Consider the following 227,560-nt stretch of genomic DNA (forward strand, 5'->3'; position numbering starts at 1 on the left):
TCGCTGTCGGCCGGGTCGTGCGCGGGCCCCTCGCCCGGGTCGCGCACGGCGGCGACGCCGTCGAGGACGAGGACGGGGCGCGCCTCCTCCAGGACGGCCGCGCGGCGGGCGGCCGGCGCGTCCGGGTCGACGGGCAGATAGCCCGCGCCGCTCTTGAGGACGGCGAGGACGGCGACGACGAGCTCGACCGAGCGGGGCAGGACCAGGCCGACCAGGCTCTCGGGTCCGGCACCGCGGCCGATCAGCCGGTGGGCGAGCCGGTTGGCCCACGTGTTGAGCTCCGCGTACGTCAGCGTGGTGTCCTCGTACACCACGGCGACGGCGTGGGGGGTGTGCCGGGCGCGGTCCTCGAACCACGCCGGGAGCGTGCCCGCGGCGAGGTCGCGCGCGGTGCCGTTCCACCCGGTCAGGACGCGCTCGCGCTCCTGCGGGTCCAGGACGTCGACGGTGCCGATCGCGCGGTCCGGCTCGGCGGTCAGCGCGCGCAGGTGGGCGAGGAAGCGGCGGCCGTGGTCGGCGATGTCGGCCTCGCCGTACGCGGCGGTGTTGCCCGCGATGCGCACGCCGATGCCCTGGTCGCCGGTGCCGCCCTCGAAGACGATGACCATGTCGTCGACGGGGCCGCTGGGCATGCCGTGCGCGGCGCCCGTGCACGCGTCGCCGAACCGCAGCCCCTCCTCCAGCGGCAGGAAGTTGATGGAGGGTCCGAACATGCGGCGCGAGAAGCCGCCGAGCCCGAGGTCGGCCCGCAGGTCCTCGCCGCGGTAGCGCTGGTGGCGCAGGAGGCCGCGCATCTCCTGCCCGACGTGGCGCTGCAGCTCGGCGAAGGACATCTCCGGGTCGACGCGCACGCGCAGCGGCAGCACGTTCGACGCCATGCCCGGGGTGGTCTTGGTGACCGGCGTCAGACGTCCGGTGACGGGGAATCCGATCACGACGTCGTCGGTGCGGGTGAAGTGGCGCAGGTATGCCGTGGCGGCGGCGGTCAGGGTGACCTGCCAGGTCGAACGGGCCTGCCTGGCCAGCCGTTTGATCTCGGCGAAGTAGTCGGCCTCCAGCCAGTTCTCGTAGCGCGGGGACTCGCCCCACAGGCCGGTGGCGCGGTCGGGCAGGTTGAGGATCTCGGAGTCGTCGCCGAACCGGTCGAGCCAGTACGCGCGGTCCCGGTCACTGCGCTCGCTCTCCGCGTACGCGACGTGTTCGGCGGTGAATTCGGCGAGCGAGGAGAAAGGACTCGCGGAGAATCCGGTGGGGGCTTCTCCGGAATCGTCCGTGCCTTCTCCGGATACGAGTTCCGTGTAGCAGTCGGCGACGCGCTGGACGAGGAGACTGAACCCGAAGGCGTCACAGACGATGTGGTGGACGCGGGTGTACCAGTAGAGGCGGTCCGCCGAGACGCGGAAGAGCATGTGGACGAACAGCGGCCCCTGTCGCAGGTCGAAGGGCCGCTCCAGGTCCTCCTGCATGGCCGCGAGAGCCGCCGCGTGCGGGTCGTCCTGGGTGGATACGTCCAGATACGGCAGGGGCCAGTCGCGCTCGGCGCGCACGGACTGCCACGGCACGCCGTCCGTCTCGCCGAAGCCGACGTGCAGGGCCTCGGCCTCGTCGGTGGCGTGCCGCAGTGCCTGCTCGAACATCTTCCGGTCGAGGGGCCCGCGTATCTCGACATAGCCATTGATGTTGTACAGGAGGCTGTTCGGAGCCAGTTCCTGGGCGAACCAGATGCGCTGCTGCGCCGCCGACAACGCCTGGCCGGTGGAATGCGTACCCTCGAACACCCTGCGAATCCCCCACGGATAAATGGGGGCAGGTGAAAATGTCTCGCCTCTGGCCCCCCGGCGCGGCGGTCACTCGGTGTCCCGCGCGCACTTTCCAAAGTCGAACAAAGATCATGCTACCTCCGGTTCCGGAGGGGTCAACTTCGGTCAAGATCGAACACGCGATTACACGACGACCCGTCATGTTGCGTTTCTCATATGGCCTTTGGCCGAGGGGTCGGTTATGCGGCGCCGGGGGAGGGGGCGAGGGGTCAGCGCTGCGACGCGTACGCCACGAAGAGGGACCAGGCGGCCGACGGGACGGCGAGCTGGGGTCCCGGGACGTTCTTGGAATCGCGGATGTGGACGGTGTCGGGGCAGGTGGCGATCTCCACGCAGTCGTTGGGGTCGCTGCTGTCGCTGTAGCTGCTCTTCCGCCAGCGCAGGGCGACCTCTACGCAGTCGTTGGGGTCGTTGCTGTCGCTGTAACTGCTCTTGAACCACTCCAGCTCGGACGTGTCCCCGGCAGAGTGCGTGCGGATCATGTCTCTCCCAGCATTCTTTCGATGAAGGGCAGCGTCTCCTCCGGCGGGAGCGCCCGTGCCCGGATGATTCCATAGCGCAGCTCCAGGATCCGGAGTTGCCGGAGGTCGGACACTGGGCGGCCGTTGAACGCACCGTCGGAGCGGCCAACCCCTGTGCCATCAGCGAACTTCAGCATCTGAATCTTGCCGCCGACCCCTGGGTGGTTCCATCGCGACATCGGCATTACTTGGAGGTCGACATGCTGCAACCTGCCCACCTCCAGAAGCTTCTCAAGCTGTCGGTGCATCGCCATCTTCCCACCGACCGGCCTGCGCAGCGTCGCCTCTTCCTGGATGAAGCCGATATCGGGAGCCGGCGTCCGGTCGTAGATCGACTGACGAGCCATGCGGGCGTCCACTGCCCGCTCCAGCTCGACCGGGGACAGGCAGGGGCGATACGTGCCGAGCAACGCCCGCGCGTACTCCTCCGTCTGCAACAACCCATGGATGTTCCGATCGCTGTACAGCGACAGCTCCACCGCCCTGCCTTCGAGCTTGGCCAGCTCCCTCACCTTCTTCGGGTACTGCGCCTTGGCCAGCTCCTCCTTCATCGACGCGATGAACCCCCGTGCCCCGAGGATCTCGTCCGCCCGCTGGAGGTACTCCGGGCGGGGGATGCGCGCCCCGCGCTCCACCTTCCGCACCTGGTCCTCGCCGTAGCCCATCGCCTCGGCGAAGTCGGGGACGCGCAGGCCCGCCGCCTCCCGCCAGCGTTTCTGCTGATGGCCCAGCGCCTCGACCACCGAGGCGATCTCGTCGCTCGGGTCCACGTCCCAGCCGGACTCGTCGATCTCGTCCGCCGATGCGTCCCTGCGCTCCGCCCCGCCACCGTCCGCACTCATGTGCGCCCACCTCCGACGTACCGTCAAACACCCGCGTACAGGGCTACCCAGACGTCACGCTGGGTAGCCGGGACAGCCTGGACAACGCGGGACAGCCGCGGGACAAAGGGCCGGACTACCGGCTGTGCGCGGTCACGTCGCCGTACGCGGTGGTCGCGTGGATCTTCAGCGGCGCGTCCGCGCCCTCCGCGTTCCGGAGCGAGTTGTTCACGCGGCCGTACGAGGTGCCCGCGTCCAGCGACGCGGAGACCCCCCGCGCCGCACCGACCGAGATCTCGCCGTGCAGGGTGTTGAGCCGGACGGTGCCGTGCACGGCCTCGCCGACGCGGATGTCGCCCTTCTGCGTGGTGATCTCGGCGGGGCCGCCCAGGCGTCCGACCGAGACGTCACCGGCGAGCACGGAGAGCACGGTGTGCTCGGACTCGTCGATCTTGACGGTGGCCTGCGCGCCCTCGAAGGCGACGTCACCGAGCCGGCCGACGCCCCGGAACTCGGCGCTCGCGGCCTTCGCCTCGACGCGGGACCCGGCGGGCACCTGGACCGTCACCTCCACGGAGCCGGACGAGCCGAGGACCCGGCTCTTCGCGGCGGGGGCCGCGATCCGCAGGACGCCGTCGGCGTAGGCGACCTCGATCCGCTCGGCCGCCTTCGCGTCGGCGCCGCTGGAGGCGTTCGCGGGGCGGACCTCGACGGTGGTGTCGGCCCGGTCGGCGGCGATGAAACGGATGAGGCCGGCGGGGATGTCGAGGACGGTCGCGACGGGGGAGGGGGTGTCGAACTTCTGCATGGCGTGCTCCTTGATCCGTAGTCCGTAATCCGGGGTGTGCCTGCTGTGCCTGTGCCTGTGCGTCTGCGGGGTCCGCCACCCTCTGGCGGGCTCCGTTTCCGACAGGTGAAACGCTACGTTGCGTTCACCACTCTGGCAACGACATCGTTGCGCGCGGAGCTGATAAGCGCAGCTCAGAGTGGCAATTTCGTTGCAATGGTTCAGAATCTAACGCAACGGAGACCGTCCAGTCGTTGCAATGAGATGCGACTGAACGCTACTCTGGGACCACTAGGACCCACGTTGAAAGGGAGCCCCCCATGCCGGGAGGCAGACTCACCCAGCAGGAACGCCAGCAGATCGCTCTCGGCCTGGCCGACGGTCACGCCTACGCCGAGATCGCCCGCCGCCTCGACCGCCCCACCTCGACGATCACCCGCGAGGTGATGCGCAACGGCGGCCCCACCGCCTACCGGGCCGACCTCGCCCACCGCGCCACCGAGCACCGGGCGCACCGCCGCAAGCAGTCCGCGCCCCGGGCCACGCGGACACCCGCGCCGGACCACGGGCGCGACCCGGACGCGGTACGGGCGTACGAGGAGGTGTTCACCACCGTCCTCATGCAGTCCGGCATGGCCAAGATGATGGCCCGGGTGATGGCGTGCCTCACCCTCACCGACACCGGCAGCCTCACCGCGTCCGAGCTGGTCCAGCGCCTCCAGGTCAGCCCGGCGTCCGTCTCCAAGGCCATCGCGTTCCTGGACGAGCAGGGCCTCGTGCGGCGGGAGCGCGACGACCGCAGGCGCGAGCGGTATGTCGTCGACGACGACATCTGGTACCGGTCGATGATGGCCAGCGCCCGCTCCACCGCCCACCTGGTCGAGACGGCACGGCAGGGCGTCGGCGTGCTCGGCCCCGGCACCCCGGCCGCCGCCCGCCTCGAAAACGTCGCCCGCTTCCTCGACTTCGTCTCCGAGTCCATCGCCCGCGCGGCGGAGCAGGCCCGCGACATCCTCCACGCGAAGCCACAGCCGACCCCGGACGACGGCCCGCCCTCGGACCACCCCTCACCCTCGGACCGCCCCTCACCCTCGGACGACGGCCCGCCCCCGGGTGACCCCGCACCCCCGAACTAGCCCACCCCGGGGCGCCCCTCCGACCCCTATCCCCCCGCCATCCCCGTCTTGACCCCCGCCCCGCACAGCGGCACGACCCCCGTCCGTCCGTCGAGCGCCCCCTCCCGCACCGCCGCCCAGCAGGCCACCCCCGTCGACTCGACGTACAGCCCGCGGCCCGTCAAGTCCGCCTGTGCCGAGGCGATCTGTTCCTCCGTCACCGTCAGGAACGCGCCCCCCGACTCCCGTACCGCCCGGAGGATCTGCCGGGCCCGCGGCGGGCGCGGGATCGCGATGCCCTCCGCGTGCGTGGGCGCCATCGGGGTCTCGCCCACGAGGTCGTCCGCGCCGGCCCGCCACGCCCCGGCCAGCGGGGCGACCGCCGCCGACTGCACCGCGTACAGCGCGGGGCGCCGGGCGATGAGTCCGGCCGCGTGGAGCTCGCGGACCGCGAGCTGCGCGCCGAGCAGCAGCGTGCCGTTGCCGACCGGGACGACCAGCGCCTCGGGCAGGCGGCCCCCGAGGTCCTCCCACAGCTCGTGGACGTACGTCTTCGTGCCGTGCAGGAAGTAGGGGTTGTGGACGTGCGAGGCGTAGAACGTGCCCGGCTCGTCCGCCGCCGCGCGGGCCGCCGACGCCGCCGACTCGCGGTCGCCGTCGACGACGTCGACGCGCGCCCCGTGCGCGCCGATCTGCTCCAGCTTCTTCGGCGACGTCCCTGCGGGCACGTACACCGTGCAGTCGAGCCCGGCCCGCGCGCAGTACGCGGCGACCGCCGTGCCCGCGTTGCCGCTGCTGTCGGCGATCACCCGGTCGGGGCCCAGGCGCAGGGCGAGGGCGGCGAGCATGACGGCGCCCCGGTCCTTGAAGGACAGCGTGGGCATCAGGAAGTCCAGCTTGGCCGAGATCCGCCCCTCCAGCTCCACGACGGGCGTGCGGCCCTCGCCGAGGGAGATCGCGGGGGCCGGGAGCGGCAGGCATTCCGCGTACCGCCACAGGGAGTTGACCCGCCCGGACAGCTTGTCGAGCGGTGCGGGCGTGGGGGAGAAGTCCAGGTCGAGCGGGCCGCGGCAGGCCGGGCACGACCAGGCGGGCGAGACCGCGGCGACGCGCGTCCCGTCGGCCGGGCAGAAGCGGTCGGGCAGGGCGCTCGTGTCGGTCGCATATGTCATGCGGGCAGGCTAGTTGTGGCCACTGGTGACGGAGGGGTACGAGAGGTCTGTGGCGGTTGGTGAGGGTGTGTCATGGCAGGTGCGTGGCGGTCGTGTTACGTCCGATCCTGGCCCTTGTGGGATTCCTATGGATCCGCCAATCTTTCGTCCGGACGGAGTCAAGAACCGGCCTGTCGTCTTGACATGCCCCTGTCTTATGTCTCCGCGAGTGTGGGCACCACGGCACCAATCCCCCACCAGCGCACCACCTATTGAGGAGGACCCCTCAGATGGCAGTGACGCGTCACCACCGCCGAAGACTGGCCGGGATCAGCGCGACAGCGGTCGCGGCTCTCACCCTCGGCGTCGTATCCGCCCTCCCGGCGACCGCGCGGCCGGACCGGGCGGCGGGCACGATCGAGAACGCCGGCGCGCCCGGGACGATCAAGAACAGCTACATCGTGAGCCTCGACAAGGGTGCGCCCAAGGCCCGTTCCGCCGCGGGCAAGGCGCTCGCCAAGGAGTACGGCGCCACGATCGAGCGGACCTACGACAAGGCGCTGAACGGGTACGAGGTCCGGCTCTCCGAGGCCGCCGCGAAGAGGTTCGCCGCCGACCCGGCGGTCGACGCGGTCGTCCAGAACCGGACCTTCACCGCCTCCGCCACCCAGAACAACCCGCCGTCCTGGGGTCTGGACCGCATCGACCAGAAGAACCTGCCGCTGGACCAGAAGTACACCTACCCGGACTCCGCGGGCGAGGGCGTCACCGCGTACGTCATCGACACCGGTGTGCGCATCAGCCACAGCGACTTCGGCGGCCGTGCCTCCTACGGCTACGACGCCATCGACAACGACAACACCGCGCAGGACGGGCACGGCCACGGCACGCACGTCGCCGGTACGGTCGCGGGCACGCTGCACGGCGTCGCCAAGAAGGCCAAGATCGTCGGCGTCCGCGTCCTGAACAACCAGGGCTCGGGCACCACCGCGCAGGTCGTCGCCGGCATCGACTGGGTGACCCGGAACGCCGTCAAGCCCGCGGTCGCCAACATGTCGCTCGGCGGCGGCGCCGACAGCGCCCTCGACACGGCCGTCCGCAACTCCGTCGCGTCCGGCATCACCTACGCCGTGGCGGCGGGCAACGAGTCGACCGACGCGTCGACCAAGTCGCCCGCGCGCGTGGCGGAGGCCATCACCGTCGGTGCCACGACCAACACCGACGCGCGGGCCAGCTACTCGAACTACGGCAGCATCCTCGACATCTTCGCCCCGGGCTCCTCGATCACCTCGACGTGGAACACCAGCGACAGCGCCACGAACACCATCTCCGGCACGTCGATGGCCTCCCCGCACGTCGCGGGCGCGGCGGCGATCTACCTGGGCCAGAACCCCGGCTCGACCCCGGCGCAGGTGTCCGCGGCCCTGGTCAGCGCCTCCTCGACCGGCGTCGTCGGCAGCCCCGGCACCGGCTCGCCCAACCGGCTCCTGAACGTCACCGGCGGCACGACGAACCCGCCCGGCAAGTCGTTCAGCAACACCACCGACTACGCGATCAACGACAACGCCACGGCCGAGTCGCCGATCGCCGTCACCGGCGTCACGGGCAACGCGCCCGCGTCCCTGTCCGTCCCCGTCGTCATCCAGCACACGTACATCGGCGACCTCCAGGTCCAGCTGATCGCGCCGGACGGCACGGCGTACACGCTCAAGGGCTACGGCACGGGCGGCAGCACGGACAACATCAACACCACGTACACCGTGAACGCCTCCTCGGAGGTCGCCAACGGCACGTGGAAGCTCCGGGTCAGCGACAACGCGGCCCAGGACACCGGGAAGATCGACTCGTGGGGTCTCCAGTTCTAGGCCGCCGACCGGTTCCGGACCGCCGGCCGGTCCCGCGCCGCAGGCACTGAGCGGAGTCACTCCGGTACGTGCGCGTCCTCGTCCTCGCGGAAGGGCTCCGGGTCGGTGACCCAGCCCGCCGCGAGGACCAGGCGCGACGTGCGGTGCACGGCGAGGAAGCCGAAGGGGCGGTCGAAGGTGACGCCCACCTCGGTGGTGACGTACCGCTCCTCGGGGACCCCGGCGGCCACGCCCATGACCGGCGTGACGGCCGCCGCCCGGAAGCCGAGCGCCCCGAACGTCGCCGTCGCCGACTGGGCCGCCCGCCGCACGGCCAGCTCCTCGGCGGCCACCCCCGGGAAGTGGCCGCGCGAGCCGTCCAGCGCGGAGGTGAGGCCGAACAGCGCGTGCCGTTCCGTCAGGTCGTGCTGCGCGCTCAGCGTGAACGGCACCGTCCGTACGTACAGCTCCGGCGGCCGCGGGACCACGGAACGCTCCCTGCGGACCTCCAGTCCGGGACCCACGTGCCCGTACGGCAGCTGAGGCCCCGGCGCCACCGGCAGCCTGCGCGCGAGCACGTCCACGCCCGCGCCCAGCACCTCCCCGGGGCCCATGGAGTCCTCGCCGAGCAGCAGATGGACGTCGATCCCGGTGGTGCCGAGCACCTTCAGCCCGGTGACGGCTCCGGCGGGGGAGTGCGCGACCCCCACGCGGTCGAGGAGGGACGTCGAGCGGTGCAGGGACGCCACGTCGCGGTCCCGCCACGGCCCCGCCCCGGGCGTCATCACGGATTCGCCGAACGGCTGGAACCAGTCCGTACGCAGGGCCAGCGCGCTCGCCAGGACGAACTCGGTCCCCTCGTCCGGGTGCTCCGGCATCCGCTCGATCTGCCCGCCCGTCCGCTCGGCCGCCCACGCGTCGAGGGCCGCCGCGTCCGCCGCCGGGTCGCCGGTCAGCACCCCGAGCGCCCCGGCCGGCACGCCTTCGCGCCAGGCGTCCCGCAGCGTCAGCGTGCGCCGCGTCCACAGCCCGAGCGCCGCGTCCACCCCGCGCATCGAGTCCAGCGCGGCCAGCAACTCCCGCGCCGCCCCCGCCGTCTCGTCCGCGGACATCCCCACCGCGTCCGCGAGTTCGGCGCGCGCCGCGCCGTCCGCGCCGTCCGCCAGGAGGGCCAGCAGGGGCCAGACGCCGGCCGCGGAGAGGACGGTGCCCCGCCCGGCGGAGGCCGTCCCGGCCCACCGGGAGGTCAGCCGGTTGACGGCCCGGACCACTGTCCGAGATGGAGAGGTTTGGCGCCGCATTGCCGATTCGCTCCCGCCCCCGATTACGATGCGCCAAGCCTTCCGCATCGCTCGCCCCGAATCCAGGAGTTGTGCCCCCGTGGACATACCGCCGCCCCCGGACCCGTACGCCCCGCCCCCACCGGAACCGCAGGGGCGACAGGGCGGTCGGCAGGGCCCGTACGGGCAGGGCGGGGAGCAGGGCGCGTACGGGCGGGGCGGGCATCAGCAGGGCGCGTACGGGCAGGGCGGGCAGCAGCAGGGCTTGCAGGGCCTGCAGGGCCCGTACGGGCAGCCGGGGGTGCCCGGGGCCGTCCCGTATCAGCGGTGGCCCGGTTCTTACTCCCCGTACTCCCGGCCGCCGGTCAACGGCTTCGCGATCGTCTCCCTGGTCCTCGGCATCCTCTGCTTCCTGCCCGCCGTCGGCCTGGTCTTCGGGCTGATCGCCCTCGCGCAGATCAAGCGCAAGGGCGAGCGCGGCAAGGGCCTGGCGATCGCGGGCAGCGTCGTCTCCGTCGTCGGCGTCCTGCTGCTCGTCCTCGCGGTCGTCACGGGCGGCGCCCGCGACGTCGTCGAGGGCATGCGCGAGGCGGCCCGCGACGCCCGGGCGAACGCCGGGGCCTTCCCGGTCGCCAAGGGCGGCTGCTTCGACGCGCCCGACGGCGCCCTCGACTCCATGGAGTACGCCTTCCAGGTCGACGAGGTGCCCTGCGCCGGGCGCCACGACGGCGAGGTCTTCGCGTCGTTCCGGGTCGACCACACGCGCTACCCGGGCGACGACGCGCTCGTCGGGCTCGCCGAGACCAAGTGCGCCGCCCAGCGCTCCGCGTACGTCATGGACAGCTGGGCGGACCCCGGCGACGCCGAGATCTACTACTTCGTGCCGGACCGGAGCACCTGGCGCCGGGGCGACCGCCACGTCACCTGCCTCTTCGGCGCCGCCGACCCCGGGCACCCGCTCAAGGGCTCCCTGCGCCGCGACGCCACCACCCTCGACGCCCACCAGCTCGCCTACCTCAAGGCCGACCGGGCCTTCGAGAAGGCGTACGGCACGCAGCCCGCGGAGGAGCTGGTCGAGGACGACCTCGACGGGCACAAGAAGTGGGCGGCCCGCGTCGACAAGGGCCTCGCCGAACGGGCGCGGCAGCTGCGCGCGCACACCTGGCCCGCGCCCGCGCGGCCGTCCGTCGCCGCGCTCGCCGCCGAGCTCGACCGGGGCCGCGCACAGTGGGCGAAGGCCGCCGGGTCGGCCGACGCCGACAGCTACTACGACCACTACGTGGCGGGCCTGCGGGGCCTCGGCGACAAGAAGGCGGTCGCGGCCCGCAAGTCCCTCGGCCTGGCGACGACTTCGCCGCGCGACGCGACCCCCGGCGACGGCCCCGGCTCCGGGCTCGACGAGGGGCACGGAGAGGGGCACGGGGAGGAGCGCGGTACCGGGCGCGGTACCGGGGGCGAGGGGAGCGCCGCGGTGTGAGCCGCCCCGGTGCTGCGTGCGGGGCGGCCTGCGCACACCGCACCCCCTAAGGGGATTTTGTCCGCTTCTGTGATAGTTCTTCGGTGTGACGTCCGTCGTGCCGCCGCCCGCCGTGGCCCGGGTCCTGCTCCTCGGTGCCGGCCTCCTGAACGCGGCCCTCGCCGTCCTCGTCGCCGCCCCGCTGCCCCGCGTCCCGCTCCTGGTGCTCGTCGCGGCCGCGATCACCTCCTGGGGGCTCGTGCTCCTGCTGCCGGGGCTGCTCGGGCTGCTGGCCGCCGCGCTCGGCGGCGGGCGGCACCCCTGGTGCGCGGGGCTCGCCGCGCTCGCCTCCTTCGCGGCCCTCGTCTACGGAGTGATGCCGTACGCCGCCGCCTACGGCACCGCGGAGCGCCAAGGGCAACGGCTCGCGGCCGCGCGCTACTTCGACGGCGTCAACTACGCCAAGGTGCCCGACCGCGCCCGCACCCTCACCTACGCGCGCGTGGGCGGCGCCCACGGGGCGTCCCCGCGCACACGCCAGAAGCTCCGCCTCGACCTGTGGGCGCTGCCCAAGCGGCAGGCGGTCCGGCGCCCCGCCGTCGTCTGGGTGCACGGCGGCGGCTGGAACAAGGGGCACCGCAGCCAGACCCCCGAGTGGAACCGGTGGTTCAACGCGCGGGGCTGGTCGGTCTTCGACATCGACTACCGTCTCGCGCCACGGGCCACCCAGCTCGACCAGATCGGCGACGTGAAGTGCGCGGTCGGCTGGGTGCGGCGCCACGCGCGCGCGTACGGCATCGACCCCGACCGCCTGCTGCTCGCGGGCAGTTCGGCGGGCGGCAACCTCGCGCTCGCCGCCGCCTACACCGAGGGCGACGGCCGGGTCCCGTCGTCCTGCGCCGTGCGCGACAGCTCGGTGGCGGGCGTCGTCTCGCTCTACGGGCCCACCGACATGGGGCGCCTGATCGCCGGGACCGCGCTGCGCCGCGACCCCATGATCCCGCACCTGATGGGCGGTTCGGCGGCCACCGCGCCCGCCCGCTACCGCCTCGGCTCGCCCGCCCGCCTGGTGCGCGGCGACGTGCCGCCCACGCTGCTGCTGCACGGGAGCGCGGACCGTGCGGTGCCGGTGGCGCAGGCGCGCGAGCTGGCCCGGCGGCTCAAGGGGGTGCACGCCCCGGCGACGTACGTCGAACTGCCGTGGGCCGATCACTGTTTCGACGTCAACTGGGGAAGCTGGGGGAGCCAGATCGCACGGGCGGCGACTGAACGTTTCCTCAGTACCCTGGGTCGATCGCTATATCCGGGGAAAGGCCCTGCGTAAAGACCTGACCCGGAAGAAATCATCACTTCGGGTGATTCCTTGGCCTTGGCTTGCGGCCAACAACCCACGGTTGCCAGGCTGTTGCTGTCTGTCAACCTGATGGGAGTGGCCAGTGACTTTCGGTGAACAGCCGGCGTATCTGCGTGTCGCGGGTGATCTCCGCAAGAAGATCGTCGACGGTTCGCTGCCGCCGCACACCCGACTCCCCTCGCAGGCCAGAATCCGCGAGGAGTACGGGGTGTCGGACACGGTCGCCCTGGAGGCGCGCAAGGTCCTGATGGCCGAGGGCCTGGTCGAGGGCCGCTCCGGATCCGGCACGTACGTGCGCGAGCGCCCCGTCCCGCGCAGGATCGCCCGCACCGGCTACCGCGCGGTCAACGGCGGTTCGACCCCGTTCCGCCAGGAGCAGGCGGCCGACGGCGCGCGCGGCACCTGGGAGTCGCGCAGCGAGCAGATCGAGGCGAGCGCCGCGATCGCCGAGCGGCTGGACATCCGCGCGGGCGACCGCGTGATGTGCACCCGGTACGTCTTCCGGGACGCCGGGGAGGCCATGATGCTCTCCACCTCCTGGGAGCCCCTCGCCGTCACCGGCCGCACGCCGGTGATGCTTCCCGAGGAAGGGCCCCTCGGCGGCTGCGGGGTGGTGGAGCGGATGGCCGCCATCGACGTCGTCGTGGACAACGTCGCCGAGGACGTCGGCGCCCGCCCCGGCCTCGCCGAGGAGCTCACGGCGCTCGGCGGCGTCCCCGGCCACGTCGTCCTCGTCGTCCAGCGCACGTACTACGCCTCGGGCCGCCCGGTCGAGACGGCCGACGTCGTGGTGCCCGCCGACCGCTACCGCATCGCGTACCACCTGCCCGTGAAGTGAGCCCCGCGCGCCGCCCGTCGGCCGGCGCGCGCCCGGATTCCGGAGGGGCCCGTCCGCCCCTCGTGATCACGAGTTAACGGCGGGACCTGTTCCGTAACCCCGGGGCAACGCCCCGCCGACCCGCCCCGTCACCTGCGGCTCCTACCTTCCCCGTCCTACCCGCATCCGGCCGGACGACAGGAAGACCTATGACGGAGACGACGGTCACCCGCGAGTCGGGGAGCGGGGCGGACAGCCCGCCCCCGCAGCGCAGTTACGCCAGGATGGCGGCGGACGAGAGCCGCGAGGACTACTCCCTGCGGTACGCCCCGCACTCCTTCCGGCGCTGGTCGCCCACCATGGTGGCGTCCACCGCGCTCGGCGGCATCGCCTACCTCGCGGACTTCGCGATCGGCGCGTCCATCGTCTTCACGTACGGCTTCACCAGCGGTCTCGCCTCGATCCTGTGCGCCGCCACGATCATCTTCGTGACCGGCATCCCGGTCGCGCGGGCCTGCGCGACCTACGGCCTGGACATGGACCTGGTGACCAGGGGGGCGGGTTTCGGCTATTTCGGGTCGACGCTCACGTCCCTCATCTACGCCTCGTTCACCTTCATCTTCTTCGCCCTCGAAGGCTCGATCATGGCGCAGGCCATGCACCAGGCCGTCGGGCTCCCGGTGGAGATCGGCTATCTCCTCACGACGCTGATCGTCATCCCGATCGTCTTCCGCGGCATGGGCGCGCTGGCCAAGGTGCAGGCCTGGACCCAGCCGGTGTGGATCATCGGCATGGTGCTGCCGTTCGTCGTGCTGGCCTTCGAGGCGCCGGACGCGTGGGGCGCGTTCACGTCGTTCGGGGGGACCGAGGGCGCGGGCAGCGCGTTCTCCTGGACCGGCTTCGGGCTCGGCACGGGCGTCGCGCTCTCGCTGATCGCGCAGATCGGCGAGCAGGCCGACTACCTGCGCTTCATGCCCGCGAAGACCGAGCAGAACCGGCGCCGCTGGAACCTCGCCGTGCTCGCGGCGGGCCCCGGCTGGGTCGTCATCGGCGCGGCCAAGCAACTGGGCGGCGCCTTCCTGGCGTTCGTCGCCCTGGAGGCCGTCGGCGCCACGCACGCCCTGGAGCCCATCGCCCCGCAGATCGAGGCGCTGCGGCCGTGGCTCGGCTCCATCGCGCTGCCCGCCGCCGCCCTGTTCGTGATCGTCTCGCAGGTCAAGATCAACGTGACCAACGCGTACAGCGGCTCGCTGTCCTGGTCGAACTTCTTCTCCCGCGTCACCCACCGCCACCCGGGCCGGGTCTGGTACATCTTCCTCAACCTCGCCATCGCGCTGACGCTGATGGAGATGAACATGTTCGCGGCCCTGAACACCCTGCTCGGCTTCTACTCGAACGTGGGCATCGCCTGGATCACGGCGGTCGCCGCCGACCTCGTCATCAACAAGCGCGCGGGCTGGAGCCCGCCGTACATCGAGTTCAAACGGGCCTACCTGTACGCGGTGAATCCGGCCGGATTCGGCGCGATGGTCATCGCGTCGACGATCTCGATCCTCGCCTTCTCCGGCCTGTTCGGGCGGTACGCGGAGGCGTTCTCGACCTTCATCGCGGCCGGACTCGCCCTCGTCCTGTGCCCGTTGATCGCCTGGGCGACCCGGGGCAAGTACTACCTCGCGCGCCCCAACCCGGTGAACGGCCCGCACGCGACCGGTCCGGCCGCCGCCGACCTCACCGCCACCCACCGGTGCGGCGTCTGCGCCACCGACTACGAACTGCCCGACATCGCGGACTGCCCCGTCCAGGCAGGCCCGATCTGCTCCCTGTGCTGCTCGCTGGACGCCGGCTGCGAGGACGCCTGCCGCACCTCGCCGCCGAGCGGGCCCGTGCTCATGCCGATGCCGACGCGGCGCCCGGACTGACAGGTCCGCGACGCACCACGGTCAGGGGGGCGCATCCCGGCGGATGCGCCCCCCCGGTGCGTGGGGGCCGTGGCCGATAGCGGACCTCGCGCGTACCTCTTTGTGCAAACTCGTATCCGCTGAGTAAAGGTCGGGCGTAGGCTCGGGCATATGCGGATTGCGGTTTCCTTACTGATCGAGGCGTGGGGCGCGCCGGGGGTGGCGAGCGGAGGGCGCAATGAATGACAGCACGGTCGTGCTGCCCTGGTCGGTGATACGGCAGGACAGCAACGGCAACCGCTATCGCGTGGGCCGGTACGCGACGAGGGCCGAGGCCCAGAAGATCGTGGACAGCCTGGACGACCGCGGGCACAAGCAGCTCTACTCCGTCGAGCGGATGGGCCAGAACGGCGGCGGCCGCTGATCCGGCGGCCGGCCCGGGCGGCCGTGGACCGCACCGGCGGCCCGCCCGGCACAGGCCCTAGGCTCCGTACATGAACGAACACACCGTGGCGGCCGAGCGCATCGTGGTGGGTGCCGCCCTGTACGACGGCGAACGCCTGCTCGCCGCACGGCGCAGCGCGCCCCCCGAGCTGGCCGGCGGCTGGGAGCTGCCCGGCGGCAAGGTCGAGCCGGGCGAGCGGTGCGAGGACGCGCTGGTGCGCGAGCTCCGCGAGGAACTGGGCATCGAGGCCGAACCGACCGGCCGGGTGCCGGGCGAGTGGCCGCTCGCCAAGGGCCTTGTCCTGCGGGTCTGGACGGCCCGCCTCGTCTCGGGCGAGCCCCGCCCCCTGGAGGACCACGACGAGCTGCGCTGGCTCACCCCGGACGCGATCTGGTCGGTGGACTGGCTGGCCGCGGACGTGCCCGCGGTCAGGGCGGTGACATCGGCGGCGTCCGTGACATCGGCGGCGTCGGCGTCGCGGAAGGGTTCGTCGCGCGCCGCGCACTGACTCCGCCTACGCCGTTCGTGCCACAGTGCGCCCCGATACGCGGTAAACCCGCCTGGATATCGGGTATGTGCCCATTAACCCCATGAAACCGGACAGGTTCAGCGACTGGTCTGGAAGTGATCGGCGTGATCGACACCGAAGGCGACTGCGCCGAGTGGGCGTTCCCCGCGGACCCCGGCGCCGTCCGCACGGCGCGCGCCGTCGTCCGCAAGCAGCTCGCCGACTGGGGCCTCGCGGCCCTGGGCGACGTCACCGTGTTGCTCGTGAGCGAGTTGGTGACCAACTCCCTGCGGCATGCCTCCGGGCCCATCGGCGTACGCCTCGTACGCCCCGCGGACCCCGCCGGGACCCTCCTCGTGGAGGTGTCCGATCCGCTCCCCGACCCGCCCCTCGAACGCACCGCCGCCCCCGACGACGAGGGCGGACGCGGGCTGCAGCTGGTGTCCCGTTCCTCCCGGCGCTGGGGAACGCGCCCGGGTCGAACGGGCAGGACGGGGAAGACGGTGTGGTTCGAGCTGGCTCTGCCGGGTTAGAAGACTGGCAGTGTGCGAGAGGCGTCCGGCACAAGGGCGGCGCGGGCCAAAAAGCGTCGAGTCCGTGCTGTGATCGTGAACGCCGTGTGCCGCTGCGCCGTAGTGCTGGATACTGCGGTCAGCCGTATGCGGTGACCGGTGCCGGACGCGGTGAGCTGGAGGGGACGGTTCGCGTGAGCGAGATACCAGCGAAGGCGACGGAGAGCGGCGGTCCGTCGGGCGACGCGATGGCCCACGGGGCCGCGGACGACGCGACGGGCGATGAGGCCCCGGGCGACGCGACGGGTGACGCGACCGGCGACCTGCCGGTCGACGAGACGTGGCGCCGCAGCCCACCCGGTTCGATCTACGACTACATCAAGGTCGCCTCGTTCTCGATCGGGGCCGACGGCCTGGTCGACCAGTGGAGCGCCCGCGCCGAGCACCTGTTCGGCGTGGCCGCGCGGGACGCCGTGGGCAAGGACCCCATCGAGGCGTTCGTGCCGCCCGAGCTGCGCGCCGGCGGTCACCGCAAGATGGCGGAGATCCTCGACGGGCGGGAGTGGACGGGCGTCGTCCCCTTCCGGCTGCCCGAGGGCGCGCTCCCTGCGGTCGGCGGCGGTGCCGGGGCCGGACACGGCGCCGGAGGCCTGGAGGGCCTCGCCGAGGTCTATGTGATGCCGACCGAGACGGAGGACGGGGAGCGGGCCGCGGTCTGTATCGTCGTCGACGTCCGGGTGCTCCGGCAGATCGAGACGGACCTCGCCGCCTCGCAGGCCATATTCGGCCAATCTCCCTTCGGTTTCCTGCTGTTCGGCACGGACCTGAAGGTGCAGCGCGCCAACCGCCGCTTCGCCGACGTCTTCGGCGGCGGCATCGAGGACCAGCGCGGCCGCACGGTCCACGACTACCTGCCGCGCCACGAGGCCGACCGCATGGCCGCCGCCCTGAAGCGGGTCCTGGAAACGGGCGATTCCGTGACGGACATGCAGATAGTGGGCCCGGTTCCCGGCGGCAAGGACCGCAGGCACTGGTCGATCAACCTCTACCGCGTGCACAGCGGCTCCGGCCGCCCCATTGGCGTCGCCGGCCTCGGCACCGACGTCACCCGCAGGCACGCCGCCGCCCGCGAGGCCGCCCACGCGCGGCGCAATCTGGCCCTCCTGAACGAGGCGGGCGCCCGCATCGGCAACTCCCTCGACCTGGAGACCACCGCCCGCGAACTCCTCGACGTCGCCGTCCCCGGCTTCTGCGACCTCGCCTCCGTCGACCTCTACCAAGGCCTGCTCGACGGCGACGAGACCCCGCCGGGACTGGCCGACGGAAGCGCGGAACTGCGCCGGGTGGCCTTCGCGAGCGCCGTCGCCGACGCTCCGTTTCCGGACGGCACCGCCCCCGTCGACGTCGGCTCCGTGCACCGCTTCGCGTTCACCTCGCCCTGCGCCGACGCCCTGCGCGCCGCCCGCCCCCGCCTGGTCACCGGGGAGGACGACGACTCCGCGAGCCGGCGCACCGGCGGCCTGGTCCAGTCGACGCTCGCGGTGCCGATGGTCGCCCACGACACCGTGGTCGGCCTCGCCCAGTTCTCCCGTACCAAGGGCAGCGAGCCCTTCGGCGAACGCGACCGGGCGCTCGCCGTCGAACTGGCCGCGCGCGCCGCGGTCTGCATCGACAACGCCCGCCTCTACCGCCGCGAGCACGAACGCGCGCTGATACTGCAACGGTCCCTGCTGCCGCCCGGCGACCCCGAGGCCTCCGGGCTCGACATCGCCTGCCGCTACCTGCCGGGCAACGCCGCCACCGAGGTCGGCGGCGACTGGTTCGACGTCATCGAACTGCCCGGCCACCGCACCGCCCTGGTCGTCGGCGACGTCATGGGCCGCGGCCTGCGGGCCGCCGTCGCCATGGGCGAGCTGCGCACCGCCGTGCGCACCCTCGCGCTCCTCGACCTGGAGCCCGCCGAGGTGCTCTCCGCCCTCGACGAGATCGCCCGCGGGCTCGGCAACCCCGCCGGACCCCAGCAGTCCACCCGCGCCGCCCGCAAGGCGGCGGACGCGGACCTCAGCGAGGTCTACCTCGCCACCTGCGTGTACGCGGTCTACGACGCCGTCACCCGCCGCTGCACCTTCGCCAACGCCGGGCACCTGCCGCCCGTCCTCGTCGAGCCCGGCGAGTCCGCGCTGATGCTCGACGTCCCGCCGGGCATGCCGCTCGGCGTCGGCGGCGAACCCTTCGAGGACGTCCAGGTCGAACTCCCCGAGGGCGCCCTGCTCGCGCTCTACACCGACGGCCTCGTCGAGTCCCGCGACCACCCCCTCGACGAGGGCCTGAACGCCTTCGTCAGCGCCCTGAACGACGCCCCGCCCGCCCTGGAGGACGTCTGCGACCACGTCCTCAGCACCCTCGACACCCACCACGGGGAGGACGACATCGCGCTCCTGATGGCGCGCGTCCAGGGACTGCCCGCGGGCCACGTCGGCGACTGGACGCTGCCGCGCGACCCCAAGTCGGTGGGCCGCGCCCGCGAACTGGCCTGCGCCCAACTGCGCGCCTGGGACCTGGAACGCCTCTGCGACACCGCGGAACTGCTGGTCAGCGAGCTCGTCACCAACGCCCTGCGGTACGGCGAGGGCGACATCAGGCTGCGGCTGCTGCTCGACCGCACCCTGGTGTGCGAGGTGTGGGACGCGGGCTTCGTCCAGCCGCGCCGCCGCCGGGCCCGCGACACCGACGAGGGCGGCCGCGGCCTGCAGCTGGTCGGCCTGCTCAGCGCCGCGTGGGGCTCGCGCAGGACCCCGCAGGGCAAGACCGTGTGGTTCGAACTGTCGCTGCCCGACGGCGACACCGAGCCGATGGACCCGGCGGAGGCGCTGCTCAGCCTGTTCTGACCGGGCTCACGTGGTCGCCTTGAGAGCGGCGAGGCGGGCGGTGACCTCCGCCTCGTCGCCCAGCTGGTCCAGCTCCTCGAACTGCGCGTCGAGCGAGGAGGCGGCCAGCTCCTGCTTGCCGAGCGCCCGGGCCTCCTCGCGCCGCACCTTCTCCTCGAACCGGCTCAGCTCGCTGGTCGGGTCGAGGACGTCGATGTTCTGCGCCGCGTCCATCATCTGGTTCTGCGCCTCGGCGGTCTTCGCGCGCGCCACCAACTGATCGCGCCGCGACTGCAGTTCGGTCAGCTTCGTCTTCATCCGGTCGAGCCCGGACGTCAGCTTGTCCACGACCTCGGTCTGCGAGGCGATCGTCGGCTCCGCGTCCTTCGCCTCCTTCTCGGCCTGCAGCTGCCGCCCGAGCGCCACCTTGGCGAGCCGGTCGAACTTGTCGGCCTCCACGGCGTTCCCGTCCGCCCGCAGCTCGTCCGCCTTCCGGCTCGCCGCGAGCGCCTTGCCGCCCCACTCGTCGGCCGCCTCCCGGTCCTGGCGGTGGTCCGCCTCCAGCATCCGCAGATTGCCGATGGTGGTCGCGACCGCCTCCTCCGCCTCCCGGATGTTGCCCGAGTAGTCGCGGATCAGCTGGTCGAGCATCTTCTGCGGGTCCTCGGCCTGGTCGATGAGCGCGTTGATGTTCGCCTTGGCGAGCTGGGCGACACGGCCGAGGATGGTCTGCTTCGTCATGGCCTCGATCTCCTTGGTCTCCATGGAGCGGGGTGTGCGGGGTATGCGCCTGCTACGGGGGAGTCGTGTGCGTCGTCGGGCACGTCACGTACGCCGGGTACGCCGTCGCGGAAGGTCGCGGAAGGGGCCTCAGAACCTGCCGCCCCCGCCCCTGCGGCCCCGCGTGCCGCCCCCGCCGAAGCTGCCGGGCCCGCCGCCGAACCCGCCGCCGGAGCCACCGCCCCCGAACCCGCCCCCGCCCCGACGCCCGCCGCCGCCGAACAGCTCGCCCAGGATGATCCCGCCGAGGACCGCGCCGCCCATGCCGCCGCCCCGGCCGCCACCCCCGCCGAGACCGTCGTACGGGTTGCCGTAGCCGCGCACGTCCCGCTCCGCGAGCTGCTGCGCCTGCCGGGCCAGCGCGTCGGCCTGCTGGGCCTCGGCGAGCGCGGTCGTGGCGTCGTCCCCGGCGGCCTGCGCCTGCGCGAGATGGCGCTGCGCCTCCGCGAGGCGGGTCCGCGCCTCGCTGCCCACCGCGCCGCGGTGCGTGGTGACGTAGTCCGCGGCCGCCCCCACGGCGCTGCGCGCGGTGAGCAGCACCTGGGAGAGCAGCGTCCGCGCGCGGTGGTCGGTGACCTCGCGCTCGCGGGCCCCGGCGAGCGCCTCGTCGAGCGCCGAGTCGGCCTCCTCGACGCGGCGCAGGGCGTCGAGCGGGTCGTAGGGGCCCGCGGACACCTGGGCGCGCACCTCGGCGAGGACCGCCTCCGCGCGGGCGACCCGGCCCCGCAGCCCGGCGGTGGAGACGCCCTGCGCGGTGCCTTCGAGGAGGCCGCGCGCGTCGGCGAGGTCGGTCTCGGCCTCGGTGAGCGCGCCCGGCAGCTGCTCCGCGGCCCGGGTGAGCTCGGCGCCGAGGCGGTCGACGGCGTCCACGAAGGTGCCCGCCTGGTCGACGGCGCCCTCGGCGGCGCGCAGATGGACGGCGGCCCGGCCGCGGTCGCCCGCGTCGAGGCCCTGCCGCGCCCGGTTGAGGTGCGTGGTGGCGAAGACCAGCCGGTCCTTGGCCTGCTCGACGTGGCCGAGCACGGCGGCCGACGCGGTCGGCGCGTACGTCCCGCGCAGCCGGGCGAGGGTCTCCTGCGCCGCCCCGGTACGCCCCGCGACCTGCCGGAACACCGTCTCGGCGTGCTCCAGGGCCTGCGGGGCGTTCTTCTCCAGGGCGCGCAGTTCGTCGAAGCCCGCGGTCTCGGCGTCCAGCCTGCGGCCCGCCTCCGTGCAGCGCGCGACGATCTCGTCCAGCATCCGGCGCCGGGTGGCGTCGTCCTCGGGGAAGGCGTCGTCGAGCTGCTGGCGCAGCCGGAAGGCGGCCGTCAGCTCGGCCTTCGCGTACGTGAGCGCCTCGCCGAAGGGCCTGACCGCGTCCTCGCCGAACTGGGCGGTCGCGAAGCCGAGCTCCTCGGTGCTGGTGCGGACCGCGTCGTCGGTCTCCACGAGCAGCAGCCGGGCCTTCTTGTCGAGCTCGGGCAGCGGCGTGAGGTCCGTGCCCGCGGCCTGCCCCCAGCCGCCGCCCGGTGTCGTGCGGGTGGTGGCGCGCTTCCTGCGCCGCTTGTACGCCACCGTCGCGACGACCCCGGCCGCGCAGGCCGCCGCCACCGGGAGCACGAGGTCACCGGCGACGGACGCGTCGCCGCCCGCGCCGGGGTCGGCCGGGCCCGGGGTGACCGAGGGGGTGGGCACGGGCTGCCCCGCGAGCACCGCGCGGTAGCCGTTCGCGGCGCCGACGGCGACCCCGGCCCAGTCGTTCTCGCGCAGCGCGGGCCTGATCGCGGTGGTGGCCACGTCCCGCAGCTGGGCGTCGGTGAGCCGGGAGTCCTCCTCCACGGAGTAGGCGAACTGGCGGTCGTGGGTGGCGACGGCCAGCAGCACGTCGTCGAGCCCCAGGCCGTTGCGCTCGGCGGTGGCGTCGGCCCAGCTCTGCGCGGAGCGGCCGGAGAAGTCGCGTACGTAGACGACGAAGAGCTGGATCCCGCGGTCGTCGTAGAGCCGGTCGACGGCCTGCCGGGCCGCGCTCTTGCGGTCGCCCAGGGCGTCCGTCCGGTCGGTGAGCCGGCCGGTGCGGGAGAGCGTGACCGGGTCGTCGGCCGCCGCGGGCGGGCCGAGCGACAGCAGCCAGCCGAGCAGCAGGGCCACCGCGGCCGCTGCCGCCCGCACGGTGGCCCTGCGCGGGGACGGCGTCACATGGGGGAGCGTATGGCGGTACGCGGGGCCCCGCGACCTGGGAGGGAGCCGACCCCGGGGCTGCCGGGGCCCGGATCCCGCCCGCCGCCCGGGGCCGGGGTGATGCGGGGGCCGGCCGCCGTCAGGTGCGGCCGGCCCCCGGGCTCGGGAGGTGCCGGCGGGCTATCCGGCCAGGCGCGGCAGCTCGCGGGTGCGGCCGAGCGCGCCCAGCCAGTGCGCGGACGGCTTGGGCGTACGGGCGAACGTCTCGCGGTCCCACGCGATCAGCCCGAACGTGGGCTTGTACGAGCCCCACTCGTAGTTGTCCAGGGCGCTCCAGGCGAGGTAGCCCCCGATGGTGAGGCCGTCCTCCAGGCAGGCGGCGACCTCGTGCAGGGCGCCTCGGTAGTAGTCGACGCGGCGCTCGTCGCGGTCGGTGGCGATGCCGTTCTCGGTGACGATCAGCGGGATGTCCGCGTCGCCCAGGACCGCGGCGGTGTGCCGCAGCGCCTCGCCGACGGCCGCCGGGTAGTACTCCCACTGCGTCAGCGTGCGCTCGGCGTCCTCGGGCGCGGGGACCGGGCCCGAGAGGCCGATCCGGGTGCGGGTGTAGGACTGCACGCCGACCCAGTCGTCGCCGCGGGCGGCCTCGATGAAGACGTCCTCGCGCGGCCTGCGATAGGCGGCGGTGACGTCCTCGGCGCCGGGCAGCGCCTGGTAGACCTGGTTGGCGACGGTCCAGCCGACCCGGATCGCGGGGTCGATCGCCCGGACCTCCCGGACGGCGGCGTGGTGGGCGGCGATCACGGCGAGGGTGGTCTCCTCGTCCGGGGTCGGCAGGCCCGCGGGCGGGAAGCCGAGGTCGCCGCGCTTGGCCTGGCCCGCCATGACGGCGATCATGTTCGGCTCGTTGATGGTGCACACGTACGGCACGCCGTCCCCGATGACGGGCGCGCACGCGGCGACGTACCGCGCGAAGAGCTCCACGGCCCCCTCGGCGGTCCAGCCGCCGCGCGCCTCGAACCACTGGGGCACGGTGAAGTGGTGCAGCGTCACCATGGGGCGCAGACCGCGTGCGACGGCGCCCTCGACCATCCGCCGGTAGTGCGCGAGCTCCGCCCGGGAGAACTGCCCCTCGACCGGCTCGATGCGGGCCCACTCGATGCTGAACCGGTAGTCGGTGAAACCGAGTCCGGCCAGCAGGTCCATGTCCTCGGGCCACCGGTGGTAGCTGTCGCAGGCGTCCAGGCTCGGCTCCTGGATGTGGGTGCCCGCGGTGTGCTCCTTCACCCACCAGTCGCTGTCGGTGTTGTTGCCCTCGATCTGGTGGGCCGCGGTGGAGGCCCCCCACAGAAAGCCTTCGGGGAACGGAACCGGGGTGTGCGTCATCGCGAGATGTCTTTCTCGTGCGGAGTGCGTACGGAGTGCGTACGGCGTGCGTGCGGAGTGCGTACGGCGTGCTTACGGAGCGGGGGAGGGGCGGCGGGGCTACTTCATGCCGGCGGTGGCGATGCCCTGGGTGAAGTACCGCTGCAGAACGGCGAAGACGACCAGGACCGGCAGCACGATCAGGAACGCCCCGGCCATCAGCATCCCGTTGGATCCCGACGACTTGTTGGGGTCGGTCGCGAAGGTGGCGAGCGCCACCGGGAGCGTGTACTTGTCGGGGTCGTTGGTGGCGATCAGCGGCCACACGAAGTTGTTCCAGGACCCGAGGAACGTGAAGATCGACAGGGTCGCGAGGGCGGGCTTGACCAGCGGCATCACGATCCGCCAGAAGATGTACCACTCGCTCGCGCCGTCCATCCGCGCCGCTTCCAGGAGCTCGTCGGGGATCGACTGCATGAACTGCCGCATCAGGAAGACCCCGAAGGCCCCCGCGGCGAACGGCAGCACGAGCGCGGCGTACGAATCGATCAGCTGCAACTTGCTCATCAGTACGAACAGCGGCAGCAGCATCAGGTTGCCGGGCACCATCAGCGCGCCGAGCACCAGGCCGAAGATCTTGTTGCGGCCCGCGAAGCGCAGCTTGGCCAGGGCGTAGCCGAGCATCGAGCAGAAGACCAGGTTCGCGACGGTGACCAGCACGGCCACGATCACCGAATTCATGAAGTACAGCGGCAGATCGAGCTTGTCGAGCAGCCGGTGGAAGCTGTCGAGAGTCCATTCGGCGGGAATCCACACCGGCGGACTCGCGGTCAGGTCCTTCGAGGTCTTGAAGGCGGACAGCGCCATCCACAGAAAGGGCGCGGCCATGACGAACAATGCGACGGAAAGCAGCACGTAGACGAGCGGCTTCCGCACCACCGCGGATCGGGCGCTCATGTGGTGTTGTCCTTCAGCAGTCGGAGCTGGAGCACCGTGACGGCCATGATCACCACGAACAGGACGTACGCCATGGCGCTGGCATAACCCATGTGGAAGAAGTTGAAGCCCTCGCGGTACATGTTCAGCGAAACGGTGAGCGTGGAGTCGGACGGGCCGCCCTGCGTCATCACGAACGGCTCCTCGAAGACATTGAGATAGCCGATCGTGGTGATCACCGTGGCGTACAGGAGGGTGGGCCTCAGCAGCGGGACGGTGATGCGGCGGAACTCCTGCCAGCCGCCCGCGCCGTCGAGCCTGGCCGCCTCCCGCACCTCCGTGGGAATGGCCTGGAGCCCGGCGATGAAAAGGACCATCACGGTCCCGAGGTTCCGCCACACCGCCATCGCGATGAGGGAGGGCATCGCGAGCGTCTCGCTCCCGAGGAAGTCCGGTGCGGTGAATCCGAGTTCCGCGCAGAACCCGGCGATCAGCCCGTCGCTCGGATCGAGCACGAAGCGCCATACGACCGCCACGGCGACGATGGAGGTGACCACCGGCGCGTAGAAGCCGACGCGGAAGAAGGTCCGCGCCCGGTCGATCCCGTTGTTCAGCAGGACCGCCACGAGCAGTCCGAGGAAAAGGGTGAGCGGCACGCCGATCACCACGAAGTAACCGGTGTTGAAGAGGGACGTCAGGAACTTCTCGTCGCCGAAGAGCTTCGTGTAGTTCTCCAGGCCGATGAAGTTCGCCTCCCACGGCCGGGTGACGTTGCGCAGCCCGAAGTCGGTGAAGCTCATCGCGAGCGTGGCCACGATGGGGAACGCCATGAAGACGGTGAACAGGACGAGGAACGGGGTGGAGAAGAGCCACCCGGCGACGTTCTGCACGCCCAGGGAACCCCGCCCGCGCCTCGTGCCGGCCGGTGCCGCGCCCGCGGTCTTCGCTGTGGTGGTGCTCATGGTCGCCGCCTACTTCACGAGGGTCTCGACCTCGGACCGCGCCTTGCCGGCGGCGTCCTCGGCGGAGGCCTTGCCCTGGGTGACCGACTCCAGGGCCGCGTCGACCTTGGAGGTCACCTCGGTCCAGTTGGGCAGCGCGGGCGACGTCCTGGCGGTCTCCATCTGCTTCTTGAAGACCTGCAGGCGCGGGTCCTCGGCGAGTTCGCCGCTCTCCCAGGCCGCGGTGTTGGCGGGCAGGTCGCTGGTCCGCTCGTACCAGTCGGCCTGGCCCTTGGCATCCGTCAGGTAGCCGATGAACTTCTTGGCGGCCGCCTTGTGCGCGCTGTCCTTGGAGATCGCGAGGCTGGAGCCGCCGGCCATCGAGGTGGAGGTCTCGTCGGCGGGCACCGGGGCGACGGCCCACTTGCCCTTCAGGTCCGGGTACTGGTCCTCGATCAGCGTGGCGATCCAGGGGCCGGAGAAGAACATCGGCACGTCACCGGTGTTGAAGTCCTTCAGCGGGTCGTAGCCGGGCTGCGCGCTCTTGGTGCTGAGCCCGTCCTTCGCGTACGCCCCGTACTCCTCGAAGGCCCTGACCGCCGCCGGGCTGTCGATGACGGCCTTGCCGTCCTCGTCGACGATCTCGCCGCCGGCCGAGTACAGGAAGGGGTAGAAGGACTGCACGGTGTCCAGGCCGCGCGGCTGCAGGTAGATGCCCCACTTGCTGCCCGCCTTCTCCTTCAGGGCGGTCGCCGTCTCGCGCAGGGCCTTCCAGTCGGCGGGCGGCTCGTCGACGCCGGCCTTCTTCGCGAGGTCGGTGCGGTAGTAGAGGACGCGGGTGTCCACGTACCAGGGCACGCCGTACGCGGTGCCGTCCACTTCGCCCTGCTGCCAGCCCGCCGGGAAGAAGTCCTTCTCGTCGAAGACCTTCGTGTCGACCGGTTCGAGGACGCCCAGCTCGGCGAACTCGCCCATGTAACTGCCGCCCATCTGGGCCACGTCGGGCAGCTTGCCCGCGGCGGCCGCGGAGACCAGCTTCTGGTGGGCGACGTCCCAGCCGACGGGGGTCACCTTGACGGTGATGTGCGGATTCGCCTTCTGGTACGCCGTGGCGACCTCGGCGAGCTTCTCGCCCTCGGCGCCCATGGCCCAGACGGTGAGCGTCTGCTTCTTGTCGGCGGCGACGTCGCCACCGGCGGAGCTGCCGCACGCGGTGACGGCGCACGCGGTCGCGAGTGCGAGGGCGGCCGAAGCGGTTCTGGCGGCGCGGTGCATGGACGGCTCCTCCTTGAGCTCCCGGGGTCCGGGCCTTGCGGCGCCGGATGTATGCGCTGCCTGTAAGCGCATACATCACTCTGTGACAGGGGCCCGGGGGGCCGCAAGGGGGTCTTGGTCACACTCCCGTAACGCGGGTGGGGGCGGGGCCCCAGGGCAACGTAAGCGGAATTCTCCCTTCCCGCCCCGAAATGTGGCGCCCGCCTCATCCCTGGGTACGGCTCCCTGTTCCACCGCTGCGCGGTGGATCGCCGGGGGTGGGGGCTTGTGTGTGGGGCCCTCTGCTCCCCCCTGTGGCCTGCAACAGACCCGCCGCTGCGCGGCGGATACCTCCCACCCGCCCACCCGTTTACCCCGCGCCGTGCGGCGGGAGCAGGGGCGGGTGAGTCCCGCCTTCTCGCCGGGCGGTGGTGGGTGGGCGAGTCCCGCTCTCGTGCCGGGCGGTGGTGGGTGGGCGAGTCCCGCCCTCGTGCCGGGTGGGGGCGGGTGGGTGGTGAACTCCCCCCATCTCTTCGGTCGAGGGGGCTTGCGGGATCGCCCCCGCTTCTTCGGTCGGGGGGGCTTGCGGGCTCACACCGGCCTCCTCGGTCGAGGGGACCTATGGACCAACCCTCGCCTCTTCGGTCGGGGGGGGGCTTGCGGGCTTACCTGCGCCCCTTCGGTTGAGGGGACTCACGGGACAACCTCCACCGGGTGGCACCCGAGACCGACGTGTCACCGGGCCGCACCCGCGATCGACGTGTCACCGGGCCGTGCCCGTGGGCGGTGTGCCACCGGGCCGCACCCGCAAGCGCACCGGAGGGGACGTGGGGGTATGTGCGCACGGAGCACCGAGGAAACAATGGCGTCTTTGTTCGTGCAGCGGGGCGCAGGGATAGCGAGTACGCACATACCCCCGCGGCCCCGCCCCACCCACCGAAGAGAAGGCGAACCCCGCCCAAGGCCAGCCCCGCGCCCTCGTTAGGGTCGCCCGCATGCCCGCGTTCGCCCACCCCTTCCCCTTCGACCCCACCCACGGCCACGCCCTCGACGACCTCCTCACCACCCCCGCACCCCCGCCCCCACCCGACTTCGCCACCTTCTGGCAGAAGCGGTACACCGCCGCCCGCGCCGTCGCCACCGCCCCCGTCGTCGGCCCCTTGGAGGACGAGCGGGACGGGCAGCGCGTGTACGGCGTCACGTACACCTCGGTCGGCGGTCTGCGGCTCGGCGGCTGGCTGGGCGTACCCGCCGAAGAAGAGCCCCCGGCCCACGGGTTCGTGATCGGGCACGGCTACGGCGGACGCGACGCCCCCGGCCCCGACCTCCCCCCGCCCCTGCCCCACTCCGCCACGCTCCTGCCCTGCGTACGCGGCATGGCGACCCGGTCCCGGCACCCCCGCATCCCCGCCCGGTCCGACGCCCACGTCCTGCACGGCATCTCGTCCCGCGACACGTACGTGATCGCGGACTGCGTCGCCGACCTCTGGTGCGCGGCGTCGGCACTCCTGGAACTGTTCCCCGGCCTGGCGGCCACCCCCGGGCCGGGCCCCCGCCTCGGCTACCTGGGCGAGAGCTTCGGCGGAGGACTGGGCGCCCTCGCCCTCCCCTGGGACGACCGCTTCGCCGCGGCCCACCTGACGGTCCCCACCTTCGGCAACCACCCCCTGCGCCTGACGCTCCCGTGCACCGGCAGCGGCGAGGCGGTGCGCACGTACCACCGTGAGCACCCCGAAGTCGCCGACGTCCTGCGCTACTTCGACGCGGCGACGGCGGCCGCGCACCTGCGCGTACCGACCCTCACGGCTCCCGCGCTGTTCGACCCGGCGGTCCCGCCGCCCGGCCAGTTCGCGGTGCACAACGCGCTGGCGGGCCCGCGCGACCTGCACGTCCTGGAGGCGGGCCACTTCGCGTACGAGGGGATGCGCGAGCAGACGCAGGCGCTGTCAAAGGCGAGCAGGGCGTTCTTCGAGAGAACGCTCACGTGACGCGGAGCGACCCCTGCGTTGACCCCCACGCCCAGCTACCCGCACTCGCCCCCACGCCCAGCTACCCGCACCCGCAACTGCCCCGCCGCACCACATCCACCGGCAGCATGAGATCGACGGGCTCCCGGTCCCGTTCCCCGCCGAGCCGCCGTACGAGGAGTTCGACCGCCTCCTCGCCGAGCCGCCGCATCGGTTGCCGCACGGTGGTGAGCGCGGGCCGCACCAGCCGGCCGAGCGGAATCCCGTCGAACCCGGTGACGGCCACGTCCTGCGGCACCCGCACCCCGCGCCGCTCCAGCGCGTGCAGCGCCCCGATGGCCATCTGGTCATTGGCGAAGAGCATCGCTTCGGGCGCCGCGTGATCATCACCCGCCCCGAAACCACCCGCCCCGAAACCACCGGCCCCAAAACCACCGCCCCCGGAGCCCCCCGCCCCGCCCCCGACCGCCCGGTCGAGCAGCGCGTCCGCGGCCCGCGCCCCCTCCGCCTGCGTCATCATCTCGGTCCGCAGATCGGGCTCCGCACGTACGGGAAGCCCCGCGTCCCGGCACGCCTCCTGGTACCCGCGGAACCGCGCCTGCGCGTCCGGCGAGCGTTCCTCGCCGCCGACGAAGGCGAGGCGCCGCAGCCCGTGGTCCTCGATGAGGTGACGGGTCAGGTCGCGCTGGCCGTCGGCGTTGGCGACCTCGATGTGGTCGAGGTGGTCCAGCTCGTCGTTCTCGCGCGGCCCGGCGAGCATCACCACCGGCAGCCGCCGCGAGATGACGTCGAGGTCCTCGGTGGGCACGGTCCGCGCGAGCACGGCGAACCCGTCCACGCGCCCGGCGACCTTCGCGACCAGGCTCTCCGGGCCGCCCTTGAGCGAGGCGGCGATGAGGAGCGCGTACCCGTGCCGGCGGGCGGCCCGCTCCATGCCGCGGATGATCTGGTCGGAGTAGAGCATGAAGGCGTGGTCGTCGTCGGCGTCGGCCGCGGCGGCCTCGGTCTCGGTGTCCGGGTCCGACAGGTCGGGGAAGCAGAGGCCGAGCACCTCGGTGGAGCGGCTGGCGAGCCCCCGGGCGTTCCCGCTGGGCACGTAGCCGAGCTCGCGGGCCGCGGTGAGGACCCGCTCCCGGGTCGCCTCGCGGACCGAGTCCGGATTGCGGTAGACCCGCGACACCGTCGCGATGGAGACGCCCGACCGCTCGGCGACGTCGTACACCGTGGGAGTTGTGCTCACCCGACCGCCCGCCTGATTCTCTTCCCGGTCACTCGTCCCGGCCATCCGTTCTGAAAGCGCATTCACACTAGGCGCGTACCGCGACCGCGAGCAAGGCGGGCCCGTGCGCGCGCGTCGGCCGGAACGGGGCGGGACGCAGGTGGGACGGCGCCCGGTCAGGGGCGCGGGAAGGCACGGGGGAGCGCACGAGGAACGCCGGGCGTGGCAGGAGCGAAGGCCGGGTCGGGACGAGACTCACCGAGCGGTCGCCGAGGGCACCGCCGACTCCGCTACCCCCTCCGAAGGCCGGGTCGGGACGAGACTCACCGAGCGGTCGCGGAGGGCCCCGCCGACTCCGCTACCCCCTCCGAAGGCCGGGTCGGGACGAAGCTCACCGAGCCGTCGCGGAGGGCCCCGCCGGCTCCGCTACCCCCACACCAACAACCCCGGCAGTTCCATGGTCTTGTCGTTGTCGCCGGGGCGCAGGCCCGACGCGGCGCGGTTCTTCCACGTCATGGAGACGACCGGAGTGGCGCCTTCGCCGACGGTCACCTTCGAGCCCGCGTACCGCTCGCCGGGCGCCGTCTTCTTGCGCAGCACCGCGGCCGTCGCGGCGGCCGCCTTGCCCGACGCGGTGCGCACGCAGAGCGTCTCCGACGACGACTTGCCGTCCTTGGCGAGCCGCCCGCCGATCGCGAACAGGACGGCGTCCGCGTCCTCCCGCTTCGCGTAGTACGAGGCCTCGTACACGTCGCCCAGGCAGTCGGTGACCGCGGCGTACGCCTCGTCGTCGCGCAGGGACCTGCCGGACACCGAGAGGCCGAGCGGGGTGTCGGAGCGCTTGGCGGCGCGGGCCGAGCCGGACACCTCGTACGTGTCCGCCCCGCCCGGTTTCTTGTACCGGGTGCCGTCGTCCGTGCCGGTGGCCCGGTACCCCTGCTTCTTCATCGCTTGGTCGACCGCGTCCGTGTCGAACTCCCCGATCAGCAGGGAGTCGGCGCCGATCAGGAGCGACGTGCGGACGCCCTTCGCGTCGAACCCCCAGTCCGCGCGCACGCTGCGGCCCGTGTAGCCGTGCTGGGCGACCTCGACGATCCCGAGGCCGTCCAGGCTCCGGTAGAGGGAGGGGTCCTCGGCGACGAGCCGGCGTGCGGTGCGCACGTCGCGGTACGTCACCGGCTGGTCGGCCGCGGACGCGGGCACCGCGTCGAGGGCGTGCTCGAGTCCCGTGCCGTCGCCCGCGCCGTCCCCGCCGCCCGGGAGCGAGCAGCCGGCGGCTCCGGCCCCGAGGGCACCCGTGATCAGCAGGGCGGACAGGAGACGGGAGCGGCTCGATACGCGCATGCGCGGCAGTGTGGCACAGCGGATCCGCGCCGGACCGAAAGTCCGGCAACACCACCCGACCCCACGCTCACACCCGACCCCACGCTCACATCCGCCCCCTCACGCACACCCGCCCCCTCACGCACACCCGCCCCCTCAATCCCCCCGTCGCCGGATCTTGTTCCCCAGCCACACCAGTGGGTCGTACTTGCGGTCAACGGCGCGTTCCTTGAGGGGGATCAGCGCGTTGTCCGTGATCTTGATGCCCTCGGGGCACACCTCCGTGCAGCACTTGGTGATGTTGCAGTAGCCGAGGCCGTGTTCCTCCTGTGCGGTCCGCTTGCGGTCGAGGCCCGAGTCGGCCGCTCCGTCCAGCGGGTGCATGTCCAGCTCGGCGACCCGCATCAGGAACCGCGGTCCGGCGAAGGCCGTCTTGTTCTCCTCGTGGTCGCGCACCACATGGCACGTGTCCTGGCACAGGAAGCACTCGATGCACTTGCGGAACTCCTGCGGGCGGTCCACGTCCTCCTGCTGCATGCGGTACTCGCCGGGGCCGAGGCCCGCGGGCGGCACGAAGGACGGGATCTCGCGCGCCTTCGTGTAGTTGAAGCCGACGTCGGTCACCAGGTCGCGGACGACGGGGAAGGCGCGCAGCGGCGTCACCGTGATGACCTCGTCGCGGCCGAAGACCGACATGCGGGTCATGCACATCAGCCGCGGCCTGCCGTTGATCTCCGCCGAGCAGGAACCGCACTTGCCCGCCTTGCAGTTCCAGCGCACCGCGAGGTCGGGCGCCTGGGTGGCCTGCAGGCGGTGGATGATGTCGAGCACGACTTCGCCCTCGTTGACCTCGACCTTGAAGTCCTCCAGGTCGCCGCCGCCGAGATCCCCGCGCCAGACCTTGAATTGCGCGTCGTACGAACTCACTCGTACAGCTCCTCTTCAGCCAGGTACTTGACCAGCTCCTCCTTCTCGAAGAGGGCGAGCAGGTCCGGGCGGATGGGCTCGGTCTCCACGCGGACCAGGTCGATCTGGCCGCGTACGGGGTCGGTGGCCGCCAGACCCTCGCTGGGGTCGGCGAGCCGGCAGAGCAGGTTGGCGCGGCGCCACTCGCGGTCCATCGCCGGGTGGTCCTCGCGGGTGTGGCCGCCGCGGCTCTCCGTGCGCTCCAGGGCGGCACGCGCGACGCACTCGCTGACCAGGAGCATGTTGCGCAGGTCGAGGGCGAGGTGCCAGCCGGGGTTGAACTGCCGGTGCCCCTCGACGCCCGCGCGCCGCGCCCGGACCCGCAGCTCGGCGAGCTTCTCCAGGGCCCGCTCCATCTCCGCCTCCCGGCGGATGATGCCGACCAGGTCGTTCATGGTCTGCTGCAGTTCCTGATGGAGGGTGTACGGGTTCTCCGGCGTCGCCCCGTCCTCGGGGCCCTCCGCGCTGAACGGCCGCAGCGCCTCCGCGGCCGCCGCGTCGACCTGCACCTCGTCCACCACGGGCCGGGCGGCGAGCCCGGCGGCGTACCGGGCGGCGTGCAGGCCCGCGCGGCGCCCGAAGACCAGCAGGTCGGACAGCGAGTTGCCGCCGAGCCGGTTGGAGCCGTGCATGCCGCCGGCGACCTCACCGGCGGCGTAGAGGCCGGTCACGCGGCGGGCGGCCGCGCTGTCCGAGTCGACGGCGATGCCGCCCATCACGTAGTGGCAGGTCGGCCCGACCTCCATCGCCTCCGCGGTGATGTCGACGTCGGCGAGTTCCTTGAACTGGTGGTACATGGACGGCAGTCGGCGCCGGATGACCTCGGCGGGCATCCGCGTCGACACGTCGAGGAAGACCCCGCCATGCGGTGAGCCGCGGCCCGCCTTGACCTCGGCGTTGATGGCGCGCGCGACCTCGTCGCGGGGGAGCAGTTCGGGCGGGCGCCGGTTGTGGTCGGGGTCCTCGTACCAGCGGTCGCCCTCCTCCTCCGACTGCGCGTACTTCTCCTTGAAGACGTCGGGGACGTAGTCGAACATGAACCGCTTGCCCTCGGAGTTCCTGAGCACTCCGCCGTCGCCCCGCACCGACTCGGTGACCAGGATGCCCTTGACCGACGGCGGCCAGACCATGCCGGTGGGGTGGAACTGCACGAACTCCATGTTGAGCAGCGGGGCCCCGGCGAGCAGCGCGAGGGCGTGCCCGTCGCCGGTGTACTCCCAGGAGTTCGACGTCACCTTGAACGACTTGCCGATGCCGCCGGTCGCCAGGATCACGCCGGGGGCCTCCAGGACGAAGAAGCGGCCCGACTCGCGGTCGTAGCAGAAGGTGCCGCTGACCCGGCCGGCCTCGCCGTGGCCGTCGCCCTCCTCCTTCAGGACGCGCGTGACCGTGCATTCCTGGAAGACCTTCAGGCGTGCCTCGTAGTCACCGAACTCCTCGTAGTCCTCCTGCTGCAGCGAGACGATCTTCTGCTGGAGCGTGCGGATCAGCTCCAGGCCGGTGCGGTCGCCGACGTGCGCGAGGCGCGGGTACTCGTGGCCGCCGAAGTTGCGCTGCGATATCCGCCCGTCCGGGGTGCGGTCGAACAGCGCGCCCCAGGTCTCCAGTTCCCACACGCGGTCGGGGGCCTCCCGGGCGTGCAGCTCGGCCATCCGCCACTGGTTGAGGAACTTTCCGCCGCGCAGGGTGTCGCGGAAGTGCACCTGCCAGTTGTCGCCCGAGTTCACGTTGCCCATGGAGGCGGCGATGCCGCCCTCGGCCATCACCGTGTGCGCCTTGCCGAACAGGGACTTGCAGATCACCGCCGTACGGGCGCCCTGCTCGCGCGCCTCGATCGCGGCGCGCAGGCCCGCGCCCCCGGCGCCCACCACCACGACATCCCACTGCTGCCGCTCCACTTGAGACATCACAAGGCCCCGTCCATCAGAAGAAGCGCGGATCGTCGAAGACGCCGCTTGCGACCAGATAGACGTAGAGGTCGGCGAGCGCGACACTCGCCAACGACGTCCAGGCGAGCAGCATGTGACGTTCGGTCAGTTTCCCGGTCCACTGCCACATGCGGTACCGCACGGGGTGCTTGGAGAAGTGCTTGAGCTTGCCGCCGATGACGTGCCGGCAGGAGTGGCAGGACAGGGTGTAGATCCAGATGAGCACGACGTTGACCAGGAGCACCAGGGTGCCCAGGCCCATGTGGCCCCAGGCGTAGTGCTCGTCGCGGAAGCCGAGGACGGCGTCGTAGGTGAGGATGCCCGCGACCGGTACGGCGGCGTAGAAGAAGTACCGGTGGATGTTCTGCAGGATCAGCGGGAAGCGGGTCTCGCCGGTGTACTTCTTGTGCGGCTCGGCGACCGCGCAGGCGGGCGGGGACGCCCAGAAGCCGCGGTAGTAGGCCTTGCGGTAGTAGTAGCAGGTCAGCCGGAAGCCGAGCGGGAAGATCAGGATGAGCACCGAGGGGGACAGACCCCACCAGCTGCCGAAGATCTCCCAGTTGGGCCCCGAGCGCATCGGCTCGCAGTTCTCCGCGACGCACGGCGAGTAGAACGGCGACACGTAGGGCGCCGCGTAGTAGTCCGCGTTCGCGAAGGCCCGCCAGGTCGAGTAGACGACGAAGGCGAGCAGTCCGGCGGCGGTCGCCGCGGGCGCCAGCCACCAGCGGTCGGTGCGCAGGTGGGCAGCGGTGATGGCGGCGCGCGTGCCGTCGCGCACGCCGCCGCCGGGTGCCGGTCCGCTCTTCGGTTGGGGTTCCGTGCCGGTGGCCAACGAGGCTCCACTCCTTCGTCCTGGGATCGGGGAGAGGCTCTGCGGGTGGGTGCGGCGTGCGGTGCGGTGCGGGTCCGGCGCGGGCCGGGGCGTGGATGGGGGCGTCGATCGGGGCGTGCGTCAGGGCGCGTGGCGGTCGCGGCCGCCCAGGCCCTCGTCGTCGAGGTCTGTGCCGTGGGCCCACAGGGAGCTGTCGTACGGCGTGTCGGGGATGGTCACCACGTCCCGCCGTTGCGGGTCGGGGCGGGGTGACGCCGGGGGCGGGGCCGCGGCGCGCAGCAGGGCCACGCTCTCGCGCAGGTGGTCGGCGTCGGTGCGGACCCGCCGTACGTCCACCCCGGCCAGCGCGTCGCCGGCCTGCCGTTCGAGTCGGTCGACGGTGCGGACCAGGTCGTCCACGCATCGCTGAACTGCCGTCAATTCATCGTGCAGAGCCATTACTTGCCCTCACTTCGGGGGTGCGGTGGCAACGCTCATGCGCCTGCGAGTGTCGCGCGTCACATCCCGGCTTGTGAAGAGATCTGCAGCGATTGCCGGATCGGGGGCGGTGAATGCGCCGGATCACGCGCCGATCGCGCCGACCTCGACCGACGAGGACGGATCGGTGAACGGATCGGTGAACGGACCGAGGGCGGACCGAGGGCGGACCGGGGGCGGACCGGGGGCGGATCGGGGACGGATCGGTGGCCGATCCGGGCCGCGGGCCCGCCCCCCGTGGGCCGTCCGGAGCCCCGTTGGGCCGCACGAGTGGGATATGGGCGCCGCGCCGCCGTGTCTCCCCCGTGGGGCGTGTCGGGTCGCCTTCAGTGGAGCGATAGATGTGATCAGCACCATATACCGCCAAACGTGATCAAACCCGGCCCGATCCAGGTAGCGGGCGGCCGGGCGAGCCCCGGACCCCGGAGGTACCAGCCATGTCCCACGACCGCGCCAGAGTCAGATCTGTCGTGTTCCTCGCGACGGGGGTGCTGGCTCTGCCCGCCCTCGCCGGATGCAGCTCGAACGACGAGGCAGGACGGCCGACCGCGGGCCGGGACGTCGCCCCCGCGGCCCGGGACCTGGTCGCCGACGGCGGCACCATGAACTGGGCGGTCGACGCGCTGCCCGAGACGTTCAACTCCTTCCAGGCCGACGCCGACGAGGGCACCGCCCGCGTCGCCGGCGCGGTCCTGCCGTCCCTGTTCCGCCTGGACGGGCAGGGCAGGGCGCAGCGCAACGCCGACTTCCTGGAGTCCGCCGAGGTCGTCGAGAACGAGCCGCGCCAGGTCGTCCTGTACAAGCTCAACCAGCAGGCGGTCTGGAGCGACGGCCGGGAGATCGGCGCCGACGACTTCGCCGCGCAGTGGCGCGCCCTGTCCGGCAAGGACACCGCGTACTGGACGGCGCGCAACGCCGGATACGACCGCATCGAGAAGATCGAGCGCGGGGCGAACAACCTGGAGGTGCGGGTCACCTTCGCCAAGCCGTACGCGGACTGGCGCTCCCTCTTCTCGCCGCTGTACCCCAAGCAGGTCATGGGCACCCCCGACTCCTTCAACGACGGGGCCCGCCGCAAGCTGAAGGTGACCGCGGGTCCCTTCGCCCTGGCGGACGTCGACCGCAAGGCCGACGGTGTGACGCTGACGCGCAACCCGCGCTGGTGGGGCCGCCCGGCCAAGCTCGACAAGCTCGTGCTGCGCAAGGTGGCGCCCGGCGAGCGCGCCGAGGCGCTCGCCAAGGGCACGGTCGACCTCGCCGCGATCGACGCGGCGCAGGCCGGACGCATCGCGCTGGCCGCCCGCGACCACGGCACCCAGGGCCCCCTCGCGCACGGCCCCGGCGCCGCGCTCACCCCCGGCAAGGCGCTGCGCTCCTGGGCGATCGCGCACGGCTCCGACGAGGAGGCCGCCGAGGCGGAGACCGAGCAGCGGGCCAAGGCCGCCAAGGCGGTCCAGAAGTACGCGACCGAGCAGGCGGGCCTGCGCGGCTATGTCGTGCGCAAGTCCCTGGAGCCCGCGTACACCCAGCTCGCCCTCAACGGCTCCGAGGGGCCGCTCGCCGACGACCGGGTGCGCCGGGCCGTGGCCCGCGCCCTGAACCGCCAGGAACTGGCCAGGACCGTGCTCAAGCCGCTCGGCCTGCCCGCCGAGCCGGTCGGCAGCCACCTCGCGCTCGCCGGCCAGCAGGCGTACGCGGACAACAGCGGGGCCCTCGGCGAGCAGGACACCGCCGAGGCGCGGGCGCTCCTCGCGGACGCCGGCTGGGTGCCGGGCGGCCCGCTGAAGGACAAGAAGGACAAGGACGGGTCCAAGGAGAAGACGGCGGGCGCCGAGTCCGACGCGAAGGAATCCGCGAAGAAGTCCAAGAAGGACTCCGGCGAGGACTCCTCCGACGACGGCACGTACATCGTGGGCGAGGACGACGGCAAGCCCGGCGACAACGGCACCTCGGTGCTCGCTCCGGCCCCCGCGGCCGCCTACCAGCGGGCCGTCCTGAACCGGCAGGCCGACGCCCTCGGGCTGCCCCGCGAGGCCGACAAGGAGAAGAAGAAGGAGCCCGCCGAGCACGCGAAGAGCCACGCCAAGAGCCACGCCAAGAGCCGGTCCGAGGCGCACTCGGGCGCCCGGGACCAGGCCAAGGGCGGCGCCCCCGGCGCGTACGCCCCCAAGGGGACGGCCGCGCCGAAGGCGGTGGCGGGCGCACCGGCCGCGGGTCCGCTCGCCAAGGACGGCAAGCCCCTGACCCTGCGCTTCGTGCTCCCCTCCGGGGAGGGCTCGGAGTCGCTGCGCACGGTGGCCGACCGGATCTCGCGGATGCTGGAGAAGATCGGTGTCCGCACCGAGACGGCGAAGGTGTCCGACGACAGCTACTTCAAGGACCACATCGCGTCCGGCCAGTACGACCTGGCCCTGTACTCGTGGCCCGCGTCCGCCTTCCCGGCCACCGACGCCCGCCCGATCTTCGCCAAGCCCGTCCCGGCGGCCGACGGCTCGCTCAACGTCGAGCAGAACTACACCCGGGTCGGCACCGACCACATCGACCAGCTCTTCGACCAGGCCGCCGGCGAGCTGGACGAGGAGACCGCGCGGTCCCTGGTCCGCAAGGCGGACGCCCGCATCTGGGCCGAGGCGGGCTCCATCCCGCTCTACCAGCGGCCCCAGCTGATGGCGTCCCGGCCGAACCTGGCGAACGCGGGCGCGTTCGGCTTCCAGGCCCCCGACTACGAGGACATCGGCTTCCTCAAGCCGGGCGCGAAGCCCTCCGGCGAGCCGTCCGCCAAGTAGCACCGGCGGCGCACTCCGGCGGGGCGAGCGCCCGGCCGGAGTGCGCCGGCTCAGATTCCGCTCAACTCTCTTGCCCGCGGGACACCCCGGCGGGCAAGCTCGTGTTACCCATTGACCTGCTGTTTCCCCAAAGTTCCCCAGGCTTTTCGCACCCCCCTGAAGCCCCCGCGGAGGCTGCCTCCGTGGGGGACACGTAGACTGGGGTGAGGCCGTGGCGTGTCCAGCCCGGCAGGGTTCGTGTACCTCAGATGTACGCGCGACCGTCCACTCACTCCAGGAGTACGCCGCACTATGGCCACGCGCCACGACATCCGCAACGTTGCCATCGTCGCTCACGTCGACCACGGCAAGACGACCATCGTCGACGCCATGCTCAAGCAGGCCGGCTCGTTCGCCGCGCACGCCGCCGAGTCCCTCGACGACCGCATGATGGACTCGAACGACCTGGAGCGTGAGAAGGGCATCACGATCCTCGCCAAGAACACGGCGGTGAAGTATCACCCCAAGGACGGCGGGGAACCGATCACGATCAACATCATCGACACCCCCGGCCACGCCGACTTCGGTGGCGAGGTCGAGCGCGGTCTGTCGATGGTGGACGCGGTCGTGCTGCTGGTCGACGCCTCCGAGGGCCCGCTCCCGCAGACCCGCTTCGTGCTGCGCAAGGCGCTGCAGCAGCGGCTGCCCGTCATCCTGTGCATCAACAAGACGGACCGTCCCGACTCGCGCATCGACGAGGTCGTCAACGAGACGTACGACCTCTTCCTCGACCTGGACGCCGACGAGGACCAGATCGAGTTCCCGATCGTGTACGCCTGCGGTCGTGACGGCATCGCCTCGCTGACCAAGCCGGACGACGGCACGGTCCCGGCCGACTCCACCAACCTGGAGCCGTTCTTCTCCACGATCCTGGAGAGCGTCCCGGCCCCGACGTACGACGAGACGGCCCCGCTGCAGGCCCACGTCACCAACCTGGACGCCGACAACTTCCTCGGCCGCATCGCGCTGCTCCGCGTCGAGCAGGGCGAGCTGCGCAAGGGCCAGACGGTCGCGTGGATCAAGCGGGACGGCACCATCGCCAACGTCCGCATCACCGAGCTGATGATGACCGAGGCGCTCACCCGCAAGCCCGCCGAGATGGCGGGCCCGGGCGACATCTGCGCGGTCGCCGGTATCCCCGACATCATGATCGGCGAGACCCTGGCCGACCCGGAGAACCCGATCGCGCTGCCGCTGATCACGGTGGACCAGCCGGCCATCTCCATGACCATCGGCACCAACACCTCGCCGCTGGTCGGCCGGGGCGGCACGGGCAAGGGCGCGGCCGCGAAGTCCGCGGTCAAGGACCGCAAGGTCACCGCCCGCCAGGTCAAGGACCGCCTCGACAAGGAGCTCGTCGGCAACGTCTCGCTCCGCGTCCTGGACACCGAGCGCCCCGACGCCTGGGAGGTCCAGGGCCGTGGCGAGCTCGCGCTGGCGATCCTGGTCGAGCAGATGCGCCGTGAGGGCTTCGAGCTGACCATCGGCAAGCCGCAGGTCGTCACCAAGGAGGTCGACGGCAAGACGCACGAGCCCGTCGAGCGCCTGACGGTCGACGTCCCCGAGGAGCACATGGGCGCCGTCACACAGCTCATGGGCATCCGCAAGGGCCGCATGGACAACATGTCGAACCACGGCTCCGGCTGGGTCCGCATGGAGTTCGTGGTGCCCTCGCGCGGCCTCATCGGCTTCCGTACGGAGTTCCTGACGAACACCCGCGGCACCGGCATCGCCCACTCCATCCACGAGGGCCACGAGCCCTGGTTCGGCACGCTGACGACCCGGAACAACGGCTCGCTGGTCGCCGACCGGGCCGGCGCCGTCACCGGGTTCGCGATGACGAACCTCCAGGAGCGCGGCGTGCTGTTCACCGAGCCCGGCACCGAGGTGTACGAGGGCATGATCGTCGGCGAGAACTCCCGCGCCGACGACATGGACGTGAACATCACCAAGGAGAAGAAGCTCACCAACATGCGCTCCGCCTCCGCGGACTCCTTCGAGGCGATCGTGCCGCCCCGCAAGCTGTCCCTGGAGCAGTCCCTGGAGTTCTGCCGGGACGACGAGTGCGTCGAGGTGACCCCGGAGGCCGTGCGCATCCGCAAGGTCGTCCTGGACCAGAAGGAGCGTGGCCGCTCCGCGTCGCGCGCCAAGCACAACTGACCCACTGACGTAGGCAGTTAGCGGCACAGAGCCGCTCACGAGGCCGATTTCCACCGCTCCCGAGGGAGTCGGGCGGAAGTCGGCCTCCTCTGTTTCCCCAGGCGAGTACGGTGTGGCCGTCGCCGTGCCGGGCGCTCCCGGCAAGTGGTTTTCCACCCCGGAGTGTCCGCTATGCGGACGTCACTGACCGTTAGATGTGTAACACGTCCGTTTCGCAACCATCTATCTCGGATCGGTTTGTCCGGATTTTGGAAGTTGTACGGGGCAGGTGTGATTGAACCGAGACCAAAAGGGTGTGGTCGAGGGGTACCTCATGGCTAATAGTTGACCGCGTATAGCTCGGGTCAATGGGTCACGCGCTGTGGGGAGCGCCGACTCACGAGCACACTGGGGTACTCGATCTTCGCCGTCAGGGGTGTCGGCGCGGTTGCACGTACCCCCTCTTGTAGTGAACAAGTGGACTCATGAGGAGGAACCCCATGCGTGGTGCCAAGAGCGCCAAGTGGGTCGCGATAGCCGGTGTTGTGGCGCTGACGGCCACCGCCTGTGGCGGCGGCGACAGTGACAGCAAGGGCAGCGGCAAGGTCGACCCCAAGGGGATCGTCAGCTACGCCAACGGTGAGCCGCAGAACGCTCTGCAGCCGTCCAACACCATGGAGGCGTACGGCAGCGTCGTCATCGACTCCCTCTTCACCGGGCTTGTCCACTACGACAAGCAGGGGAACATCACCTACGAGAACGCCGAGTCGGTGACCCCCGACAAGGACTCGAAGGTGTGGACCGTCAAGCTGAAGCCGGGCTGGAAGTTCCACAACGGCGAGGCCGTGACCGCGAAGTCGTACGTCGACGCCTGGAACTGGGCCGCCGACCCGGCCAACGGCCAGCAGAACAGCTCCTGGTACCGCGACATCGTCGGCTACGACGAGGTCCACCCGGCCAAGGGCAAGGCCAAGAAGAAGGAAATGTCGGGCCTGAAGGTCGTCGACGACAACACCTTCACCATCACGCTCAAGGGTGGCGTCCCTTACTACGCGTACAAGCTCGTCTACAAGCCCTTCTTCCCGCTGCCCTCCGCAGCGCTGAAGGACCCCAAGAAGTACGGCGAGGCGCCGGTCGGCAACGGTCCCTACAAGTTCGAGAAGTGGGATCACAAGAAGCTGATCTCGGTCCGTGCCTGGGGTGGATACAAGGGCGAGGACAAGCCGAAGAACGGCGGCATCGACTTCAAGGCCTACTCCAAGGACACGGCCGCCTACGCCGACCTGAAGTCCGACAACGTCGACACGATGCCGCTCGTGCCGAACAGCGAGATCGCCAACTTCAAGCAGGACTTCGGCGACCGCGCCATCGAGCAGGACTTCTCGGCGATCAACACGATCAACCCGGCCTTCTACACGAAGCAGTGGAAGGACATCGACGTCAAGGTCCTGCAGGGCCTGTCGATGGCGATCGACCGTGACACCATCGCCAAGACCGTCTTCCACGGGACGCGCGAGTCGGCCACGGGCTGGGTCGCCAAGGGCGTGAAGGGCTACCAGCAGGACGCCTGTGGCGAGTACTGCAAGTTCGACGCCACGAAGGCCAAGCAGCTCATCAAGGACGGCGGCGGCGTCCCGGGCAACAAGATCTCCATCCAGTACAACGCCGACCAGCCGCACAAGGACTGGGTCGTCGCTGTCTGCAACAGCATCACGAAGTCGACCGGCGTCAAGTGCGTCGGTGACCCGGTGACCGACTTCGCGGCCGACACGGAGATCCGTGACCAGAAGAAGGTCAAGTCGATCTACCGTTCCGGCTGGGTCCTCGACTACCCGTTCAACGGCAACTTCCTCGCCGACCTGTACGGCACCGGCGTCGACGGCAACAAGGGCGGCTTCTCGGACAAGAAGTTCGACGAGCTGAACAAGAAGGCCGACCAGGCCAAGACGATCGACGAGTCGGCCAAGCTGTACCAGCAGGCGGAGAAGGAGCTGCAGAACAGCTTCCCGGGCATCCCGCTCTGGTACAACAAGACGCTCTCCGCGCACTCCAACAACGTGAAGAACGTCGAGTTCGACCAGGCCGGCGACCCGGTTCTCTCCGAGGTCCAGGTCTTCGAGAAGTAGTAGTCGTCGGAGTACCGCTTCCGTGAGCGACGCCCGGTGATCCCGGGCGTCGCTCACGGGCGGCTCCGCAATGGACGGAGGCACCAATGGGGCGCTACGTCGCACGGCGACTGCTCCAGATGATCCCGGTCTTCATCGGGACAACCCTGCTGATCTTCCTCATGGTCAATGTCCTTCCCGGCGACCCGGTGCGGGCGCTCTGGGGAGACAAGCCGCCGGACCCGGCGCAGGTCGCGCAGATCAGACATGACCGGGGGCTCGACCTGCCGCTCTGGCAGCAGTACCTGCACTACATGGGCGGATTGCTGCAGGGCGACTTCGGCAAGACCATCGCGGGCAACAGGCCCATCCTCGACGAGATCAAGCAGGCCTTCCCGGTCTCGATGAGGCTCGCGGCCATGGCGTGGACCTTCGAACTCGTCGTCGGTATCGCCCTGGGCGTCCTGGCAGGTGTGAAGCGCAGCCGGATCGTCGACAACACCGTCACGCTCTTCACCCTTCTGGTGATCTCCGTCCCGATCTTCGTGTTCGGCCTGTTCCTCCAGCTGATCTTCGGCAACGAACTCGGCTGGGTGACACCCACGGTCCAGGATTCCGAGAACTTCCAGCAGCTGATTCTGCCCGCGCTCGTCCTCGGCCTCGTCGGACTCGCCTACGTGGCGCGCCTGAGCCGCACCTCCATCGCGGAGAACCGGCAGGCGGACTACATGCGAACCGCGGTCGCCAAGGGATTGCCCAGGCACCGGATCATCACCCGGCACCTGCTGCGCAACTCCCTGATCCCGGTCGTCACTTATCTGGGTACTGACATCGGCACCCTGATGGGAGGCGCGGTCATCACCGAGGGCATCTTCAACGTGACCGGCGTCGGCAACCTGCTCTTCGACGCGCTGAGCAACCGAGAGGGTGCCGTCATCGTCGGCATCGTGACGGTCCTTGTCCTCGTGTATCTCCTCGCGAGCCTGGTCGTCGACCTTCTCTACGCCGTTCTTGACCCGAGGATCCGTTATGCCTGACCTCACCAAGACCCCGGCCACGGACGAGGCCCACGCCGTGGCGATCGTCGATGCGGACGCCAAGGCCACGGATGCCGTGGAGACGGCGGGCAAGCCCCGCAGCCTGTGGGGCGACGCGTGGCGTGATCTGCGCCGTCGGCCATTGTTCGTGATCTCCGCGCTTCTCATCCTCGTGGTGCTGCTCGTCGCGGCCTTCCCGGGCTTGTTCACCAACGCCGATCCGCGTACCGGCGACCTGACCAACCACTTCCTGGAGAAGCCGAACCTCGGTCACTTCTTCCAGGCGGACTGGTTCGGCTACGACCGTCAGGGCCGGAGCATCTACGCGCGTGTGGTGTACGGCGCCCGGAACTCGATCGTGGTCGGATTCGGTGTGACGATCCTCGTCACGCTCGTCGGTGGACTGGTCGGAATGCTGGCCGGCTACTTCGGTGGTCTCTGGGACAGCATCCTGTCGCGGCTCACGGACGTGTTCTTCGGAGTCCCGTTCCTGCTCGGCGCGATGGTCGTGCTGAACGCCTTCACCGAACGCAATGTCTGGGTCATTACCGGCGCCCTCGCCTTCCTGGGCTGGACGCAGATCGCCCGCGTCATGCGTGGCGCGGTCATCACCACTCGGCACGCGGACTACGTCATGGCGGCCAAGGCCCTTGGAGCCGGCACCAAGCGGATCCTGTTCCGGCACATCCTGCCGAATGCCATTGCGCCGGTCATCGTCATCGCGACGATCGCTCTGGGCACGTACATCGTCGCGGAGTCGACGCTTTCCTTCCTGGGCCTCGGCTTCGGCGGGGACGCGCTCTCCTGGGGCGGCGACATCTCCGACGCGCTGAGCGACATCCGGAACAACCCGCACACCTTGATCTTCCCCGCAGGAATGCTGAGCATCACGGTGTTGGCGTTCATCATGATGGGTGACGCCGTACGCGAAGCCCTCGACCCGAAGCTGCGCTGAGGGAGGCGTACATGAGCATCGACATCAAGGAAGACACGATCCCCGCCCCCCGCTCGGGCGAGGAGAGGAGCGGCAGGCTCCTGGACGTCAAGGACCTGCACGTGGAGTTCCACACCCGCGACGGTGTGGTCAAGGCCGTCAACGGCGTCAACTACAGCGTGGACGCGGGCGAGACGCTCGCCGTCCTCGGCGAGTCGGGTTCCGGCAAGTCCGTGACCGCCCAGGCGATCATGGGCATCCTCGACATGCCGCCCGGCAAGATCCCGCAGGGCGAGATCCTGTTCCGCGGCCAGGACATGCTGAAGATGTCCAACGAGGAGCGCAGGAAGATCCGCGGCCGCAAGATCGCGATGATCTTCCAGGACGCGCTGAGCTCGCTCAACCCCGTGCTCTCGGTGGGCTACCAGCTCGGCGAGATGTTCCGGGTGCACGAGGGCCTCAGCCGCAAGCAGGCCAAGGCCAAGTCCGTCGAGCTGATGGAGAAGGTCAAGATCCCGGCCGCCAAGGACCGGGTGAACGACTACCCCCACCAGTTCTCCGGCGGTATGCGCCAGCGCATCATGATCGCGATGGCGCTCGCCCTGGAGCCCGACCTGATCATCGCGGACGAGCCCACCACGGCGCTCGACGTGACGGTCCAGGCCCAGGTCATGGACCTGCTCGCGGAGCTGCAGCGCGAGTACAACATGGGCCTGATCCTGATCACCCACGACCTCGGCGTCGTCGCCGACGTCGCGGACAAGATCGCGGTCATGTACGCGGGCCGCATCGTCGAGACCGCGCCGGTGCACGAGCTGTACAAGCGGCCCGCGCACCCGTACACCCGGGGTCTGCTCGACTCGATCCCGCGCCTGGACCAGAAGGGCCAGGAGCTCTACGCGATCAAGGGCCTGCCGCCGAACCTGCTCAGGATCCCCGGTGGCTGCGCGTTCAACCCGCGCTGCCCCAAGGCGCAGGACATCTGCCGCACGGAGATCCCGCCGCTGGTGCCGGTCACCGAGCAGGACGGCGCGGAGCTGCCGGGCCGCGGCAGCGCGTGCCACTTCTGGAAGGAGACGATCCATGGCTGAGCCGACGAAGGCTTCGAAGCTCTCGAAGACGGACGAGCCCACCGACGCCACCCCGAACGTCTCCGACGTGGAAACGGTCGACGCGACCACCGCCGAGGAGGCCGTCGCGGCCATCGAGGCACCGGTGGAGCGCGGCGAGCCGATCCTCCAGGTCCGCAACCTGGTCAAGCACTTCCCGCTCACGCAGGGAATCCTGATCAAGAAGCAGATCGGCGCCGTCAAGGCGGTCGACGGCATCTCGTTCGACCTGTACCAGGGCGAGACGCTGGGCATCGTGGGCGAGTCCGGCTGTGGCAAGTCCACGGTCGCCAAGCTCCTGATGACCCTGGAGCGGGCCACCGCGGGCGAGGTCTTCTACAAGGGCCAGGACATCACCAAGCTGTCCGGCCGCGCGCTGAAGGCCGTGCGCCGCAACATCCAGATGGTGTTTCAGGACCCGTACACCTCGCTCAACCCGCGTATGACGGTGGGCGACATCATCGGGGAGCCCTTCGAGATCCACCCCGAGGTGGCCCCGAAGGGCTCGCGCCGCCAGAAGGTCCAGGACCTCCTGGACGTGGTGGGCCTGAACCCCGAGTACATCAACCGCTACCCGCACCAGTTCTCGGGCGGTCAGCGCCAGCGCATCGGCATCGCGCGCGGTCTGGCCCTCAACCCCGAGATCATCATCTGCGACGAGCCGGTCTCGGCCCTGGACGTCTCCGTCCAGGCCCAGGTCATCAACCTGATGGAGAAGCTCCAGGACGAGTTCAACCTCTCCTACCTCTTCATCGCGCACGACCTGTCGATCGTCCGGCACATCTCGGACCGCGTGGGCGTGATGTACCTCGGGAAGATGGCGGAGATCGGCTCCGACGAGCAGATCTACGAGCACCCGACGCACCCGTACACGCAGGCGCTGCTCTCCGCGGTGCCCGTGCCCGACCCCGAGGCCCGTGAGGGCCGCGAGCGCATCATCCTCACCGGGGACGTGCCCTCGCCGGCCAACCCGCCCTCGGGCTGCCGCTTCCGCACCCGGTGCTGGAAGGCGGAGGACAAGTGCTCCAAGGAGGTTCCGCTCCTGGCGGTCCCCGAGCGCTTCAAGGGCAAGGACACCCCGGCCGCGCACGAGTCGGCGTGCCACTTCGCCGAGGAGAAGGACGTCGTCCACGCGGCGTGAGATCCGAACTCCATACAGCTGACGGGTGCCCCAAGCGAATCATGCTTGGGGCACCCGTTCTACTTTCGTGGGCTCGCCTGAGCGGTCGCTGGACTTCCCGTTGGGCAGCGCTGTCTGATCGCGCTCTTGGCCAAGGGGCTACGCGAGTTGTCCTCGGGTCTGGCAAGGCAATTCACCAGGCCAGTGGTTGGTGAGTCCCTGTCCCAGGTGAAGACTTGGCCGTTGGTGTCCTTCTCCGGATTACTGAGGCAGCGGAAAGCGTACTTCGCATCAACAGATAAGATGCCTCTGTAGTAGACCGCTTGCATTTTGTTGCCGGGTTCAATCGCCAAACTGCGTGCCTCGCTCGCAGTGCTGGTTCCCGCATCGATCAGATGATTCACCGAGGAATTCCCGGCCTGAACCTTTTTCAGCAGCGAATGGGATATATCGGATTTGCTGAGATGTGCCGTGGACCCTGTGACTTTGCTGACTCTCGGTCTGTAGGTCAGAGGGTGAAAGGTGTGTCGCTTTCCTGGCCCGAGATTCTCTAGGTCATCGAGTACGGTCAGTCGCCAACGGGTATTCACTTGCCAAGAAAAGCGGCCTTCCTTGCACGAACCGATTTCTTCGTGTGCGGTTTGGCTCTGAGTTGAGCAGCTCGTGGCAGTTGCGACCAGGATGGAGATCGATACCGCAGCCCTTATCTTCATGCCTTCCTCCCGATCAGGTGCACTCACTATGGGGCAGGCCTCCGGCGCGCGACGGCCCGCTGTCCCGGCCCGGAGTTCGGTCCAGGAGAGCGGGCCCAGCCACATGCGTGGATTGGAAGGACTATCTAGGATGCCGAAGGAAAGGGCCTGTTCTTACGGCCAGGCCTCAGGTGCGGCCATTGTTGTTGTAGCAGCGGCCTATGTTGGCAGCATCCGAAGCTGCACTGATCTGCGTGTGGTGCCCCTCGGGGAGGTCCAAGTTGTCCACGACGGTCTCACCGGGCTTCAGGATCCAGTACCACTTCTCTGCGATTCCCTGGAATGTTGCCCTGTATTCCGTCTTGTAGATGCTCGAGGCGTTTACGGCGTAGAGCTTTTCACCCTTCGCCTCCCAGTTCAGGGCGAAGTGGTCGGTGCTGTCCCGCGGGTTGCGCAAGATGACCTTCGAGTCGCGACCGCCCGGGTCGTCCGCGCTCTTCCAGCTCTTGGACGTGCACTTCCAGTTGTTGTCTGCGGCAGTGGCTGTCGGGGCTGTGGCGGCACCCAAGCCAATTAACATGACGAGTGGTGCGATGACCCTGAATGCGGTCTTCCTTGAGTGAATTTTCATCTACCTTTTCCTGTCTTTCGGGTGGCTTGTGATTTCCGTCAACGATCAGATCATATGCATTGAGGAGGGGCAACAAGATTTTGGGCGACTAGATTTTCCGTCACAAATGGAATGCCTCATGGCTGGACAAAGGTGGACCATGTCGGCAACCTTTCGCGCGCAATTCGAAAAGAATAAGTCAATCGTCGGTATTGAGACGATCTCAGATTCGCGATCCAACTTGGCGCGCCGGTTTGCCTTCGATTTGTTTTCGCGGGCGTGGACTTGTTGGACTGGTATCCGACTGGACATGAGGTCTGACCCGTGCGAGTGGGGCGATAACCGGTCTGCCGGAACACGGGGGTGGAGAGCGCGCTTGCGGCGCTTCCACTGCCATGGAGCGCTGGGCCTTTTCGACCGCAGCGATACGGAGTGACGCACGAGAGGCGCGGCACTGCGTGTTCACGCCGACTCGCCGTGATGTTCCGCTAGCGACGGCAGCGCGGAAGGGGCCGAGTGGTAGCGGGCGAAGCTCGGTCGGCTGTCGACGATTCAGCCAGCGGCCGGCATGCCGCCGTCTCCGCCCCCCCGATCGGGGCGCGGCTCCCGGCTTGGCACCGGCTCGCGGCATAGTGGCCCGGCCTGTGGAAGAAGGGCGAGCCGCCAGGAGTTCCTCCACCCGGCCGGCCAGGAATCTCCGCTGGTCCGGCACCGCCGGCAGTGAGCCGATCAGCGCGGCCGCGCCGGTGCCGGTGACTGGCGTGGGCTCCTCGCCCAGGCCCGCCGGCCGGTGGGCCCGGAACCGGCCGCGCCCCGCTCGGGTCAAGGGGGAGGGCGGGCCGGTTCGGGAGGCGGGCCGGTTCGGCGCGCGGGCGCTCAGAGGGCCTTGCGCGCCGCGGGGACGGCCGGCTCGGCCGCCGACTCCGGGTAGTGGCAGGCCGTCAGGTGACCGTCGCGGTTGCCGTCGATCCGCACCAGCGGCGGGGTGTCCGTCGCGCACTTGTCCGTCGCCTTCCAGCACCGGGTGCGGAAGCGGCAGCCCGAGGGCGGGTTGACGGGGGAGGGCACGTCGCCGGTGAGCAGGATCCGCTCGCGGCGCGGCACGTCGTCCGCGGTGGCCTCGGGCACCGCGGAGAGGAGCGCGCGGGTATAGGGGTGGCGCGGATTGCCGTACAGGCTCTCGCGGTCGGCGATCTCCACGATCCGGCCCAGGTACATCACGGCGACCCGCTGCGAGAAGTGCCGTACCACCGCGAGGTCGTGGGCGATGAACAGGAACGCGATGCCCAGGTCCTTCTGGAGCTTCTGGAGCAGGTTCACCACCTGCGCCTGGATCGAGACGTCCAGCGCGGAGACCGGTTCGTCCGCCACGATCAGCTTCGGCTCCAGGGCCAGCGCGCGGGCGACGCCGATGCGCTGGCGCTGACCGCCGGAGAACTCGTGCGGGAAGCGGTTGTAGTGCTCGGGGTTGAGGCCCACCGTCTCCAGGAGCTCGCGCACCCGCGCCTCGCGGCCGCCCGGCGGGTCGATGTCGTTGACCTCCATCGGGCCGGAGATGATCTTTCCGACCGTCTGGCGCGGGTTCAGCGACGCATAGGGGTCCTGGAAGATCATCTGGATCTCCGAGCGGACCGGCGCCAGCTGCTTGCGCGAGGCGTGCGTGATGTCCTGGCCGCGGTAGGAGATCTGCCCGCCGGTCGGCTCCAGGAGCCGGGTGATCAGCCGGCCCGTCGTCGACTTGCCGCAGCCGGACTCGCCGACCAGGCCCAGGCTCTCGCCCTCGGCGACGGTGAAGTCCAGGCCGTCCACGGCCTGCACGGCGCCGATCTTCCGCTTGAACGGGAAGCCGCCCATGACCGGGAAGTGTTTGGTCAGCCCGCTGACATCCAGGAGAGGCGTGGGAGGGGTGCTGCTCATCGTCGTGAAATCCCGTCTCTTGTACGTCAGTCGGTGCGCGTGCCTGCGAAGTCCGCGAAGAACTCCGTGCGCTGCTCGGCCGTGAGGTGGCAGGCCGCGCCCCGGCCGCCGGTCAGTTCGAGGAGCGGCTGCTCGCCCGAGCAGCGTCCGCCCCCGACCTGCTCGGTGAACGCGCACCGCGGGTGGAAGCGGCACCCGGAGGGCGGGTTGAGGAGGCTCGGCGGGGTGCCGGGGATCGGGGACAGCGGGACGTCCACCGGGCCGTCGAGCGAGGGCATGGAGCCCAGCAGGCCCCAGGTGTAGGGGTGTTGCGGCGCGCGCAGCACCTCCTTCTTCGTGCCCCGCTCCACGCACCGCCCGCCGTACATCACCAGGACGTCGTCCGCGATGTCGGCGATCACGCCCAGGTCGTGCGTGATGAAGATGATCGACGTGCCGAACTCCTGCTGGAGGTCCTTGAGGAGGTCCATGATCTGCGCCTGGACCGTCACGTCCAGGGCCGTCGTCGGCTCGTCCGCGATCAGCAGCGACGGGTTGCAGACCAGCGACATGGCGATCATCGCGCGCTGGCGCATGCCGCCGGAGAACTGGTGCGGGTAGTCGTCCACGCGCAGGTCGGGCTGCGGGATGCCGACCTTCGTCAGCATCTCGATGGACCGGGCCCGCGCCTCCTTCTTGGAGGCGCCGGTGTGCTTGCGGAACGTCTCGCCGATCTGCCGGCCGATGGTGTGGTACGGCGACAGGGACGCCAGGGCGTCCTGGAAGATCATCGCCATCTTGTTGCCGCGCAGCCGCTCCAGCTCCCGCTCGGTGGCGGTGAGGAGCTCCTGCCCGTCGAGCAGGATCTCGCCGTCGATGGCGGTGCTGTCCTTGTGGTGCAGGCCGAGGATGGCGAGGTTCGTGACCGACTTGCCGGACCCGGACTCGCCCACGATGCCGAGGGTCTTGCCCTTCTCCAGCTCGAAGTCGAGGCCGTCCACGGCCTTGACCATGCCGTCCTCGGTGGAGAAGTGGACGCGCAGGTCGCGTACGGAGAGGAAGGGGGTGCTCATGGGTTCCGGCTCCTAGGCGAGGCGCACGCGCGGGTCGATGAGGGCGTACACCGCGTCGACGATGATGTTGAAGACGACGATCGCGGTGGCGGCGACGAGGACGACGCCGAGCAGCATCGGCAGGTCGCTGGTGTTGACCGCCCGGACCGACAGGTCGCCGATGCCGTGCAGCGCGAAGGTCTTCTCGGTGATGATCGCGCCGCCGAGGAGGACGCCGAGGTCGAGTCCGAAGATGGTGACGATCGGCCCCATCGCGCCGCGCCAGGCGAAGCGGAAGAAGACCGCGCGGCCGGAGAGGCCCTTGGCGCGGGCCGTGCGGACGTAGTCCTCGCTGAGCGTCTCGACCATCTGGGAGCGCGTCATGCGGGTGTAGTTCGCCGTGAAGATCAGCGAGAGGACGAGCCAGGGGATCAGCAGGCCGGAGAACCAGGAGCCCGCGTTCTCGCCGATCGGCGTGTACTGGGGCCGGTCGAGCCACTGCAGCTGGTACGTGAAGAGGTACACGGCGAAGACGCCGACGACGTAGATCTGCAGCGAGGACGCGATCAGCGACGCGGAGGAGGCGATCTTGTCGATGGCCTTGCCCTGCTTGCGGGCGGCCAGCATGCCGGTGCCCACGCCGAAGACCACGAAGACGGCGGCGGCGCCGAGCGACAGCGAGATGGTGGTCGGGAAGCGGTCCAGGATGGTGCCGAGGACCGGCTCGCGGTTGCGGAAGGAGTACCCGAGGCACGGCGCGGGGCAGTTGCCGAAGGAGGCGTAGTCACGGCCGACGAACAGGCCCTCGAACCAGTGCCAGTACTGCACGGGCAGCGGATCGGCGATCCCCAGGTTGTGCCGCACCAGGTCCAGCGTCTCGGGCGAGCAGACCTTGCCGCAGGCCAGCCGGGCAGGGTCGCGCGGGGCGGCGTAGAAGAGGACGAAGACGAGAACGCTGATGATCAGCAGGATCACCGCGCCACCGACGATGCGGCGAAGGAGGAAGCGGAGCATGGCAGTTGGTTTTCCTGACGGATGCCGACGGATGCCGTGGGTGGGGAGGGGGCGGGGCGGCCCCCGGAATCAGGGGCCGCCCCGCCGCTGGGGTCGTCAGGCCTTGACGTACGTCTTGTAGATCAGCGTCGCGGCGAACTGCGGGTCGTGCTGCGCGCCACCGACCTTGGAGCCGTGCAGGTAGAAGCGGCGCTGGTAGGTCTCCGGGATGATCGGCACGACCTCGGTCATGATCCGCTTGTCCAGGGCGGCCCAGGCCTTGCCGGCCTCCTTCTGGTCCGAGATGACCGAGTTCTTCTTGATCGCCTCGTTGATCCAGCCGATGTCGGTCTGGGAGATGTTGTTCTGGCCGTCGCCGATGGCCTCGCCGTCGAAGAGCGGCTGGATGAGGGTGTAGGCGGTGGGCCAGTCCGGGGACCAGCCGAACCACATGACGTCGAACTTGTTGTCGATGCGCTGGGCCTGGTCGTAGTAGTCCGTCGAGTTGAGCGGCTTGATGACCGGGTCGAAGCCGGCGGCCTTCAGCGCGTTCTCGATGACGACCTTGGTCTTGTCGTACGTGGGGCGCTGCGGGAAGGCGTAGACGATCTTCTGGCCGAGCTTGCCGGCCTTCTTCAGGATCTCCTTGGCGCGCTTCGGGTCGCCGGCGGGCTTCTTCAGCTTGCCGAAGACGTCGAACTTCTCGCGGCCGATGATGTCGGGGCTGAGGATGGTGGTCGCCAGGTCACCGGCCGACTCGCCGCCGTAGATCCGGCGGATCTGCTCCAGCGGCCACGCGATGTTGAGGGCCTTGCGGACCTCGACGTCGGTGATGCGCTTGGTGTTGATGGCGTAGTAGTACGTGCCGGAGGAGAGGCCGTTGAAGGACCGCTTCTTGACCGCCGGGGTGCTGAGCACCTTCTGCATGCGCTCGGCCGGGATGGGCTCGTAGATCGCGATCATCTGCTGGTCCTTGCCCTGGTCCGCGATGAAGCGGTCGCAGGAGTCGAGACCGGTGGGGCCGAACTCGAACTCGAAGCTGTCCGGGTAGGCGTTGCGGATCGGGTCGGTCTTCGCGTCCCAGTGCTTGTTGCGCGTCAGCGTCATCGACTTGTCGATGGAGCGGTGCTTGACGAGGTAGGGGCCGCAGGAGAAGGGCGCCTTGTCGTACTTCTCCTTGGTGTCGTGCTTGACGGGCACGGGGGAGTACGAGGTCATCGCCAGGGTGAAGTTGAAGTCCGGGCGGGCTTCCTGCAGCTTGAAGGTGATCGTCTTCTTCGCCTTGTCGATGACGATCGAGTCGAGGTGCTTGCCCTTGTACGGGCCGTCGTACGCGTCACGCCACTTGGCGCCCTTGCCGGTCAGCGCGGTCTGGACGTACGAGGCGCCCTCGGTGATGAAGGGGGCCCAGGCGCGCTCGAAGCCGTGCCGGACGTCCTCGACGGTGAGCTCGCTGCCGTCCTGCCACTTCAGGCCGTCCTTCAGCGTGAAGGTCCAGGTCTTGTTGCCGTCCGAGGCCTTGCCCGTGTCGGTGGCGAGGTCGCCGACCAGGGTCATCTTCCCCTTGGGGTCGATGTAGTAGCCGGTGAGGGCGCGGGCGAAGAGGTTGGCGACCGAGGAGTTGTACGCGAAGTAGATGCGCTGCGGGTCCATGTGCGACACGTCGTCCTCGGCGACGCCGTAGATCGTGCCGCCCTTCTTCGCGCCGGGCACCTCGGGGGCGGGGCCCTTGGAGTCGTCCGCGGTGCCGATCTTCACCTCGGCGCCCGTGTACTCGGTGGCGCCGCCGTGGGTGCCGCCCTTGCCGCCGTCGCCGGAGCCGCCGCTGCTGCAGGCGGACAGGACCATGGATCCACCGGCCGCGACCGAGGTCGCGACGACGAAGTTTCTGCGGGAGAGAGACATGTGGCTACCAACCCTGATTGTCGAAGAAGAGGAGCGGGGAACGGACCGGCACAGCCCCGTCGCGGGTGCCGGGGAGGGGGAGTGTCAGCGTTTGGTCTTCGGGTCCAGCGCGTCGCGCACGGAGTCGCCGAGGAGGTTGAAGGCGACCACGAAGATCACCATCGCGATGCCGGGGAAGGCCATGTACGTGATGTCCTGCTCGTACACCTCGGAGGCGCGCTGGATCATCACGCCCCAGTCCGGCGTGGGCTCCTGAAGGCCCACGCCCAGGAAGGCCAGGCCGGCCTCGGCGGTGACGAACATGGGGAGCGCGAGGGTCGCCTGGATGAGGATCGGCGTCCACAGGTTGGGGAGCAGTTCCTTGAAGATGATCCGGGCCGGGGAGGCTCCGGTCACCTTGGCCGCCTCGACGAATTCGCGCTCGCGCAGGGCGAGGACCTCGCCGCGCAGCAGCCGGGCGATGGACGCCCAGCCGAAGGCCGTCATCACCGCGATGAGGCTGGTGACCGTGAGCCAGGTCGGCGTCTTGTCCTCCGGGGCGACGACCACCGAGATCATCACCGGCCAGAACGCGATGAAGAAGAGCGTCGAGGGGAAGGCGAGCAGGATGTCGATGACCCGGCCGATGAAGTAGTCGGTCTTGCCGCCGAGGTAGCCCGCCGTGATGCCGACCGCGATGCCGATGAGCGTCACCAGGATCGTCGTCGCCGCGGCGATGAGCAGCGAGTTGCGCATGCCGTAGAGCAGGAAGGTCAGTACGTCGCGGCCCAGGCCGGGCTCGATGCCGAACCAGAAGTCGCCGTCGATGCCGCCGTTCGGCTTGATCGGGTAGCTGAACTCGTTGAACAGGCTCGGGTCGTTGACGCCGTAGGTCGTGTACGGGTCCTTTCCGTACACCTTCGAGATCAGCGGCGCGCAGAGGGCGATGACGAAGAAGAACAGCACGACGCAGGCGGCGATGACGCCGGACTTGTCCCGCTTGAAGCGGGTCCAGGCGAGGCGACCCGGCGAACGGCCCTTGCTGCCCTGGTCCTTGGGCGATGAAGGGGTGCCGTCGGTTTTGTCCGTCACTTCAAGCGTGGCGGCGGCGGCGGGAGTTGGCGAGGTCATGGCGCTCCAGGCCCGGAGGGGTCATCAGGAATCCGCAGGACAACCAGCACCTACGGGCTAGGCGCGACTTTCGCAAGGCGTTTCCCGCGCGGTCAATGAATCGTCGGGCCCCTTGAGGCTGTCTTGAGATCCTTGGCCATGTCTTGACGCAATCATGGTCATGACATTGCCTTGGCGTAATCATGCGTGATGGACAACATCGGGCTTTCCCCCGCAAGCCGGTCAATGAGTCCGATATACGGGCGCGGATGTCTCGGAATGCGTACATCCGGATGGGCTCGGACTCATACGGGTGGGGTAAATGTGCGGTTTATACCTCCTGAGGCGATATTTGGCGGTAAGTGACTCGGCTCACCTCGCGTGGGCACCAGGACAGCACCAGGACAGGAGGACTCATGCGTGGAGCCACGCACGCCAAGTGGGCCGCATGTGCGGTGGCGGTCGCTCTCGCGGCGACGGCCTGTGGTGGCGGGGGGAGCGGCGGCGGTGGCGACGGCTCCGGCATCGTGAGCTCCTCGTGGGGCGACCCGCAGAACCCGCTCGAGCCGGCGAACACCAACGAGGTCCAGGGCGGCAAGATCCTCGACATGGTCTTCCGGGGCCTGAAGCGGTACGACCCGAAGACCGGCGAGGCGAAGGACATGATCGCCGAGTCGATCGACACGAAGGACGCGCAGAACTTCACGGTCAAGATCAAGAAGGACTGGAAGTTCAGCGACGGCGAGAAGATCACCGCCAAGTCCTTCGTGGACGCCTGGAACTACGGCGCGAACCTCAAGAACAACCAGAAGAACGCCTACTTCTTCGGCTACATCGAGGGCTACGACAAGGTCCACCCGGAGAAGGGCGACCCCAGCGCCCGGACGCTCTCCGGGCTGAAGGTCGTCGACGACACGACCTTCACCGTCAAGCTCAGCCAGAAGTTCTCCACCTGGCCCGACACCCTCGGCTACCCGGCCTTCGCGCCGCTGCCCAAGGCGTTCTACGACGACCACGAGAAGTGGCTCTCCAAGCCCATCGGCAACGGGCCGTACACCGTGGACTCGTACACCAAGGGCTCCAAGATGTCCCTGCGCAAGTGGGACGGCTACCCCGGCGACGACAAGGCGCAGAACGGCGGTGTGGACATGAAGGTCTACACCGACAACAACACCGCCTACACCGACCTGATGGCGGGCAACCTCGACCTCGTCGACGACGTCCCCGCCTCGCAGCTCAAGAACGCCAAGAACGACCTCGGCGACCGCTACATCAACACCCCCGCCGGCATCATCCAGACCCTGGCCTTCCCCTTCTACGACAGCAAGTGGAACAAGCCGGGCACGGAGAAGGTCCGCCAGGGCCTGTCCATGGCGATCAACCGCGAGCAGATCACCGACACGATCTTCCAGAAGACCCGCACGCCCGCGTCCGACTGGACCTCGCCGGTGCTCGGCGACAAGGGCGGCTTCAAGAAGGGGCTGTGCGGCGACCCCTGCACCTACGACGCCGAGCAGGCCAAGAAGCTGGTCAAGGACGGCGGCGGCATCCCCGGCGGCACCCTGAAGATCTCGTACAACGCGGACACCGGCTCGCACAAGGAGTGGGTCGACGCCGTCTGCAACTCCATCAACAAGGCCCTCGGCAACGACAAGGCCTGCGTCGCGAGCCCCATCGGCACCTTCGCGGACTTCCGCAGCAAGGCCTCCAAGCAGGAGCTCGACGGCGCCTGGCGCGCGGGCTGGCAGATGGACTACCCGCTGATCCAGAACTTCCTGGAGCCGGTCTACTTCACCGACGCCCCCTCCAACGACGGCAAGTACACCGACGAGCAGTTCGACAAGCTCGTCAACGAGGCCAACGCGGAGACGGACACCGGCAAGGCCATCACCAAGTTCCAGGACGCCGAGAAGATCCTCGCCAAGGACATGCCCGCCATCCCGCTCTGGTACCAGAACGGCAGCGCCGGCTACTCGGACAAGGTCTCCGACGTCTCGCTGAACCAGTTCAGCGTGCCGGTCTACAACGAGATCAAGGTCAACTGAGACGCCGGGAGCGGCCGCCGGGGCCCGCCGCCGGGACCGGCGGCCGCTCCCCCTAATCCCGGAGCCCCCATGGGACGTTATGTGATCCGGCGTCTGCTGCAGATGATCCCGGTCTTCTTCGGCGCCACCCTGCTGATCTTCCTGATGGTGAACGTGATGGGCGACCCCGTCGCGGGCCTGTGCGGCGACCGCAAGTGCGACCCCGCCACGGCCACCCAGCTGAAGAAGGAGTTCGGCCTCGATAAGCCGGTGTGGCAGCAGTACCTGACGTACATGGGCAACGTCTTCACCGGCGACTTCGGGACCGCCTTCAACGGCCAGAAGGTCACCGAGCTGATGTCGGCCGCCTTCCCGGTCACCATCCGCCTGACCCTCGTCGCCATCGTCTTCGAGATCGTCATCGGCATCTCGCTGGGCGTCCTGACCGGACTGCGCCGCGGCCGCCCGATCGACACCGTGGTGCTGCTGCTCACCCTCGTGGTGATCTCGATCCCCACCTTCGTCACCGGCCTCGTGCTGCAACTGCTGCTCGGCGTCCAGTGGGGGGTCATCAAACCCTCGGTGTCGAGCGAGGCGCCCTTCAACGAACTCCTGATCCCCGGCCTCGTCCTCGCCTCGGTCTCCCTGGCGTACGTGACCCGACTGACCCGCACCTCCATCGCGGAGAACCGGCGCGCCGACTACGTCCGCACCGCCGTCGCCAAGGGCCTGCCCCGGCGCCGCGTCATCACCCGGCACCTGCTGCGCAACTCCCTGATCCCGGTGGTCACCTTCATCGGCACCGACGTGGGCGCCCTGATGGGCGGCGCGATCGTCACCGAGCGGATCTTCAACATCCACGGCGTCGGCTTCCAGCTCTACCAGGGGATCCTCCGCCAGAGCACCCAGACCGTCGTCGGCTTCGTGACCGTCCTCGTCCTGGTCTTCCTGGTGGCCAACCTGATCGTCGACCTCCTGTACGCCGTACTCGACCCGAGGATCCGCTATGCCTGAACCCCACCAGCCAGAGGGCGCCATCGCCGCGACCGGCGCGGGCGGCGCGATGGACCTCGCCACGAGCGAGGGAGCGGCCCTGGGCACGGCGCCGGGCGGCCCCGACGGCAGCGGCCCCGCCGCCCAGGCCCGCAGCCTGTGGTCCGACGCCTGGCGGGACCTGCGGCGCAACCCGATCTTCATCATCTCGGGCCTGATCATCCTCTTCCTCGTCGTCATCTCGATCTGGCCCTCGCTGATCGCCTCCGGCAACCCGCTGGACTGCGACCTCGCCAACGCCCAGAAGGGCTCCGCCCCCGGCCACCCCTTCGGCTACAACGAGCAGGGCTGCGACGTCTACACCCGGGTCGTCTACGGCACCCGCGTCTCGGTCACCGTCGGCGTCTGCGCCACCCTCGGCGTCGCCCTCATCGGCAGCGTGCTCGGCGGGCTCGCCGGGTTCTTCGGCGGGGCGTGGGACGCGATCCTCTCCCGCATCACCGACATCTTCTTCGCCATCCCCGTCGTCCTCGGCGGCCTGGTGCTCCTGTCGGTGGTCACCAGCTCCACCGTCTGGCCGGTCGTCGGCTTCATGGTGCTGCTCGGCTGGCCGCAGATCTCCCGCATCGCGCGCGGCTCCGTCATCACCGCCAAGCAGAACGACTACGTCCAGGCGGCCCGCGCGCTCGGCGCCTCCAACTCCCGGATGCTGCTGCGCCACATCACCCCGAACGCCGTCGCCCCGGTGATCGTCGTCGCGACCATCGCGCTCGGCACGTACATCGCCCTGGAGGCCACGCTCTCCTACCTCGGCGTCGGCCTGAAGCCGCCGACCGTCAGCTGGGGCATCGACATCTCGGCCGCCTCCCAGTACATCCGCAACGCCCCGCACATGCTGCTCTGGCCGGCCGGCGCGCTGGCGATCACCGTGCTGGCGTTCATCATGCTCGGCGACGCGGTGCGCGACGCCCTCGACCCGAAGCTGAGGTAGGCGCCCATGGCAACCGTGGCATCCCAGGCGTCCGCGGCCGGTGCGCCCGACACCTCCCCCCTGCTCGAAGTGCGCGACCTGCACGTGGAGTTCCGCACCCGCGACGGGGTCGCCAAGGCCGTCAACGGCGTCGACTACAGCGTGGCGTCCGGCGAGACGCTGGCCGTGCTCGGCGAGTCCGGGTCCGGCAAGTCCGTGACCGCCCAGGCCGTCATGGGCATCCTCGACATCCCGCCCGGCAGGATCACCAAGGGCGAGATCCTCTTCCGCGGCCAGGACCTCCTCAAGCTCAAGGAGGAGGAGCGGCGCAAGGTCCGCGGCGCCGGCATGGCGATGATCTTCCAGGACGCGCTGTCCTCCCTGAACCCGGTGCTCAGCGTCGGCGAACAGCTCGGCGAGATGTACGTCGTCCACAAGGGCATGTCCCGCAAGGACGCCAAGGCCAAGGCCGTCGAGCTGATGGACCGGGTGCGCATCCCCGCGGCCAAGGAGCGCGTCGGGCAGTACCCGCACCAGTTCAGCGGCGGCATGCGCCAGCGCATCATGATCGCCATGGCGATGGCCCTGGAACCCTCGCTGATCATCGCGGACGAGCCGACCACCGCCCTCGACGTCACCGTCCAGGCCCAGGTCATGGACCTGCTCGCCGAGCTGCAGCGCGAGATGAACATGGGCCTGATCCTCATCACCCACGACCTCGGCGTCGTGGCGGACGTCGCCGACACCATCGCCGTCATGTACGCGGGCCGCATCGTCGAGCGCGCCCCCGTCCACGAGATCTACCGGGCGCCCGCGCACCCCTACACCCGGGGCCTGCTCGAATCCATCCCGCGCCTGGACCAGAAGGGCCAGGACCTCTACGCGATCAAGGGCCTGCCGCCGAACCTGATGAACATCCCGCCCGGCTGCGCCTTCAACCCCCGCTGCCCGATGGCCCAGGACATCTGCCGCACCGACGAGCCGCCGCTCGCGCAGGTGACGTACGAGGGACTGACCGCCGACCGCAGGAGCGCCTGCCACTTCTGGAAGGAGACGATCGATGCGGCCCAGTGACGGCGGCGCACACGTCAGCAAGAAGGAGCTGGAGGACGAGGGCGAGACCGCGCGGCAGCTGCTCGACAAGGCCCGCGGCGAGATGGACTTCGCCGCGCACGGCTCGGCCTCCGGGCACGAGCCGATCCTCCAGGTGCGCGGTCTGGTCAAGCACTACCCGCTGACGCAGGGCATCGTCATCCGCAAGCAGGTCGGCGCGGTCAAGGCCGTGGACGGCGTCGACTTCGACCTGACGCAGGGCGAGACGCTCGGCATCGTGGGGGAGTCGGGCTGCGGCAAGTCCACCGTCGCCAAGATGCTCGTCAACCTGGAGCGGCCCACCGCGGGCGAGATCCGCTACAAGGGCGAGGACATCACCCAGCTGTCCGGCCGCGCGCTCAAGGCCGTGCGCCGCAACATCCAGATGGTGTTCCAGGACCCCTACACCTCGCTCAACCCGCGCATGACGGTCGGCGACATCATCGGCGAGCCGTACGAGATCCACCCCGAGGTGGCCCCGAAGGGCTCGCGCCGGCAGAAGGTCCAGGACCTGCTCGACGTGGTCGGGCTCAACCCCGAGTACATCAACCGCTACCCGCACCAGTTCTCCGGCGGCCAGCGCCAGCGCATCGGCATCGCGCGCGGCCTCGCGCTGCGGCCCGAGATCATCGTGGCGGACGAACCCGTCTCCGCGCTCGACGTCTCCGTCCAGGCCCAGGTCATCAACCTCCTGGAGAAGCTGCAGGACGAGTTCGACCTCTCCTACGTCTTCATCGCCCACGACCTGTCCATCGTGCGGCACATCTCCGACCGGGTCGGCGTGATGTACCTCGGGCGGATCGTGGAGATCGGCTCGGACGAGCAGATCTACGACCACCCCACGCACCCCTACACCCAGGCGCTGCTCTCCGCGGTGCCGGTGCCCGACCCCGAGGCGCGCGAGCACCGGGAGCGGATCATCCTCTCCGGCGACGTCCCCTCGCCCGCCAACCCGCCCTCGGGCTGCCGCTTCCGCACCCGCTGCTGGAAGGCGCAGGAGCGGTGCGCCCTGGAGGTCCCGGCGCTCGCCGTACCCGCCGAGTTCCGGGGCGAGCAGGGCCCGGCCGCGCACGACTCGGCCTGCCACTTCGCCGAGGAGAAGCAGGTCGTGCCGTAGCCCGGCGGCGCTTAACGCACGGGTAATGCGGCCGTCGCGACGCCGATATACGGGCGCGGCACGCTGGACGACGTACGGCCGTGCGGGTGCCGTGGACCGGCCGGGGCTGCGCCATGCCGCCCCGGCCGGTCGCCCGCGCCTCAGGGGCGGGGCAGGCCCAGCGACCGCTTCAGGAAGTCGACCTGGAGCAGCAGGAGGTTCTCCGCGACCTGCTCCTGCGGGGTCATGTGCGTGACGCCGGAGAGCGGCAGCACCTCGTGCGGGCGGCCCGCGGCCAGCAGCGCGGAGGACAGCCGCAGCGAGTGCGCCACCACCACGTTGTCGTCGGCCAGGCCGTGCACGACGAGCATCGGGCGGTGCGGCTCGGCCGCGTCCACGATGCCGTCGTCCCAGATCAGCGAGGAGTGGCGGTAGGTCTCCGGGGTCCGGCCCGGGTCGCCCAGGTACCGCTCCTGGTAGTGCGTGTCGTACAGCCGCAGGTCCGTCACCGGGGCGCCGACCACCGCCGCGTGGAACACGTCGGGGCGGCGCAGCGCGGCCATGCCCGCCAGGTAGCCGCCGAAGGACCAGCCGCGGATCGCCACCCGCTCCAGGTCGAAGGGGAACCGGTCGGCGAGCGCGTGCAGCGCGTCCACCTGGTCCGCCAGGGCCAGCGTCAGGTCGTTCTTGACCGACTTCTCCCAGCCGGGGGAGTGGCCGGGGGTGCCGCGGCCGTCCGCGACGAGCACCGCGAAGCCCTGGTCGGCGAACCACTGCGAGGTCAGGAAGATGTTGTGCGCACGCTGCACACGCTGTCCGTGCGGGCCGCCGTACGGATCGAGCAGCACCGGAAGCGGCCCGTCCGTCTCCTTGTAATCCGTGGGGAGCAGGACGGCGCACGGAATGTTCCGCGTGCCCCCTTCGGTGAGCGTCACGCGCGGAGTGAGCCCCGGGCGCTGGGCGTGTGAGGCGACGGTCGCCACCTGCTTGCCCTCGCGCAGCACCTGGACCCGGGCGCCGGGCCGGTCCAGGGTGGCCGAGACCAGGACGGTCAGGCCGCCCGCGCGGACCGCGGAGTGCACGCCGGGCTCCTGCGAGACGCGCTCCACGCCCAGTTCGTTGACCCGGTACACATGGATCTCGCCGGTCTCCGGGTCGGCCGCCGCCGACCCCGCCGACGCCGAGATCAGGACATCCTCCTCGGTGACGTCCAGGACCGCGCGCACATGCAACTGCGGCCCGGTCAGCGGGCGTTCGCCCCAGGCCAGGACGCGCGCACCGCCCTCGTCCACGATCCGCACCAGCTTGCCGCTCGGCGACCAGCAGGGGGCACCGGAGAAGAGTTCGAGCCAGACCGGATCCTCCTCCGCGTGCACCATCCGCGTCGCCCCGCCGTCCGGGTCCACCGCGAGGTACAGCTGACTGCTCTGGTCGCGGGACTGCACGAGCAGCAGCGGCGCGCCGTCCGACGACCAGTGCACGCGCGCCAGGTAGGGGAACCGCGTCCGGTCCCAGATCACCTCGGTGCGCGACCCGTCCAGACCCAGCACGAACAGGCGTACGTCGGCGTTGGGCGTGCCCGCGGCCGGGTACGCGATCTGCTCGGGCGCCCGGTCCGGGTGCGCCGGGTCGGCGATCCACCACCGCCGCACCGGGGCGTCGTCCACCCGCGCCACGAGCAGCCGGTCGGATTCGGGAGACCACCAGAAGCCCCGTGAGCGGGCCATCTCCTCGGCCGCGATGAATTCCGCCAGACCGTACGTGACGGTCGCCTCCTGGCCCTGCTCGGGCTCCGCGAGGGCCCGGTCGCCGGAGCCGTCGGCACCCGTCACGCGCAGCGCGCCCCGCGCGACGTACGCGACGTGACGGCCGTCCGGCGCGGGGCGCGGGTCGATCACCGGCCCCGGCGCGGGCAGTTCACGCGTCGAGCCCGCGCACAGGTCCGCCGTGAAGAGCCGGCCCGACAGCGCGAACGCGGCCAGCCGGACCGCCGCGTCCGTCGCGTAGCCCACGATGCCCGCGCCGCCCTCCCGGCTGCGCTCGCGCCGCGCGCGCTCCTCGGCGGAGAGCTGCTCGGCCGCACCGCCGAGCAGGGCACCGGGATCGGCCGCCACCCGTTCGGTGCCGTCCGCCACGTCCAGGACCCAGAGCCGGTTGGCTCGATCGGTGCTCGAGGACGAACGGAGAAAAGCCACGCGCGAGCCGTCCGGCGCCGCCGTGAACGCACGGGGCGCGCCGAGGGTGAAACGCTGGGTGCGGGCGTGCTGACGCGGGAAGGAGAGGCTCTGTGCCGGGCTCTCTTCGGGCCTGGGAATGCCGGGGTTCTCGGTGGTCATCCCCTGAGCCTAGGGCGCATGCGCCCCCCTGTGCTGCCGTGCTCCGACTCATGCGTCCACACGGATAGTTATGATCCGTAGCGCTTGGTGGGTATGAACCTGCTGGCGTCCGCACTGGGTTACGACAACGACTTGGAGGTGACCGCCGTGGCACTCTCGATTTCGGCGGTGGTGCTGCTGGCGATCATCGTCTTCTTGTTGGTCAAGAAGTCAGGACTGAAAGCGGGACACGCGGTCGTGTGCACGCTGCTCGGCTTCTACCTCGCGAGCTCGTCCGTCGCACCGACCATCAACGAACTGACGACCAACGTGGCGGGGATGATCGGCGACATCAAGTTCTGAGCGGCCCCATCAGGTTCCCGGTGGGCCCCGGGGTGCTCGTAGGGTGGTCCCATGACGGAACCGCCCGCCCGGCGCCTGCTGCTCGTGCACGCGCACCCCGACGACGAGTCGATCAACAACGGCGCGACCATGGCCAAGTACACGGCCGAGGGCGCGCAGGTCACGCTGGTCACCTGCACGCTGGGCGAGGAGGGCGAGGTCATCCCGGCCGAGCTCGCCCGTCTCGCCGCCGACCACGAGGACACCCTGGGCGCCTGGCGCGTGGGGGAGCTGGCGGCCGCCATGCAGGAGCTGGGGGTCACCGACCACCGCTTCCTCGGCGGTGCCGGGCGCTACCGCGACTCCGGGATGATGGGCGCCGAGCAGAACCACCGCCCCGGCGCCTTCTGGTCGGCCGACCCCGACGAGGCCGCCGCCCACCTGGTCGAGGTGATCCGCGAGGTGCGCCCGCAGGTCCTCGTCACGTACGACCCCGACGGCGGGTACGGCCACCCCGACCACATCCAGGCGCACCGCGTCGCCATGCGCGCCGCCGAGCTCGCCGCCGACCCCGCCTTCCGCGCCGACCTCGGCGCGCCGCACACCATCGACAAGATCTACTGGAACCGCGCCCCGCGGTCCGCGGTCGAGGAGCGCTTCCGGTGGATGTCCGGCGCGCTGCGGCACTCGCCGTTCGACACCCCCGGCGCCGTCGCGGACGTGCCCGGCGTCACCGACGACGAGCGGATCACCACGGAGATCGACGGCAGCGCCCACCGGGCCGCCAAGGCGGCGGCGATGGCCGCGCACGCCACCCAGGTCACGGTGAGCGGCCCGCTCTTCGTCCTCTCCAACCAGCTCGCGCAGCCCGTCTTCGACGTGGAGTACTACGAGCTGGTCCGGGGCCGGGCCCCGGCAGCGGGAGCGCCGCGTGAGACCGATCTCTTCGCGGGACTCGAAAGGGTGACGGACGAGGCCGGGGTGAGCACCTCGTGAGCACCCGGTCCCGAGCGTCGTCGGGGGCCGGCTCCGGAGCCCCCAAGCGCCCTGCCGCCACCGCCTCCGGCGCCCGCAAGACGCCCCGCGAGGGCAACGCGGCGCCGGTTCCCGGCGGCTTCCTCGCCCAGCCCCTGCGGCCCGCGCGGGTGGCCGCCTGCGCCGGTCTCTTCGTGCTCGGCGCCGTCGTCGGCATCGCCGGGGCGCTCGTCCAAGGCGGCTTCTTCCCGGCCGGGTTGCTGCTCGCGCTCCTGGGCGCCGCCGGTCTCTTCCTCGGCGGCGCGCGGGCGATGGGCACCAAGGCGGGGGCCGTCGCGCCCGCCGCCGGCTGGCTCGTCGCGGTCCTGCTGCTCACCGCCACCAGACCCGAGGGGGACTTCGTCTTCGGCGCGGGTCTGGGCTCGTACGGCTTCCTGCTCGGCGGCATGGCCGTGGCTGTGATGTGCGCCACCCTCGGGCAGGGACCGCAACCGAGCGCTCCCGCGGCCCGACTTGGCAAGTGACGTACCACTTCGGCCCGTGTCGCGACCGGGTTTGACGCCGGTCACGGGATGGGTGCCGACGGCGGACAGTATGGTGGTGCGGCCGCCGAGCCTCCCCAACCTCCGGCCGGGGGGACCCCGGACGAGATCGAGTACGGGCGGCGGAGTCAACCAGGAGAACCTGCCTTGAGTCGTGAAACTGACAGTTCGTCCTCCGGTCCCCAGGGGCGCGGTGGAGCCGCATACCCCTCGGGGACGCCGCCGTACGGCTCCCCGGCCCAGGGCGCTGCCGAGGGCGGCGCGGACGGAGCGCGGCGGCAGGCCGCCGACGAGCGGCCCGACGAGCCCGAGACCCAGACCACGCTGACGACCCGGATCCGGATCAACATCCCCGGCTCCCGGCCCATCCCGCCGGTCGTCATGCGGACGCCCGTCGGCGACGAGGGCCCGCGCGGCGAGTCCTCCCCCCTGAACGGCGAGGGGCGCCGTGACGGCGCCGCGCCCGGTGCGGGCGGGACGCACGGGACGACGGGGGCCGGAGCCCCGGTCGCCCCGGGTTCCGCTTCCGGTTCCGGTTCCGGCCCCGGCGGTCCGGGAGACGGCGGTGCCGGGGCCCCCGCGGCGGGCGAGGAGAAGACGAGCGACTGGTTCGCGCCGCGCAAGTCCGCGGCGCCGTCCGCCCCCGCCGCGCCCTCTTCGGACAGCGGTTCCGGTACGGGCTCCTACGACGTGTCCGGCGCCGTGGCGTCGGGCCCGCTCGGCACGGGCGCCCCGCAGGGCGGCGACGCGCAGCGCGGCGACCTGCCGTACTTCTCCGCGGGCGCGGGCGACAGCGCCCCGGGCGGCCCCGGCCCCGGGGACTCCCGGCCCGCGGGCCCGACCGGCGGCCCGGTCACCGGCGACAGCCCGCTGGCGCCCCCCGCGGGACCCGCCGGCGTCCCCGGAGCCCCCGGCACGCCCGCCAACTCCGGCGCCCGGCCGCCGCGTTCCGGCGCCATGAGCGACGACACCGCGATCCTCACGCCGCAGAAGTCCGGCCCGGTCGCCCCGCCCCCCGGCGGGCACCGGCCCCCCGCCGGCGGACCGGTGCCCGGTGCGCCCGGCGGCCCCGGCGCCCCCGCGCCCGGCTCCAACGTCTCCGGCGAGACCCTCACCAGCGGCATCCCCGTCGTCCCGCCCGCGCACGACAACTCCCCGTTCCCGTCCGGCCCGCAGGGCGAGGGGCCGGCGGCGCACACCCCGCCGAAGCTGCCCGAGCCGGTCCGCTCGGACGTGCCCCCGGCCGCCCCGGCGCCCAAGAAGAAGAAAAAGGGCCGCAACAAGCTCGTCCTTCTCGCGGTCGCCGTCGTCGTGGTGGGCTGCGGCGCGTACGGCGCGGGTCTGCTGATGAACCACGCGGACGTCCCCAAGGGCACCACGGTGCTCGGCGTCGACATCGGCGGCGGCACCCGCGACGAGGCCGTCAAGAAGCTCGACGACGCCATCGGCGCGCGCGTCACCAAGAACCTGAAGCTGTCGGTGGACGGCGAGCCGGTCACGCTCAAGCCGGACCAGGCGGGCCTGACCCTCGACAGCCAGGCCACCGTCCGCGAGGCCGCGGGCAGCGACTACAACCCCGTCTCGGTGGTCGGCTCGCTGTTCGGCGGGCAGCGGGTCGTCGAGCCCGTCATGCCGGTCGACGAGGAGAAGCTGGCGGCCGCCCTGGAGCGCGCCGCGGGCGGCTCCGGCACGGCCAAGGAGGGCACGGTCGAGTTCGTGCCCGGCAAGGCCGTCCCGGTCTACGGCAAGGTCGGCAAGGGCATCGACCCGCAGGCGTCGACCACCGCCGTCGCCGACGCGTACAAGAAGCAGGTGCAGACGGGCAGCGCGGGCACCGTGCAGGTCCCGGTCACCACCCGCAAGCCGCAGATCGCCAAGGCCGAGGTCGACAAGTTCATGACGACCTTCGCCAAGCCGGCCATGTCCGCCAACGTCACGGTCAAGGCGGGCGCCAAGTCGATCCCCTTCGGCCCGGCCAGGTCGCTGCCGAAGATCCTGGAGACGAAGGCGCTGAAGGACGGCACCCTCCAGGTGCACTACAACCTCGAAGAGCTCAAGAAGCTCTACGGCAACGTCTTCGACGGCGTCCTGATCCAGCGCGGCGACGGCTCGCGGACGCCGGTCCAGCCGACCGACGTCGCCCAGGCCATGGGCAAGGCGCTGACCGGCAAGACGCCCGCCGAGCGGGTCGGCGTGATCGAGACCGACGCCAGCTGAGCCGCGGACGCCCTCGCCCGCGAGGAGCACCCGGAGCCGACCGGGCCGGATCCCCACGCGGGGGTCCGGCCCGGTCGGCGTGGGGGGCCGGTCGCGGGCGGGATGTCCGGCCGTCGGCATGACATCTGTCATCCCGTACTCACCACACCCGACACTGCCGCCGCCACCTGCGCTCTTGTGACGATGGTCGGCATGACGACGACAACGGCACCGCCCGCGACCAGCGCGGTGAGCTTCGAGCAGGTGACCAAGACCTACGGCGACGTCCGCGCCGTCGACGGACTGACCCTCGACCTGCGCCCGGGCGAGACCGTGGCGCTCCTCGGGCCCAACGGCGCGGGCAAGTCCTCCACCCTCGACCTGCTCCTCGGCCTGCGGCGCGCCGACAGCGGCACCGTGCGGGTCTTCGGGACCGAACCCCGCGAGGCGATCACCGCGGGCCGGGTCGGCGCGATGCTGCAGAGCGGCGGCCTGATGGGCGAGGTGACCGTCCGCGAGCTGGTGCGGCTCGCCTGCGACCTGCACCCCCGGCCGCACCGCGTGGCCGACGTGCTGGCCCGGGCGGGCATCAGCCAGATCGCCGACCGCAAGGTCGACAAGCTCTCCGGCGGCCAGGAGCAGCGGGTGCGCTTCGCCCTCGCCACGGCCGGTGCCAACGACCTGATCGTCCTCGACGAGCCGACCACCGGCATGGACGTCACCGCCCGCCAGGCGTTCTGGGCGACCATGCGGGAGCAGGCCGACCAGGGCCGCGCCGTGCTGTTCGCCACGCACTACCTGGAGGAGGCCGACGCGATCGCCGACCGCGTCCTGGTCCTGCACCGCGGCCGCCTCCTCGCGGACGGCACCGCGGCCGAGATCAAGGCCAAGGCCGGGGCCCGCAAGGTCGCCTTCGACCTGACCGGCGACGGCACCGACGACACCGGCATCGCGCCCGGGCTCGTCGGGCGGCTCCGCGCGCTGCCCTTCCTCACCACGCTGGACGTCTCGGGCCACACGGTCCGCATCCAGTCGACGGACGCCGACGCCACCGTGCACGCGCTGTACGGGCTCGGCCTCTACCCCCGCAACCTCGAGGTCGCCGGGCTCGGCCTGGAGCAGGCGTTCGTGGCGATCACCGAGGCCGAAGAGGCCAGGACCACCGCACCGGCAGGAAAGGCGTGAACGGCATGAACAGCCTCATCACACTGGAGATCACCCGCGCGCTGCGCAACCGCAAGTTCCTCTTCTTCTCGGTGATCTACCCCTCGGTGCTCTTCGTGATCATCGCGGGCAGTCGGAGCACCGCCGACAAGATCCCCGGCAGCGGCCTGTCCGTCCCCGCGTTCATGATGGTCTCGATGGCGTCCTTCGGCGCCCTCACCGCCGTCCTGATGGGCAACAGCGAGCGCATCGCCAAGGAGCGCGAGAGCGGCTGGGTGCGGCAGCTGCGCCTCACCTCCCTGCCCGGCCGCGGCTACGTCCTGGCGAAGACCGCGAGCGCGGCCGTGGTGAGCCTGCCGTCCATCGTCGTGGTCTTCGCGGTCGCGGGCGTCTTCAAGGGCATCCGCTTCGAGGCCTGGCAGTGGCTGGCGCTGACCGGCGCGATCTGGGCGGGCAGCCTCTGCTTCGCCGCGCTCGGCGTGGCCATCGGCTACCTCGCGTCCGGCGACGCCGTCCGCCCGATCACGATGATCATCTACTTCGGGCTCTCCATCCTCGGCGGCCTGTGGATGCCGGTGACGACCTTCCCGCACTGGCTGCGCGAGACGGCGTCCTGGCTGCCCACGCACGCGTACGCTGCCCTCGGGCAGGCCATCGAACTGGGCGACGCGCCGCACGCGAAGGACATCGTGCTCCTGGTCGCCTACTTCCTCCTCTTCGCGGGCGGTGCGGCATGGCTGTACCGGAAGGACACCCTGAAGTCGTGAGCGCGACAGGCACCGAAGACACCGCAGACACCGCAGGCGCCGAACTGCACCCCGTGCAGACGTTCGGACGGCCGCCCCAGGGCCGCCGCCAGTTCCTGGCGAAGGCGGGCTGGATCGGCGTCTGGCTGGTCTTCCTGAGCGCCCCGATCAAGGACCTGGCCGAGGGGCACCGCACGCCCCTCGGCACGGTGCTCGGCGCGCTCGGCCTGACCGTCTTCGTGGTCTGTTACCTGACTCTCGTCTTCCGCTACACCACCAAGATCCTCCGCTGGCGCGCCGTCCTCGTCTCGCTGGGCCTGCTGCTGGCCCTGGCCGTGGTCCTGGCCTTCTGCTTCGGTGACAACTGGCTCGGGCTCTTCGTGTACGTGTCGGTGTCCGCGGGCGCCGTCCTGCCGATGCGGTACGCGCTGTGGACCATCCCCGCGGTCACCCTCCTGATGATCGCGGTCGGCCTGCGCGACGACGGCATCGGCGACCTGGTCACCAACCTCGGGGTGATCACCCTCCTGGTCGGCTTCGCGATGTCCGGCGTCCGCCAGTTGATCCGTACGACGATCCAGCTCCGCCAGGCGCGGGCCACCGTCGCCCAGCTCGCCGCGAACGAGGAGCGGCTGCGGCTCGCCCGCGACCTGCACGACCTGCTCGGCCACTCGCTCTCGCTGATCACGCTCAAGAGCGAACTCGCCGGGCGGATGCTCCCCGGCCACCCCGACAAGGCCGCCCAGCAGGTCGCCGACATCGAACAGGTCAGCCGCCAGGCCCTGGTGGACGTCCGCGAGGCGGTCTCCGGCTACCGCAGGCGCACCCTGGCCGGCGAGCTCGCGGGCGCCCGTACGGCGCTGACCGCGGCGGGCGTGGACGCCGACGTCCCCGTGGAGCCGCCCGCCGGACTGCCGGGCGAGGAGGCGGAGGCCGCGCTGGCCTGGGCGCTGCGGGAGGCCGTGACCAACGTCGTACGGCACAGCGGCGCCCGGCACTGCACCGTGACGTTCACGGCCCGTCAGACGCTCGCGGGCCCGCTCCTGGAGCTGTGCGTGGAGGACGACGGGGTGGGCGGCGGGGGCGCGGCGGCGGGCAACGGCCTCACCGGCCTGACCGAGCGGGTGGCGGCGGTCGGCGGGGTCCTGGAGACCGGTCCGGGGGCGCGCGGCGGATTCCGCTTGGCGGTCCGGGTGCCGGTGGCGGCGTCGCCCGGGTGACCGCGGGCGTCCCGCTCGTGCGCCCCCTCGTGCTGCCGTGCGTCGATCAATGCGTGGGCACGGATCGTTATGATCCGTGGCGCCCGGTGGGTATCACCGGGGCCTTCTGCTCGGTCCCGTCGACCAGGGAGAGCGCCATGGCATCCTCGCCGACCCCGTCCCCGATCCCGTCCCCGTCCGCGCCGCAGTTCGAACTCCGCTGCGGCGGACTGCATGTCACCGTCCAGCGCGTACCGGTCTGGCTGGTCTCGCTGCTGACCACCGCCGGAGGCATCGGCGCCGCGTGGTGGGCCAGGTGAGAGCGCCGGACGCCCCCGCCGCCGTCGCGGCCGGGGACGGCGGCCGTAGCCTGGGGCGCATGGAAGAGACGTCCCAGGAGCACCGCCCGTCCCCGCCGGTGCGGATCCTCCTCGCCGAGGACCAGGCGATGGTCCGTGAGGCCCTCGCCGCGCTGCTCGGCCTGGAGCCGGACATCGAGGTCGTCGCCCAGGTGGCCCGCGGCGACGAGGTGCTCCCTGCCGTGCGCGCGCACGCCGTGGACGTCGCGCTGCTCGACATCGAGATGCCGGGGCTGACCGGCATCGAGGCGGCGGCCCGACTGCACGCGGAGTTCCCCGCGTTGAAGGTCGTCGTGCTCACCACCTTCGGGCGTCCCGGCTATCTGCGCAGTGCCATGGAGGCCGGCGCCGACGCCTTCCTGGTCAAGGACGCCCCGGCCGCCCAGCTCGCCGCGGCGGTGCGCAAGGTGCTCGCGGGGGAGCGGGTCATCGACCCCACGCTGGCGGCGGCGGCCCTCGCCGGGGGCGCCAACCCGCTGACCGACCGCGAGCGCGAGGTGCTGCGCGCGGCCGCCGACGGCGCCACCAACGCCGAACTGGCCGCCGCCCTGCACCTCTCCCGGGGCACGGTCCGCAACTACCTCTCGACGGCCATCCAGAAGCTCGCCGTGCGCAACCGCGCGGAGGCGGTCAGGACCGCCCGCGACAAGGGCTGGCTCTGACCGGCCCGCCCGGGTCCGGTCAGTTCAGCATCGCCCGCGCCCCCCGCGCCTGCCGCCGCACCCGGTCGGCCGCCGCCGGGTCCAGGGCGGCGACCTCCTCGGCGTAGGAGTCCAGCTCCCGCGCGCCCACGAGATAGTCCCCCTTCTGCACGAGGAGTTCGGCGCGCTCGTGGCGCAGCCGGGGCGGCGGCGACGGCAGGAGCAGCAGCAGCTCGACGGCCCAGAGCGCGACGTCGGCGCGTTCGGGGCGCGGCGCGGCCCAGGCGCGGATGTTGTTGAGGACGCGCCCCACGATGTCCAGCGGGCCCGCGGGGACCAGCATCGACGCCACGGGCGGGGCCCCGGTGGCGGCAGCGACCAGGAGGTCCACGTCGGTGCCGGTGAGGAGGCGTCCGCCGTCGAAGGGGTCGGCGAGGATCTGGTCGTCGCGGGGTCCGAAGCCGACGACGAAGTGTCCGGGCAGGGCGACTCCGTAGACGGGGGCTCCGGCGCGGCGGGCGACTTCCATCCAGACGACGGACAGGAGGATGGGCAGGCCCCTGCGGCGGCGCAGGACCCGGTGCAGGAGCGAGGAGTCCAGGCGCTGGTAGTCGCCGGGTCTTCCCCTGAACCCGCAGCGGGCGCCGAGGAGTTCGGACAGGGCGGCCGCCCAGGCGCGCGGGTCGTCGCCGGGGCGGGAGCGGTGGGCGAGGGCGGCCTGCTCCGCGAGCCGGTCGAGCAGCCGCCGCGCCGCGTCCAGGCCCGCCGCGTCCAGGGCGGGGTCGGTCTCGGTACCGATCAGCAGGCACAGCAGCGCGAGATCGGGCCGCGCGGACCGCGCCTCGGCCGCGAACAGCCGTCGCCACTCGGTGGTTCCGGGGGGTCGGGGGTGCATACGTGCGTGGTGCCCCCTCGCGCCGATCGATACGTCGGGCGCGGCCCTCCGGTGCCCGCCCGGGGCCGGTCAGTTCAGCATCGCCCGGGCGGCCCGCGCCTGTTGGCGCACCCGGTCCGCCGTGGTCGGCTCGACCGTCGTCACCACATCGGCGTACGCGTCGAGCTCCGCGGCGCCGCCCAGGAAGTCGCCGCGCTGGACGAGGAGTTGGGCCCGCTCGTAGCGCAGCCGCGCCGGATGGGCGGGCAGCAGGAGGGAGAGTTCGAGGGCCCACAGCGCGACGTCGGAGCGCTCGGGGCGGGCGGCGGCCCAGGCGCGGATGTTGTTGAGGATGCGCTTGACGATGTTCAGCGGGTCGGCGGGCGTCAGCATGGACGGCTGGATGCCCGTACCGGCCGTCCCGGCGACCAAGAGCTCCGCGTCGGTGCCGGTGAGGAGGCGTCCGCCGTCGAAGGGGTCGGCGAGGATCTGGTCGTCGCGGGGTCCGAAGCCGACGACGAAGTGTCCGGGCAGGGCGACTCCGTAGACGGGGGCTCCGGCGCGGCGGGCGACTTCCATCCAGACGACGGACAGGAGGATGGGCAGGCCCCTGCGGCGGCGCAGGACCCGGTGCAGGAGCGAGGAGTCCAGACGCTGGTAGTCGCCCGGCTGCCCCTCGAACCCGCACTGTTCACCGAGGAGTTCGGCCATCGCCGTCGCCCAGGCGCGCGGCCCGCCGGGCCGGAAGGGCAGCAGGCCCGCGAGCCGGTCGAGCTCGATGTCGGCGGCGTCCAGTCCCGCCTGGTCCAGGGAGGGGTCCGCCTCGGTGCCGATCAGCAGGCACAGCAGCGCGAGACCGGGCCGCTCCGAGCGTGCCTCTTCGGTGAACCGCCGCCGCCATTCGCCGGACTCCGCGTGCATACGTGCCTCGTGTCTGCCCGTGTCGGGCGCTGTCTCCGTGCCGTGCTCTGCCGTGCCGTGCCTGCCGTGCTCCACCGGACCCCGCCGCTCCCGGTCAGGCGGGGCCGTAACGGTAGTGGTGGTAGGCGTGATGCGCGGCGAAACCCATCCCGCCGTACAGCGCCCGCGCGCCGTCGTTGTCGGCCTCGACCTGCAGCCAGGCCGCCGAAGCGCCCTCGGACAGGGCCTGCCGGGCCAGCGCGGTCATCACCGCGGTGGCGAGTCCCCGGCGCCGGTGCTCCGGATCCACCTCGACCGCCATGAATCCCGCCCAGCGCCCGTCCACCACGCACCGCCCGATCGCGGCCGGGGCGCCACCGCTCCCGGGCACGGAAGCGAACCATACCGAGGGCCCGCTCGCCAGCACCTCGAGCACATGCGGTCCGGGAAGCCCGAACCGCTTGTACCGCCGCAGCCACGCCTCGTCGAAGGTCCGGGACAGCTCCACCCGGTCCGCGTCCGCGGCCAGGTCCCCGACCGGCGCGAGAGCGCCCACGTGGAGCTCCGCGGTCGCCTCGCGCGCCCAGCCGCGCTCCTCCAGGGCGGCGCCGAGCAGCTCCTGCGTGCCCTCGGCGCCGGTCGCGGTCTGCACGTAGGCGGGCAGCTCACGGGCCGTGTACCAGGCGCGCACCCGGGCGAGCGCGTCGTCCAGCGGCAGCCCCGGATCGCCCAGCGGCAGCACCGAGTTGGCGCGCCGGGTGAAACCGCCCGCCGCGCGCAGCTCCCACTCGCCGAGCCGCTCGCTCTCCACCGGCCGCCAGGCCCGCGCGGACACCCGGGCCAGCTCCGGGTACGAGGCGGCGGGGCCCCGTCGGCGGGCCGGCGCCGCGGGCACGACCTTGCCCGCGACCAGGGTGTCCTCCGCGATCCGGACCGTTTCGCCGTTCCGTCGTGTGATGAGCACCACACCGTCGTCCCACGATGTGAGAACACCCACCGTGTCGGTGAACTTCTCCACGGGCTCCACAGTGTCGTTCAAGCGCCGGATCGACACGCGTTTTCCCACGTCAGCGGGGGTAATGCGGACCTCGAGCCGTCCGCCGGCGGTGAATTCCACGGGTCTGTACGCCCCTCCTGTTCGGATCATGCCCAGGAACGGAGATACTAGGGGCGGGCATCGACGACGCCGCGCTCCCGCGCGCCAGGCGAGCGGAGCCTGAAGACGGCCCGCCAACGCCCGTATCGAGGAGGAACGACAGCGTGACCTACGTCATCGCGCAGCCTTGTGTCGACGTCAAGGACAAGGCGTGCATCGAGGAGTGCCCGGTCGACTGCATTTACGAGGGCTCCCGGTCCTTGTACATCCACCCGGACGAATGCGTCGACTGTGGAGCCTGCGAACCGGTCTGCCCGGTCGAGGCGATCTTCTACGAGGACGACACTCCTGAGGAGTGGAAGGACTACTACAAGGCGAACGTCGAGTTCTTCGACGAGCTCGGTTCGCCCGGTGGCGCGAGCAAGCTCGGCCTGATCGAGCGCGACCACGCCTTCATCGCCGCCCTGCCGCCGCAGAACCAGTAACGGCAGCCCGAGCGTCGCCCCGGTCCCGTACGGCATCCCCGCCGCACGGGGCCGCGGCGTTTGTCAGCACCAGCACCAGCACGGGAGTCACCACGTGTCCGCAGTCTCCGGCCGCCTTCCCACCTTCCCCTGGGACAAGCTCGAGCCGTACAAGGCCACCGCGGCCGCCCACCCCGGCGGCATCGTCGACCTGTCGGTGGGCACCCCGGTGGACCCGGTGCCCGAGCTGATCCAGAAAGCGCTGATCGCGGCGGCGGACTCGCCGGGCTACCCCACGGTGTGGGGCACCACCGAACTGCGCGACGCGATCACCGGTTGGTGCGAACGGCGCCTGGGTGCCCGGGGGATCACCCACCGCGACATCCTGCCCGTCGTCGGCTCCAAGGAGCTGGTGGCCTGGCTCCCGACGCAGCTGGGCCTCGGCCCGGGCGACGTCGTCGCCTACCCGCGGCTCGCCTACCCGACGTACGAGGTGGGCGCGCGCCTGGCCCGTGCCGAGTACGTCGCCTACGACGAGCCCACCGACCTGGACCCGACGAACCTCAGGCTCCTGTGGCTCAACTCGCCCTCGAACCCCACCGGCCGGGTGCTCACCCGCGAGGAGCTGGCCCGCACGGTCGCCTGGGCGCGCGAGCACGGCGTGCTCCTCGTCAGCGACGAGTGCTACCTGGAGCTGGGCTGGGAGGCCGAGCCGGTCTCGGTGCTGCACCCGGACGTGTGCGGCGGCTCGTACGAGGGCATCGTCGCCGTCCACTCGCTCTCCAAGCGGTCCAACCTCGCGGGCTACCGCGCGGCGTTCGCCGCCGGTGACGCGGCCGTCCTCGGCGATCTGCTGCAGATCCGCAAGCACGGCGGCATGATGACCTCCGCGCCGACCCAGGCGGCCGTCGTGGCGGCGCTCGGCGACGACCGGCACGTGCACGAACAGCGCGAGCGGTACGCAGCCCGGCGCGCGGCCCTGCGCGACGCGCTCGTCGGGCACGGCTTCCGGATCGAGCACAGCGAGGCGAGCCTGTACCTGTGGGCCACCCGTGACGAGTCCTGCTGGGACACCGTCGGCCGCCTCGCGGACCTCGGCATCCTGGTGGCGCCCGGCGACTTCTACGGCCCGGCGGGCGACCGCTTCGTCCGCGTGGCGCTGACGGCGACGGACGAGCGGGTCGCGGCGGCCGTGGAGCGGCTGTCCTGAGCCGGTCCGGACGCGGATCCGACGAAGGGCCCGGAGCCAGTGGCTCCGGGCCCTTCGCGCGCTACCGGGAGGTTCAGCCGAGCGGCAGGCTCTGCACCGGCAGCTGGTCGGCGGCCGGCAGGCCGCCCTTGGTCAGCGTGTCGGTGGGCAGGCCGCCCTCGGTGGCCGTGTCGGCGGTGTCGCCGAGCACCTGGCCCGCGCTGCCCGCGACGTCACCGGCGGCGCGCTGGGCCGCGGGGGTGGCGGTCTTGCCGGCCCGGCCGACGGTCTTGCCCGCGGCGGGTACGGCCTTCTTCACGGCCTTGCTGCCGGTGTTCCCGGCGAGGTTGCTGACGTTCTGGGCCGCGTCGTCGACGGTGTTGCCGAGGCCCGCGCCGTCCAGGGCGCTGACGCCGCCCAGGTCGGGGCCGGCGGGCAGGTCAACGGCGCTCGCGGAGCCGGCCGCACCGACCACGGAAGCTGCACCCGCTGCGCTGAGCAGCGCGGCACGGGCGATCCGGCGGGTCAGGGGGAGGGACATGATGCTCCTTCAGACGGGGAGAACGTGGGTGTGCCCGGCCGGATCGGATCCGGCTTCCCGCCGGACGGCTTCCGGCGATCGGACGCAGTGACTACCGCTCGAAGTCCGCGAAGGTTGCGGTGGGCCGACGTAAAGAGTTGGCAATGCGTCGCATTATCGGCTGCGGATAAAAACGGGCAAACGGCTCGCGTGCCGAAGCGCCGGAGAATCCTCGATTCCCAGTGATCTCAAGGGATTTGGGCATCCGGGGGCGGCGGCACGGAAAAGTCGGACGCGGAGCCGGCCCGCACCCCCCGCCCTACCCCGATCGAGGGACCCGCCGCACTACTGCCCGGTGACGATGCGCACCTGGTCCCCGGCCGCGCCGGGCCCGGCGGCCCGCGCCGCCCGCACCTTCCGCCACGTACCCGCGCTCTCGGCGTGCCATTCCCGGCCGCCGTAGGAAACCCGCTCGATGTGCAGCGCGGAAGCCTGTGCGACGGCCCAGTGCGCCAGCTCCCAGCCGCGCTGCGGCGGCCTGCCGTCGGCCACCGGGGCGGGCACGGGGACGGTCACCGTGCGCCCCCGGCCGTCCCGCGGGCGGACCTCCCGGCCGAAGTCGCGGGCGAGAGCGGCCCGCACCCGCGCGGGGCCTCCGGGGTCCGCGTCGGGGCGGCCCTCGCAGCCGAAGGTGGCGGGCGCCCGGCCGGTCAGCGCGGCGGCCAGCAGCGCGGCGTCCGGCTCGTGCTTGGCGTAGGCCTGCGGATAGCCGCTGCGCTGCACGCGCTGCGCGGCGACGGTCAGCGGCAGCCGCGAATAGCCGGGCACCTCGGCCAGGTGCGCGTAGAACCGCGCCGCCGAGTACGCCGGGTCCATGATCTGGCGCGCGTCGCCCCAGCCCTGCGAGGGGCGCTGCTGGAAGAGGCCGAGCGAGTCCCGGTCGCCGTGCGTGATGTTGCGCAGGCCGGACTCCTGCAGCGCGGTGGCGAGCGCGATGGCCACCGCGCGCTCGGGCATGCCGCGCGAGGTGCCGGCGGCGGCGACCGTCGCGGCGTTCTCCGCCTGCTCGGCGGTGAAGGTGTACGAGGCGCCGTCGGCCTTCCCGGACACGACCGTGCACGTCGGCTCGGGCTTGCCCCCGTAGACGTACTGCACGGCCACATAGCCCGCGACGGCCAGGAGCACGGCGGCCGCGGCCCCGAGACGGAGGAGACGGCCGCGCCGGACGAGGGTGGGGGGTGCAGGCACGCGTCCACGGTACTGGAGCGGCCGACCGGTCCCCGCGCCACCGGCGTTAGGGTCGTGCGTATGCCTCAGACACCCCTTGACCTCACGCTCGACGCCGCGGAGCTCACCGCGCGGCTGGTCGACTTCCCGTCCCCGAGCGGCGAGGAGAAGGCGCTCGCCGACGCCATCGAGACGGCCCTGCGCGGTCTGCCGCACCTCACCGTCGACCGGCACGGCAACAACGTGGTCGCCCGCACGAACCTCGGCCGCGCCGAGCGGGTCATCCTCGCCGGGCACATCGACACCGTGCCCGTCGCCGGCAACGTGCCCTCCCGGCTCGACGACGACGGCGTCCTGTGGGGCTGCGGCACCTGCGACATGAAGTCGGGCGTCGCCGTCCAGCTGCGCATCGCGCAGACCGTGACCGAGCCCAACCGCGACCTCACCTTCGTCTTCTACGACAACGAGGAAGTGGCCGCGCACCTCAACGGCCTGGGGCACGTCGCCGAGGCCCACCCCGACTGGCTCGCGGGCGACTTCGCCGTCCTGCTCGAACCGACCGACGGCCAGGTCGAGGGCGGCTGCCAGGGCACCCTGCGGGTCCTGCTGCGCACCAAGGGCGTACGGGCCCACTCCGCGCGCGCCTGGATGGGCTCCAACGCCATCCACGCCGCCACCCCGATCCTGCAGCGGCTCGCCGCGTACGAGCCCCGCAAGCCGGTGGTGGAGGGCCTGGAGTTCCACGAGGGCCTCAACGCCGTCCGCATCGAGGGCGGCGTCGCCACCAACGTCATCCCCGACGCGTGCACCGTCACCGTCAACTTCCGCTACGCCCCCGACCGCAGCGAGGAGGAGGCCCTCGCCTTCGTGCGCGACTACTTCGCGGACTGCGGCGTCGACGAGTTCGTCGTCGACGACCACACCGGCGCGGCCCGCCCCGGCCTCACCCACCCGGCCGCCGCGGCGTTCATGGCGGCCGTCGGCGGCGAGGCGCGCCCCAAGTTCGGCTGGACGGACGTCTCGCGCTTCAGCGCGCTCGGCGTGCCCGCGGTGAACTACAGCCCCGGCGACCCGCTGCTCGCCCACAAGATCGACGAGCGCGTGCAGGCGTCCCTGATCCCGGTGGCGGAGGAGCGGCTGCGCGCCTGGCTGACGGCGTAGCGGAGCTCCGGCGGGCGCCCGCACCGCGTCCGCCGGACGTCTGCCGGTGCCGGACATCCCGAGGTCCCTCGGCTGTAACCCGCGTAGACCTACGCTGTCAGTCACGTACGTCATGGAGGGAGCAGACGATGAGCCACCCCGACCCCAGCACGGACAGTGCGGACCGCGCTGCCAGGAAGCGTCCCGAGGAGCAGCGGCTCGGCCCGGTCCTGCGCCGGCGCGACAAGGTGCAGGCCGGCACCACCGATCAGCGTCTCCTCGACTCCGACGGACCCTCCGAGTGGGTGCACACGGATCCCTGGAGAGTCCTGCGCATCCAGTCCGAGTTCATCGAGGGCTTCGGCACGCTCGCCGAACTGCCGCCCGCGATCAGCGTGTTCGGCTCGGCGCGCACCGCGGAGGGCTCGCCGGAGTACGCGGCGGGCGTCGAGATCGGCAAGGCCCTCGTCGAGGCGGGCTTCGCCGTCATCACGGGCGGCGGGCCCGGCGCCATGCAGGCCGCCAACCAGGGGGCCGTCGAGGCGAAGGGCACCTCGGTCGGCCTCGGCATCGAGCTCCCCTTCGAGCAGGGCCTGAACCCCTACGTCGACATCGGGGTGAACTTCCGCTACTTCTTCGTCCGCAAGACGATGTTCGTGAAGTACGCGCAGGGCTTCGTGGTGCTGCCCGGCGGCCTCGGCACCCTCGACGAGCTCTTCGAGGCGCTCACGCTCGTCCAGACCCGCAAGGTCACGCGGTTCCCGATCGTCCTGTTCGGCTCGCAGTACTGGGGCGGCCTGGTCGACTGGCTGAAGAACACGGTCATCGCCCAGGGCAAGGCCTCCGAGGCCGACCTGCTCCTCTTCCACGTCACGGACGACGTGGAGGAGGCCATCACCCTGGTGACCAAGGAAGTCGGCAAGTAGCCCGCGAAGCACCCCTCCCCGAAGGGGAGTTACGCAAGTCCCCGGCGGGCGACCGCCGGGGGCCGGTGGCCCGCGATCGTCGCCACCATGTCGAGCACCTGCTTGGTCTCCGCGACCTCGTGCACCCGGTAGACCTGGGCGCCCAGCCACGCCGAGACCGCCGTCGTCGCGAGCGTGCCGAGCACCCGCTCCTTGACCGGCTTGTCGAGCGTCTCGCCCACGAAGTCCTTGTTGGACAGGGAGACCAGGACCGGCCAGCCGGTGTCCCGCATCTCGCCGAGCCTGCGGGTCGCCTCCAGGCTGTGCCGGGTGTTCTTGCCGAAGTCGTGCCCCGGGTCGATCATCACGGACTCCCGCGGGACGCCCAGCGCCACCGCGCGCTCGGCCAGGCCGACCGTCACACGCAGGATGTCGGCCATCACGTCCTCGTAGGTGACGCGGTGCGGGCGCGTGCGCGGCTCGGCGCCGCCCGCGTGCGTGCAGACCAGGCCCGCCCCGTGGCGCGCGGCCACCTCCGCGAGCTTCGGGTCGACGCCGCCCCACGCGTCGTTCAGCACGTCGGCGCCCGCCGCGCAGACGGCCTCGCCGACGTCGTGCCGCCAGGTGTCGACGCTGATCACCACGTCGGGGAACCGCCTGCGGACCTCGGCGACGAAACCGACCGTGCGGCGCGCCTCCTCCTCGGCGGTCACCTCCTCGCCGGGACCCGCCTTGACCCCGCCGATGTCGATGACGGCCGCGCCCTCGGCCACGGCCTGCTCCACGCGGGCGAGCGCGGGCTCGTCGCGGAACGTGGCGCCCTGGTCGTAGAAGGAGTCGGGGGTCCGGTTGACGATCGCCATGATCACCGGCTCGTGCGCGTCGAACTCGCGCCTGCCAAGCCTGAGCATCCCCTGTGGTCCTCCTGGGTCCTTGTCACCGTCCGGCCGCCTGTGACCTTAACTGTCACAGCCGCATGGCACGATCGGACCCTGACAGTTTGAGCACGGGCAGTCGAGCGTGAGGGCCTGAAGAGATGGTCTTGTTCTTGTTCCTGGTCGTCGCCCTCCTCGTGGTGGTCGGCGCGGTGACCCTCGCCGTGGTCGGCGGCGGCGACAGCGCCGCCCTGCCCGACGTCGAGCCGGAGCGGTTCACCGACCCGCTGCCCCCCGACCGGCCGCTGCGCCGCGCCGACGTGGACGCGGTCCGCTTCCCGATGACCCTGCGCGGCTACCACATGGGCGAGGTGGACGACGTGCTCGGCCGCCTGGGCGCCGAGCTCGCCGAGAGGGACGCGCGCATCGCCGAGCTGGAGGCCGCCCTGGCCGGCGCGCAGGCCACCGCCGTCGCCGGACCCGCCCTCTTCGAGGGGTACGAACCACGCACGGCGAAGGACACGAAGGGCGACGACCAGTGAGCACCGAGAGCGGCGCGGTACCGGGCCCGGACGGCGGCCTGCGCTGCCCCTGGGGCCTGTCCACCGAGGACTACGTGGCGTACCACGACGAGGAGTGGGGCCGCCCGGTCCACGGCGACGACGCCCTGTACGAGCGGCTCTGCCTGGAGGCCTTCCAGTCCGGCCTGTCCTGGATCACGATCCTGCGCCGCCGCGAAGGCTTCCGCGCCGCCTTCGCCGACTTCGAGATCGCCGCGGTCGCCCGCTTCACCGACGCGGACCGCGAGCGGCTGCTCGCCGACCCCGGCATCATCCGCAACCGCGCCAAGATCGACGCGACCCTGGCCAACGCGCGCGTGCTCGCCGACTGGCCCGAGGGCGAGCTGGACTCGCTGATCTGGTCCTTCGCGCCCGACCCCGCCACCCGTGCGGCCCCGCGCACCCTCGCCGACGTCCCGGCGATCACCGACGAGTCCACCGCGCTGTCCAAGGCCCTCAAGAAGCGCGGCATCCGCTTCGTCGGCCCCACCACGGCGTACGCGCTGATGCAGGCCTGCGGCCTGGTCGACGACCACCTCCCGGACTGCGTGGCCCGCGGGGCGGCGGGACCGGCCTGACGCCGTCCGGCGCGCTCAGCGGCCCAGGTACTTCGGCTTCTCCTTGGCGATGAAGGCCTGCACGGCGATGGCGTGGTCCTGCGACGCGCCCGCCTTCGCCTGCAGCTCGTCCTCCTTGTCGAGCGCCTCGTCCAGGGTGTGGCCCGCCGCGTAGGCGAGGGACTCCTTGAGCGCCCCGTAGGCCAGGGTCGGGCCCTCGGCCAGCGCGCGGGCCACCTGGGCGGCCTCGGCGGCGAGGTCGGCCGCGGGCACGATCCGGTTGGCGATGCCCAGGTCGTAGGCCTCCTGCGCGCTGATGTTGCGCGGGAAGAGCAGCAGGTCGGCGGCGCGCCCCGGGCCGATCACGCGCGGCAGCGTCCAGGAGACGCCCGAGTCGGCGGTCAGCGCGACGCCGGCGAAGGAGGTGTTGAACCGGGCGGTGTCGGCGACCACCCGGTAGTCGGCGGCCAGCGCGAAGCCGAGGCCCGCCCCCGCCGCGACGCCGTTCACGCCCGCCACGACCGGCTTCGGCATGCCGGTCAGCGCCCGCACGATGGGGTTGTAGTGCTCCCGGACCGTGCTCATGGTCTCCCCGGTGCCCGCCTCGCGGTCCGCGGCGAGGGAGCCGATGTGCTCCTTGAGGTCCTGGCCCACGCAGAAGGCGCGGCCGGACGCGGTGAGCAGCACCGCGCGCACGGCCTCGTCCGCTGCGGCCGTCCGCACGGCCTCCCGCAGCGCGACCTTGGCCTCGGTGTTCATGGCGTTCATCGCCTCGGGACGGTTGATCGTGATCGTCGCGAGTCCGTCGCTCACCTCGTAGAGCACGCTGTCGGCCATGGTGGTCCCCTCCGCTGGTCCAGTAGGTAGGAGCTCAGCATGACGGAGATCGTCGAGGTCCGGCATGAGGGCGGATATGTGACCTGCGTCAAAGAATTCCGGGCCCCTGAGGCGTATGGGGCGGCGAAGTATCGCAGCCACATCGCCGAATTGAGTGGTTTTGCGGGCGCGCGTTGCGCAAGCGATGCCGACCGATGTTGGTCATCGGGTCCTGCCATGCGGGATAATGGCCTGGAAGCAATGTGTTCGATGCCGGTGACACCTGGGTTGTCGGCTGCGATGAGCTGGTTTCAGGAAGGGGAACGAGCATGGCGGCCATGAAGCCGCGGACGGGCGACGGCCCGCTCGAGGTGACCAAGGAGGGGCGGGGCATCGTCATGCGCGTTCCGCTCGAAGGCGGCGGACGACTTGTCGTCGAACTGACTCCGGACGAGGCCGATGCACTCGGCGACGCCCTGAAGAAGGTCGTCGGCTGACGCGGAAGCGCGCGCGCCCATACTTTTCCACTGCCCCGGCATCGTACGACGATGCCGGGGCAGTGGTGTTTTCCGGGTCCGGTACGGGGTGCGTGCCCCGCCGGGGGCGCGGGGGAGTGCCGCAGGCGGGCGCTATCTCTTGACGGCGCAGAGGAGCCCGTCGCCCACCGGGAGCAGCGACGGGATCAGGTCCTGGCTCTCCCGCACGGTGCGCAGCAGGTCCCGCAGGTGCAGCACCTCGACCGGCTGCGGCCCCGAGTCCACGGTCCTGCCGTCGGCGAACGCGCCCTCGAAGCAGACGAGCCCGCCGGGCCGCAGCAGGCGCAACGATTCAGCGAGATAGTCCAGCGACTCCAGGCGGTCGCCGTCGCAGAACACCAGGTCGTAGCCGCCGTCCGCGAGGCGCGGCAGCACGTCGAGGGCGCGGCCGGGGATGAACCGCGCGCGGTTGCCCGCGAAGCCGGCCGCGCGGAAGGCCTGCCGGGCGAACTGCTGGCGCTCCGGCTCGGGGTCGACGGTGGTCAGGACGCCGTCGGGCCGCATGCCGTGCAGGAGGTGGATGCCCGACACCCCGGTGCCGGTGCCGATTTCGGCCACCGCTTTCGCGTCAACCGTGGCGGCGAGCAGGCGCAGCGCGGCGCCGGTGCCGGGCGACACCGAGGGCAGCCCTGCCTCCCGGGCCCGGTCCCGGGCCCAGCGCAGCGCCTCGTCCTCGGCGACAAAGGCGTCGGCGAACGCCCAGCTCGTCTGCCGGTTGCCGGTAATGGCCCTCTCCTGTCCCCGTGGTTGCCTGGCCGTGACTGTATCCGTTGGGGCCGGGAACCCGCAGATGAGGCCGCGCGTTTACAGGGGGTGGGAGGACAGCGGGGGTAACGGATGGATCAAGACCTGAAGCGGGCGCCTCGAAGGTGCAGGACACCTGCAGCGAAGCCCGTACCAAATTCACGTAAAAACGCTTATCCGGAGCTAACGGGCGAGGTGGTTATGGTAGGGGCTCCACTGGACACCACCAGAGCCGACAGGGGAGGTGCGGCTGCGTCCGGCGATCGGGGAGGAGCGCTCAGGCGTTTTCTCGGATTGGCGGGTGAGCCGAAATCCGTGACCGACACCGCTGACCGCATCCGTGCCAACGACTCCGCTCAGACCGCGACCTTTGCCGCTGACGCGGATGCGCAGGTGTGGACTCCGCCCACCTGGGAGGAGATCGTCAGCACGCACAGCGGCCGCGTATACCGCCTGGCGTACCGCCTGACCGGCAATCAGCACGACGCCGAGGACCTCACGCAAGAGGTCTTCGTCCGTGTCTTCCGGTCCCTCTCGACCTACACCCCCGGCACGTTCGAGGGCTGGCTGCACCGCATCACCACGAACCTGTTCCTGGACATGGTGCGCCGAAAGCAGCGCATCCGCTTCGACGCGCTCGGGGACGACGCCGCGGAGCGGCTGCCGAGCCGCGAGCCCTCCCCGCAGCAGGTCTTCAACGACACGCACTTCGACGCGGACGTCCAGCAGGCGCTCGACACCCTCGCGCCCGAGTTCCGCGCCGCCGTGGTCCTCTGCGACATCGAGGGCCTTTCGTACGAGGAGATCGCCGCGACGCTCGGCGTCAAGCTGGGTACGGTCCGCAGCCGTATCCACCGGGGCCGCTCGCAGCTGCGCAAGGCCCTTCAGCACCGGTCTCCCGAAGCCCGCGCCGAGCGCCGGTCGCTCGCGGTCACCGGAGCCGTGGCGCTGGGAGGAGGGGGCGCGACCGCGTGAGTGGATCACGGTCGAATCCTGCCGAACGGCAACTAGCCGAGGCCGAGCAGCATCTGGGGGACCGGCTCGCCGCCCTTGTGGACGGTGAGTTGGGCCATGACGCGCGCGAGCGCGTCCTCGCACATCTGGCGACCTGTCCGATGTGCAAGACCGAGGCCGACGCCCAGCGTCGCCTGAAGGACGTCTTCGCCCAGGCGGCCCCGCCGCCGCCCACCGAGAGTTTCCTCGCCCGTCTGCAGGGCCTGCCGGGAGGCGGTGCCGGGCCGTCGGGAGGACCGGGCGGTCCCGAGGGCTTCGCCACCGGGGCCAGCGACTCCGTCGGCCTGCCCGGCACCGGGATCTTCGGCGCGGGCCCTGACCCGTTCGTCGAGTACGTCCCGGCGGGCGCGCACGCCGCGGTGCTGCCCAGCGAGCAGCGCGGCTTCCGGATCCATGACGTCACCCGGCACGACGGCGACCGCTCCCTCTGGCGCGGGCGCCGCTTCGCGTTCGCCGCGGCGGGCGCGGTGTCGATGGCCGCGATCGCGCTCGGCGGCGTCACGGTGGGCGTCCCCACCGACACGGGCGACACCCGCGCGGGCGGCTCCGGCAACAACAGCAATGTGACCCCGCAGCGCAGCCAGGGAGCAGGCACGGCCGCCACCCCGGACTCCGTGCGGCGGCGCGGCGCCGGCAATCCGCTGTCGGCGCAGGGCCAGCGCCCGGGCGCCCTCTCGGCGCCGGTCGCGCCGACGGAGGTCAGCGGACCGCTGCTGCCCGGGACCTCCGCGCAGCCGCCCCGCTCCCGCCACAAGGTGTACGAGCTGACGGCCCCCATGCTGGCGGGCGCCGCCGTCATCTCCCCGCTGATACGCCCGGCGCAGCCCGGCCCGCACTCCGCGCGGACGCCCGGCGTGCGGCCGCCGCAGGCGCGGGACGCGGTGCTGCCGCAGAACGCCGATCCGGTGAGCACGGCCGCCGCGCCGCCGAGCTCCGGCCCGCTCAAGGGCACGTCGCAGATGCGCTGACAGGGCGGTGCCCTGCGCTCGCGCGGGAGAACCTGGTTGAATCCTCGGTGGGCCGTGCCCGCCGGGGATTCGGCGAGCGCGGGGTTGAGCATCCAAACGGCGTCCGCCGCGGGCCAGTTGTGGGGAGAACATGGACGAGGGGAAGCCCACGAAGGCGAACTGGTGGAGCCGCCCCAGGCCGGACGTGCCGGGCGCCGCCGAGCAGCCGCCCGCACCGGTGCCGCCCCGGCCGACCGAGCCGCAGGCCCCCGCCCCGGCCGACGCCACCGACTCCGCCCCGGAGCAGCCGCACCCGCACGGGACGCACCCCGGCGAGCCGATACCGACTCCCGCGCACGCCCCGCGGGAAGCACACGTCGACGCCACGGCGCAGGCCGACCGGCACGGCATGACGGCCGCCCCGCACGGTACGCACGCCGACGATCGGCACGGTACGCAGGGCGACCTGCACGGTACGCACTCCGCCGACCCGCACGGCTCTCAGGCCGACCCGCACGGCACGTACGCGGCGGATCCGCACGGTACGCAGGGTGACCCGCACGGCACGTACGCGGCGGATCCGCACGGTACGCAGGGTGACCCGCACGGCATGCAGGGTGACCTGCACGGCACGTACGCGGCCGATCCGCACGGTACGCAGGCCGCCCCGGTCGCATCCGCCGAGGGTGCCCCCGAGCAGGCCGTCCCGGCCGCCGCCCAGGCACCCGCCCCCACGGACCGCCCCCGCCCCCTGCACGACCCCGACCCGTACAGCACCCCGCCGTACGGCGAACCGGGCCCCTGGGCGCCCGCGCCCCCCGTGCAGCACCCGGCGGCGACACCCGCCCACGGCACGCAGCTCCCTCCGGGCGCCCCGCACGGTGGCACTCCGGCCCACGGCACGCAGCTCCCGGGCACCCAGCTCCCCCCGGGCGCCCCGCACGGTGGCACGCCCGCCCACGGCACCCAGCTCCCCGGCACCCCCCACAGCAGCACCCCGCCCCACGGCACCCCGCCCCCCGCGCCCGTCCCTGGTGCTCCGGGGCACGGCACGTCCGGTCCGCCGTCGTACGGGGGTGTCGTCCAGGCGCCGGTGCGGCAGGCGTACGACCCGTGGAATCAGCCGCTCCAGCAGGTCGGCTCGGTGCCGCCGGAGGACCCGGCGAAGCGGCGCGGGCGGGCGCGCAAGGCGCTGTTCGTGGGCGTCGCGCTCGTCGCCCTCGTGTCGGGCCTCGTCGGCGGCGCGACCGGCGCCTACCTGGAGCGCAACGGCACGGGTGACATCGAGCTGCGGCAGGCCGACACCGAGTCCAAGGACCGGCCCCGGGGCAGCGTCGCGGGCATCGCGTCGGCCGCCCTGCCCGGCGTCGTGACGCTGCACGTCAGCGGCGACTCCGCACAGGGCACCGGCACCGGCTTCGTGCTCGACGGCAAGGGGCACATCCTCACCAACAACCACGTCGTCGAGCCCGCGGGCACCGGCGGCGAGGTGTCCGTGACCTTCAGCGGCGGCGAGACCGCCAAGGCCGAGGTCGTCGGCCGCGACGCGGGCTACGACCTCGCGGTCGTCAAGGTGTCCGGCGTCCGCGGCCTGCGGCCCCTGACCCTCGGCAACTCCGAGAACGTGCAGGTGGGCGACCCCGTCGTGGCCATCGGCGCGCCCTTCGACCTGGAGAACACCGTCACCTCCGGGATCATCAGCGCCAAGGAGCGGCCGATCACCGCGGGCGGCGAGAAGGGCGACGGCAGCGACATCTCGTACGTGGACGCCCTGCAGACCGACGCCCCCATCAACCCCGGCAACTCCGGCGGCCCGCTGGTCGACTCCCGGGCACGCGTCATCGGCATCAACAGCGCCATACGCTCCGCGGACGAGGGCTCCGAGCCGGGCGGCGGCCAGGCCGGCTCCATCGGCCTCGGCTTCGCCATCCCGATCAACCAGGGCAAGCGCGTCGCCGAGGAGCTCATCAACGTCGGCAAGGCCACGCACCCCGTGATCGGCGTCACGCTCGACACCGACTTCAACGGAGACGGCGCCCGCATCGCGGACAAGAGCGGCAGCGGCGGCCCCGCGGTCAACAGGAGCGGCCCGGGCGACAAGGCGGGTCTCAAGCCGGGCGACGTCATCACCGAGGTCGACGGCCGTCCCGTGCACTCCAGCGACGAACTGATCGTCAAGGTCCGTGCGCACCGCCCCGGGGACCGCCTGCGGCTGACCGTCGAGCGGGGCGGGAGCGACCGCGAGGTGACCCTGGTGCTCGGTTCGGCGGGCGGGAGCTGAGTAAAGGACTGGCCACGTCTGCTCCGGGTTGTCGTGCAGCGGCTACCGGACGGACACGGGCGGCGGGTACCGTGGTCACGGTCCAGACCTCGGACGACGACCTGTTGCCGACGACCTGCTGCGGGCTGAGGACATCGCAAGGAGCTCAAGGTGTTCAATGACATTGGCGCACTCGAGATAGTGGCGCTGGTCGTCCTCGCCGTGCTCATCTTCGGACCGGACAAGCTGCCGAAGGTCATTCAGGACATCTCCCGCACCATCCGCAAGATCCGCGAGTTCTCCGACAGCGCGAAGGCGGACATCCGCGAGGAGCTCGGCCCGGAGTTCAAGGACTTCGAGTTCGACGACCTGAACCCGAAGAAGTTCATCCGCAAGCAGCTCGACAACGACGAGCTCGGGCTCAAGGAGATCCGCAACGGCTTCGACCTGAAGAAGGAGATGAACGAGGTCGCGGACGCCGTGCACGGCCGCGACAGCGACTCCTCCGACACCGGGTCCGACACCTCCGCGGCCGCCTCCGGCGGGGCCCGCGTGGACATGCAGAAGAAGCCCGCCGAGCCCAGGAAGCTCGACGCCGGGGACCGCCCGCCGTTCGACGCGGACGCCACCTGAGGCATCGCCTGAGCCGCCGCCGCCAACCGGTGTGGCTATCCTGCCTTGTTGTCCGGCGTGAGGACGCCCGAGGGGGGCGGGCCGCTCCGGACCGACGAGAGCGAGGAGGCGGCCGGGTACATGGAGACGACAAGTCGGGTAGGCACGCAGGCGGCGGCCGCGGACGGCACCGCAGAAGCGATGCCCTCCGCCCGGCGCACGGTCGACGGCTACCTGCTGGCGCCCTTCCCCTGGTACGGCCTCGACGAGGCCTTCACGGGGCAGCGCTGGCTGATGCAGGTCGGCGCGACGGCGGACGGCGCCGTGGAGCACGGTTCGATCGGACACGGCGAGGAGCCGTCGGTCCGCGCCGAGGGCACCCTCGGCAACAGTGACAAGGAGCGCTTCGCGGTCGTGGTGACCGTCGCGGCCAACCCCGTACGGCGCAGCGCCGACGGCACGGGTGTCCTGGAGGCCACCTCGGTCTCCTCGGCGGCCTGGCTCGCCGGGGTCGGCCTGCTGTCGTTCACCTGGCCCGTCCAGATGGACCACACCCTGCGCGACGACTGGCTGGACCAGCAGACGGAGACCGCCTGGGTCCTCGCCGACGACCTGGAGGGCTCCGACTGGTCGTCCCTGTCGCTGCCGGTGGACGGGGTGCCGACGCCCTTCCACTACCGCGAGTCCGAGTACGGCTGGGTCCTCGCCGGCTCCACCAAGGAGGGCGTGCACCTGGGCGCGTACGGGCGGGGCATGAGCGCGTACGGGCTCGGCTTCTCGGTGATCAAGGACATCGGGTCCTACGCGTAGCACTCCGTGCGGCGCGGGGAGCTCCGCGGGCCGGCCGGGCCGGTCGCGGAGGTCCCCGCGCCCCTGACGGGGCGCTGCGCGTCAGCCGTTCAGAACTTGTTGCGCGGTGTGATGCCCAGCGACATGCCCGACAGGCCGCGCTGGCGGCCGCCCAGCTTGCCCGCGATCGCGCGCAGCGCGGAGCCCGCGGGGGACTCCGGGTCGCTCAGGACGACCGGCTTGCCCTCGTCGCCGCCCTCGCGCAGGCGCACGTCGATCGGGATGGAGCCGAGGACCGGCACCTGGGCGCCCGTCGTCTTCGTGAGGCCCTCGGCGACCCGCTGGCCGCCGCCCGTGCCGAACACGTCGACCATCTCGCCGCAGTGCGGGCAGGGCAGCCCCGACATGTTCTCCACGACGCCGACGATCTTCTGGTGGGTCTGCACGGCGATGGAACCGGCGCGCTCGGCGACCTCGGCCGCCGCCTGCTGAGGCGTCGTCACGACCAGGATCTCCGCGTTCGGGACCAGCTGGGCCACCGAGATCGCGATGTCGCCGGTGCCCGGCGGCAGGTCGAGGAGCAGCACGTCCAGGTCGCCCCAGAAGACGTCCGCGAGGAACTGCTGGAGCGCGCGGTGCAGCATCGGGCCGCGCCACACCACCGGGGCGTTGCCCGGGGTGAACATGCCGATGGAGATGACCTTCACGCCGTTCGCCGACGGCGGCATGATCATGTCCTCGACCTGGGTGGGCCGGCCGTCGGCGCCCAGCATGCGCGGCACGGAGTGGCCGTAGATGTCCGCGTCCACGACGCCGACCTTCAGGCCGTCCGCCGCCATCGCGGCCGCGAGGTTCACCGTCACCGAGGACTTGCCGACGCCGCCCTTGCCGGACGCGACCGCGTAGACGCGGGTCAGCGAGCCGGGCTTGGCGAAGGGCACCTCGCGCTCGGCGGTGCCGCCGCGCAGCGCGGTGGCCAGCTCCTTGCGCTGTTCGTCGCTCATCACGTCCAGTGAGACGTCCACGCGCGTGACGCCCTCGACGGCGGCGACCGCGTCGGTCACGTTCTTCGTGATGGTCTCGCGCATCGGACATCCGGAGACCGTGAGGTACACGGTGACCGCCACCACCCCGTCGGCGGAGATGTCGACCGATTTGACCATCCCCAACTCGGTGATGGGTCGGTGGATCTCGGGGTCGTTCACCGTCGACAGTGCTTCGCGCACCGCGTCTTCCGTAGCCATGGCTCCGATAGTACGGCGCGGTAACCCTGCCTCGGAAAGGTATGTCAGCGGTCGCCTACGTCACTCCCGCGCCGGCCGTCCGACGGGAAGACCGCGCGCTGCTCCTCCAGCTCCTTGACCAGGTCCTGGAGCTCGGAGCGGATCCAGTCGCGGGTGGCGACCTCGCCCAGGCCCATGCGCAGCGAGGCGATCTCGCGGGTGAGGTACTCGGTGTCCGCGATGGACCGTTCGTTCTGCTTGCGGTCCTGTTCGAGGTTGACGCGGTCGCGGTCGTCCTGGCGGTTCTGCGCGAGGAGGATCAGCGGGGCGGCGTAGGAGGCCTGCAGCGACAGCATCAGGGTCAGGAAGATGAACGGGTACTGGTCGAACCGCAGGTGGTCGGGTGCCGCGATGTTCCACACCACCCACAGAATGATGACGACCGTCATCCAGACGATGAACCGGCCGGTGCCCAGGAAGCGGGCGATCCGCTCCGAGAGGCGCCCGAAGGCCTCCGGGTCGTACTCGGGCAGCAGCCGGGGCCGCGGGGTCCTCGGCTGGTCGAGGCGGAATCGAGGGCTCCGGGGCTCCGCCCGGTTCTCTCGCTCACGGTCAGCCGCCATGGCCCGCTCCTTCCTCCTCCAGATGGAACTCGGTCTCGCGCCAGTCGCCCGGCAGCATGTGGTCGAGCACGTCGTCGACGGTGACCGCGCCGAGCAGCGAGCCGCCCTCGTCGACGACGGGCGCCGCGACCATGTCGTACGTCGCGAAGAACCCGGCGACGGCCAGCAGGCCCGCGCCCGGCGCCAGCGGCTGCAGATCGTCGTCGAGGATCGAGCCGACCAGGGTGTACGGGGGGTCGCGCAGCAGGCGCTGGAAGTGGACGGTGCCCAGGTACTTCCCGGTCGGCGTCTCGTCCGGCGGCCGGCAGACGTACACCTGCGCGGCGAGCGCGGGGGAGAGGTCCTGCTGGCGCACCCGGGCGAGCGCGTCGGCGACCGTCGCGTCGGGCCGCAGCACGATCGGCTCGGTCGTCATCATGCCGCCGGCCGTGCGCTCCTCGTACGCCATCAGGCGCCGCACGTCGGCCGCGTCGTCCGGCTGCATCAGGGTGAGCAGCCGCTCCTTGTCCTCCTCCGGGAGCTCGGCCAGGAGGTCGGCGGCGTCGTCCGGGTCCATGGCCTCCAGGACGTCGGCGGCGCGCTCCTCGGCGAGCTTGCCGAGGATCTCGATCTGGTCGTCCTCGGGCAGCTCCTCCAGGACGTCGGCGAGCCGGTCGTCGTCGAGGGCGGCGGCCACCTCGGTCCGCCGCTTGGGGGAGAGGTGGTGCAGGACGTTGGCGAGGTCGGCGGGGCGCAGCTGTTCGAAGGTGGCGAGCAGGCTCTCGGCGCCCTGGCCGTGCTCCTCCAGGGAGAAGCCGTCCACGGCGGACCAGTCGACGGTGAGGGTCTCGCCCTTGCGGCGGAACGTTCCCCCCTTGCCCTTGCGCACGAAGACCCGGTCGATCTCCCAGTCGCGGCGGGCCGGGAGCTGCTGGACCGACACGTCCAGGACGGTGACCTCCTCGCCCGAGTCGACGAGCCGCACCCGCCGGTCGAGCATCTCGCCGAGCACGAGCCGCTCGGTGGGGCGCTGCTCGAAGCGCCGTACGTTCAGCACGCCGGTGGTGATGACCTGGCCCGACTCGATGCCGGTGACGCGGGTCATCGGCAGGAAGATCCGGCGCCGGGTGGAGAGCTCGACGACGAGGCCGAGCAGCCGGGGCGGGCGCTTGCCGACCCGGAGCATCGCGACGACGTCGCGGACCCGGCCCACCTGGTCGCCGTTCGGGTCGAAGACGGCGGTGCCGGACAGGTGCGACACGAAGACCCTGGGGGCGCCTGCCGCCATGCGTGCGTCTCCTTCGGGCCGGTGGGGTTCCTGCCGGTTGATCCGTCAATACCGGCTTCAGGCTAGCCCGTCCCGGTCGGATGCGCCCCGGCGGAGGGTCCGGACGGCCTTGCGCCGGTCGGCTCGGCCGGCCCGGGTACGCTGCCGTACTGCCGAAGCCGTAGAGGTCGTCCGCACGAGAGGCAGCGCCACCTGTGACCGCACATCCCCCGGCCAGCCGCGCCCGCAGGGCAGCGATCAAGGGCGCGCTGTGCGCGGGCCTGGTCGCGGCGGCCACGACACTGACCGCCTGCAGCGGCGGCGAGGACCCGGACGCGGGGACGAACGGCGTCGGCAAGCTGACCGCGGCGAAGATCCAGGGCAAGGCGGGCCGGGTGGCGGGCTCCGCGTCGGCCGTGCGGCTCTCCGGCACGCTGGTGAGCAAGAGCCACACGTACTCCCTCGACATGCGCCTCAAGGGCGACGGCGGCACGGGCTCCGTGACGTCCAAGGGGCGGACGTTCCAGCTCCTGCGCGTGGGCGAGGCGCTGTTCCTGAAGGCCGACACCGAGTTCTGGACGAACGACGGCGGGGCGTCGGGGAAGGCGGACGGGGCGGCGGCGGCCAAGCTGGAGGGCAAGTACGTCAAGATCCCCCAGGGCGACCCCGCCTATCAGCAGCTGAGCGGCTTCACGGACAAGGACAAGCTCCTGGACGGCATGCTCACGCTGCACGGCCGGCTGGAGAAGGGCGAGCGCGGCACGACGGGATCGCTGCGCAGCATCAAGATCACCGGCGACGCGGGCGCGGGCGGCACGCTCTCCGTCTCCCTGGAGGGCAAGCCGTACCCCCTGCGCCTGGAGCGCGGCGGCCACGCGGGCACGGTCCGCCTCTCCGACTGGAACAAGGACTTCCCCCTGCAACAGCCGGACAAGGAAGAAATGGTCGACTACGGCAAACAGCTCCCGACGTCCTGACACCCCCGCATGGGGCGAAGCCCCTGCAGGGGGCGCGGGGAACGGCGCGAGCAACCACGGAGCACCCGCACCCGAAGAGCGCCCGCTCTCAGCCCTTCCGCTTCCGCCGAAAAAGCAGCCGAGGCAACGCCTCCGGCACGACCCCCCGCGTCGTCGCCCCCGTGGCCAACGGCACCGCCGCCAACGCCCCCGACGGCATCTCGGTCACCACATCCCGCGGCACGAGCCGGACGACCCGGCACTGCTCGGCCCACCGCACGGTGACCCGCTCGGCATCCGGCGCGTTCAACCGCTTCCCCTTGAGCTCCGCGACCGCCGCCTCCCACTCGGGAGAGCCGGGCGCCAGCTCGGCGACCAGCGCCGTCCAGGCGACGACCCGCCCGCCCTTGTCCTTGCTGCGCACGGTCACCTCGGCGGGCCGCCCGTCCACGAGCCCGGGCAGCGGCTGCTCGCCGGGCCCGTCCCCGACCAGCACCGCGGCCCCGTCCAGCCAGACGTGCCAGAGCGCCCGGGCGGGCGAGCCCTCGCCCCGGACCCAGATGAGACCGGACTTCTTGGTGGCCTCCTCGACGAGGGCGCGGTCGAGCAGCGGGTCAGCAGTCATGGCCGCAGCCTATCGAGTGCCGCTCACAGCCAGCCGTTGCGCTTCAGCGTCCGGTGGATCGCGAAGCAGGCGCCGCCGATGAGGGCGAGCACCATCGGGTAGCCGAACCGCCAGTGCAGCTCGGGCATGTGCTCGAAGTTCATGCCGTAGACCCCGCAGACGGCCGTCGGCACGGCGATGATCGCCGCCCACGAGGTGATCTTGCGCATGTCCTCGTTCTGCGCGACGGCGGCCTGCGCGAGATTGGCCTGGAGGATGGAGTTGAGCAGTTCGTCGAAGCCGATGACCTGTTCCTGGACGCGCGTGAGGTGGTCGGCGACGTCCCGGAAGTACTTCTGGATGTCGGGGTCGACGAGCCGCATCGGCCGCTCGCTGAGCAGCAGCATCGGCCGCAGCAGCGGCGAGACGGCCCGCTTGAACTCCAGGACCTCGCGCTTGAGCTGGTAGATCCGCCCGGCGTCGACGCCGCGGGAGGTGCCCTTGCCCTTGCTCGGCGCGGAGAACACCTCGCTCTCCACGTCGTCGATGTCGTCCTGCATGGCGTCGGCGACCGCGATGTACCCGTCGACGACGTGGTCGGCGATCGTGTGCAGCACCGCGGAGGGGCCCTTGGTGAGCAGCTCGGGGTCCTCCTGCAGGCGGCGGCGCAGGGCGCGCAGCGAGCCGTGGCCGCCGTGCCGGACGGTGATGAAGAAGTCCCGGCCGGTAAAGCACATCACCTCGCCGGTCTCCACGACCTCGCTGGTGGCGGTGAGTTCGGTGTGCTCGACGTAGTGGATGGTCTTGAAGACGGTGAACAGCGTGTCGTCGTAGCGCTCCAGCTTGGGCCGCTGGTGGGCGTGGACCGCGTCCTCCACGGCGAGCGGGTGCAGCCCGAACTCCGCGGCGATACCGGCGAATTCGGCCTCGGTCGGCTCGTGCAGGCCGATCCAGGCGAAGCCGCCCCGGCGGCGCACCTCCAGCATCGCCTCGTGCGGGGAGAGCGCGTCGGCGCACGGCAGCCGGCGCCCGTCGCGGTAGACGGCGCAGTCGACGACGGCGGACGCGGCGTCGCGGGTCGCGTCATAGGTGTCGTACGAGGCGGGGGAGGAGGGGAAACCGGTGCCGTCCTTGCGCAGCGAGGGGCGGACGGCGGCACGAAGGTCGCGGATCATCGACATGGGCAGGCTCCTTCGGCGGAGGCCGCCTGCGACGGTTGGAACTGCCCGGAATGGGGACGTCCTCCTGCGGGATGTTTGGCACGTCCACAAAGCGGGGAGCACCGCACCGTCGCGGTGGCAGCTTCGCTACTGACACAGATCAGGGAACTCAGACAGATCAGGTGGGAACGAAGTGCTCTTCCGTCGCACACGGCACGAACGGTGCTCGCGGTGCGGGTGTGTGCTTGCGCAGCTACCGGGCTGCGTGAATCACCGGGCGGAAGAGCGGGTGGTACTGCACGGTCGACTTCGGTCCATTGCAGCCCCACCTCCTCCGGCCGGTCCCCCGTAAGGGAAGTCCCATGCGCCCTTCACGCCAGTGGCGCAAAGTCAGTGTCTGTCTGCAGGGCTTGAAAGCGACGCTTCTGCGTGCTGCCCTGAGCCAGCGGCCAACACTATCAGCCGACAGAAGTGTCAAGCCCCCGCTTTGCCCTTCCCTGACGAGTTCTATGCTCACGTCATGGCTGATGTTCTTGCGCTGGTCGAGGCCCGTCTCCGTACCGGCCTGGGGGAGCCGGACGCGCGCGCCGCGGTGACCTTCCTCGGGACCGACCGCGTCGAAGTGCTGCGCTTCACGGACGGCGACCTGGTGCGCTACGCCACCCTCGGCATGTCCGTCCAGCCGATGGCCGACCCCACCGCCGCCCTCGCCGACCCGGTCAAGGGCCCGCGCGCGGAGCTGGTGTTGTCGGTCCGTGCGGGGCTCGCCGACACCGACAAGGTGCTGCGCCCGCTCGCGGTCCTCGCCGCCTCGCCCCAGGTCGAGGGTCTGGTCGTGGCGCCGGGGGCCTCGCTGGACGTGGGCGAACCGCTGTGGCCCGCGGCGCCCTTCACCTCCGTGCTGGTCGCCGAGTCCGGCGGCCTGGTCGAGGACCTGGAGCTCGACGCGCCCATGGAGCCCGTGCGGTTCTTGCCGGTGCTCCCCATGACGCCGAACGAGGCGGCGTGGAAGCGGGTGCACGGCGCGGGCGCCCTCCAGGAGCGCTGGCTGAACAGCGGCACGGACCTGCGCGATCCGCTGCGCAAGTCCGTGCCGCTGGACTGAACCACCCGGCGTGCGGGCTCAGTTGGCGAAGACGCCGACGCCGTCCTCGGCGGCGTGCCGCGGTTCGAGTTCCTCGGCCTCGTGGGTCAGGGCCTTCCTGCGCACCCGGACGACGACCGCGCCGAGCACCGCCGTGACGGCCGCGACCACGAACGGGATGTGGATGTTGCTCCACTCCTCGATCTTCGGTGCGAAGAACGGCGCGGCGGCGGCCGCGAACCACCGGACGAAGTTGTAGCCGGCGCTGGCCACCGGGCGCGGCGCGTCCGAGACGCCGAGGGCGAGCTCGGTGTAGACGGTGTTGTTCACGCCGATGAAGGCGCCGGACAGGATCGTGCAGACGATGGCGGTGGTGTGGTTGCCGTAGCCGAGCACCAGGACGTCCGCGGCGAGCAGGACGAGCGAGCCGCCGAGCACCTTCAGGGAGCCGAGCCGCGCCTGCAGCCGCGGGGCGACGAGCACCGAGAAGACGGCGAGCAGCACGCCCCAGGCGAAGAAGACCGCGCCCGACTTGTACGGGGACATGTTCAGCACGAACGGCGTGAACGCGAGCACGGTGAAGAACGTGTAGTTGTAGAAGAACGCGGAGGCCGCCGCGGAGGCGAGTCCGCCGTGCCCGAGCGCCTTGAGCGGGTCGAGCAGCGACGTCTTCCGCGCGGGCCTGGGCTGTTCCTTGAGGAACGCCGTGATGCAGAGGAAGCCGATCGCCATCAGGGCCGCGGTGCCGAAGAACGGGTAGCGCCAGCTGGCGTCGCCGAGCAGCGCGCCGACCAGGGGTCCGCAGGCCATGCCGAGGCCGAGCGCCGACTCGTACAGCAGGATCGCGGCGGCGCTGCCGCCGGCCGCGGCGCCGACGATGACGGCGAGCGCGGTCGAGACGAAGAGCGCGTTGCCGAGGCCCCAGCCGGCCCGGAAGCCGACGAGCTCACCGACCGATCCCGACGTGCCGGACAGGCCGGCGAAGACCACGACGAGCGCGAGGCCCAGGAGCAGGGTCTTCTTGCCGCCGATGCGGCTGGAGACGAAGCCGGTGACGAGCATCGCGACGGCGGTGATCAGGAAGTACGAGGTGAAGAGGAGGGAGACCTGGCTGGCGCTCGCGTCCAGGCCCTTGGCGATGGACGGCAGGATCGGGTCGACGAGCCCGATGCCCATGAACGCCACGACGGACGCGCCGGCCGTGGCCCAGACGGCCTTCGGCTGCCGCAGGAGGCCGCCGGCCCCCGCGTCGAATGGGTCCCCTTCCGCGGGACCTCCGGTGCTGCTGGTCATACAGCCGCTCCTTCACTGCTTCCACTGGTTCGTTGATGTATACACATATTAAGTTAGCAAGGCTAACTGATGCAAGCTACACCTAGTTTTGCCCGGTGACGGGGCCACCGGACGGGTGATCGTCCTTGACGGGGCGGCGACCGGGGAGGACCGTTGGGCGCTATGAGGGGCGAACCCAGTTGCCCGAAGTGTGGTGGCCGGGTCAGGGCTCCCGGTCTCTTTGCCGACTCCTGGCAGTGCGACGTGCACGGCACCGTGCATCCGCTGCAGCCCGTGATCCCGCCCAGCGTCGAGGCGCTCCAGGTCGTGGTGCACCGCGCCCAGGTGCCCGTGTGGATGCCGTGGCCGCTGCCGGTCGGCTGGCTGTTCACCGGCGTGGCCTGCGCGGGCGACGACCGCAGCGGCGGGCGGGCGACCGCCGTGGCCTGCTCGGGCCCCGCGCCGCTCGGCGGTGTCGGCGAGCTGGTGCTGGTCGCCGAGGAGCTGGGCGTCGGCCTCGGCGCGCGGTACGCGGGCATCGACGGCCCCGACCCCGGCCCCCGCATGGCCATCGAGAAGCCGCCGCAGTCCAAGGTCCTCGCCGCCGGGCGGCCGACCTCGATGTGGCACGTCTCCGGGACGCCGGACGACCGCGCCGTCTTCGCGGGCGAGGCGCGCGGCCTGTGGCTGTGGGCCATCGCGTGGCCGGAGCAGTCCGGGCTCCTGATGTACGACGAGCTGGTCCTGACCGACCTGCGGGACGCGGGCGCGGAGGTCGACCTGTTGCCCTGCGGGGCGCTGTCACCGCGGCTGCTGTCGCCGTGAGCGACGCCTCCCCGCGGGCGGCCCGCACCGCGTCCGGGTCCCGCTATCCTTGAGCGTCCCCCTCATCCGTCCCGTCAGAGCACTGGAGTCAGCGTCGTGCGCATCGATCTGCACACCCACTCCACCGCGTCCGACGGCACGGACACCCCGGCCGAGCTCGTCCGCAACGCGGCGGCCGCCGGTCTCGACGTCGTCGCGCTGACCGACCACGACACCACCCGGGGCCACGCCGAGGCCGAGCGGGCCCTGCGCGAGCTGCCCGGGGGGCCGACCCTCGTCACCGGCGCCGAGCTCTCCTGCAGCCTCGACGGCATGGGCGTGCACATGCTCGCCTACCTCTTCGACCCCGAGGAGCCGGAGCTCGCCCGGGAGCGCGAGCTGGTCAGGGACGACCGGACGCCGCGCGCGAAGACCATGATCGGCAAACTCCAGGACCTCGGCGTGCCGGTGACCTGGGAGCAGGTCGCCCGGATCGCGGGCGACGGCTCGGTCGGCCGCCCGCACATCGCCGAGGCGCTCGTCGGCCTCGGCGTCGTGCCCACCGTCTCCGACGCCTTCACGCCCGAGTGGCTCGCCGACGGCGGGCGCGCCTTCGCCGACAAGCACGAGCTCGACCCCTTCGACGCGATCCGCCTGGTCAAGGCGGCCGGCGGCGTCGCCGTCCTCGCGCACCCCGGCGCCGACAAGCGCGGCAGGACCGTGGCCGAGAGCGCGATAGCCGAGCTCACGGCCGTCGGCCTCGACGGCATCGAGGTCGACCACATGGACCACAGCCCCGCGACCCGCACCCGGCTGCGCGCCCTCGCGGGCGAGCTCGGCCTGCTGACCACCGGGTCCAGCGACTACCACGGCAGTCGCAAGACATGTGTGCTCGGGGAGTTCACCACCGACCCCGAGATCTACGGCGAGATCACCCGCCGGGCCACGGGAGCCTTCCCGGTGCCGGGCGCGGGCGGAAGCCCGGCCGCGTAACAGCCCGCACCGCGCGGGGCCGTCCCGCACCGAGGGGCTGTCCCGCACCGAGGGGCCGTCCCGCACCGAGGGGCCGTCCCGCACCGCGCGGGACTGTCCCGCACCTCACTCCACCGCACTCCACGGTTCCGTGGCGGCGGCCGCCGTGCCCTGCGCCCGGTCCCGCCCGCCGCCGTTCCTTCGTACGACTCTCTGCAAGGCCATCACTGTGTTCGACGTCGCTGTCTTCGGATCCCTTTTTCTCACGCTTTTCGTGATTATGGACCCCCCGGGGATCACCCCGATCTTCCTCGGCCTGACCGCCGGCCGGCCCGCCAAGGTGCAGCAGCGGATGGCCTTCCAGGCCGTGTGCGTCGCCTTCGGCGTGATCTCGGTCTTCGGCCTCGTGGGCCACCAGATCCTCAACTACCTGCACGTGTCCGTGCCCGCGCTGATGATCGCGGGCGGACTCCTGCTGCTCCTCATCGCGCTCGACCTGCTCACCGGCAAGACGGACGAGCCCAAGCAGACCAAGGACGTCAACGTCGCCCTGGTGCCGCTCGGCATGCCGCTGCTCGCGGGGCCCGGCGCGATCGTCTCGGTCATCCTGGCCGTCCAGGACGCCGACAGCGTCGGCACGCAGATCTCCGTCTGGACGGCGATCGTGGCCATGCACGTCGTGCTGTGGCTCGTGATGCGGTACTCGCTGCTGATCATCCGCGTCATCAAGGACGGCGGCGTGGTGCTCGTGACCCGGCTCGCGGGCATGATGCTGTCCGCCATCGCGGTGCAGCAGATCATCAACGGCGTGACGCAGGTGATCAACGGCGGCTAGCGCCCCCGGACGCACGAAGGGCCCCCGTACGGATTCGAATCCGTACGGGGGTCCTTCGACGTCTGCGTTACGAGGCCGTGGTGTCGGCCGGGCGGATGTAGATGCGCTGGCCGATCGCTGCGGCCTGCTGCACGATCCGGTTGACGGAGGCGGCGTCCACGACGGTGCTGTCCACGGCGGAACCGTCGACGTCGTCGAGTCGCATGATTTCGAAGCGCATGATGGCTTCTCCCTTCGTCTGGTCATCCTCCTGAAGGAGAACTGCTCGGTGTTTCTGATGGGTACAACGAGTTGTTCCCTGCAAACATTCCCTACGCTAAAGAAAATTTTCGAGAACCTAATTACTTGCGAGTAGCGAGACCAGTTGTGTTCGCAGCGTGACGGGCGGGAGACTGGGTTCGATATGAACGACGCCGATCCCAGCGCAGTCGACCCCGATGCCGTCGACTCCGGTGCCGCCCGCGGCACAGCCGACATCAGCGCTCAGCTGGAGCGCACCAACGGCTTGCTCGAACGTGTGCTCGCCGAGGTGGCCAAGACACCGTCCACCCACGCGATCTTCGTCGACGCCGGATACCTGTACGCGGCCGCGGGCCGGCTGGCCGCCGGCACCGAGGACCGTCGGTCGTTCGACCTCGACGCGGAGGGCCTCATCGAGGCGCTCATCGACAAGGCCCGCACGATCTTCGCGGACAGCCGCCTGCTGCGCGTCTACTGGTACGACGGTGCCCGGCGCCGCATCCACACCACCGAGCAGCAGTCGATCGCGGAGCTGCCCGACGTCAAGGTCAGGCTCGGCAACCTCAACGCCAACAACCAGCAGAAGGGTGTCGACTCCCTGATCCGCAGCGACCTGGAGTCACTGGCCAGGCACCGCGCCATCAGCGACGCGGCGCTCATCGGCGGCGACGAGGACCTGGTCTCCGCGGTCGAGGCGGCGCAGGGGTACGGCGCCCGCGTCCACCTGTGGGGCATCGAGGCGCCCGACGGCCGCAATCAGGCGGAGCCGCTGCTCTGGGAGGTCGACAGCCAGCGCACCTTCGACCTGGACTTCTTCAAGCCGTACGTCACGCGCCGCGCCGTCACGACGTACGAGACGAGCGCCACCGCGCACCGGCCGTCCCGCGACGACGTCCGCTTCGTCGGCGCCCAGATCGCCGCGAAGTGGCTCGCCGCGCGCGGCCGCGAGGCGCTGGTGGGGCTGCTGCCCGGACATCCGTACCTGCCCGGCTCGGTGGACCAGGACCTTCTGGTGGAGGCGGAGCGGCTGCTGCAGTACTCGCTGCGCGGGCAGTCGGACCTGCGCAGGTCGCTGCGGGACGGGTTCTGGGACCACTTGCAGGCGCAGTACTGACCTTCCGTATCGGGGCCTTCTGTACGGAGCCCTTCTGTACGGAGCCCTTCCGTACGGGGGTCCTTGCGTACGGGGGTCCATCCGTACGGGGTCAGCGGGGTCCGTGTGCGTGCCAGAAGTCGACCAGGGCCGCCGCCGTCTCCGCGGGGCGGTCGGTGTTGGGGGAGTGCTCGGCGCCCCGGATCACCGTGCGGCGGGCGCCCAGGCGCTCGGCCATGTCGTCCAGGAGCGGCACGGGCCAGGTGTCGTCGCGCTCGCCCGAGATCACGTGCTTGGGCAGGGGCAGCGCGGTGAGCTCGGCCACCCGGTCGGGCTCCGTCGACAGCTGCCTGCCGGTGGCGATGAGCTGGGCCGGGCTGTGCAGCAGCCAGCGGGCCCGCAGGGCCTCCCCGTCGTCCGGGTCCTGGCCCGTCTCGGCCTCCTGCGGGGGCGGCGGCTCCATGGCGCGCATGGCCTGCCACACCTCGTCCATCGGCAGCGCGGCGACGGCCTCCGCCAGCATCTGGGCGCGGGTCCGCTGCAGCGGGGTGATCGCGGCGGGGCCCGACGACATGAGGGTGAGGGTGGCGAAGGCGCCGGGGTCGCGCAGGACGGCGGCGCGGGCGATCTGACCGCCGAGGGAGTGGCCGAGGAGGTGCGGGCGGGCGCCGTCCCCGGCGGCCCGGCCGTCCGCCCCGGCGCCGAGCGCGGCGGCCTGCGCCAGCACGTCACGGGCCAACTCGGCCTGGGCGTACGCCGATTCGTCGTCCGGCCCCGGGGTCTCGTACTGCCCGCGGCCGTCGACGGACACCGCGCGGTAGCCCGCGCGGGCCAGCGGCTCCAGGAGGGCGATGAAGTCCTCCTTGCTGCCGGTGAACCCGGGGAGCAGCAGGACGGTGCCGCGGCGCGGGGCTCCCTCGGCGGGGGCCGCGTCGAGGACGGCGAAGTCGCCGCGGTCCGTGCGGAGGATGCGCGCGGTCGCGCACGCGGGCGGGACGAAGGTCGGGGGCCTGCTCATGCGCCGAGGCTAACGGGTCGGACCCGGGCGGCGGCAGCGCAGGGGCCCGGCCGAGGGACGCGCGAAGGCCCGCCCCGGAACCGGGACGGGCCTTCGGTACGACGGGCCTGCGGGGCCGGAGCGTCAGCTCTCCTGGCTCTCCACCGCGTCGGCCTTCTTGCGCGTGCGGCGCCGGGGCGCCGCGGCGGGCGCCTCGGCCTCGGCCACCGGGGCGGCGGCGGCCTTGCGCGGACGGCGGCGGGGCTTGGACTCCTCCGTCGGCTGCGCCGGGATCCCGGCCTCGACGGCGTCGGCTGCCTCGGCCGCCTTGGCCGCCGCGGTCTTGCGGGTGCGGCGCTTGGGCTTGTCGGCCTCGGCGTCGGTCGCGGTGACCTCGGGGGTGGCGGCCTCGGTGGCCTTGGCCGCGGCGGTCTTGCGGGTGCGGCGCGGCTTGGTGGCCGGGGCGTCCGCCTCGGTCTCCACGACGGCCGCTTCGGCGACCTTGGCCGCCGCGGTCTTGCGGGTGCGGCGCTTGGGCTTGTCGGCCTCGGCGTCGGTCGCGGTGACCTCGGGGGTGGCGGCCTCGGCGACCTTGGCCGCGGCGGTCTTGCGGGTGCGGCGCGGCTTGGTGACCGGGGCCTCTGCCTCGGTCTCCACGACGGCTGCCTCCACGACCGCGGCCTCCGCGACCTTCGCCGCGGTCTTGCGGGTGCGGCGCTTCGGCTTGTCGGCGGGTGCCTCGACCTCGGCCGGGGTGCCCTCCGCCGTGGCGACGGCGGCCTCGGCGGCCTCCGGGGCCTCGGCGGCCTTGCGGGTACGGCGGCGCGGCTTGGTGACCGGCGCCTCCGTCTCGACGGCCTCGACGACCGGGGCGGCCTCGGGCGCGGCGGCCTCGGCCACCTGCTCCGCGGCCTTGCGGGTGCGGCGGCGCGGCTTGGTGGCCGGTGCCTCCGCCTCGACGGCCTCGACGACCGGGGCGGCCGCGGCAGCCTCGACGGGAGTGCTCTCGGCCGTGGCCAGCGCCTCCGAAGCGGCACCGGCACGGGTGCGCCGACGGCGGCGCGGGGTGCGCGGCTCGGTCGCCTCGACGGCGGCCGGGGCGGCCTCGGCCACCGGTGCGGCGCTCTCGGTCACCGGGGCGGCCGGAGCCGACGCGGTGGCGTCGAGCGGGCTGCCGGCCCGGGTGCGGCGGCGCCGACGCGGCGTACGCGCCGGACGCTCGCGCTCGGCGGTGTCGGAGCCCGAGCGGGGGCCGGAGCCGGAACGGTCCCGGTCCTGCCCGCGACCGCCGGAGCGGCCGCCTCGGCCGCGCCCACCGGTCTCGCCGAGGTCCTCGATCTCCTCCGCGCCCAGACCCGCACGGGTCCGCTCGGCGCGGGGCAGCACACCCTTGGTGCCCGCCGGGATGCTCAGGTCCTCGAAGAGGTGCGGCGAGCTGGAGTACGTCTCCACGGGGTCGCTGAAGCCGAGGTCGAGGGCCTTGTTGATCAGCTGCCAGCGCGGGATGTCGTCCCAGTCGACCAGCGTGATCGCGGTGCCCGACGCGCCCGCGCGGCCGGTGCGGCCGATGCGGTGCAGGTAGGTCTTCTCGTCCTCGGGGGACTGGTAGTTGATGACGTGCGTCACGCCGCCGACGTCGATGCCACGGGCGGCGACGTCGGTGCAGACGAGCACGTCCACCTTGCCGTTGCGGAACGCGCGCAGGGCCTGCTCGCGCGCGCCCTGGCCGAGGTCGCCGTGCACGGCGCCGGAGGCGAAGCCGCGCTTCTCCAGCTGCTCGGCGATGTCCGCGGCGGTCCGCTTGGTCCGGCAGAAGATCATCGCGAGCCCGCGGCCGTCGGCCTGCAGGATGCGCGAGACCATCTCGGGCTTGTCCATGTTGTGCGCGCGGTACACGAACTGCTTCGTGTTCGCGACGGTGTGGCCCACGTCGTCCGGTGCGGTGGCACGAATGTGCGTGGGCTGGGACATGTACCGACGGGCCAGGCCGATGACGGCGCCCGGCATGGTCGCCGAGAACAGCATGGTCTGGCGCTTCGCCGGAAGCATGTTGATGATCTTCTCGACGTCGGGCAGGAAGCCCAGGTCGAGCATCTCGTCGGCCTCGTCGAGGACGAGGCACTTGACGTGCTTGAGGTCCAGCTTGCGCTGGCCCGCGAGGTCGAGGAGCCGGCCCGGGGTGCCGACGATCACGTCGACGCCCTTCTTGAGGGCCTCGACCTGCGGCTCGTAGGCCCGGCCGCCGTATATGGCGAGGACGCGGACGTTACGCGCCTTGCCGGCGGTCAGCAGGTCGTTCGTCACCTGCTGGCAGAGCTCGCGGGTGGGCACCACGACGAGGGCCTGCGGCGCCTCGGTGAGCTGCTCGGGCTTCGCGCGGCCCGCCTCGACGTCGGCCGGGACGGTCACGCGCTCGAGGATCGGCAGGCCGAAACCGAGCGTCTTGCCGGTGCCCGTCTTGGCCTGGCCGATGACGTCCGTGCCCGAGAGGGCGACGGGGAGCGTGAGCTCCTGGATGGGAAAGGGATTGATGATGCCGACGGCTTCGAGCGCCTCGGCCGTCTCGGGAAGAATCCCGAGCTCTCGGAAAGTCGTAGTCAGGGCTATGCCTCTTCTGTGAGACGCGGCGTGAGGCGAACGCTGGGGGTCGTGACCGTGCCACTACCGCCGGCCGCTTGGGGGGCGTGCCGGGGGCGCGGGACCACTGCCGGCGCTCGAGCGCTCTTACCGCTGAGGTTCCCTCCTGGTGCCGCACGCAGCTGTGCGCATGGCCCGGAGGGCTGTCGGGTCGGAGCCGATCGGGCCACCGACCGGGCATCCTCATTCGTACGGCCCGTCGAATATTCGGCAGGCGCATTACCACTGTACCGCGTAATCTCGCATGTGTGTCCGGCGAATTCGTCACATGGTCGTCGTCACAGTCACTGACCAGGGCCTTACGCCGTCCATCAAGCGGGCTATTGTGCGCTTCATGGAGACGCCTGACACCCCTGCCGAATCCGCCCCCGAACCGACCGGAGTAGCCGCCCAGGACTGGGCGAAAGCTGCCGCCGAGCCCCACTACCGCGCGGCGGTCGTGGACCTCCTCGGTGCGCTCGCCTACGGGGAGCTCGCGGCGTTCGAGCGCCTCGCGGAGGACGCCAAGCTGGCGCCCACCCTCGGCGACAAGGCGGAGCTGGCGAAGATGGCGTCGGCGGAATTCCACCACTTCGAACAATTGCGCGACCGTCTCTCGGCGATCGGCGCCGAGCCGACCGACGCGATGGAGCCGTTCGTCGCCGCGCTCGACGGCTTCCACCGCCAGACCGCGCCGTCCGACTGGCTGGAGGGCCTGGTCAAGGCGTACGTCGGCGACTCGATCGCCAGTGACTTCTACCGCGAGGTCGCGGCCCGCCTCGACGGCGACACCCGCGCGCTGGTGCTCGGCGTGCTCGACGACACGGGCCACGCGAGCTTCGCCGTCGAGAAGGTGCGCGCCGCGATCGAGGCGGACCCGCGGGTGGGCGGCCGGCTCGCGCTGTGGGCGCGGCGGCTGATGGGCGAGGCCCTCTCGCAGTCCCAGCGGGTGGTCGCCGACCGGGACGCGCTCTCGACCATGCTGGTCGGCGGGGTGGCCGACGGATTCGACCTCGCGGAGGTCGGGCGGATGTTCTCCCGGATCACCGAGGCGCACACGAAGCGGATGGCGGCGCTGGGCCTGGCGGCCTAGCCGGACGCAGGGGGCCCGCCGTCCGCCGCGGGCCGCCGTGGCCGGGGGCGCGGTTCGCCGCGCCCCCGAGTCGCCCTCCGGCCGGGGCCCTTGCGGGGCTCCGCGGGGCGGTCAGGCCGTCGCGGAGCGGCGCATGCTGCCGCCGGCCGGGCGGATCAGCAGGGAGAGCAGGGCCACCGAGACGGCCACCGCCCCCAGGAGCGTCGCGGGGGTGTGGCCGGAGCCGAGCGCCATGTGGGTGATGAAGGCGCCGACGAGCGCCCCGGCGGGGCCGGTGGACAGGACGAGGCTGCGTGCGGGCAGCCGGTGGCCCAGCCGGTGTGCCGTGGCCCAGGCCAGGGCCAGGCCGAGCAATGTGGAGCCGATCGCTTCCAGAATCACGGTGTGTGCCCTCCTTCGCGGCCAGGTGCAAATCGGTCGTAGCCGGTCTACCCCCGGGTGCCGGAACGCAACCCTCCATGATCGGGCGGGACGTGCGGCCGCACGGGCAACACAGCAGAACGGCCCGGTGGTTGGGAACCACCGGGCCGTTCTTCCAAGATCCACCAAGAGCGTCCTCGCGGGCGCCCGAGCGGCTACTGCGGGTACTGCGGCTACTACAGGGCGCTGAAGCCCACCTTGCGCGCGGTCGGCTCGCCGAGCTCCACGTACGCGAGGCGGTCGGCCGGAACCAGGACCTTGCGGCCGTGGTCGTCCACGAGGCTCAGCAGCGGCGACTTGCCGGTCAGCGCCTCGGACACCGCGGTCTCGACTTCCTCGGCGCTCTGGCCGCTCTCCAGCACGATCTCGCGGGGCGCGTACTGCACGCCGATCTTGACCTCCACGGCTTTGTCCCTCCGACGGTCAGTCTGTGCGCGGCCGTCCGCGCCGTACCCAGCACACATTAGCCCGGTGAGGGGACGGGAACGGCCGCGGCCGTGCACGCCGTCAGCGAACACGGGACGGGAACAAAGACCCGAGGGCTCAGTGGCCGTCCACGCCGTGCAGCGGGAAGCCCGCGATGCCGCGCCAGGCGAGCGACGTGATGAGCTGCACCGCCTTCTCGCGCGGGACCGTGCTGCCGCTGGCCAGCCAGTAGCGGGCGACGACCTGCGAGTACCCGCCGAGGCCGACGGCCAGGAGCATCGCCTCGTCCCTGGGCAGGCCGGTGTCCTCCGCGATGACCTCGCAGATCGCCTCGGCGCACTGCAGGGTGACCCGGTCCACGCGCTCGCGCACGGCCGACTCGTTCGTCAGGTCCGACTCGAAGACCAGCCGGAAGGCGCCGCCCTCGTCCTCCACGTACGCGAAGTAGGCGTCCATCGTCGCGGCTACGCGGAGCTTGTTGTCCGTGGTGGACGCCAGCGCCGTGCGCACGGAGTGCAGGAGCGACTCGCAGTGCTGGTCGAGCAGGGCGAGGTACAGGTCGAGCTTGCCGGGGAAGTGCTGGTAGAGCACGGGCTTGCTGACGCCGGCACGCTCGGCGATGTCGTCCATCGCGGCCGCGTGGTACCCCTGCGCCACGAAGACTTCCTGTGCCGCCCCGAGGAGCTGGTTGCGTCGGGCACGGCGCGGCAGCCGTGTGCCCCGCGGGCGTGCCGCCTCTGTCTGCTCGATGGCTGTCACGCCGCCTCCCAATCGTCCGATGTGCGGTGAGCGCCGCGCCGCCATCGTACTTTTCGGTAACTGCGATGTGCGCGGTGCGAGCGCAGAATTTCACGGACTGGACGACCGCAGAAGGCCTCGCCAACGGTGCGTAGCAGGGCAAACACGGTCAGGTCGGCGCCGGCTCCCGCGGCCGTCGCCCGGCTCTTTCAGCGGTAGTCGTCCTCGTCGAGACGGACGACGCGGGCCTGCTCCGCCAGGTCGCCCTCGCTGGCCGCGGCCGGGTCGGCGTCCGCCAGGGAGTCGTCGTGGCCGGGCGTCAGGTCGGCCTGCTGCTCGGCGGTGTCCGCCTCCGGGGCCTCGACGCCGGGCTCGGCCGCGCCGTCGGTCTCCGTCTCGAAGGTCTCGGGGTCGGTCGGGTCGACACTCATGTGTGGCTCTCTTCCCTTGCGGAACGTGGTGGCCCAGGTGATGCGAGTGCCCGCTGCGCCCTCTTTCCATGACTCGTTCCAAGAGCTGATTCGAGCGTAGAAGAGACCCGGGCGGGGCGCTACGCGGTCTGTGCGTCATCTGTGACGGCGAACACGTGAACTACCGCGTGATCGTCTCGTAACATTGCCGCATGTCTTCGACCGATCTGCCGAACCTGCTGGCCACCGCCGCCGCCCCCAAGCCGGGTGCCGTGGCGGTCGCGGAGGGGGAGCGGCTCGACTCGGTCGGCCTGCCCGGTCTGTCGCTGACCGTGCGGTCCCGGCCCCCGGTCAGGCCCGGACTGCCGCCCGCGCTGTACGTGCACGGGCTCGGCGGCTCCTCGCAGAACTGGTCGGCGCTGATGCCGGAACTGGCGGACGTCGTCGACTGCGAGGCCCTCGACCTGCCGGGATTCGGCGACTCGCCGCCACCGGACGACGGGGACTACTCCATCACCGGGCACGCCCGCGCGGTGATCCGCTATCTCGACGCCCGCGGGCGCGGTCCCGTCCACCTCTTCGGGAACTCCCTCGGCGGCGCCGTCACCACGCGCGTCGCCGCGGTCCGCCCGGACCTCGTCCGCACGCTCACCCTGGTCTCGCCCGCCCTGCCGGAGCTGCGGGTGCAGCGCACCGCGGTGCCGACCGGGCTGCTCGCGGTGCCGGGCGTCGCCGCCCTGTTCACCCGGCTCACCCGGGAGTGGACGGCCGAGCAGCGCGTCCGGGGCGTCATGGGCCTCTGCTACGGGGACCCGGGCAAGGTCACGCCGGAAGGCTTCGACGCGGCGGTCAGGGAGATGGAGCGCAGGCTCCAGCTCCCTTATTTCTGGGATGCGATGGCCCGCTCCGCCCGCGGCATCGTCAACGCGTACACGCTGGGCGGCCAGCACGGGCTGTGGCGGCAGGCCGAGCGGGTGCTCGCGCCGACCCTGCTCGTCTACGGCGGCCGGGACCTGCTCGTCTCGTCCCGCATGGCCCGCAAGGCGGCCGCCGCGTTCCGCGATTCGCGGCTGCTCACGCTGCCCGACGCGGGGCACGTGGCGATGATGGAGTACCCCGAGAGCGTGGCCACGGCCTTCCGTGAACTGCTCGAGGACACAGGGGAGCCGGGCGGCCTCGGCCGCGAGGACGCGCAGACCGGATCGGGGAGCTGAGGCGCGGCGTGGGACGTCACAGCCGCCGGGTTCCGGCAGACACGACCGACGACACCGGCACCACGGACCTACCGCGGTCGCGGGCCGCCGGGCCGAACCCGGGCCCCGGCACGGGACGTCGCCGCAGGGCCCCGGGCGCGGACGGCACCCCGGCCCACGGCACCCCCGTCCACGGCGTCCCGCACGTCCGCGGCGGCCACCCCGAGCAGCGGGAGCCCGGCGGCGGCTGGGGGGACCTCGCGGACACGGGCGAGGGCGCGGTCGCGCGCACGGATGCCGAATCCGGTGCCGGTGCCGATGCCAGTTCCGGTGCCGATGCCGCCGACGGCGGTGACGCCCGCTCCTCCGACGCCGGCCCGGACACCGGCGCGAGCCCCCGGATCACCGGCGCGGTCCGCATCCCCCGGCCCCGCCGCAGTGACGTCCCCGGGCCCCGCCAGGACTACGTGGCCGCCTTCCCCGACGACGCAGACGACGCAGACGACGCAGACGGCGCTGACGATACGGACGCCGACAGCGGTGAGGAGCTCGGCACCGCGGGCGCGCCGAAGCCCGCCACGCAGCCGCCGCCGCCCCGCGACCCCTACGCCTCCGTCACCGACTGGAGCGACGCGGAGGAGGCCCACCCCGCCGGTGGCGGGGGCGACTTCTCCGACGGTGCGGGCGCCGACGACGACGGCAAGGGCGGCAAGGGGCGCGGACGCCTCTACGCCGGCATCGCGGCCGCCGCCGTGACCACCGTGCTCGCCGTCGTCGTGGCCGGTCAGGTCACCGGCGGCGGGAGCGGCGCCGACGCGAGCGCCAAGGCCTCGCCCGGCGGCCCGCGCGACACCGAGGACCCCGCATCCCGCTCGGACCGCCGTCCGGCGCCCGCCGACGCGCCCGCGGCCCCGGTCACGTACGACCAGAAGATGGGCAAGAAATACCCGCTGGACCCGAAGGCGCAGGCGAAGGGCGACTTCGAGGCGATATCCGGATTCGACAAGGCGCCCGGCAAGGGGCAGAAGTTCCGCTATCGCGTCGACGTCGAGAAGGGACTGGGGCTCGACGGTGAACTCTTCGCGCAGGCCGTCCAGAAGACCCTGAACGACGACCGGAGTTGGGCCCACGCGGGAGCCCGCACCTTCGAGCGGATATCGTCGGGCAGGCCCGATTTCGTCATTACGCTGGCGAGCCCGGGGACCACCGGGAAGTGGTGCGCCAAATCCGGTCTCGACACGACCCAGGACAATGTGTCGTGCGACTCCGCGGCGACGGAACGCGTGATGATCAATGCCTATCGGTGGGCGCAGGGCGCCAAGACGTACGGCGACGCGATCCACCCGTACCGCCAGATGCTGATCAATCACGAGGTGGGCCACCGGCTCGGCCACAACCACACGGATTGCACCGAGGACGGCGCGCTCGCGCCCGTCATGCAGCAGCAGACGAAATTCCTTGATCACGACGGGATCAAGTGCAAGCCCAACCCCTGGGTCTTCCCGAAGAGTTGACCGGGAATCGCCCCGCGGGGGCGGCTCCCGCTTTGACATCCGTCGGAAGTTCGTTCATATTTCTCCGCATGTCGAACCGTCACGCCCCGTCGAGCGCCGCCATTGAGCTGGCGCTGTTCGGCGTGACCGCGCTCTGCGTGGCCGACATTCACTGTTGCTGACGCCCGCCCCGGCGAGTGCGTCGCTTTTCCCAGCTGTGCCGGCTCCGGCCGGCGTCCGGACCGTCGCGCAGCCCCCTTTCCGGCTGCCCGTGGTCGCGCACGGCTGAACTCCGCTGCTTTTCTGCCGCGTTTTCGCACCTCTTCCGGGGCGAGCTCCGTCCGAGCTCCGCTCGATCCCCGTCGACCCGCCGCGCTGCCGCGGCGACCCCCGAGAGGTCTTCTTCCGATGCGTCAATCGTCCGTCATAGCCCGCCGCGTGGCAGCGGCTTCCGTCAGCCTGGTCCTGGCCTCGGGCGTCGCCGCCTGCGCGGGCCCCAAGGACAACGACGCCGACAGCGGCGGCGACGGCAAGCCCGCCAAGGGCGGCACCCTGACCGTCCTCAACCGCGACCCGCAGACCGACTTCGACCCGGCGCGGCTCTACACCTCCGGCGGCGGCAACGTCCCCAGCCTCGTCTTCCGCACGCTGACCACCCGCAACCGCGAGGACGGCGCCAAGGGTGCCGAGGTCGTCCCGGACCTCGCCACGGACCTCGGCAAGCCGAGCAAGAACGCCACCGTGTGGACGTACACCCTGAAGAAGGGCGTCACGTTCGAGGACGGCACGCCCATCACCTCGGCCGACGTGAAGTACGGCATCGAGCGGTCCTTCGCCGCCGAACTCAGCGGCGGCGCGCCCTACTTGAGGGACTGGCTGATCGGCGGCGCCAAGTACCAGGGTCCCTACAAGGACAAGAGCGGCAAGGGCCTCGAGTCCATCGAGACGCCCGACGACCGCACCCTCGTCTTCCATCTGAACAAGCCCGAGGGCGAGTTCCCCTACCTGGCGACCCAGACGCAGTTCACGCCGGTCCCCAAGGCCAAGGACAAGGGCACCAAGTACGAGGACCACCCGGTCTCCTCCGGCCCGTACAAGGTCGTCAGGAACGAGAACGACGGCGAGCGGCTGCGCCTGGAGCGCAACCCGCACTGGTCCGCGAAGACCGACCAGGAGCGCAAGGCCTACCCCGACGTCATCGACGTGCGGTCCGGGCTCGACTCCTCCGTCATCAACCAGCGGCTCTCCACCGGCCAGGGCGCCGACGCCGCCGCCGTCACCACCGACACCAACCTCGGCCCGGCCGAACTCGCCAAGGTCACCGGCGACAAGGAGCTGGCCTCGCACGTCGGCACCGGCCACTTCGGCTACACGAACTACCTCGCCTTCAACCCGAAGGTGAAGCCGTTCGACGACCCCAAGGTGCGCCAGGCCATCTCCTACGCCGTGAACCGCTCCTCGGTGGTCAACGCCGCGGGCGGCTCCTCGCTCGCCGAGCCCGCCACCACCTACCTGCCGAACCAGAAGTCCTTCGGGTACACGAAGTACGACCACTTCCCCGCGGGCACCGACGGCAACCCGAAGAAGGCGAAGGAGCTCCTGAAGGAGGCCGGGCACAAGGACGGCCTGACCATCACGCTCACGCACTCCAACGCCAAGGACTTCGAGACGAGCCCCGAGATCGCCACCGCGATCCAGGACGCCCTGAAGAAGGCCGGGATCACCGTCAAGCTCCAGGGCCTGGAGGAGAACGACTACTCGGACAAGGTGCACAGCGCCAAGAACGAGCCCGGCCTCTTCCTCGCCCACTGGGGTGCCGACTGGCCCTCCGGCGGCCCCTTCCTCGCCCCGATCTTCGACGGCCGGCAGATCGTCCGGGACGGCGCCAACTTCAACTCCGGCTTCCTGGACGACGCGTCGGTCAACGACGAGATCGACGAGATCAACAAGCTGACCGACCTGGACGCCGCCGCGCGGCGCTGGGGCGCCCTCGACAAGAAGATCGGTGAGCGGGCGCTGACCGTGCCGCTCTTCCACCCGGTCTACAAGCGCCTGTACGGCAAGGACATCAAGAACGTCGTCATCAGCGACTGGACCGGCGTCCTCGACATCTCCCAGGTCGCGGTGAAGTAGTCGTGACGATCTTCTGGCGGCGGCTGCGCGAGCAGCGCGCCGCCCTCGTCGCGGCGGGCGTCGTCGCGCTGCTCGTGCTCGTGGCGCTCGCCGCGCCGCTGCTCACCGCCCTGGAGGGGCAGGACCCCACCACGTACCACCCGGACCTCATCGACTCGGCGCGCGGCGGCGTGCCGGTCGGCTCCCTCGGCGGGATCAGCGGCGAGCACTGGCTCGGCGTCGAACCGCAGACCGGACGCGACCTGTTCGCCCGGCTCGTGTACGGCGCGCGCGTCTCGCTCGGCGTCGCGCTCGCCGCGACCGTCGTGCAGGTGATCATCGGCGTGGCCGTCGGCATCGCCGCCGGACTCGGCAGCCGCTGGGTGGACCAGGTGCTCAGCCGGGCCACCGACGTCATCGTCGCGCTGCCGCTGATGGTCCTGGCGCTCGCGCTGATGGCCGTCGTGCCGGGCGGCTTCCCGCGGCCGGTGCTCGTCGCCCTGGTCATCGGCCTCGTCGCCTGGGGCAACGTGGCCAAGATCGTGCGGGCCCAGACGGTCACCCTCAAGGAGCTCGACCACGTCGCCGCCGCCCGGCTCAGCGGCTGGGGCGGGCTGCAGATCGCCCGGCGCGAGCTGCTGCCCGCGCTCGGCGCACCCGTCATCACCTACGCCGCGCTGCTCGTCCCGGTGAACATCACGGTCGAGGCCGCGCTCTCCTTCCTCGGCGTGGGCGTCAAGCCGCCCACCGCGTCCTGGGGACAGATGCTGACGGCCGCGGACGTCTGGTACCAGGCGGCGCCGCAGTACCTGCTCTACCCGGCGGGCGCGCTGTTCGTGACCGTCCTCGCGCTCACCGTCCTCGGCGACGGCGTGCGCACCGCCCTCGACCCGCGCGCCGCCTCCCGGCTGCGCATCGGCACGGGACGCAAGCGGGAGGCCCACGCATGACCGGCTTCCTGCTGCGCCGCGTCATCGGCGCCGCCGTCACCCTGCTCGCCATCTCCGTGATCATCTACGGGGTCTTCTACGCGGCACCGGGCAACGTCGCCCAGATCACCTGCGGCCCGCGCTGCTCCCCGGCGCAGGTCCAGCAGGTCGCCGAGCAACTGCGCCTCGACGACCCGCTCTACGTCCGCTACGGCGACTTCCTCCGGGGCATCCTCGTCGGCCAGGACTACTCGACCGGCACCGGCACCGAGCACTGCGCCGCGCCCTGCCTCGGGATCTCCTACCAGAGCGACCAGCAGGTCACCTCGCTGATCATGGCGAAGCTGCCGGTCACCGGGTCGCTCGCGCTCGGCGCGATGGTGCTGTGGCTGCTGCTCGGCGTCGGCACCGGCGTGCTCTCCGCCTGGCGGCGCGGCCGGCTCAGCGAGCGCGTGCTGACCGCCGTCACGCTCGCCGGCACCGCCACGCCCGTCTTCGTGATCGGCCTGCTGCTGATGATCGTGGTCTGCGGCCAGCTGCAGTGGCTGCCCTTCCCGCAGTACGTGGCGTTCGCCGACGACCCGACGCAGTGGGCGTGGAACCTGCTCCTGCCCTGGCTGTCGCTCGCCCTGATCGAGGCCGCCAAGTACGCGCGCCTGACCCGCTCCGCGATGCTGGAGACGCTCGCCGACGACCACGTGCGCACCTTCCGCGCGTACGGCGTGGGGGAGCGGTCGATCATCGGCAGGCACGCGCTGCGGGGCGCGGTCGCCCCCGTCATCGCGCTGACCGCCAACGACTTCGGGTCGATGTTCGGCGGGGCCGTGCTCAGCGAGACGCTGTTCGGCCTGCCCGGCATCGGGCGCGAACTCGTGCACGCGGTCAAGGTCGTCGACCTGCCGGTGGTGGTCGGGATGGTCCTGGTCACCGGCTTCTTCGTGGTGCTCGCCAATGCCGTCGCGGACGTGCTGTACGCGGTGGCCGACCGACGGGTGGTCCTGACATGAGCCTCGTCCACGTCACCGATCTCTCGGTGGAGTTCGGCTCCGGCGTGCACGCCGTCGACGGGCTCTCCTTCACCCTGGAGGCGGGCGGCGCGCTCGCCCTCGTCGGGGAGTCGGGGTCCGGCAAGTCCACGGTGGCGTCCGCGCTGCTCGGGCTGCACCGCGGCACGGGCGCGCGGGTGCGCGGCTCCGTGCTGGTCGACGGCGTCGACGTGCAGCGGGCGTCCGACGCCGAACTGCGCGCGCTGCGCGGCGGGAAGGCCGCGATGGTCTTCCAGGACCCGCTCTCCTCCCTCGACCCGTACTACGCGGTGGGCGACCAGATCGCCGAGGTGTACCGCGTGCACACGGGCGCCTCCCGGCGGGCCGCACGCGCGCGTGCCGTCGAGGTGCTCGACCGGGTCGGCATCCCCGACGCCGTGCGCCGCGCCCGCGCGCGCCCGCACGAGTTCAGCGGCGGCATGCGCCAGCGCACGCTGATCGCCATGGCGCTGGCCTGCGAGCCCGCGCTGCTGGTCGCCGACGAACCGACCACCGCGCTCGACGTCACCGTCCAGGCGCAGATCCTCGACCTGCTGCACGCGCTGCGGGACGAGACGGGCATGGGCCTGCTCCTGGTCACCCACGACGTGGGAGTCGCCGCCGAGAGCGTGGACGACGTCCTGGTCATGCGCGGCGGCCGGGCGGTCGAGCGCGGGCCGGTGCGGGACGTCCTCGGGGCGCCCCGCGAGGCGTACACCCGCGAACTCCTGGGGGCGGTGCCGCGGGTCGACTCGCCGCTCGCGCCGCCCGCGGAGCAGCAGGGCGAGGTCGTGCTCGAAGCCGTCGGGCTGCGGCGGGAGTTCGGCCGCGGCAAGCGCGCGGTGACCGCCGTCGACGACGTCTCCCTCACAGTCCGCCGCGGGGAGACCCTCGGCATCGTCGGCGAGAGCGGCAGCGGCAAGACCACGCTGGGGCGCATGCTCGTCGGCCTGCTGGCGCCCACCGCCGGGCAGCTCCGCCACGGGGGTGCGGAGAAGCCCGGCGGGCAGGTCGTCCCCGGGGTGCAGATGGTCTTCCAGGACCCCGTCTCCTCGCTCAACCCGCGGCGCTCCGTCGGCGAGTCCGTCGCCGACCCGCTGCGCGCGCGGGGCGAGAGCGACGCCTTCGTGCGCGAGCGCGCGCGGGAGCTCCTGGCCCGCGTGGGTCTCGAACCGGCGCACTACGACCGCTACCCGCACGAGTTCAGCGGCGGTCAGCGCCAGCGCGTCGGCATCGCCCGCGCGCTCGCCGCCGAACCGCGGCTCATCGTGTGCGACGAACCGGTCTCCGCGCTCGACGTGACCACCCAGGCCCAGGTGACCGGGCTCCTCGCCGAGCTGCAGCGGGAGCTGGGGCTCGCGCTGGTGTTCGTCGCCCACGACCTCGCCGTGGTGCGCCAGGTCAGCGACCGGGTCGCGGTGATGCGGCAGGGGCGGATCGTCGAGCAGGGCACGGTCGCCGAGGTCTACGGGGCGCCGCAGGACCCGTACACCAAGCGGCTGCTCGCGGCCGTGCCCGCCCTCGACCCGGAGGTCGCGGGGCAGCGCAGGAAGGCCCGCGGGGAGCTGGCCGCGGCCTGAGGCGACGCGGCCACGGCTGGCCGCAGCCTGACTCTCCGTAGCGATATCGGGGTTCCGGTGCGCCATAGCGCGACGGAACGCGACCGACGCGGGAAAGTTACTGCCGTTCACCCCTTTTGGTGGCGCGATGGACAACCGTCCGTCGCGCCACCGGCATGACCGCATACGTTCGTCCCGCTGCGAGCCGCCGGCCCAACGGCGGCTCCCCAGACGGGAGATCGGGGGTGCGCTCGTGCGCGTCGGACTGCTGACGGAGGGTGGCTATCCGTACGTGAGCGGTGAGGCCAGGCTCTGGTGCGACCGGCTCGTGCGCGGGCTCGGGCAGCACGAGTTCGACGTCTACGCCCTCAGCCGCAGCGAGCGGCAGGAGGCCCAGGGCTGGGTCGCCCTGCCGCCCCAGGTCGGCCGGGTGCGCACGGCGCCGCTGTGGACCGTCGACGACGACGCGCTCTGCGCCGCGGGGCCGCGCGGCGGGCGCGGGCGGCGGGCCCGGCGCCGGTTCGCCGACTGCCTCGGGGATCTTGCGCAGGCCGTCTGTGCGGGCGGGGCCGGCGCCGCCGCCGCGGGCGCCGAAGGGGACACGGGCGGCGCGCGGCCCCGCCCCGCCGAGGTGGCGGACCGTTTCAGCAACGCTCTGTACGGGCTCGCCGAACTCGCCCGCGACGAAGGCGGACTGGTCGCGGCCCTGCGCTCCGAAACCGCCGTGCGCGCCCTGGAGCGCGCCTGTCGCGCGCCCGGCGCCCTGCGCGCCGCCCGCACCGCGCGCGTCCCCGACCTGCTCGCCGCCGCGGGCCTGATGGAGCGGGCGCTGCGCCCGCTCTCCCTCGACTGGTACACGGCCGACGGGCTCGGCGCCGTCGACCTGTGCCACGCCACCTCCGGCGGGCCCGCGGCTCTGCCGGGACTGCTGGCCCGGCACTTCGCCGGGGTGCCGCTGCTCGTCACCGAGTACGGCGTGCAGCTGCGGGCGCACTACCTCGCCGCGGGCGAGGGGGACCTGAGCGCGCCGGCGCGCGCGCTGCTCGCGTCCTTCCACGGCCTCCTCGCCGCCGAGGTCTACCGCGGGGCCACGGTGATCACCCCCGGCAACACCCACGCCCGGCGCTGGCAGGAGCGCTGCGGCGCCGACCGCGACAGGCTGCGCACGGTCTACCCGGGCATGGAGTCGGGGCGCTTCGCGCGCATCGGCGAGGAGGGGTACGACGGGGCCGCGGCCGACCCCCGCACCCTCCTGTGGGTCGGTCGCATCGAGCCCGCCAAGGACCTGATCTCGCTGCTCCACGCCTTCGCGGAGATCCGCGGGCGGGTGCCGGGCGCGCGGCTGCGGATCGTCGGTGCCCCGGCCGAGGGGGCCGAGTCCCTGGCGTACCTCGCGCACTGCCGTTCCCTCGCCGCGCAGCTCTTCCCCGACGAGGCGGACGGCGTGCACGCGGTCGGCGACAACCCCGTCTCCTTCGAGGAGATCGGCGGGCCCGACGTGCCCGACCTCGCCGACGCGTACGCCGCCGGGGGCGTGGTCGTCCTGTCCAGCGTCGTCGAGGGTTTTCCGATCAGCCTGGTCGAGGCCATGTTCTGCGGGCGCGCGACCGTCTCGACGGACGTCGGCGCGGTGGTGGAGGTCATCGGCGGTACCGGGCTCGTCGTGCCCCCGCGCAATCCGCGGGCGCTCGCGGAGGCGTGCGTGGCGCTCCTGCGCGACCCCGAGCGCTGTGCGCGCCTGGGCGCGGCGGCTCGGGCCCGCGCCCTCGAACTCTTCACCGTCGAGCAGAACACCGCCGCCTTCCGCGGCATCTACCTGGAGATCGTCTCGCACTGCCCCGTACGCCGGGACGCGGTGGACGAGGCGGGCGAACCGGTGCCGTTCGCCCACCCGGCGGAGGCGCACGTGCCCGGGCGCTGGACGGTCGCGGTGGGACCGCCCGCGGCCGGGGCGGAGCCGGCGGCCGAGGGCGCCGGGCTGCCGAGCTGGGCCGCGCCGGACGAGGCGGGCGGCGGGACGGACGGGGCCGGTCCGCGGCCCCAAGGGATCGACGTGCGCAAGCAGTTGAAGGGGGCCGCCGTATGAGACGGCACGAAGGCGGGGCCGGCGCGGTGGACGCGCCACAGGCCCCGGAGAGCGCGAGCGGCTGGGACTCCCGCTCCGAGGAACTGCTCGGGGACGTGGCGCTGACCCCGGATCTGCCGAGTGGCGGCGGCCTGGCACCGGATCTGCCGGGGAGCGGTGCCCCGGCGCCCGTGACCGCCCACTCCGTCCCGGCCTTCGGCGAATCCGCTTCGGGGGCGACGGGGGCGACGGGGGAGCCGGGTGGCCCGGAGGCCTTCGGCTCCGGCGAATCCGTTCGCCCCTTCGGGGGGCACGTTTCCGCTCCCGCCTCCGCCCCCCGCGCCAAGCCGCCGAGGCGCGGTGCCGCCGACCCCGTGAAGGCGCTCATGCACCGTCATCGCGAGCTGTGCGCGCGGGCCGTCGATCCGCTGGAGATCGCCGCGGGGCTCGAGGCGCACGGGGTCACCGACCGGGCGGCCGCGCGGTTCCGGCACCGGGACGTGTTCGCGCTCGCCGAGGAGATGTACGCGCGCGTGCCGCGCGGTGGCGACGACGCGGGGCGCACCGCCCCCGCCGACGAGCCCGCCGGGATACGTGCGGCCGGGCGCGCCGGCAGCGGCATACGTGACGTGCCCCAAGCCCCGCCCGGCTGGGCGCTGTTCGCCCTGCTGCCCGGCGCGGTCTGCGCGGCCGCCGTGACCGCGCTCGGCCTCGGCCCCGAGGGCGACGCCCGCTACGGGATCGTGCCCGTCGGCGTGCTCGCCGTCGCCGTGGCCCTGCGCGTCGCCCTGCGCAAGGGCCCCCTGCGCCACGTCACCCACCCGATGCCCGCCACGCGCGCGTGGGCGTGCTGGCTCCTCGCGTACGCCCTGCTCGGCGACGCGCTGCTGAGCGGCGCCGTCTCCGGCGGCCCCGACGCGCCCGCGGACCTCTGGGACCCGGCCCTCGCCCCGCTCCTCGGCCTCGCCCTTGCCGTCGCGCCCGCGACCTGGTGCGCCCGCCTGTTCGCCGTACGGGCCGGGAGCAGGCTCGCCGCCAGCCGCGGCCTCGACGACTTCGCCTCCTCCGTACGGCCGTTGCTGCTCGGCGTGTTCGCGCTGTTCCTGGCCGCGCTCGGCGCGCTGCTCACGGCGACGCACGCGCTGCTCGGCGGCGCGGGCGGCGACCTCGCCGGTGGTACGGGCGGCGGCGCCCGGGCCCCCGTCGGCGCCGCCGCGCTCGGCGAGCTCCTGCTGCTCGCACGCCTGCTCGGCGCCTACGGCTTCACCCGCGCCCCCGCCCTGCTGCTCGGCGCCGCGGGCGCCGGTGAAGTGGCCGCACTGGCCCTCGTGTTCGCCGGCCGACTGCCCGGCTGCGACCTGCTCGGCGCGCCCGTCACGGCCGCCGTCGACGCCTGGGGGCCCGGTGCCGTACCGGCCCTCGCGTGCGGCAGCGCGGCCCTCGTCCTCCTCGCCCACGCGGCCAGGACCCTGACCTTGGCCTCGGCCCACGCATGTGCCCGCGAGGCGCCGTGAGCCGCGCGCCGGAGCCCTACGCCCACTCTCCCGCGGGGCCGACACCGCGGGCCTCATCCCGTGCATCACGGCAACTTCCCGAAGGAGAAAGACAGATGACCACCCGCAGCCGTCTCCGCCACCGAGCGGCCACCCCGGGAGGCGCCCGATGAGGGTGCTGCTGATCGGAGCCAACGGATACCTCGGCAGGTTCGTCGCCGACCGGCTGCTCGCCGACCCGGCCGTGCAGCTCACCGCGCTCGGCCGCGGCGACGACTCGGACGTACGGTTCGACCTCGCCAGCGGCAGCCCCGGCGCGCTCACCCGCTTCCTGGACGCCGTGCACCCGGGCGTCGTCATCAACTGCGCCGGGGCCACCCGGGGCGGGGCCCGCGAGCTGACCCGGCACAACACCGTCGCCGTCGCCACCATCTGCGAGGCCCTGCGCCGCAGCGGCTGCGGCGCGCGCCTCGTCCAGCTGGGCTGCGGCGCCGAGTACGGCCCGAGCCAGCCGGGCTCCTCCACCGCCGAGGACGCGGTGCCGCGCCCCGGCGGCCCCTACGGCGTCAGCAAGCTGGCGGCCACCGAGCTGGTGCTCGGCTCCGGCCTGGACGCCGTCGTCCTGCGGGTGTTCTCGCCCGCCGGGCCCGGCACGCCCGCCGGATCGCCGCTCGGCCGGCTCGCGGAGGCCATGCGGCGCGCCATGCAGGCCGGGGACGGCGAGCTCAAGCTCGGCGGGCTCGGCGTGCAGCGGGACTTCGTCGACGTGCGCGACGTGGCGCGCGCCGTGCACGCCGCCTCGCTCTCCGCGGCCCAGGGCATCGTGAACATCGGCGCGGGCCGCGCCGTGCGCCTGCGGGACGCCGCCGCGGTCCTGGCCCGCGTCGCGGGGTACGGGGGCGCGCTGCACGAGCTCGACCAGGTGCCCGTGCGGGCCACCATCGGCCACCCCCGCGGCGAGTCCGACCACGGCATGCCGGCCGCCGCCTACCCCTACCCGGACGGCTGCGGCAGCTGGCAGCAGGCCGACGTGCGCACCGCCCGCGACCGGCTCGGCTGGCGGCCCCGGATCAACCTCGAGGAGTCGCTCGCCGACATCTGGATGGAGGCCGCATGCCGCATCTGACCAGGACCGCAGGGGGTGCCGCGAGCACCGAGGTACGCATCGGCTTCGGCATCCCCGGCTTCGCCCACCCACTCGTCGCCCCCGTCGAATGGGCCGAACTGACCCGACCGGGCACCCCTTTGAAGTGGGTTGTCCTGAATGTCGCGAACGGCCCGGGGCAACGGCCCGACCCGCACTGTCTGGAGGCGGCGGGCCGCCTGCGGAACGCGGGCGTCCGCGTGCTCGGCCACCTCGACCTGACGTACGGCGCCCGCTCCTTCGGGGAGCTCGTCTCCGACGCGCACCGCTACCTCGACTGGTACCGGGTCGACGGCTTCTCGCTGGACCGCTGCCCCACCGAGCGGGCCGCCCTCCCGGAGGTGCGCAGGACGGTCACGACGCTGCGCGCGCTCGTCGACGACGCCCACATCGTGCTCGGCCACGGCACCCACCCGTACCCCGGATACGCCGAGACGGGCGACCAGTTGGTGACCTTCGCGGGCCCGTGGAGCGACTACCGCTGGTCGCAGGTGGCCGAGTGGACCGCCGACTACCCGCCGGAGCGCTTCTGTCACTTCGTGCACGGGATGCCGCTCGGCCACCTGGACGAGGCGCTGCGCATCGCCCGCTGGCAGGGCGCGTCGACGATCTACTTCACGGACCGGGTCGACGGCGGCGGTCACGGGGAGCCCTGGGAGGCCATGCCCGGTTACTGGGACGAAATCGTCTCGCGTATCGGAACAGGTGTCTCGGAATGAAGAAGGGCGTGGCAGTGTTACGGGGAGAACAACCGTACGTAGGAACCGACCAACGGAGTCCCCGTGTCGCTGCCACCCCTGGTCGAGCCCGCATCTGAGCTCACCGTCGACGAGGTCCGCAGGTACTCCCGCCACCTGATCATCCCGGATGTCGGGATGGACGGGCAGAAGCGGCTGAAGAACGCCAAGGTGCTCTGCGTGGGCGCCGGCGGCCTCGGGTCGCCGGCCCTGATGTACCTGGCCGCGGCCGGTGTCGGCACGCTCGGCATCGTCGAGTTCGACGAGGTCGACGAGTCCAACCTGCAGCGCCAGATCATCCACAGCCAGGCGGACATCGGCCGCTCCAAGGCGGCGTCCGCGAAGGACTCGGTCCTCGGCATCAACCCGTACGTGAACGTGATCCTCCACGAAGAGCGGCTCGAGGCCGAGAACGTGATGGACATCTTCAGCCAGTACGACCTGATCGTCGACGGCACGGACAACTTCGCGACCCGCTACCTGGTCAACGACGCGTGCGTGCTGCTCAACAAGCCGTACGTGTGGGGTTCGATCTACCGCTTCGACGGGCAGGCGTCCGTCTTCTGGAGCGAGCACGGTCCGTGCTACCGCTGCCTCTACCCGGAGCCCCCGCCGCCCGGCATGGTCCCCTCCTGCGCGGAGGGCGGCGTGCTCGGCGTGCTGTGCGCGTCGATCGGCTCCATCCAGGTCACCGAGGCCATCAAGGTCCTCACGGGCACGGGCGACCCGCTGGTCGGCCGCCTGATGATCTACGACGCCCTGGAGATGCAGTACCGCCAGGTCAAGGTCCGCAAGGACCCCGACTGCGCGGTCTGCGGCGAGAACCCCACCGTCACCGAGCTCATCGACTACGAGGCCTTCTGCGGCGTCGTGTCCGAGGAGGCCCAGGAGGCGGCGGCCGGCTCGACGATCACTCCCCGGCAGCTCAAGGAGTGGATCGACGCCGACGAGAAGATCGAGATCATCGACGTCCGCGAGGTCAACGAGTACGAGATCGTCTCGATCCCCGGCGCCAAGCTGATCCCGAAGAACGAGTTCCTGATGGGCACCGCCCTCCAGGACCTCCCGCAGGACAAGAAGATCGTCCTGCACTGCAAGACGGGTGTCCGCAGTGCGGAAGTCCTCGCCGTGCTCAAGTCCGCGGGCTTCGCCGACGCGGTGCACGTGGGCGGCGGCGTGATCGGGTGGGTCAACCAGATCGAGCCCGACAAGCCGGTCTACTAGGCGTAGGCCTGGACGGTTTCACGGGGGTCCGTACCTTTTGGTGCGGGCCCCCCTTTGTGTGCCGTTGTATCGCCTTGAGGGCTCGTCCTCAAACGCCGGACGGGCTGAACAGTGAGCCGGGAGGGTGGGGGATCAGGAGGTGCAGGTTTTGTTGTTTTTCGGGGGGGTGCCCTTCAGCAGGTAGGTGTTGATGGCGCCGTCCACGCAGTCGCTGCCGTTGCCGTACGCGCCGTGGCCCTCGCCCTTCCAGGTCAGGTGGACGCCGACGTCCTTGCCGAGCTCGTCCGCCATCTTGCGGGCGCCCTCGTAGGGAGTGGCCGGGTCGCCGGTGTTGCCGACGACCAGGATCGGGTCGGCGCCGGGCGCGCTGACCTCGGGGGAGTCGTGCAGGCCCGCCACCGGCCACTGGTGGCACCAGCCCGCCGTGTCCCAGCCGAGGAACGTGCCGAAGACCGGTGACAGGTCCCGGAAGCGGTCCAGGCGCTTCTTCGCGCTCTCCGGCGAGGTCCGCGCCTTCGCGTCGAGGCAGGAGATCGCCCGCTGCGAGTGGCTCTGCGTGCTGTAGTGGCCGGAGGGGTCGCGTTCGTTGTAGGCGTCGGCGAGCTGCAGCAGCGCCGAGCCGTCGCCCTTCTCGGCGTCCGCCAGGCCGCGGGTCAGCGCGGGCCAGGTCTGCTTGCTGTAGAGGGTGACGAGGATGCCGGTGCTCGCGAGGGACTCGGTCAGCTTCCGGTCGCCCGAGGTGCGCATCGGCTTCGCGTCCAGACGCTCGAACAGCTTCGCTATCTTCGCCGACCCGGCCTCCGGGTCCTGGCCGCGGGACCTGAAGTAGTTGTCCAGGGCGCGCTGGAAGCCCCGCGCCTGGTTCTCCGCGTGGCCGATGGAGTCCGCGCTCGGGTCGACGACCGCGTCGAACACGAGGCGCCCGACGCGCCGCGGGAACAGGTGGGCGTACGTGCCGCCCAGCTCGGTGCCGTACGAGACGCCGAAGTAGTGCAGCTTGGTGTCGCCGAGGACCTGGCGCAGGACGTCCATGTCCCGGGCGGCCTCGACCGTCGAGACGTGCTCGATGAGCTTCTTCGCGGTGCGCGCGCAGCCCGCGCCGAACTCCGCGGCGTCCTGGAAGTACGCCTTCTCCTCGGCCGGGGTGTCCGGCGTGAGGTCGACCTTCTCCTCGGCGGCCTGTGTCGCCTCGTCGTCCCGGCAGCGCACGCCCTCGCTCCCCGCGACCCCGCGCGGGTCGAAGCTCACCAGGTCGTAGCGCTCGCGCAGGGCGTCGTAGGAGTCGGCGAAGGAGGGGAGACCGGAGACGCCCGAGCCGCCGGGGCCGCCGAAGTTGAACAGGAGGGAGCCGATCCGGTCGCCCTCGCCGGTGCTCCTGGCGCGGATCAGGGCGATCTTGATCGTCTCGCCGTCCGGCTTCGCGTAGTCCAGCGGGACCTTCAGCGCCGAGCACTGCCACTCGGCGCCCGGCGTGCTGCCGCCCTCGGGGGCCTTGCAGCGGCCCCAGTCCAGCTTCTGCGTGGTGAGCGCGGCGGGCAGGGTCGAGGAGGCGTCCGGCTCGGGCCGCGGCTCGGGCGCGGTCGCCGAGGGACCCTTGCCGTCGCTCCCGTCCCCCTCGTCGGACGAGCCGCAGCCGGTGGCGAGGCCCGCCACAAGCACTCCCGCGGCGGCCAGGGCCGCGGACCGTACGAAGCGCTGCATGGAGTCGCTTCCCCCCTCGGAAGACAGTCAGGCCATAGTAGGCGGGGCCTGTGACGACGGCGGGGCCCCGCCCCCGGTGGGCACGGGCGGACGGGTCAGGAGCAGACCGTGCCGGCCTCGGGCACCGTGCCCCGCAGCAGATAGCCGTTCACGGCATCGCGGACGCACCTGTTCTTGCTGTCGTACGCCCCGTGCCCCTGACCCTTGTACGTCAGCTCGACGCCGACGCCCTTGCCGAGCGCCCGCGCCATCTTGCGTGCGCCCTCGTAGGGGGTCGCCGGGTCGCCGGTGTTGCCGATGACGACGATGGGCGGGGCGCCCGCCGCGCTCACGTCGGGGTGGTCGGCCTGCCCCTCGACCGCCCAGTCGGTGCAGCTGACCATGCCCCACGCCAGGTAGTCGCCGAACAGCGGTGAGGCCTCGCGGAAGGCGGGGAGCTTCTCGTCGACGTACTGCGGGGTGTACCGCGCCTTGTCGTCCGCGCAGTTGATCGAGACGTTGGCGGACTGGATGTTGCTGTACTCGCCGTCCTCGTTGCGCCCGTTCATCGAGTCGGAGAGCGACATCAGGATCTTGCCGTCGCCGTCGTAGGCCTCTTCCAGGCCCTGGGTGAGGTAGGGCCAGAAGTCCTTGGAGTACAGCGACTGCGCGATGCCGTTGGTGGCGGCGGTCTGGGTCAGCTCGCGCGGCGGGAGGCCGGGGATGGGCTTCGCGTCCAGGTCCTTCAGGAGCTTCGCGATCCGGTCCTTGACGTCCTGCGCGGTGTCGCCGACCGGGCAGTCCTCGACCTGGGACGCGCAGTCCTTCGCGAAGTTGTCCAGGGCGAGCTGGAAGCCCTTCGCCTGTCCGAGCGAGCCCTGCTCGGCGGTCTCGGTGGGGTCGACGACCGCGTCGAAGACGGCCCGCCCCACCTTCTTGGGGAACAAGTGTGCGTAGACGCCGCCGAGTTCGGTGCCGTAGGAGATGCCGAAGTAGTGCAGCTTGTCGTCGCCGAGGACCTGACGCATGAGGTCCATGTCGCGGGCCGCGTCGGTGGTGCGCACGTGCGGGAGCGTCTTGCCCGCGTTCTTCTCGCAGCCGCTGTTGAAGCCCTTCACGTTCTCGACGAGCTTCTTGCGCTCGGCCTCGTCGTCCGGCGTGGAGTCCTGCTGGAAGTACTCGTCGAGCTGCTCGTCGTCCTCGCACATGATGCCGGCGCTGCGGCCGACCCCGCGCGGGTCGAAGCTCACCAGGTCGTAGCGGGTGCGCAGCTTGGTGTAGTCCTCGCCGAAGGCGGGCAGCGTGGTGACGCCCGAGCCGCCGGGACCGCCGAAGTTGAAGACGAGGGAGCCGATGCGGTCGGCCTTGTCGCCGCTCGTGTCCGCCTTGATCAACGCGATGTCGATCGTGTCGCCCTTCGGCTTCGACCAGTCGAGGGGCGCCTTCATGGTGGCGCACTGCCACTCGGCGCCGCCCGGCAGCGGCGACGGGGCGCTGCCGCCGCCCTCCGCGGCGTCGGGCGCGGGGCAGTCCTTCCAGCTCAGCTTCTGAGCCGACAGATCCTCGTCCTTGGAGTCGTCGCTGCCGCCGCACGCCGCGAGCGTGGCGGACAGGAGCAGGGTGGCGGCGGCCAGCGCGGTGGCGCGCGGCTGGGACTGTGTGGGCATGTGCCCATCCTGCGGGGGGTCCTGACGGGGCGCTCGGGGCGCGGTCCGTGTGGGTGAGTCAGCCCTCGGCGATCCGCCGGGCGGCCGCCGTCCCCGTCGCCACGCACGCGGCGACGCCCACGCCCTCGTACGCCGCGCCGCACAGCGCGAGCCCCGGCAGCTTGTCGACGGCCTCGCGGACCCGCCCGATGCGCTCCAGATGGCCGACGCCGTACTGCGGAAGGCCCCGCTCCCAGCGGGTGACGCGGGCCGCGACGGGCTCGCCGATGGAGCCGAGCGCCTGATGCAGCTCGATGACGGAGGCACGCACCAGATGGCGGTCGGGCACCGCGAGCCGGTGCTCCTCGGCGACCCGGCCGACCGAGGTGCGCAGCACGAAGAGGTCGGGTGCGGCCTCGCCCTGCCAGCGCCACTTGTTGCTGAGGAAGGTGGCCGCCTTCAGGGTGCGCCCGTCGACCGCGGGCACGAGGAAGCCGTTGCCCTCGGGCAGCTCGTCCCCGTGACCGTGGCCGGGGCCGTGGCCCTGCGCCCTGGTCAGCGCCTTCGTGCGCGGGAACGCCATGGTCACCACGGCCGTGCTCGCGTGCTGGATCGCGCCGAGGTCGGCGTCGGCGAGCGGTGCGTGCGGCCGCAGCAGCTCGGCGGCCTCGTAGGCGGGCACGGCGAGGATCACCGCGTCCGCCTCCAGGAGGAGCGGCCCGTCGCCGGTGACGGCGAGCACCCGCCACCGGCCCCCGGGGGTGAGCTGCAGCTCCCGCGCGCGCGTGCCGGTGAGCACCCGCGCCCCGCTCGCGTCGGCGACGGCGCGCGGCAGGCGGCCGGTGCCGCCCCGCAGGCCCTGGACCGGCACGACCCGGGGCCGGGCGGCCCGCTGCGGCGCCCGCATCGCGCGCAGCGCCGCCAGCAGCGGCTCGCCCCGCTCGGCGACCGCCGCGACGCGCGGCAGCGCGGCCCGCAGCGAGAGCCGGTCGGGGCGGCCCGCGTAGACCCCGCCCAGCAGCGGCTCCACGAGCCGGTCCACGGCCTCCTGCCCGATCCGCCCGCCGAGGTACTCGGCCACCGTGACGTCGTCGGTCAGCGGCTCGGCGGGCAGCGTGTCCTCGTGGCGCAGCCGGGCCGTCCCCTCCTCGGACAGCAACCCGGTGCCCGCGAGCGCGCCGGGGTCGGTGGGGATGCCCATGACGTGACCGGCCGGCAGCGGGCGCAGCGCGCCGTCCGACCACAGGGTGGTGGGCGCGGGCGCCGGGTCGCACAGCGCGTCGCCGAGCCCGACCTCCTGCGCGAGCCGCACCGCCTCGGGGCGCAGCGCCATCAGGGACTCGGCGCCCTCGTCGACCGGGACGCCCGCGAGGGTGCCGGTGCGCAGCTTGCCGCCGATGCGGGGCGCGCCCTCCAGGACGGTCACCTCCACCGTCCCGCGCAGCCGCCAGGCGGCGGTCAGACCGCTGATGCCGCCGCCGACGACGATCACTGAACGCGTCATGCCGTGCTCGCTTCCCTGCGGGGCCCGCGGGCCGGTGTGGCCGCCTGCGCGAGCAGCTCCCGCAATTCGTCCTGGTACGGGAAGCTCCCGGGCTCGTACGCGCACCAGGGGTCGGCTGCGAGCACCCGCCCCGTCGCCCCGTACGCGCGCGAACGGGAGCCGCCGCACACGGTGTTGAACTCGCAGCGCCCGCAGGCGCCGCCGAGCAGTGCGGGCTCGCGCAGCGTGGTGAACAGCGCGGAGCCGCGGTAGATGTCGAGGAGCGGATGGTGCTTCACATTGCCCGCGGACAGCGGCAGGAAGCCGCTGGGGTGGACCTCGCCGGTGTGCGAGACGAAGACGAAGCCGCGCCCCGAGCCGACGTCCATGGGCGGCCTGCGCACCGCGCGCCGCTCCCCGTCGTGCAGCCCGAGCGCACGCGCGCGTGCCGTCAGGCGCGCGTACAGGGGGCCCGTCGCGGGCGTCTCGCCGCGTCGGTCCAGGATGGTCCGCTGGAGTGCGACCCGCCGGAAGTGGTGGCCCTCGGTCGTCTTGGTGGCCATGACCGCGCCCGTGTCGTACAGGAAGTGCAGGACGTCCTCGACCTCGTCGGCGGTCAGCGCGGAGAGCTGTTCGCCGCGGCCCGTCGGTACCAGCACGAAGCCGCTCCACAGCATCGCGCCCTCGCGCCGCACCAGGGCCGCGATGTCCGCGAGGTCCTCCAGGCTGTTGCGGGTGACGGTCGTGTTGACCTGCACCTTCAGGCCGAGTTCGCGTGCGGTGCGCCAGCCCTGAAGGGTCCACTCGAAGACGCCGTCCACACCCCGGAAGGCGTCGTGCCGCTCGGCCGTGGATCCGTCCAGGCTCAGCGAGAGGGCGATGGCGCCCGCGTCGCGCACCGCCGTCAGGTTGGCCCGGTCCAGCGTCGGCGTGCCCGAGGGGGAGACGGCGACGCGCAGGCCGAGCGACGTGCCGTACGCGACGAGGTCGGTCAGGTCGGCCCGCTGGAAGGGGTCGCCGCCGGTGATGACGAACAGCGGGCTCGGCCTGCCGAAGGCGGCGATCTGGTCCATGAGGCGGCGGGCGTCCGCGCCGTCCAGCTCGCCCGGGTCGCGGGCGGGCTGCGCCTCGGCCCGGCAGTGCAGGCAGGCCAGCGGGCACGCGCGCGTGGCCTCCCAGATGACGATGAAGGGGCGCTCGCCGACGTCGTGCCGGGGCCGTCGCACGACCCGGCTCACGACACCCGCTCCCAGCCGCGCTCCGGCTCCCGGCTCGCGAGCTGCTCCGGGTCCCTGCGGCGGTAGACCACGTAGGGCCGGAAGAGGTACTTGAAGGGGGCGCTGACGATGTGCGCGAGCCGCGAGAAGGGGATCAGCGCGAACAGCGCGAAGCCGAAGACGATGTGCAGCTGGAAGGCGAGGGGCGCCGCGCCCATCAGCCGGTAGTCGGGCCGGAGCGTGAACAGGCTGCGGAACCAGACGGAGATGCCCTCACGGTAGTTGTAGTCGACCGCTCCGGTGGAGTTCAGGACGGTGGCGATCAGGCCGAGCAGCATCGCGCCGAGCAGCACCGTGTACATCAGGTGGTCGCTGCGCAGGGTGGCCTTGCGGACGGCGGGCACCCGCAGGCGCCGGTAGACCAGGATGCCGATGCCGGCGGCCGCGGCGAGGCCCGCGACGGCGCCGGTGGAGACGGCCATCAGGTGGTACGTGTGGTCGCTGACGCCCACCGCGTCGGTCCAGCTGTCGGGGATCAGCAGCCCCACGACGTGGCCGAGCACCACGAAGACCATGCCGAAGTGGAAGAGCGGCGAGCCGATGCGCAGCAGCCGGGACTCCTGGAGCTGCGAGGAGTGCGTGGTCCACCCGAACCGGTCGTAGCGGGCCCGCCAGACCAGACCCGCGATCAGGAGGGTGACGGCGACGTAGGGCATGACGCCCCACAGGAGGAGGTCCATTACGCCGGGGTCCTTTCCTGGGCGGTGACGGTGGGCCAGGGGAGGTCCACTCCGGGGCCGAAGGGTTCGAGTCCGACGCTCTCGCGGGGCGGTCCGCTGCGGGCGAGCGCCTTCGCCTCGGCGCGGGTCCGCGGGGAGGGGCCGGGCAGCGTCCCGCAGACCGCTTCGAGCACGCGCGCGTAGGGGGTGCCCGCCTCGGTGACGGCGAGCCGCAGCAGTTCGAGCCCGGCCCGGTGCTCCTCCAGGAGGGCGGTGCCCGCCTCCTCCTCGCGGGCGGCGAACTCCAGCAGCACCGGCAGGAAGTCCGGCAGTTCCCGGGAGGCGAACTCCAGGCCGTGCTCCCGGTACACGCGCTTGACGCGCACCAGGGACAGGCCGCGGTTGCGGGTGTCGCCGTCCGTCCACCAGGTCAGGTACAGGCAGCGGCGGTTGCGGGTGTCGAAGACGTGCGTGTAGTGCGCGGCGAGGTCCAGCGGGCGCTGCTCGCGCGCGTGGGCGACGAATGCGCGCAGCAGCGGGTGCTCGGTCGCCTCGTGGAGGTCGTCCAGGTCCGCGTAGAGCCGCTCGTCGGGGTACTGCAGGAGCCGCCCGGCGACCAGGCGTACGACAGCTTCGGGGGTCATGCGCTCTTCCTCCGGCCGATGTTGAGGAGCGGCTTGGTGCCGGCCCCCGCGTAGCCGACGGGGCAGCCCTCCCGCAGGGCGTCGTCCGCGAGCGGGTGGCTCTCGGAGAGGGCGTCCGCGTCGGCGCGGGCGGCCGTCGGGATCACGTACCGGTCCTCGTACTTGGCGATGGCGAGCAGCCGGAACATGTCCTGGAGCTCCTCGCCGGTCAGTCCGACCGCCCGGGCGACGGACTCGTCGCCCTCGCCGCCGAGGTTGATGCCCCGCATGTAGGAGCGCATCGCGGCCATCCTGCGCAGGACCGCGTCGACCGCGAACGCGTCGCCCGCGGTGAGGAGTTCGGCCAGGTACTCGACGGGGATGCGCAGCGAGTCGATCGCTCCGAAGAGGTTGCCGGCGTCCTCCCCGTCCCGGCCCGCGGCGGCGACCGCCTCGACCACCGGGGACAGCGGAGGCACGTACCAGACCATCGGCATCGTGCGGTACTCCGGGTGCAGCGGCAGCGCCACCTGGTACGTCCTGATCAGGTCGTACACGGGGGAGCGGCGGGCCGCGTCGAGCCACTCGTCGGTGATGCCGGACGCGCGGGCGGCGGCCGCGACCGCCGGGTCGTGCGGGTCAAGGAAGCACTCCAACTGCGCCGGGTAGAGGTCCTGTTCGTCCTCCACGGAGGCGGCCTCGGTGACCTTGTCGGCGTCGTACAGCATCACGCCCAGGTAGCGCATCCGCCCGACGCAGGTCTCCGAGCAGATGGTCGGCATCCCGGCCTCCACGCGCGGGAAGCAGAAGGTGCACTTCTCCGCCTTGCCGGTGGAGTGGTTGAAGTAGACCTTCTTGTACGGGCAGCCGGTGACGCACATCCGCCAGCCGCGGCACTGGTCCTGGTCGACCAGGACGATGCCGTCCTCCTCGCGCTTGTACATCGCCCCGGAGGGGCACGAGGAGACGCACGCGGGGTTGAGGCAGTGCTCGCAGACGCGCGGCAGGTAGAACATGAAGCTCTGCTCGAACTCGAAGCGGATCTTCTCGCCGACCTCGTCGCGGAGCTTCTCCACCAGGGGGTCCTTGGGCCCGTGCTCCGGGGCGCCGCCGAGGTTGTCGTCCCAGTTGGGACCCCACTCGATGGTGCCGATGGGCTCGCCCGTGACCTGCGAGACCGGCTTGGCGACCGGCATGTCGTCACCGGCCGGGGCGTCGGTGAGGTTCTTGTACTCGTACGTCCACGGCTGGTAGTAGTCCGAGAGCTCCGGCAGCTCGGGGTTGGCGAAGATCTGCCCGAGCCGCTTGAGGCGCCCGCCGGCCCGCAGCCGGAGCCTGCCGGACCTGGTCCGCTCCCAGCCGCCCTTCCACCGCTCCTGGTCCTCCCAGCGGCGCGGGTAGCCCTGTCCGGGGAGCGTCTCGACGTTGTTGAACCAGACGTACTCGGTGCCCTTGCGGTTCGTCCACGCCTGCTTGCAGGTGACCGAACAGGTGTGGCAGCCGATGCACTTGTCCAGGTTCATGACCATGGCTATCTGGGCCATCACGCGCATGGTGTCAGTACTCCACATCCTGCGAGCGGCGGCGGATGACCGTCACCTCGTCGCGCTGGTTGCCCGTGGGGCCCAGGTAGTTGAAGGCCCAGGTCAGCTGGGCGTAACCGCCCACCAGGTGGGTGGGCTTGAGCATGATCCGGGTGAGCGAGTTGTGGATGCCGCCGCGCCGGCCGGTCTTCTCCGTCCTCGGGACGCCGACGGTCCGCTCCTGGGCGTGGTTCATGTAGACCGTGCCGGGCGGCATCTTGTGGGAGACGATCGCGCGGGCCGTGATGACGCCGTTGCGGTTCACCGCCTCGATCCACTCGTTGTCGCGCACCCCGATGGCGTCGGCGTCCTGCGGGGACATCCACACCGTCTGACCGCCCCGGCCGAGCGTCATCATGTAGAGGTTGTCCTGGTACTGGGAGTGGATCGCCCACTTGTTGTGCGGGGTCAGGAAGCGCACCGCCACCTCCCTGCTGTCGCCGTCCGTCCGGGCGCCCAACTCGGGCTCTCCGTAGAGGCGGTGCATGTTCAGCGGCGGCTTGTAGACCGGCAGTGCCTCGCCGACCTCGTGGATCCAGTCGTGGTCGAGGAAGAAGTGCTGGCGGCCGGTGAGCGTGTGCCACGGCTTGAGGTGCTCGGTGTTGACGGTGAACGCGGTGTAGCGGCGCCCGCCGGACTCGCTGCCCGACCACTCGGGCGAGGTGATGACCGGCACCGGGCGGGCCTGGGTGTCCGCGAACGTGATCCGCTTGCCCTCGGCCTCGGCGGCCAGGTGCGCCAGCTCGGTGCCGACGCGCTTCTCCAGCGTCTCGAAGCCCTGGGTGGCCAGGCGCCCGTTGGAGGTCCCGGAGAGCGACAGGATCGCCTCACAGGCCCGCTGGGCGGTGTCCAGACGCGGCCGGCCGTCGGCGACGCCGCCGCGCACCGCGCCGTTCTTCGCCGTCAGGTACGCGACCTCCTCGCCGACGTCGAAGGTGACCGCCTTCGTGGTGACGCCGAGCCGGTCGACCAGCGGGCCGAGCGCCGCGAACTTCTCCCCGACCGCCCCGTAGTCGCGCTCCACGACCGCCAGGTTGTACATCGTGCGCCCCGGGACGGGCTCGCACTCGCCCTTGGACCAGTCGAGCGCGACGCCGCCGGGCTGGGCCATCTCGCCGCCCGGGGTGTCGTGCTGCAGCGCCGTGGCGACCAGGTCGCGGCGCACGCCCAGGTGCTCGCCCGCCAGCTCGCCGAACCGGCGGGCCACGGCCAGGAACGCGTCGTAGTCGGTGCGCGCCTGCCAGGGCGGGTCCACGGCCGGGGTGAACGCGTGCAGGAACGGGTGCATGTCGGTGGACGACAGGTCGTGCTTCTCGTACCAGGTGGCGGCGGGCAGGACCACGTCGGACAGCAGCGTCGTCGACGTCATCCGGAAGTCGAGGCAGAGCAGCAGGTCGAGCTTTCCCTCGACGTCCTCGGCGCGCCACTTCACGTCGCGCGGCGCGCACCGCGGCCCGTCGTCGGGCAGGTTGGAGTGCGTGCCGAGCAGGTGCTTGAGGAAGTACTCATTGCCCTTGGAGGACGAGCCGAGCAGGTTGGCCCGCCACACGTTCAGCACCCGCGGCCAGTTGCCGGGCGCGTCGGGGTCCTCGCCCGCGAAGCCCAGCGTGCCGTCCTTGAGCTCCTTGACGGTGTCCGCCACCGGGTCCTCGGCGTCGCCCAGGTCCAGCGGGTTGCGGTCGAAGGTCGGGTAGGACGGCATCCAGCCCATCCGCGCGGAGGCGGCCAGGCAGTCCGCGCCGGTCATCCCCTCGAAGCGGCCGGTGCCCAGCGGCGAGGCCAGCGACTCGGCGGGCAGCGTGTCGTAGCGCCACTGGTCGGTGTGCAGGTAGAACCAGCCCGCGCCGATCATGTGGCGGGGCGGGCGCCCCCAGTCGGACGCGCTCGCGAGCGTCGCCCAGCCGGTCACCGGACGGCACTTCTCCTGCCCCACGTAGTGGCCCCAGCCGCCGCCGTTGCGGCCCTGGCAGCCGGTGAGGGTGAGCAGCGCGAGGAAGGCGCGGTAGGTGGTCTCCGCGTGGAACCAGTGGTTGGTGCCCGCGCCCATGAGGATCATGCAGCGCCCCTGGGAGGCCTCCGCGGTCTCGCCGAACTCCCGTGCCACGCGCGCGGCCTGGGCGGCCGGCACGGAGGTGAGGGTCTCCTGCCAGGCCGGCGTGCCGGGCTGGGAGGCGTCGTCGTAGGAGGCGGGCCACTCGCCGGGCAGCCCCGCGCGCGGGACGCCGTACTGGGCGAGCATCAGGTCGTAGACGGTGGTCACGAGGCGTCCGCCGATGCGGCGGACGGGCACGCCGCGGTGTACCACGGCGGTGTCGGCGTCCTCGGCCTGGCCCTCCTCGAAGCGCGGCAGCACGATCTGGGCGGTGTCCCCGCCGTAGAGCGTGAGCCGCGGCACGGTGTCGCCGAGGTCCAGGTTCCAGTCGGGGGTCTGCGCGGTGCCCCAGCGGTGGCCCAGGGTGCCGTTGGGGACGGTGGGCTCGCCCGTCGCGTCGTCGATCAGGACGGTCTTCCACACCGCGTTCTCGCTGTCGGCCGCCTCGCCCCCGAGGTCGGCCGCGGTGAGGAACTTGTGCGGGACCAGGCCCTTGTCGGTCTCGTCGAGCGTCACCAGGAACGGGAGGTCCGTATACCGGCGGACGTAATCCGTGAAGAACGGGGTCTGCCGTTCCACGAAGAATTCCTTGAGGATGACGTGCCCCATGGCGAGGGCCAGCGCGCCGTCCGTTCCGGGGTGCGGGTGCATCCATTCGTCGGCGAACTTCGTGTTGTCCGCGTAGTCCGGCGATACGGTGACGACTTTCTGCCCGCGATAGCGCGCCTCCGTCATCCAATGCGCGTCCGGCGTCCGCGTCACCGGCACATTGGAGCCCCACATCATCAAATAGGCGGCGTCCCACCAGTCACCCGACTCCGGTACGTCGGTCTGGTCACCGAAGACCTGCGGAGAAGCGACCGGAAGATCCGCGTACCAGTCGTAGAAGGAAAGCATCGGGGCGCCGATGAGGGAATGGAAACGGGCGCCCGCCGCGTGCGACGCCATCGACATGGCGGGAATGGGGGAGAAGCCCGCGACCCGGTCGGGGCCGTGCTCCTTGATGGTGTGGACGTGCGCGGCCGCCACGATCTCGACGGCCTCCTCCCAGCTCGCCCGCACCAGGCCGCCCTTGCCGCGGGCCCGCTGGTAGCGCCGCCTGCGCTCGGGGTCGCCCTGGATGTCGGCCCAGGCGAGCACCGGGTCCTTCAGGCGCGCCTTCGCCTCCCGGTACATCTCCAGGAGGGTGCCGCGCACATGCGGGTACCGGACCCGCGTCGGCGAATACGTGTACCAGGAGAAGGAGGCGCCGCGCGGGCAGCCGCGCGGTTCGTATTCGGGACGGTCGGGGCCCACGGAGGGATAGTCCGTGGCCTGCGTCTCCCAGGTGATGATGCCGTCCTTGACGTACACCTTCCAGCGGCACGAACCCGTGCAGTTCACGCCGTGCGTCGAATACACGACCTTGTCGTGGCTCCACCGGTCCCGGTAGAACGATTCGGCGTCCCGGCCCCCGACGTGCCGCACCCGGTGCAGATCCTCGGAGGTCTCGGCGGTCCGGGTGAAGAAACTCCCGGCCTTCACGAGCGTCTCAGCGATGTCTTTCCTCTGCTGCAACGTCTTGTCTCCTGGCCGTCCCGAAGAAATGGCCGCACGGCACGTGCCGCCTACAACGACCCTAAGCCTGGCGGAGGTTGGGACCCCGGGGACTTAGGTCCCGTAAGAGGGTGACCTCCTGCCGGAATTATTCGGGCCCTGTGCTGCGACGCTGGAATCCTGGGCACGCGGTCGGGACGCTGAGAGGCGGGGCGGATGGGACGGAAGAGACGCGGCGGGCTGCGCTCGTGGCTGCCGAACCAGCACGGCGCCTGGGCGATGCTCGCGGTGCCCTTCGTGGCGGGCGTGTTCCTCTCCGACGGGTCCGGCGGGCCGGGGACCGGCCCCCGATGGGCCCATCTGCCGCTGTTCGTCGCCTGGTTGGCCGGATACGTCGCCGCCTTCCACGCCCAGCAGTGGATCCGGCTGCGCCGCCTCTCCCGCAACCCCAGGGCGCCGCGCCGCCATGTGCGCCCCGCCCTGGCCGCGGCGGCGGTGAGCGCGCTCTGCGGGGTGCCGCTCCTGTTCGTCCACCCCTGGCTGCTCGTCGCGGCCGCCTGCGCCGCGCCCTTCGTGGCCCTCAACACGTACTACGCGTGGCGCAACAAGGAGCGGGCCCTGGTGAACGGCCTGGCCGCCGTGGTCCCCGCCTGCGGCATGCTCCTGGTCACGCTGCGGACGGGCGGCGGCTCCCTCGCCGACGGCTGGCGCCCCGCGCTGGCCTGCCTGCTCTTCTTCGCGGGCACGGTGCCGTACGTGAAGACGATGATCCGCGAGCGCGGCTCACGCGCGTACCACCGGGCGTCGGTGGCCTACCACGCGCTCGCCGTGCCCGCCGCGTACGCCCTGAACCCCTGGCTCGCGCCGCTGTTCGCCGCCTACCTGGCCCGCGCGGTGCTGCTGCCCGGCAAGGGGCTGAAGGTGCCGGTGGTCGGCGCGGTCGAGGTGACGGGCGCCGTGCTGCTGCTCGCGGCGCTCCTGCTGCTGTTCTGACCGGTCCGGGGGCACCGGGCCGTCCGGCGGGGCGGGCCGGCTCCCCGGCCGCCCCCGGGCGTCAGAGCAGTCCCTTCCGCGTCAGGTGGTTGAAGAACAGCCACCCCGGAAGCACCGGGAGCCACAGCGTCAGGAGCCGGTAGAGCAGCACCGCGGGCGCCGCCACGTCCTTGGGCACGCCCACCGCGATCAGCCCGAAGGTCAGCGTCGCCTCGACCGCGCCGACACCGCCGGGCGTCGGCGCCGCGGAACCGAGCGCGTTGCCCGCGAGGAAGACCACCGCGACGCTCGCGAGGCTCAGCGTCGTCATCTGCTCGTTGCCGAAGGCCCGCACCGACGCGTCCAGACAGAGCACGAACATCAGGGTCAGCAGCAGCATGCCGCCGATGCCGGTGAGCAGCTTCTGCGGCCGCTGGAGCACGTCCAGCATGCGCGGCACGACACCGGCGAAGAGCGAGCGCACGCGCGTGACGACGAATTTCCGCAGGAAGGGGATCGCGGTCACCACGAGCACCAGCACGGCGACCGACAGCAGACCGGCGATGACGGTCCGGGACGGCGTGAACGACGGCGTCTTCTCCGTGCCCGTCAGATAGCCGAAGACCAGCAGCAGCAGGATGTGCGAGCCGAGACCGAAGAGCTGCGAGGCACCGACGCTCGCCACCGCGAGCCCCGAGCGCACCCCGGACCGTTGCAGGAAGCGCGTGTTGAGCGCGACCCCGCCGACCGCGGCGGGCGCCACGATCTTCACGAACGACCCGGCGACCTGCGCCGCCACCGCCCGCAGGAACGGCACCCGCTCCGGTACGAAGCCCAGCAGGCTCATCGCGGCGGCGAAGTAGCTCAGCGCGGAGAAGCCCACCGCCGCGGCCACCCAGCCCCACTCGGCCTCCTGGAAGAGCGTGCCGAACTCGACGTGCGTGAGCTGTGACAGCAGGAAGTACGCGCCGATGGCACCGGCGATGAAGCTGATCAGCGTGCGCGGCCTGATCCGCTCCAGCTGCGCGGGCTCGACCGGCGCGGTCGGGCGGATGAGCAGCACCTGGTGGCGGATCTGGGTGAGCAGGTCCTCCTCGCGGGCCTGGTCGAGGGCGTCGTCTATGGCCTGCTTCTCGGCCTGCCGTTCCTGCTTGGCGGCCTGCTTCTCCTGCTTCTGGGACGGCTTCGGTGCCTCCTCCTCCGGCACCTCCGCGCGCGCGGCCTGCTTGGACCTGCGGGAGGCATCGAGGACCGCCTCGCGTTCGCGCTGGGAGCGTTCCCTGGCCAGTCTGCGCAGCGTGGAGCGGGTGGAGCGGGTGAGGGCGATCGGCTGGAGCAGCGGCAGACAGTCGGCGACCGCGTCCGGGCCGAGCACCTCGACGGCGGCGGCGACCGCGCGCTCGGCGCCCACGCGCAGGCCGAAGGCGGTCAGGAGCTGGGCGATGTCCATGCGCAGGACCAGGTCGCCCGCGGCGATCTCGCCGCCGCGCAGGTCCGTGAGGATCACCGTGCCGGAACGATCCACCAGAATCGCGTCGCCGGCCAGCCTGCGATGCGCGATCCGCCGGGACTGCAGTGCCTGCACCTGCCGCCAGGTGTCGCACATCAGCCCGTCCGTGATGGCCTCGTCCGGCAGCGAGTCCAGGGAACGGCCGCCGGTGTGCTCGTAGACGAGCATCACCGCGTCCGGGCCGAGCTCGGAGGTCGCGATCAGCTTGGGCGCGTTCGCCCCGGCCGCGATGGCCGCGTACGCCAGCAGGGCCTCCTGCTCCAGGGCCTGGCGCAGCGACTGCAGGCTGCGCCGCTGGGTGATGCCCCGCAGGGTCAGCCTGCGCCACACGCGGTAGAAGAAGCCCTGCGCCTGCTGTTCGCGGTCGATGACCGTGACGTCCAGCGGCGGGCCGTCCTCCAGCGTGACGAAGTAGCGTCGGCCGCGGTCGCCGTGCTCGCTGTCCGGGGACTCCTCGCGGGCGGCGCTCACCGGGTGGAAGCCGACGTGCCGCAGGCCCACCAGCAGGGTCTGCCCGGTGGGCCGCACGTTCGGCGAGCCGACCGCGTACAGCGTCCCGTAGGCCACCGCCCAGCCGATGAGCACCGTCAGGATGATCGAGAACGGCGTCGTGTAGCCGGTGACCAGCATGGTGAACGCGTCGAGCAGCAGCACCACGAACAGCACGAGCCGCCAGCGCGGTCTGCGGGACATGCCGACGGCCGTCATGTACGCGATGACCGGCGCGAGATAGCCGTGCACCGGATCGGTGAACGCGTGGATGTCGGCGGGGGACGGCTTGGTCAGCGCGTCCTGGATGGAGCCGGGGGCGGCCTTCGCGACCCAGAGGTCGGTGGCCAGCGTCACGCCGTGCGCGAGGACGGCCGCGAGCACGCCGTCGGCGATGCGCAGCCCGTCCCGTTTGATCAGCCGCTCGATGGCGAAGGCGACGGGGACGAGGAGCACGCCGATGCTGGCGACCAGGCCCGCGACCTTGATCAGCAGATCGGGCGCCTGCTCGGTGCCCTTGTCGATGTCCTGTTCGAGCCCGGACGTGGTGCCGTGCGCGAACGCGGCGATGGACAGGAGCACGGCGATGGCGAGCACGCCGACGAGCAGCCGCATGAGGTCGGAGGGGCGGTGCACGCGGGCGGCCAGGAGCGGTTCGTCGCCCGCGACGCGGTCGGTGTGCGCCTCGTCGCCGTCGCCGTCGACGCAGTCCGGGACGGGTTCGCGGTCGCGGTCGGTGCCGCTGTCGGAGTCGGTCTCGCCGGTCTCACCGATCTCACCGGTCTCGCCGATCTCACCGGTCTCGCCGATCTCGCCGATCTCGCCGATCTTGTCCGGCTCGTCCGCCTTGCCGGTCTCGTCTGTCTTGTTGCTCTTCAGGGCGCGCTCACCGGTGTCCGGGTGCGACTCGGCCGCAGAGGTGCCCGCCTGTTCATCGGGATGCACGCCCTGCTGCTCCGTCGTCTCTTCTTGATCTCGTATCACCAGTCACCGCCCGCACGATGGTGGCATGTCCAACCCGTGGAGGGGGGCATCAGGGGGCAACGCCAGGCTGCGAAGTGGTCACGAAACGGCACTTTGCGCCCAGTCGGGCGGCCCGGCGCACGGCCCGGCGCACCCTGTGTGCCGCACCCGTCACCGTGTCGGTGGCGTACGGCAGGATGGACCGGATGAGCGAGCAGAGCCGAACGGGACGGGTGCGGTCCGACGACGCGGCGCCGGAGCTGCCGGAGTACCCCGAGTACCCCGAGTACGCAGAACGGGTCCTTGAGGTCGCGGAGCTGATCCCCCCGGGCCGGGTGATGACGTACGGAGACGTCGCCGAATGGCTGGAGGAGGGCGGCCCGCGCCAGGTCGGACGCGTGATGGCGCTCTACGGAGGAGGCGTGCCGTGGTGGCGTGTGGTGCGCTCGGACGGCGCGCTGCTGCCGGGCCACGAACTGCGCGCCCTGGGGCACTACCGGGACGAGGGCACCCCTCTGCGGCAGGCCTCGCGCGCCGCCCAGGGGCACATGCCGAAGCTGGACATGCGGCGGGCACGGTGGGACGGCTCGGGCCTGCCGGACGGCGGCGGCGCGGAAGGCGACGCCGCGGGTGTCGCGCGCCCGCAGGCTCCGGAGGCTCACACCTGACAGCTTCCGGCATCCGGCCGGGCGACGGGGGACCGGTGGCCCGTACGGGGGAAGGCACGCGTCCTCCACGCCCACTGGCGTAGCGTCGACAGCACACATCCCCGTCACCCCGCGGCCACCGCGCGGCCGCTCTTCGACCAGCAGACCCACCAGGACCGGCGACCCACGTGAGTTCCCCCTCTTCCACTCGGCACATCCGGCACCCGTCGCACCACCAGGTACGACAGGGGACCAGGGATGGCTACCGACTGGTGCGTACGCCGCCGGGCCCACTGGACCCCCCTCGCTTGGACGCAGGTCAGCGCGGTGTGGTTGACCACAAGGAAGGTCCCCTGCTGGTCCTCGCCGGTCCCGGCACGGGCAAGACGACCACCCTGGTGGAGGCCGTCGCCGCGCGCGTCGCCCGGGGCGGGGACCCCGCGCGGATCCTCGTGCTCACCTTCAGCCGCAAGGCGGCGGTGGAGCTGCGCGACCGCATGGCGCTGCGCATCGGCGCGGCCCACGCCCCGCAGGCCACGACGTTCCACTCCTTCTGTTACGCCCTGGTCCGCGCCCACCAGGACACCGAACTGTTCGTCGAGCCGCTGCGGCTCCTGTCCGGCCCCGAGCAGGACGTGGCGGTACGCGAGCTGCTCGCGGGCCAGATCGACCTCGCGCAGCAGGGGCACGGGCACATCCGCTGGCCGGACGAGCTGCGGGCCTGCCTGACCACGCGCGGCTTCGCCGACGAGGTCCGTGCGGTGCTGGCCCGCAGCCGGGAGCTCGGCCTCGGCCCGGACGCCCTGGACGCCTTCGCCCGCCGCAGCGGCCGGCCCGACTGGGGCGCGGCGGCGGCCTTCCTCGCCGAGTACCTGGACGTGCTCGACCTGCAAGGAGTGCTCGACTACGCGGAACTGGTCCACCGCGCGGTGCTGCTCGCCCGCCGCCCCGAGGTGGCGCGGGCGCTCGGCGCGCAGTACGACGCGGTGTTCGTGGACGAGTACCAGGACACCGACCCGGCGCAGGTGCGGCTGCTGCACGGGCTCGCCGGGGGCGGCCGCACGCTCGTCGCGTTCGGCGACCCCGACCAGTCGATCTACACGTTCCGCGGTGCCGACGTGAACGGCATCCTGGAGTTCCCCCACGACTTCCCGCGCGCGGACGGCCGTCCGGCGCCGGTCGCGGTCCTGACGACGTCCCGCAGGTCGGGCGCGGGGCTCCTCGCGGCCACCCGGCTGCTCACCCGGCGGATGCCGCTGACCCGACTGCCCGCGGAGAAGGTGCGCGCCCACCGGGAGCTGACGCCGGTCAGGGACGGCGGCGGCGTCGAGGTGTACACGTACCCGACCGCCGGCACGGAGCTCGACAACATCGCGGACATCCTGCGCCGCGCGCACCTGGAGGACGGGGTGCCGTGGGGCGACATGGCGGTCCTGGTCCGTGCGGGTGCCCGCACGATCCCCGCGATCCGCCGCAGCCTCAGCGCGGCGGGCGTCCCCCTGGAGATCGACGGCGACGACATCGCCCTGCGCCACGAGCCCGCGGTGACGCCCCTGCTGACGGCGCTGCGGGTGGTGGCGACGGCGGTCGACACGGAGGCTTCCGCAGCGGGTGACGGGGGCGGGGCGCCCGGCACGGAGGAGCCCGGGGCGACGGACGCGAGCGCGCCGGAGGCGGGGGGCGCGGGGGCTCCTCCCGGGACCACGGATGCCGACACCTCCGAGTCGGCGGTCCCGAGTGCGCCCGGGACCACGGAGGCCGGTGGCCCGGAGGCGACAGTCACTGGCACCTCCGAGGCCACGGGGGCCGGCGCTCCCGAGGCCGGTGATCCGGAGCAGGCCGACAGCGCCACCCCCGAGGCCATGGACACCGGCGTTCCCGAGTCCGAAGCCCCCGCCACCCCCGAGGCGGCAGCCACCCCCGAGGCCGCAGCCACCTCCACCCCCGACGCCGCAGCCCCCGCCACCCCTGCCACCCCTGCCACCCCCGCCACCCAGTCCCCCACCGTCGCCCCTTCCTGGCTCGACACCGAGACCGCGCTCACTCTCCTCACCTCGCCGCTGGCCGGCATGGACGCGGCCGATCTGCGTCGGCTGGGCCGTGCCCTGCGCGAGGAGGAGCGGGCGGCGGGCAACCACCTGCCGCCGCCCTCCGACGCGCTGCTGGCCCGCGCCCTCGCCGAGCCGGAGCGGCTCGTCGCGCACGACCCGACGTACGCCAGGGGCGCCCAGCGGCTCGGCGCGCTGCTGCGCAAGGCCCGTGAGCGCCTCGCGGGCGGCGGCACGGCCGAGGAGGCGCTGTGGGAGCTGTGGGACGGCACGCCCTGGCCCAGGCGCCTGGAGCGCACCGCCCGGCGCGGCGGCGCGGCGGGCCGCAACGCCGACCGCGACCTCGACGCGGTGTGCGCGCTGTTCGCCGCCGCGGCCCGCGCGGAGGAGCGCACCGGCGGGCGCGGCGCCCTGAACTTCCTGGAGGAGACCGAGGCGCAGGACATCGCGGCGGACACGCTCACGCGGCGCGCGGTACGCCCCGACGCGGTGCGCCTGATGACGGCGCACCGCTCCAAGGGCCTGGAGTGGCGGCTCGTCGTGGTCGCGGGCGCCCAGGAGGGCCTCTGGCCCGACCTGCGCCGCCGCGGCTCGCTCCTGGAGGCCGACCGCATCGGCCGGGACGGCCTGGCCGAGCCGCTGACGCCCGGAGCGCTCCTCTCCGAAGAGCGCCGCCTCTTCTACGTGGCCGCCACGCGCGCGCGTGAGCGCCTGGTCGTCACCGCGGTGAAGGCGCCCGCGGACGACGGCGACCAGCCGTCCCGCTTCCTGACCGAACTCGGCGTCGAGCCCCAGGACATAACGGGCCGCCCGCGCCGCCCCCTGTCCGTCGCCGCGCTCGTCGCCGAGCTGCGCGCCACCACCGTCGACCCGCGGGTCTCCGACACCCTGCGCGAGGCGGCGGCCCAGCGCCTGGCCCGCCTCGCCGCGCTCGGCGACACCGACGGCCGCCCCCTCGTGCCGTCCGCGCACCCCTACCGCTGGTGGGGCATGGACGAACCGACGGCGAGCGAGGTGCCCCTGAGGGACCGCGACAAGCCCGTCGTGCTCTCCGGGAGCGCCCTGGACCAGCTCGCCAACACCTGCTCGCTGCAGTGGTTCCTGGGCCGCGAGGTGAAGGCGGACGCCCCCGCGACCGCCGCCCAGGGCTTCGGCAACGTGGTGCACGTGCTGGCCGACGAGGTCGCCTCCGGACGCACCCCGGCCGACCTCGCCGTCCTCATGGAGCGCCTCGACTCGGTGTGGGACGCGCTCGCGTTCGACGCGCCGTGGAAGTCGGCGCAGGAGAAGGAGAACGCGCGCGTGGCGCTGGAGCGCTTCCTCCAGTGGCATGTGATGGACCGCGCGAGCCGCACCCCCGTCGCCAGCGAGCACGGCTTCGACGTGACCCTGGAAGCGGGTCCCTACGAAGTGCGGGTGCGCGGCTCCATGGACCGCGTCGAGCAGGACGCGGAAGGCCGTGCCTACGTAGTGGACTTCAAGACCGGCAAGCAGGCGCCGAGCTCCGCCGAGGTGGCCCGGCACCCGCAGCTCGCCGTCTACCAGCTGGCGATCCGCGAGGGAGCCGCGGACGAGGTCTTCGACGGCGAACGCCCGCCGCCGGGCGGCGCCGAACTGGTCCAGTTGCGCCAGGGCGCCGCCAAGAAGAACGGCGGCGAGGCCCTCCCGAAGGTGCAGGCCCAGGAGGCCCTCTCCGGAGAGTGGATCGGCGACCTCCTCGCGACGGCGGCGGGCAAGGTGCTCGACGAGCGGTTCACGCCCACCACGGGCCAGCACTGCACCCACTGCGCCTTCCGCGCCTCCTGCAGCGCCCGCCCGGAGGGGCGCCAGGTCGTGGAGTGAGCGCGCGGGCGCACCCGTGGCGATTGTCACGTCATGGCATCAGTGGGCATAGCACCCCCATGGGCAATTTAAAGTCGCAGTAAAGACATGCTGTGCACCGGCTGTTGGTGCACCTTTTTGAGGAGAAGTGCGGATATGGCAGCCCATCGGAAGCTCCTGGCCGTGGCCGTCACCTGCGCCGCCGCCGTCATCGGCGTGGCCGGCTGCAGCAGCGACGGCGACAAGGACCCCTTCGACGGCCTGAGCGCCGACAAGATCGCCGACAAGGCCTCCAAGGCTTCCAAGGACGCCGGCTCCTTCACGATGAAGGGCAAGATGAAGCAGGGCGGCCAGGCCAACGACCTGGAGTTCGCCGTCGCCGAGTCCGGCGACTGCAAGGGCACGATGGGCTCGCAGAAGAAGGGCGTCGCGCAGTTCCTGTCCGTCGGCAAGACCTCCTACGTGAAGGCCGACGACAAGTTCTGGGAGGGCCAGGGCGGCAGCTCGACGGCCGAGCTCCTCAAGGGCCGCTGGGTGAAGTCGCCCAACAAGAGCGGCGACAGCGTCTGCAACCCGGACGACATGTTCAAGTCCGACAAGCTCAAGAACCTCAAGCGTGAGGACGACGCCGAGGTCGACGGCAAGAAGGCCGCCGTCCTCACCCAGAAGAAGGGCAAGGAGACCACCACCTTCTACGTCGCCATGGAGGGCAAGCCCTACTTCCTCAAGGTGGTCAACAAGGGCAGCGAGGACCCGGGCTCCATCGTCTTCAGCGGCTACGGCAAGCCCGTCGACGTGAAGGAGCCGCCGGCCAAGGAGGTCGTCGACGCGAAGAAGATCGCCGCCGGTTCCTGATCGCGCGTCTCTTCTGAAGCGGCGGTGGCCGCCCGCGCCCGGGTCCGCCCGGATTGTCGGTGGCCACCGCTAGCCTCTCTGTCGTGTCACCTCGCCTCACCGATCCCGAGCAGCTCAAGGAGCTCCTCGGCATCCCCTTCACCCCGGAGCAGACGGCCTGCATCACCGCGCCGCCCGCCCCGCAGGTGATCGTGGCCGGAGCCGGTTCCGGCAAGACGACGGTGATGGCCGCCCGCGTGGTCTGGCTGGTCGGCACCGGCCAGGTCGCCCCCGAGCAGGTCCTCGGCCTGACGTTCACGAACAAGGCGGCGGGCGAGCTCGCCGAGCGCGTGCGCCAGGCCCTGGTCAGGGCGGGCGTCACCGATCCCGACGCGGCCGACCCCGACAACCCGCCGGGCGAGCCGGTCATCTCCACGTACCACGCCTTCGCGGGCCGCCTCCTGACCGACCACGGCCTGCGCATCGGCCTGGAGCCCACCTCCCGCCTGCTCGCCGACGCCACCCGCTTCCAGCTCGCCGCCCGCGTGCTGCGCGAGGCCCCCGGTCCCTACCCCGCGCTGACCCGGTCCTTCCCCGACCTCGTCAGCGACCTCCTCGCGCTCGACGCCGAGCTCGCCGAGCACCTCGTGCGCCCCGAGCGGCTGCGCGCCCACGACACCGAGCTGCTGCGGGCCCTGGAAGGCGCCAAGCTCTCCAACGCCGACCTGCGCAAGGTCCCCGACACCGCCGCCGCCCGGCTGGAGCTCGCCGAGCTCGTCGAGCGGTACCGCGCGGCGAAGCGCTCCCGCGACCTCCTCGACTTCGGCGACCAGATCGCCCTCTCCGCGACCCTGGCCCGCACCCGCGCGGAGGTCGGCGAGATCCTCCGCGAGGAATTCCGCGTCGTCCTCCTCGACGAGTACCAGGACACCTCGGTCGCCCAGCGCATCCTCCTGTCCGGCCTGTTCGGCGGCGGCACCGGCCACCCGGTGACCGCGGTCGGCGACCCCTGCCAGGCCATCTACGGCTGGCGCGGCGCCTCCGTGGCCAACCTCGACGACTTCCCCGAGCACTTCGCGTACGCCGACGGCCGCCCCGCCACCCGCCACGCGCTCAGCGAGAACCGCCGCAGCGGCGGCCGCCTCCTGGACCTCGCCAACGGCCTCGCGGAGCCGCTGCGCGCCCTGCACGCGGGCGTGGAGGCCCTGCGGCCCGCGCCCGGCGCCGAGCGCGACGGCGTGGTGCGCTGCGCCCTGCTGCGCACCCACGCCGAGGAGATCGGCTGGCTCGGCGACTCGATCGCCCACCTCGTGCGCACCGGCACGCCGCCCGGCGAGATCGCCGTCCTGTGCCGCACGGCCACGGACTTCGCCGAGATCCAGGCCGCGCTCGTCGCCCGCGACATCCCCGTGGAGGTCGTCGGCCTCTCCGGGCTCCTGCACCTCCCCGAGGTCGCCGACCTCGTCGCCGTCTGCGAGGTCCTCCAGGACCCGGGGGCCAACGCCTCCCTGGTGCGGCTCCTGACCGGCCCGCGCTGGCGCATCGGCCCCCGCGACCTCGCGCTCCTCGGCCGCCGCGCCCGCCTCCTCGTGCGGCCCGGGCACACCGCCCCCGACGACCCGGACCGGCGCCTCGCCGAGGCCGTCGAGGGGGTCGACCCGGCCGAGGTGATATCGCTCGCCGACGCCCTGGACACCTTCCTGGAGTCCCCCCTCGACCCGGACGACGCCTCCGGGGCGGACGACGGGCTGCCGTTCTCCGCCGCGGCCCGGGTGCGCTTCGCGCGGCTCGCCGCCGAACTGCGCGAGCTGCGCCGCTCCCTGGCCGACCCGCTCATGGACGTGCTGCACCGCGTGCTCGCCGTGACCGGCCTGGAGGTGGAGCTCTCCGCGTCGCCGGGCGCCCTCGCGGCCCGCCGCCGCGAGACCCTCTCCAACTTCCTGGACGTCGCCGCCTTCTTCGCCGCGCACGACAACGGCGCGACCCTGCTGGCCTTCCTCGGCTTCCTGCGCACCGCCGCCCAGTACGAGAAGGGCCTCGACAACGCGCTGCCGGGCGGCGAGAACACCGTCAAGGTGCTCACCGCCCACAAGTCGAAGGGCCTGGAGTGGGACGTCGTCGCCGTCCCCGGCCTGGTCGAGGGCACCTTCCCGAGCGCCCAGGGCCGCGAGAAGTGGACCGCCCAGGCCAAGGTGGTCCCGCACCGGCTGCGCGGCGACGCGGCCACCCTGCCCGACGTCACCGCGTGGGACGCCAAGGGCATGAAGGCCTTCCACGAGGACATGAAGGACCACCAGCGCACCGAGGAGCTCCGCCTCGGCTACGTGACGTTCACCCGCCCCCGCTCCCTGCTCCTGGGCTCCGGCCACTGGTGGGGCCCCTCCCAGAAGAAGCCGCGCGGCCCCTCCGACTTCCTGTGGGCCCTGCACGACCACTGCGCGGCGGGCCACGGTGAGACCGAGGTCTGGGCCGACGCACCGGCCGAGGACGAGGAGAACCCCGCCCTGCACGAGGCGACCGCCGACCAGGCCTGGCCGCTCCCGCTGGACGACGACTCCCTGACCCGCCGCCGCGCCGCCGCGCGGACGGTCCTCGCCCACCTGGACCGCCTGACCGGCCAGGAGCCGGAGCACGCGCGCGCCCGGGGCGCGGACCCGTCGCCCGACGGCACCCGCCCCTGGACGCACGGCGACGTCCCCCCGGCCGACGACCCCGAGTGGCCACCCCCTCCGGAGGACGACGAGCCTCCCTACGAAGAGGCCCCGTACGACGAGCCCCCTTACGCGGAGGACGAGCCCCCTTACGGCGAAGCGGAACTCCCGGACGCCGGTCCGGCCGACTGGGACGCCCTGACGACGGAGCGCCCGACGGTGCGTCCGACGGTCCCGCACCCGGCCGACGCCCCCCGACCGACGCGCCCCGCGGCCGACGCCGGCCCGGACCCCGCCGGGCAGACCCCCGCCGAGCAGGGCCCCGCACCGCACGACAGCCACGCGCACGTGCCGTCCCCCACGGTGCCGCCCGACGCCCGCCCGCACCCGGCCGACCCGTACCCGGCCGATCCGCAGCCCGCCGACCCGTACCCGGCCGATCCCGTCCCCGCCGGCGCGCCCCACCGGGCCGCGCACGGCGACGGCGGCACCCGGCTCACCCCGGAAGAGGCCCGCACCCTCGCCTCCTGGGACCGCGACCTCGACGCCCTCACCGACGAGCTCCTGCGCGCCCGCGAAGCCGTCAGGGACATCCCGGTGCCGCCCTCGCTCACCGCGTCCGAGCTGATGCGCCTGGCCGCCGATCCCGACGGCTTCGCCCGCGACCTCGCCCGGCCCATGCCGCGCCCGCCGCAGCCCGCGGCCCGCCGCGGCACCCGCTTCCACGCGTGGATCGAGTCCCGCTTCGAAGAGCTCACCCTGCCCATGCTCGACCCCGAGGACCTGCCGGGCGGCGCCCGCGACGAGGCCGAGATCGCCGACGAGCGGGACCTGGAATCCCTCAAGGAGGCCTTCGAACGCACCGAGTACGCCCACCGCGCGCCCCACCGCGTCGAGGTCCCCTTCCAGTTCGTGATCGCGGGCCGCGTCATCCGCGGCCGCATCGACGCCGTCTACAAGGACGGCGAAGGACCCGGCGCCACGTACGAGATCGTCGACTGGAAGACCAGCCGCACCCGCACGGCCGACCCCCTCCAGCTCGCCGTCTACCGCCTCGCCTGGGCCGAGCAGCAGGGCGTCCCCCTGGAGTCGGTGCGGGCCGCCTTCCTCTACGTACGCAGCGGGGAGACCGCCCGGCCCCGGAACCTGCCGGACCGGGCCGGCCTGGAGCTGCTCCTCCTGGAGGACCCGGCCGCCGCGCCCGCCGGTGAGCCGCCCGGCGACGAGCCACCGGGAGAGCCGGCCCCGGATGGCGGATAGGCTCGTGACCATGAGCGAGACACCGGACAGCGCCGTCCGCACGTACATCGAGAACCACCGTGCCGCCTTCCTCGACGACCTCGCCGAGTGGCTGCGCATCCCGTCCGTGTCGGCCCAGCCCGACCATGCCGGGGACGTGCGCCGCAGCGCGGAGTGGCTCGCCGCCCAGCTCAAGGAGACCGGCTTCCCGGTCACGGAGGTCTGGGAGACGGCCGGCGCCCCCGCCGTCTTCGCCGAGTGGCCCTCCGGCGACCCGGCCGCCCCCACCGTCCTGGTCTACGGCCACCACGACGTGCAGCCCGCCGCCCGCGAGGACGGCTGGGACACCGACCCCTTCGAGCCCGTCGTACGGGGAAACCGCCTGCACGCGCGCGGCGCGGCCGACGACAAGGGGCAGGTCTTCTTCCACACCCTCGGCGTCCGTGCCCACCTCGCCGCCACCGGGCGCACCGCGCCCGCGGTGAACCTGAAGCTGCTCGTGGAGGGCGAGGAGGAGTCCGGCTCCCCGCACTTCCGCGCGCTGATCGAGGAGCGCAGGGACCGCATCGCCGCCGACGCGGTGATCGTCTCGGACACCGGCATGTGGTCGGAGGACACCCCGACCGTCTGCACGGGCATGCGCGGCCTCGCCGAGTGCGAGATCGAACTGCACGGACCCGACCAGGACATCCACTCCGGCTCCTTCGGCGGCGCCGTGCCCAACCCCGCCACCGAGGCCGCCCGCCTCGTCGCCGCGCTCCACGACGAGCACGCGCGCGTGGCGGTCCCCGGCTTCTACGACGGCATCACGGAGCTCACCGACCGCGAGCGCGAGCTCTTCGCCGAGCTGCCCTTCGACGAGGAGCGCTGGCTGCGCACCGCCAAGTCGTACGGCGCCCACGGCGAGGCCGGGCACACCACCCTGGAGCGCATCTGGGCCCGCCCCACCGCCGAGGTCAACGGCATCGGCGGCGGCTACCAGGGCGCGGGCAGCAAGACGATCATCCCGTCGTCCGCCGTCGTGAAGCTGTCCTTCCGGCTCGTCGCGGGCCAGGACCCGGACCGCGTCGAGGACGCCGTGCGCGCCTGGGCCGCCGACCGCGTCCCCGCGGGCATCCGCCAGAAGGTCACCTTCGGCGCCGCCACGCGCCCGTGCCTGACCCCGCTGGACCACCCGGCCCTGCAGTCCGTCGTGCGCGCGATGGGCCGCGCCTTCGGCCAGAAGATCCGCTTCACCCGCGAGGGCGGCTCAGGACCGGCCGCCGACCTCCAGGACGTGCTCGACGCACCCGTGCTCTTCCTGGGCATCTCGGTCCCCTCCGACGGCTGGCACGCGCCGAACGAGAAGGTCGAGATCGACCTGCTGCTCAAGGGCGTCGAGACGACCGCCTACCTGTGGGGCGACCTCGCGGAGAACTGGCGCGATGCACACTGAGAGCCGCCGCGCCGCACCCGTCCCGCCGCACCACCCATCTCATCGGGGGAGTTGGAAGCACCTGTGACCACTTGGACCGACCGCACCGCAGACCGGCCCGTCACGCTGACCGCGCCGAGCGGCATCGACCGCGCGGCGCACCACCGCATGGACGAGGCGTGGCTCGCCGCCGCCTGGAGCCACCCCACGACCCGGGTCTTCGTGGTCTCCGGCGGCCAGGTCCTCATCGACGAGACGCCCGAGGGCCGCACCGAACTGGTGATGACACCGTCCTTCGAGGCGCCGCTCACCGAGGAGCACCGCTACTTCCTGGGCACGGACGACGACAACGTCAGCTACTTCGCGCTGCAGAAGGACTCCCTGCCGGGCCGCATGGACCAGTCCGCGCGCCCCGCCGGACTGCGCGAGGCGGGCCTCCTGCTGTCCCCCCGGGACGCGGGCCTGATGGTGCACGCCGTGGCCCTGGAGAACTGGCAGCGCCTGCACCGCTTCTGCTCCCGCTGCGGCGAGCGCACCGTCATCGCGGCGGCGGGCCACGTCCGCCGCTGCCAGGCCTGCGGCGCCGAGCACTACCCGCGCACGGACCCGGCCGTGATCATGGCGGTCCGGGACAGCGACGACCGCATCCTGCTCGGCCGCCAGGTGCACTGGCCCGAGGGCCGCTTCTCCACGCTGGCGGGCTTCGTCGAGCCGGGGGAGTCCATCGAGCAGTCGGTGCGCCGCGAGGTGTTCGAGGAGGCGGGCGTCACGGTCGGCGACGTCGAGTACGTCGCGAGCCAGCCCTGGCCGTTCCCCTCCAGCCTGATGCTGGGCTTCATGGCCGACGCGACCTCCTCGGAGATCAACGTCGACGGCGAGGAGATCCACGAGGCGCGCTGGTTCTCCCGGGAAGACCTGCGGGCCGCCTTCGAGTCCGGGGAGGTCATGCCTCCCTACGGCATCTCGATCGCGGCCCGACTGATCGAACTCTGGTACGGCAAGCCCCTGCCGAAGCCGGGAACCGTGGGCTGACCCCCGACCACCCCACCGGTGCGGACAGCCGGGAGCACAGGAACGACAGCAGGCCCCCGCGGAAGCGAGGGCCTGTCTGCAGGTGAAGGGGATCAGGCTGCGTCGAGTGCCTGCTTGACCTGAGCAAGGGACGGGTTGGTCATGACCGACTCCGTACCGCTGGCGGCAACCACCAGGAGCGTCGGAACCGTCTGGTTCCCGCCGTTCGCCTTCTCGACGAACGCCGCCGAGTCCGGGTCCTGCTCGATGTTGATCTCGGTGTACGCGATGCCCTCGCGGTCCATCTGGCCCTTGAGGCGGCGGCAGTAGCCGCACCACGTGGTGCTGTACATCGTCACAGTGCCCGGCATGTCTTTTGTGCTCCTTCGTTGCTCGGGGTGCGTCATCGCACTGTGAGGAACGTACGCGACCCGGCCACCATTCCCGCATTAGTACGACCGGCTGCGGCCGCCTGTGGACAACCGACTCATCCGCCTCCTGCGACCTGGCAGCATGGCGGGGTGACATCAGCAACGCATTCCCCCCTCTTCCCGCAGGTTCCGGACTCGGCCGACGCGGTGCTCGACGGGCTCGACCCGGAGCAGCGCGAGGTCGCCACCGCCCTGCACGGGCCGGTGTGCGTCCTGGCCGGAGCCGGCACCGGCAAGACCCGGGCGATCACCCACCGGATCGCGTACGGGGTGCGGGCAGGCATGCTCCAGCCCGCCAGCGTGCTCGCCGTCACCTTCACCAACCGTGCCGCGGGCGAGATGCGCGGCCGCCTCCGCCAGCTCGGCGCCTCCGGCGTGCAGGCCCGCACCTTCCACTCCGCGGCCCTGCGCCAGCTCCAGTTCTTCTGGCCCAAGGCCGTCGGCGGCCCGCTGCCCAGGATCGTCGACCGCAAGATCAAGCTCGTCGCCGACGCGGCCGCCGCCTGCCGCATCCGCCTGGATCGCAACGAGTTGCGTGACCTCACCAGCGAGATCGAGTGGTCCAAGGTCACCCAGACCGTCCCCGCGGACTACACGGCCGCGGCGGCCAAGTCGGGCCGCGACGTCCCCCGCGACCCCGCCGAGATCGCCCAGCTCTACGCGGCGTACGAGGACCTCAAGCGCGACCGCGCCGTCATCGACTTCGAGGACGTCCTGCTGCTCGCCGTCGGCATCCTCCAGGACCGGCACGACATCGCCGAGCAGGTCCGCTCCCAGTACCAGCACTTCGTGGTGGACGAGTACCAGGACGTGAGCCCGCTCCAGCAGCGTCTCCTGGAGCTGTGGCTCGGCGACCGGGACAGCCTCTGCGTCGTCGGCGACGCCAGCCAGACGATCTACTCCTTCACCGGCGCGACCCCCGACCACCTGCTGAACTTCCGCACCCGCCACCCCGGGGCGACGGTCGTCAAGCTCGTCCGTGACTACCGCTCCACCCCCCAGGTCGTCCACCTGGCCAACGGCCTGCTCTCCCAGGCCCGCGGCCGCGCCGCCGACCACCGCCTGGAGCTGATCTCGCAGCGCGAGTCCGGCGCCGAGCCGGTCTACACGGAGTACGTGGACGAGCCGGCCGAGGCCGAGGGCGCCGCCCGTCGCATCCGCGCGCTCCTCGCCGACGGCGTCCCCGCCAGCGAGATCGCGGTCCTCTTCCGTACGAACTCCCAGTCCGAGATCTACGAGCAGGCGCTCGCCGACGCGGGCGTGCCCTACCAGCTCCGGGGAGCCGAGCGGTTCTTCGAGCGCACCGAGGTGCGCGAGGCGGGCGCGGCCCTGCGCGGCGCGGCCCGCTTCGGAGGCAACGACTCCCTCCTGGACGACGTCGTGGACCTGCCCTCCCAGGTGCGGGCCGTGCTCTCCACCAAGGGCTGGACGACCGAGCCGCCCGCGGGCTCCGGGGCGGTCCGCGACCGCTGGGAGTCGCTGGCCGCGCTGGTCCGCCTCGCGGAGGACTTCGCGCGCGCCAAGCCGGGGGCGACCCTCGCCGACCTGGTGGGCGAGCTCGACGAGCGGGCGAACGCCCAGCACGCCCCCACCGTCGAGGGCGTCACCCTGGCGTCGCTGCACGCGGCGAAGGGCCTGGAGTGGGACGCCGTGTTCCTGGTGGGTCTCGCCGAGGGCATGATGCCGATCACCTACGCCAAGACGGACGAGCAGATCGAGGAGGAGCGCCGACTCCTCTACGTGGGAGTGACCCGCGCCCGCGTGCACCTCTCCCTGTCGTGGGCGCTCTCCCGCTCGCCGGGCGGCCGTCCCAGCCGCCGCCCCAGCCGCTTCCTGGACGGCCTGCGGCCGGGCTCCGGGGCGGGCTCGGCCGCCAGGGCCGCGGCCGGCGGCCCCGGCGGCGTGGAGCGGGGCAGCGGGGCAGGCGCGACGGGCACCGCGGCGGCCCGCCGCCGACGCACGACGCGTACGCCCGCGCGGTGCCGGGTCTGCGGACGGACCCTCACCGACGCCGGTGAGATGAAGCTCATGCGCTGTGAGGACTGCCCGTCCGACATGGACGAAGGGCTCTACGAGCGGTTGCGGGAGTGGCGGGCGGACCAGGCGCGGCAGTTGGGACAGCCCGCGTACTGCGTCTTCACGGACAAGACCTTGATCGCCATCGCGGAATCCGTGCCCGACGACGAGGGCGAGCTGGCCCGGATCCCCGGTGTCGGCGTCCGCAAGTTCCATCGCTTCGGAGCCGACGTGCTCGCCATCTGCGCAGGTCAGGAGCATGTAAGGGGCGCCGATGAAGAATGATTCAAACTCGTCGAAAAAATAGTTTGCGCATGCGCAAGGAAGACCCATAGGTTCTTAGCACGGAAACGGCGGGCTTCTCCGAAGCCCCGGTTCCGTGCTGTACTTGACAGTCCGCGGATCGGTTCCGGCCGATCCCCTAGACGCCGAGAGGAGGCGCATTCCAGTGATCAGCATCAACGAGAGCTTCATCAGCACCGCCAAAATGACCGATCGCTCGGTCGTCGCCTCCTGCCTGCTCGGCTTCTCGAACCAGGGCACCGGTCTGTCCGGCGGTACCCCCGCCGCCCGTCCGATGTCCGCCTCCCTGCCTCTCGCCGGTCTTCCCGTCCGCGAGGCCATCGGGGGCAATGAGCGACCGACCAAGGCACCGGAAGCAGCAGTAGCGGAGGCACAGGCGCAGGCCTATGCCTTTGCGGCGGCCGGTGCCGGATTCCGGAAGCAGACGACGCAGCACCACCACACGATGTGGGCCTTCCGTGGGCTCGAACCCTGGAGTGATCCAGTCTGATCTCGATCAGACCGGCGCCTTCAGGGCCGCGGAACCCCACCCGGGATCCGCGGCCCTTCTGTTTTCCCTAAAACAGGGAGACAGGGCGAAGGGGCCGACCGCAAGACCCGGTACCAGCCGCCAACCGGCCGACCCAGGCCGGCACGACCAGACGAGGAAAACACCACCGTGCAACTCGAAACGCACGCCCCGTCCGTACCGCCTTCACAGACGCTCCCCCCGCCCGCACCCACGGAGGACCCGACCTTGACCCCCCTGACCGCGCTCACCGCGCTCGACGACGCCATCGAGAACCTCGGCGTACCCGTTCCCTGCCGTGCCTACGACCCCGAGGTCTTCTTCGCCGAGTCCCCGGCCGACGTCGAGTACGCCAAGTCGCTCTGCCGCACCTGCCCGCTGATGGAGGCCTGCCTCGCCGGCGCCAAGGAGCGGCGTGAGCCGTGGGGCGTCTGGGGCGGCGAGCTCTTCGTCCAGGGTGTCGTCGTCGCCCGCAAGCGGCCCCGTGGTCGCCCGCGCAAGAACCCGGTCGTCGCATGAGTATCGCCGGAACCATCGACCGTCCCCTGACGCACGACCCCAAGAGGCAGGCCCCGATGAAGGCAGCCACCAGCGAGCCCGCCGCGGGCTCCGCCACCACAGACTTCACCACCACCGGCGCGCACACCACGCGCCAGAACAGGACCCGTGAGATGCAACTCATCCCAGAAGCCATGGCTCGTGCGCATATGCACGAACGCCTGCGCGAGGCCGAGGCCCAGCGCCCGGCCGAGCGCCTGATGGCCGCCCGGCGCATGCAGCGCCGCGCGGAGCGCGCCTCGATGCGTGCCCGGCGTGCCATCGCCATAGCCGTCATGCAGTAACGAACCGCGACAGCGGTTCGCCACCATGACAGATGCCCTCGGGGGCGCTCCGGACGGAGCGCCCCCGAGGTGCGTTGTGCTCACCGATCGTCCGGGCGCGGGGATATGGTCGCCCGGTGGACCAGCAGAATCCTCAGCCGGCCGAGACGGACAACCTCGTGTGCTCCCGCTGCGGCACGGTCGCCGACGGGACACCACCGACCTGGACCTGCTCCGTCGAGAACGGCAGACGCCACTACTTCTGCGACGCCTGCGCGCGGGACAACATCAGAGCCATCGAAGGACGCCTCGACTCCGCCTGGTGGTGAGCCCCGGGCGACCCGGACGCGCCGAGGCACTCAGGCCTGGGCCGCCGCGCCACCCTCGCGAGTCTCGGCGACCGCCTCGACCGCCTCGCCCTCGGCGAACTCCTCCGCCTCCGCGCGATCCGCCGCCTCGCCAGGATCTTCCGCCCCGGCAACGTCCTCGGGCTCCTCGACAAACCCCGGCAGCCACTCCTCCAGCTCGTCGCGCATCCGTACCGTCGCCCCCAGCTGACACAGCACGCCGATGGTGCTCAGCGTCACACGGTGGATCAGCAGATACGACGGCGGCAGGTTCAGGTGCTTGCCCAACTGGTACGCGGGGGAGCGGAGATCGGCCACCCGCGCCGCCTGGGTGCGCATCCAGCCCCGGCTGAACGTGAACTCCTCCACCAGCATGGGCTCGATCATCGGCAGCAGGTAGTCGAGCACCGCGTCCGGGTCCAGCTCGATGGACTCCTTGATGAAGCCCTCCTCGCGCAGCATGTCGTAGACCGCCTCGGCCTCACCCGCAAGCGTCATCCGCAGGGACTTCCCGATGGTCGGGGGCAGACCGCCCGGCAGCCGGTCCACCGTGCCGAAGTCGAGGACCCCGAGGCGGTGGCCGCCCTGCTCGTCGGGCACCAGGCGGAAGTTGCCGGGGTGCGGGTCGGCGTGCAGGAGACCGGTACGCGTGGGACCGGAGAAGAGGAAACGGGCGAGCAGCTGACCCGCCCGGTCGCGCTGCTCCTGCGTGCCGTCCGCGATCACCTCCGAGAGCGGTGTGCCGTCCATCCACTCGGTCACCAGGACCTGTTCGCTCTGGTGCACCACCTGCGGCACCAGCACGTCGGGGTCGTCCGCGAACTCCTCGGCGTGGGCGCGCTGCGCCTGCGCCTCCAGGCCGTAGTCCAGCTCCTCCGAGACGCGGTCCCGCAGCTCCGCGATGAGCGGCTTGATGTCCATCCCCGGAATCAGCGGACCGAGGAGCCGGGCGAACCGGCTGAGCTGGGTCAGGTCGGACAGCAGCGCCTCACCCGCCCCCGGGTACTGGACCTTGACGGCGACCTCCCGGCCGTCCGCCCACACGGCGCGGTGCACCTGGCCGATCGACGCCGCCGCCGAGGGCTTGTCCTCGAACTCCACGAAGAGCTCGCGCCAGTCCTCGCCGAGCCGCTCCGCCAGGACGGCGTGCACGGTGCGCGACGGCATCGGCGGCGCCGCTTCCTGCAGTTTCGTGAGGGCCGCGCGGTAGGGGCCGGCGACCTCCTCGGGCAGTGCCGACTCGAAGACGGACAGCGCCTGCCCGAACTTCATGGCGCCGCCCTTGAGCTCGCCGAGGACCTTGAACAGCTGATCGGCGGTGCGTTGTTGCAGCTCACGGCCCACGATCTCCGCCGACTTGCCCCCGATTCGCTTGCCGAGACCCCAGGTCGCGCGGCCGGCGAAGCCGAGTGGCAGTGCGGCCAGTTTGGCGGTACGGGTGACCGCCTTCCGGGGAAGATCAGACATGCGCCCCTCCAAGTCCCAGACAGCCGCGCCTCGTCAGGCGGTTACCCGGCCATTGTTGCGTGCGGCTTCGTGCCGGCGGTGAGCCGATCCCCCTTAACGGACACGCCCGCCCCACAAGAGCATGATGGATGGGGCCAAATCGGGCTCGAGCGCCACTCGAATCCGGGGACCGATGCCGTCCACCGAACCCCCGTGCAGGCCGACGACTCGCCGTCCAGGAAGGCCAGGGCGTGCCCCGCCGTCAGCCCGGCGACCGACGTCGACAGGGCCAGGTCACAGGCGGGTGCCTGGCGCTGGTGGCCCGAGCGCCACTGCGCGAGCATCCGCGGCCACGTGGCATCACGGTCCGCGCGCTGCCGGAAGAGGCACTCCGCGCACGCGGTCGTCCCCGGCAGGACCAGCGGACCCACCACGCCCGTCCCCTCGATCACCCCCGCATAGAGATGGGGAGTGCCCGAGGCGAGCAGGGCCTCGGCCGCGGCGGGCGGGGGAGCGTAGGCATCGAGGCCGTCCCGCGGGGCGATGATCACGAGGGAGAAGCCCTCCGCCTGCTCCGGCTCCTCGGACTGCCGGGGCGGCCGGCCGGGAGCGGAGTGCCGCACGACCCGGCGCGCGGTCGTGTCCCTGCGCTCCCCGACGGACTCGGCGGGCAGCCCGCCCGGCGCGACGTCCCACGGCTGCACCTGCCCGCCGTCCAGCACGTCGACCCGGCCCACCCCCGCGCCCGCCAGCACCGATGCCACGACGGCGCCGACGCGCCCGGCGCCCTGGACCCGCACCCGCATGGCCCGACGTGCCGCGATCTTCGCGATCGCACCGCCCGGCTCCGGCGACAGGAGGGACAGCGATGCCACGTCGGCCCGGAGCCGGTCCATGACCTCGCCCCGCCCGCGCAGGGCATCGGCGGCCGGCCCGCCCCCCGTCGTGTCGTCGAGCAGGCCGGCGCGTGCGAGCTCGGTCAGCAGCCTGTCCACATGCCCGTCCGGCAGCCCCATCCGCCGGGCCTCCTCACGCAGCAGCGGCAGCCCCCGGGTGCCGTCCAGCAAGGTCAGAAAGCTGCTCGTCGCCGTGTCCATCGGGCCGAGGACCAAGGCATGCGCGGGCGCCACGCCGAACTGCACGGTGCTCAGGTCCCGCCAGCCACGCCGCAGCGCGGGCTTCACGATCGGATGCGCACTCCGGACGGTGCCGCGCTCCCCAGCCTCGTGCTGCCCGGTGCCGCGCCGCCCCGTGCCCTGCCCCTGCTCCTGCATGGTCGTCCCCCGTCGCCCGGTCGCCGCGGCCCTTTCCGCCGCATCGATCCAGTGCCAGAATGCGCGCCTCGGCGGCAGCTCGCGTCGCGTTGTCCACAGGCAGGGTGTGTTCGTCGTACTAATCCGACGGACGGGGAGCGGAACACCGCCGAACCGTCCCGGAGGCGGGACTTCCCCCATGCCCAGCGGGTAACGTCGGGGCGTGCCCGCCGACCCGTCCTCACGCGTCGCTGGGGAGACCTCGACGCGCCGCGCCGGACCTCCACAGCGCAGCACGACCAGCCCGTCGCCCTCCGGGGCCGGGGCGAGCCCGGTCGAGGTCAGGCGCAGCGCCCGCCGCCGCAGAACGGTCTCCGCGTATCGGGAGGGCGACCGCACCGTCGTCCTCATTCCGGCCCGGATGTCCGAAGCGGAAGAGCAGCGCTGGGTCAACGTGATGCTCGACAAGCTGGCGGCCCAGGAGAGCAAGCGGCTCCTCGGCGACGCGGAGCTCGCCGAGCGCGCCCAGCTGCTCTCCGAGCAGTACTTCGGCGGCCGCGCCAGACCGGCCTCCGTTCGCTGGGTCACGAACCAGAACACCCGCTGGGGCTCGTGCACCCCCGCAGAGGGCAGCATCCGCCTTTCGCACCGGCTGCAGGGCATGCCCGAGTACGTCGTGGACTACGTCCTCGTCCATGAGCTCGCCCATCTCCTCGTCCCCGGTCACGGCCCCCGCTTCTGGCAACTCCTGGAGGCCTACCCCCGTACCGAGCGGGCCAGGGGCTACCTGGAAGGGGTGGTCGCCGCCGACCGGCTGCCCCATCTGCCCGCCGCCCGCGAGGAGTGAACGTCCGCCGGATCCGGCGGTTGTGTAGCGGGTCTGTACCGGCTTGGTCCGCCGTCCGACTTTGCGGTTAGCCTGACGCGACGCATTCACATTCGGGATGGGGGACGGTCGTTACGTATGGCCAGGGAATTCCAACGCGGCCACAAGGCCAAGATCAGTGACCTCACTGCGGGCACCGATCTGTACGTGGGCGTACAGATCTCGGCCCCCGGGCTGACCTTCGACATCAGCTGCTTCGGCCTGGACGCGAGCGAGCGGCTCTCGGACGACCGTTACTTCATCTTCTTCAACCAGCCCAAGTCGCCCGAGGAGTCGATACAGCTCCTGGGCGAGCAGGCGGGCGACACCGAGTCCTTCCGCGTCACGCTGGACCGCATCCCGCAGCAGATCCAGCGCCTGTCCTTCACGGCGACGGTCGACGGCGCCGGACAGATGTCGCAGGTCGCCTCCGGGTACATCCGCATCGTCGCGGGCGGCGAGGAAGTGGCGCGCTACGCCTTCAACGGTGCGGAGTTCTCCACGGAGCGCGCCGTCATGCTGGGCGACTTCTACCTGAAGGACGTCTGGCGCTTCGCCGCGATCGGCCAGGGCTTCGACGGCGGTCTGGACGCCCTCCTGAAGAACTTCGGCGGCGAGGTCGCCGAGGAGGAGCCGGCCGCCCCGCAGCCGCAGGCCGCGGCGCCCTCCTTCGCGCCGCCCGCGCAGGCCGCGGCCCCGCCCGCGTTCGGCGCCCCGGCCGCCGCGCCGCCCCCGCCCCCGGCCCCCGCGCAGAACTTCGCGCCGCCCCAGGGCACGACCCCGCCCCCGGCCCCCGCCGACCCGTCGGTGCACGCCGCGCAGACCGTCGTGGCCCCGCTGAACCAGCCGCCCGGCGGGCCCGTGCCGCCCCCGCCGCCCGCCCCGTACGGGCAGCCCGGCCAGCAGGCACCGCAGCAGCCCCAGTTCGGTCAGGTCCCCGGCCAGCAGCAGGCGCCGGCCCCGAGCGCGCCGCTGCCGCCCGGCTACGGCCAGCAGCCGCAGGCCACCATGCCGCCCGGTTACGGCCAGCAGCCCGCCGCCCCGATGCCGCCCGGCTACGGCCAGCAGCCCCCGGGCGGACCGTTCCCCGGCCAGGGTGCCGCCCCGCAGGGTGCTGCCCCGCAAGGCGCGGCACCCCAGGGTGCCGGTGTCGCCGCGGCCCTCCAGAAGTACCGCGAGGCCCCCACCGGCCAGCGCTGGACCCAGCAGAACGAGAAGCTGGTCCGCGTCGACCTCGGCGTCGCCGACCAGCCGATCCTCGCCCGCCAGGGCAGCATGGTGCTCTACCAGGGCAAGGTCGAGTTCAGCTACAAGGGCGCGGGCTTCGCGGGCCGCATCGTGGGCAACGCCACCGGCCAGGAGATGCAGCTGATGCGCTGCTCGGGCCGTGGCCAGGTGTTCCTCGCCGAAGAGGCCACCCACCTGCACCCCATCGAGCTCCAGGGCGACGCGATCTGCGTCTCCGCGGAGAACGTCCTCGCCTTCGACGAGTCGCTGCAGCACGAGGTGCGCAGGATCGAGGGCCACGGGATTCCCGGCGGCGCACTGTTCGTCATGCAGTTCCAGGGCACCGGCACGGTCGTCCTGAAGACCCACGGCGTGCCCGTCGTACTGCCCGTCACGCCGACGACGTTCGCCGACTGCCATGCCGTCGTCGCCTGGTCGGCCGCCGCCCAGGCGATCGTCTCCAGCCAGGTGCGGCTGCGCAGCAACGCGTACGCGGGCTCCACGGGGGAGAGCGTGAACCTCCAGTTCCGCGGCGCGCCCGGCAATTTCATCGTCGTCCAGCCGTACGAGGTCTGAGGGAGCCCGTCATGAACCAGCAACTCGCGGGCTTCGCTCCCGCACCCGTCGCCGCCCGCATGGAGAACCACGGCCATCACATGGTCAAGGTGGCCATGCAGACCGGCAACGACCTCTTCGCGCGCGTGGGCTCGATGGTCGCCTACGAAGGGTTCGTGCAGTACGAGCCGAATCCGCCCGCCGTCCGCCAGGTCGCGCGCGAGTGGATGACCGGTGAGGGCGCACCCCTGATGAAGTGCTCCGGAGACGGCCTGCTCTACCTCGCCGACTACGGAGCGGACGTCGTCCTCATCAATCTGGCGGGCGACTCCCTCTCGGTGAACGGCACCAACCTGCTCGCCTTCGACGCGTCCCTGCAGTGGGGCGTCGAGCGGGTCAAGGGCATGGCCAAGTTCGCCGGCCAGGGCCTGTGGAACATCAAGATCTCCGGACAGGGCTGGGTCGCGCTGACCTCCCGCGGCACCCCGATCGTCGTCGACTGCGGGCGCGGCGAGGACGAGACGTACGTCGACCCGGACGCCCTGATCGCCTGGTCGCCGAACCTGAAGGTGAAGGGCAAGCGCAGCTTCAAGGCCGGCTCCCTGATCGGGCGCGGCAGCGGCGAGGCCTACCAGATGGGCTTCTCCGGAGAGGGCATCGTCGTCGTCCAGCCCAGCGAGGACAGCACCGACCGCCTCCGGGCACGGGGCTGAGGGGGAGCAACACACCATGCAGAGCTCACTTTTCGCGCACGCCGAGCAGCAGACGCACGAGCGCTACTCCGTGCAGAACCCGCAGCTGCTGCGGGTCGCCCTGGAGGGCCACGACGACGTGCTGGCCCGCAAGGGTTCCATGGTCGCCTACCAGGGGCTGATGGAGTTCGACGCCGAGTACCAGAGCCAGGGCAACCAGCGCGCCCGCGCGCACACCGGCGAGGGCCTGGACCTGATGCGCTGCCACGGGCAGGGCACGGTCTACCTGGCCAATCTCGCCCAGTACATCCACGTGGTCGACGTCGACCAGGACGGCCTGACCGTGGACAGCAGCTATGTCCTCGCGATGGACTCGTCGCTCACCCACCAGGTGATCGCCGTGGACAGCCAGTACGGCATCTCCGGCTCGGGCAAGTACCAGCTCAACATCTCCGGGCGCGGCAAGGTCGCCCTGATGACGTCGGGCCAGCCGCTGATGCTGCAGGTCACGCCGGAGCGGTACGTCAACGCCGACGCCGACGCGATCGTCGCCTGGTCCAACGGGCTGCGCGTGCAGATGCAGGCCCAGACCCACTCCTCGGGCGTCTGGCGGCGCCGCGGCAACACCGGCGAGGGCTGGGAGCTCAGCTTCATGGGCCAGGGTTACGCGCTCGTGCAGCCCAGCGAGATGCTGCCGCCGCAGAACGCGCTCATCGGGCAGGGCGCCCGGGCGCAGTTCGGCATGGGCCAGCAGGGTGCCCGGGGGCAGAACCAGGGCAACGTCTGGAGCTAGCCGCTCCGAGAGAAAGCGGACACCTAGCCGCTCCGAGAGAGGGCGGACGAGGAGGGGGCGCGGGGAGCTGCGTGCGGGCCGTGAGCGGCCGGTCGCGCAGGTTCCCGCGCCCCCTTCGGGGCCTACGGCAGGCGGGCTCCGGTCGCCGCCACGAGGCGCACCACCGACTCGTCCGCCACGTCCGCCACCTCGTCGTAGGCGAACCAGCGCAGGTCCAGCGACTCGTCGCTGATCGCCTCGACCGCGTCGACCGGGGCCAGCGCCGCGTACTGCACGTCCAGGTGCTGGGTGCACGGCCCCGGGATCGGGTGCCGGTCCAGGCGGACGGGACCGCCCGCGAGGAGCGTCAGGCCCGGCACGCCGGACTCCTCCGTGGCCTCCCGCAGCGCCGCCGCGGCCAGCGAGGCGTCGCCCGGCTCGCAGTGGCCGCCCATCTGCAGCCACATCCGCAGCTTCTTGTGCAGGGTCAGCAGCACCCGCCCGCGCGACGGGTCGACCACCAGGGCGCTCGCCGTCACATGGCCGTCCGTGCAGGACTTCCACATGCCGGCGTCGCCGTGCGCCGAGAGGTGGTCCAGATAGGCCTGGCGCAGCTCGGGCTGGTCCTCGTACCGCTTGAGGACCAGGACCGTGTCGTCGTACAGACTCACTTGCCGTCGTCGCCCTTGTCCTCGGGGCCCTTGTCGCCCTCGTCCGTGCCCTCGCCCTTGGTGAGGTCGGGTCCGGCGCCACCGGCAGCCTCGCCGAGCATCTTGTCCAGCTCGGAGAAGTCCATCTGCTCGCGGTGCACGAAGCCGTCCGGGTCGTCCAGGTCGGAGGCGGTCGGCAGCATGTCGGGGTGCTCCCACAGGCCGTCGCGGCCGTCGACACCGCGCGCGTCGGTGAGCGAGGCCCACAGGCGCGAGGCGTCCCGCAGACGGCGCGGGCGCAGCTCCAGGCCGATCAGCGTGGCGAACGTCTGCTCGGCGGGGCCGCCCGTCGCACGGCGGCGGCGCAGCGTCTCCCGCAGGGCGTCCGCGGACGCCAGGCGCGGCTTGGCGGCGGCGTGCACCACCGCGTCCACCCAGCCCTCCACGAGCGCGAGAGCCGTCTCCAGACGGGCCAGGGCCGCCTTCTGGGCCGGGGTGTCCTCCGGCTGGAACATGCCCTGCTGGAGCGCTTCCTGCAGCTGCTCGGGATTCTGCGGGTCGAGCTGGCCGACCACGTCCTCCAGCTTGGCGGTGTCGACCTTGATCCCGCGCGCGTACCCCTCGACGGCGCCGAACAGGTGCGAGCGCAGCCACGGGACGTGGGCGAAGAGCCGCTGGTGGGCGGCCTCGCGCAGCGCCAGGTAGAGCCGCACCTCGTTCTTCTCGACGCCCAGGTCCTTGCCGAAGGCCTCGATGTTCACCGGCAGGAGCGCGGCCTTGCCGGCCGGGCCGAGCGGCAGGCCGATGTCGGTCGAGCCGACGACCTCGCCCGCGAGCACGCCCACGGCCTGGCCGATCTGCTGGCCGAACATGGCGCCGCCCATGGAGCGCATCATGCCGATCAGCGGGCCCGCCATGGCCTGCATCTCCTCGGGCAGCACATCGCCCATGGCCAGGCCGACGCGCTCGGCGACCGGGTCGACGAGCTCCTTCCAGACCGGCAGGGTCGCCTCGACCCACTCGGCGCGGCTCCACGCCACGGCCGTGCCGGAGCCGGAGGGCAGCGAGGTGGCGTCGTCCAGCCACAGGTCGGCCAGTCGCACGGCCTCCTCGACGGCGGAGCGCTCGGCGGGGCCGACGCTGGCGTCCTTCGTGCCGTCCGACGTGCCCTGGGACACCGTCTGGCGGGCGATGTCCTTGGCCATGTCCCAGTTCACCGGGCCGCCCTCGTACGAGAGCATCTGGCCGAGCTGCTGGAAGGCGGCGCCCAGGTCGTTCGGGTTCATCGAACCGAACATGGCGGCGAACGGGTTGTCACCGGCTCCGGGGCCGCCCGCTCCGGGGAAGCCCCCGAAGCCGAACGGGTTCGCGGGGCCACCGGCTCCCTGGCCCCCTCCGGGGGTGTCCTTCTTCTTGCCCTCGTCGCCGTCGTCCGGCTCCTCCGGCGGAAGGCCGAATCCGAATGGGGTGTCACTCACGGGATTCCTCGGCTCGTCAGGCCGCCGGTATCGTTCCGGCGGCGGCGCTACAACACCACCCAGCGTAGACACCGTGACGGGTTCGGGCCTCGGTGCTTCGCCGACTCATGGCCTGCGGCAGGATGGATGCCACCTGGTACGTACGCGTCATTCGGGTACGTACTGAAGACAACCGCTGGAGACGCCCGGTGAGTTCCCCAGATCCACAGGTTCGCGCAGCGCGAAACCCCTCAACCCAGGCTCCCGTCCGGGGCCCCGTCGTCGCCGTCACGGGCGCGGCCTCCGGAGTGGGCGCGCTGCTGACCGAGCGGCTTGCCGCGTCGGACGAGATCAAGCAGGTCATCGCCATCGACGAGCGCCGGGGCGACTGCTCGCAGGCCACCTGGCACATCCTCGACGTACGGGATCCGGCCATCGCGGAGAAGCTGCGCGGCGCGGACGTCGTGGTGCACCTGGCGCTCGATCTCGACCTGGAGACCGATGGCGCGGCCCGCACCGCGTACAACGTGCGCGGCACCCAGACCGTCCTGACCGCCGCCGCGGCCGCGGGTGTCCACCGCGTCGTCCTGTGCACCTCGGCGATGGTCTACGGAGCGCTGGACGACAACGAACTGCCCCTCTCCGAAGACGCCGAACTGCGGGCCACCGCGGAGGCCACCGGCGTCGGCGACCTCCTGGAGGTCGAGCGGCTCGCCCGTCGTGCGCCCCGCGCGCACCCCGGCCTCAACGTCACCGTCGTGCGCCCCGCCACCCTGGTCGGCGGCACGGACACGGCCCTGACCCGCTACTTCGAGTCGCCCCGCCTCCTGGTCGTGGCGGGCTCCCGGCCCGCCTGGCAGTTCTGCCACGTCGAGGACCTGTGCAGCGCCCTGGAGTACGCCGTCCTGGAGAAGGTCGACGGCGAGCTCGCGGTCGGCTGCGACGGATGGCTGGAGCAGGAGGAGGTCGAGGAGCTCAGCGGGATCCGGCGCATGGAGCTGCCTTCGGCGGTCGCGCTCGGCGCCGCCGCCCGGCTGCACCGCATCGGTCTCACCCCGTCCCCGGCCGGTGACCTGGCGTACACGATGTACCCCTGGGTGGTCAGCGTCAGCAGGCTGCACGACGCCGGGTGGCGCCCGCAGTGGACCAACGAGGAGGTCCTCGCGGAGCTCCTGGAGGAGGTCTCGGGGCGGCGCACCGTGGCCGGCCGGCGGCTCGGCCGCAAGGACGCCACGGCGGCGGGCGCGGCGGGCGCGACGGTCGCGCTGCTCGGCGCCGCGGCGGTCGTCCGCAGGGCGCGCAAGGCACGCCGCAGGATCTGAGGGGCCGTCGCGGGGGCCGGGCCGGGACCGGCCTCGCGGGGCCCGCGCGCCGGGCGCGGCGAGGCGCCCCGCGCCCGCCCTGTAGGGAGCTCCAAGGCGACACGCGCGCGTGCCGGGCGAAAGGTCTATTCCGCGGGGCCCGTGCCGTGCGGCACCATGGCCGCATGGCACGCACCACGATGGACCACCCCGGCGAGCAGGCCGCTCCCGACCCGATCCGCCTCCTCGCGATCCGCGACACCCCGCTCTCCCTGGACGAGGTGTTCCGGGCGGTCGGCGACGACGCGGCCGGGGGCACGGCGCTCTTCGTGGGGACCGTGCGCAACCACGACGGCGGAGCGGACGTCGACGAGCTCGGGTACTCGACCCACCCGACCGCCGAGGCCGAGATGCGCCGGGTGGCCGAGAAGGTCGTCGCGGCGTACCCGGTCCGGGCCCTGGCCGCGGTGCACCGCGTCGGGGACCTGGCCGTGGGCGACCTCGCGGTGGTCGTGGCCGTCTCCTGCCCGCACCGCGCCGAGGCCTTCGACGCCTGCCGCAAGCTGATCGACGACCTCAAGCACGAGGTGCCCATCTGGAAGCACCAGCGCTTCTCCGACGGCAAGGAAGAGTGGGTCGGCGCCTGTTGACCGCAGCGGGCGCGTGAGCCGGGACGTGCCCGCCGGGACGGGGCGGGGCCGCCGGGAAAGGATTGGCCCGTGTGGCTCCGGTTGCGTAACCCGACCCCTGCCGTGAGCGTTGACCATGCGGATGGTTAATCTGCTGATCAGTCAGTTGCGGTGGCTCATGGGGTCGGGAGGTGGACATGGCATCACTTGCCTGGTTGCTGATTCCGGTCCTGGCAGCCGTCGGTGCGGGTCTGTGGGGCAGCTGGGCCGCCCGCAACCGCAAGTCGGGGCGGACGGGTGACGTCTCCGAGCTGAACGGCTACGCGGCGTTCCGCGAGGCCATGGAGAAGTCCCACGCGCCGGCGGCCGGAGTGCCCGAGGCCCCCGGGACGGCCGAGACCGCCGAGACGGCCGACGCCGAGCCGGGCGTGCGGGCCGGATAACGCCGGACAGCGCCGCACAACGCAGACCGCCCCGTACGGACCGGCCCCAGGGGTGCTCTCACAGGCAGGTCCCGTACTGTCGTTCCATGCCACGCCGCACCGCGACGATGCTCGCCTCCACCCTCATGCTGATCGCGCTGCTCTGCGCCGGAGTGCTCATCAAGGTGCCGTACGCCGAGATGTCCCCCGGTCCGACGGTGAACACCCTCGGCGACCACGACGGCGAGCCGGTGCTGCAGATCTCCGGCCACAAGACGTACCCGACGACCGGCAACCTCAACATGACGACGGTCCGGGTCACCAGCGCCGACTACAACATGAACCTGGCGGAGGCCGTCTACGGCTGGCTGGCGCACGACAACATCGTGGTGCCGCACGACACGCTCTACCCGGACGGCAAGACCGAGCAGCAGTCGACCCAGGAGAACGCCGAGGAGTTCAGCGAGTCCCAGGAGAGCGCCAAGGTGGCGGCGCTCCGGCAGCTGCACCTCCCGGTCAAGTCCCAGGTCATCGTCTCCACCGTCTTCAAGGGCGACCCCGCCGAGGGCAAGCTGCACGCGGGTGACGTCATCCGCGCGGTGGACGGCAAGCCCGTCAAGGTGAAGGAGGACGTCGCCAAGCTCGTCACGGAGCACAAGCCCGGCGAGCCCGTCACCTTCAGCGTGGTCCCCGTCAAGGTCGCCGCGGCCGCCGAGAAGACGGGCAAGAAGGCGACGGAGACCGAGGACGTCAAGATGACGACGAAGGCGGCGAAGGGCGAGCCCGACCACGCCGTTGTCGGCATCAAGGCGGGCACCGACCACACCTTCCCGTTCACCATCGACATCAAGCTGGCCGACGTGGGCGGCCCCAGCGCCGGCCTGATGTTCGCCCTGGGCATCGTCGACAAGCTGACCCCCGACGACCTCACCGGCGGAAAGTTCGTGGCCGGCACCGGCACCATCGAGGACGACGGCAAGGTCGGCCCGATCGGCGGCATCGGGATGAAGACCGTCGGCGCACGCGCCAAGGGCGCCGAGTACTTCCTGACCCCGAAGGACAACTGCGCGACCGCCGCGAAGGACGTCCCCGACGGCCTCAAGCTCGTCAAGGTCAACACCATCGCCGACGCCGTGAAGTCCCTGGAGAAGATCCGCAAGGGCGACGACGGCGACCTGCCGCAGTGCACCACCGGCTGACCCGGCCGGCGGGAGCAGCGGGTCCCGGCCGGGCAGCACCCGGACAGCGGAGCGCGGGCGGGCCCCCGTCGAGGGGAACCGCCCGCGCCCGGATGGCAGGAAGAGCGACCCGCGTCGCTTAAGCGAACGTCGCCGACAGCGCGTCCGCCAGGCCCGGCACCAGGTCGGAGCCGGTGAGAACCTCGGTCGGCGAGTCCTTCTCGCGCAGCCGCAGGGCGGACTCGCGGGCACCGTCACGGAGCACCGCGACCGTCATGCGGACCTCCTGGCGGTCCGGGTGCTTGGCCACCCACGTGGCGAGCTGGGACTCGCTGAGGCCGTCCGGGACGGACGTCTCGGCGGACGGCGGGAGCATCAGGCGCTCCACCGTGAGGGCGCAGCCGGCGACCGCGTCCGGCCAGGCGATGGTGCCGAGGAACTCGTCCAGCGGCTTGTCGGCGGGAATCTCCTCCTGCTCGATGGGGGTGAGACCGGCGTGCTCCACGCCGTCGTCGAGGCCGAGCTGGGAGGCGAGGCCGGGTTCTTGGGTACGCAGTCGCGCCGTGTCGACCAGCGCGAACAGGCGGGCGGGCCGGTCCCAGCCGAGGCCGGAGACGTACTCGTCGATCTCGAGGACCGCCCGAGTGAGGGGGCTCGCTGCCATGGGAGTGTTGGACATGGTCACAATCCTGCCTCGTTAGTCCCGAGAAACGGGAACCGAGTAAAGCGTAGGTAAGTTGCATAGGTGTGGGTCCGCGATCTCGGGGGCCTGACGGACCAACAGAGAATCAACAGCGAACTTCGAGGTGCGCACCTTGGCTTTCCAGATGCCGGACCGCGGCGGAGGCCCGACGGGGCCACGGATCAGAGTGGGCCGACCCTCCCGGCGCGTCCGGACCCTGCTCATGACACTGGGGGTGCTGGCCGTCCTGGCCATGGCCTTCGTCATGTTCTCGGGGTTCTGGACGGACTGGCTGTGGTACCGCTCCGTCAAGTACTCATCGGTCTTCACGACCACCCTGTGGACCAAGATCGGCCTGTTCTTCGTCTTCGGCCTCCTGATGGCGGTCGCAGTCGGCGTGAACATCTGGCTGGCGCACCGGCTGCGCCCGCCGCTGAGCGCCATGTCGATGGAGCAGCAGAGCCTCGACCGGTACCGCATGGGCATCGCCCCGTACAAGAAGTGGCTGCTCATCGGGATCACCGCCCTGGTCGGGCTGATCGCGGGAGCGTCCGCCGCCGGACAGTGGCGCACCTGGCTGCTGTGGGTCAACGGGGTCTCCTTCGGTCAGAAGGACCCGCAGTTCCACATGGACGTGTCGTTCTTCGCGTTCGACCTGCCCTGGTACCGCTTCCTGCTCGGCTTCGGCTTCGCGGCGACGGTGCTCTCCCTGGTGGCGGCCGCCCTGACGCACTACCTGTACGGCGGCCTGCGGATCACCAGCCCGGGCGCGCGCGCGACCGCCGCGGCCACCGGTCACCTCTCGGTGCTGCTCGGTGTCTTCGTGTCGCTCAAGGCCGTCGCGTACTGGCTCGACCGGTACGGGCTCGCGGTGAAGTCCAGTGACTTCAAGGCGACGGACAACTGGACCGGCCTGAAGTACGTCGACGCGAACGCGTACCTGCCGGCGAAGACGATCCTGTTCTGCATCGCCGTCATCTGCGCGATCCTCTTCTTCGCGACGCTGTGGCGGCGCACCTGGCAGCTGCCGGTGATCGGCTTCGGCCTGATGGTGCTCTCGGCGATCCTCATCGGCGGGCTCTACCCCGCGATCGTCCAGAAGTTCCAGGTCCAGCCGAACGAGCAGGCCAAGGAAGCGCCGTACATCGAGAAGAACATCGAGGCCACCCGCAACGCCTACGGCATCAGCGGCGTGAAGCCCGAGGAGTACAAGGGCGCGGGCAAGGTCGACGACGATCCCAAGAAGAAGCGCGAGAACGCGGACACGGCGGCCAACTACCGCCTGAACGATCCGAACATCGTCTCGCCCACCTTCCAGCAGCTGGAGCAGGAGCGCAGCTACTACCAGTTCCCCCGGACGCTGGACGTGGACCGCTACAACGGCCAGGACACCATCGTCGGCCTGCGCGAGCTGAACGTGAACAAGCTCGACAAGCGGAACTGGATCAACGACCACTTCGCCTACACCCACGGCTACGGCATGGTCGCCGCCAAGGGCACGGAGACGAAGCCCGGCTCCAAGGGCGCCCCGGCGTTCACCGAGTCCGGCCTGCCGACCAGCGGTGAGCTCGGCGAGTACGAGCAGCGCATCTACTACGGCGAGAAGACCAGCCAGTACTCGATCGTGGGCGGGCCCCAGAAGGAGCTCGACTACGAGGAGAACGGCGGCGGTCAGAAGACCTACAGCTACAAGGGCGACAGCGGCGTCAACCTCTCCAACCCGATCAACCGCGCCGCGTACGCGGTGTCCTTCGGAGAGCCGCAGATCCTCTACTCCGGCGCCATCGGCGAGGGCTCGCGGATCCTGTACAACCGCACGCCCAAGGAGCGCGTCGAGGCGGTGGCGCCCTGGCTGACCATCGACGGCGACGTCTACCCGACGGTGGTGGACGGCCGCATCCAGTGGGTCGTCGACGCCTACACGACGAGCAACGGCTACCCGTACGCCTCGCGGACGACGCTCGGCGACACCACCGCGGACTCCCTGTCGCAGGCCGACAGCCAGCGCACGGTGATCGCCCAGCAGAACCAGGTCAACTACATCCGCAACTCGGTGAAGGCGACCGTCGACGCGTACACCGGTGACGTCAAGCTCTACACCTGGGACGAGAAGGACCCGGTCCTGAAGACCTGGAAGAAGGCGTTCCCGGGCACCGTCAAGGACAAGAGCGAGATCCCGCCCAAGCTCATGGACCACCTGCGCTACCCGCAGGACATGTTCAAGGTGCAGCGCGAACTGCTCACGAAGTACCACGTGACCGACCCGGGCCAGTTCTACAACGCGAGTGACGCCTGGCAGGTGCCGAACGACCCGACGAAGAAGGACGACAGCGCGGTCCCGCCGTACTACCTGTCCATGAAGTCGCCGGGACAGTCGTCGCAGCAGTTCTCCCTGACGACGACGTTCACCCCCAGTGAGCGGCCCAACCTACGGGCGTTCATGACGGTCGACGCCGACGCCAGAAGCAAGAACTACGGGCAGATGCAACTGCTCAGAGTCCAGGGCGACGTCGACGGACCGGAACAGGTGCAGAACAAGCTGAACTCCATGACGGAGGTCGGCAACTTCGTCCGGGACATGAAGGGCGCCGACTCCGACGTCCTCTACGGCAATCTGCTGACCGTGCCGCTGGACGACGGCTTCCTGTACGTCGAGCCCGTCTACGTCCAGGGACGCAAGTCGGCGTACCCCCTCCTGAAGAAGGTCGCCGTCTCGTACGGCACGGAGACCGCCTTCGCGGACAACCTCAGCGACGGCCTCAACCAGGTCTTCAGCACCGAGGGCAGCACCAAGCCACCGGGCGAGGACGGGGGCGACGAGCCGACCAAGCCGCCGAAGACGAACGACCCGACGGTCCAGGCCGCGCTCGACGACGCCCAGACGGCGTTCGAGGACGGCGAGAAGGCCCTGAAGGACGGCGACTGGAAGAAGTACGGCGAGGCGCAGGAACGCCTTCAGGACGCCCTGGAGCGGGCCGAGGAGGCCTCCGACAAGGCCGCAGCCAAGAAGGGCGCCGGCGGCGCGGAGAAGGGCGCGGACAAGGCCACCGACAAGGGCGGTGACCAGGCCGGGGACAAGAAGGACGACCCCGGGGCGGACAGCTCCGGATAGCGGCTGGTCAAGCACCCTCCCCGCGCCGTGGTACGGTTTGGACACAACGGCGCGGGGTGGAGCAGCTCGGTAGCTCGCTGGGCTCATAACCCAGAGGTCGCAGGTTCAAATCCTGTCCCCGCTACTGCAAGGTGAAGGCCCGGATCCTTACGGATCCGGGCCTTCGTCGTGTGTGCCGGGCCGGACGCCGGCCGCGTGGGTGCCGGTGCCTGTCGTGTGCGGGTGGCCTATGCCAAGAAATGCGAACGGTGCTCGGTCGGGGGAGAGTTGGGAGAACTGTGTTTGACTTGTCTCTCTGTGGGCATGTCGACAAAACGCTGAAGTGACCTCACTGGCTGCGGTATTTCAGATGTACCCAGGTTGCGGGTGGTGCGACGATGGACGTTATGGGGGACAAGGCAACTCTGTTGGATACAGGGCGGTTTGTGCAGCCGGCCGACCGGGAGGATCCCGGGACGGCCGCCGACGAGATGCGCCATCGGCTGGCCGCCGAGGCCGGTGACGTGGACGCGATGAGCGTGCTCGGAAGTCTGCTGCTGCGCCGCGGTGATCTCGACGGTGCCGAATCTCTGCTGCGCGCGGCGACCGCCGAGGGCGACCGCGCCGCCGCCAACAACCTCGGCGTCCTGCTCCACCAGCGCGGGTACGCCGACGAGGCGGCCGGCTGGTGGCGGGTCGCCGCCGTGGCCGGGTCCGCGCCGGCCGCGCACGCACTGGGACGCCACCACCGCGAGCGCGGCGACGAGCCCGCCGCCGAGTACTGGCTGCGCCAGGCCGCCGAACAGGGCCACACCCTGGGGGCGTACGCCCTCGCCGACCTCCTGGAGCACCGCGGTGACGTCGGCGCCGAGCGCTGGATGCGGGTCGCCGCCGAGCGCGGCCACCGCGAGGCCGCGTACCGCCTGGCCCGCGCCCTGGACCGGCGGGCCGACACGGACCGCCCGGACCGTGCCGACCGAACCGACCGAACCGACCGAACCGACCGAACCGATCGCACCGCGCGGCCCGCGCGCGGCGAGCGGGTCGAGGGGGACGGCACGCGTTCCCCCGCCGACGAGGCCGAGCAGTGGTACCGCCAGGCGGCCGCCCGCGGGCACCGCAGGGCCGCGCTGCACCTCGGCGCGATCCTGGAGCGCCGCGGCGAGCTGAAGGAGGCCGGCCGCTGGTACCTCAACTCCGCCAAGGACGGGGAGTCCCGGGCCGCCTGCGCCCTGGGGTTCCTGCTCCGGGACGCGGGCGACGAGGAGAGCGCCGCCACGTGGTGGCTCAAGGCCGCCCAGGACGGCGACGGCAACGCGGCGAACGCGCTGGGCGCGCTGCACGCCGAGCGCGGCGAGACGCAGACCGCCGAGCGCTGGTACCGCGCCGCCATGGACGCGGGCGACGTGAACGGCGCGTACAACCTCGGGCTGCTCTGCGCCGAGCAGGGCCGCACCCCGCAGGCCGACCAGTGGTACCGCCGCGCCGCGTACGCGGGGCACCGCGAGGCGGCCAACGCGCTCGCCGTGCTGCTGCTCCAGGGCGGCGACGCGGCCGGTGCCGAGCCGTGGTTCTCCAAGGCCGCGGAGGCGGGCAGCGTCGACGCCGCGTTCAACCTCGGCATCCTGTACGCGAGCCGGGACGAGGAGAGTGCCGCCCTGCGGTGGTACGAGCGGGCGGCCGCCGCGGGCCACACCGACGCCGCGCTCCAGGTCGGCACCGCGCGGCTGCGCGAGGGCGACGACCAGGAGGCCGAGCGGCACCTGCGGTGCGCCGCGGGCGGCGGCAGCGCCGAGGCGGCGTACCGGCTCGGGACGGTCCTCGACGCGCGGCGCCCCCCGGCGGGGCCGCCGGTCCTCGGCGAGCCCGCCGCGGGGAAGACCGAGTGCGAGGAGTGGTACGAGCGGGCCGCCGAGATGGGGCACCGCCGGGCCCAGGTGCGGGTCGGCATGCTGGCGTCGGGCCGCGGCGACGTCGTGGAGGCCGCCCGCTGGTACCGCCTGGCCGCCGAGGCGGGCAGCCGCAACGGCGCGTTCAACCTCGGGCTGCTGCTGGCCCGCGAGGGCAGCGAGCCGGAGGCCGCGCTGTGGTGGACCCGCGCCGCCGACGCCGGGCACGGCCGGGCGGCGCTGCGGCTCGCCCTGCTCTACGCCCGGCACGGCCAGCTGGCCCAGGGGCAGCGGTGGGCGTCGCGCGCGGTCGACCTGGGGCCCGCGGAGGTCGCCGAGCGGGCGGGGCGGCTGCGCGAGGCCCTGCGCCAGGAGCTCTCCGCATGACCGCGCGGGGGCGGGCAAGGGGAAGGTCCGCCCCCGCGCAGGAGAGCCGCACAGTGCCCCCGCACAGTGCCTCCGCGCAGGAGCGCCGCACGGATGCGGTCAGGAGGGCCGCACGGATGCGGTCGGGAGCCCGCGCAGGTGCGGCAGCGCGTGGCCGGTGGGCGTCCCGCAGGCCCTGCCGGAACGAATTTGCGCTGGTCGCAGCCGTGACGTAGAGTTGTATTCACCGACGCGGGGTGGAGCAGCTCGGTAGCTCGCTGGGCTCATAACCCAGAGGTCGCAGGTTCAAATCCTGTCCCCGCTACTGAAACCGAAGGCCCGGAACCATCAGGTTCCGGGCCTTCGGCGTGCCCGGTCCCGGCGGCCGGCCCGTCGACCGGGGCCGGGCGGCACGTCGAAGGCGCTACTGGTGGCCCACCGCCTCCTCGTACAGCGAGCGGTCGACCGTCCGTGCCTCCGGGACCTTCTCGCCCTCGGACACGCCCGCCGCGCGGTAGGCGTCCTGCAGCCGGTCCGTCGTGCCCGCGCGGATCTCCCAGTCCATGCGGAGCGACGGGGTGGACAGCAGGACCTCCTCGTCCGTCTTGAGCAGCTTGGCCAGGTCCCTCGCGAAGGTCCTGTCGGCCTTGTAGTCGCCCGCGAAGTACGTGTTCACCGTGCGGATGTACGCGCGCAGCAGCGCGACCCCCGCGTCCGGATCCTTCTTGAGCAGGTTCGGGCCGAAGAGCAGGCCGCCCAGCGGCTCGCCCCGGGGCTGGCCGCCCAGAAACGCGTACCTGCGGTCGCCGTCTACCTTGCGCCAGACCGGGTCGAGCAGCCACGCCGCGTCGGTGCCGCCGTTCTGCAGGGCGGTGAGGACGTCCGCCGACCCCAGCTGCTGGAACCGGATCTCGTCGAGGCCGCCGCCGTGCTTCTTCAGGGCCTTGTTCATGGGGTACGCGATGACGGACCCCTTGCCGATCATCGTGCCGAGCTTGCGTCCCGCCATCGGGACGCGGGCGGCGCTCTCGTCCTTCTTGAGGCGGACCCACAGGCCGCTCTTGGAGCGGCGGTCGGGGGAGAAGTTGCCGGCGGTCCACCGGATGTCGAAGCCGCTGGTGATGCCGTTCATGACGGCGGCCTCCGGGGCTGCCCACTGGGCGTCCACGTCCCCCTTGGCGAGCAGGGGCAGGGCGTCCGGGGTGGGCAGCACCTTCAGCTCGACGTCCAGGCCCTCCTTCTTGAACTCGCCCTTCTCCACGGCCACTTGGAGCGGGGCGACGTACTCGGCGCTCAGGGTGCCGGTCGCGATGGTCAGCCTGCGCTTCTCGGGCAGGGGCCGGGGGGCGGGGGTGCCCGGGGCGCAGCGGGCCGGGGCGCGGTCGGGGTCCAGGTCGGCCGGGTCGGTCCAACTGCCCTTGCCGCAGCCGGACACGGCGGTCACGGTCCGCGGCCTCGCGGGTCCGTCCGCCTGGCCGTCGTCCGTGTCGTCGCTCTGCGCGCAGCCCGATGCGGCGAGCAGCGAGCCCGCCACGAGCAGCGTCAGGGCGGTGGTGCGGGTGCGCATGATGCCTCCGTCAGGACTGGCTGCGGCCGCGGTCGCGCGGTGCCCAGGGGGTGAGCAACCGGCCCGCGATCCGGACGAGTTCGGAGAAGACGACGCCGAGTACGGCGACGCAGACGATGCCGACGAACATCACGTCGTTCTGGAAGAGCGCGCGCGAGTCGAAGATGAGGTGGCCCAGGCCGTCCGCCGCCGCGATCTGCTCCGAGGCGACGATCACCAGGACCGCGACGCCCGCGGCGATCCGCGCGCCGACCAGGACGGCGGGCAGGGACGCGGGGAGCAGGACGTGGCGGAACATCTGCCAGGGCGAGGCGCCGAAGACCCGGCCCGCGTCGCGGTGGCCGGACGGTACGGCGAGGACCGCCGCCATCGTCGAGATCCAGACGAAGAAGAAGACGGTGGCGGCGACGAGTGCGATCTGCGGGCCCTCGCCGAGGCCGAACATGTTCAGGAAGACGGGCAGCAGCGCCAGCTTCGGGACGACGTAGAGGGCGTCGAGGGTGGGTTCGAGCGCGGCGCGCACGAGGGAGAGGGAGCCCATCAGGAGGCCGAGCGCGTAGCCGGTGACGGTGCCGATCGCGTACCCGAGGAGCACCCGCCGCAGGGTGGCCCACACGTCGGGCCAGAGCGCGCCGTCGGCGGCGCGCTGCCAGCCGTCCTCCAGGATGGTCTGCGGCGCGGGATAGACGCGGTCGTCGATCCAGCCCCGGACGGCGGCCAGTTGCCACAGCAGGACCAGCGCGAGCGGCACGCCGACGGCGAGCGAGAGCTCCAGGGCGCGGCGCCTGCGGTGGGTGCGCACGGGGTGCAGTTCCTGCAGGCCGGGCCTTCTGACCAGGAGGTCCTCGGGCGGGGCCGGGGGCGGGCCGGTGGTGGCCGCGGCGCGGTTCCTGTCCGTGGTCGTCATGCGGCCGCCTCCGTGCCGACCTCGGCCCGCAGCAGGTCCCACAGCTCGCTCTTGAGCGCGGCGAAGGCGGGCGTGGAGCGGATCTCGCCGCTGCGCGGGCGGGGGAACGGTGGGCGGCGCTCGGCGATGATGCGGCCGGGCCGTGCCGACATCACCAGGACGCGGTCGCCCAGGACGATGGCCTCTTCGAGGCTGTGGGTGATGAACAGGGTCGTGGTGCGGGTGGTCTGGGTGAGGGCGAGGAGCTCGTCCTGGAGGATGGTGCGCAGCTGGGCGTCCAGGGCCGCGAAGGGCTCGTCCATCAGCAGGATCTCGGGCTCCACGGCCAGCGCGCGGGCGATCGCCACGCGTTGGCGCATGCCGCCGGAGAGGGTGGCGGGGTAGGCGTCGGCGAAGTCGGCGAGACCGATCCGGCGCAGCCACTCGCGGGCCCGGGTGTCGGCCTCCCGGCGCGGGACGCGCTGGATGTCGAGGCCGAAGCGGACGTTGGCGAGGACGGTCTTCCAGTCGTAGATGCCGTAGTCCTGGAAGATCATCGCGACGGGGCGGCGGGCGGCCGTGCGGATGCTCAGGTCGCCCGCGCTGGGGCGCAGCAGGCCGGCGGCGATGCGCAGGAGGGTCGACTTCCCGCAGCCCGAGGGGCCGACGACACAGGTGAACTCGCCGGGGGCGACGTCCAGGTCGACGGGCCCCAGGGCGTGCACCGCCTCGGCGGCGCGGCCGAAGGTCCGGGTGACTGTGCGGGCTCGGAGTTTGGGGTGCGGATCTTCCACGGCTTCTCCTTGCGGAGGGCAGGGGATGTCGGGCGCGCAGAGAATATGACGGATCGTCAGATGCCGGAAGGGGTCGGCGGCGGCGGGCACGCCGAAGGCCCCCGGCGCCGTGCGGCGCCGGGGGCCTGTCGGGGCGTACGGGCGGGGCTACGCCGCGGCGCAGTTCGGGCAGACGCCGCGGTAGGTGACCTCGACGTCCTCGACCGTGAAGCCGAAGCGCTCGGAGTCGGGCAGGCTCGCCAGCGGGTTGCCCGTGGGGTGCACGTCACGGATCGCGCCGCAGCGGGCGCAGACCAGGTGCTGGTGGGGGCGGTGCGCGTTCGGGTCGTACCGCTTGGCGCGGCGGTCCGTCGAGACTTCGAGGATCTCGCCGAGGGTCACCAGCTCGCCCAGCGTGTTGTAGACGGTCGCCCGGGAGATCTCGGGCAGCTTGTCCGTGGCGCGGGCGTGCACTTCGTCCGCCGTGAGGTGGACGTGGTCCCCGTCGAGGACCTCGGCCACGACGCGCCGCTGCGCGGTCATCCGCCAGCCGCGTCCGCGCAGTCGTTCCAACAGGTCACTCATGAAGCCAGCCTAACAGCCAGGGGACCTAAGTCCCGAACGGATGTGACTTTGGATCCTTACTTGACTTAGACAGAGTCCATCGTAGGATCGAGTACGGAAAACGCCAAGGGACAGGACTTGCCGGTATGACGCAGGAGGCGCACGTGACGCAGGGACCGCTCACCACGGAGGCCGGGGCGCCGGTCGCCGACAACCAGAACAGTGAGACCGCGGGCGTCGGCGGGCCGATGCTCATCCAGGACCAGCTGCTCCTGGAGAAGCTCGCCCACTTCAACCGCGAGCGCATACCGGAGCGCATCGTCCACGCCCGCGGCGCGGGCGCGTACGGCACCTTCACGCTGACCCGGGACGTCTCGCAGTGGACGCGCGCGAAGTTCCTCTCCGAGGTCGGCAAGGAGACGGAGACGTTCCTGCGCTTCTCCACCGTGGCGGGCAACCTCGGCGCGGCCGACGCGGTGCGCGACCCGCGCGGCTTCTCGCTGAAGTTCTACACGGAGGAGGGGAACTACGACCTGGTCGGGAACAACACCCCCGTCTTCTTCATCCGGGACGCCATCAAGTTCCCCGACTTCATCCACACGCAGAAGCGCGACCCGTACACCGGCTCGCAGGAAGCGGACAACGTGTGGGACTTCTGGGGCCTGAGCCCCGAGAGCACCCACCAGGTCACCTGGCTCTTCGGCGACCGCGGCATCCCCGCCTCCTACCGCCACATGGACGGCTTCGGCTCGCACACGTTCCAGTGGAACAACGAGGCCGGCGAGGTCTTCTGGGTCAAGTACCACTTCAAGACCGACCAGGGCATCAAGACCCTCACCGCCGGTGACGCCGAGGTCCTCGCGGGCAAGGACCCCGACTCGCACCAGCGCGACCTGCGCGAGGCCATCGAGCGCGGCGACTTCCCGACCTGGACCGTGCAGGTGCAGATCATGCCCGCGGCCGACGCGGCGACGTACCGCTTCAACCCGTTCGACCTCACCAAGGTGTGGCCGCACGCGGACTACCCGCCGATCGAGATCGGCAAGCTGGAGCTCAACCGCAACCCGGAGAACATCTTCGCCGAGGTCGAGCAGGCCATCTTCAGCCCCGCGCACTTCGTGCCGGGCATCGGCCCCTCGCCCGACAAAATGCTCCAGGGCCGCCTCTTCGCGTACGGCGACGCCCACCGCTACCGCGTCGGCATCAACGCCGACCACCTGCCGGTGAACCGCCCGCACGCCACCGAGGCGCGCACCCACAGCCGGGACGGCTTCCTCTACGACGGACGCCACAAGGGCGCGAAGAACTACGAGCCCAACTCCTTCGGCGGCCCGCACCAGACGGACCGGCCGCTGTGGGCGACCACCGCCGTCTCCGGCGGCACCGGCAACCACGAGACGCCCTCGCACGCCGAGGACGACGACTTCGTGCAGGCGGGCAACCTCTACCGCCTGATGTCCGAGGACGAGAAGGCGCGCCTGGTCGAGAACCTCGCGGGCAACATCGCGGGCGTCTCGCGGGACGACATCGCCGAGCGGGCGATCGACAACTTCCGCCGGGCGGACGATGACTTCGGCAAGCGGCTGGCAGCCGCGGTCCAGGCCCTGCGCGGCTGACCAGTACCTCTTGTCGTCGAAGAGCGGCGGGCCGGTTCCCCACGGGGGCCGGCCCGCCGCCGTGTTCAGCCCGCCAGAGTGGCGGTGCGCGCCGCGCGCCGGTCGGGCGCCCAGCAGCGGATGATGTCGCGGACCGAGACGATCCCGGTCGGTTCGTTGTGGTCCATGACGATCAGGTGCCGGAAGCCGCCGTGCGACATGGCGTCCGCGGCGTCCTCCAGCGTCCAGGCCGGGGTGGCGAAGACGATCTCCGTCGTGGTGTGCGTTCCCGCGGTCTCCAGGTCCGGGTTCTGGCCGGTGGCCAGGGAGTTGAGGATGTCCCGCTCGGTGAGAATGCCGAGGCCGCAGGTGTCGGGGTCCAGGACGACGGCGGCGCCGACCTTTCGGGCCGACATCAGCCGGGCCGCCTGGCGGAGGGTGTGGGCGGGGCCGATGGTGAGGACCATCGAGCTCATGGCGTCGCGGACGAGCATGGGCGTGAGCCACCTCCTTGGTGAAACCGCGGCCTCCCGGTGGGCGAAGGATTGCCTCCGCTACCTGCTGGAGAACGGATTCACAAGTTCACAAGTGGGGGGACTCTCAGAGTCGCAGCCCCGCAAGACCCCAGCAAGGGGGCGTGCGCGGTCAGTTCAGGGCGTACGGGATCCGGGCCGTGCCGTCGTCGGTGTCGCGGGCGCCGGGGTCAGTAGCGCTGGTTGAGGTAGCCGAGCAGCTCGTCGTGGAGCAGGCCGTTCGACGCGGCCGCGTTGCCGCTGTGCGGGCCGGGCCTGCCGTCGAGGCCGGTGAAGGTGCCGCCCGCCTCCGTCACCACGATCGCGGTCGCCGCCATGTCCCACAGCGAGAGCTCCGGCTCCGCGCACAGGTCGACCGAGCCCTCGGCGACCATCATGTACGGCCAGAAGTCGCCGTACCCGCGGGTGCGCCAGACCGCGCGCGTGAGATCCATGAAGCCGTCGAGGCGGCCCTGCTCCTCCCAGCCGGACAGCGAGGAGTACGCGAACGAGGCGTCCGAGAGCCGCGGGACCTTGGAGACGTGCAGCCGGGTCGCCGAGGTCAGACTGCGGCCCGTGTAGGCGCCGCCGCCCTTCGCCGCCCACCAGCGGCGGCCGAGCGCGGGCGCCGAGACGACGCCGACCACCGGCTGGTAACCGCCCTCGCCGGCCTCCATCAGGGAGATCAGGGTGGCCCACACCGGGACCCCGCGGACGTAGTTCTTGGTGCCGTCGATCGGGTCGATCACCCAGCGGCGCGGACCCGTGCCCTCGACGCCGTACTCCTCGCCGAGGATCGCGTCGCGCGGCCTGGCCCGCTGGAGGTTGCCACGGATCAGCTCCTCGGCGGCCTTGTCCGCCTCGCTCACCGGCGTCATGTCGGGCTTGGTCTCGACCTTCAGGTCGAGCGCCTTGAACCGGTCCATGGTCGCGGCGTCGGCGGCGTCCGCGAGGACGTGGGCGAGACGCAGATCATCGTGGTAGTCGGGCATGGGTGAACAGTATCGATCTCGTTCGGCGCGAGCCACAGCGCCGTGTCGCGGGGCGCCGGGACCCGGTCCCCGCCGGGCCGTGCCCGACAGTGCTCCGGAGCTATTGACAGTGCTGCCGAGCGCGTCAACTCTGGCACGGGAGCCGTATCGGGCCCGGGGAGGCCGGCGATGCCTGCAGCACGGGAATCCTTACTGGACGCGGCGTACACGGCACTCGCGCGCCGTCCGTGGCCCGGCGTCCGCATGGTCGACGTCGCGGCCACCGCCGGGGTGTCCCGGCAGACCCTCTACAACGAGTTCGGCAGCAAGGACGGCCTCGCCCGCGCCCTGCTGCGGCGGGAGACCGACGGCTATCTGCACGGCGTCGAGCGGGCCCTGGCCGAGGAGCGCGAGCCCGCCGACCGGCTCGCCGCCGTCGCCGCCTGGACCGTCGGCGCCGCCCGGGGCAACGCGCTGGTGCGGGCCGCGCTCACCGGCTGCTGGAGCGAGCGGCTGCCCGCGCCGAGCCGGGCCGCCGGATCGACCTCCCCGGTGCCCGCGCAGCGCCGCGCCGACGCGGGGGTGCCCTCGGCGCCGGAGCTGCTCGTACTGGTGCGGGACCGCGCGGTGCTCGCCCTCGGCGGCCGGGGCCGGGCCAGGGACCCCGAACTCGCCCGCGCCTGCGAGAGCGCGGTCCGCCTCGCCCTGTCCTACGTGGTGGCGCCCGCCGGGAACGACGACGACCCCGCGGAGCTGGTCCGCGGGGCCATCGGGCGCTGGGTGGGGGCTACTTGACCCAGCCGACCTTCAGGTAGTCCCGGTCCGCCAGGCCCTCCGCGCCGAAGTTGGCGAGGCCCGCGCGGACGGCGTAGACCTGCGGGCGCTGGTAGAGCATGAAGGAGTGGCCGAGCTTCCAGATCTCCCGGTCGGCCTCGTTGTAGAGCCGGACCGACTCGGTGCGGTCCGTGGTCCGCGCGGCCTTCGTGAGCAGCTCGTCGACCTTCGGCGAGCCGACCGAGCCGAAGTTCTGGAAGAGGTTCCTGCCCCGCGGCTGCCGGTAGGTCGCGTACGCCATCGAGAGGTACACCTGGTCGACGTTGCGGAAGCTCACGAGGTCGAAGTTGCCCGTGTTGACGTACTTGTTGAAGAAGTCGTTCGCCGGGACCTTCTTGATGTCGACCCGCACGCCTACCGCGCCGAGCTGCTGCTGCACGATCTGCGCCTGGTCGACCGCGGACGAGACCGCGTCCGCGTCGAGCACGTAGTCGAGCACGAGCTTCTGGCCGCCACGGCTGCGCGTGGCGCCGTCCGCGCCCTTCCAGCCGGCCGCGTCGAGCAGCTTCTTCGCCTTCCCGGGGTCGTACGTTGCGTACGACCCCGAGTTCTTCCGGTACCCCTCCTGGTTGGGCATGAAGAAGTGGCTGTCCAGGGTCCGCAGTTCGAAGCCCAGGTCCTTGGCGAAGGAGGTGTTGATGCCCTTGCGGTCGATCGCGGCCTGCAGGGCGTTGCGCACCCGCACGTCCTTCAGGGCGCCGTGCGCGCCGTTGAAGGTGATGTGCACCTCGTCCCAGCGGGCACCCCGGCGGATGTCGGTGTTCTTCGCCTTCGCCAGCCGCTTGTAGTCCTCGGGCAGGATCGCGTTGGTGTAGTCGATCTCGTTGTTCAGGTACGCGTCGGTCTTCGCGCGGGTGTCCATCACCCGGAAGACGATCGAGTCCAGCTTGGGCCGCGCGCCCCACCACTTCGGATCGGGGACCGCCGTGATCGTCTGCCCCGTCCTGTCGTACGTGCCGAGCTTGAAGGCGCCACCGGAGACCGGCGTCCGGTCCGCCCAGCCGCTGTTGAACTTCTTCGGGCTGTCGATGTACGCCGCCGGGTACAGCGGGTCGAAGAGGCGCTGCCAGTCCGCGTACGGCTTGTCGAAGGTGACCCGGACGCCGTGCTCGCCCTTGCCCTTCCCGACCCGGGATATCTGGTCGTAGCCGGAGGTGTCGACCGCCTCGTACGCCGGGTCCGAGCCGTTCAGGGCCTTCCACTGGGCCGCGAAGTCCCGCCAGGACAGCGGCTTCCCGTCCGACCACCTGGCCTTCGGGTTCAGCTCGTACTCGACGACCTGCGGGCTGGTCGACACCACCTTGGCCGAGGTGAGGAAGTCCTTGTTGAGGTGGTGGGCGCCCTTGGCGTCGGAGGTGAACAGGTCCGGCAGGACCAGCGAGATGATCGACTGGGCGTCGCCCTGCTGGCCGTCGACCTGGTTGATGTTGTACTGCGTGATCCACTGCTCGATGCCGATGCGCAGCGAGCCGCCCTGCTTGAGGTCGCTCAGCGGGCGGACGTTGATGTCCTGCCCGTCGGCCGCGGGGCCCGCCTGCTTCCTGGCCGCCTTGTCGCCGCCGGACGAACCGCAGCCCGCAAGCGCCAGGGTGGCCGAGAGGGCGGCTGCTGTCGCGAGGACGGTGGATCTGCGCATGGGTCTTCCTTCGGGCGTCGATCGCCGCCCGAGGTCGTCGGGCGGCCGTGGCTGCGGGGTGCGGGGTTCCGGGCCGACCGTAAGGCCCCGTGATCACGTTCGGACGGGAGTCGACAGCACTGCCATGTGCTCTTCATGTCGCGGCAACAGTTGGTGATCATGCTGGTCCAGGTACGCCGACGATCTCGGTGTGCACGCCGATGACCTGCACGTTCCGGTGCCTGGCCCGGCCCCGGACACCCCGACTGGAGGGCGAGTACGTTGTCGGCCTACCTGGCCAGGCGCCTTGGCTACTACGTGGTCCTGCTCCTGGCCGCCGTCTGCCTGTCCTACCTGCTCGCGTCGTACGCGCTCGACCCGCGCGCGTACTACGAGGGCAGGCAGCCGCCGCTCTCGCCCGCCTCGGTCGACCACCACCTCACCGCGATCGGCGTCAACGACCAGGAGCCGCTGCTCGGCCGGTTCACGACCTGGGCCGGCCACGTGCTCCGCGGCGACCTGGGCCGCACCATCGACGGCCAGCCGGTGGGCGAGGAGTTCGGGCGCCGGCTCGGCGTCAGCCTGCGGCTGCTGGTCGTGGGCACCCTCGGCGGCACCGTGCTCGGCGTGCTGATCGGCGCCTGGACGGCCGTGCGGCAGTACCGGCTCTCCGACCGTGCCGTCACGCTCGTCTCCTTCGCGCTCCTGTCGACGCCCGTGTTCCTGCTGGCCGTGCTGCTCAAGACCGGGGCGATCTGGTTCAACCAGACCACCGGCACCGACGTCATCCAGTTCACCGGCGAGAAGAGCCCCGGCGTCGACTCCGGTGTGCTCGCCGTCCTGCGGGACCGCGCGGTCCACCTGCTCCTGCCCACGGTCTCCGTGGCGCTCGGCGCCCTCGCCGGCTACAGCCGCTACCAGCGCAGCGCCATGCTCGACGTGCTCGGCTCCGACTATCTGCGCACCGCGCGCGCCAAGGGCCTGACCCGGCGGGCCGCGCTCCTCAAGCACGGCCTGCGCACCGCGCTCATCCCGATGTCCGCGTTCTTCTCCTACGGCTTCCTCGCGCTGTTCACCGGCGCCACCTTCACCGAGACGATCTTCGGCTGGCACGGCATGGGCGAGTGGTTCATCGGCTCCATCAACAAGAACGACGTCAACTCCGTCGTCGCCGTCAACATCTTCGCCGCCGTGGTCGTGCTGCTCTCCGGCTTCCTCGCCGACCTGCTGCACGCCGCGCTCGACCCGCGCGTGCGGCACGCGTGAGCGCGCCCGCCCCGCGCCGGCCGGGGAACGACCTGAGGGGAACGGTCCGATGACCGCCGTCCGCACGCGCCGCTTCCTGCGCGACCCCGGAGTGCTCACCGGAGCCACCGTGCTGGTGCTGCTCTTCCTGCTGGCCTTCGCGGGACCGTACGTCTGCGGCTGGAGCTACAGCGAGATCGACTACACCGCGCTGCGGTCCGGGCCCTCGGCCGAGCACTGGTGGGGCACCAACCGCATCGGCCAGGACGTCTTCGCGCAGACCGCGAGAGGACTCCAGAAGTCCCTGGTCATCGGCCTGCTGGTGGCGTTCTTCGCGACCGGCGTCGCCGCCCTCGTGGGGGCCTGCGCCGGGTACTTCGGGGGCTGGGCCGACCGGATCCTGATGTTCCTCGTCGATCTGCTCCTGGTCTTCCCGGCCTTCCTGGTCATCGCGATCGTCTCGCCCCGGCTGAAGAGCGGCGGCTGGCTCGCGTTCGTCGGGCTGCTCGCCGTCTTCGGCTGGATGATCACCGCGCGGGTGGTGCGGTCGATGACGCTCTCCCTCAAGGAGCGCGAATTCGTGCGCGCGGCCGTGTACATGGGCGTCGGTCCGTTCCGGATCATCCGGCGGCACGTCCTGCCCAACATCGCCTCCTTCCTCATCATCGACGCGACCATCGCCGTCGGCGGCGCCGTCATGAGCGAGACCGCGCTGTCCTACTTCGGCTTCGGCGTACAGCCCCCCGACATCTCGCTCGGCACCCTCATCGCCGACAACACCGCGGCGGCCCTCGGCTACCCGTGGATGTTCTTCTTCGCCGCGGGCCTCCTGGTGCTGTTCGTCCTCGCGGTCAACCTCGTCGGGGACGGGCTGCGGGACGCGCTCGACCCGACGTCCCGCACGCAGCGCGCCGAGCGCCGGAAGGACCACCGATGACGCCTGCGCCCGATCCCGGGACCGTGCTCCGGGTACGCGACCTGACCGTCGACTTCGGCGGCTCCCCGGCCGTCCGGGGCGTCGGCCTCGACCTGCGCCGCGGCGAAGTCCTCGGCCTGGTCGGCGAGTCCGGCTCCGGCAAGTCGGCCACCGCCCTCGCCCTCCTCGGCCTGCTGCCCGACCACGCCACCGTCGGCGGCTCCGTCCGCCTGGACGGCACCGAACTCCTCGGCGCCCCCGACCGCGAGCTCTCCCGGGTGCGCGGCGGACGCATCGGCATGGTCTTCCAGGACCCGCTGTCCGCGTTCACGCCCGTCCACCGCATCGGCGACCAGATAGCCGAGGCCGTCCGCGCCCACCAGGACGTCTCCAAGGAGGCGGCGCGCGAGCGGGCCGTCGAGCTGCTCGACCTGGTCGGCATCCCCGAACCCCGGGCCAGGGCGCGGTCGTTCCCGCACGAGTTCTCCGGCGGCATGCGCCAGCGCGCGATGATCGCCATGGCCGTCGCCAACGACCCGGACGTGATCCTCGCCGACGAGCCGACCACCGCCCTCGACGTCACCATCCAGGCCCAGGTCCTCGACGTGCTGCGCACCGCCCGCCGCGAGACCGGCGCCGCGCTGCTCCTGGTCAGCCACGACCTCGGGGTGATCGCGGGCACGGCGGACCGGGTCGCGGTGATGTACGCGGGCCGGATCGTGGAGACCGCGCCCGTCGACGAGCTGTTCCGGCGGCCCCGGATGCCGTACACCCTCGGGCTGCTCGGCGCCGTGCCGCGCGTGGACGGCGCGGGGCCCGCGGTCCTGGTGCCGGTGCCCGGCGCGCCGCCCGCCCCCGCCGAGCACCCCGGGGGATGCGCCTTCGCGCCGCGCTGCCCGCTGGCCCAGGACCGGTGCCGGGACGGCGGGCCGCCCGCGCTCGCCGCGGCGGCCGAGGACCACGAGGTGGCCTGCGTACGGTCCGCCGAGATCGCCGCACGCGGGCTCGGACCGCTCGACGTCTTCCCGGTGCCCGAGCCGCCGCCGACGGCACGCGAGGAGCCCGCGGCCGACGGGGACCGCGCCCCCGTGCTGCGCGTGCGCGGCCTCACCAAGACCTTCCCGGTGCTCAAGGGCGCGGCCTTCAAGCGCCGGGTCGGCAGCGTGTACGCCGTCGACGGCGTCGACCTCGACATCCGGCGGGGCGAGACCCTCGCCCTGGTGGGCGAGTCGGGCTCGGGGAAGTCGACCACGCTCTTCGAGCTGCTGAACCTCGCGGCGCCGCAGGGCGGTGACATCGAGCTGTTCGGCCGGCCGGTGGGGGAGCTGACCAAGGGGGAGCGGCAGGCGGCCCGCGGCCGGGTGCAGATCGTCTTCCAGGACCCGCTGGCCAGCCTCGACCCGCGGATGACGGTCGGCGACATCGTCACCGAACCCCTGCGCGCCCAAGGGGCGTCGAAGCGGGACGCCGCCGCGCGGATCCCGGGACTGCTGGCCCAGGTCGGCCTCGACCCCGCCCACGCGACCCGCTTCCCGCACGAGGTCTCCGGCGGCCAGCGCCAGCGCGTCGGCATCGCCCGGGCGCTCTCCGTCGAGCCGGACCTGCTGGTCCTGGACGAGCCGGTGTCGGCGCTCGACGTCTCGGTGCAGGCGGGCGTGCTCAATCTGCTGCAGCGCCTCAAGGCGGAGCTGGGCCTGGCGTTCCTCTTCGTCTCGCACGACCTGTCCGTGGTGCGGCACATCGCCGACCGGGTGAGCGTGCTCTATCTGGGGCGCACGGTCGAGACGGGGGCGGTCGCCGACGTCTTCGAGCGGCCCCGGCACCCGTACACCCAGGCCCTGCTCTCCGCGGTGCCCGTGCCCGACCCGGTCCGGGAGCGGGACCGCACCCGGATCCTGCTGGCGGGCGACCCGCCGAGCCCGACCCGGCGCCACGACGGCTGCCGGTTCCTGGCCCGCTGCCCCGTCCACGCGGCGCTCGGCGACGCCGCGGACAGGGAACGCTGCGCGCGGCACGAGCCGGTGGCCCCGCAGGACGCCGGGCACACGGCCGCCTGCCACTTCCCCGCGGTCAGGGAGGTGGTCTGACGGCCGGGAGGGCGGCTCAGTGCGCGGAGCCGGACAGCTGCAGGCCGATCACGCCCACGATGACGAAGGAGATCGAGACGAGCTTGAGCGTGGAGACCAGGTCGCCCAGGAAGATCATCCCGTAGATCGCGGTGCCCGCCGCGCCGATGCCCGTCCACACCGCGTACGCGGGACCGACGTCCAGCTTGCGCAGCGCGAGGGTCAGCAGGCCGAAGCTGCCGAGCGCGAAACAGGCGAAGGCGATGGTGGGCCAGAGCCGGGTGAAGCCGTGCGACAGCTTGAGACAGACCGCGAAGCCGGTCTCGAGAATCCCGGCCACGATGACCAGCAGCCACGCCATGTCCATGCCTCCCGTACTCGTCCACGATCCGCGGCCGCTTCGTCTGGCTTGAATCCGGCTTGGTGCGATTATGCATTTACCTTTGCCGTCGGGGCGCAAACAACGGGGAGGTCAGTCGCCGTCGCGTCGCTCCCGCGTTGCGAGCAGCCTGCGCAGTGAGTACAGGCGGGCCGGGTCCGCGTGCCCCTGGGCGACCCACGCGTCCAGGGCGCAGTCCTTCTCGTCGTGGCTGCAGCCGCGCGGGCAGTCCGCGGTCCCCGGCTCCAGGTCGGGGAAGGCGAGGATGACCCGGGACGGATCGACGTGGTGGAGCCCGAACGACCGCACGCCCGGGGTGTCGATCACCCAGCCGTCCGCACCCTCCAGAGGGAGCGCGAGGGCGGAGGTGGTGGTGTGCCTGCCGCGGCCCGTGACCGCGTTGACGTGCCCGGTGGTGCGCCGCCGCTCCTCCGGTACGAGCGCGTTGACCAGCGTCGTCTTGCCGACCCCGGAGTGCCCGACGAAGGCGGTCACCTTTCCGTCGAGCAGCTCGTGCACCCGCGCGAGCTCCGCGCCGTCGGTGAACTCCTCGCGGCTGGTGACGACGTAGGGGATGTCCAGCGCCGCGTACGTCTCCAGGATCTTGTCGGCGGACGCCAGGTCCGACTTCGTCAGGACGAGGACGGGCTCCAGGCCGCCGTCGTACGCCGCCACGACGCACCGGTCGATCAGCCGCGGGCGCGGCTCGGGGTCGGCCAGGGCGGTCACGATGGCGAGCTGGTCGGCGTTGGCGACGACCACCCGCTCGTACGGGTCGTCGTCGTCGGCCGTGCGCCGCAGGACGGAGGAGCGCTCGCCGATCCGCACGATCCGCGCGAGTGTGTCCTTCTTTCCCGACAGGTCCCCGACGACCGCGACCCGGTCGCCGACCACCGCGGCCTTGCGGCCCAGCTCGCGGGCCTTCATCGCCATCACGGCGCGGTCGTCGACCAGGACGGTCAGGCGGCCCCGGTCGACGGTGAGGACCATGCCCTCGGCCGCGTCCTCGTGCTTGGGCCTGATGTGGGTGCGCGGGCGGTTGCCCTTGCGGTTGGGACGGACGCGGATGTCGTCCTCGTCGGGGTTCTTGCCGTAGCGGCGCATGGTTCTCGATCCGCCCGTCAGTTCCCGAGCATCCCGGTCCAGAGGTCGGGGAAGTCCGGGAGGGTCTTCGCCGTCGTCGCCACGTTCTCGATCTGCACGCCCTCCACCGCCAGGCCGATGATCGCGCCCGCGGTCGCCATGCGGTGGTCGTCGTAGGTGTGGAAGATGCCGCCGTGCAGCCGGCGCGGGCGGATGTGCAGCCCGTCGGCGGTCTCGGTGACGTCGCCGCCCAGTTCGTTGATCTCCTTGGTGAGCGCGGCCAGCCGGTCGGTCTCGTGCAGCCGCAGGTGGGCGACGCCGCGCAGCGTCGAGGGGGAGTCGGCCAGGGCCGCGACCGCCGCGATGCCGGGGGTGAGCTCGCCGACCTCGCTCAGGTCCACGTCGATGCCGTGGACCGCGCCGGAGCCGGTGAAGACCAGGCCCTGCTCGGTCAGCTCGCAGGAGCCGCCCATCTCGGTGAAGATCTCGCGCAGCGCGTCGCCGGGCTGGGTGGTGCGGGCCGGCCAGTCGGGGACGGTCACCGTGCCGCCGGTGACCAGCGCGGCGGCGAGGAAGGGCTGCGCGTTCGACAGGTCGGGCTCGACGGTCAGGTCGCGGCCGAGCAGGGCGCCGGGGGTGACCCGCCACACATTCGGCTCGCCGCCCGACTCGGGCTCGTCGACCTGGGCGCCGACCGCGCGGAGCATGTCGACCGTCATCCGGATGTGCGGCATGGACGGCAGGGCGCCGCCCACGTGCCGGACCTCGACGCCCTGGTTGAACCGCGGGCCCGAGAGCAGCAGGGCGCTCACGAACTGGGAGGAGGACGAGGCGTCGATCTCGACCGGACCGCCGTCCAGGGCGCCGCCGCCGTGCACCGTCAGGGGCAGCGCGCCGGGGCTGCCCACCGACGCGTCGTCGATGCGGGCGCCGAGCACGCGCAGGGCGTCGATCACGCCGTGCAGGGGGCGCTCGTACGAACGGGGGTCGCCGTCGAAGCGGATCGGGCCGTCGGCGAGGGCGGCGACCGGGGGCAGGAAGCGCATGACCGTGCCGGCGTTGCCGACGTCGACCGTGGCCGGGCCGTTCAGACGCGAGGGGATCACGCGCCATGCCTCGCCCGAGCCGTCCGGGCCCACGCCCTCCTCGATGCCGACGCCCATCGCGCGCAGGGCGCCCGCCATCAGCAGGGTGTCGCGGGAGCGCAGCGGGCGGCGCAGCCAGCCCGGCTCGGCGGCCAGCGAGGCCAGGACCAGCGCACGGTTGGTGACCGATTTCGAACCGGGGACGTGGACCGTCGCGGTGACGGCTCCGCTTGCGTGCGGGGCGGGCCAGAGGGCGGTGTGCGCCGGGGTTTCGGTCATGCCTTCACTTTAGTGGCTGCGCGTGACCGGGAATCTTGATCAAATGTGGCGAAATCGAGGCGAAACCCGGAAGCGGGTCGGGCGAGGCCGGCCACGGCGTCCCCGCACGCCGGAATCCACGGGGCCCGGGGGCCGGCACCGCTCAGAGACCGAGCAGCCAGCGTCCGCCGCCCATCAGCGAGCAGAGCGAGACGGCGTGGAAGAGGAAGAGCCACAGCCCCGCCGGGACGTGCGTGAGCCGCGCCAGCTGGTCCGCGTCCGAGTCGCCCGCACCCCCGCGCCGGCGCTTGGACTGCAGCTCGAAGGCCGGACGCACGCCGCCGAGCAGCAGGAACCACACCACCGCGTACGCGAACGACGCCTGGACGTCGGTGGCCGCAAGCCAGGAGACGAGCAGGAAGGCGCCGCCGGTGAGGATCACCGTCAGCGCGCCGTACGCGTTGCGGATCATCACCAGCATCACCATGAGCAGCGCGGTCGCGATCCACAGGAACGCCGTGATGCGCCCGGAGGCCAGCAGCGCGGCGCCGCCGAGACCGAGCAGCGGCGGGGCGGTGTAGCCGGCGGCCGCCGTGAGGATCATGCCGAGGCCGCTGGGCTTGCCGCGGGAGACGGTCAGGCCCGAGGTGTCGGAGTGCAGCCGGATGCCGTCCAGCCGGCGCCCGGTCAGGAGCGCGACCAGGCCGTGCCCGCCCTCGTGCGCGATGGTGATCGCGTTGCGGGCCACGCGCCAGACGCTGTGCGGGACGACGACGGCGAGCGCGATGACGCCGGTGGCGATCACCAGCCACTGCTCGGGCGCGGCCTGTGTGCCGAATACCCGGTCCCAGAGGTCGGTCAGGCTGGCGTTGGCGGTGACTTCCATTGCTGGTGCCATGGTCGGGACCGGCTCCTCTGGTCGTACGGGGTCTGGCAGTCTGGCACGTATGTGCGGACGGTATGCATCCAGTCGTAGGCCCGAGGACCTCGCCGGGGTCTTCGGGATCGAAGTGGGGGTCCCCCCTGCCGGCGCGGAGTCGCAGGCTGAGGGGAGGGAGCCCGGGGAGGCTCTGGCACCCGACTTCAACGTGGCGCCCACGAAAGAGGTCTACGCGGTCCTCGACCGTCCACTGAAAGACGCCGACGACCCGCGTCCGGTTCGCCAGCTGCGCGTCCTGAAGTGGGGACTCGTGCCCTCCTGGTCCAAGACGCCCGAGGGCGGCGCCCGGATGATCAACGCCCGCGCGGAGACCGTCCACGAGAAGCCCTCCTACCGCAAGGCCTTCGCGTCCCGGCGCTGCGTGCTGCCCGCCGACGGCTATTACGAGTGGGTGACCGCCCCCGAGGAGCGGCAGCTGGAGGTCGAGGGCAAGAAGAAGCGGCCGCGCAAGCAGCCCTACTTCGTCACGCCCGCCGACGGCTCGGTCTTCGCCATGGCCGGCCTCTACGAGTTCTGGCGGGACCGGACGCTGCCCGACGAGCACCCCCTCGCCTGGTGGGTGACGTGCACGGTGATCACCACGGAGGCGGAGACCACGCCCCTGGCGGCGGCCCCCGAGGAGGGCCCCGCCTCCCTCGCCGACATCCACCCGCGCATGCCGCTGATGCTCACCCCGGACCGCTGGGACGCCTGGCTCGACCCCTCCCGCACGGACGTCGAGGACCTGCGCACCCTGCTGGAGCCGCCGCCGCACGGCCTGCTGCGGGCCTACCCGGTGTCCACCGCCGTCAGCAACGTCCGCAACAACGGCCCGGAGCTGCTGAAGGAGCTGGACGGACCCGAAGAGGGCACACTCTTCTGACGTGACCAAGGACGCACCGCACAGCGAGACCATCCCGACCGACGCCGGTGAGGCGCGCATCACCTGGCACCCGGCGCCCCGCGCCCGCCTGCTGCTCGCCGTCAGCCACGGCGCGGGCGGCGGCATCGAGGCCCGCGACCTGCGGGCCGTCGCCGCCGAGCTGCCCGCGCACGGCGTGAGCGTCGCCCTCGTCGAGCAGCCCTGGCGGGTGGCGGGCAAGAAGGTGGCGCCCGCACCCAGGACCCTCGACACCGGCTGGCGGGGCCTGTGGCCCGCGCTGGCGAAGAAGGGCCTGCCCGTCGTCGCGGGCGGGCGCAGCGCGGGCGCCCGGGTGGCCTGCCGCACGGCGACCGAGCTGGGCGCCGCCGCCGTCCTCGCCCTCAGCTTCCCGCTGCACCCGCCGGGCAGGCCGGAGAAGTCCCGCGCCGCCGAACTCCTCGGCGCGGGCGTGCCCACCCTCGTCGTGCAGGGCGGCAACGACCCCTTCGGCAAGCCCGCCGAGTTCCCCGAAGGGGCGTACGAGCTCGTGGAGATTCCGCACGGCGACCACGGGTTCGCGGTGCCCAAGCGCGCGGACATCGCACAGGAGGAGGCGGTGAAGCGCATCACGGACGCCGTCACCCGCTGGACGGGAATGCTGGACGGCTGACCTCTGTTGTGCGGGACAGACGGCAGACGCCGTCGACAGCTGTTCGTACGAGAGGGAGTCCGCCGCATGGGTTCGACCATCTGCCCGAACCGCTCCAGCGCCGCTGACCTGGAGTGGACGGTGCTGAGCGCACCCAAAACCGCATCTATTCGGGCGGCGCGGGGACCGGGTCGTCGTCTATCCTCCGATTCGAGTGGGGCTGCTTTCGGCCTCACCACGTCGTTGGAGGAGGTGGGTCCGGTCACTGGGACCGACGCAGGGACCGAGCACGGTCAGGCGGAGCAGCCCCGAGAGAATTCGGAGAAGTCCGAGACGGCCGCGGAGCGCACGGCCCGCTTCGAGCGGGACGCGCTGACGTTCCTCGACCAGATGTACTCGGCGGCGCTGCGCATGACGCGCAACCCGGCGGACGCGGAGGACCTGGTGCAGGAGACCTACGCGAAGGCGTACGCCTCGTTCCACCAGTTCCGCGAGGGCACCAACCTCAAGGCGTGGCTGTACCGCATCCTGACGAACACGTTCATCAACTCGTACCGCAAGAAGCAGCGCGAACCCCAGCGCAGTGCCGCCGAGGAGATCGAGGACTGGCAGCTCGCGCGCGCCGAGTCGCACATGTCCACCGGTCTGCGCTCCGCCGAGTCGCAGGCCCTGGACCACCTGCCCGACTCGGACGTGAAGCAGGCGCTCCAGGCGATCCCCGAGGAATTCCGCATCGCCGTCTATCTGGCCGATGTCGAGGGCTTTGCGTACAAGGAGATCGCGGACATCATGGGGACACCCATCGGTACGGTGATGTCCCGACTGCACCGGGGCCGCCGCCAACTGCGCGGCATGCTGGAGGACTACGCCCGTGAGCGCGGGCTCGTCCCGGCGGGTGCCGGGGAGTCGAACGGAACGAAAGGCTCGGGCTCATGAGCTGCGGAGAGCCGCACGAGACTGACTGCAGTGAGGTCCTGGACCATCTCTACGAGTTCCTCGACCACGAGATGCCGGACAGCGACTGCACCAAGTTCGAGACGCACTTCGAGGAGTGCTCTCCGTGCCTGGAGAAGTACGGCCTCGAACAAGCGGTCAAGAAGCTGGTGAAGCGCTGCTGCGGCCAGGACGACGTCCCCGTCGACCTGCGGGCCAAGGTCATGGGCCGCATCGACCTGATCCGCTCCGGGCAGACCGTCCCGGACCAGGACGTCACGCACGACGTGACGACCTCGGAGGCCTGAACAGGGCCGGAAACCCGGGCGGCGCCCGGCGCGAGAGCACACCGCCGCCACCCACGGAGCAGGTCGGCACACGGTGCCCGACCTGCTCCGCCGCCGTGTCCCCCCTTCTCCCCCCGCGTCACTCGAACGTGCTAATTAACCGGCGCCCGGCACGGGCCGCGGGAGCGCCGTTCTAGTCTCCGGACCGGAACGGGGAGGAGAACTCCATGCGGTCGGTGCCGGTGCGGGCCCGCGTCTACATCCTGTGCGTCGCCCTGGCCGGGGCCCTCTGCGCCGCGCCCGCGCCCGGCACGCACCCGTCCTGGCCCGCCGTCGCCCTGCTCGCCGCGCTCTACGCCGGGTGCGAGCAGCTCACCCTGCCCCGCAGGCTCAAGGGCGCGGGCGGCACCACCACCCGCTTCGACCCGCGCGCGCTCGGCACCTTCTTCCCCGTCCTGCTCGCCGGGGTGTTCCTGCTGCCGCCGCCGGCCGCGGCCCTCGTCGCCGTGCCCGGCGCCCTGCTCGCCCGCGTCGACCGCCACCCGCGCCGGCTGCGCCGCCTCTGGCGGGCCGCCCAACTCGCCCTGACCGCCTGGGCGTCCGCGTCGGTGTTCGCCTGGCTCGGCGGGCCCGCGGCCACCGCCGCCCCCGACTTCCCCTACGTCCTGGGGCCCGCCGGGGCCGCCGTGCTCACCTTCTCCGCCGTGCTCACCGCGCTGGACGGCGGCATCCTCGTGTGCGCCGAGCGCGTCTCGCCGCGGACCGCCTGGCGGGGCGGCCTGACGCGTTCGCTCGCGCCCGTCGCCGTGCACGGGCTCGCCGGACTGATGATGGCGGTGCTCTGGACCAGCCCGTACGGCCCCGTCGCCGCGCTGCTCGTGCTGCTCCCGATGGGCGTCTCCTGCTGGGTCTTCGCGCAGTACCACCGCGAGCGGGCCGCCCACCAGGCCACCATCCGTGCCCTCGTCCAGGCCGTCGACCTCAAGGACAAGTACACCCGCGGCCACAGCGAGCGGGTCGGCCGCGCCTCCGTGATGATCGCGCGCGAGCTCGGCCTGGACGACGAGCGCGTCGAGGTCCTGCGGTTCGCCGGGATCCTGCACGACGTCGGCAAACTCGGCGTCCCCACCCGGCTGTTGCGCAAGGACGGGCCGCTGACGCCCGAGGAGCGCCGCGTCATCGAACTGCACCCCGAGTACGGCCACGAGATGGTCCGCGGCATCGGTTTCCTCGGGGAGGCGCGGGCGGCGATCCTGCACCACCACGAGCGCCTCGACGGCAGCGGATACCCCTACGGGCTGGCCGGGCCGCAGATCCCCCAGTGCGCGCGCGTGGTCGCGGTGGCCGACGCCTTCGACGCGATGACCTCCACCCGGTCCTACCGGCGGGCCCGGCCCGTCGAGGTGGCCGTCGCCGAGCTCGCCCGCTGCGCCGGTGCCCAGTTCGACCCCGAGATGGTCGGGGCGCTGACCCGCGCCCTGGACCGGCACGGCTGGCACCCCGAGGTCACCGCGGACGTCCCGGAACCCGGCGGAAACGTCTCACCCGTCCCCGGACCCGCCACCACTCCCGCACCCGCCACCACGCCCGCACCCGGCACGGAGCCCGACACCGTGCCCGCCCCCGCGGTGTCCCGGCCGGCGGCCCGGTGAAGGCCCCCTCCCGGCTGCCGTCCGCGGTCACCTGCCTGGCCGGGCTGCTCGCCCTCGCCTCCCTCGCCTGGACCCTGTGGCACGGCGTCACCGAGAGCCGCGTCGCCCTCGCCTTCGGCGTGCTGATCACCCTCGGTGAACTGGCCAGGTGGGGGAGCGGCCGGGACCGCGAACCGGCACCGCTCGGCGCCGCCGGGGCCCTCGCGTACGCCCTCCTCGGCGAGAACTCCGGGCAGCCCACGCACCACGGCGTGCTGCAGGTGATCGCCGTGGTCGTCGCGGCCGCGCTGGTCGGCGCCGTGCCGGGCGTGGCGCGCGGCCGCGGCCCCACGACCGACCACATGGCCCGGCGCGTGCTGACCGTCGGCTTCGCCGCCGCCTGCTTCCAACCTCTCTACAACTCCGGCCAGTTGGGCGAGTGGTTCGGGCACGGCCCGTACTTCGCGTTCGTCATCGTGGTGCTGCTCGTCCTGACCGCGCTCTGCGACGCCGTGCTGGCCGCCGTGACCGCGCACGCCCGCACCGGCTGGCCGTTCGGGCCGCTGCTGCGGGAGGAGCTGCGGGCCATCCTCGGCATCGGCTCCGCCGTCTGCGCGACCGGTGCCGTCATGGCGCTCGCGGTGGCCGTGGCGGGCCTGTGGGCGCTGCCGGTCTTCAGCCTCCCGCTGCTGCTCACCCAGCTCTCCTTCCGGCGGTACGCGGCCGTCCGGGCGACCTACCGGCAGACCATCGCCTCCCTGGCCAGGGCCACCGAGATCGCCGGGTACACCCCGCAGGGCCACGCCCACCGGGTGGCGGGTCTCAGCCGGGCCGTGGGGCGCGAGCTCGGCCTGTGCGAGTCCGACCTCACCGTCCTGGAGCACGCGGCGCTGATGCACGACATCGGGCAGCTCTCCCTCATCGACCCCGTCCCCGAGGGCGCCACCGCCGCCCTCCCCACCGCCGAACAGCGCCGGATCGCCCTGCTCGGCGGGGCCGTGGTGCGCCAGACCGGGGTGGACGCCGCCGTCGCCGTCGTCGTGGAGCGCCAGGCCGATCCGTACCGCGAACAGCCCCTCACGGCGCGCATTGTGCGGACGGCGAACGCGTACGACGAGATGGCGCGGGGAGAAGGACCCTCGGGGGCGCTGGGCGGCCCCCTGCACGCGCTGGAACGGCTGCGCCTGGCGACCGGGCGCGAGTACCAGGCCGAGGTCGTGGAGTCCCTGGCTCGGGTGCTCGCCAGGGACGGAAGGGGCGGCCCGTAGGGTCCCGGGGCAGGGTGGGCACGGGAGACCGGCCGGTCATAGCCCGGCCCCCACTGGGTAACCCATGGGTAATGAGCGGCCGTCCGACCGTACGTGGTTGGATGCGAAGAAGAGGGTGCACGGGGGCGAGGGCCCCACGCCGTGCCCCTGGAGAAGTGACCGACGCAGGACGTGGCAGGCGGGAATCAGGCGGGAATCGTGAGGATCTTCGGCAAGGGACGGCACCGGCCCTCCGCCTCATGGCGGCAGGCGACCGACCGCGCGTTCACGCTGATCGGCGACGGCCGGTACGAGGACGCGGGGGCGCTGCTCACGCGCGCGGCGGATCTGGAACCCTGGCTGTCGGAGTCCTGGTTCAACCTGGCCCTGCTGCACAAGTTCCGGCACGACTGGGAGCAGGCCCGGGCCGCGGGCCTGCGCGCCGTCGCGCTCCTGGACCGCTCCGCGGGCGCCCCCGACTGGTGGAACGTGGGCATCGCGGCCACCGCCCTGCAGGACTGGCCGCTGGCCCGCCGCGCCTGGCAGGCGTACGGCCTGCGGGTCCCCGGCGGGGTGGCCGCCTCCGGCGAGCCGACCGGCATGGAGCTGGGCAGCGCGGCCGTGCGGCTCTCCCCGGAGGGCGAGGCCGAGGTCGTGTGGGGCCGCAGGCTCGACCCGGCCCGCATGGAGGTCCTGTCCATCCCGCTGCCCTCCTCCGGGCGCCGCTGGGGCGAGGTCGTGCTGCACGACGGCGTCCCGCACGGCGAGCGGACCACGGCGGCCGGGCACTCCTACCCCGTCTTCGACGAGATCGAGCTGTGGGCCCCCTCGCCCGTGCCGACCTGGGTGGTCCTCCTGGAGGCGGCCACCGAGGACGACCGGGACGCCCTGGAGCGCCTGGCGGCCGACGCGGGCTTCGCCGCCGAGGACTGGTCGTCCTCCGTGCGGCTGCTGTGCCGGATGTGCTCGGAGTCGCGGATGCCGAGCGACGAGGGCGACGGCGAGCACCTGGACCCGCACGACCACAGCGAGCCGGGCCACCCGGGCCCGCTGGGCCACCGCAGCCCGGGCGCGCTGTGGGTGCCGGAGCGCGAGTGCGGCATCGCGGCGCCGGCCGCCCTGGTGCGCGGCCTCCTGGACGGGTGGGTGGCGGACAGCCCGGATTCCCGTGACTGGCGGGATCTCGAAGAGGTCTGCTGACACTTCGCCGTAGGCTGTACCGGCACGAACTCTCGTGGGTTTCTAGGAAGGCGTACGGCGGACATGGCGCAGGACACTGAGCAGCAGTACTCGAACGGGGTCCTCCCCGTCGACGACGAGGGCTTCGTCATCGACACCGAGAACTGCGAGGAGCGGGAGACGGCCTACCGCGAGCGCGGCACGTACCGGCCGATCACGGTCGTCGGCAACCCGGTCCTGCACAAGGAGTGCAAGGACGTCACGGAGTTCGACGACGACCTCGCGAAGCTGATCGACGACATGTTCGCGAGCCAGCGGGGCGCGAGCGGTGTCGGGGTGGCCGCCAACCAGGTCGGGGTCGACCTGAAGGTCTTCGTCTACGACTGCATGGACGACGAGGGCGTGCGCCACGTCGGCGTCGTGTGCAACCCCGTCCTGCGGGAGCTGCCCGCCGACCGGCGGCGGCTCGACGACTCGGGCGAGGGCTGCCTCTCCGTGCCGACGGCCTACGCCGACCTGGCCCGCCCGGACTACGCCGAGGTGACCGGACAGGACGAGAAGGGCAACCCGATCAAGGTCCGCGGCTCCGGCTACTTCGCGCGCTGCCTGCAGCACGAGACGGACCACCTGTACGGCTACCTCTACATCGACCGCCTCTCCAAGAGGGAGCGCAAGGACGCACTGCGGCAGATGGCGGAGGGCACCCCGCGCTACCCCGTGGTGGCCAATGACTGACCCACGCGACGCCTGAGAGGCGTGGGAACCGCGTGACACGAGCGGCCCCTGGTCGGGGAAGTACCCCCTGACCAGGGGCCGTTGGCGTGAGCCGATCGCCTGTGCGAGCAAAACAGGCTCCGAGCGATCCATATTCAGTCATGTAAGGGGAGGTTCTCGGCACCTGGGGGTAGTGAATGGCGCAAATCTGTTCCCTGAACGGTCAGTTGTGGTGCTGAATGGAAAGCGCGGGGATACGCAACGGCGCGCGCCCGGTACGGCGGGAGGGGCGCGTGTCCCCACGCGGCTGAAAGGGGTTTGTTCGTGCCTGCATATTCCGGAAGCACTTCACAGACACAACCACACACACGGTCACGCACATCGGCGGTATCGGTGCCGCAGGCACTGGCCGTTCCGGTGATCGAAGCAGCGTTCCCTCGCCGTCTGCATCCGTATTGGCCAAAGCTCCAGGAGAAGTCCAGGACCTGGCTGCGCGAAATGCGGCTGATGCCGCCCGACAAGGTCGAGCGGTACGCGGACAGCCTCTGCTACACGGACCTGGTCGCCGGCTACTACATCGGCGCGCCGGACGCGTTGCTCACCGCGATAGCGGACCTCAGCAGCTGGTTCTTCGCGTGGGACGACCGGCACGACCGGGACTCGGTGCACGGCAGGGCGGCACAGTGGCGGCGGCTGTGCCGGGGGCTGCACGGCACCCTCAACGACCCCGGGGAGTACCTGCACCACAAGGACCCGTTGGTCGCGGGCTTCGCGGACTGCGTCCTGCGGCTGTACTCCTTCCTCGGCCCCAGCTGGAACGCCAGGTTCGCCCGGCACTTCCACCCGGTGATCGAGGCGTACGACGAGGAGTTCAGGAACCGGCGCAGCGGCACGGTCCCCACCGTCGAGGCGTACGTCGAGCTGCGCCGCCTCACCTTCGCCCACTGGGCGTGGATCGACCTCCTGGAGCCGACCGCGCGGTGCGAACTGCCGGGCCCGGTGCGCAAGCACCCCGCCTACCGCAGGGCGGCACTGGCGACCCAGGACTTCTCGGCCTGGTACAACGACCTCTGCTCACTCCCCAAAGAACTCGCGGGCGACGAACTGCACAATCTCGGGATCAGCCTCATCCACCACGAGGGAATGACCCTCGAAGAGGCGGTGCGGGAAGTCCACCGGCGGGTCGGTCGATGCGTCACGGAATTCCTGGAGGCGGAAAGGGAAGTGCTGCGATTCGCCGATGAACTGGCGGACGGCAGCAGCCGCGGCGGGGAACTCTCGGACGCCGTGAAATCGTGCGTCTTCAACATGCGGAACTGGTTCTCTTCCGTGTACTGGTTCCATCACGAATCCGGTCGCTATCGGGTCGACAGCTGGGACGACAGGTCCATGCCTCCCTATGTGACGGAAGAAGCAGTGGCGGAAAACAAACTGGTCGGTGAGGAATGAGCGTCGAATCCGCGATACCCGCTCCCGCCACGTCGGGAGACCCGCTGCGCACCCCGCCGCTCGTCCGCGGCGCGGTGCCTCTGCTCGGCCACGCCCTGCACCTGGTGCGCGACCCCCTCGGCTTCCTGGCCGCGCTGCGCGACCACGGGGACCTCGTACGGATCAGGCTGGGACCCAGGACGGCCTACGCGGTGTGCGACCCGGAGCTCGTCGGCGCGCTCCTGAAGGACCCGGAGTACATCGTCGGCGGGCCCCTCTGGGACACCCTGGAGGTGCTCCTCGGCAAGGGGGTGGCGACCAGCAACGGCAAGCTGCACCGGCGCCAGCGGCGCATGATGCAGCCCGCCTTCCGGCCCGAGCGGATCGCCGCCTACGCCAAGGTGATGGAGGAGGAGGCGCGCGCCACGGCGGCCCGCTGGCGGCCGGACGAGACGGTCGACGTCGGCGCCGAGATGTTCCGCACCGCGGTGCGGATCGTCTCCCGCTCGCTCCTGGAGGTGGACTCCATCGGCGAGAAGGCGGACCGCATCGCCGACTCGCTGCACACCGTCTTCGACGGGCTCTACCGCCGCATGGTGCTCTCGGTCGGGCCGCTCTACCGCGTGCCGACGCCCGCCAACCGGCGGTTCGAGAGCGCCCTCGCCGATCTGCACGCGCTGGTCGACGAGATCGTCGCGGAGCGCCGCGCGTCCGGTCCCGGCGGCCCGGACGACCTGCTCGCGGAATTGCTGCGGGCCCGGGACGAAACCGGCGGGCCCCTGACCGATCAGGAGATCCACGACCACGTCGTTTCGCTCGTGGTGGCCGGCGCGGAGAATGTCGCGTCGACGCTGGCGTGGACGTTCCATCTCATGACCGAACACCCGGATCAGGAAAGGCGGTTGGTTGAAGAGGTAAATTCCGTGGCGCCGGATCGGGCGATCACATTCGCCGATCTCAAGGACCTGCCGCACACCCGCAATGTCATCACGGAGGCGATGCGTATACGGCCGGCGGCCTGGATATTCACCCGCCGGTCCGTGGCCGAAACCGAACTGGGCGGCTATCGCATTCCGGCGGACGCCGACATCGTCTACAGCGTCTACGCGATGCAGCGCGACCCGCGTTCCTTCGAGCGGCACCTGGAGTTCGACCCGGACCGCTGGAATCCGGAACGCGCCGGTGACGTACCGGAGTTCGCGATGATGCCGTTCAGCGTCGGCAACCGAAAGTGCCCCGGCGACCACTTCAGCCTGGCCGAACTCGCCCTGATCCTGGGCACGGTGGCCCCGAAGTGGCGTCTCGAACGGGTCGCCGAGACCGACACCGACACCCGGATCGGCATCACGCTGCACCCCAAGCGGCTCGTCCTGCGGGCCCGGGCGCGCTGAACGACGGATGTGCCCGCACCGTCCGGGAAGGACGGGCGGGCACACCGGGGGCGCCGTGCGCCAGGGCTAGAACTCGTCGTCGAAGGAGACCGAGCCCTCGACCGCGACCTGGTAGGCCGAGGGGCGCCGCTCGAAGAAGTTCGTCAGCTCCTGGACGCCCTGCAGCTCCATGAAGGAGAAGGGGTTCTCGGAGCCGTAGACCGGCGCGAAGCCGAGCCGCTGCAGCCGCTGGTCGGCGACGCACTGCAGGTACTCGCGCATCGAGTCGGTGTTCATGCCCGGCAGGCCCTCGCCGCACAGGTCGCGGGCGAACTGCAGCTCGGCCTCGACGGCCTCCTTGAGCATGTCCGTGACCTGCTGCTGCAGCGCGTCGTCGAAGAGCTCGGGCTCCTCCTTGCGGACCGTGTCGACCACGTCGAAGGCGAAGCTCATGTGCATCGTCTCGTCACGGAAGACCCAGTTGGTGCCCGTCGCCAGGCCGTGCAGCAGACCGCGGCTGCGGAACCAGTAGACGTAGGCGAAGGCACCGTAGAAGAACAGGCCCTCGATGCACGCGGCGAAGCAGATCAGGTTCAGCAGGAAGCGGCGGCGGTCGGCCTGCGTCTCCAGCCGCTCCAGCTTCTCGACCGAGTCCATCCACTTGAAGCAGAACTCGGCCTTCTCCCGGATCGAGGGGATCTCCTCGACCGCGTCGAAGGCGGCCGCGCGGTCCTCCGGGTCGGGCAGGTACGTGTCGAGCAGCGTCAGATAGAACTGGACGTGCACGGCCTCCTCGAAGAGCTGACGGCTCAGGTAGAGCCGCGCCTCGGGGGAGTTGATGTGCTTGTACAGCGTCAGCACGAGGTTGTTGGAGACGATCGAGTCGCCCGTCGCGAAGAACGCGACCAGACGGCCGATCATGTGCTGCTCGCCCGGGGACAGCTTCGCCAGGTCGGCGACGTCCGAGTGGAGGTCGACCTCCTCGACGGTCCAGGTGTTCTTGATCGCGTCCCGGTAGCGCTCGTAGAAGTCCGGGTAGCGCATGGGGCGCAGGGTCAGCTCGAAGCCCGGGTCGAGGAGGTTCTTCTCGCTGTGGGTGGTGGAGCTCATTACTGGCAGGCCTCGCAGGACTCGGGGTTTTCCAGGGAGCAGGCGACGGCGTCGGGGTCGGTCACCTGCTGGGGGACGGGGGCCGCGGCGGCGGACCGGGTACCGCCGGCCGCGCGGGCGATGCGCGTCGCCGGGCGCGAGCGCAGGTAGTACGTGGTCTTCAGGCCCTGCTGCCAGGCGTAGGCGTACATCGAGGAGAGCTTGCCGATGGTCGGCGTCTCCAGGAAGAGGTTCAGGGACTGCGCCTGGTCGAGGTAGGGGGTGCGCGCCGCGGCCATGTCGATCAGGCCGCGCTGCGGGATCTCCCACGCGGTGCGGTACAGCTCGCGGACGTCCGCGGGCACCCAGTCGAAGCCCTGCACCGAGCCGTTGGCCTCGCGCAGCGCCTCACGGGTCTTGGCGTCCCACACGCCGAGCCGCTTGAGCTCCTGCACCAGGTAGGAGTTGACCTGGAGGAACTCGCCGGACAGGGTCTCGCGCTTGAAGAGGTTGGAGACCTGCGGCTCGATGCACTCGTAGACACCGGCGATGGACGCGATGGTCGCGGTCGGCGCGATGGCCAGCAGCAGCGAGTTGCGCATGCCGGTCGCGGCGATACGTTCCCGCAGCGCCGCCCACCGCTCCGGCCAGGTCGGCTCGACGCCGTAGTGGTCGGGGTGCAGCACGCCGCGCGCGGTGCGGGTCTTCTCCCAGGCGGGCAGCGGGCCGTTGCGCTCGGCGAGGTCCGCGGACGCCTCGTAGGAGGCGAGCATGATCCGCTCGGCGATCCGGGTCGAGAGGGCGCGTGCGGCGGGGGAGTCGAACGGCAGCTTCAGCTGGAAGAAGACGTCCTGCAGGCCCATGGCGCCCAGGCCCACCGGGCGCCACCTGGCGTTGGAGCGCCCGGCCTGCTCGGTCGGGTAGAAGTTGATGTCGACGACCCGGTCGAGGAAGGTGACGGCCGTGCGGACGGTCTCGTCCAGGCGCTCCCAGTCGATGTCCTGGGCGGCCCGGTCGACGAAGGCGCCGAGGTTGACCGAGCCCAGGTTGCAGACGGCCGTCTCCCCGTCGTCCGTCACCTCCAGGATCTCGGTGCACAGGTTGGACGAGTGCACGGTGTGGCCGGGCTCCGCCGTCTGGTTGGCGGTGCGGTTGGCGGCGTCCTTGAACGTCATCCAGCCGTTGCCGGTCTGCGCGAGGGTGCGCATCATGCGGCCGTACAGCTCGCGCGCCGGGATGGTCTTCTTCGCCAGGCCCGCGGCCTCCGCCGCGCGGTAGGCGGCGTCGAACTCCTCGCCCCACAGGTCGACGAGGTCGGGCACGTCGGACGGCGAGAACAGCGACCACGGCCGGTCGGCGGCCACCCGGCGCATGAACTCGTCGGGGATCCAGTGCGCGAGGTTCAGGTTGTGCGTGCGGCGCGCGTCCTCACCGGTGTTGTCGCGCAGCTCCAGGAACTCCTCGATGTCGGAGTGCCAGGTCTCCAGGTACACCGCGGCCGCGCCCTTGCGCCGCCCGCCCTGGTTCACCGCGGCCACCGAGGCGTCCAGCGTCTTGAGGAACGGCACGATGCCGTTGGAGTGCCCGTTCGTGCCGCGGATCAGCGAGCCGCGGGAGCGGATGCGGGAGTACGAGAGGCCGATGCCGCCGGCGTGCTTGGAGAGGCGCGCGACCTGGTGGTAGCGGTCGTAGATGGAGTCGAGCTCGTCCAGCGGGGAGTCGAGCAGGTAGCAGGACGACATCTGCGGGTGGCGGGTGCCGGAGTTGAAGAGCGTCGGCGAGGACGGCAGGTAGTCCAGGCGGCTCATCAGGCCGTACAGCGCGGCCACCTCGTCGACGGCGCGGGTGCTCTCGTCCTCGGCCAGGCCCGCGGCGACGCGCAGCATGAAGTGCTGCGGGGTCTCGACGACCTGCCGGGTGATCGGGTGGCGCAGCAGGTAGCGGCTGTGCAGCGTGCGCAGGCCGAAGTAGCCGAAGCGGAAGTCGGCGCCGTCCGCGTGGGCGGCGTCCACGAGCGCGTCGAGGCGGGCCGCGTGGGCGGTCACGAAGGCGGCGGTGCGGTCGGCGATCAGACCCTCGCGGTGCCCGACGGCGACCGACTCGGTGAAGGAGCGCACGCCCTGCGAGGCCGCCTCGGCGGCGATGGACAGGCTCAGGAGCCGGGCGGCGAGCCGGGAGTACGCCGGGTCCTCGGAGATGAGCCCCGCGGCTGCCTCGGTCGCGAGCTCCCGCAGCTCCGCCTCGTCGGCCCGCGCCGACCGGCCGCGCAACGCGGCGGCGGCGACCCGGCCGGGATCGGCGTCGGGGAGGTCGGCGGTGAGGTCGGTCAGGGTGCGCAGCAGCGCGGCCCCTGGCCCGTCGGTACCCTCGGCGGTCGGCAGCGACAGCGCTGACGCAGGTTCGGCAGGCGCGATGGTCACGTGGAGCTCTCCCTCGCTCGGCTCTGGGCCTGGGGGAGGGGATCGGCACACACGGGCGCACCCGGGCAGGGTGGCGTACCGCGTCCACCGGCCCATTCCACGAGGCCCGGACGGTCGGCACCCGGGCCGGACGGCACGGGTGCACTGCCGGCAGGTCCTCGGACTCCGCGCACGACGAATGCGTACACGTACACCGTTGCGGGACAGTTCCGGACTTGCACCGGATTCCCCTGCGACGACAGCGAGCACGAGCATACATCTTGTGCCGGGTTTCTGAAGCAGGCCCACATCTTGTGTCGGCGTCGAGGGGTCGGCGTGCGGAGACTGTCCTAGAACGTCAACTCGTAGGTGAGCAGCGTCAGGTCCTCGACCGGCTGCCAGTCCCGCTGCGGGGTGCGCCGGAAGCCCAGGCGTTCGTAGAGCCGGTGGGCCGCGTGCATCGAGGGCTGGGTGGACAGGACGAGACCGTCGCGGCCCGCCTCCCTGGCGCGCCGCAGGCATTCCCGTACCAGTGTCTCGCCCGCGCCCCGGCCGCGTGCGGCGGGGGACACGGCCAGCATGCGGATCTCCGCCTGGCCCTCCCGGGCGATGTCCGACATGGGTCCGGGCGCGGGCACGAAGGTCACGCAGCCGAGCACCGCGGCGTCCGGTGTGCCGTCCGCCACGGCCACCAGGACCTCGGCCCGCGCCGCGCGCCCGGCCACGTCCCGCAGCACGCCCAGATAGGGGTCGCCGGGGTCCGTCAGGTGTCCGTCGCCGAGATAGGCCTGTCCGGTGAGATCGCCCAGCGCCGGGTACTCCTCGGGGCGGGCGGGCCTGATCGTGATGTCCATGGGGCGCAGTGTGCAACAGCGGCACGGCGAAGGCCGCCGGTTTTCCGGCGGCCTTCGTCAGTTTCGTGGGTTCGTGCGTTCGTGCGCGGGGAGCGGCGGGGCAGGGTCAGTGCCCGGAGCCCGCCGTCGCCTTGGGCAGTTCCTCCATGACGCCGGGGTCGCCCGCGTCGGCCGTGTAGTCCCCGGGGGAGGTCTCGTCGATGCCCTCGGGGGCCTTGAGGGCCTTCAGGACGAACGTGAGGACCACGGTGACCACCACGTTCAGCACGAACGCGGTGAGGCCGATGTAGCCGATCTCACCGATGCCGGGGATCTCGTCGGACGAGCCGCCGAAGTGCTTCTGCGTCGGCGAGGCCACCCCGTACGCGGCGACCGTGCCGTAGACCATGCCGACCGCCCAGCCCGCGAGCAGCGCCCAGCGGTGGAACCAGCGGGTGAACAGGCCGCCGACCAGGGCGGGCATGGTCTGCAGGATCCAGATGCCGCCGAGCAGCTGGAAGTTGATCGCGACGGTCTTGTCCATGGTGAGCACGAAGGCCAGCGCGCCGACCTTGACCAGCAGCGAGACCAGCTTGGAGACCTTGGTCTCCTGCTCGGGCGTGGCGTCCGGCTTGAGGAAGTCCTTGTAGATGTTGCGGGTGAAGAGATTCGCGGCCGCGATCGACATGATGGCCGCCGGCACGAGCGCGCCGATGCCGATGGCGGCGAAGGCGACACCGGTGAACCAGTCGGGGAACATGTCCTCGAACAGCTGGGGGATGGCCAGCTGGCCGTTCTCCACCTTCACCCCGGCCGCGATCGCCATGAAGCCGAGCAGCGCGAGCAGGCCCAGCATCAGCGAGTAGAGCGGCAGGATGGTGGTGTTGCGGCGGATCACGTTGCGGCTCTTGGAGGAGAGGGTCGCGGTGATCGAGTGCGGGTACATGAACAGGGCGAGCGCGGAGCCGAGCGCCAGCGTGGCGTAGGTCCACTGCCCCGACTCGCCCGGCGCGAGCCCGGCGACCGGTTTGCCCGCCGCCTCGTTGGCCGCCGAGAACTTGTCGTTCGCGGCCCGGAAGATCTCGTCGAAGCCGCCGAGCTTGATCGGGATGTAGATGATCGCGACGGCGATGACGAGATAGATCAGGCCGTCCTTCACGAACGCGATCAGCGCGGGCGCGCGCAGGCCGGACGAGTAGGTGTACGCGGCGAGCACGGCGAACGCGATCAGCAGCGGCAGGTCCTTGACGAACCAGTTCGTGTCGGGACCGCCGCCGATGCCCATGACGTCCAGGACGGCCTGGATGCCGACGAGCTGGAGCGCGATGTACGGCATCGTGGCGAGGATGCCGGTGACCGCGACGGCGAGGGACAGGCCCTTGGAGCCGAAGCGCCCGCGCACGAAGTCGGAGGTGGTCACATAGCCGTGCTTGTGCGAGACCGACCACAGGCGGGGCAGGAAGGTGAAGATCAGCGGATAGACGAGGATCGTGTACGGCACGGCGAAGAAGCCGGCCGCGCCCGCCGCGTAGATGGCCGCGGGGACGGCCACGAAGGTGTACGCGGTGTACAGGTCGCCGCCGAGCAGGAACCAGGTGACCCAGGTGCCGAACGACCGTCCGCCCAGGCCCCATTCGTCCAGGCTCTGCTCGTTCTCGGCCTTGCGCCAGCGGGCGGCGAGGAAGCCCATGACGGTGACCGCGGCGAAGAAGAAGATGAAGACCGCGAGGGCGACGCCGTTCACGCCGCCGGTCCCCGATGCGAGTGTCGTCGATGCGGGTGTGGTCACTGTCCGGCACCCCCCTGGGCCCGCGCGGCCCTGCGGGAGCGCTGGTCGCGCTGCCACAGCTTGTACGCGATCATCGTGAGTGCCGTGGAGATGAGCACCCACAGCATCTGGTACCAGTAGAAGAACGGGATGCCGATGAGCGTCGGGTCGACCTTGGCGTAGGAGCTCACCCAGAGCATCGCCACGAAGGGCGCGACGAGGCAGACGGCGATGACCACCCGGACCGGTGTCACGACCGGTCGGTCCACTTCAGGCGCATCTGACATATCGCGGCTCCCGTTCCCTCACTTATCCCATGCTTAACGTGCGGGAAATCTAAGCCACAGTCTCGCGGTATGGAACCCCCGTCCGGATAACGGACGGGTCAATGTGCCTGCTCAGCAGCAGCGGAAGCCCTGTTCGGGGTCCGACTCCTGCCGCTCTGTCCGCATGCGCTCAAATGCGCGTCGGCTGGGGACGGTTGCGTCCGGATGGTCCCCGCGGATATGCGCCACATACCGTTCGTACGCCGACTCGTCGGTCAACTCCCTGACGTACCAGCGCATCCAGCGCAGGCCCCGCAGCAGCATCGCCGTCACGCGCCCGCCCCCGGCCCGGCCGTCGCCCGCTCCTGTTCCCTGTCCTTGTGCTCCAGGGCCTCCCGCTTCTCCTCGGGGGTCGCGAAGAGTCCGGCGGGCGCGGTCAACTTCGACTCCACGTACGGGGCTTCGCTCAGCCGTGAGGCGTCGGGGGTGCGGAGGTGGCGCACGCAGACCCGGGCGGCGTCGAGGATCACGACGACGACGAGCAGGGCGAGCGTCGCCGAAAGGACGCCGTCCACCGTGGAGTTGGTGACCACGGTGTGCATGTCGTCCATGGTCTTGGCGGGCGGCAGGATCGTGCCCTGGTCGATGGCGTCCCGGTAGTTGGAGCGCTGCTGGAAGAAGCCGACGCGCGGGTCGTCGGAGAAGACCTTCTGCCAGCTCGCGGTCAGCGTCACCGTCGCGTCCCAGGCGAGCGGAATGCCGGTGACCCAGGCCCACTTGAGCCGTCCGGACTTCACCAGGAGGGTGGTGCACACGGCGAGGGCGACGGCCGCGAGGAGCTGGTTGGCGATGCCGAAGATCGGGAAGAGCTGGTTGATCCCGCCGAGCGGCTCGTGCACGCCCACCCACAGGAAGTAGCCCCACAGGCCGGTGACGGCGGCGCTGGTCAGCACGAGTCCCGGCTTCCAGCTCAGCCGCCTGAACGGCTTGTAGACGTTCCCGAGCATGTCCTGCAGCATGAAGCGGCCCACGCGCGTGCCCGCGTCGAGCGCGGTCAGGATGAACAGCGCCTCGAACATGATCGCGAAGTGGTACCAGAAGGCCCGCATCGAGCCGCCGGTGACCTTGGAGAAGATCTCCGAGACGCCGATCGCCAGGGTGGGCGCGCCGCCGGTGCGCGAGAGCAGCGAGGACTCCTCGACGTTCTTGGCGGCCTGCGCGAGGTCGGCGGGCGAGATGGTGTACCCGAAGCCCGCGACGGCCTTCGACGCCTCCTGGACGGTGTCGCCGACGACGCCCGCCGGCGCGTTCATCGCGAAGTACAGGCCGGGGTCGATGATCGACGCGGCCACCAGCGCCATGATCGCGACGGACGACTCCATCAGCATGGAGCCGTAGCCGATCATCCGGATCTGCGTCTCCTTCTGGATCATCTTCGGCGTGGTGCCCGAGGAGATCAGCGCGTGGAAGCCGGACAGGGCGCCGCAGGCGATGGTGATGAAGACGAAGGGGAAGAGCGAGCCCGCGAAGACGGGGCCGTCGCCGCGCGAGGCGAAGTCGGTGACCGGGTCCATCTTCAGCGTGGGCAGGGCGACGACGACGCCGATCGCGAGCAGCACGATGGTGCCGATCTTCATGAAGGTGGAGAGGTAGTCGCGCGGCGCGAGCAGCATCCACACCGGCAGGATCGAGGCGATGAAGCCGTAGGCCACCAGCCAGATGACCAGTGTCGAGGGCGCGAGCGTGAAGGTGTCGGCCAGCGAGGACTCGGCGACCCACCGGCCGCCGACGAGCGCGAGGAGCAGCAGCGCGATGCCGATCAGGGACACCTCGCTGACCCGGCCGGGGCGCAGCACCCGCAGGTAGAAGCCCATCAGCAGGGCGATCGGGATGGTCATCGCGATGGAGAAGGTGCCCCAGGGCGAGTCGGCGAGCGCGTTGACGATGACCAGGGCGAGCACCCCGAGCAGGATGATCATGATGGCGAAGGTGGCGAGCAGCGCGGCGGCCCCGCCGAACGGGCCGATCTCCTCGCGCGCCATCTGCCCGAGCGACTTGCCGTCGCGCCGGGTCGAGAAGAACAGCACGACCATGTCCTGCACGGCGCCGGCCAGGATCACCCCGACGATGATCCAGATGGTGCCCGGCAGGTACCCCATCTGGGCGGCGAGCACCGGGCCCACCAGCGGCCCCGCGCCCGCGATCGCCGCGAAGTGGTGGCCGAGGAGCACCCGGCGGTCGGTCGGGTGGAAGTCGATGCCGTTGTCGAGCCGCTCGGCGGGCGTGGCCCGCGTCCGGTCGACCTTGAGGACCTTGTACGCGATGAACTTGGAGTAGAAGCGGTACGCGACGGCGTACGAGCCGAGCGCCGCGGCCACCATCCAGGCGGCCGAGACCTCCTCGTCGCGGGCGAGGGCGAGCACGGTCCAGCCCGCGGCGCCGACCAGCGCGACGAGGGACCAGATGACGATGGATCGGGGATTCGCTGTGCGCACCGGGTCGTCCTCCCGTTCACCAGGCGATGACGGGAGGAACGTAGAGCAGCGAGGTGATCCGCGCCAGACCCCGGGGCGGTGCGGTGCGCGCGGGGGCCGGGTGCGGCGGTGTCAGTCCGTGGGGCGCTTGAGGCGGGCCACGAACTTGTACCGGTCGCCGCGGTAGACCGAGCGGACCCATTCCACCGGCTGGCCGTTCCCGTCCAGCGAGTGGCGGGACAGGAGCAGCATGGGCAGGCCGACGTCGGTGCCGAGCAGGCCCGCCTCGCGCGGGGTGGCCAGCGAGGTCTCGATGGTCTCCTCGGCCTCCGCGAGGTGCACGTCGTACACCTCGGCGAGCGCCGTGTAGAGCGAGGTGTACTTGACCAGGGAGCGGCGCAGGGCGGGGAAGCGTTTGGCCGAAAGGTGCGTGGTCTCGATGGCCATCGCCTCGCCGTTGGCCAGCCGGAGCCGCTCGATGCGCAGCACGCGGCCGCCCGCGCTGATGTCGAGCAGTCCCGCGAGGGTGTCGTCGGCGGTGATGTAGCCGATGTCCAGGAGCTGGGAGGTCGGCTCCAGGCCCTGGGCCCGCATGTCCTCGGTGTAGGAGGTCAGTTGCAGGGCCTGGGACACCTTGGGCTTGGCGACGAAGGTGCCCTTGCCCTGGATGCGCTCCAGACGGCCCTCGACGACCAGTTCCTGCAGGGCCTGGCGCACCGTGGTGCGGGAGGTGTCGAACTCGGCGGCGAGCGTGCGCTCCGGGGGGACGGGGGTGCCGGGCGGCAGGGTTTCCGTCATGTCCAGCAGATGCCGCTTGAGGCGGTAATACTTGGGCACGCGCGCGGTGCGGCCGACGCTCGGACCCTCCGCGGGCGTGCCCACCTCGGTCCCCGTACTGCCCGCCTCGCTGCCCATCATCGACCTTCCCGGCTCCTGTGCTGCTGCCGTCACCGGCTCCTCCGTCTGTCGCGGCTCACATCGTGGCACGGTACGGGCCGAGCAGACTCCGCCTGCTCAGGTGTCGGTCCGATAACGGAGGCGACAGCCCTTCTTATACACCCTTGACACCCCTAAAGGTCTAGGCCAAGCTCCCCGTACTGGTCTACACCATTAAAGACCAGGTTCCAGTCCCACGGGCAGATCTCGGTCCATTTGGTCGCTGCGGGTGGGGGGTTGACGTGCATCCCTTGAGGAGGGTGACGTGAAGCGCAAGCTCATAGCGGCCATCGGTGTCGCGGGCATGTTGGTCTCGGTCGCGGCGTGCGGCAGTGACGACGACGACAAGAAGGCCGGGGGGGCCGACAGCTTCAAGGGTGAGACCCTGACGCTCTGGGCGATGGACGGCTCGACGCCCGACCAGTGGCAGAAGGACGTCACCGCCGCCTTCGAGAAGAAGACCGGCGCGAAGCTGAAGTTCGAAGTCCAGCAGTGGAACGGCATCCAGGCGAAGCTGACCACCGCCCTCTCCGAGGAGAACCCCCCGGACGTCTTCGAGATCGGCAACACCCAGACCGCCGCGTACGCCAAGACCGGTGGCCTCGCCGAGCTCGACGACCTCAAGAAGTCGATCGGCGCCGACTGGACCGACTCGATGAACAAGGCCTCGGTCATCGACGGCAAGCAGTACGCCGCCCCGTGGTTCGTCCTCAACCGCGTCGTGGTCTACAACAAGAAGGTCTGGGCCGACGCCGGCATCAAGGAGCTTCCCAAGACCCGCGCCGAGTTCCTCAAGGACCTCAAGCAGATCGGCGCCAAGACCGACGCCGAGCCGATCTACCTGCCCGGCCAGAACTGGTACCACTTCGTCGGCCTGACCATCGGTGAGGGCGCCGAGCTGGTCAAGAAGGACGGCGACAAGTACGTCTCCAACCTGGCCGACCCCAAGGTCGGCAAGGCCATCAAGACGTACAAGGAGTTCGCGGACCTCTCCAAGGCCCCCAAGAACAAGGACGAGGCCACCCCGCAGCAGGCCGAGGTCTTCGCCAAGGGCAAGACCGGCGCCTTCATCGGCATGAGCTGGGAGGCCGCGACCGCGATCAAGGCCAACAAGAAGATCGAGAAGGACATCGGCTTCTTCACGATCCCCGGCGCCACGGCCGACAAGCCCGAGGGCGTCTTCCTCGGCGGCTCCAACCTGGCCGTCGCCGCCACCAGCAAGAAGCAGGAGCTCGCCAAGGAGTTCCTGAAGATCGCGCTGTCGGACAAGTTCGAGGGTCAGTTCGCCAAGGAAGGCGGCACGATCCCGAACAAGAAGGCCCTGGAGTCCAACCTCAAGGGCAACCCGGCCGCCGAGGCCGCCGCTCCCGCCGCCGCCGGCGGTGGCACCACCCCGCTGATCCCGGAGTGGGCCGCGGTGGAGAACCCGCCGAACCCGATCAAGAACTACATGACCGCGGTGCTCAACGGTAAGTCGCCTGCCGCCGCGGCCAAGCAGGTCGAGGGCGAGCTCAACAAGCGCCTGGCGCAGAAGCAGTAGGAACGCGTGCCCTGCCGGGGGCGGCGGGTGACACGACCCCGCTGCCCCCGGCGCAACCATGCGCTCTCCGCGTACTCCGCGCTGCCCACAGCGCCCTTCGCGCTGACCCCAGCGCTTCGCGTTGCCCACGAAAGAGATGGCGAGCATGACCGTGCAGAAGACCGAACGGCCGCCCTCCGGCCCGACGGAGGTGCAGACACCGGGTGGCGGACCACTACCAGAGGGCCCGCGCAGAGCCCCAGGACGTCTCGCCGGCCTGACGCCCTATCTGCTCCTTGCCCCCGCGATCATCGTCACCCTGCTGCTGCTCGGCTGGCCGCTGGTCAACAACGGGATCCTGTCGTTCCAGAACCTCAACATGCGGCAGTTCATTCTGCACCTGACCGAGTGGAACGGATTCGACAACTACAAGGAGGTCCTCTCCGGCGAGGACTTCTGGCGGGTCACCGGCCGCTCGGTCGCCTTCACCGCCGTCAACGTCGTCCTGATCATGGTGCTCGGCACGCTGGTCGGACTCCTCCTCGCGCGTCTCGGCCGGCGGATGCGCACGTTCCTGCTGCTCGGCCTGGTGCTCGCGTGGGCCATGCCCGTCGTCGCGGCGAGCACGGTCTACCAGTGGCTGTTCGCGCAGCGCTTCGGCGTCGTCAACTGGGTGCTCGCCAAGATCGGCTTCGACTCGATGGCCGACCACGACTGGCTGGCCACCCAGTACTCGACCTTCTTCGTGGTCCTGCTGCTGATCGTCTGGATGTCGATCCCGTTCGTCGCGATCAACCTCTACGCCGCCACGACGACCATCCCCAAGGAGCTGTACGAGGCCGCGGCGCTGGACGGCGCCGGCGCCTGGAAGCAGTTCACCCAGGTCACGCTGCCGTATCTGCGGCCCTTCCTCTACGCCACGACGTTCCTGGAGATCATCTGGGTCTTCAAGGCGTTCGTCCAGGTCTTCACGATCAACGAGGGCGGCCCCGACCGGCTCACCGAGATCCTCCCCGTCTACGCCTACATCGAGGGCATGGGCAACCAGCACTTCGGCATGGGTGCCGCGATCGCCCTGCTCACCATCCTCATCCTGCTGGCCATCACCTCGTTCTACCTGCGGATCGTGCTCAAGCAAGAGGAGGACGAGCTGTGAAGCGCTCGCTGATGGGGCGTCTGTGGCCCAACCTGGTCGCCGTCGTCATCTTCGTCTTCTGCGTCTTCCCCGTGTACTGGATGTTCGCGACGGCCTTCAAGCCGACCGGCGACATCATCGCCGAGGACCCGGTCTGGTTCCCGACCGACGCCACGCTCGAGCACTTCAAGAAGGCGATCGACGCCGACCACTTCTGGACCATGGTCGGCAACTCCCTCACGGTGACGCTCCTCGCGGTCGTCTTCTCCCTGATCATCGGCGTCACCGCGGCCTTCGCCCTGGCCCGGATGCGGTTCAAGGGACGGCGCGGCTTCATCATCGGCTTCATGCTCGCGCAGATGGCGCCGTGGGAAGTCATGGTCATCGCGATCTACATCATCGTGCGCGACGCGGACATGCTGAACAGCCTGATCCCGCTGACCCTCTTCTACATGGTGATGATCCTGCCCTTCACCCTCCTGACGCTGCGCGGCTTCGTCGCCGCCGTGCCCAAGGAGCTGGAGGAGTCCGCCATGGTCGACGGCTGCACCCGGATCCAGGCGTTCCGCCGGGTGATCCTGCCGCTGCTCGCGCCCGGCCTGATGTCGACCTCGCTCTTCGGCTTCATCACCGCCTGGAACGAGTTCCCGCTGGTCCTCGTACTCAACAAGGAGGCCGAGGCCAAGACCCTGCCGGTCTGGCTCTCCAGCTTCCAGACCGCCTTCGGCGACGACTGGGGCGCCACGATGGCGGCCGCCTCGCTCTTCGCCATCCCGATCCTGATCCTCTTCGTCTTCCTGCAGCGCAGGGCCGTGGCCGGCCTGACCGATGGCGCAGTGAAGGGATAACTCCGCACATGACGACTCTCACGCACGCCGGTGACACGCTCACCCGCAACGCCCTGGCCGTCCTGCAGCCCGGCTTCGACGGCACCACCGCCGCGCCGGACTGGCTGCGCCGCCGGATCGACGAGGGCCTCGCCTCCGTCAGCCTGTTCGGCCGCAACGTCCACAGCGCCGAGCAGGTGGCCGCGCTCACCGCCCAGCTGCGGGCCGAGCGCGACGACCTGCTGATCGCCATCGACGAGGAGAGCGGCGACGTCACCCGCCTGGAGGTGCGCACCGGCTCCTCCTACCCGGGCAACCACGCGCTCGGCGCCGTCGACGACACCGCCCTGACCCGCGACGTCGCCGCCGACCTGGGCCGCCGCCTGGCCGCCTGTGGCATCAACTTCAACTGGGCGCCGTCCGCCGACGTCAACGCCAACCCGGACAACCCGGTCATCGGCGTACGCTCCTTCGGCGCCGACCCGCTCCTGGTGGCCCGGCACACCGCCGCCTACGTCGAGGGACTGCAGTCCGCCGGCGTCGCCACCTCCGCCAAGCACTTCCCCGGGCACGGCGACACGGCGATCGACTCGCACCACACCGTGCCGGTCATCGACGTCGACCGGGACGTGCTGAACTCCCGTGACCTCGCGCCGTTCCGCGCGGCGATCGCGGCCGGTTCGCGGGCCGTGATGAGCGCCCACGTCCTGGCCCCCGCGCTGGACCCGGACAACCCCGGCACGCTCTCCCGCCGCATCCTCACCGGCCTGCTCCGCGAGGAGTTCGGCTACGAGGGCCTCATCGTCACCGACGGCATGGACATGCAGGCGATCGCCGGGACGTACGGCTTCGAGCGGGGCTGCGTCCTCGCCGTCGCCGCCGGCGCCGACGCGATCTGCACCGGCGGCGGCCCCTCGGACGAGGGCACCGTGCTGCGGCTGCGGGACGCCTTCGTCGCCGCGGTGCGCTCGGGTGAGCTGTCCGAGGAGCGGCTCGCGGACGCGGCCGACCGGGTGCGGGCCCTGGCGGCCTGGACCGTGGCGTCGCGGGGCGCGGGCGAGCGTTCGGGCGTCGTGCCCGACAGCGGGATCGGCCTGGTCGCCGCCCGCCGCGCGCTCACCGTCACCCGCGGCGAGACGTACGCGGCCCCGGTCACCGAGGCCCCCTACGTCGCCACCTTCTCGCCGCTGCCGAACATCGCCGTCGGCGACGAGACCCCCTGGGGCGTCACCGACGAGCTGGAGCGCCGGCTGCCCGGCACCGAGTCGGGCACCTTCTCCGGCGACGGCGCGGGCGGCAAGGCCCTCGCGGCGGCGGGGGAGCGGCGCATCGTGGCCGTGGTCCGCGACGCGCACCGCCACGCGTGGATGTCCGACGCCCTGACGACGCTCGTGACGGCCCGCCCGGACACCGTCGTGGTCGAGATGGGCGTGCCCCAGTCCGCGCCGACCGGCGGCCTGCACATCGCCACGCGCGGCGCGGCCCGGGTGTGCGGGACGGCGGCCGCGGAGGTCATCACCGCGCAGTAGTGCGGAGGTCGTCACCGTGCAGTAGTGCGGCGGTCGTCACCGTGCAGTAGTGCCGTGGCTCCGCGCCTTCGGGCGCGGAGCGCGACCAGGTGCGCAGCAGCAGGACGGTACGACGAAGGGGCGCCCCCACGGCGGGGGCGCCCCTTCGTCGTACGTACCGCCCGGCGGCCTACAGCCCCTGCCAGTCCGGCTTGTTGGCGTAGGTGTGCCGGAAGTAGTCCGCGAGCTTCAGCTTGGACGCGGCGGCCTCGTCCACCACGACCGTGGCGTGCGGGTGCAGCTGCAGCGCGGAGGCGGGCACGACCGAGGCGACGGGGCCCTCCACCGTCGCGGCCACGGCGTCCGCCTTGCCCTCGCCCGTGGCGAGCAGCACCAGGTGCCGCGCCTCCAGGATGGTGCCGATGCCCTGGGTGATGACGTGGTGCGGGACCTGCTCGATGTCCCCGTCGAAGAAGCGCGCGTTGTCCACGCGCGTCTGCTCCGTCAGCGTCTTGATACGGGTGCGCGAGGCGAGCGAGGAGCACGGCTCGTTGAACCCGATGTGCCCGTCGGTGCCGATGCCGAGCAGCTGCAGGTCGACGCCCCCGGCCTCGGCGAGCGCCTTGTCGTACGCGTCGCACGCCGCCAGCACGTCCTCGGCACTGCCGTCCGGGCCCATGAACGACGACTCGCTCAGCCCGAGCGGCTCGACGACCTCGCGAAGGACCACGGAGCGGTACGACTCGGGGTGGCCGACCGGCAGCCCCACGTACTCGTCGAGCTGGCAGATGCGCGCCCGCGAGGCATCCACGGAACCGGCCGCGACCTTGCCGGCCAGCGCTTCGTAGATGGGCAGCGGGGTGGATCCGGTGGCGACACCGAGCAGGGCGTCAGGCTTACGGCGCACCAGGGCGGCCATGGCCTCCGCGATGAGCTCGCCGCCTGCCTTGGCGTCCGGGACGATGACAACTTCCACGCTGGGCCTGCCGATCTGGAGAGGGTGCTCAAGAGGACTGGTGGTATAGACCAATCTAGCAGAGCTGTGCCGTCGGGACAGTCGATTCCTCGGGTCCATGCTCGGCTCTCACCACCGCCTCCGCCCGTCGAGCGCCCCCTCCCGCCCGCCGGGCCACCCCACCCGTCCCGCCCGGCCGCTCCCCCTCCGGCGCCACCCGCCCGACCCGCCCGCCCCGACCCCCGCCCAGAGCGCGGGGAGAGGGCGGAACGGGGAGAGTGGAAGGCATGACCGCCATGACTGCGCCGGACGCGCACGACCCGCAGAGCGAGCGGCCGGGCCGGATCATGTGCCGGGAGATGGCCGAGCAGCCCGAGGCCCTGCGCCGCCTCCTCGACGAGGGCGCCCCGCTGATCCACGGGACCGCCGACCGGGTGGCCGCGCAGCGCCCCCGCTTCGTCCTGCTCACCGGCCGCGGCACCTCCGACCACGCCGCGCTCTACGCGAAGTACCTCCTCGAAGTCCGCCTCGGCCTGCCCTGCGGCCTGACGTCGATGTCCACCGTCACCGCGTACGGCGCGCGGCCCGACCTCAGGGACGTCCTCGCCGTCACCGTGAGCCAGTCCGGTGGCTCGCCCGACCTGGTGGCCTCCACGCGGGCCGCCCGCGAGGCCGGCGCGATCACCGTCGCGGTGACCAACAACCCCGACTCGCCCCTGGCCGCCGTCGCCGAACACCACATCGACATCCTGGCCGGCCCCGAACGGGCCCCCGCGACCAAGTCGTACACCTCCGCACTGCTCGCCCTCTATCTCTTCATCGAGCGGCTGGGGGAGCGGTTGCGGGAGGGATCGGAGGAGGGACTGCGGGAGGGACCGGAGGAAGGGCCGGAGGAAGGGGCGGAGGAGGACGACCGGTCCCCGTCCCTGTCCCCGCCGTCTCCCTCCCCTTCTTCCCCCGCCGCCCCCCTGCCCGCCCTCGCGGCCGGGCTGCTCGCCCGGCAGGACGAGATCAAGGCGCTGGCCGCCCGCTACCGCTTCGCGGACCGCATGGTCCTCACCTCCCGTGGCTACGGCTACCCGACCGCGATGGAAGCGGCCCTCAAGCTGATGGAGACCAGCTACATCTCGGCGCTCGCCTACTCGGGCGCCGACCTGCTGCACGGCCCGCTCGCGATGGTCGACAACATCTCCCCGGTCATCGCCGTCGTGCCGGACGGCCGGGGCGGCGAGGCGCTCGGCCCCGTCCTGGAGCGGCTGCGCGGCCGGGGCGCGGACCTGGTCGTCGTCGGGCCGAAGGCGCAGGTCGAACAGGCGTCGGCCGGGTTCGTCCTGCCCACGGACGGCGTCCCCGAAGAGCTCCAGCCGATCCTGGAGATCATCCCCCTCCAACTGCTCGCCTACGAGGTGACGATCGCCCGCGGTCACGACCCCGACGCGCCCCGGGCCCTCGCCAAGGTCACCGAGACCCGCTGACGACCACCGCCCCGAAGAGCGCTCCGTCTCCGCTCCGGCAACACCGGTCCGCCTCCGTCGCCCCCCTCCACCCCGGCAACACCGGTCCGCCCTAAGCCAGCGAGCCCCCCGTCGCGTCCAGCCAGTGCCCGGTCACCCAGCGGCCGTCGTCCGACGCGAGGAAGGCGACCACGTCCGCGATGTCCGAGGCCTCGCCGACCCGGCCGAGCGCCGATATCGCGGCCACGCCCGCCCGCGCGTCCCTGTTCTCCTCGCCGCGCAGCCACGCGGCGTTGGTGTCGGTGTCCACGACGCCCGGGGCCACCGAATTGACCGTGATCCCGCGCGGGCCCAGCACCTTGGAGAGGTTCCGGGTGAACACGTCCAGGGCGCCCTTGGTCATGGCGTACGTGATGATCTCCGGCATCATCGCGGCGCGGGACAGCCCGGAGGAGATGTTGATGATCCGGCCGCCGTCCCGCAGCCGCTCCGCGCCGAGCTGGGCGAGGAAGAACGGCACCTTCACGTTCACGGTGAACAGCCGGTCGAACTCCGCCTCGCCGGTGTCGGCGAAGGAACTCGACGTACCGATCCCGGCGTTGTTCACCAGGATGTCCAGGCCCTGCGCATGCGCGTCGAATGCCGTCCACAGCGCCCGCGCGGCTCCCTCGGCGCCCAGTTCGGCGCCGATCGCGAAGGCCGACCCGCCCGCCGCCTCGATCGCGGCCACCGTCTCCTTCGCCGCGGCCTCATTGCTGCCGTAGTGCACGGCGACCCGCGCGCCGTCCCGCCCGAGCCGCTCGGCGATGCCCCGCCCGATACCCCGGCTGCCGCCTGTGACCAGCGCGGTCCTCCCCGCCAGTCGGCCCCCGCCCTGGCCCGCCCCCTGCCCGGTGCCGTGCCCCGTGCGGTGCTCCGTGCGGTGCTCCGTGCCGTGTCCGATCTGCGCACCCATGACGGACGCCCCCTCTTTCTCTAGCGGTCGTTACATAAAAGACCGTACCCGACCCCCGCGTCATTTACTAGCGTCCGCTATACAATTCACTCCATGGCGACGAAACAGCGCGGCCGGCCCCGTTCCTTCGACCGCGAAACGGCCCTGGAGCAGGCGATCCGCACCTTCTGGGAGCACGGGTACGAGGCGACGTCCGTCTCCGACCTGACCCGTGTCATGGGCATCGGGGCGCCGAGCCTGTACGCCGCGTTCGGTGACAAGCGCACGCTCTTCGACGAGGTCGTCGTGCGGTACGGGCATACCCACGGCGCCTTCAGCGGCCGTGCCCTGGCGGAGGAGTCGACCGTGCGCGGCGCCGTGTCGCGGCTGCTGCACGAGGCCGCGGCCGAGTTCACCGACCCCGCCCACCCCCGCGGCTGCCTCGTCATCTCCGCGGCCACCAACTGCACGACGCCGGAAGTGGAAGAGGCGCTGCGCGCCCGGCGCAACGCCAATGTGACCGAGATCGAGTCCCGAATCCGCGCGGCCGTCGCGGCGGGGGAGCTGCCCGCCGGTACCGAACCGTCCGCCCTCGCCCGCTACACCGCGGCGGTCTTCCAGGGCATGTCGCAGCAGGCCAGGGACGGCGCGACCAGGGACGATCTCGAAACGGTCGCGGATCTCGCGATGCAGGCGTGGCCGCAGGCCCGGCCGGCGCAGAATGGGGCGTGACCGCGCGGTCCGAATGTCGGAGAAAGAGACAACAACAAACATCTGCCGACGCATAGACATCGGAGAATGGTCTAGTCCACAATGCGTGGGTAAAGCCTCCGCTCTCCCCGCACAGGAGGGCGGACCGAGGACCCGGCGCTCTCTGCCCTGACCGCGTCGGATCCTCCCGATCGGCCGTCCAGTACCGCACATTCTGGCGGCCGATGCACCTGAAGGGCTGCGGTGCCGTGGGCGGGCTGAGGGTCCCGCCCTGGCGCCGCGGCTCGTCGGGACCGGCCGGGGCCGGGCGGCCGTCGCCGTCGTCCCGCCGGGATCCGCGGGGGCGGACCCGCAGGAAGCGAAAGGTACGCTCGCACACGTGCCCTCCATGAACGACCTCGTCCGCCAGCACACCGCCCTCGGTGACTCCGACCTCGAGTGGCTCCACCTGCTGGTCTCGGAGTGGCAGCTGCTCTCCGACCTCTCCTTCGCCGACCTGGTGCTCTGGGTCCCCACGCGCGACGGGACCCGCTACGTCTCGGTGGCGCAGATGCGGCCCAACACCGGGCCCACCTCCTACCAGGACGACATGGTCGGCCACCTCGTCCCGCGCGGCCGGCGCCCTCTCCTGGACGCCGCCCTGGACGAGGGCCGCATCGTGCGCGAGGGCGACCCGGAGTGGCGCGAGGAAGTCCCGGTGCGCGTCGAGTCCATCCCCGTCCGCAGGGAGGGGCGTGTCCTCGGCGTGATCGCCCGCAACACCAACCTGCTGACGGTGCGCACCCCGTCCCGACTGGAGCTGACCTACCTCCAGTCGGCCTCCGACCTCGCGCAGATGATCGCCGCGGGCTCGTTCCCCTTCCCCGGCCAGCAGGTCGACATGGACGCGTCCCCGCGGGTGGGGGACGGTCTGCTGCGGCTCGACGCCGACGGCATCGTGCAGTACGCGTCGCCGAACGCCCTCTCCGCGTACCACCGGCTCGGCCTCGCCGCCGACCTCGTGGGGCACCACCTGGGGCGGGCGACCGCCGAACTCGCCCCCTCGCGCGGCCCGGTGGACGAGGCCCTGGCCAAGGTCGCGAGCGGCTGGGCGCCGCGTGAGTTCGAGATCGAGGGCGGCGACGGCGTGATCCAGCTGCGCGCGATCCCGCTGAAGCCCAAGGGGCCGCGCATCGGCTCTCTCGTCCTGCTGCGGGACGTCACCGAACTCCGTCGCCGCGAGCGGGAGTTGATCACCAAGGACGCGACCATCCGGGAGATCCACCACCGGGTGAAGAACAATCTCCAGACGGTCGCCGCGCTGCTGCGCCTGCAGGCCCGCCGCATCGACTCCGCCACGGGGCGCGAGGCCCTGGAGGAGGCCGTGCGCCGGGTGGGCTCCATCGCCATCGTCCACGAGACGCTCTCCCAGAACCTGGACGAGCGCGTGGAGTTCGACGAGATCGCCGACCGGGTCCTCGCGATGGTCGCCGAGATCTCGCCCGGCAAGGTCACCGGGCGGCGCACCGGACGCTTCGGCATCCTCGACGCCGAGGTCGCCACCCCGCTGTCGATGGTGCTGACGGAGATCCTGCAGAACGCCCTGGAGCACGGCTTCCGCGAAGGGGACACCGGCACGGTCGAGGTGTCCGCGGTGCGCGGCGGCACCACCAAGGACGCGCGGCTGCTCATCACCGTCCAGGACGACGGCGTCGGCCTGCCCGAGGACTTCGACCCGCACCGCTCGGGCAACCTCGGCCTGCAGATCGTCCGCACCCTCGTCGAGGGGGAGTTGGGTGGCAACTTCGACATGGTCCGCGCCCCGGAGCGCGGCACGCGGGTGCTCCTCGACGTTCCGGTCCGCGGCGACAAGTAGTCCGGCGCCGTCCGCGCGGCACGGACCGACTGGCCCTCGCACGGCAGCGAACGCGCACCACGGCGAGCCCGCACAGCACTGAGCCCACACAACACTGAGCCCACACAGCAGTGAGCCCCGGACCGATGTGGTCCGGGGCTCACTGCTCACGTTGCGTTGCGCATCGGGGGTACTGCGCGGCTGCGGCTCGGGGGCGGGAGTTGCGTACTCGCTGTACGCGCCGCCAAGCTCAGGCTCGTGGGGGTGTCGCGGTCAGGCGCTGGCCTGACGTGCACGGTTGCGAGCGGCGCGGCGCTTCATTGCGCGGCGCTCGTCCTCGCTGAGGCCACCCCAGACGCCGGAGTCCTGGCCGGACTCGAGCGCCCACTGCAGGCACTGCTCCATGACGGGGCAGCGGCGGCAGACGGCCTTGGCTTCCTCGATCTGCAGCAGCGCAGGACCGGTGTTGCCGATGGGGAAGAAGAGCTCGGGGTCTTCCTCGCGGCAAACGGCGTTGTGACGCCAGTCCATGGCTGCTACCTCTCCTTGGTATTACATGCAGGTTGCTTGTGAATGTGAACGCTTTCACGAATCCCCCCGCACGGGAAGGGCCGACGCCCAGTCGCCTGGTGTGGACCTGTGGTGGAGGAGGGGTTCTGGCTCTCTGTGGGGCCGATGTTGCGGGCCGTCCCGATCGCCATGTAGAGATTCGCAAACCTCGGCGGCGGATACAACCCCTTCAGGAAAGTTTTTTTTGATTCCTCAGTGTCGGCTGGGTCACAGCCGTACTTCTATGGGGTGGACCCTGGTCTAAACGTTCGAGTGAAAGGACTTTAGGCCCTTCCACTCACACAATCACACGCAGTGCACGGCGTACGCCTGTGAACGTCACGCTCGTCCGCAGCCCCAAGTGGTCACCGTCCATCTGGAGGGGCAGGGGCACCTTCGAATGCAAGGTGAAGTCCGTGAGGTCGTGGAGCGTAACCGCGTGCTTACCGTGCGGTCCGCGTTCCGGCGTCGACGTCAGGAGCTGGGTGCCGTACCGGGCCACCGCCGCGGTGGAGAGCTTCTTCAGACCCAGCACGTCCAGGCCCGCGTCGAAGGAGGCCTGCGGGGACGCGTACAGGGGCCGATTGCCCAGGTAGGAGTACGGGGAGGTGTTGCAGACTATCGACAGCACCAGGTCGGTCACCGGGTCCTCGCCGGGCCGCTCCAGGGTGATCATCCCGTGCCTGCGGTGCGGCTCGTCGAGGAACTGGCGCAGCACCTGGCGCACATAGAGGGCGTGCGTCGACCGACGGCCGAGCTCGCGCTGCTGTTCGACCCTGCCGACCACGCCGCCGTCGAAACCGAGACCCGCGCAGAACGTGAACCAGCGCGAGGGCACGGCCTCGTCCTCGGTGCCCGGCGTACCGCCCGCGATGCCGAGGCCCACGGTGCGCTCGCTGCCCTCGCGCAAGGCGTCCAGCAGGGCGCCGGTGGCCTCCACCGCGTCGTTCGGCAGCCCCAGGGCGCGCGCGAACACATTGGTGGAGCCGCCGGGCACGACCGCGAGGCGGGGCAGGCGGTCCGGGTCGGGGCCGTGGTGCAGCAGGCCGTTGACGACCTCGTTGACCGTCCCGTCGCCGCCGAGGGCGACGACCAGCTCGATGTCCTTGCTCTCCGCGGCCTGCCGGCCGAGGTCTCTGGCGTGCCCGCGGTACTCCGTGGTGACCGCGTCGAGCTTCATCTCGCTCGCCAGTGCGTGGACCAGCACATCACGCGTACGCGCACTGGTGGTGGTTGCCGCCGGGTTGACCACGAGAAGTGCACGCATGCGCAGCAGACTACCTAGCGGTCTTTACCCGGCCTAGACCGAGGTGCCGGGGCGGGCACCCCCGGAGCTACCCTGCAGGGGTGAGTACTGAGCGGAAAACCACCCCCGAAGCCCCGGAGCCGGCCGCGTCCGGCCCGCGACCCGTGCGGGTGACCGCCGCCGCGGCCCTGGTCGCACTGGAGGGCCTCGCCCTCGTCGTCGGGGGCGTCTACATGCTGGCGATGGGGCTCGCCGGATCGCCCGACGACCCGCGCCAGGCCGAGACCGGCGGCATCACGCTGATCGTCCTCGCGCTGCTCCCGCTGCTGGCCGCCCGCGGGCTCATGAAGCTGCGCCGCTGGAGCCGCGGCCCCGCGATCATCACCCAGATCATGGCGCTCCCGGTGGCCTGGCAGCTGCTGCAGGCCGACAGCGCGGCGATCCCGGCCGGCATCGTCCTGGGCATCGTGGCGGTCGTCTCGCTCGTCCTGGTGATCAACCCGGCGACCACCGAGGCCCTCGGCATCACCGGCCCCGGAAGCGTCCAGGACCAGAAGTGACGACGCGGCGGCTGCCGCCGCCGGCCGGACACGGAGCGTGACTACTCCTCGACGAGGAGCTTCTCCCGCAGCTGCGCGAGCGTGCGCGCAAGGAGCCGGGAGACGTGCATCTGGGAGATGCCGACTTCCTGCGCGATCTGCGACTGGGTCATGTTGCCGAAGAAGCGCAGCAGCAGGATGCGCTTCTCGCGCGGGGGCAGGTCCTCCAGGAGGGGCTTGAGGGACTCGCGGTACTCCACGCCCTCCAGTGCCTCGTCCTCGGCGCCCAGGGTGTCCGCGACGGCGGGCGACTCGTCGTCCGTGTCGGGGACGTCCAGGGACAGCGTGGAGTAGGCGTTGGCCGACTCCAGGCCCTCCAGGACCTCCTCCTCGGAGATGGCCAGCTTCTCGGCCAGCTCGTGCACGGTGGGGGAGCGGCCGTGCAGCTGGGACAGCTCCGCCGTCGCCGTCGTCAGCGCGAGACGCAGCTCCTGCAGCCGCCGGGGCACGCGGACCGCCCACCCCTTGTCGCGGAAGTGCCGCTTGATCTCGCCGACGACCGTCGGCGTCGCGTACGTGGAGAACTCCACGCCGCGCTCCGGGTCGAAGCGGTCCACGGACTTGATCAGGCCGATGGTGGCGACCTGGGTGAGGTCGTCGAGCGGCTCGCCGCGGTTGCGGAAGCGGCGGGCCAGGTGCTCGACGAGCGGGAGGTGCATGCGGACCAGTTGGTTGCGCAGCTCCGCGTACTCCCGACTGCCGTCCTGCAGGGTGCGCAGTTCGATGAAGAGCGCGCGTGCGCCACTGCGGTCCTGCGGATCGTGCCGGCCGTGCTCGTGCTCGCTCATGTTTCCCACCCGTCGCCCGCCGCCCCGGCCGGAGAGCCGCTTGAGCTCGTCCTTGGCGGTCGGCTCTGCCTGCTCCGACACATCGGCCACCCTCAGCGGACCCGACCGGTCCGGCTCCTCGGGATGCGGTTTGGCCTGCTGCTCGGGGATTCCGGTGGTCATACGGCGCATCCCCTCCCTGCCGCCGACGGGCAGACCCTGTGTGCCGCGCTCTTCGTCCCGCACCGGCCCGTCCCCGTTCCTCACGCCGGCCCGGGTCCCGCGCCGCGCTTCTTGTAGAGGCTGATCGAGACGGTGTTGTCCTCGGCGACGGCGGAGTCGACCTGGCCCGCGAGGGCCGACAGCACAGTCCAGGCGAAGGTGTCCCGCTCCGGGGCCCGGCCGTCGGTCGTGGGCGCCGACACCGTCACCTCCAACGAGTCGTCGACGAGGCGGAAGACGCAGCTGAGCACGGACCCGGGCACGGCCTGCTGGAGCAGGATCGCGCAGGCCTCGTCCACCGCGATGCGGAGGTCCTCGATCTCGTCGAGAGTGAAGTCCAAACGCGCCGCGAGACCGGCCGTCGCCGTCCGCAGCACCGACAGGTAGGCACCCGCAGCCGGAAGGCGGACTTCCACGAAGTCCTGATTCCCGGGCTCGCCTGCGATCTGGGACACCCTCACCTCCAAGGTGGTACAAGCATTTCGGGGCTCCGGAGCCGCCGTTCACCGGTGGTCCGGACTGCGTCACACGGGTAACGCACCACGTCTTTCTGCGGTGACGCTACCGCGCTCCCCAGCTCCGTGTCCCGGGGACCCCGCCCGATGCTGTCACTCATAGTAAGCCTACGGGTACGGACAGTGGCTAGGGGTCTGCGGGCCCAATTGCAAAGTACGGGTGCCGGGTTGACGTACCCAGGCCTCAGACGATCGAACCGTCCACGAAGCACCAACGCCAGCTCTCGCCCGGTTCGAAGGTCCGCATCACCGGGTGCCCGGTCTCCTTGAAGTGCTCCGTCGCGTGCTGGAACGGCGAGGAGTCGCAGCACCCCACATGTCCGCACGCCAGACAGAGCCGCAACTGCACGGGGTGACTGCCGGCGGCCAGGCACTCGAGGCACGTTTCGCTCAGCGGGGACACCTCGGGGTGCGGCAGCGACGCGACGTGCGGGCACTCGTTCATGATTGCCAGGTTACGACGGGAACACGGAGGGTGGAGGGGTCTGCCGATGGATGTATTGCCGCTGGTGGCGCTGATCGCGGCGAGCGCGGCGGTGGCGGGGGCGGCGCGCAGGACCCCGGTGCCGGCCCCGCTGCTCCTGGTCGCCGTCGGCCTGGGCGCCGCCTACCTCCCCGGAGTCCCCGACTACCACCTCGACCCGCACATCGTGCTGCCGCTGATCCTGCCCCCGCTGCTGCACACCGCGGCCCTGGAGAGCTCCTACCTGGACCTGCGGGCCAACATCAGACCGGTGGCGCTCCTCTCGGTCGGCTACGTCCTGTTTGCCACGGTCGCCGTCGGCTGGCTCGCCTACCTGCTGATCCCCGACCTGCCGCTGACCGCCGCGCTCGTCCTGGGCGCCGTGGTCGCGCCGCCGGACGCGGTCGCGGCGACCGCCATCGCGCGCCGGGTGGGGCTGCCCTCGCGGATCACCACGATCCTGCAGGGCGAGTCCCTGGTGAACGACGCGACCGCGATCACCGCCTACAAGGTGGCCCTCGCGGCGGCGGTCGGCGAGGGCGCGAGCTGGTCGGGAGGCATGCGGGAGTTCCTGGTCGCCGCGGTGGGCGGGGTCGGC

The 227,560-nt window shown here is 71.8% G+C and carries 198 protein-coding genes, 2 tRNA genes and 1 riboswitch (2 of these 201 running past the window's edge); of the genes, 112 read left to right on the forward strand and 88 right to left on the reverse strand.

Annotated features, from left to right (window positions below; all coding sequences use genetic code 11):
• The 4 genes from ACFYXE_RS02875 to ACFYXE_RS02890 all read right to left on the reverse strand — a co-directional run.
• Positions 1–1,778 carry the 5' portion of a non-ribosomal peptide synthase/polyketide synthase gene (locus tag ACFYXE_RS02875; RefSeq protein ID WP_389308239.1) on the reverse strand. The gene continues 15,664 nt to the left of window position 1, outside the view, so only the first 1,778 of its 17,442 coding nucleotides appear in the window; the start codon lies at positions 1,776–1,778; the stop codon falls past the left edge of the window.
• Between the two features lie 251 nt (positions 1,779–2,029).
• Positions 2,030–2,302, reverse strand: a complete 273-nt coding sequence (locus tag ACFYXE_RS02880) for a DUF397 domain-containing protein (protein ID WP_389308241.1) — start codon at positions 2,300–2,302, stop codon at positions 2,030–2,032.
• Positions 2,299–3,183 (reverse strand): helix-turn-helix transcriptional regulator, encoded by an 885-nt coding sequence (locus tag ACFYXE_RS02885; RefSeq protein ID WP_389308243.1) that lies wholly within the window; start codon positions 3,181–3,183, stop codon positions 2,299–2,301. The genes ACFYXE_RS02880 and ACFYXE_RS02885 overlap by 4 nt, the downstream gene beginning before the upstream one ends.
• Before the next feature lie 115 nt (positions 3,184–3,298).
• Positions 3,299–3,970: a DUF4097 family beta strand repeat-containing protein gene (locus tag ACFYXE_RS02890; protein ID WP_389308245.1), complete on the reverse strand. Its 672-nt coding sequence runs from the start codon at positions 3,968–3,970 to the stop codon at positions 3,299–3,301.
• A gap of 299 nt (positions 3,971–4,269) precedes the next feature.
• On the opposite strand from ACFYXE_RS02890, the gene ACFYXE_RS02895 reads away from it, so the two are divergent.
• Complete coding sequence (locus ACFYXE_RS02895; protein ID WP_389308247.1) at positions 4,270–5,085, forward strand: helix-turn-helix domain-containing protein; 816 nt, start codon at positions 4,270–4,272, stop codon at positions 5,083–5,085.
• A 26-nt stretch (positions 5,086–5,111) separates the two neighbouring features.
• Here the strand turns inward: ACFYXE_RS02895 and ACFYXE_RS02900 are convergent, their stop codons facing one another.
• Positions 5,112–6,236, reverse strand: a complete 1,125-nt coding sequence (locus tag ACFYXE_RS02900; protein ID WP_389308249.1) for a threonine synthase — start codon at positions 6,234–6,236, stop codon at positions 5,112–5,114.
• A gap of 269 nt (positions 6,237–6,505) precedes the next feature.
• Between ACFYXE_RS02900 and ACFYXE_RS02905 the strand changes: the two genes are divergently transcribed.
• Entirely contained in the window at positions 6,506–8,080 is a 1,575-nt protein-coding gene (locus tag ACFYXE_RS02905) for a S8 family serine peptidase (RefSeq protein ID WP_389308251.1), read from the forward strand.
• Positions 8,081–8,136: 56 nt separating this feature from the next.
• Here the strand turns inward: ACFYXE_RS02905 and ACFYXE_RS02910 are convergent, their stop codons facing one another.
• Complete coding sequence (locus tag ACFYXE_RS02910) at positions 8,137–9,360, reverse strand: serpin family protein (RefSeq protein ID WP_389308253.1); 1,224 nt, start codon at positions 9,358–9,360, stop codon at positions 8,137–8,139.
• A gap of 79 nt (positions 9,361–9,439) precedes the next feature.
• Here ACFYXE_RS02910 and ACFYXE_RS02915 point away from each other — a divergent pair, with 79 nt between their 5' ends.
• The 8 genes from ACFYXE_RS02915 to ACFYXE_RS02950 all read left to right on the forward strand — a co-directional run bounded on the left by ACFYXE_RS02915 (position 9,440) and on the right by ACFYXE_RS02950 (position 19,217).
• Positions 9,440–10,816 carry a DUF4190 domain-containing protein gene (locus ACFYXE_RS02915; RefSeq protein ID WP_389308255.1) on the forward strand — a complete coding sequence of 459 codons (1,377 nt, stop codon included), beginning with the start codon at positions 9,440–9,442 and terminating at the stop codon, positions 10,814–10,816.
• An 85-nt stretch (positions 10,817–10,901) separates the two neighbouring features.
• Positions 10,902–12,119: an alpha/beta hydrolase fold domain-containing protein gene (locus tag ACFYXE_RS02920; protein ID WP_389308257.1), complete on the forward strand. Its 1,218-nt coding sequence runs from the start codon at positions 10,902–10,904 to the stop codon at positions 12,117–12,119.
• A gap of 112 nt (positions 12,120–12,231) precedes the next feature.
• Complete coding sequence (locus ACFYXE_RS02925) at positions 12,232–12,987, forward strand: GntR family transcriptional regulator (RefSeq protein ID WP_361176853.1); 756 nt, start codon at positions 12,232–12,234, stop codon at positions 12,985–12,987.
• Positions 12,988–13,175: 188 nt separating this feature from the next.
• A complete protein-coding gene (locus ACFYXE_RS02930; RefSeq protein ID WP_389308260.1) occupies positions 13,176–14,885 on the forward strand; it encodes a purine-cytosine permease family protein in 1,710 nt (569 codons plus the stop codon).
• A 217-nt stretch (positions 14,886–15,102) separates the two neighbouring features.
• Positions 15,103–15,288, forward strand: a complete 186-nt coding sequence (locus ACFYXE_RS02935) for an SPOR domain-containing protein (protein ID WP_361176857.1) — start codon at positions 15,103–15,105, stop codon at positions 15,286–15,288.
• Between the two features lie 70 nt (positions 15,289–15,358).
• Positions 15,359–15,817, forward strand: a complete 459-nt coding sequence (locus ACFYXE_RS02940; RefSeq protein ID WP_389308262.1) for a (deoxy)nucleoside triphosphate pyrophosphohydrolase — start codon at positions 15,359–15,361, stop codon at positions 15,815–15,817.
• Between the two features lie 116 nt (positions 15,818–15,933).
• The gene (locus ACFYXE_RS02945; RefSeq protein ID WP_361176861.1) at positions 15,934–16,350 is read left to right on the forward strand and encodes an ATP-binding protein; all 417 of its coding nucleotides are present in this window, start codon (positions 15,934–15,936) and stop codon (positions 16,348–16,350) included.
• Between the two features lie 173 nt (positions 16,351–16,523).
• On the forward strand, positions 16,524–19,217 hold the full coding sequence (locus ACFYXE_RS02950) for a SpoIIE family protein phosphatase (protein WP_389308265.1): 2,694 nt from the start codon (positions 16,524–16,526) through the stop codon (positions 19,215–19,217).
• Positions 19,218–19,223: 6 nt separating this feature from the next.
• Here ACFYXE_RS02950 and ACFYXE_RS02955 read toward each other — a convergent pair whose 3' ends face one another.
• The 6 genes from ACFYXE_RS02955 to ACFYXE_RS02980 all read right to left on the reverse strand — a co-directional run bounded on the left by ACFYXE_RS02955 (position 19,224) and on the right by ACFYXE_RS02980 (position 26,650).
• Positions 19,224–19,937 (reverse strand): PspA/IM30 family protein, encoded by a 714-nt coding sequence (locus tag ACFYXE_RS02955; RefSeq protein WP_361176865.1) that lies wholly within the window; start codon positions 19,935–19,937, stop codon positions 19,224–19,226.
• Positions 19,938–20,066: 129 nt separating this feature from the next.
• A complete protein-coding gene (locus ACFYXE_RS02960) occupies positions 20,067–22,151 on the reverse strand; it encodes a TPM domain-containing protein (protein ID WP_389308267.1) in 2,085 nt (694 codons plus the stop codon).
• 162 nt (positions 22,152–22,313) lie between these two features.
• Complete coding sequence (locus ACFYXE_RS02965; protein WP_389308269.1) at positions 22,314–23,519, reverse strand: glycoside hydrolase family 1 protein; 1,206 nt, start codon at positions 23,517–23,519, stop codon at positions 22,314–22,316.
• A gap of 99 nt (positions 23,520–23,618) precedes the next feature.
• Positions 23,619–24,455 carry a carbohydrate ABC transporter permease gene (locus tag ACFYXE_RS02970; protein WP_389308271.1) on the reverse strand — a complete coding sequence of 279 codons (837 nt, stop codon included), beginning with the start codon at positions 24,453–24,455 and terminating at the stop codon, positions 23,619–23,621.
• The gene (locus tag ACFYXE_RS02975) at positions 24,452–25,396 is read right to left on the reverse strand and encodes a carbohydrate ABC transporter permease (protein WP_389308273.1); all 945 of its coding nucleotides are present in this window, start codon (positions 25,394–25,396) and stop codon (positions 24,452–24,454) included. Before ACFYXE_RS02975 ends, ACFYXE_RS02970 begins: the two co-directional genes overlap by 4 nt.
• A gap of 9 nt (positions 25,397–25,405) precedes the next feature.
• The gene (locus ACFYXE_RS02980; protein ID WP_389308275.1) at positions 25,406–26,650 is read right to left on the reverse strand and encodes a sugar ABC transporter substrate-binding protein; all 1,245 of its coding nucleotides are present in this window, start codon (positions 26,648–26,650) and stop codon (positions 25,406–25,408) included.
• Positions 26,651–27,624: 974 nt separating this feature from the next.
• On the opposite strand from ACFYXE_RS02980, the gene ACFYXE_RS02985 reads away from it, so the two are divergent.
• Positions 27,625–28,617 (forward strand): acetylxylan esterase, encoded by a 993-nt coding sequence (locus ACFYXE_RS02985; RefSeq protein WP_389308277.1) that lies wholly within the window; start codon positions 27,625–27,627, stop codon positions 28,615–28,617.
• Positions 28,618–28,678: 61 nt separating this feature from the next.
• On the opposite strand, the gene ACFYXE_RS02990 is transcribed toward ACFYXE_RS02985, so the two are convergent.
• The 6 genes from ACFYXE_RS02990 to ACFYXE_RS03015 all read right to left on the reverse strand — a co-directional run bounded on the left by ACFYXE_RS02990 (position 28,679) and on the right by ACFYXE_RS03015 (position 35,302).
• Positions 28,679–29,818: a LacI family DNA-binding transcriptional regulator gene (locus ACFYXE_RS02990; protein ID WP_389309484.1), complete on the reverse strand. Its 1,140-nt coding sequence runs from the start codon at positions 29,816–29,818 to the stop codon at positions 28,679–28,681.
• A gap of 423 nt (positions 29,819–30,241) precedes the next feature.
• Entirely contained in the window at positions 30,242–31,159 is a 918-nt protein-coding gene (locus tag ACFYXE_RS02995) for a hypothetical protein (protein ID WP_389308279.1), read from the reverse strand.
• A 135-nt stretch (positions 31,160–31,294) separates the two neighbouring features.
• Complete coding sequence (locus ACFYXE_RS03000) at positions 31,295–32,065, reverse strand: succinate dehydrogenase/fumarate reductase iron-sulfur subunit (protein WP_389308281.1); 771 nt, start codon at positions 32,063–32,065, stop codon at positions 31,295–31,297.
• A complete protein-coding gene (locus ACFYXE_RS03005; RefSeq protein ID WP_389308283.1) occupies positions 32,062–34,011 on the reverse strand; it encodes a fumarate reductase/succinate dehydrogenase flavoprotein subunit in 1,950 nt (649 codons plus the stop codon). Before ACFYXE_RS03005 ends, ACFYXE_RS03000 begins: the two co-directional genes overlap by 4 nt.
• 16 nt (positions 34,012–34,027) lie before the next feature.
• Entirely contained in the window at positions 34,028–34,864 is an 837-nt protein-coding gene (locus tag ACFYXE_RS03010; RefSeq protein ID WP_361180837.1) for a hypothetical protein, read from the reverse strand.
• Between the two features lie 120 nt (positions 34,865–34,984).
• A complete protein-coding gene (locus tag ACFYXE_RS03015) occupies positions 34,985–35,302 on the reverse strand; it encodes a hypothetical protein (RefSeq protein ID WP_361180836.1) in 318 nt (105 codons plus the stop codon).
• A 476-nt stretch (positions 35,303–35,778) separates the two neighbouring features.
• On the opposite strand from ACFYXE_RS03015, the gene ACFYXE_RS03020 reads away from it, so the two are divergent.
• The 7 genes from ACFYXE_RS03020 (at position 35,779) to ACFYXE_RS03050 (ending at position 46,631) form a co-directional block, all read left to right on the forward strand.
• Complete coding sequence (locus ACFYXE_RS03020) at positions 35,779–38,127, forward strand: ABC transporter family substrate-binding protein (RefSeq protein ID WP_389308286.1); 2,349 nt, start codon at positions 35,779–35,781, stop codon at positions 38,125–38,127.
• A gap of 291 nt (positions 38,128–38,418) precedes the next feature.
• On the forward strand, positions 38,419–40,326 hold the full coding sequence (gene typA / locus ACFYXE_RS03025; RefSeq protein WP_361168412.1) for a translational GTPase TypA: 1,908 nt from the start codon (positions 38,419–38,421) through the stop codon (positions 40,324–40,326).
• A 479-nt stretch (positions 40,327–40,805) separates the two neighbouring features.
• Positions 40,806–42,431 (forward strand): ABC transporter substrate-binding protein, encoded by a 1,626-nt coding sequence (locus ACFYXE_RS03030; RefSeq protein WP_389308289.1) that lies wholly within the window; start codon positions 40,806–40,808, stop codon positions 42,429–42,431.
• A gap of 86 nt (positions 42,432–42,517) precedes the next feature.
• The gene (locus ACFYXE_RS03035) at positions 42,518–43,447 is read left to right on the forward strand and encodes an ABC transporter permease (protein ID WP_389308291.1); all 930 of its coding nucleotides are present in this window, start codon (positions 42,518–42,520) and stop codon (positions 43,445–43,447) included.
• Positions 43,440–44,402: an ABC transporter permease gene (locus tag ACFYXE_RS03040; protein ID WP_389308294.1), complete on the forward strand. Its 963-nt coding sequence runs from the start codon at positions 43,440–43,442 to the stop codon at positions 44,400–44,402. Before ACFYXE_RS03035 ends, ACFYXE_RS03040 begins: the two co-directional genes overlap by 8 nt.
• Before the next feature lie 11 nt (positions 44,403–44,413).
• Positions 44,414–45,472 carry an ABC transporter ATP-binding protein gene (locus tag ACFYXE_RS03045; RefSeq protein ID WP_361168424.1) on the forward strand — a complete coding sequence of 353 codons (1,059 nt, stop codon included), beginning with the start codon at positions 44,414–44,416 and terminating at the stop codon, positions 45,470–45,472.
• Positions 45,465–46,631, forward strand: a complete 1,167-nt coding sequence (locus ACFYXE_RS03050) for a dipeptide ABC transporter ATP-binding protein (protein ID WP_361168427.1) — start codon at positions 45,465–45,467, stop codon at positions 46,629–46,631. Before ACFYXE_RS03045 ends, ACFYXE_RS03050 begins: the two co-directional genes overlap by 8 nt.
• 59 nt (positions 46,632–46,690) lie before the next feature.
• On the opposite strand, the gene ACFYXE_RS03055 is transcribed toward ACFYXE_RS03050, so the two are convergent.
• From ACFYXE_RS03055 to ACFYXE_RS03085, 7 genes are all read right to left on the reverse strand, one after another.
• Positions 46,691–47,323 carry a hypothetical protein gene (locus ACFYXE_RS03055; RefSeq protein WP_389308297.1) on the reverse strand — a complete coding sequence of 211 codons (633 nt, stop codon included), beginning with the start codon at positions 47,321–47,323 and terminating at the stop codon, positions 46,691–46,693.
• Positions 47,324–47,489: 166 nt separating this feature from the next.
• On the reverse strand, positions 47,490–47,933 hold the full coding sequence (locus ACFYXE_RS03060; protein WP_389308299.1) for a hypothetical protein: 444 nt from the start codon (positions 47,931–47,933) through the stop codon (positions 47,490–47,492).
• 855 nt (positions 47,934–48,788) lie between these two features.
• A complete protein-coding gene (locus ACFYXE_RS03065; RefSeq protein WP_361168430.1) occupies positions 48,789–49,829 on the reverse strand; it encodes a dipeptide ABC transporter ATP-binding protein in 1,041 nt (346 codons plus the stop codon).
• Between the two features lie 26 nt (positions 49,830–49,855).
• On the reverse strand, positions 49,856–50,881 hold the full coding sequence (locus ACFYXE_RS03070; RefSeq protein WP_361168433.1) for an ABC transporter ATP-binding protein: 1,026 nt from the start codon (positions 50,879–50,881) through the stop codon (positions 49,856–49,858).
• A gap of 12 nt (positions 50,882–50,893) precedes the next feature.
• Positions 50,894–51,874, reverse strand: a complete 981-nt coding sequence (locus ACFYXE_RS03075) for an ABC transporter permease (protein ID WP_361168436.1) — start codon at positions 51,872–51,874, stop codon at positions 50,894–50,896.
• Positions 51,875–51,970: 96 nt separating this feature from the next.
• The gene (locus ACFYXE_RS03080; RefSeq protein WP_361168439.1) at positions 51,971–53,758 is read right to left on the reverse strand and encodes an ABC transporter substrate-binding protein; all 1,788 of its coding nucleotides are present in this window, start codon (positions 53,756–53,758) and stop codon (positions 51,971–51,973) included.
• Positions 53,759–53,842: 84 nt separating this feature from the next.
• Entirely contained in the window at positions 53,843–54,868 is a 1,026-nt protein-coding gene (locus ACFYXE_RS03085) for an ABC transporter permease (RefSeq protein WP_389308303.1), read from the reverse strand.
• A gap of 395 nt (positions 54,869–55,263) precedes the next feature.
• On the opposite strand from ACFYXE_RS03085, the gene ACFYXE_RS03090 reads away from it, so the two are divergent.
• The 5 genes from ACFYXE_RS03090 to ACFYXE_RS03110 all read left to right on the forward strand — a co-directional run bounded on the left by ACFYXE_RS03090 (position 55,264) and on the right by ACFYXE_RS03110 (position 61,043).
• On the forward strand, positions 55,264–56,892 hold the full coding sequence (locus tag ACFYXE_RS03090; protein WP_389308305.1) for an ABC transporter substrate-binding protein: 1,629 nt from the start codon (positions 55,264–55,266) through the stop codon (positions 56,890–56,892).
• A 69-nt stretch (positions 56,893–56,961) separates the two neighbouring features.
• A complete protein-coding gene (locus ACFYXE_RS03095) occupies positions 56,962–57,885 on the forward strand; it encodes an ABC transporter permease (protein WP_389308307.1) in 924 nt (307 codons plus the stop codon).
• Complete coding sequence (locus tag ACFYXE_RS03100; RefSeq protein ID WP_389308309.1) at positions 57,878–58,855, forward strand: ABC transporter permease; 978 nt, start codon at positions 57,878–57,880, stop codon at positions 58,853–58,855. Before ACFYXE_RS03095 ends, ACFYXE_RS03100 begins: the two co-directional genes overlap by 8 nt.
• A gap of 6 nt (positions 58,856–58,861) precedes the next feature.
• Positions 58,862–59,908, forward strand: coding sequence for an ABC transporter ATP-binding protein (locus ACFYXE_RS03105; protein ID WP_389308311.1), 1,047 nt, complete (start codon positions 58,862–58,864; stop codon positions 59,906–59,908).
• Between the two features lie 82 nt (positions 59,909–59,990).
• Positions 59,991–61,043: an ABC transporter ATP-binding protein gene (locus tag ACFYXE_RS03110; RefSeq protein ID WP_389309487.1), complete on the forward strand. Its 1,053-nt coding sequence runs from the start codon at positions 59,991–59,993 to the stop codon at positions 61,041–61,043.
• A 140-nt stretch (positions 61,044–61,183) separates the two neighbouring features.
• Here ACFYXE_RS03110 and ACFYXE_RS03115 read toward each other — a convergent pair whose 3' ends face one another.
• Positions 61,184–63,358 carry a prolyl oligopeptidase family serine peptidase gene (locus tag ACFYXE_RS03115; protein WP_389308313.1) on the reverse strand — a complete coding sequence of 725 codons (2,175 nt, stop codon included), beginning with the start codon at positions 63,356–63,358 and terminating at the stop codon, positions 61,184–61,186.
• Positions 63,359–63,505: 147 nt separating this feature from the next.
• Between ACFYXE_RS03115 and ACFYXE_RS03120 the strand changes: the two genes are divergently transcribed.
• The 9 genes from ACFYXE_RS03120 (at position 63,506) to ACFYXE_RS03160 (ending at position 71,522) form a co-directional block, all read left to right on the forward strand.
• Complete coding sequence (locus ACFYXE_RS03120; protein WP_055569071.1) at positions 63,506–63,700, forward strand: hypothetical protein; 195 nt, start codon at positions 63,506–63,508, stop codon at positions 63,698–63,700.
• A gap of 51 nt (positions 63,701–63,751) precedes the next feature.
• Entirely contained in the window at positions 63,752–64,675 is a 924-nt protein-coding gene (mshB, locus tag ACFYXE_RS03125) for an N-acetyl-1-D-myo-inositol-2-amino-2-deoxy-alpha-D-glucopyranoside deacetylase (RefSeq protein ID WP_389308316.1), read from the forward strand.
• 134 nt (positions 64,676–64,809) lie between these two features.
• Positions 64,810–65,178, forward strand: a complete 369-nt coding sequence (locus tag ACFYXE_RS03130) for a DUF6113 family protein (RefSeq protein ID WP_389309489.1) — start codon at positions 64,810–64,812, stop codon at positions 65,176–65,178.
• Between the two features lie 165 nt (positions 65,179–65,343).
• Positions 65,344–67,413 (forward strand): hypothetical protein, encoded by a 2,070-nt coding sequence (locus ACFYXE_RS03135; RefSeq protein WP_389308318.1) that lies wholly within the window; start codon positions 65,344–65,346, stop codon positions 67,411–67,413.
• 192 nt (positions 67,414–67,605) lie between these two features.
• On the forward strand, positions 67,606–68,577 hold the full coding sequence (locus ACFYXE_RS03140; RefSeq protein ID WP_389308320.1) for an ABC transporter ATP-binding protein: 972 nt from the start codon (positions 67,606–67,608) through the stop codon (positions 68,575–68,577).
• A gap of 5 nt (positions 68,578–68,582) precedes the next feature.
• Positions 68,583–69,323, forward strand: coding sequence for an ABC transporter permease (locus ACFYXE_RS03145; protein ID WP_389308322.1), 741 nt, complete (start codon positions 68,583–68,585; stop codon positions 69,321–69,323).
• A 53-nt stretch (positions 69,324–69,376) separates the two neighbouring features.
• Complete coding sequence (locus ACFYXE_RS03150; protein ID WP_389309492.1) at positions 69,377–70,522, forward strand: sensor histidine kinase; 1,146 nt, start codon at positions 69,377–69,379, stop codon at positions 70,520–70,522.
• A 137-nt stretch (positions 70,523–70,659) separates the two neighbouring features.
• Positions 70,660–70,821: a hypothetical protein gene (locus ACFYXE_RS03155; protein ID WP_361168470.1), complete on the forward strand. Its 162-nt coding sequence runs from the start codon at positions 70,660–70,662 to the stop codon at positions 70,819–70,821.
• A 59-nt stretch (positions 70,822–70,880) separates the two neighbouring features.
• Positions 70,881–71,522, forward strand: coding sequence for a response regulator (locus ACFYXE_RS03160; RefSeq protein WP_389308324.1), 642 nt, complete (start codon positions 70,881–70,883; stop codon positions 71,520–71,522).
• Positions 71,523–71,541: 19 nt separating this feature from the next.
• Here ACFYXE_RS03160 and ACFYXE_RS03165 read toward each other — a convergent pair whose 3' ends face one another.
• The 3 genes from ACFYXE_RS03165 to ACFYXE_RS03175 form a co-directional block, all read right to left on the reverse strand.
• Positions 71,542–72,396 (reverse strand): transglutaminase-like domain-containing protein, encoded by an 855-nt coding sequence (locus ACFYXE_RS03165; RefSeq protein WP_361168476.1) that lies wholly within the window; start codon positions 72,394–72,396, stop codon positions 71,542–71,544.
• Positions 72,397–72,465: 69 nt separating this feature from the next.
• Positions 72,466–73,296: a tetratricopeptide repeat protein gene (locus tag ACFYXE_RS03170; RefSeq protein WP_389308327.1), complete on the reverse strand. Its 831-nt coding sequence runs from the start codon at positions 73,294–73,296 to the stop codon at positions 72,466–72,468.
• 94 nt (positions 73,297–73,390) lie between these two features.
• Positions 73,391–74,392, reverse strand: a complete 1,002-nt coding sequence (locus tag ACFYXE_RS03175) for a GNAT family N-acetyltransferase (protein WP_389308329.1) — start codon at positions 74,390–74,392, stop codon at positions 73,391–73,393.
• A 143-nt stretch (positions 74,393–74,535) separates the two neighbouring features.
• Between ACFYXE_RS03175 and fdxA the strand changes: the two genes are divergently transcribed.
• Both fdxA and ACFYXE_RS03185 read left to right on the forward strand, forming a co-directional pair.
• Entirely contained in the window at positions 74,536–74,856 is a 321-nt protein-coding gene (fdxA, locus tag ACFYXE_RS03180; RefSeq protein WP_030573070.1) for a ferredoxin, read from the forward strand.
• Between the two features lie 94 nt (positions 74,857–74,950).
• Positions 74,951–76,045: a bifunctional succinyldiaminopimelate transaminase/glutamate-prephenate aminotransferase gene (locus ACFYXE_RS03185; RefSeq protein WP_389308331.1), complete on the forward strand. Its 1,095-nt coding sequence runs from the start codon at positions 74,951–74,953 to the stop codon at positions 76,043–76,045.
• 73 nt (positions 76,046–76,118) lie between these two features.
• Here the strand turns inward: ACFYXE_RS03185 and ACFYXE_RS03190 are convergent, their stop codons facing one another.
• Together ACFYXE_RS03190 and ACFYXE_RS03195 are read right to left on the reverse strand one after the other, a co-directional pair.
• Complete coding sequence (locus ACFYXE_RS03190; protein ID WP_361168488.1) at positions 76,119–76,565, reverse strand: ATP-binding protein; 447 nt, start codon at positions 76,563–76,565, stop codon at positions 76,119–76,121.
• Between the two features lie 324 nt (positions 76,566–76,889).
• Positions 76,890–77,792, reverse strand: coding sequence for a heavy metal transporter (locus ACFYXE_RS03195; protein WP_389308334.1), 903 nt, complete (start codon positions 77,790–77,792; stop codon positions 76,890–76,892).
• A gap of 60 nt (positions 77,793–77,852) precedes the next feature.
• On the opposite strand from ACFYXE_RS03195, the gene dapE reads away from it, so the two are divergent.
• Together dapE and ACFYXE_RS03205 are read left to right on the forward strand one after the other, a co-directional pair.
• Positions 77,853–78,932, forward strand: a complete 1,080-nt coding sequence (dapE, locus tag ACFYXE_RS03200) for a succinyl-diaminopimelate desuccinylase (protein ID WP_361168494.1) — start codon at positions 77,853–77,855, stop codon at positions 78,930–78,932.
• Between the two features lie 128 nt (positions 78,933–79,060).
• Positions 79,061–79,837, forward strand: coding sequence for a TIGR00730 family Rossman fold protein (locus tag ACFYXE_RS03205; protein ID WP_389308336.1), 777 nt, complete (start codon positions 79,061–79,063; stop codon positions 79,835–79,837).
• A 29-nt stretch (positions 79,838–79,866) separates the two neighbouring features.
• Here ACFYXE_RS03205 and folP read toward each other — a convergent pair whose 3' ends face one another.
• On the reverse strand, positions 79,867–80,727 hold the full coding sequence (gene folP / locus ACFYXE_RS03210) for a dihydropteroate synthase (RefSeq protein WP_361168500.1): 861 nt from the start codon (positions 80,725–80,727) through the stop codon (positions 79,867–79,869).
• A gap of 125 nt (positions 80,728–80,852) precedes the next feature.
• Here folP and ACFYXE_RS03215 point away from each other — a divergent pair, with 125 nt between their 5' ends.
• Both ACFYXE_RS03215 and ACFYXE_RS03220 read left to right on the forward strand, forming a co-directional pair.
• On the forward strand, positions 80,853–81,233 hold the full coding sequence (locus ACFYXE_RS03215) for a DivIVA domain-containing protein (RefSeq protein WP_361168503.1): 381 nt from the start codon (positions 80,853–80,855) through the stop codon (positions 81,231–81,233).
• Positions 81,230–81,829, forward strand: coding sequence for a DNA-3-methyladenine glycosylase I (locus ACFYXE_RS03220; protein ID WP_389308339.1), 600 nt, complete (start codon positions 81,230–81,232; stop codon positions 81,827–81,829). Before ACFYXE_RS03215 ends, ACFYXE_RS03220 begins: the two co-directional genes overlap by 4 nt.
• 15 nt (positions 81,830–81,844) lie before the next feature.
• Here the strand turns inward: ACFYXE_RS03220 and ACFYXE_RS03225 are convergent, their stop codons facing one another.
• Positions 81,845–82,645 carry an enoyl-CoA hydratase/isomerase family protein gene (locus tag ACFYXE_RS03225; RefSeq protein ID WP_389308341.1) on the reverse strand — a complete coding sequence of 267 codons (801 nt, stop codon included), beginning with the start codon at positions 82,643–82,645 and terminating at the stop codon, positions 81,845–81,847.
• 39 nt (positions 82,646–82,684) lie between these two features.
• On the opposite strand from ACFYXE_RS03225, the gene ACFYXE_RS03230 reads away from it, so the two are divergent.
• Both ACFYXE_RS03230 and ACFYXE_RS03235 read left to right on the forward strand, forming a co-directional pair.
• Positions 82,685–82,966, forward strand: a complete 282-nt coding sequence (locus ACFYXE_RS03230) for a hypothetical protein (protein ID WP_361168512.1) — start codon at positions 82,685–82,687, stop codon at positions 82,964–82,966.
• On the forward strand, positions 82,954–83,121 hold the full coding sequence (locus tag ACFYXE_RS03235; protein WP_003966491.1) for a DUF3117 domain-containing protein: 168 nt from the start codon (positions 82,954–82,956) through the stop codon (positions 83,119–83,121). Before ACFYXE_RS03230 ends, ACFYXE_RS03235 begins: the two co-directional genes overlap by 13 nt.
• Positions 83,122–83,253: 132 nt before the next feature.
• Here ACFYXE_RS03235 and ACFYXE_RS03240 read toward each other — a convergent pair whose 3' ends face one another.
• Positions 83,254–83,952 (reverse strand): O-methyltransferase, encoded by a 699-nt coding sequence (locus tag ACFYXE_RS03240; RefSeq protein ID WP_389309495.1) that lies wholly within the window; start codon positions 83,950–83,952, stop codon positions 83,254–83,256.
• A 153-nt stretch (positions 83,953–84,105) separates the two neighbouring features.
• On the opposite strand from ACFYXE_RS03240, the gene sigE reads away from it, so the two are divergent.
• From sigE to ACFYXE_RS03265, 5 genes are all read left to right on the forward strand, one after another.
• Entirely contained in the window at positions 84,106–84,879 is a 774-nt protein-coding gene (gene sigE / locus ACFYXE_RS03245; RefSeq protein ID WP_361168515.1) for an RNA polymerase sigma factor SigE, read from the forward strand.
• A gap of 89 nt (positions 84,880–84,968) precedes the next feature.
• Positions 84,969–85,886, forward strand: coding sequence for a zf-HC2 domain-containing protein (locus tag ACFYXE_RS03250; protein WP_389309498.1), 918 nt, complete (start codon positions 84,969–84,971; stop codon positions 85,884–85,886).
• A 130-nt stretch (positions 85,887–86,016) separates the two neighbouring features.
• Positions 86,017–88,146 carry a trypsin-like peptidase domain-containing protein gene (locus tag ACFYXE_RS03255; protein ID WP_389308344.1) on the forward strand — a complete coding sequence of 710 codons (2,130 nt, stop codon included), beginning with the start codon at positions 86,017–86,019 and terminating at the stop codon, positions 88,144–88,146.
• A 150-nt stretch (positions 88,147–88,296) separates the two neighbouring features.
• Positions 88,297–88,758 carry a sec-independent translocase gene (locus ACFYXE_RS03260; protein ID WP_389308346.1) on the forward strand — a complete coding sequence of 154 codons (462 nt, stop codon included), beginning with the start codon at positions 88,297–88,299 and terminating at the stop codon, positions 88,756–88,758.
• Positions 88,759–88,878: 120 nt separating this feature from the next.
• A complete protein-coding gene (locus ACFYXE_RS03265) occupies positions 88,879–89,547 on the forward strand; it encodes a hypothetical protein (protein ID WP_389308348.1) in 669 nt (222 codons plus the stop codon).
• Between the two features lie 89 nt (positions 89,548–89,636).
• Here ACFYXE_RS03265 and ACFYXE_RS03270 read toward each other — a convergent pair whose 3' ends face one another.
• Genes ACFYXE_RS03270 through ACFYXE_RS03280 form a run of 3 tightly spaced genes read right to left on the reverse strand, consistent with a single transcriptional unit; the run spans position 89,637 to position 92,639 of the window.
• The gene (locus tag ACFYXE_RS03270; RefSeq protein ID WP_361168526.1) at positions 89,637–90,770 is read right to left on the reverse strand and encodes an Mrp/NBP35 family ATP-binding protein; all 1,134 of its coding nucleotides are present in this window, start codon (positions 90,768–90,770) and stop codon (positions 89,637–89,639) included.
• 44 nt (positions 90,771–90,814) lie between these two features.
• Positions 90,815–91,372, reverse strand: coding sequence for a DUF1003 domain-containing protein (locus ACFYXE_RS03275; protein WP_361168529.1), 558 nt, complete (start codon positions 91,370–91,372; stop codon positions 90,815–90,817).
• Positions 91,362–92,639, reverse strand: a complete 1,278-nt coding sequence (locus tag ACFYXE_RS03280) for a magnesium transporter MgtE N-terminal domain-containing protein (RefSeq protein ID WP_389308350.1) — start codon at positions 92,637–92,639, stop codon at positions 91,362–91,364. The genes ACFYXE_RS03275 and ACFYXE_RS03280 overlap by 11 nt, the downstream gene beginning before the upstream one ends.
• A 194-nt stretch (positions 92,640–92,833) precedes the next feature.
• On the opposite strand from ACFYXE_RS03280, the gene ACFYXE_RS03285 reads away from it, so the two are divergent.
• Entirely contained in the window at positions 92,834–93,595 is a 762-nt protein-coding gene (locus tag ACFYXE_RS03285; RefSeq protein ID WP_389308352.1) for a hypothetical protein, read from the forward strand.
• Positions 93,596–93,683: 88 nt separating this feature from the next.
• Here the strand turns inward: ACFYXE_RS03285 and ACFYXE_RS03290 are convergent, their stop codons facing one another.
• Entirely contained in the window at positions 93,684–94,199 is a 516-nt protein-coding gene (locus ACFYXE_RS03290) for a hypothetical protein (RefSeq protein WP_389308354.1), read from the reverse strand.
• Between the two features lie 23 nt (positions 94,200–94,222).
• Positions 94,223–95,359: a magnesium and cobalt transport protein CorA gene (locus ACFYXE_RS03295; RefSeq protein ID WP_361168541.1), complete on the reverse strand. Its 1,137-nt coding sequence runs from the start codon at positions 95,357–95,359 to the stop codon at positions 94,223–94,225.
• A 499-nt stretch (positions 95,360–95,858) separates the two neighbouring features.
• Here ACFYXE_RS03295 and ACFYXE_RS03300 point away from each other — a divergent pair, with 499 nt between their 5' ends.
• Complete coding sequence (locus tag ACFYXE_RS03300) at positions 95,859–96,443, forward strand: suppressor of fused domain protein (RefSeq protein WP_389308356.1); 585 nt, start codon at positions 95,859–95,861, stop codon at positions 96,441–96,443.
• Positions 96,444–96,461: 18 nt separating this feature from the next.
• On the opposite strand, the gene ACFYXE_RS03305 is transcribed toward ACFYXE_RS03300, so the two are convergent.
• Complete coding sequence (locus ACFYXE_RS03305; RefSeq protein ID WP_361168547.1) at positions 96,462–97,715, reverse strand: MFS transporter; 1,254 nt, start codon at positions 97,713–97,715, stop codon at positions 96,462–96,464.
• A 162-nt stretch (positions 97,716–97,877) separates the two neighbouring features.
• Between ACFYXE_RS03305 and ACFYXE_RS03310 the strand changes: the two genes are divergently transcribed.
• The 3 genes from ACFYXE_RS03310 to ACFYXE_RS03320 all read left to right on the forward strand — a co-directional run bounded on the left by ACFYXE_RS03310 (position 97,878) and on the right by ACFYXE_RS03320 (position 100,305).
• Positions 97,878–98,519, forward strand: coding sequence for a DUF6758 family protein (locus tag ACFYXE_RS03310; protein ID WP_361168550.1), 642 nt, complete (start codon positions 97,878–97,880; stop codon positions 98,517–98,519).
• A gap of 96 nt (positions 98,520–98,615) precedes the next feature.
• Positions 98,616–99,491 carry a PHP domain-containing protein gene (locus ACFYXE_RS03315; RefSeq protein ID WP_389308359.1) on the forward strand — a complete coding sequence of 292 codons (876 nt, stop codon included), beginning with the start codon at positions 98,616–98,618 and terminating at the stop codon, positions 99,489–99,491.
• Between the two features lie 208 nt (positions 99,492–99,699).
• Positions 99,700–100,305, forward strand: a complete 606-nt coding sequence (locus ACFYXE_RS03320) for a MarC family protein (RefSeq protein ID WP_361168556.1) — start codon at positions 99,700–99,702, stop codon at positions 100,303–100,305.
• Positions 100,306–100,372: 67 nt separating this feature from the next.
• Here ACFYXE_RS03320 and ACFYXE_RS03325 read toward each other — a convergent pair whose 3' ends face one another.
• On the reverse strand, positions 100,373–100,525 hold the full coding sequence (locus tag ACFYXE_RS03325; protein WP_165283191.1) for a hypothetical protein: 153 nt from the start codon (positions 100,523–100,525) through the stop codon (positions 100,373–100,375).
• A 183-nt stretch (positions 100,526–100,708) separates the two neighbouring features.
• On the opposite strand from ACFYXE_RS03325, the gene ACFYXE_RS03330 reads away from it, so the two are divergent.
• Positions 100,709–101,659, forward strand: a complete 951-nt coding sequence (locus ACFYXE_RS03330; protein WP_389308362.1) for an NYN domain-containing protein — start codon at positions 100,709–100,711, stop codon at positions 101,657–101,659.
• A gap of 91 nt (positions 101,660–101,750) precedes the next feature.
• On the opposite strand, the gene ACFYXE_RS03335 is transcribed toward ACFYXE_RS03330, so the two are convergent.
• The gene (locus ACFYXE_RS03335) at positions 101,751–102,656 is read right to left on the reverse strand and encodes an alpha/beta fold hydrolase (protein WP_389308363.1); all 906 of its coding nucleotides are present in this window, start codon (positions 102,654–102,656) and stop codon (positions 101,751–101,753) included.
• Between the two features lie 123 nt (positions 102,657–102,779).
• Positions 102,780–105,242 (reverse strand): DEAD/DEAH box helicase, encoded by a 2,463-nt coding sequence (locus tag ACFYXE_RS03340; RefSeq protein WP_389309501.1) that lies wholly within the window; start codon positions 105,240–105,242, stop codon positions 102,780–102,782.
• 355 nt (positions 105,243–105,597) lie between these two features.
• On the opposite strand from ACFYXE_RS03340, the gene ACFYXE_RS03345 reads away from it, so the two are divergent.
• Positions 105,598–106,344: a ferritin-like fold-containing protein gene (locus tag ACFYXE_RS03345; protein WP_389308365.1), complete on the forward strand. Its 747-nt coding sequence runs from the start codon at positions 105,598–105,600 to the stop codon at positions 106,342–106,344.
• A 111-nt stretch (positions 106,345–106,455) separates the two neighbouring features.
• Here ACFYXE_RS03345 and ACFYXE_RS03350 read toward each other — a convergent pair whose 3' ends face one another.
• From ACFYXE_RS03350 to ACFYXE_RS03365, 4 genes are all read right to left on the reverse strand, one after another.
• Positions 106,456–106,725, reverse strand: a complete 270-nt coding sequence (locus tag ACFYXE_RS03350) for a hypothetical protein (protein ID WP_361172363.1) — start codon at positions 106,723–106,725, stop codon at positions 106,456–106,458.
• 215 nt (positions 106,726–106,940) lie between these two features.
• Positions 106,941–107,168 (reverse strand): DUF3107 domain-containing protein, encoded by a 228-nt coding sequence (locus tag ACFYXE_RS03355; RefSeq protein ID WP_358590202.1) that lies wholly within the window; start codon positions 107,166–107,168, stop codon positions 106,941–106,943.
• A 139-nt stretch (positions 107,169–107,307) separates the two neighbouring features.
• The gene (locus ACFYXE_RS03360) at positions 107,308–107,949 is read right to left on the reverse strand and encodes a TetR/AcrR family transcriptional regulator (RefSeq protein ID WP_361172367.1); all 642 of its coding nucleotides are present in this window, start codon (positions 107,947–107,949) and stop codon (positions 107,308–107,310) included.
• A 188-nt stretch (positions 107,950–108,137) separates the two neighbouring features.
• Positions 108,138–108,359 (reverse strand): hypothetical protein, encoded by a 222-nt coding sequence (locus ACFYXE_RS03365; protein ID WP_389308368.1) that lies wholly within the window; start codon positions 108,357–108,359, stop codon positions 108,138–108,140.
• A gap of 191 nt (positions 108,360–108,550) precedes the next feature.
• Between ACFYXE_RS03365 and ACFYXE_RS03370 the strand changes: the two genes are divergently transcribed.
• From ACFYXE_RS03370 to moeZ, 12 genes are all read left to right on the forward strand, one after another.
• A complete protein-coding gene (locus ACFYXE_RS03370) occupies positions 108,551–109,552 on the forward strand; it encodes an alpha/beta fold hydrolase (RefSeq protein ID WP_389308370.1) in 1,002 nt (333 codons plus the stop codon).
• An 8-nt stretch (positions 109,553–109,560) separates the two neighbouring features.
• Positions 109,561–111,045 (forward strand): DUF3152 domain-containing protein, encoded by a 1,485-nt coding sequence (locus tag ACFYXE_RS03375; protein WP_389308372.1) that lies wholly within the window; start codon positions 109,561–109,563, stop codon positions 111,043–111,045.
• Between the two features lie 68 nt (positions 111,046–111,113).
• Positions 111,114–111,206, forward strand: a complete 93-nt coding sequence (locus tag ACFYXE_RS03380; protein WP_324964634.1) for an Ms4533A family Cys-rich leader peptide — start codon at positions 111,114–111,116, stop codon at positions 111,204–111,206.
• Between the two features lie 226 nt (positions 111,207–111,432).
• Positions 111,433–113,157: an ABC transporter substrate-binding protein gene (locus ACFYXE_RS03385; protein WP_389308374.1), complete on the forward strand. Its 1,725-nt coding sequence runs from the start codon at positions 111,433–111,435 to the stop codon at positions 113,155–113,157.
• A 2-nt stretch (positions 113,158–113,159) separates the two neighbouring features.
• A complete protein-coding gene (locus tag ACFYXE_RS03390) occupies positions 113,160–114,086 on the forward strand; it encodes an ABC transporter permease (RefSeq protein ID WP_361172382.1) in 927 nt (308 codons plus the stop codon).
• The gene (locus ACFYXE_RS03395) at positions 114,083–115,072 is read left to right on the forward strand and encodes an ABC transporter permease (protein WP_361172385.1); all 990 of its coding nucleotides are present in this window, start codon (positions 114,083–114,085) and stop codon (positions 115,070–115,072) included. The genes ACFYXE_RS03390 and ACFYXE_RS03395 overlap by 4 nt, the downstream gene beginning before the upstream one ends.
• Positions 115,069–116,670, forward strand: coding sequence for a dipeptide ABC transporter ATP-binding protein (locus ACFYXE_RS03400; protein WP_389308377.1), 1,602 nt, complete (start codon positions 115,069–115,071; stop codon positions 116,668–116,670). The genes ACFYXE_RS03395 and ACFYXE_RS03400 overlap by 4 nt, the downstream gene beginning before the upstream one ends.
• A gap of 232 nt (positions 116,671–116,902) precedes the next feature.
• Positions 116,903–118,735, forward strand: coding sequence for a DUF3492 domain-containing protein (locus ACFYXE_RS03405; protein ID WP_389308379.1), 1,833 nt, complete (start codon positions 116,903–116,905; stop codon positions 118,733–118,735).
• Positions 118,732–120,228, forward strand: a complete 1,497-nt coding sequence (locus ACFYXE_RS03410) for a hypothetical protein (RefSeq protein ID WP_389308381.1) — start codon at positions 118,732–118,734, stop codon at positions 120,226–120,228. The genes ACFYXE_RS03405 and ACFYXE_RS03410 overlap by 4 nt, the downstream gene beginning before the upstream one ends.
• A 148-nt stretch (positions 120,229–120,376) precedes the next feature.
• On the forward strand, positions 120,377–121,333 hold the full coding sequence (locus ACFYXE_RS03415) for an NAD-dependent epimerase/dehydratase family protein (RefSeq protein ID WP_361172397.1): 957 nt from the start codon (positions 120,377–120,379) through the stop codon (positions 121,331–121,333).
• Positions 121,321–122,070 carry a spherulation-specific family 4 protein gene (locus ACFYXE_RS03420; RefSeq protein WP_389308384.1) on the forward strand — a complete coding sequence of 250 codons (750 nt, stop codon included), beginning with the start codon at positions 121,321–121,323 and terminating at the stop codon, positions 122,068–122,070. Before ACFYXE_RS03415 ends, ACFYXE_RS03420 begins: the two co-directional genes overlap by 13 nt.
• A 63-nt stretch (positions 122,071–122,133) precedes the next feature.
• On the forward strand, positions 122,134–123,312 hold the full coding sequence (gene moeZ / locus ACFYXE_RS03425; RefSeq protein WP_389308386.1) for an adenylyltransferase/sulfurtransferase MoeZ: 1,179 nt from the start codon (positions 122,134–122,136) through the stop codon (positions 123,310–123,312).
• A 132-nt stretch (positions 123,313–123,444) separates the two neighbouring features.
• Here the strand turns inward: moeZ and ACFYXE_RS03430 are convergent, their stop codons facing one another.
• From ACFYXE_RS03430 to ACFYXE_RS03465, 8 genes are all read right to left on the reverse strand, one after another.
• Positions 123,445–125,013: an alpha/beta hydrolase gene (locus ACFYXE_RS03430; protein ID WP_389308388.1), complete on the reverse strand. Its 1,569-nt coding sequence runs from the start codon at positions 125,011–125,013 to the stop codon at positions 123,445–123,447.
• Positions 125,014–125,108: 95 nt separating this feature from the next.
• Complete coding sequence (locus ACFYXE_RS03435; RefSeq protein ID WP_389308390.1) at positions 125,109–126,659, reverse strand: alpha/beta hydrolase; 1,551 nt, start codon at positions 126,657–126,659, stop codon at positions 125,109–125,111.
• A 58-nt stretch (positions 126,660–126,717) separates the two neighbouring features.
• Positions 126,718–128,142 carry a protoporphyrinogen oxidase gene (gene hemG / locus ACFYXE_RS03440; protein WP_389308393.1) on the reverse strand — a complete coding sequence of 475 codons (1,425 nt, stop codon included), beginning with the start codon at positions 128,140–128,142 and terminating at the stop codon, positions 126,718–126,720.
• A complete protein-coding gene (locus ACFYXE_RS03445; RefSeq protein WP_389308395.1) occupies positions 128,139–129,359 on the reverse strand; it encodes a TIGR04053 family radical SAM/SPASM domain-containing protein in 1,221 nt (406 codons plus the stop codon). Before ACFYXE_RS03445 ends, hemG begins: the two co-directional genes overlap by 4 nt.
• On the reverse strand, positions 129,356–130,078 hold the full coding sequence (gene narI, locus ACFYXE_RS03450) for a respiratory nitrate reductase subunit gamma (RefSeq protein ID WP_389308397.1): 723 nt from the start codon (positions 130,076–130,078) through the stop codon (positions 129,356–129,358). Before narI ends, ACFYXE_RS03445 begins: the two co-directional genes overlap by 4 nt.
• The gene (gene narJ / locus ACFYXE_RS03455) at positions 130,078–130,701 is read right to left on the reverse strand and encodes a nitrate reductase molybdenum cofactor assembly chaperone (protein WP_361172420.1); all 624 of its coding nucleotides are present in this window, start codon (positions 130,699–130,701) and stop codon (positions 130,078–130,080) included. The genes narI and narJ overlap by 1 nt, the downstream gene beginning before the upstream one ends.
• Positions 130,698–132,233, reverse strand: coding sequence for a nitrate reductase subunit beta (gene narH, locus ACFYXE_RS03460; protein ID WP_389308400.1), 1,536 nt, complete (start codon positions 132,231–132,233; stop codon positions 130,698–130,700). The genes narJ and narH overlap by 4 nt, the downstream gene beginning before the upstream one ends.
• Positions 132,234–132,237: 4 nt before the next feature.
• Positions 132,238–135,912 (reverse strand): nitrate reductase subunit alpha, encoded by a 3,675-nt coding sequence (locus ACFYXE_RS03465; protein WP_389308402.1) that lies wholly within the window; start codon positions 135,910–135,912, stop codon positions 132,238–132,240.
• 195 nt (positions 135,913–136,107) lie between these two features.
• Between ACFYXE_RS03465 and ACFYXE_RS03470 the strand changes: the two genes are divergently transcribed.
• Positions 136,108–136,884, forward strand: coding sequence for a YwiC-like family protein (locus ACFYXE_RS03470; protein ID WP_389308404.1), 777 nt, complete (start codon positions 136,108–136,110; stop codon positions 136,882–136,884).
• A gap of 61 nt (positions 136,885–136,945) precedes the next feature.
• Here the strand turns inward: ACFYXE_RS03470 and ACFYXE_RS03475 are convergent, their stop codons facing one another.
• Positions 136,946–139,807, reverse strand: a complete 2,862-nt coding sequence (locus tag ACFYXE_RS03475) for a lysylphosphatidylglycerol synthase domain-containing protein (RefSeq protein ID WP_389308406.1) — start codon at positions 139,805–139,807, stop codon at positions 136,946–136,948.
• A gap of 224 nt (positions 139,808–140,031) precedes the next feature.
• Here ACFYXE_RS03475 and ACFYXE_RS03480 point away from each other — a divergent pair, with 224 nt between their 5' ends.
• From ACFYXE_RS03480 to nudC, 6 genes are all read left to right on the forward strand, one after another.
• Positions 140,032–140,493 (forward strand): MGMT family protein, encoded by a 462-nt coding sequence (locus tag ACFYXE_RS03480; RefSeq protein WP_389308408.1) that lies wholly within the window; start codon positions 140,032–140,034, stop codon positions 140,491–140,493.
• A gap of 167 nt (positions 140,494–140,660) precedes the next feature.
• Complete coding sequence (locus ACFYXE_RS03485; RefSeq protein ID WP_389308410.1) at positions 140,661–144,362, forward strand: ATP-dependent helicase; 3,702 nt, start codon at positions 140,661–140,663, stop codon at positions 144,360–144,362.
• 135 nt (positions 144,363–144,497) lie between these two features.
• Complete coding sequence (locus ACFYXE_RS03490) at positions 144,498–145,196, forward strand: hypothetical protein (RefSeq protein ID WP_389308412.1); 699 nt, start codon at positions 144,498–144,500, stop codon at positions 145,194–145,196.
• Positions 145,197–145,279: 83 nt separating this feature from the next.
• A complete protein-coding gene (locus ACFYXE_RS03495) occupies positions 145,280–149,086 on the forward strand; it encodes a UvrD-helicase domain-containing protein (RefSeq protein ID WP_389308414.1) in 3,807 nt (1,268 codons plus the stop codon).
• A gap of 10 nt (positions 149,087–149,096) precedes the next feature.
• Positions 149,097–150,500, forward strand: coding sequence for a dipeptidase (locus ACFYXE_RS03500; protein ID WP_361180665.1), 1,404 nt, complete (start codon positions 149,097–149,099; stop codon positions 150,498–150,500).
• 63 nt (positions 150,501–150,563) lie between these two features.
• Positions 150,564–151,511 (forward strand): NAD(+) diphosphatase, encoded by a 948-nt coding sequence (nudC, locus tag ACFYXE_RS03505; protein WP_389308416.1) that lies wholly within the window; start codon positions 150,564–150,566, stop codon positions 151,509–151,511.
• A 92-nt stretch (positions 151,512–151,603) separates the two neighbouring features.
• Here nudC and ACFYXE_RS03510 read toward each other — a convergent pair whose 3' ends face one another.
• Positions 151,604–151,861 carry a glutaredoxin domain-containing protein gene (locus tag ACFYXE_RS03510; RefSeq protein WP_361180668.1) on the reverse strand — a complete coding sequence of 86 codons (258 nt, stop codon included), beginning with the start codon at positions 151,859–151,861 and terminating at the stop codon, positions 151,604–151,606.
• A 42-nt stretch (positions 151,862–151,903) separates the two neighbouring features.
• Here ACFYXE_RS03510 and ACFYXE_RS03515 point away from each other — a divergent pair, with 42 nt between their 5' ends.
• The 5 genes from ACFYXE_RS03515 (at position 151,904) to ACFYXE_RS03535 (ending at position 155,898) form a co-directional block, all read left to right on the forward strand.
• Positions 151,904–154,222, forward strand: coding sequence for an ATP-dependent DNA helicase UvrD2 (locus ACFYXE_RS03515; protein WP_389308419.1), 2,319 nt, complete (start codon positions 151,904–151,906; stop codon positions 154,220–154,222).
• A gap of 163 nt (positions 154,223–154,385) precedes the next feature.
• On the forward strand, positions 154,386–154,730 hold the full coding sequence (locus ACFYXE_RS03520) for a hypothetical protein (protein ID WP_389308421.1): 345 nt from the start codon (positions 154,386–154,388) through the stop codon (positions 154,728–154,730).
• A gap of 168 nt (positions 154,731–154,898) precedes the next feature.
• Positions 154,899–155,267 carry a WhiB family transcriptional regulator gene (locus ACFYXE_RS03525; RefSeq protein ID WP_361180671.1) on the forward strand — a complete coding sequence of 123 codons (369 nt, stop codon included), beginning with the start codon at positions 154,899–154,901 and terminating at the stop codon, positions 155,265–155,267.
• The gene (locus ACFYXE_RS03530) at positions 155,264–155,590 is read left to right on the forward strand and encodes a hypothetical protein (protein WP_361180672.1); all 327 of its coding nucleotides are present in this window, start codon (positions 155,264–155,266) and stop codon (positions 155,588–155,590) included. Before ACFYXE_RS03525 ends, ACFYXE_RS03530 begins: the two co-directional genes overlap by 4 nt.
• Before the next feature lie 116 nt (positions 155,591–155,706).
• Positions 155,707–155,898 carry a hypothetical protein gene (locus ACFYXE_RS03535; protein ID WP_361180673.1) on the forward strand — a complete coding sequence of 64 codons (192 nt, stop codon included), beginning with the start codon at positions 155,707–155,709 and terminating at the stop codon, positions 155,896–155,898.
• Between the two features lie 30 nt (positions 155,899–155,928).
• On the opposite strand, the gene ACFYXE_RS03540 is transcribed toward ACFYXE_RS03535, so the two are convergent.
• Positions 155,929–157,383, reverse strand: a complete 1,455-nt coding sequence (locus ACFYXE_RS03540; RefSeq protein ID WP_389308424.1) for an ABC1 kinase family protein — start codon at positions 157,381–157,383, stop codon at positions 155,929–155,931.
• A 41-nt stretch (positions 157,384–157,424) separates the two neighbouring features.
• Complete coding sequence (locus ACFYXE_RS03545; RefSeq protein ID WP_389308426.1) at positions 157,425–158,636, reverse strand: TOMM precursor leader peptide-binding protein; 1,212 nt, start codon at positions 158,634–158,636, stop codon at positions 157,425–157,427.
• Positions 158,637–158,838: 202 nt separating this feature from the next.
• Between ACFYXE_RS03545 and ACFYXE_RS03550 the strand changes: the two genes are divergently transcribed.
• From ACFYXE_RS03550 to ACFYXE_RS03565, 4 genes are all read left to right on the forward strand, one after another.
• The gene (locus tag ACFYXE_RS03550; protein ID WP_389308428.1) at positions 158,839–159,462 is read left to right on the forward strand and encodes a M48 family metallopeptidase; all 624 of its coding nucleotides are present in this window, start codon (positions 158,839–158,841) and stop codon (positions 159,460–159,462) included.
• A gap of 117 nt (positions 159,463–159,579) precedes the next feature.
• Complete coding sequence (locus ACFYXE_RS03555; RefSeq protein ID WP_389308430.1) at positions 159,580–161,283, forward strand: TerD family protein; 1,704 nt, start codon at positions 159,580–159,582, stop codon at positions 161,281–161,283.
• Between the two features lie 11 nt (positions 161,284–161,294).
• Positions 161,295–161,975 (forward strand): AIM24 family protein, encoded by a 681-nt coding sequence (locus ACFYXE_RS03560; RefSeq protein ID WP_150172018.1) that lies wholly within the window; start codon positions 161,295–161,297, stop codon positions 161,973–161,975.
• Between the two features lie 16 nt (positions 161,976–161,991).
• Positions 161,992–162,747 (forward strand): AIM24 family protein, encoded by a 756-nt coding sequence (locus tag ACFYXE_RS03565; RefSeq protein ID WP_389308432.1) that lies wholly within the window; start codon positions 161,992–161,994, stop codon positions 162,745–162,747.
• Between the two features lie 122 nt (positions 162,748–162,869).
• On the opposite strand, the gene ACFYXE_RS03570 is transcribed toward ACFYXE_RS03565, so the two are convergent.
• Positions 162,870–163,397, reverse strand: coding sequence for an NUDIX hydrolase (locus tag ACFYXE_RS03570; protein ID WP_389308434.1), 528 nt, complete (start codon positions 163,395–163,397; stop codon positions 162,870–162,872).
• A complete protein-coding gene (locus ACFYXE_RS03575; protein WP_389308436.1) occupies positions 163,394–164,854 on the reverse strand; it encodes a zinc-dependent metalloprotease in 1,461 nt (486 codons plus the stop codon). The genes ACFYXE_RS03570 and ACFYXE_RS03575 overlap by 4 nt, the downstream gene beginning before the upstream one ends.
• Before the next feature lie 188 nt (positions 164,855–165,042).
• On the opposite strand from ACFYXE_RS03575, the gene ACFYXE_RS03580 reads away from it, so the two are divergent.
• From ACFYXE_RS03580 to ACFYXE_RS03595, 4 genes are all read left to right on the forward strand, one after another.
• Positions 165,043–166,155: an SDR family oxidoreductase gene (locus ACFYXE_RS03580; RefSeq protein WP_361181227.1), complete on the forward strand. Its 1,113-nt coding sequence runs from the start codon at positions 165,043–165,045 to the stop codon at positions 166,153–166,155.
• A gap of 164 nt (positions 166,156–166,319) precedes the next feature.
• Positions 166,320–166,784, forward strand: coding sequence for a molybdenum cofactor biosynthesis protein MoaE (locus ACFYXE_RS03585; protein ID WP_389308439.1), 465 nt, complete (start codon positions 166,320–166,322; stop codon positions 166,782–166,784).
• Positions 166,785–166,960: 176 nt separating this feature from the next.
• Positions 166,961–167,206 carry a hypothetical protein gene (locus ACFYXE_RS03590; RefSeq protein WP_389308441.1) on the forward strand — a complete coding sequence of 82 codons (246 nt, stop codon included), beginning with the start codon at positions 166,961–166,963 and terminating at the stop codon, positions 167,204–167,206.
• 86 nt (positions 167,207–167,292) lie between these two features.
• Positions 167,293–168,384, forward strand: coding sequence for a PDZ domain-containing protein (locus ACFYXE_RS03595; protein WP_361167681.1), 1,092 nt, complete (start codon positions 167,293–167,295; stop codon positions 168,382–168,384).
• 118 nt (positions 168,385–168,502) lie between these two features.
• Here ACFYXE_RS03595 and ACFYXE_RS03600 read toward each other — a convergent pair whose 3' ends face one another.
• On the reverse strand, positions 168,503–169,042 hold the full coding sequence (locus tag ACFYXE_RS03600) for a PPA1309 family protein (protein ID WP_361167684.1): 540 nt from the start codon (positions 169,040–169,042) through the stop codon (positions 168,503–168,505).
• 148 nt (positions 169,043–169,190) lie between these two features.
• Between ACFYXE_RS03600 and ACFYXE_RS03605 the strand changes: the two genes are divergently transcribed.
• The 4 genes from ACFYXE_RS03605 (at position 169,191) to ACFYXE_RS03620 (ending at position 174,716) form a co-directional block, all read left to right on the forward strand.
• Positions 169,191–172,157, forward strand: a complete 2,967-nt coding sequence (locus ACFYXE_RS03605; protein WP_389309503.1) for a UPF0182 family protein — start codon at positions 169,191–169,193, stop codon at positions 172,155–172,157.
• A 50-nt stretch (positions 172,158–172,207) separates the two neighbouring features.
• Positions 172,208–172,281, forward strand: a tRNA-Met gene (locus ACFYXE_RS03610).
• A 253-nt stretch (positions 172,282–172,534) separates the two neighbouring features.
• Complete coding sequence (locus ACFYXE_RS03615) at positions 172,535–174,412, forward strand: tetratricopeptide repeat protein (RefSeq protein ID WP_389308444.1); 1,878 nt, start codon at positions 172,535–172,537, stop codon at positions 174,410–174,412.
• 230 nt (positions 174,413–174,642) lie between these two features.
• Positions 174,643–174,716: transfer RNA gene (locus ACFYXE_RS03620), tRNA-Met, on the forward strand.
• A gap of 99 nt (positions 174,717–174,815) precedes the next feature.
• Here ACFYXE_RS03620 and ACFYXE_RS03625 read toward each other — a convergent pair.
• From ACFYXE_RS03625 to ACFYXE_RS03640, 4 genes are all read right to left on the reverse strand, one after another.
• The gene (locus ACFYXE_RS03625) at positions 174,816–175,958 is read right to left on the reverse strand and encodes an ABC transporter substrate-binding protein (protein ID WP_389308447.1); all 1,143 of its coding nucleotides are present in this window, start codon (positions 175,956–175,958) and stop codon (positions 174,816–174,818) included.
• 10 nt (positions 175,959–175,968) lie between these two features.
• On the reverse strand, positions 175,969–176,865 hold the full coding sequence (locus ACFYXE_RS03630; protein ID WP_389308449.1) for an ABC transporter permease: 897 nt from the start codon (positions 176,863–176,865) through the stop codon (positions 175,969–175,971).
• Positions 176,862–177,638, reverse strand: a complete 777-nt coding sequence (locus tag ACFYXE_RS03635) for an ABC transporter ATP-binding protein (protein WP_389308451.1) — start codon at positions 177,636–177,638, stop codon at positions 176,862–176,864. Before ACFYXE_RS03635 ends, ACFYXE_RS03630 begins: the two co-directional genes overlap by 4 nt.
• 147 nt (positions 177,639–177,785) lie before the next feature.
• On the reverse strand, positions 177,786–178,202 hold the full coding sequence (locus ACFYXE_RS03640; RefSeq protein ID WP_361167699.1) for a Fur family transcriptional regulator: 417 nt from the start codon (positions 178,200–178,202) through the stop codon (positions 177,786–177,788).
• Between the two features lie 125 nt (positions 178,203–178,327).
• On the opposite strand from ACFYXE_RS03640, the gene ACFYXE_RS03645 reads away from it, so the two are divergent.
• Positions 178,328–179,797 carry a catalase gene (locus ACFYXE_RS03645; RefSeq protein ID WP_389308454.1) on the forward strand — a complete coding sequence of 490 codons (1,470 nt, stop codon included), beginning with the start codon at positions 178,328–178,330 and terminating at the stop codon, positions 179,795–179,797.
• Between the two features lie 65 nt (positions 179,798–179,862).
• Here the strand turns inward: ACFYXE_RS03645 and ACFYXE_RS03650 are convergent, their stop codons facing one another.
• On the reverse strand, positions 179,863–180,270 hold the full coding sequence (locus ACFYXE_RS03650; RefSeq protein ID WP_389308456.1) for a cyclic nucleotide-binding/CBS domain-containing protein: 408 nt from the start codon (positions 180,268–180,270) through the stop codon (positions 179,863–179,865).
• Positions 180,271–180,479: 209 nt separating this feature from the next.
• Positions 180,480–181,280: a histidinol-phosphatase gene (gene hisN / locus ACFYXE_RS03655; protein WP_361167707.1), complete on the reverse strand. Its 801-nt coding sequence runs from the start codon at positions 181,278–181,280 to the stop codon at positions 180,480–180,482.
• Between the two features lie 168 nt (positions 181,281–181,448).
• On the opposite strand from hisN, the gene ACFYXE_RS03660 reads away from it, so the two are divergent.
• Positions 181,449–182,054, forward strand: a complete 606-nt coding sequence (locus ACFYXE_RS03660) for a TetR/AcrR family transcriptional regulator (RefSeq protein WP_389308459.1) — start codon at positions 181,449–181,451, stop codon at positions 182,052–182,054.
• Here the strand turns inward: ACFYXE_RS03660 and ACFYXE_RS03665 are convergent.
• Positions 182,047–183,729 carry an ABC transporter family substrate-binding protein gene (locus tag ACFYXE_RS03665; protein ID WP_389308461.1) on the reverse strand — a complete coding sequence of 561 codons (1,683 nt, stop codon included), beginning with the start codon at positions 183,727–183,729 and terminating at the stop codon, positions 182,047–182,049. The two genes, ACFYXE_RS03660 and ACFYXE_RS03665, sit on opposite strands and share 8 nt — an antisense overlap.
• Positions 183,730–183,990: 261 nt before the next feature.
• Between ACFYXE_RS03665 and ACFYXE_RS03670 the strand changes: the two genes are divergently transcribed.
• The 3 genes from ACFYXE_RS03670 to ACFYXE_RS03680 are packed head-to-tail and all read left to right on the forward strand — an operon-like array spanning position 183,991 to position 187,956.
• Complete coding sequence (locus ACFYXE_RS03670) at positions 183,991–184,974, forward strand: ABC transporter permease (RefSeq protein WP_389308463.1); 984 nt, start codon at positions 183,991–183,993, stop codon at positions 184,972–184,974.
• 49 nt (positions 184,975–185,023) lie between these two features.
• Positions 185,024–185,890 carry an ABC transporter permease gene (locus tag ACFYXE_RS03675; RefSeq protein WP_389308465.1) on the forward strand — a complete coding sequence of 289 codons (867 nt, stop codon included), beginning with the start codon at positions 185,024–185,026 and terminating at the stop codon, positions 185,888–185,890.
• Complete coding sequence (locus ACFYXE_RS03680; protein ID WP_389308467.1) at positions 185,887–187,956, forward strand: dipeptide ABC transporter ATP-binding protein; 2,070 nt, start codon at positions 185,887–185,889, stop codon at positions 187,954–187,956. Before ACFYXE_RS03675 ends, ACFYXE_RS03680 begins: the two co-directional genes overlap by 4 nt.
• A 16-nt stretch (positions 187,957–187,972) precedes the next feature.
• Here the strand turns inward: ACFYXE_RS03680 and ACFYXE_RS03685 are convergent, their stop codons facing one another.
• The 4 genes from ACFYXE_RS03685 to ACFYXE_RS03700 form a co-directional block, all read right to left on the reverse strand.
• Positions 187,973–188,296 carry a multidrug efflux SMR transporter gene (locus ACFYXE_RS03685; RefSeq protein WP_359348353.1) on the reverse strand — a complete coding sequence of 108 codons (324 nt, stop codon included), beginning with the start codon at positions 188,294–188,296 and terminating at the stop codon, positions 187,973–187,975.
• Between the two features lie 111 nt (positions 188,297–188,407).
• Entirely contained in the window at positions 188,408–189,418 is a 1,011-nt protein-coding gene (rsgA, locus tag ACFYXE_RS03690; RefSeq protein WP_389308470.1) for a ribosome small subunit-dependent GTPase A, read from the reverse strand.
• 17 nt (positions 189,419–189,435) lie between these two features.
• Complete coding sequence (gene aroA, locus ACFYXE_RS03695) at positions 189,436–190,761, reverse strand: 3-phosphoshikimate 1-carboxyvinyltransferase (RefSeq protein ID WP_361167717.1); 1,326 nt, start codon at positions 190,759–190,761, stop codon at positions 189,436–189,438.
• A gap of 142 nt (positions 190,762–190,903) precedes the next feature.
• Positions 190,904–191,626 carry a M50 family metallopeptidase gene (locus tag ACFYXE_RS03700; RefSeq protein WP_361167841.1) on the reverse strand — a complete coding sequence of 241 codons (723 nt, stop codon included), beginning with the start codon at positions 191,624–191,626 and terminating at the stop codon, positions 190,904–190,906.
• 61 nt (positions 191,627–191,687) lie between these two features.
• Between ACFYXE_RS03700 and ACFYXE_RS03705 the strand changes: the two genes are divergently transcribed.
• From ACFYXE_RS03705 to ACFYXE_RS03750, 10 genes are all read left to right on the forward strand, one after another.
• On the forward strand, positions 191,688–192,542 hold the full coding sequence (locus ACFYXE_RS03705) for an SOS response-associated peptidase (RefSeq protein ID WP_389308473.1): 855 nt from the start codon (positions 191,688–191,690) through the stop codon (positions 192,540–192,542).
• Between the two features lies 1 nt (position 192,543).
• Positions 192,544–193,191 carry an alpha/beta family hydrolase gene (locus ACFYXE_RS03710; RefSeq protein WP_389308475.1) on the forward strand — a complete coding sequence of 216 codons (648 nt, stop codon included), beginning with the start codon at positions 192,544–192,546 and terminating at the stop codon, positions 193,189–193,191.
• A 231-nt stretch (positions 193,192–193,422) separates the two neighbouring features.
• Positions 193,423–194,106: a sigma-70 family RNA polymerase sigma factor gene (locus ACFYXE_RS03715; protein ID WP_361167726.1), complete on the forward strand. Its 684-nt coding sequence runs from the start codon at positions 193,423–193,425 to the stop codon at positions 194,104–194,106.
• Positions 194,103–194,411: a mycothiol system anti-sigma-R factor gene (gene rsrA, locus ACFYXE_RS03720; RefSeq protein WP_361167729.1), complete on the forward strand. Its 309-nt coding sequence runs from the start codon at positions 194,103–194,105 to the stop codon at positions 194,409–194,411. The genes ACFYXE_RS03715 and rsrA overlap by 4 nt, the downstream gene beginning before the upstream one ends.
• Before the next feature lie 206 nt (positions 194,412–194,617).
• Positions 194,618–196,042, forward strand: coding sequence for an HD-GYP domain-containing protein (locus tag ACFYXE_RS03725; RefSeq protein ID WP_389308478.1), 1,425 nt, complete (start codon positions 194,618–194,620; stop codon positions 196,040–196,042).
• Entirely contained in the window at positions 196,039–197,289 is a 1,251-nt protein-coding gene (locus ACFYXE_RS03730) for an HD-GYP domain-containing protein (RefSeq protein ID WP_389308480.1), read from the forward strand. The genes ACFYXE_RS03725 and ACFYXE_RS03730 overlap by 4 nt, the downstream gene beginning before the upstream one ends.
• 198 nt (positions 197,290–197,487) lie before the next feature.
• Positions 197,488–198,468, forward strand: a complete 981-nt coding sequence (locus ACFYXE_RS03735; protein ID WP_361167738.1) for a hypothetical protein — start codon at positions 197,488–197,490, stop codon at positions 198,466–198,468.
• Between the two features lie 63 nt (positions 198,469–198,531).
• Positions 198,532–199,182 carry a peptide deformylase gene (gene def / locus ACFYXE_RS03740; protein WP_389308483.1) on the forward strand — a complete coding sequence of 217 codons (651 nt, stop codon included), beginning with the start codon at positions 198,532–198,534 and terminating at the stop codon, positions 199,180–199,182.
• 303 nt (positions 199,183–199,485) lie between these two features.
• Complete coding sequence (gene cyc1 / locus ACFYXE_RS03745) at positions 199,486–200,610, forward strand: epi-isozizaene synthase (protein ID WP_389308485.1); 1,125 nt, start codon at positions 199,486–199,488, stop codon at positions 200,608–200,610.
• Positions 200,607–201,980 (forward strand): cytochrome P450, encoded by a 1,374-nt coding sequence (locus ACFYXE_RS03750; RefSeq protein WP_389308487.1) that lies wholly within the window; start codon positions 200,607–200,609, stop codon positions 201,978–201,980. Before cyc1 ends, ACFYXE_RS03750 begins: the two co-directional genes overlap by 4 nt.
• A gap of 66 nt (positions 201,981–202,046) precedes the next feature.
• Here the strand turns inward: ACFYXE_RS03750 and ACFYXE_RS03755 are convergent, their stop codons facing one another.
• From ACFYXE_RS03755 to ACFYXE_RS03790, 8 genes are all read right to left on the reverse strand, one after another.
• Positions 202,047–203,069: a ribonucleotide-diphosphate reductase subunit beta gene (locus ACFYXE_RS03755; protein WP_361167749.1), complete on the reverse strand. Its 1,023-nt coding sequence runs from the start codon at positions 203,067–203,069 to the stop codon at positions 202,047–202,049.
• Positions 203,069–205,468, reverse strand: a complete 2,400-nt coding sequence (locus ACFYXE_RS03760) for a ribonucleoside-diphosphate reductase subunit alpha (RefSeq protein WP_389308490.1) — start codon at positions 205,466–205,468, stop codon at positions 203,069–203,071. Before ACFYXE_RS03760 ends, ACFYXE_RS03755 begins: the two co-directional genes overlap by 1 nt.
• Positions 205,469–205,599: 131 nt before the next feature.
• Positions 205,600–205,736: riboswitch (cobalamin riboswitch) on the reverse strand.
• Positions 205,737–205,797: 61 nt separating this feature from the next.
• On the reverse strand, positions 205,798–206,301 hold the full coding sequence (locus tag ACFYXE_RS03765) for a GNAT family N-acetyltransferase (RefSeq protein WP_361167754.1): 504 nt from the start codon (positions 206,299–206,301) through the stop codon (positions 205,798–205,800).
• 106 nt (positions 206,302–206,407) lie between these two features.
• Positions 206,408–208,069: a monocarboxylate uptake permease MctP gene (gene mctP, locus ACFYXE_RS03770; protein WP_389308493.1), complete on the reverse strand. Its 1,662-nt coding sequence runs from the start codon at positions 208,067–208,069 to the stop codon at positions 206,408–206,410.
• Positions 208,066–208,335, reverse strand: a complete 270-nt coding sequence (locus tag ACFYXE_RS03775) for a DUF3311 domain-containing protein (RefSeq protein WP_361167757.1) — start codon at positions 208,333–208,335, stop codon at positions 208,066–208,068. The genes mctP and ACFYXE_RS03775 overlap by 4 nt, the downstream gene beginning before the upstream one ends.
• 111 nt (positions 208,336–208,446) lie before the next feature.
• A complete protein-coding gene (locus ACFYXE_RS03780; protein ID WP_361167847.1) occupies positions 208,447–208,638 on the reverse strand; it encodes a YbdD/YjiX family protein in 192 nt (63 codons plus the stop codon).
• A 5-nt stretch (positions 208,639–208,643) separates the two neighbouring features.
• Positions 208,644–210,809, reverse strand: a complete 2,166-nt coding sequence (locus ACFYXE_RS03785) for a carbon starvation CstA family protein (RefSeq protein ID WP_361167760.1) — start codon at positions 210,807–210,809, stop codon at positions 208,644–208,646.
• A gap of 111 nt (positions 210,810–210,920) precedes the next feature.
• Positions 210,921–211,703 (reverse strand): GntR family transcriptional regulator, encoded by a 783-nt coding sequence (locus ACFYXE_RS03790; protein WP_389309506.1) that lies wholly within the window; start codon positions 211,701–211,703, stop codon positions 210,921–210,923.
• A gap of 286 nt (positions 211,704–211,989) precedes the next feature.
• On the opposite strand from ACFYXE_RS03790, the gene ACFYXE_RS03795 reads away from it, so the two are divergent.
• The 4 genes from ACFYXE_RS03795 (at position 211,990) to ACFYXE_RS03810 (ending at position 216,734) form a co-directional block, all read left to right on the forward strand.
• Positions 211,990–213,264: an extracellular solute-binding protein gene (locus ACFYXE_RS03795; protein ID WP_389308496.1), complete on the forward strand. Its 1,275-nt coding sequence runs from the start codon at positions 211,990–211,992 to the stop codon at positions 213,262–213,264.
• 145 nt (positions 213,265–213,409) lie between these two features.
• Positions 213,410–214,399 (forward strand): carbohydrate ABC transporter permease, encoded by a 990-nt coding sequence (locus ACFYXE_RS03800; protein ID WP_389308498.1) that lies wholly within the window; start codon positions 213,410–213,412, stop codon positions 214,397–214,399.
• Positions 214,396–215,226, forward strand: coding sequence for a carbohydrate ABC transporter permease (locus ACFYXE_RS03805; protein ID WP_389308500.1), 831 nt, complete (start codon positions 214,396–214,398; stop codon positions 215,224–215,226). The genes ACFYXE_RS03800 and ACFYXE_RS03805 overlap by 4 nt, the downstream gene beginning before the upstream one ends.
• Positions 215,227–215,234: 8 nt before the next feature.
• Positions 215,235–216,734, forward strand: a complete 1,500-nt coding sequence (locus ACFYXE_RS03810) for a glycoside hydrolase family 3 protein (protein ID WP_389308502.1) — start codon at positions 215,235–215,237, stop codon at positions 216,732–216,734.
• A gap of 169 nt (positions 216,735–216,903) precedes the next feature.
• On the opposite strand, the gene nagB is transcribed toward ACFYXE_RS03810, so the two are convergent.
• Entirely contained in the window at positions 216,904–217,689 is a 786-nt protein-coding gene (gene nagB, locus ACFYXE_RS03815; RefSeq protein WP_389308504.1) for a glucosamine-6-phosphate deaminase, read from the reverse strand.
• A gap of 275 nt (positions 217,690–217,964) precedes the next feature.
• Between nagB and ACFYXE_RS03820 the strand changes: the two genes are divergently transcribed.
• Entirely contained in the window at positions 217,965–219,143 is a 1,179-nt protein-coding gene (locus tag ACFYXE_RS03820) for an SIS domain-containing protein (protein ID WP_389309509.1), read from the forward strand.
• A 91-nt stretch (positions 219,144–219,234) separates the two neighbouring features.
• On the opposite strand, the gene ACFYXE_RS03825 is transcribed toward ACFYXE_RS03820, so the two are convergent.
• Positions 219,235–220,077, reverse strand: coding sequence for an SDR family oxidoreductase (locus tag ACFYXE_RS03825; RefSeq protein ID WP_389308506.1), 843 nt, complete (start codon positions 220,075–220,077; stop codon positions 219,235–219,237).
• A gap of 93 nt (positions 220,078–220,170) precedes the next feature.
• On the opposite strand from ACFYXE_RS03825, the gene ACFYXE_RS03830 reads away from it, so the two are divergent.
• Together ACFYXE_RS03830 and ACFYXE_RS03835 are read left to right on the forward strand one after the other, a co-directional pair.
• Positions 220,171–220,788 carry a TetR/AcrR family transcriptional regulator gene (locus ACFYXE_RS03830; RefSeq protein WP_389308508.1) on the forward strand — a complete coding sequence of 206 codons (618 nt, stop codon included), beginning with the start codon at positions 220,171–220,173 and terminating at the stop codon, positions 220,786–220,788.
• Between the two features lie 358 nt (positions 220,789–221,146).
• A complete protein-coding gene (locus ACFYXE_RS03835; RefSeq protein WP_389308510.1) occupies positions 221,147–222,622 on the forward strand; it encodes a sensor histidine kinase in 1,476 nt (491 codons plus the stop codon).
• A gap of 252 nt (positions 222,623–222,874) precedes the next feature.
• Here the strand turns inward: ACFYXE_RS03835 and ACFYXE_RS03840 are convergent, their stop codons facing one another.
• Positions 222,875–223,132 (reverse strand): WhiB family transcriptional regulator, encoded by a 258-nt coding sequence (locus ACFYXE_RS03840; RefSeq protein ID WP_016639615.1) that lies wholly within the window; start codon positions 223,130–223,132, stop codon positions 222,875–222,877.
• 316 nt (positions 223,133–223,448) lie between these two features.
• Positions 223,449–224,417, reverse strand: a complete 969-nt coding sequence (locus ACFYXE_RS03845) for a diacylglycerol/lipid kinase family protein (protein WP_389308512.1) — start codon at positions 224,415–224,417, stop codon at positions 223,449–223,451.
• Positions 224,418–224,497: 80 nt separating this feature from the next.
• Between ACFYXE_RS03845 and ACFYXE_RS03850 the strand changes: the two genes are divergently transcribed.
• The gene (locus ACFYXE_RS03850) at positions 224,498–224,956 is read left to right on the forward strand and encodes a hypothetical protein (RefSeq protein ID WP_361167790.1); all 459 of its coding nucleotides are present in this window, start codon (positions 224,498–224,500) and stop codon (positions 224,954–224,956) included.
• Between the two features lie 41 nt (positions 224,957–224,997).
• On the opposite strand, the gene ACFYXE_RS03855 is transcribed toward ACFYXE_RS03850, so the two are convergent.
• The 3 genes from ACFYXE_RS03855 to ACFYXE_RS03865 all read right to left on the reverse strand — a co-directional run bounded on the left by ACFYXE_RS03855 (position 224,998) and on the right by ACFYXE_RS03865 (position 226,944).
• Positions 224,998–226,029, reverse strand: a complete 1,032-nt coding sequence (locus tag ACFYXE_RS03855; RefSeq protein WP_361167793.1) for an RNA polymerase sigma factor SigF — start codon at positions 226,027–226,029, stop codon at positions 224,998–225,000.
• Positions 226,026–226,439 (reverse strand): hypothetical protein, encoded by a 414-nt coding sequence (locus tag ACFYXE_RS03860; RefSeq protein WP_062782207.1) that lies wholly within the window; start codon positions 226,437–226,439, stop codon positions 226,026–226,028. Before ACFYXE_RS03860 ends, ACFYXE_RS03855 begins: the two co-directional genes overlap by 4 nt.
• A 244-nt stretch (positions 226,440–226,683) precedes the next feature.
• The gene (locus ACFYXE_RS03865; RefSeq protein ID WP_389308516.1) at positions 226,684–226,944 is read right to left on the reverse strand and encodes a UBP-type zinc finger domain-containing protein; all 261 of its coding nucleotides are present in this window, start codon (positions 226,942–226,944) and stop codon (positions 226,684–226,686) included.
• A gap of 46 nt (positions 226,945–226,990) precedes the next feature.
• Here ACFYXE_RS03865 and ACFYXE_RS03870 point away from each other — a divergent pair, with 46 nt between their 5' ends.
• Positions 226,991–227,560, forward strand: partial view of a Na+/H+ antiporter gene (locus tag ACFYXE_RS03870; RefSeq protein WP_389308518.1) — the beginning only. The gene runs 1,029 nt beyond the window's last position; the window shows 570 of its 1,599 coding nt (coding positions 1–570); its start codon is at positions 226,991–226,993; the stop codon falls past the right edge of the window.

Origin of the sequence: Streptomyces sp. NPDC002564 (assembly GCF_042889645.1) — a bacterium.
Lineage (GTDB): Bacteria > Actinomycetota > Actinomycetes > Streptomycetales > Streptomycetaceae > Streptomyces.

What these genes read in the sequence shown, in the direction of transcription:
- ACFYXE_RS03140 (WP_389308320.1), top strand. Translation starts at nt 67,606, where the DNA reads ATGACGACGACAACGGCACCGCCCGCGACCAGCGCGGTGAGCTTCGAG.
- ACFYXE_RS03145 (WP_389308322.1), top strand. Translation starts at nt 68,583, where the DNA reads ATGAACAGCCTCATCACACTGGAGATCACCCGCGCGCTGCGCAACCGC.
- ACFYXE_RS03600 (WP_361167684.1), bottom strand. Translation starts at nt 169,042, where the DNA reads ATGTCCAACACTCCCATGGCAGCGAGCCCCCTCACTCGGGCGGTCCTC.
- ACFYXE_RS03780 (WP_361167847.1), bottom strand. Translation starts at nt 208,638, where the DNA reads ATGCTGCTGCGGGGCCTGCGCTGGATGCGCTGGTACGTCAGGGAGTTG.
- ACFYXE_RS03790 (WP_389309506.1), bottom strand. Translation starts at nt 211,703, where the DNA reads ATGGGCAGCGAGGCGGGCAGTACGGGGACCGAGGTGGGCACGCCCGCG.
- narH (WP_389308400.1), bottom strand. Translation starts at nt 132,233, where the DNA reads ATGCGCGTGATGGCCCAGATAGCCATGGTCATGAACCTGGACAAGTGC.
- ACFYXE_RS03510 (WP_361180668.1), bottom strand. Translation starts at nt 151,861, where the DNA reads ATGCCGGGCACTGTGACGATGTACAGCACCACGTGGTGCGGCTACTGC.
- dapE (WP_361168494.1), top strand. Translation starts at nt 77,853, where the DNA reads ATGCCTCAGACACCCCTTGACCTCACGCTCGACGCCGCGGAGCTCACC.
- ACFYXE_RS03030 (WP_389308289.1), top strand. Translation starts at nt 40,806, where the DNA reads ATGCGTGGTGCCAAGAGCGCCAAGTGGGTCGCGATAGCCGGTGTTGTG.
- ACFYXE_RS03215 (WP_361168503.1), top strand. Translation starts at nt 80,853, where the DNA reads ATGGTCTTGTTCTTGTTCCTGGTCGTCGCCCTCCTCGTGGTGGTCGGC.
- ACFYXE_RS02940 (WP_389308262.1), top strand. Translation starts at nt 15,359, where the DNA reads ATGAACGAACACACCGTGGCGGCCGAGCGCATCGTGGTGGGTGCCGCC.
- ACFYXE_RS03750 (WP_389308487.1), top strand. Translation starts at nt 200,607, where the DNA reads ATGAGCGTCGAATCCGCGATACCCGCTCCCGCCACGTCGGGAGACCCG.
- sigE (WP_361168515.1), top strand. Translation starts at nt 84,106, where the DNA reads ATGGTAGGGGCTCCACTGGACACCACCAGAGCCGACAGGGGAGGTGCG.
- rsrA (WP_361167729.1), top strand. Translation starts at nt 194,103, where the DNA reads ATGAGCTGCGGAGAGCCGCACGAGACTGACTGCAGTGAGGTCCTGGAC.
- ACFYXE_RS03565 (WP_389308432.1), top strand. Translation starts at nt 161,992, where the DNA reads ATGCAGAGCTCACTTTTCGCGCACGCCGAGCAGCAGACGCACGAGCGC.
- ACFYXE_RS03675 (WP_389308465.1), top strand. Translation starts at nt 185,024, where the DNA reads ATGACCGCCGTCCGCACGCGCCGCTTCCTGCGCGACCCCGGAGTGCTC.
- ACFYXE_RS03480 (WP_389308408.1), top strand. Translation starts at nt 140,032, where the DNA reads ATGAGCGAGCAGAGCCGAACGGGACGGGTGCGGTCCGACGACGCGGCG.
- hisN (WP_361167707.1), bottom strand. Translation starts at nt 181,280, where the DNA reads ATGCCCGACTACCACGATGATCTGCGTCTCGCCCACGTCCTCGCGGAC.
- ACFYXE_RS03050 (WP_361168427.1), top strand. Translation starts at nt 45,465, where the DNA reads ATGGCTGAGCCGACGAAGGCTTCGAAGCTCTCGAAGACGGACGAGCCC.
- ACFYXE_RS03115 (WP_389308313.1), bottom strand. Translation starts at nt 63,358, where the DNA reads ATGACCACCGAGAACCCCGGCATTCCCAGGCCCGAAGAGAGCCCGGCA.
- ACFYXE_RS03595 (WP_361167681.1), top strand. Translation starts at nt 167,293, where the DNA reads ATGCCACGCCGCACCGCGACGATGCTCGCCTCCACCCTCATGCTGATC.
- ACFYXE_RS02980 (WP_389308275.1), bottom strand. Translation starts at nt 26,650, where the DNA reads ATGCACCGCGCCGCCAGAACCGCTTCGGCCGCCCTCGCACTCGCGACC.
- ACFYXE_RS03155 (WP_361168470.1), top strand. Translation starts at nt 70,660, where the DNA reads ATGGCATCCTCGCCGACCCCGTCCCCGATCCCGTCCCCGTCCGCGCCG.
- ACFYXE_RS03500 (WP_361180665.1), top strand. Translation starts at nt 149,097, where the DNA reads ATGAGCGAGACACCGGACAGCGCCGTCCGCACGTACATCGAGAACCAC.
- ACFYXE_RS03035 (WP_389308291.1), top strand. Translation starts at nt 42,518, where the DNA reads ATGGGGCGCTACGTCGCACGGCGACTGCTCCAGATGATCCCGGTCTTC.
- ACFYXE_RS03060 (WP_389308299.1), bottom strand. Translation starts at nt 47,933, where the DNA reads ATGAAAATTCACTCAAGGAAGACCGCATTCAGGGTCATCGCACCACTC.
- ACFYXE_RS03090 (WP_389308305.1), top strand. Translation starts at nt 55,264, where the DNA reads ATGCGTGGAGCCACGCACGCCAAGTGGGCCGCATGTGCGGTGGCGGTC.
- ACFYXE_RS02905 (WP_389308251.1), top strand. Translation starts at nt 6,506, where the DNA reads ATGGCAGTGACGCGTCACCACCGCCGAAGACTGGCCGGGATCAGCGCG.
- ACFYXE_RS02895 (WP_389308247.1), top strand. Translation starts at nt 4,270, where the DNA reads ATGCCGGGAGGCAGACTCACCCAGCAGGAACGCCAGCAGATCGCTCTC.
- aroA (WP_361167717.1), bottom strand. Translation starts at nt 190,761, where the DNA reads ATGACCGAAACCCCGGCGCACACCGCCCTCTGGCCCGCCCCGCACGCA.
- ACFYXE_RS03165 (WP_361168476.1), bottom strand. Translation starts at nt 72,396, where the DNA reads ATGCACCCCCGACCCCCCGGAACCACCGAGTGGCGACGGCTGTTCGCG.
- ACFYXE_RS03820 (WP_389309509.1), top strand. Translation starts at nt 217,965, where the DNA reads ATGACTGCGCCGGACGCGCACGACCCGCAGAGCGAGCGGCCGGGCCGG.
- ACFYXE_RS03680 (WP_389308467.1), top strand. Translation starts at nt 185,887, where the DNA reads ATGACGCCTGCGCCCGATCCCGGGACCGTGCTCCGGGTACGCGACCTG.
- ACFYXE_RS03435 (WP_389308390.1), bottom strand. Translation starts at nt 126,659, where the DNA reads ATGCCCACACAGTCCCAGCCGCGCGCCACCGCGCTGGCCGCCGCCACC.
- ACFYXE_RS03330 (WP_389308362.1), top strand. Translation starts at nt 100,709, where the DNA reads ATGAACGACGCCGATCCCAGCGCAGTCGACCCCGATGCCGTCGACTCC.
- ACFYXE_RS03270 (WP_361168526.1), bottom strand. Translation starts at nt 90,770, where the DNA reads ATGGCTACGGAAGACGCGGTGCGCGAAGCACTGTCGACGGTGAACGAC.
- ACFYXE_RS03845 (WP_389308512.1), bottom strand. Translation starts at nt 224,417, where the DNA reads ATGCGTGCACTTCTCGTGGTCAACCCGGCGGCAACCACCACCAGTGCG.
- ACFYXE_RS03190 (WP_361168488.1), bottom strand. Translation starts at nt 76,565, where the DNA reads ATGTCCCTCCCCCTGACCCGCCGGATCGCCCGTGCCGCGCTGCTCAGC.
- ACFYXE_RS03470 (WP_389308404.1), top strand. Translation starts at nt 136,108, where the DNA reads ATGGGACGGAAGAGACGCGGCGGGCTGCGCTCGTGGCTGCCGAACCAG.
- ACFYXE_RS02935 (WP_361176857.1), top strand. Translation starts at nt 15,103, where the DNA reads ATGAATGACAGCACGGTCGTGCTGCCCTGGTCGGTGATACGGCAGGAC.
- ACFYXE_RS03430 (WP_389308388.1), bottom strand. Translation starts at nt 125,013, where the DNA reads ATGCAGCGCTTCGTACGGTCCGCGGCCCTGGCCGCCGCGGGAGTGCTT.
- ACFYXE_RS03560 (WP_150172018.1), top strand. Translation starts at nt 161,295, where the DNA reads ATGAACCAGCAACTCGCGGGCTTCGCTCCCGCACCCGTCGCCGCCCGC.
- ACFYXE_RS03630 (WP_389308449.1), bottom strand. Translation starts at nt 176,865, where the DNA reads ATGACGACCACGGACAGGAACCGCGCCGCGGCCACCACCGGCCCGCCC.
- ACFYXE_RS03660 (WP_389308459.1), top strand. Translation starts at nt 181,449, where the DNA reads ATGCCTGCAGCACGGGAATCCTTACTGGACGCGGCGTACACGGCACTC.
- ACFYXE_RS03395 (WP_361172385.1), top strand. Translation starts at nt 114,083, where the DNA reads ATGACCGGCTTCCTGCTGCGCCGCGTCATCGGCGCCGCCGTCACCCTG.
- ACFYXE_RS02955 (WP_361176865.1), bottom strand. Translation starts at nt 19,937, where the DNA reads ATGACGAAGCAGACCATCCTCGGCCGTGTCGCCCAGCTCGCCAAGGCG.
- ACFYXE_RS03275 (WP_361168529.1), bottom strand. Translation starts at nt 91,372, where the DNA reads ATGGCGGCTGACCGTGAGCGAGAGAACCGGGCGGAGCCCCGGAGCCCT.
- ACFYXE_RS02900 (WP_389308249.1), bottom strand. Translation starts at nt 6,236, where the DNA reads ATGACATATGCGACCGACACGAGCGCCCTGCCCGACCGCTTCTGCCCG.
- ACFYXE_RS03055 (WP_389308297.1), bottom strand. Translation starts at nt 47,323, where the DNA reads ATGAAGATAAGGGCTGCGGTATCGATCTCCATCCTGGTCGCAACTGCC.
- ACFYXE_RS03585 (WP_389308439.1), top strand. Translation starts at nt 166,320, where the DNA reads ATGGCACGCACCACGATGGACCACCCCGGCGAGCAGGCCGCTCCCGAC.
- ACFYXE_RS03015 (WP_361180836.1), bottom strand. Translation starts at nt 35,302, where the DNA reads ATGGCTCTGCACGATGAATTGACGGCAGTTCAGCGATGCGTGGACGAC.
- ACFYXE_RS03650 (WP_389308456.1), bottom strand. Translation starts at nt 180,270, where the DNA reads ATGCTCGTCCGCGACGCCATGAGCTCGATGGTCCTCACCATCGGCCCC.
- ACFYXE_RS03725 (WP_389308478.1), top strand. Translation starts at nt 194,618, where the DNA reads ATGCGGTCGGTGCCGGTGCGGGCCCGCGTCTACATCCTGTGCGTCGCC.
- narI (WP_389308397.1), bottom strand. Translation starts at nt 130,078, where the DNA reads ATGGACCTCCTCCTGTGGGGCGTCATGCCCTACGTCGCCGTCACCCTC.
- ACFYXE_RS03290 (WP_389308354.1), bottom strand. Translation starts at nt 94,199, where the DNA reads ATGACTGCTGACCCGCTGCTCGACCGCGCCCTCGTCGAGGAGGCCACC.
- ACFYXE_RS03700 (WP_361167841.1), bottom strand. Translation starts at nt 191,626, where the DNA reads ATGGAAGTCACCGCCAACGCCAGCCTGACCGACCTCTGGGACCGGGTA.
- hemG (WP_389308393.1), bottom strand. Translation starts at nt 128,142, where the DNA reads ATGACGCGTTCAGTGATCGTCGTCGGCGGCGGCATCAGCGGTCTGACC.
- ACFYXE_RS03020 (WP_389308286.1), top strand. Translation starts at nt 35,779, where the DNA reads ATGTCCCACGACCGCGCCAGAGTCAGATCTGTCGTGTTCCTCGCGACG.
- typA (WP_361168412.1), top strand. Translation starts at nt 38,419, where the DNA reads ATGGCCACGCGCCACGACATCCGCAACGTTGCCATCGTCGCTCACGTC.
- ACFYXE_RS03365 (WP_389308368.1), bottom strand. Translation starts at nt 108,359, where the DNA reads ATGAGTGTCGACCCGACCGACCCCGAGACCTTCGAGACGGAGACCGAC.
- narJ (WP_361172420.1), bottom strand. Translation starts at nt 130,701, where the DNA reads ATGACCCCCGAAGCTGTCGTACGCCTGGTCGCCGGGCGGCTCCTGCAG.
- ACFYXE_RS03160 (WP_389308324.1), top strand. Translation starts at nt 70,881, where the DNA reads ATGGAAGAGACGTCCCAGGAGCACCGCCCGTCCCCGCCGGTGCGGATC.
- ACFYXE_RS03545 (WP_389308426.1), bottom strand. Translation starts at nt 158,636, where the DNA reads ATGCAGGAGCAGGGGCAGGGCACGGGGCGGCGCGGCACCGGGCAGCAC.
- ACFYXE_RS03380 (WP_324964634.1), top strand. Translation starts at nt 111,114, where the DNA reads ATGTCGAACCGTCACGCCCCGTCGAGCGCCGCCATTGAGCTGGCGCTG.
- ACFYXE_RS03705 (WP_389308473.1), top strand. Translation starts at nt 191,688, where the DNA reads ATGTGCGGACGGTATGCATCCAGTCGTAGGCCCGAGGACCTCGCCGGG.
- ACFYXE_RS03415 (WP_361172397.1), top strand. Translation starts at nt 120,377, where the DNA reads ATGAGGGTGCTGCTGATCGGAGCCAACGGATACCTCGGCAGGTTCGTC.
- ACFYXE_RS03640 (WP_361167699.1), bottom strand. Translation starts at nt 178,202, where the DNA reads ATGAGTGACCTGTTGGAACGACTGCGCGGACGCGGCTGGCGGATGACC.
- ACFYXE_RS03070 (WP_361168433.1), bottom strand. Translation starts at nt 50,881, where the DNA reads ATGAGCACCCCCTTCCTCTCCGTACGCGACCTGCGCGTCCACTTCTCC.
- ACFYXE_RS03530 (WP_361180672.1), top strand. Translation starts at nt 155,264, where the DNA reads ATGAGTATCGCCGGAACCATCGACCGTCCCCTGACGCACGACCCCAAG.
- ACFYXE_RS03410 (WP_389308381.1), top strand. Translation starts at nt 118,732, where the DNA reads ATGAGACGGCACGAAGGCGGGGCCGGCGCGGTGGACGCGCCACAGGCC.
- ACFYXE_RS02930 (WP_389308260.1), top strand. Translation starts at nt 13,176, where the DNA reads ATGACGGAGACGACGGTCACCCGCGAGTCGGGGAGCGGGGCGGACAGC.
- ACFYXE_RS03265 (WP_389308348.1), top strand. Translation starts at nt 88,879, where the DNA reads ATGGAGACGACAAGTCGGGTAGGCACGCAGGCGGCGGCCGCGGACGGC.
- ACFYXE_RS02975 (WP_389308273.1), bottom strand. Translation starts at nt 25,396, where the DNA reads ATGAGCACCACCACAGCGAAGACCGCGGGCGCGGCACCGGCCGGCACG.
- ACFYXE_RS03605 (WP_389309503.1), top strand. Translation starts at nt 169,191, where the DNA reads ATGCCGGACCGCGGCGGAGGCCCGACGGGGCCACGGATCAGAGTGGGC.
- ACFYXE_RS03065 (WP_361168430.1), bottom strand. Translation starts at nt 49,829, where the DNA reads ATGAGCAGCACCCCTCCCACGCCTCTCCTGGATGTCAGCGGGCTGACC.
- ACFYXE_RS02985 (WP_389308277.1), top strand. Translation starts at nt 27,625, where the DNA reads ATGCCCGCGTTCGCCCACCCCTTCCCCTTCGACCCCACCCACGGCCAC.
- ACFYXE_RS03335 (WP_389308363.1), bottom strand. Translation starts at nt 102,656, where the DNA reads ATGAGCAGGCCCCCGACCTTCGTCCCGCCCGCGTGCGCGACCGCGCGC.
- ACFYXE_RS02910 (WP_389308253.1), bottom strand. Translation starts at nt 9,360, where the DNA reads ATGCGGCGCCAAACCTCTCCATCTCGGACAGTGGTCCGGGCCGTCAAC.
- ACFYXE_RS03005 (WP_389308283.1), bottom strand. Translation starts at nt 34,011, where the DNA reads ATGTCTCAAGTGGAGCGGCAGCAGTGGGATGTCGTGGTGGTGGGCGCC.
- ACFYXE_RS03370 (WP_389308370.1), top strand. Translation starts at nt 108,551, where the DNA reads ATGTCTTCGACCGATCTGCCGAACCTGCTGGCCACCGCCGCCGCCCCC.
- ACFYXE_RS03800 (WP_389308498.1), top strand. Translation starts at nt 213,410, where the DNA reads ATGACCGTGCAGAAGACCGAACGGCCGCCCTCCGGCCCGACGGAGGTG.
- ACFYXE_RS02965 (WP_389308269.1), bottom strand. Translation starts at nt 23,519, where the DNA reads ATGACGCACACCCCGGTTCCGTTCCCCGAAGGCTTTCTGTGGGGGGCC.
- ACFYXE_RS03040 (WP_389308294.1), top strand. Translation starts at nt 43,440, where the DNA reads ATGCCTGACCTCACCAAGACCCCGGCCACGGACGAGGCCCACGCCGTG.
- ACFYXE_RS03100 (WP_389308309.1), top strand. Translation starts at nt 57,878, where the DNA reads ATGCCTGAACCCCACCAGCCAGAGGGCGCCATCGCCGCGACCGGCGCG.
- ACFYXE_RS03045 (WP_361168424.1), top strand. Translation starts at nt 44,414, where the DNA reads ATGAGCATCGACATCAAGGAAGACACGATCCCCGCCCCCCGCTCGGGC.
- ACFYXE_RS03325 (WP_165283191.1), bottom strand. Translation starts at nt 100,525, where the DNA reads ATGCGCTTCGAAATCATGCGACTCGACGACGTCGACGGTTCCGCCGTG.
- ACFYXE_RS03490 (WP_389308412.1), top strand. Translation starts at nt 144,498, where the DNA reads ATGGCAGCCCATCGGAAGCTCCTGGCCGTGGCCGTCACCTGCGCCGCC.
- ACFYXE_RS03625 (WP_389308447.1), bottom strand. Translation starts at nt 175,958, where the DNA reads ATGCGCACCCGCACCACCGCCCTGACGCTGCTCGTGGCGGGCTCGCTG.
- ACFYXE_RS03665 (WP_389308461.1), bottom strand. Translation starts at nt 183,729, where the DNA reads ATGCGCAGATCCACCGTCCTCGCGACAGCAGCCGCCCTCTCGGCCACC.
- ACFYXE_RS03110 (WP_389309487.1), top strand. Translation starts at nt 59,991, where the DNA reads ATGGACTTCGCCGCGCACGGCTCGGCCTCCGGGCACGAGCCGATCCTC.
- ACFYXE_RS03225 (WP_389308341.1), bottom strand. Translation starts at nt 82,645, where the DNA reads ATGGCCGACAGCGTGCTCTACGAGGTGAGCGACGGACTCGCGACGATC.
- ACFYXE_RS02880 (WP_389308241.1), bottom strand. Translation starts at nt 2,302, where the DNA reads ATGATCCGCACGCACTCTGCCGGGGACACGTCCGAGCTGGAGTGGTTC.
- rsgA (WP_389308470.1), bottom strand. Translation starts at nt 189,418, where the DNA reads ATGCGCCGCTACGGCAAGAACCCCGACGAGGACGACATCCGCGTCCGT.
- ACFYXE_RS03095 (WP_389308307.1), top strand. Translation starts at nt 56,962, where the DNA reads ATGGGACGTTATGTGATCCGGCGTCTGCTGCAGATGATCCCGGTCTTC.
- ACFYXE_RS03840 (WP_016639615.1), bottom strand. Translation starts at nt 223,132, where the DNA reads ATGGACTGGCGTCACAACGCCGTTTGCCGCGAGGAAGACCCCGAGCTC.
- ACFYXE_RS03555 (WP_389308430.1), top strand. Translation starts at nt 159,580, where the DNA reads ATGGCCAGGGAATTCCAACGCGGCCACAAGGCCAAGATCAGTGACCTC.
- ACFYXE_RS03400 (WP_389308377.1), top strand. Translation starts at nt 115,069, where the DNA reads ATGAGCCTCGTCCACGTCACCGATCTCTCGGTGGAGTTCGGCTCCGGC.
- ACFYXE_RS03235 (WP_003966491.1), top strand. Translation starts at nt 82,954, where the DNA reads ATGGCGGCCATGAAGCCGCGGACGGGCGACGGCCCGCTCGAGGTGACC.
- ACFYXE_RS03865 (WP_389308516.1), bottom strand. Translation starts at nt 226,944, where the DNA reads ATGAACGAGTGCCCGCACGTCGCGTCGCTGCCGCACCCCGAGGTGTCC.
- ACFYXE_RS03080 (WP_361168439.1), bottom strand. Translation starts at nt 53,758, where the DNA reads ATGTCTCTCTCCCGCAGAAACTTCGTCGTCGCGACCTCGGTCGCGGCC.
- ACFYXE_RS03170 (WP_389308327.1), bottom strand. Translation starts at nt 73,296, where the DNA reads ATGCACGCGGAGTCCGGCGAATGGCGGCGGCGGTTCACCGAAGAGGCA.
- ACFYXE_RS03075 (WP_361168436.1), bottom strand. Translation starts at nt 51,874, where the DNA reads ATGCTCCGCTTCCTCCTTCGCCGCATCGTCGGTGGCGCGGTGATCCTG.
- ACFYXE_RS03810 (WP_389308502.1), top strand. Translation starts at nt 215,235, where the DNA reads ATGACGACTCTCACGCACGCCGGTGACACGCTCACCCGCAACGCCCTG.
- ACFYXE_RS02970 (WP_389308271.1), bottom strand. Translation starts at nt 24,455, where the DNA reads ATGAGCGCCCGATCCGCGGTGGTGCGGAAGCCGCTCGTCTACGTGCTG.
- ACFYXE_RS03765 (WP_361167754.1), bottom strand. Translation starts at nt 206,301, where the DNA reads ATGGACATCACGATCAGGCCCGCCCGCCCCGAGGAGTACCCGGCGCTG.
- ACFYXE_RS03310 (WP_361168550.1), top strand. Translation starts at nt 97,878, where the DNA reads ATGAGGGGCGAACCCAGTTGCCCGAAGTGTGGTGGCCGGGTCAGGGCT.
- ACFYXE_RS03645 (WP_389308454.1), top strand. Translation starts at nt 178,328, where the DNA reads ATGACGCAGGAGGCGCACGTGACGCAGGGACCGCTCACCACGGAGGCC.
- ACFYXE_RS03230 (WP_361168512.1), top strand. Translation starts at nt 82,685, where the DNA reads ATGACGGAGATCGTCGAGGTCCGGCATGAGGGCGGATATGTGACCTGC.
- ACFYXE_RS03540 (WP_389308424.1), bottom strand. Translation starts at nt 157,383, where the DNA reads ATGTCTGATCTTCCCCGGAAGGCGGTCACCCGTACCGCCAAACTGGCC.
- ACFYXE_RS03685 (WP_359348353.1), bottom strand. Translation starts at nt 188,296, where the DNA reads ATGGCGTGGCTGCTGGTCATCGTGGCCGGGATTCTCGAGACCGGCTTC.
- ACFYXE_RS03105 (WP_389308311.1), top strand. Translation starts at nt 58,862, where the DNA reads ATGGCAACCGTGGCATCCCAGGCGTCCGCGGCCGGTGCGCCCGACACC.
- ACFYXE_RS03300 (WP_389308356.1), top strand. Translation starts at nt 95,859, where the DNA reads ATGGCTGATGTTCTTGCGCTGGTCGAGGCCCGTCTCCGTACCGGCCTG.
- ACFYXE_RS03615 (WP_389308444.1), top strand. Translation starts at nt 172,535, where the DNA reads ATGGACGTTATGGGGGACAAGGCAACTCTGTTGGATACAGGGCGGTTT.
- ACFYXE_RS02890 (WP_389308245.1), bottom strand. Translation starts at nt 3,970, where the DNA reads ATGCAGAAGTTCGACACCCCCTCCCCCGTCGCGACCGTCCTCGACATC.
- ACFYXE_RS02995 (WP_389308279.1), bottom strand. Translation starts at nt 31,159, where the DNA reads ATGCGCGTATCGAGCCGCTCCCGTCTCCTGTCCGCCCTGCTGATCACG.
- ACFYXE_RS02885 (WP_389308243.1), bottom strand. Translation starts at nt 3,183, where the DNA reads ATGAGTGCGGACGGTGGCGGGGCGGAGCGCAGGGACGCATCGGCGGAC.
- ACFYXE_RS03830 (WP_389308508.1), top strand. Translation starts at nt 220,171, where the DNA reads ATGGCGACGAAACAGCGCGGCCGGCCCCGTTCCTTCGACCGCGAAACG.
- ACFYXE_RS03280 (WP_389308350.1), bottom strand. Translation starts at nt 92,639, where the DNA reads ATGGCGGCAGGCGCCCCCAGGGTCTTCGTGTCGCACCTGTCCGGCACC.
- ACFYXE_RS03590 (WP_389308441.1), top strand. Translation starts at nt 166,961, where the DNA reads ATGGCATCACTTGCCTGGTTGCTGATTCCGGTCCTGGCAGCCGTCGGT.
- ACFYXE_RS03295 (WP_361168541.1), bottom strand. Translation starts at nt 95,359, where the DNA reads ATGTCGATGATCCGCGACCTTCGTGCCGCCGTCCGCCCCTCGCTGCGC.
- ACFYXE_RS03205 (WP_389308336.1), top strand. Translation starts at nt 79,061, where the DNA reads ATGAGCCACCCCGACCCCAGCACGGACAGTGCGGACCGCGCTGCCAGG.
- folP (WP_361168500.1), bottom strand. Translation starts at nt 80,727, where the DNA reads ATGCTCAGGCTTGGCAGGCGCGAGTTCGACGCGCACGAGCCGGTGATC.
- ACFYXE_RS03825 (WP_389308506.1), bottom strand. Translation starts at nt 220,077, where the DNA reads ATGGGTGCGCAGATCGGACACGGCACGGAGCACCGCACGGAGCACCGC.
- mshB (WP_389308316.1), top strand. Translation starts at nt 63,752, where the DNA reads ATGACGGAACCGCCCGCCCGGCGCCTGCTGCTCGTGCACGCGCACCCC.
- ACFYXE_RS03085 (WP_389308303.1), bottom strand. Translation starts at nt 54,868, where the DNA reads ATGACCTCGCCAACTCCCGCCGCCGCCGCCACGCTTGAAGTGACGGAC.
- ACFYXE_RS03755 (WP_361167749.1), bottom strand. Translation starts at nt 203,069, where the DNA reads ATGAGCTCCACCACCCACAGCGAGAAGAACCTCCTCGACCCGGGCTTC.
- ACFYXE_RS03775 (WP_361167757.1), bottom strand. Translation starts at nt 208,335, where the DNA reads ATGTCAGATGCGCCTGAAGTGGACCGACCGGTCGTGACACCGGTCCGG.
- ACFYXE_RS03385 (WP_389308374.1), top strand. Translation starts at nt 111,433, where the DNA reads ATGCGTCAATCGTCCGTCATAGCCCGCCGCGTGGCAGCGGCTTCCGTC.
- ACFYXE_RS03255 (WP_389308344.1), top strand. Translation starts at nt 86,017, where the DNA reads ATGGACGAGGGGAAGCCCACGAAGGCGAACTGGTGGAGCCGCCCCAGG.
- ACFYXE_RS03420 (WP_389308384.1), top strand. Translation starts at nt 121,321, where the DNA reads ATGCCGCATCTGACCAGGACCGCAGGGGGTGCCGCGAGCACCGAGGTA.
- ACFYXE_RS03305 (WP_361168547.1), bottom strand. Translation starts at nt 97,715, where the DNA reads ATGACCAGCAGCACCGGAGGTCCCGCGGAAGGGGACCCATTCGACGCG.
- def (WP_389308483.1), top strand. Translation starts at nt 198,532, where the DNA reads ATGGCGCAGGACACTGAGCAGCAGTACTCGAACGGGGTCCTCCCCGTC.